General features: G+C 55.6%; 227 protein-coding genes, 3 tRNA genes and 6 pseudogenes (2 of these 236 running past the window's edge). 90 read left to right on the forward strand and 146 right to left on the reverse strand.

Annotated elements, in window-relative coordinates:
- On the forward strand, window positions 1-216 hold the end of the coding sequence (locus tag AC2FLG_RS06260) for an ATP-binding protein (RefSeq protein ID WP_496705477.1). The gene continues 753 nt to the left of window position 1, outside the view; 216 of the gene's 969 nt are visible here — the last part of the coding sequence; the start codon falls outside the window, past its left edge; the stop codon is at window positions 214-216.
- 281 nt (window positions 217-497) lie between these two features.
- Here the strand turns inward: AC2FLG_RS06260 and AC2FLG_RS06265 are convergent, their stop codons facing one another.
- From AC2FLG_RS06265 to AC2FLG_RS06345, 17 genes are all read right to left on the reverse strand, one after another.
- On the reverse strand, window positions 498-1,706 hold the full coding sequence (locus AC2FLG_RS06265) for a tyrosine-type recombinase/integrase (RefSeq protein ID WP_496705479.1): 1,209 nt from the start codon (window positions 1,704-1,706) through the stop codon (window positions 498-500).
- 151 nt (window positions 1,707-1,857) lie between these two features.
- Window positions 1,858-1,932, reverse strand: a tRNA-Phe gene (locus tag AC2FLG_RS06270).
- A gap of 79 nt (window positions 1,933-2,011) precedes the next feature.
- Window positions 2,012-2,194 carry a DNA gyrase inhibitor YacG gene (locus AC2FLG_RS06275; protein ID WP_281995647.1) on the reverse strand — a complete coding sequence of 61 codons (183 nt, stop codon included), beginning with the start codon at window positions 2,192-2,194 and terminating at the stop codon, window positions 2,012-2,014.
- Window positions 2,191-3,213, reverse strand: a complete 1,023-nt coding sequence (locus tag AC2FLG_RS06280; protein ID WP_496705480.1) for a ribonuclease E/G — start codon at window positions 3,211-3,213, stop codon at window positions 2,191-2,193. Before AC2FLG_RS06280 ends, AC2FLG_RS06275 begins: the two co-directional genes overlap by 4 nt.
- Complete coding sequence (locus tag AC2FLG_RS06285; RefSeq protein WP_496692242.1) at window positions 3,210-3,788, reverse strand: Maf family protein; 579 nt, start codon at window positions 3,786-3,788, stop codon at window positions 3,210-3,212. The genes AC2FLG_RS06280 and AC2FLG_RS06285 overlap by 4 nt, the downstream gene beginning before the upstream one ends.
- 10 nt (window positions 3,789-3,798) lie before the next feature.
- The gene (gene infA / locus AC2FLG_RS06290) at window positions 3,799-4,017 is read right to left on the reverse strand and encodes a translation initiation factor IF-1 (RefSeq protein ID WP_005978431.1); all 219 of its coding nucleotides are present in this window, start codon (window positions 4,015-4,017) and stop codon (window positions 3,799-3,801) included.
- 91 nt (window positions 4,018-4,108) lie between these two features.
- Entirely contained in the window at window positions 4,109-4,984 is an 876-nt protein-coding gene (locus AC2FLG_RS06295; protein ID WP_281973619.1) for a carbon-nitrogen hydrolase family protein, read from the reverse strand.
- A gap of 367 nt (window positions 4,985-5,351) precedes the next feature.
- Complete coding sequence (locus AC2FLG_RS06300; RefSeq protein ID WP_496705482.1) at window positions 5,352-5,951, reverse strand: GNAT family N-acetyltransferase; 600 nt, start codon at window positions 5,949-5,951, stop codon at window positions 5,352-5,354.
- The gene (locus tag AC2FLG_RS06305; protein ID WP_496701175.1) at window positions 5,944-6,342 is read right to left on the reverse strand and encodes a ketosteroid isomerase-related protein; all 399 of its coding nucleotides are present in this window, start codon (window positions 6,340-6,342) and stop codon (window positions 5,944-5,946) included. The genes AC2FLG_RS06300 and AC2FLG_RS06305 overlap by 8 nt, the downstream gene beginning before the upstream one ends.
- Window positions 6,343-6,344: 2 nt before the next feature.
- Entirely contained in the window at window positions 6,345-6,797 is a 453-nt protein-coding gene (locus AC2FLG_RS06310) for an arsenate-mycothiol transferase ArsC (RefSeq protein ID WP_142639018.1), read from the reverse strand.
- 3 nt (window positions 6,798-6,800) lie between these two features.
- The gene (locus tag AC2FLG_RS06315; RefSeq protein WP_142639020.1) at window positions 6,801-7,280 is read right to left on the reverse strand and encodes a UPF0262 family protein; all 480 of its coding nucleotides are present in this window, start codon (window positions 7,278-7,280) and stop codon (window positions 6,801-6,803) included.
- Window positions 7,281-7,366: 86 nt separating this feature from the next.
- Window positions 7,367-8,164, reverse strand: a complete 798-nt coding sequence (locus AC2FLG_RS06320) for a hypothetical protein (protein ID WP_496692237.1) — start codon at window positions 8,162-8,164, stop codon at window positions 7,367-7,369.
- 120 nt (window positions 8,165-8,284) lie between these two features.
- Entirely contained in the window at window positions 8,285-9,586 is a 1,302-nt protein-coding gene (gene hisD, locus AC2FLG_RS06325; RefSeq protein ID WP_496705485.1) for a histidinol dehydrogenase, read from the reverse strand.
- Between the two features lie 60 nt (window positions 9,587-9,646).
- The gene (locus tag AC2FLG_RS06330; protein WP_496705486.1) at window positions 9,647-10,168 is read right to left on the reverse strand and encodes a GNAT family N-acetyltransferase; all 522 of its coding nucleotides are present in this window, start codon (window positions 10,166-10,168) and stop codon (window positions 9,647-9,649) included.
- The gene (locus tag AC2FLG_RS06335; protein ID WP_496705487.1) at window positions 10,158-10,634 is read right to left on the reverse strand and encodes a DUF2948 family protein; all 477 of its coding nucleotides are present in this window, start codon (window positions 10,632-10,634) and stop codon (window positions 10,158-10,160) included. Before AC2FLG_RS06335 ends, AC2FLG_RS06330 begins: the two co-directional genes overlap by 11 nt.
- Complete coding sequence (gene murA / locus AC2FLG_RS06340) at window positions 10,631-11,899, reverse strand: UDP-N-acetylglucosamine 1-carboxyvinyltransferase (protein ID WP_271952449.1); 1,269 nt, start codon at window positions 11,897-11,899, stop codon at window positions 10,631-10,633. Before murA ends, AC2FLG_RS06335 begins: the two co-directional genes overlap by 4 nt.
- A gap of 6 nt (window positions 11,900-11,905) precedes the next feature.
- The gene (locus tag AC2FLG_RS06345) at window positions 11,906-12,061 is read right to left on the reverse strand and encodes a hypothetical protein (RefSeq protein ID WP_496696796.1); all 156 of its coding nucleotides are present in this window, start codon (window positions 12,059-12,061) and stop codon (window positions 11,906-11,908) included.
- A gap of 83 nt (window positions 12,062-12,144) precedes the next feature.
- Here AC2FLG_RS06345 and AC2FLG_RS06350 point away from each other — a divergent pair.
- Window positions 12,145-12,219 (forward strand) — tRNA-Thr (locus AC2FLG_RS06350).
- A 646-nt stretch (window positions 12,220-12,865) separates the two neighbouring features.
- Window positions 12,866-13,834 carry an NAD(P)-dependent oxidoreductase gene (locus tag AC2FLG_RS06355; RefSeq protein ID WP_496701181.1) on the forward strand — a complete coding sequence of 323 codons (969 nt, stop codon included), beginning with the start codon at window positions 12,866-12,868 and terminating at the stop codon, window positions 13,832-13,834.
- 302 nt (window positions 13,835-14,136) lie between these two features.
- Here the strand turns inward: AC2FLG_RS06355 and AC2FLG_RS06360 are convergent, their stop codons facing one another.
- From AC2FLG_RS06360 to AC2FLG_RS06390, 7 genes are all read right to left on the reverse strand, one after another.
- Window positions 14,137-15,873: a Mur ligase family protein gene (locus AC2FLG_RS06360; RefSeq protein WP_496705488.1), complete on the reverse strand. Its 1,737-nt coding sequence runs from the start codon at window positions 15,871-15,873 to the stop codon at window positions 14,137-14,139.
- 14 nt (window positions 15,874-15,887) lie between these two features.
- Window positions 15,888-18,683 carry a cyanophycin synthetase gene (gene cphA, locus AC2FLG_RS06365; protein ID WP_496705490.1) on the reverse strand — a complete coding sequence of 932 codons (2,796 nt, stop codon included), beginning with the start codon at window positions 18,681-18,683 and terminating at the stop codon, window positions 15,888-15,890.
- A gap of 22 nt (window positions 18,684-18,705) precedes the next feature.
- Complete coding sequence (locus AC2FLG_RS06370; protein ID WP_142637921.1) at window positions 18,706-19,593, reverse strand: cyanophycinase; 888 nt, start codon at window positions 19,591-19,593, stop codon at window positions 18,706-18,708.
- Window positions 19,594-19,648: 55 nt separating this feature from the next.
- The gene (gene iadA / locus AC2FLG_RS06375; RefSeq protein ID WP_496705492.1) at window positions 19,649-20,812 is read right to left on the reverse strand and encodes a beta-aspartyl-peptidase; all 1,164 of its coding nucleotides are present in this window, start codon (window positions 20,810-20,812) and stop codon (window positions 19,649-19,651) included.
- Window positions 20,813-21,101: 289 nt separating this feature from the next.
- Window positions 21,102-21,416 (reverse strand): DUF1244 domain-containing protein, encoded by a 315-nt coding sequence (locus AC2FLG_RS06380; RefSeq protein ID WP_282027702.1) that lies wholly within the window; start codon window positions 21,414-21,416, stop codon window positions 21,102-21,104.
- An 88-nt stretch (window positions 21,417-21,504) separates the two neighbouring features.
- Window positions 21,505-21,744: a DUF6868 family protein gene (locus AC2FLG_RS06385; RefSeq protein ID WP_142637915.1), complete on the reverse strand. Its 240-nt coding sequence runs from the start codon at window positions 21,742-21,744 to the stop codon at window positions 21,505-21,507.
- A 77-nt stretch (window positions 21,745-21,821) separates the two neighbouring features.
- A complete protein-coding gene (locus AC2FLG_RS06390) occupies window positions 21,822-22,559 on the reverse strand; it encodes an N-formylglutamate amidohydrolase (protein ID WP_496705494.1) in 738 nt (245 codons plus the stop codon).
- A 133-nt stretch (window positions 22,560-22,692) separates the two neighbouring features.
- Here AC2FLG_RS06390 and pyk point away from each other — a divergent pair, with 133 nt between their 5' ends.
- Window positions 22,693-24,138: a pyruvate kinase gene (gene pyk, locus AC2FLG_RS06395; protein ID WP_496705496.1), complete on the forward strand. Its 1,446-nt coding sequence runs from the start codon at window positions 22,693-22,695 to the stop codon at window positions 24,136-24,138.
- Here the strand turns inward: pyk and AC2FLG_RS06400 are convergent, their stop codons facing one another.
- The gene (locus AC2FLG_RS06400; RefSeq protein WP_142637909.1) at window positions 24,139-24,612 is read right to left on the reverse strand and encodes an Lrp/AsnC family transcriptional regulator; all 474 of its coding nucleotides are present in this window, start codon (window positions 24,610-24,612) and stop codon (window positions 24,139-24,141) included.
- A 188-nt stretch (window positions 24,613-24,800) separates the two neighbouring features.
- Here AC2FLG_RS06400 and AC2FLG_RS06405 point away from each other — a divergent pair, with 188 nt between their 5' ends.
- The 4 genes from AC2FLG_RS06405 to rplT all read left to right on the forward strand — a co-directional run bounded on the left by AC2FLG_RS06405 (window position 24,801) and on the right by rplT (window position 27,560).
- Window positions 24,801-25,238, forward strand: coding sequence for a universal stress protein (locus AC2FLG_RS06405; RefSeq protein WP_142637907.1), 438 nt, complete (start codon window positions 24,801-24,803; stop codon window positions 25,236-25,238).
- 13 nt (window positions 25,239-25,251) lie between these two features.
- Window positions 25,252-26,799: an alanine/glycine:cation symporter family protein gene (locus AC2FLG_RS06410; protein ID WP_281995541.1), complete on the forward strand. Its 1,548-nt coding sequence runs from the start codon at window positions 25,252-25,254 to the stop codon at window positions 26,797-26,799.
- Between the two features lie 180 nt (window positions 26,800-26,979).
- Window positions 26,980-27,180, forward strand: coding sequence for a 50S ribosomal protein L35 (rpmI, locus tag AC2FLG_RS06415; protein WP_010443552.1), 201 nt, complete (start codon window positions 26,980-26,982; stop codon window positions 27,178-27,180).
- A 14-nt stretch (window positions 27,181-27,194) separates the two neighbouring features.
- On the forward strand, window positions 27,195-27,560 hold the full coding sequence (gene rplT / locus AC2FLG_RS06420) for a 50S ribosomal protein L20 (RefSeq protein ID WP_142637903.1): 366 nt from the start codon (window positions 27,195-27,197) through the stop codon (window positions 27,558-27,560).
- Window positions 27,561-27,698: 138 nt separating this feature from the next.
- Here rplT and AC2FLG_RS06425 read toward each other — a convergent pair whose 3' ends face one another.
- From AC2FLG_RS06425 to dgcN, 4 genes are all read right to left on the reverse strand, one after another.
- Entirely contained in the window at window positions 27,699-28,511 is an 813-nt protein-coding gene (locus tag AC2FLG_RS06425) for a methyltransferase domain-containing protein (RefSeq protein ID WP_345742204.1), read from the reverse strand.
- A 437-nt stretch (window positions 28,512-28,948) separates the two neighbouring features.
- Entirely contained in the window at window positions 28,949-29,809 is an 861-nt protein-coding gene (locus tag AC2FLG_RS06430) for a D-amino-acid transaminase (protein ID WP_496693027.1), read from the reverse strand.
- Window positions 29,810-29,819: 10 nt separating this feature from the next.
- Entirely contained in the window at window positions 29,820-30,785 is a 966-nt protein-coding gene (dgcA, locus tag AC2FLG_RS06435; protein ID WP_496705498.1) for an N-acetyl-D-Glu racemase DgcA, read from the reverse strand.
- A 70-nt stretch (window positions 30,786-30,855) separates the two neighbouring features.
- Window positions 30,856-31,857 (reverse strand): N-acetyltransferase DgcN, encoded by a 1,002-nt coding sequence (gene dgcN / locus AC2FLG_RS06440; RefSeq protein WP_271950080.1) that lies wholly within the window; start codon window positions 31,855-31,857, stop codon window positions 30,856-30,858.
- 295 nt (window positions 31,858-32,152) lie between these two features.
- Here dgcN and AC2FLG_RS06445 point away from each other — a divergent pair, with 295 nt between their 5' ends.
- Complete coding sequence (locus tag AC2FLG_RS06445) at window positions 32,153-33,115, forward strand: L-malyl-CoA/beta-methylmalyl-CoA lyase (protein ID WP_496702238.1); 963 nt, start codon at window positions 32,153-32,155, stop codon at window positions 33,113-33,115.
- A 33-nt stretch (window positions 33,116-33,148) separates the two neighbouring features.
- Here the strand turns inward: AC2FLG_RS06445 and AC2FLG_RS06450 are convergent, their stop codons facing one another.
- Complete coding sequence (locus AC2FLG_RS06450) at window positions 33,149-33,727, reverse strand: PA14 domain-containing protein (RefSeq protein ID WP_496693971.1); 579 nt, start codon at window positions 33,725-33,727, stop codon at window positions 33,149-33,151.
- 117 nt (window positions 33,728-33,844) lie between these two features.
- Window positions 33,845-34,297: an Lrp/AsnC family transcriptional regulator gene (locus tag AC2FLG_RS06455; protein WP_496693972.1), complete on the reverse strand. Its 453-nt coding sequence runs from the start codon at window positions 34,295-34,297 to the stop codon at window positions 33,845-33,847.
- Window positions 34,298-34,370: 73 nt separating this feature from the next.
- Between AC2FLG_RS06455 and AC2FLG_RS06460 the strand changes: the two genes are divergently transcribed.
- A complete protein-coding gene (locus tag AC2FLG_RS06460; RefSeq protein WP_496705499.1) occupies window positions 34,371-34,967 on the forward strand; it encodes a LysE family translocator in 597 nt (198 codons plus the stop codon).
- Between the two features lie 146 nt (window positions 34,968-35,113).
- A complete protein-coding gene (locus AC2FLG_RS06465) occupies window positions 35,114-36,076 on the forward strand; it encodes an acetyl-CoA carboxylase carboxyltransferase subunit alpha (RefSeq protein WP_142637885.1) in 963 nt (320 codons plus the stop codon).
- 6 nt (window positions 36,077-36,082) lie between these two features.
- Here AC2FLG_RS06465 and AC2FLG_RS06470 read toward each other — a convergent pair whose 3' ends face one another.
- The 3 genes from AC2FLG_RS06470 to AC2FLG_RS06480 all read right to left on the reverse strand — a co-directional run bounded on the left by AC2FLG_RS06470 (window position 36,083) and on the right by AC2FLG_RS06480 (window position 38,695).
- Window positions 36,083-37,210, reverse strand: a complete 1,128-nt coding sequence (locus AC2FLG_RS06470; protein WP_496705500.1) for a lytic murein transglycosylase — start codon at window positions 37,208-37,210, stop codon at window positions 36,083-36,085.
- A gap of 111 nt (window positions 37,211-37,321) precedes the next feature.
- Entirely contained in the window at window positions 37,322-37,969 is a 648-nt protein-coding gene (locus AC2FLG_RS06475) for a GntR family transcriptional regulator (protein ID WP_271950069.1), read from the reverse strand.
- Window positions 37,970-37,999: 30 nt separating this feature from the next.
- Complete coding sequence (locus AC2FLG_RS06480) at window positions 38,000-38,695, reverse strand: M48 family metallopeptidase (RefSeq protein ID WP_496701200.1); 696 nt, start codon at window positions 38,693-38,695, stop codon at window positions 38,000-38,002.
- 100 nt (window positions 38,696-38,795) lie between these two features.
- On the opposite strand from AC2FLG_RS06480, the gene AC2FLG_RS06485 reads away from it, so the two are divergent.
- From AC2FLG_RS06485 to AC2FLG_RS06495, 3 genes are all read left to right on the forward strand, one after another.
- Window positions 38,796-39,122 carry a TIGR02300 family protein gene (locus AC2FLG_RS06485; RefSeq protein ID WP_496693020.1) on the forward strand — a complete coding sequence of 109 codons (327 nt, stop codon included), beginning with the start codon at window positions 38,796-38,798 and terminating at the stop codon, window positions 39,120-39,122.
- Between the two features lie 141 nt (window positions 39,123-39,263).
- Window positions 39,264-39,339 (forward strand) — tRNA-Ala (locus AC2FLG_RS06490).
- Window positions 39,340-39,621: 282 nt separating this feature from the next.
- On the forward strand, window positions 39,622-41,148 hold the full coding sequence (locus AC2FLG_RS06495) for a site-specific integrase (RefSeq protein ID WP_496705501.1): 1,527 nt from the start codon (window positions 39,622-39,624) through the stop codon (window positions 41,146-41,148).
- A 75-nt stretch (window positions 41,149-41,223) separates the two neighbouring features.
- Here AC2FLG_RS06495 and AC2FLG_RS06500 read toward each other — a convergent pair whose 3' ends face one another.
- Window positions 41,224-42,297, reverse strand: coding sequence for a hypothetical protein (locus AC2FLG_RS06500; RefSeq protein ID WP_281973133.1), 1,074 nt, complete (start codon window positions 42,295-42,297; stop codon window positions 41,224-41,226).
- Between the two features lie 277 nt (window positions 42,298-42,574).
- On the opposite strand from AC2FLG_RS06500, the gene AC2FLG_RS06505 reads away from it, so the two are divergent.
- The 3 genes from AC2FLG_RS06505 to AC2FLG_RS06515 all read left to right on the forward strand — a co-directional run bounded on the left by AC2FLG_RS06505 (window position 42,575) and on the right by AC2FLG_RS06515 (window position 45,054).
- Window positions 42,575-43,336: a hypothetical protein gene (locus tag AC2FLG_RS06505; RefSeq protein ID WP_496689983.1), complete on the forward strand. Its 762-nt coding sequence runs from the start codon at window positions 42,575-42,577 to the stop codon at window positions 43,334-43,336.
- Window positions 43,337-43,485: 149 nt separating this feature from the next.
- The gene (locus AC2FLG_RS06510; protein WP_480665850.1) at window positions 43,486-44,043 is read left to right on the forward strand and encodes a recombinase family protein; all 558 of its coding nucleotides are present in this window, start codon (window positions 43,486-43,488) and stop codon (window positions 44,041-44,043) included.
- 234 nt (window positions 44,044-44,277) lie between these two features.
- Window positions 44,278-45,054 (forward strand): nuclease-related domain-containing protein, encoded by a 777-nt coding sequence (locus tag AC2FLG_RS06515; RefSeq protein ID WP_496705502.1) that lies wholly within the window; start codon window positions 44,278-44,280, stop codon window positions 45,052-45,054.
- A gap of 555 nt (window positions 45,055-45,609) precedes the next feature.
- On the opposite strand, the gene AC2FLG_RS06520 is transcribed toward AC2FLG_RS06515, so the two are convergent.
- The 15 genes from AC2FLG_RS06520 to ehuR form a co-directional block, all read right to left on the reverse strand.
- Complete coding sequence (locus tag AC2FLG_RS06520; RefSeq protein WP_496705503.1) at window positions 45,610-45,804, reverse strand: hypothetical protein; 195 nt, start codon at window positions 45,802-45,804, stop codon at window positions 45,610-45,612.
- 466 nt (window positions 45,805-46,270) lie between these two features.
- Window positions 46,271-46,648, reverse strand: a complete 378-nt coding sequence (locus AC2FLG_RS06525; protein ID WP_496705504.1) for a hypothetical protein — start codon at window positions 46,646-46,648, stop codon at window positions 46,271-46,273.
- A gap of 184 nt (window positions 46,649-46,832) precedes the next feature.
- Window positions 46,833-48,206, reverse strand: a complete 1,374-nt coding sequence (locus AC2FLG_RS06530) for an aspartate aminotransferase family protein (RefSeq protein ID WP_496696767.1) — start codon at window positions 48,204-48,206, stop codon at window positions 46,833-46,835.
- Between the two features lie 11 nt (window positions 48,207-48,217).
- Window positions 48,218-49,693: an NAD-dependent succinate-semialdehyde dehydrogenase gene (locus AC2FLG_RS06535; RefSeq protein ID WP_496705505.1), complete on the reverse strand. Its 1,476-nt coding sequence runs from the start codon at window positions 49,691-49,693 to the stop codon at window positions 48,218-48,220.
- A 112-nt stretch (window positions 49,694-49,805) separates the two neighbouring features.
- A complete protein-coding gene (locus AC2FLG_RS06540; protein ID WP_142637871.1) occupies window positions 49,806-50,288 on the reverse strand; it encodes an Lrp/AsnC family transcriptional regulator in 483 nt (160 codons plus the stop codon).
- A 23-nt stretch (window positions 50,289-50,311) separates the two neighbouring features.
- Window positions 50,312-51,304: a N(2)-acetyl-L-2,4-diaminobutanoate deacetylase DoeB gene (gene doeB, locus AC2FLG_RS06545; protein WP_496705507.1), complete on the reverse strand. Its 993-nt coding sequence runs from the start codon at window positions 51,302-51,304 to the stop codon at window positions 50,312-50,314.
- A gap of 3 nt (window positions 51,305-51,307) precedes the next feature.
- On the reverse strand, window positions 51,308-52,495 hold the full coding sequence (gene doeA / locus AC2FLG_RS06550) for an ectoine hydrolase DoeA (protein WP_496701207.1): 1,188 nt from the start codon (window positions 52,493-52,495) through the stop codon (window positions 51,308-51,310).
- Between the two features lie 15 nt (window positions 52,496-52,510).
- Window positions 52,511-53,503 carry an ectoine utilization protein EutC gene (gene eutC / locus AC2FLG_RS06555; RefSeq protein ID WP_496705508.1) on the reverse strand — a complete coding sequence of 331 codons (993 nt, stop codon included), beginning with the start codon at window positions 53,501-53,503 and terminating at the stop codon, window positions 52,511-52,513.
- 1 nt (window position 53,504) lies between these two features.
- Window positions 53,505-54,494 carry a hydroxyectoine utilization dehydratase EutB gene (eutB, locus tag AC2FLG_RS06560; protein WP_496705509.1) on the reverse strand — a complete coding sequence of 330 codons (990 nt, stop codon included), beginning with the start codon at window positions 54,492-54,494 and terminating at the stop codon, window positions 53,505-53,507.
- A 20-nt stretch (window positions 54,495-54,514) separates the two neighbouring features.
- The gene (gene eutA, locus AC2FLG_RS06565) at window positions 54,515-55,279 is read right to left on the reverse strand and encodes an ectoine utilization protein EutA (RefSeq protein ID WP_496701212.1); all 765 of its coding nucleotides are present in this window, start codon (window positions 55,277-55,279) and stop codon (window positions 54,515-54,517) included.
- 8 nt (window positions 55,280-55,287) lie between these two features.
- Window positions 55,288-55,725, reverse strand: coding sequence for a universal stress protein (locus tag AC2FLG_RS06570; RefSeq protein WP_496701214.1), 438 nt, complete (start codon window positions 55,723-55,725; stop codon window positions 55,288-55,290).
- A 12-nt stretch (window positions 55,726-55,737) separates the two neighbouring features.
- Entirely contained in the window at window positions 55,738-57,024 is a 1,287-nt protein-coding gene (locus tag AC2FLG_RS06575) for a TRAP transporter large permease (protein ID WP_281973145.1), read from the reverse strand.
- A 2-nt stretch (window positions 57,025-57,026) separates the two neighbouring features.
- Entirely contained in the window at window positions 57,027-57,599 is a 573-nt protein-coding gene (locus AC2FLG_RS06580) for a TRAP transporter small permease (protein WP_142637854.1), read from the reverse strand.
- 138 nt (window positions 57,600-57,737) lie between these two features.
- Window positions 57,738-58,757: a TRAP transporter substrate-binding protein DctP gene (dctP, locus tag AC2FLG_RS06585; RefSeq protein ID WP_496705512.1), complete on the reverse strand. Its 1,020-nt coding sequence runs from the start codon at window positions 58,755-58,757 to the stop codon at window positions 57,738-57,740.
- A 95-nt stretch (window positions 58,758-58,852) separates the two neighbouring features.
- Window positions 58,853-60,247 (reverse strand): MocR-like ectoine utilization transcription factor EhuR, encoded by a 1,395-nt coding sequence (gene ehuR / locus AC2FLG_RS06590; protein ID WP_496705514.1) that lies wholly within the window; start codon window positions 60,245-60,247, stop codon window positions 58,853-58,855.
- Window positions 60,248-60,390: 143 nt separating this feature from the next.
- Here ehuR and AC2FLG_RS06595 point away from each other — a divergent pair.
- Both AC2FLG_RS06595 and AC2FLG_RS06600 read left to right on the forward strand, forming a co-directional pair.
- Window positions 60,391-60,647 (forward strand): annotated as a pseudogene (locus AC2FLG_RS06595) (site-specific integrase); the annotation flags it as partial.
- Window positions 60,648-60,807: 160 nt separating this feature from the next.
- Window positions 60,808-61,755, forward strand: coding sequence for a DMT family transporter (locus AC2FLG_RS06600; protein ID WP_334223312.1), 948 nt, complete (start codon window positions 60,808-60,810; stop codon window positions 61,753-61,755).
- Between the two features lie 104 nt (window positions 61,756-61,859).
- Here AC2FLG_RS06600 and AC2FLG_RS06605 read toward each other — a convergent pair whose 3' ends face one another.
- A complete protein-coding gene (locus AC2FLG_RS06605) occupies window positions 61,860-62,255 on the reverse strand; it encodes a hypothetical protein (RefSeq protein ID WP_496705515.1) in 396 nt (131 codons plus the stop codon).
- A 367-nt stretch (window positions 62,256-62,622) separates the two neighbouring features.
- On the opposite strand from AC2FLG_RS06605, the gene AC2FLG_RS06610 reads away from it, so the two are divergent.
- The 4 genes from AC2FLG_RS06610 (at window position 62,623) to AC2FLG_RS06625 (ending at window position 65,815) form a co-directional block, all read left to right on the forward strand.
- Window positions 62,623-63,834: a caspase family protein gene (locus AC2FLG_RS06610; RefSeq protein WP_496705517.1), complete on the forward strand. Its 1,212-nt coding sequence runs from the start codon at window positions 62,623-62,625 to the stop codon at window positions 63,832-63,834.
- Window positions 63,835-63,872: 38 nt separating this feature from the next.
- On the forward strand, window positions 63,873-64,670 hold the full coding sequence (locus AC2FLG_RS06615) for a M15 family metallopeptidase (RefSeq protein WP_496701224.1): 798 nt from the start codon (window positions 63,873-63,875) through the stop codon (window positions 64,668-64,670).
- Window positions 64,671-64,716: 46 nt separating this feature from the next.
- Window positions 64,717-65,106: a hypothetical protein gene (locus AC2FLG_RS06620; RefSeq protein ID WP_496693006.1), complete on the forward strand. Its 390-nt coding sequence runs from the start codon at window positions 64,717-64,719 to the stop codon at window positions 65,104-65,106.
- A gap of 199 nt (window positions 65,107-65,305) precedes the next feature.
- Complete coding sequence (locus AC2FLG_RS06625) at window positions 65,306-65,815, forward strand: hypothetical protein (RefSeq protein WP_496693005.1); 510 nt, start codon at window positions 65,306-65,308, stop codon at window positions 65,813-65,815.
- 712 nt (window positions 65,816-66,527) lie between these two features.
- Here the strand turns inward: AC2FLG_RS06625 and AC2FLG_RS06630 are convergent.
- Entirely contained in the window at window positions 66,528-66,920 is a 393-nt protein-coding gene (locus tag AC2FLG_RS06630; RefSeq protein WP_496705519.1) for a hypothetical protein, read from the reverse strand.
- A 30-nt stretch (window positions 66,921-66,950) separates the two neighbouring features.
- Here AC2FLG_RS06630 and AC2FLG_RS06635 point away from each other — a divergent pair, with 30 nt between their 5' ends.
- The 4 genes from AC2FLG_RS06635 to AC2FLG_RS06650 are packed head-to-tail and all read left to right on the forward strand — an operon-like array spanning window position 66,951 to window position 69,049.
- A complete protein-coding gene (locus AC2FLG_RS06635; RefSeq protein ID WP_496702272.1) occupies window positions 66,951-67,382 on the forward strand; it encodes a c-type cytochrome in 432 nt (143 codons plus the stop codon).
- Window positions 67,383-67,392: 10 nt separating this feature from the next.
- A complete protein-coding gene (locus tag AC2FLG_RS06640) occupies window positions 67,393-67,734 on the forward strand; it encodes a copper resistance CopC family protein (RefSeq protein ID WP_496705521.1) in 342 nt (113 codons plus the stop codon).
- Window positions 67,731-68,603 (forward strand): CopD family protein, encoded by an 873-nt coding sequence (locus AC2FLG_RS06645; RefSeq protein ID WP_496705523.1) that lies wholly within the window; start codon window positions 67,731-67,733, stop codon window positions 68,601-68,603. The genes AC2FLG_RS06640 and AC2FLG_RS06645 overlap by 4 nt, the downstream gene beginning before the upstream one ends.
- Window positions 68,604-68,614: 11 nt before the next feature.
- Window positions 68,615-69,049, forward strand: coding sequence for a c-type cytochrome (locus AC2FLG_RS06650; RefSeq protein WP_496705525.1), 435 nt, complete (start codon window positions 68,615-68,617; stop codon window positions 69,047-69,049).
- Window positions 69,050-69,128: 79 nt separating this feature from the next.
- Here the strand turns inward: AC2FLG_RS06650 and AC2FLG_RS06655 are convergent, their stop codons facing one another.
- Window positions 69,129-70,220 (reverse strand): NAD(P)/FAD-dependent oxidoreductase, encoded by a 1,092-nt coding sequence (locus tag AC2FLG_RS06655; RefSeq protein WP_496705527.1) that lies wholly within the window; start codon window positions 70,218-70,220, stop codon window positions 69,129-69,131.
- Window positions 70,221-70,307: 87 nt separating this feature from the next.
- On the opposite strand from AC2FLG_RS06655, the gene AC2FLG_RS06660 reads away from it, so the two are divergent.
- Window positions 70,308-70,667 (forward strand): winged helix-turn-helix transcriptional regulator, encoded by a 360-nt coding sequence (locus tag AC2FLG_RS06660; protein ID WP_142637835.1) that lies wholly within the window; start codon window positions 70,308-70,310, stop codon window positions 70,665-70,667.
- Between the two features lie 53 nt (window positions 70,668-70,720).
- Here AC2FLG_RS06660 and AC2FLG_RS06665 read toward each other — a convergent pair whose 3' ends face one another.
- The 5 genes from AC2FLG_RS06665 to AC2FLG_RS06685 all read right to left on the reverse strand — a co-directional run bounded on the left by AC2FLG_RS06665 (window position 70,721) and on the right by AC2FLG_RS06685 (window position 76,406).
- Window positions 70,721-72,031 (reverse strand): TRAP transporter large permease, encoded by a 1,311-nt coding sequence (locus AC2FLG_RS06665; RefSeq protein WP_496702282.1) that lies wholly within the window; start codon window positions 72,029-72,031, stop codon window positions 70,721-70,723.
- Window positions 72,028-72,567: a TRAP transporter small permease subunit gene (locus AC2FLG_RS06670; RefSeq protein WP_496705529.1), complete on the reverse strand. Its 540-nt coding sequence runs from the start codon at window positions 72,565-72,567 to the stop codon at window positions 72,028-72,030. Before AC2FLG_RS06670 ends, AC2FLG_RS06665 begins: the two co-directional genes overlap by 4 nt.
- Window positions 72,568-72,632: 65 nt before the next feature.
- On the reverse strand, window positions 72,633-73,697 hold the full coding sequence (gene dctP / locus AC2FLG_RS06675; protein ID WP_496705531.1) for a TRAP transporter substrate-binding protein DctP: 1,065 nt from the start codon (window positions 73,695-73,697) through the stop codon (window positions 72,633-72,635).
- Between the two features lie 198 nt (window positions 73,698-73,895).
- Window positions 73,896-75,434, reverse strand: coding sequence for an aldehyde dehydrogenase (NADP(+)) (locus AC2FLG_RS06680; protein ID WP_496705533.1), 1,539 nt, complete (start codon window positions 75,432-75,434; stop codon window positions 73,896-73,898).
- A gap of 9 nt (window positions 75,435-75,443) precedes the next feature.
- Window positions 75,444-76,406, reverse strand: coding sequence for a dihydrodipicolinate synthase family protein (locus AC2FLG_RS06685; RefSeq protein ID WP_496705535.1), 963 nt, complete (start codon window positions 76,404-76,406; stop codon window positions 75,444-75,446).
- Window positions 76,407-76,663: 257 nt separating this feature from the next.
- Here AC2FLG_RS06685 and AC2FLG_RS06690 point away from each other — a divergent pair, with 257 nt between their 5' ends.
- From AC2FLG_RS06690 to AC2FLG_RS06725, 8 genes are all read left to right on the forward strand, one after another.
- Window positions 76,664-77,365, forward strand: a complete 702-nt coding sequence (locus tag AC2FLG_RS06690) for a GntR family transcriptional regulator (RefSeq protein ID WP_142637824.1) — start codon at window positions 76,664-76,666, stop codon at window positions 77,363-77,365.
- 158 nt (window positions 77,366-77,523) lie between these two features.
- Window positions 77,524-78,129, forward strand: coding sequence for a helix-turn-helix domain-containing protein (locus AC2FLG_RS06695; protein ID WP_281973159.1), 606 nt, complete (start codon window positions 77,524-77,526; stop codon window positions 78,127-78,129).
- Between the two features lie 133 nt (window positions 78,130-78,262).
- Window positions 78,263-79,846: an ABC transporter substrate-binding protein gene (locus tag AC2FLG_RS06700; protein WP_496705537.1), complete on the forward strand. Its 1,584-nt coding sequence runs from the start codon at window positions 78,263-78,265 to the stop codon at window positions 79,844-79,846.
- Between the two features lie 57 nt (window positions 79,847-79,903).
- Window positions 79,904-80,845, forward strand: a complete 942-nt coding sequence (locus AC2FLG_RS06705; RefSeq protein ID WP_496705539.1) for an ABC transporter permease — start codon at window positions 79,904-79,906, stop codon at window positions 80,843-80,845.
- Window positions 80,842-81,699, forward strand: a complete 858-nt coding sequence (locus tag AC2FLG_RS06710; protein ID WP_496701234.1) for an ABC transporter permease — start codon at window positions 80,842-80,844, stop codon at window positions 81,697-81,699. Before AC2FLG_RS06705 ends, AC2FLG_RS06710 begins: the two co-directional genes overlap by 4 nt.
- 2 nt (window positions 81,700-81,701) lie before the next feature.
- Window positions 81,702-82,694 (forward strand): ABC transporter ATP-binding protein, encoded by a 993-nt coding sequence (locus AC2FLG_RS06715; protein WP_496705540.1) that lies wholly within the window; start codon window positions 81,702-81,704, stop codon window positions 82,692-82,694.
- Window positions 82,691-83,686 (forward strand): ABC transporter ATP-binding protein, encoded by a 996-nt coding sequence (locus tag AC2FLG_RS06720; protein WP_496705541.1) that lies wholly within the window; start codon window positions 82,691-82,693, stop codon window positions 83,684-83,686. The genes AC2FLG_RS06715 and AC2FLG_RS06720 overlap by 4 nt, the downstream gene beginning before the upstream one ends.
- Complete coding sequence (locus tag AC2FLG_RS06725) at window positions 83,679-85,478, forward strand: aminopeptidase P family protein (RefSeq protein WP_496705543.1); 1,800 nt, start codon at window positions 83,679-83,681, stop codon at window positions 85,476-85,478. The genes AC2FLG_RS06720 and AC2FLG_RS06725 overlap by 8 nt, the downstream gene beginning before the upstream one ends.
- A 15-nt stretch (window positions 85,479-85,493) precedes the next feature.
- Here the strand turns inward: AC2FLG_RS06725 and AC2FLG_RS06730 are convergent, their stop codons facing one another.
- From AC2FLG_RS06730 to AC2FLG_RS06795, 14 genes are all read right to left on the reverse strand, one after another.
- Complete coding sequence (locus tag AC2FLG_RS06730; RefSeq protein ID WP_496705545.1) at window positions 85,494-85,856, reverse strand: hypothetical protein; 363 nt, start codon at window positions 85,854-85,856, stop codon at window positions 85,494-85,496.
- A gap of 459 nt (window positions 85,857-86,315) precedes the next feature.
- Window positions 86,316-86,711 carry a RidA family protein gene (locus tag AC2FLG_RS06735; protein ID WP_496705546.1) on the reverse strand — a complete coding sequence of 132 codons (396 nt, stop codon included), beginning with the start codon at window positions 86,709-86,711 and terminating at the stop codon, window positions 86,316-86,318.
- A complete protein-coding gene (locus AC2FLG_RS06740) occupies window positions 86,708-87,115 on the reverse strand; it encodes an acyl-CoA thioesterase (protein ID WP_496705547.1) in 408 nt (135 codons plus the stop codon). The genes AC2FLG_RS06735 and AC2FLG_RS06740 overlap by 4 nt, the downstream gene beginning before the upstream one ends.
- Window positions 87,115-87,801, reverse strand: a complete 687-nt coding sequence (locus AC2FLG_RS06745) for an ABC transporter ATP-binding protein (RefSeq protein WP_496692991.1) — start codon at window positions 87,799-87,801, stop codon at window positions 87,115-87,117. Before AC2FLG_RS06745 ends, AC2FLG_RS06740 begins: the two co-directional genes overlap by 1 nt.
- Window positions 87,798-88,547 (reverse strand): ABC transporter ATP-binding protein, encoded by a 750-nt coding sequence (locus AC2FLG_RS06750; RefSeq protein ID WP_282027717.1) that lies wholly within the window; start codon window positions 88,545-88,547, stop codon window positions 87,798-87,800. The genes AC2FLG_RS06745 and AC2FLG_RS06750 overlap by 4 nt, the downstream gene beginning before the upstream one ends.
- Window positions 88,540-89,520: a branched-chain amino acid ABC transporter permease gene (locus tag AC2FLG_RS06755; protein WP_271950103.1), complete on the reverse strand. Its 981-nt coding sequence runs from the start codon at window positions 89,518-89,520 to the stop codon at window positions 88,540-88,542. Before AC2FLG_RS06755 ends, AC2FLG_RS06750 begins: the two co-directional genes overlap by 8 nt.
- A 2-nt stretch (window positions 89,521-89,522) precedes the next feature.
- Window positions 89,523-90,443 (reverse strand): branched-chain amino acid ABC transporter permease, encoded by a 921-nt coding sequence (locus AC2FLG_RS06760; RefSeq protein WP_281995512.1) that lies wholly within the window; start codon window positions 90,441-90,443, stop codon window positions 89,523-89,525.
- A gap of 52 nt (window positions 90,444-90,495) precedes the next feature.
- Entirely contained in the window at window positions 90,496-91,626 is a 1,131-nt protein-coding gene (locus tag AC2FLG_RS06765) for an ABC transporter substrate-binding protein (RefSeq protein WP_271950002.1), read from the reverse strand.
- Window positions 91,627-91,752: 126 nt separating this feature from the next.
- Window positions 91,753-93,363, reverse strand: coding sequence for an AMP-binding protein (locus AC2FLG_RS06770; protein WP_496705548.1), 1,611 nt, complete (start codon window positions 93,361-93,363; stop codon window positions 91,753-91,755).
- Window positions 93,363-94,514, reverse strand: a complete 1,152-nt coding sequence (locus AC2FLG_RS06775; RefSeq protein ID WP_496701249.1) for an acyl-CoA dehydrogenase family protein — start codon at window positions 94,512-94,514, stop codon at window positions 93,363-93,365. The genes AC2FLG_RS06770 and AC2FLG_RS06775 overlap by 1 nt, the downstream gene beginning before the upstream one ends.
- Complete coding sequence (locus AC2FLG_RS06780) at window positions 94,514-95,314, reverse strand: enoyl-CoA hydratase family protein (RefSeq protein ID WP_496705550.1); 801 nt, start codon at window positions 95,312-95,314, stop codon at window positions 94,514-94,516. Before AC2FLG_RS06780 ends, AC2FLG_RS06775 begins: the two co-directional genes overlap by 1 nt.
- Window positions 95,304-95,771 (reverse strand): MarR family winged helix-turn-helix transcriptional regulator, encoded by a 468-nt coding sequence (locus AC2FLG_RS06785; protein WP_142637787.1) that lies wholly within the window; start codon window positions 95,769-95,771, stop codon window positions 95,304-95,306. The genes AC2FLG_RS06780 and AC2FLG_RS06785 overlap by 11 nt, the downstream gene beginning before the upstream one ends.
- Complete coding sequence (locus AC2FLG_RS06790; protein ID WP_496702301.1) at window positions 95,768-96,499, reverse strand: SDR family NAD(P)-dependent oxidoreductase; 732 nt, start codon at window positions 96,497-96,499, stop codon at window positions 95,768-95,770. The genes AC2FLG_RS06785 and AC2FLG_RS06790 overlap by 4 nt, the downstream gene beginning before the upstream one ends.
- Window positions 96,496-98,790 (reverse strand): bifunctional salicylyl-CoA 5-hydroxylase/oxidoreductase, encoded by a 2,295-nt coding sequence (locus tag AC2FLG_RS06795; RefSeq protein WP_496705551.1) that lies wholly within the window; start codon window positions 98,788-98,790, stop codon window positions 96,496-96,498. Before AC2FLG_RS06795 ends, AC2FLG_RS06790 begins: the two co-directional genes overlap by 4 nt.
- Window positions 98,791-99,053: 263 nt before the next feature.
- On the opposite strand from AC2FLG_RS06795, the gene AC2FLG_RS06800 reads away from it, so the two are divergent.
- Window positions 99,054-100,073 (forward strand): LacI family DNA-binding transcriptional regulator, encoded by a 1,020-nt coding sequence (locus AC2FLG_RS06800; protein WP_142637781.1) that lies wholly within the window; start codon window positions 99,054-99,056, stop codon window positions 100,071-100,073.
- A gap of 2 nt (window positions 100,074-100,075) precedes the next feature.
- Here AC2FLG_RS06800 and AC2FLG_RS06805 read toward each other — a convergent pair whose 3' ends face one another.
- Together AC2FLG_RS06805 and AC2FLG_RS06810 are read right to left on the reverse strand one after the other, a co-directional pair.
- Window positions 100,076-101,047, reverse strand: a complete 972-nt coding sequence (locus tag AC2FLG_RS06805) for a LysR family transcriptional regulator (RefSeq protein WP_271949993.1) — start codon at window positions 101,045-101,047, stop codon at window positions 100,076-100,078.
- Window positions 101,048-101,135: 88 nt separating this feature from the next.
- Window positions 101,136-103,571, reverse strand: a complete 2,436-nt coding sequence (locus tag AC2FLG_RS06810; protein ID WP_496705552.1) for a GcvT family protein — start codon at window positions 103,569-103,571, stop codon at window positions 101,136-101,138.
- A gap of 184 nt (window positions 103,572-103,755) precedes the next feature.
- Between AC2FLG_RS06810 and AC2FLG_RS06815 the strand changes: the two genes are divergently transcribed.
- Entirely contained in the window at window positions 103,756-105,273 is a 1,518-nt protein-coding gene (locus AC2FLG_RS06815; RefSeq protein ID WP_496705554.1) for a trimethylamine methyltransferase family protein, read from the forward strand.
- Between the two features lie 60 nt (window positions 105,274-105,333).
- Window positions 105,334-106,302 (forward strand): agmatinase, encoded by a 969-nt coding sequence (speB, locus tag AC2FLG_RS06820; RefSeq protein WP_281973179.1) that lies wholly within the window; start codon window positions 105,334-105,336, stop codon window positions 106,300-106,302.
- Here speB and AC2FLG_RS06825 read toward each other — a convergent pair.
- The 5 genes from AC2FLG_RS06825 to AC2FLG_RS06845 form a co-directional block, all read right to left on the reverse strand.
- On the reverse strand, window positions 106,299-107,273 hold the full coding sequence (locus tag AC2FLG_RS06825; protein ID WP_496701259.1) for an arginase family protein: 975 nt from the start codon (window positions 107,271-107,273) through the stop codon (window positions 106,299-106,301). The two genes, speB and AC2FLG_RS06825, sit on opposite strands and share 4 nt — an antisense overlap.
- A 51-nt stretch (window positions 107,274-107,324) precedes the next feature.
- Window positions 107,325-108,914, reverse strand: coding sequence for an ABC transporter permease (locus AC2FLG_RS06830; RefSeq protein ID WP_496692980.1), 1,590 nt, complete (start codon window positions 108,912-108,914; stop codon window positions 107,325-107,327).
- On the reverse strand, window positions 108,907-109,944 hold the full coding sequence (locus tag AC2FLG_RS06835) for a quaternary amine ABC transporter ATP-binding protein (RefSeq protein ID WP_496705557.1): 1,038 nt from the start codon (window positions 109,942-109,944) through the stop codon (window positions 108,907-108,909). The genes AC2FLG_RS06830 and AC2FLG_RS06835 overlap by 8 nt, the downstream gene beginning before the upstream one ends.
- A 77-nt stretch (window positions 109,945-110,021) precedes the next feature.
- Window positions 110,022-110,972 (reverse strand): ABC transporter substrate-binding protein, encoded by a 951-nt coding sequence (locus AC2FLG_RS06840; RefSeq protein ID WP_496705558.1) that lies wholly within the window; start codon window positions 110,970-110,972, stop codon window positions 110,022-110,024.
- Window positions 110,973-111,313: 341 nt separating this feature from the next.
- On the reverse strand, window positions 111,314-112,201 hold the full coding sequence (locus AC2FLG_RS06845; protein ID WP_142637763.1) for a LysR family transcriptional regulator: 888 nt from the start codon (window positions 112,199-112,201) through the stop codon (window positions 111,314-111,316).
- Window positions 112,202-112,299: 98 nt separating this feature from the next.
- Between AC2FLG_RS06845 and AC2FLG_RS06850 the strand changes: the two genes are divergently transcribed.
- The 11 genes from AC2FLG_RS06850 (at window position 112,300) to AC2FLG_RS06900 (ending at window position 124,802) form a co-directional block, all read left to right on the forward strand.
- Window positions 112,300-113,742 carry an aldehyde dehydrogenase family protein gene (locus AC2FLG_RS06850; RefSeq protein ID WP_496705559.1) on the forward strand — a complete coding sequence of 481 codons (1,443 nt, stop codon included), beginning with the start codon at window positions 112,300-112,302 and terminating at the stop codon, window positions 113,740-113,742.
- Complete coding sequence (locus AC2FLG_RS06855; protein ID WP_496705561.1) at window positions 113,742-114,716, forward strand: membrane dipeptidase; 975 nt, start codon at window positions 113,742-113,744, stop codon at window positions 114,714-114,716. The genes AC2FLG_RS06850 and AC2FLG_RS06855 overlap by 1 nt, the downstream gene beginning before the upstream one ends.
- Before the next feature lie 4 nt (window positions 114,717-114,720).
- On the forward strand, window positions 114,721-116,409 hold the full coding sequence (locus tag AC2FLG_RS06860) for a hypothetical protein (RefSeq protein WP_496705562.1): 1,689 nt from the start codon (window positions 114,721-114,723) through the stop codon (window positions 116,407-116,409).
- A complete protein-coding gene (locus tag AC2FLG_RS06865) occupies window positions 116,406-117,035 on the forward strand; it encodes a DUF3726 domain-containing protein (RefSeq protein WP_496705564.1) in 630 nt (209 codons plus the stop codon). The genes AC2FLG_RS06860 and AC2FLG_RS06865 overlap by 4 nt, the downstream gene beginning before the upstream one ends.
- A 12-nt stretch (window positions 117,036-117,047) precedes the next feature.
- Complete coding sequence (locus tag AC2FLG_RS06870; RefSeq protein WP_271949976.1) at window positions 117,048-118,061, forward strand: Ldh family oxidoreductase; 1,014 nt, start codon at window positions 117,048-117,050, stop codon at window positions 118,059-118,061.
- Window positions 118,062-118,320: 259 nt separating this feature from the next.
- Complete coding sequence (locus tag AC2FLG_RS06875; RefSeq protein ID WP_496692977.1) at window positions 118,321-119,505, forward strand: ROK family transcriptional regulator; 1,185 nt, start codon at window positions 118,321-118,323, stop codon at window positions 119,503-119,505.
- Window positions 119,502-120,767: a M20 family metallopeptidase gene (locus tag AC2FLG_RS06880; protein WP_496705565.1), complete on the forward strand. Its 1,266-nt coding sequence runs from the start codon at window positions 119,502-119,504 to the stop codon at window positions 120,765-120,767. The genes AC2FLG_RS06875 and AC2FLG_RS06880 overlap by 4 nt, the downstream gene beginning before the upstream one ends.
- Window positions 120,768-120,778: 11 nt before the next feature.
- Window positions 120,779-121,828, forward strand: coding sequence for a substrate-binding domain-containing protein (locus AC2FLG_RS06885; RefSeq protein ID WP_281973186.1), 1,050 nt, complete (start codon window positions 120,779-120,781; stop codon window positions 121,826-121,828).
- Between the two features lie 7 nt (window positions 121,829-121,835).
- Entirely contained in the window at window positions 121,836-122,843 is a 1,008-nt protein-coding gene (locus tag AC2FLG_RS06890) for an ABC transporter permease (protein ID WP_496705566.1), read from the forward strand.
- 16 nt (window positions 122,844-122,859) lie between these two features.
- Window positions 122,860-124,071: an alanine racemase gene (locus AC2FLG_RS06895; RefSeq protein WP_496705567.1), complete on the forward strand. Its 1,212-nt coding sequence runs from the start codon at window positions 122,860-122,862 to the stop codon at window positions 124,069-124,071.
- The gene (locus tag AC2FLG_RS06900; RefSeq protein ID WP_496692973.1) at window positions 124,068-124,802 is read left to right on the forward strand and encodes an ATP-binding cassette domain-containing protein; all 735 of its coding nucleotides are present in this window, start codon (window positions 124,068-124,070) and stop codon (window positions 124,800-124,802) included. Before AC2FLG_RS06895 ends, AC2FLG_RS06900 begins: the two co-directional genes overlap by 4 nt.
- Before the next feature lie 66 nt (window positions 124,803-124,868).
- On the opposite strand, the gene AC2FLG_RS06905 is transcribed toward AC2FLG_RS06900, so the two are convergent.
- From AC2FLG_RS06905 to AC2FLG_RS06930, 6 genes are read right to left on the reverse strand one after another with little or no spacing between them, the layout of a single operon-like run.
- Window positions 124,869-125,690, reverse strand: coding sequence for an energy transducer TonB (locus tag AC2FLG_RS06905; RefSeq protein ID WP_496705569.1), 822 nt, complete (start codon window positions 125,688-125,690; stop codon window positions 124,869-124,871).
- Complete coding sequence (locus tag AC2FLG_RS06910) at window positions 125,687-126,079, reverse strand: ExbD/TolR family protein (RefSeq protein ID WP_142637739.1); 393 nt, start codon at window positions 126,077-126,079, stop codon at window positions 125,687-125,689. Before AC2FLG_RS06910 ends, AC2FLG_RS06905 begins: the two co-directional genes overlap by 4 nt.
- Complete coding sequence (locus AC2FLG_RS06915) at window positions 126,079-126,408, reverse strand: biopolymer transporter ExbD (protein ID WP_496705571.1); 330 nt, start codon at window positions 126,406-126,408, stop codon at window positions 126,079-126,081. Before AC2FLG_RS06915 ends, AC2FLG_RS06910 begins: the two co-directional genes overlap by 1 nt.
- Before the next feature lie 31 nt (window positions 126,409-126,439).
- Window positions 126,440-127,108, reverse strand: coding sequence for a MotA/TolQ/ExbB proton channel family protein (locus tag AC2FLG_RS06920; RefSeq protein WP_496705573.1), 669 nt, complete (start codon window positions 127,106-127,108; stop codon window positions 126,440-126,442).
- A gap of 4 nt (window positions 127,109-127,112) precedes the next feature.
- On the reverse strand, window positions 127,113-127,559 hold the full coding sequence (locus tag AC2FLG_RS06925; RefSeq protein ID WP_496705575.1) for a hypothetical protein: 447 nt from the start codon (window positions 127,557-127,559) through the stop codon (window positions 127,113-127,115).
- 20 nt (window positions 127,560-127,579) lie between these two features.
- Complete coding sequence (locus AC2FLG_RS06930) at window positions 127,580-129,610, reverse strand: TonB-dependent receptor domain-containing protein (RefSeq protein ID WP_496705576.1); 2,031 nt, start codon at window positions 129,608-129,610, stop codon at window positions 127,580-127,582.
- A 238-nt stretch (window positions 129,611-129,848) separates the two neighbouring features.
- Between AC2FLG_RS06930 and AC2FLG_RS06935 the strand changes: the two genes are divergently transcribed.
- The 4 genes from AC2FLG_RS06935 to AC2FLG_RS06950 are packed head-to-tail and all read left to right on the forward strand — an operon-like array spanning window position 129,849 to window position 133,632.
- Window positions 129,849-130,904, forward strand: coding sequence for a hemin-degrading factor (locus AC2FLG_RS06935; protein WP_496701459.1), 1,056 nt, complete (start codon window positions 129,849-129,851; stop codon window positions 130,902-130,904).
- Window positions 130,905-130,936: 32 nt separating this feature from the next.
- Window positions 130,937-131,767: a heme/hemin ABC transporter substrate-binding protein gene (locus tag AC2FLG_RS06940; RefSeq protein ID WP_496701284.1), complete on the forward strand. Its 831-nt coding sequence runs from the start codon at window positions 130,937-130,939 to the stop codon at window positions 131,765-131,767.
- The gene (locus AC2FLG_RS06945) at window positions 131,764-132,840 is read left to right on the forward strand and encodes a FecCD family ABC transporter permease (protein WP_496705579.1); all 1,077 of its coding nucleotides are present in this window, start codon (window positions 131,764-131,766) and stop codon (window positions 132,838-132,840) included. The genes AC2FLG_RS06940 and AC2FLG_RS06945 overlap by 4 nt, the downstream gene beginning before the upstream one ends.
- 3 nt (window positions 132,841-132,843) lie before the next feature.
- Window positions 132,844-133,632, forward strand: a complete 789-nt coding sequence (locus AC2FLG_RS06950) for a heme ABC transporter ATP-binding protein (protein ID WP_496705581.1) — start codon at window positions 132,844-132,846, stop codon at window positions 133,630-133,632.
- 24 nt (window positions 133,633-133,656) lie between these two features.
- On the opposite strand, the gene AC2FLG_RS06955 is transcribed toward AC2FLG_RS06950, so the two are convergent.
- Entirely contained in the window at window positions 133,657-134,361 is a 705-nt protein-coding gene (locus AC2FLG_RS06955) for an SDR family oxidoreductase (protein WP_142637939.1), read from the reverse strand.
- Window positions 134,362-134,459: 98 nt separating this feature from the next.
- Between AC2FLG_RS06955 and AC2FLG_RS06960 the strand changes: the two genes are divergently transcribed.
- Entirely contained in the window at window positions 134,460-135,338 is an 879-nt protein-coding gene (locus AC2FLG_RS06960) for a LysR substrate-binding domain-containing protein (protein WP_496701289.1), read from the forward strand.
- A 228-nt stretch (window positions 135,339-135,566) separates the two neighbouring features.
- On the opposite strand, the gene AC2FLG_RS06965 is transcribed toward AC2FLG_RS06960, so the two are convergent.
- The 11 genes from AC2FLG_RS06965 to AC2FLG_RS07015 all read right to left on the reverse strand — a co-directional run bounded on the left by AC2FLG_RS06965 (window position 135,567) and on the right by AC2FLG_RS07015 (window position 144,576).
- Entirely contained in the window at window positions 135,567-136,658 is a 1,092-nt protein-coding gene (locus tag AC2FLG_RS06965) for an alpha-hydroxy acid oxidase (RefSeq protein ID WP_496692064.1), read from the reverse strand.
- The gene (gene comE, locus AC2FLG_RS06970) at window positions 136,658-137,212 is read right to left on the reverse strand and encodes a sulfopyruvate decarboxylase subunit beta (RefSeq protein ID WP_496692063.1); all 555 of its coding nucleotides are present in this window, start codon (window positions 137,210-137,212) and stop codon (window positions 136,658-136,660) included. The genes AC2FLG_RS06965 and comE overlap by 1 nt, the downstream gene beginning before the upstream one ends.
- Window positions 137,209-137,715: a sulfopyruvate decarboxylase subunit alpha gene (gene comD, locus AC2FLG_RS06975; RefSeq protein ID WP_282022016.1), complete on the reverse strand. Its 507-nt coding sequence runs from the start codon at window positions 137,713-137,715 to the stop codon at window positions 137,209-137,211. Before comD ends, comE begins: the two co-directional genes overlap by 4 nt.
- Window positions 137,716-137,755: 40 nt before the next feature.
- Window positions 137,756-138,169, reverse strand: a complete 414-nt coding sequence (locus AC2FLG_RS06980) for a universal stress protein (protein ID WP_281973199.1) — start codon at window positions 138,167-138,169, stop codon at window positions 137,756-137,758.
- Between the two features lie 33 nt (window positions 138,170-138,202).
- Window positions 138,203-139,183: an alcohol dehydrogenase catalytic domain-containing protein gene (locus tag AC2FLG_RS06985; protein WP_496705584.1), complete on the reverse strand. Its 981-nt coding sequence runs from the start codon at window positions 139,181-139,183 to the stop codon at window positions 138,203-138,205.
- Window positions 139,180-139,941 carry an SDR family NAD(P)-dependent oxidoreductase gene (locus tag AC2FLG_RS06990; RefSeq protein WP_496705586.1) on the reverse strand — a complete coding sequence of 254 codons (762 nt, stop codon included), beginning with the start codon at window positions 139,939-139,941 and terminating at the stop codon, window positions 139,180-139,182. The genes AC2FLG_RS06985 and AC2FLG_RS06990 overlap by 4 nt, the downstream gene beginning before the upstream one ends.
- Window positions 139,934-141,241 carry a histidinol dehydrogenase gene (hisD, locus tag AC2FLG_RS06995; protein WP_496705588.1) on the reverse strand — a complete coding sequence of 436 codons (1,308 nt, stop codon included), beginning with the start codon at window positions 141,239-141,241 and terminating at the stop codon, window positions 139,934-139,936. Before hisD (AC2FLG_RS06995) ends, AC2FLG_RS06990 begins: the two co-directional genes overlap by 8 nt.
- A gap of 12 nt (window positions 141,242-141,253) precedes the next feature.
- Window positions 141,254-142,582, reverse strand: coding sequence for a TRAP transporter large permease (locus AC2FLG_RS07000; RefSeq protein ID WP_142637703.1), 1,329 nt, complete (start codon window positions 142,580-142,582; stop codon window positions 141,254-141,256).
- Between the two features lie 12 nt (window positions 142,583-142,594).
- Complete coding sequence (locus AC2FLG_RS07005) at window positions 142,595-143,107, reverse strand: TRAP transporter small permease (protein WP_281973202.1); 513 nt, start codon at window positions 143,105-143,107, stop codon at window positions 142,595-142,597.
- Window positions 143,108-143,220: 113 nt separating this feature from the next.
- Window positions 143,221-144,369, reverse strand: a complete 1,149-nt coding sequence (locus AC2FLG_RS07010; RefSeq protein WP_142637699.1) for a TRAP transporter substrate-binding protein — start codon at window positions 144,367-144,369, stop codon at window positions 143,221-143,223.
- 21 nt (window positions 144,370-144,390) lie between these two features.
- Window positions 144,391-144,576, reverse strand: coding sequence for a hypothetical protein (locus tag AC2FLG_RS07015; RefSeq protein WP_142637697.1), 186 nt, complete (start codon window positions 144,574-144,576; stop codon window positions 144,391-144,393).
- Window positions 144,577-144,873: 297 nt separating this feature from the next.
- On the opposite strand from AC2FLG_RS07015, the gene AC2FLG_RS07020 reads away from it, so the two are divergent.
- Window positions 144,874-145,083, forward strand: a complete 210-nt coding sequence (locus tag AC2FLG_RS07020) for a hypothetical protein (protein WP_496705590.1) — start codon at window positions 144,874-144,876, stop codon at window positions 145,081-145,083.
- Window positions 145,084-145,654: 571 nt separating this feature from the next.
- Window positions 145,655-146,494, forward strand: a complete 840-nt coding sequence (locus AC2FLG_RS07025; RefSeq protein WP_496701306.1) for an EamA family transporter — start codon at window positions 145,655-145,657, stop codon at window positions 146,492-146,494.
- A gap of 49 nt (window positions 146,495-146,543) precedes the next feature.
- Here AC2FLG_RS07025 and AC2FLG_RS07030 read toward each other — a convergent pair.
- A pseudogene (locus AC2FLG_RS07030) lies at window positions 146,544-146,777 on the reverse strand (transposase); the annotation flags it as partial.
- A 498-nt stretch (window positions 146,778-147,275) separates the two neighbouring features.
- Between AC2FLG_RS07030 and AC2FLG_RS07035 the strand changes: the two are divergent.
- The 3 genes from AC2FLG_RS07035 (at window position 147,276) to AC2FLG_RS07045 (ending at window position 151,561) form a co-directional block, all read left to right on the forward strand.
- Window positions 147,276-148,295 carry a putative 2-aminoethylphosphonate ABC transporter substrate-binding protein gene (locus AC2FLG_RS07035; RefSeq protein WP_281973206.1) on the forward strand — a complete coding sequence of 340 codons (1,020 nt, stop codon included), beginning with the start codon at window positions 147,276-147,278 and terminating at the stop codon, window positions 148,293-148,295.
- 132 nt (window positions 148,296-148,427) lie between these two features.
- Window positions 148,428-149,543, forward strand: a complete 1,116-nt coding sequence (locus AC2FLG_RS07040; RefSeq protein WP_281973207.1) for a putative 2-aminoethylphosphonate ABC transporter ATP-binding protein — start codon at window positions 148,428-148,430, stop codon at window positions 149,541-149,543.
- Entirely contained in the window at window positions 149,540-151,561 is a 2,022-nt protein-coding gene (locus tag AC2FLG_RS07045; RefSeq protein WP_282022012.1) for a putative 2-aminoethylphosphonate ABC transporter permease subunit, read from the forward strand. The genes AC2FLG_RS07040 and AC2FLG_RS07045 overlap by 4 nt, the downstream gene beginning before the upstream one ends.
- A 32-nt stretch (window positions 151,562-151,593) precedes the next feature.
- On the opposite strand, the gene AC2FLG_RS07050 is transcribed toward AC2FLG_RS07045, so the two are convergent.
- Complete coding sequence (locus AC2FLG_RS07050; protein WP_142637687.1) at window positions 151,594-152,484, reverse strand: LysR substrate-binding domain-containing protein; 891 nt, start codon at window positions 152,482-152,484, stop codon at window positions 151,594-151,596.
- A gap of 119 nt (window positions 152,485-152,603) precedes the next feature.
- Here AC2FLG_RS07050 and AC2FLG_RS07055 point away from each other — a divergent pair, with 119 nt between their 5' ends.
- The 5 genes from AC2FLG_RS07055 to AC2FLG_RS07075 all read left to right on the forward strand — a co-directional run bounded on the left by AC2FLG_RS07055 (window position 152,604) and on the right by AC2FLG_RS07075 (window position 159,951).
- Window positions 152,604-153,791, forward strand: a complete 1,188-nt coding sequence (locus AC2FLG_RS07055) for a 2-aminoethylphosphonate--pyruvate transaminase (protein ID WP_496692054.1) — start codon at window positions 152,604-152,606, stop codon at window positions 153,789-153,791.
- A 19-nt stretch (window positions 153,792-153,810) separates the two neighbouring features.
- Window positions 153,811-155,055 (forward strand): phosphonoacetate hydrolase, encoded by a 1,245-nt coding sequence (phnA, locus tag AC2FLG_RS07060; protein WP_271949911.1) that lies wholly within the window; start codon window positions 153,811-153,813, stop codon window positions 155,053-155,055.
- 3 nt (window positions 155,056-155,058) lie between these two features.
- Window positions 155,059-156,522 carry a phosphonoacetaldehyde dehydrogenase gene (gene phnY / locus AC2FLG_RS07065; protein WP_496692052.1) on the forward strand — a complete coding sequence of 488 codons (1,464 nt, stop codon included), beginning with the start codon at window positions 155,059-155,061 and terminating at the stop codon, window positions 156,520-156,522.
- 107 nt (window positions 156,523-156,629) lie between these two features.
- Window positions 156,630-157,982, forward strand: a complete 1,353-nt coding sequence (pbfA, locus tag AC2FLG_RS07070; RefSeq protein WP_496705592.1) for a (R)-1-hydroxy-2-aminoethylphosphonate ammonia-lyase — start codon at window positions 156,630-156,632, stop codon at window positions 157,980-157,982.
- 304 nt (window positions 157,983-158,286) lie between these two features.
- Window positions 158,287-159,951 carry a Na/Pi cotransporter family protein gene (locus AC2FLG_RS07075; protein WP_496705594.1) on the forward strand — a complete coding sequence of 555 codons (1,665 nt, stop codon included), beginning with the start codon at window positions 158,287-158,289 and terminating at the stop codon, window positions 159,949-159,951.
- Between the two features lie 454 nt (window positions 159,952-160,405).
- Here the strand turns inward: AC2FLG_RS07075 and AC2FLG_RS07080 are convergent, their stop codons facing one another.
- A complete protein-coding gene (locus tag AC2FLG_RS07080; protein ID WP_496705596.1) occupies window positions 160,406-161,974 on the reverse strand; it encodes a trimethylamine methyltransferase family protein in 1,569 nt (522 codons plus the stop codon).
- A gap of 102 nt (window positions 161,975-162,076) precedes the next feature.
- On the opposite strand from AC2FLG_RS07080, the gene AC2FLG_RS07085 reads away from it, so the two are divergent.
- The 3 genes from AC2FLG_RS07085 (at window position 162,077) to AC2FLG_RS07095 (ending at window position 164,129) form a co-directional block, all read left to right on the forward strand.
- Window positions 162,077-162,949 (forward strand): LysR substrate-binding domain-containing protein, encoded by an 873-nt coding sequence (locus AC2FLG_RS07085; RefSeq protein ID WP_496705598.1) that lies wholly within the window; start codon window positions 162,077-162,079, stop codon window positions 162,947-162,949.
- A 92-nt stretch (window positions 162,950-163,041) separates the two neighbouring features.
- Complete coding sequence (locus AC2FLG_RS07090) at window positions 163,042-163,560, forward strand: dihydrofolate reductase family protein (protein WP_496705600.1); 519 nt, start codon at window positions 163,042-163,044, stop codon at window positions 163,558-163,560.
- Complete coding sequence (locus AC2FLG_RS07095; RefSeq protein ID WP_496705602.1) at window positions 163,557-164,129, forward strand: TetR/AcrR family transcriptional regulator; 573 nt, start codon at window positions 163,557-163,559, stop codon at window positions 164,127-164,129. Before AC2FLG_RS07090 ends, AC2FLG_RS07095 begins: the two co-directional genes overlap by 4 nt.
- A 250-nt stretch (window positions 164,130-164,379) precedes the next feature.
- Here the strand turns inward: AC2FLG_RS07095 and AC2FLG_RS07100 are convergent, their stop codons facing one another.
- Together AC2FLG_RS07100 and AC2FLG_RS07105 are read right to left on the reverse strand one after the other, a co-directional pair.
- On the reverse strand, window positions 164,380-165,072 hold the full coding sequence (locus AC2FLG_RS07100; RefSeq protein WP_496705603.1) for an MOSC domain-containing protein: 693 nt from the start codon (window positions 165,070-165,072) through the stop codon (window positions 164,380-164,382).
- Window positions 165,069-165,614, reverse strand: coding sequence for a MarR family winged helix-turn-helix transcriptional regulator (locus tag AC2FLG_RS07105; RefSeq protein ID WP_496702346.1), 546 nt, complete (start codon window positions 165,612-165,614; stop codon window positions 165,069-165,071). Before AC2FLG_RS07105 ends, AC2FLG_RS07100 begins: the two co-directional genes overlap by 4 nt.
- Window positions 165,615-165,700: 86 nt before the next feature.
- Here AC2FLG_RS07105 and AC2FLG_RS07110 point away from each other — a divergent pair, with 86 nt between their 5' ends.
- Together AC2FLG_RS07110 and AC2FLG_RS07115 are read left to right on the forward strand one after the other, a co-directional pair.
- Window positions 165,701-166,450, forward strand: coding sequence for a hypothetical protein (locus AC2FLG_RS07110; protein WP_496705604.1), 750 nt, complete (start codon window positions 165,701-165,703; stop codon window positions 166,448-166,450).
- Between the two features lie 58 nt (window positions 166,451-166,508).
- The gene (locus tag AC2FLG_RS07115) at window positions 166,509-166,862 is read left to right on the forward strand and encodes a thioredoxin domain-containing protein (protein WP_496705606.1); all 354 of its coding nucleotides are present in this window, start codon (window positions 166,509-166,511) and stop codon (window positions 166,860-166,862) included.
- A gap of 136 nt (window positions 166,863-166,998) precedes the next feature.
- On the opposite strand, the gene AC2FLG_RS07120 is transcribed toward AC2FLG_RS07115, so the two are convergent.
- The 12 genes from AC2FLG_RS07120 to AC2FLG_RS07175 form a co-directional block, all read right to left on the reverse strand.
- Window positions 166,999-168,420, reverse strand: a complete 1,422-nt coding sequence (locus AC2FLG_RS07120; protein WP_496705608.1) for an AMP-binding protein — start codon at window positions 168,418-168,420, stop codon at window positions 166,999-167,001.
- Window positions 168,413-169,258: a hypothetical protein gene (locus AC2FLG_RS07125; protein WP_496705609.1), complete on the reverse strand. Its 846-nt coding sequence runs from the start codon at window positions 169,256-169,258 to the stop codon at window positions 168,413-168,415. Before AC2FLG_RS07125 ends, AC2FLG_RS07120 begins: the two co-directional genes overlap by 8 nt.
- Window positions 169,255-170,586 carry a hypothetical protein gene (locus AC2FLG_RS07130; protein WP_496705611.1) on the reverse strand — a complete coding sequence of 444 codons (1,332 nt, stop codon included), beginning with the start codon at window positions 170,584-170,586 and terminating at the stop codon, window positions 169,255-169,257. The genes AC2FLG_RS07125 and AC2FLG_RS07130 overlap by 4 nt, the downstream gene beginning before the upstream one ends.
- Complete coding sequence (locus tag AC2FLG_RS07135; protein ID WP_496702354.1) at window positions 170,583-171,683, reverse strand: BtaA family protein; 1,101 nt, start codon at window positions 171,681-171,683, stop codon at window positions 170,583-170,585. Before AC2FLG_RS07135 ends, AC2FLG_RS07130 begins: the two co-directional genes overlap by 4 nt.
- Complete coding sequence (locus AC2FLG_RS07140) at window positions 171,673-174,132, reverse strand: PEP/pyruvate-binding domain-containing protein (RefSeq protein ID WP_496705613.1); 2,460 nt, start codon at window positions 174,130-174,132, stop codon at window positions 171,673-171,675. The genes AC2FLG_RS07135 and AC2FLG_RS07140 overlap by 11 nt, the downstream gene beginning before the upstream one ends.
- Window positions 174,129-175,040: a UbiA family prenyltransferase gene (locus AC2FLG_RS07145; RefSeq protein ID WP_496705615.1), complete on the reverse strand. Its 912-nt coding sequence runs from the start codon at window positions 175,038-175,040 to the stop codon at window positions 174,129-174,131. The genes AC2FLG_RS07140 and AC2FLG_RS07145 overlap by 4 nt, the downstream gene beginning before the upstream one ends.
- Complete coding sequence (locus AC2FLG_RS07150; RefSeq protein ID WP_496705617.1) at window positions 175,037-176,257, reverse strand: hydroxymethylglutaryl-CoA reductase; 1,221 nt, start codon at window positions 176,255-176,257, stop codon at window positions 175,037-175,039. Before AC2FLG_RS07150 ends, AC2FLG_RS07145 begins: the two co-directional genes overlap by 4 nt.
- 271 nt (window positions 176,258-176,528) lie before the next feature.
- Window positions 176,529-177,344 (reverse strand): formate/nitrite transporter family protein, encoded by an 816-nt coding sequence (locus AC2FLG_RS07155; protein ID WP_496705619.1) that lies wholly within the window; start codon window positions 177,342-177,344, stop codon window positions 176,529-176,531.
- A gap of 6 nt (window positions 177,345-177,350) precedes the next feature.
- Complete coding sequence (locus AC2FLG_RS07160; RefSeq protein WP_496705621.1) at window positions 177,351-177,911, reverse strand: hypothetical protein; 561 nt, start codon at window positions 177,909-177,911, stop codon at window positions 177,351-177,353.
- A complete protein-coding gene (locus AC2FLG_RS07165) occupies window positions 177,908-178,507 on the reverse strand; it encodes an SCO family protein (protein WP_496705623.1) in 600 nt (199 codons plus the stop codon). Before AC2FLG_RS07165 ends, AC2FLG_RS07160 begins: the two co-directional genes overlap by 4 nt.
- On the reverse strand, window positions 178,507-179,967 hold the full coding sequence (locus tag AC2FLG_RS07170; RefSeq protein WP_496705625.1) for a cbb3-type cytochrome c oxidase subunit I: 1,461 nt from the start codon (window positions 179,965-179,967) through the stop codon (window positions 178,507-178,509). The genes AC2FLG_RS07165 and AC2FLG_RS07170 overlap by 1 nt, the downstream gene beginning before the upstream one ends.
- Window positions 179,968-180,477: a cupredoxin domain-containing protein gene (locus AC2FLG_RS07175; protein ID WP_496692028.1), complete on the reverse strand. Its 510-nt coding sequence runs from the start codon at window positions 180,475-180,477 to the stop codon at window positions 179,968-179,970.
- A 106-nt stretch (window positions 180,478-180,583) separates the two neighbouring features.
- Between AC2FLG_RS07175 and AC2FLG_RS07180 the strand changes: the two genes are divergently transcribed.
- Window positions 180,584-181,048, forward strand: a complete 465-nt coding sequence (locus tag AC2FLG_RS07180; protein WP_281973916.1) for an RrF2 family transcriptional regulator — start codon at window positions 180,584-180,586, stop codon at window positions 181,046-181,048.
- A gap of 33 nt (window positions 181,049-181,081) precedes the next feature.
- Here the strand turns inward: AC2FLG_RS07180 and AC2FLG_RS07185 are convergent, their stop codons facing one another.
- From AC2FLG_RS07185 to AC2FLG_RS07220, 8 genes are read right to left on the reverse strand one after another with little or no spacing between them, the layout of a single operon-like run.
- Window positions 181,082-181,207, reverse strand: a complete 126-nt coding sequence (locus AC2FLG_RS07185) for a hypothetical protein (protein WP_496692027.1) — start codon at window positions 181,205-181,207, stop codon at window positions 181,082-181,084.
- Window positions 181,208-181,232: 25 nt separating this feature from the next.
- A complete protein-coding gene (ccoP, locus tag AC2FLG_RS07190) occupies window positions 181,233-182,105 on the reverse strand; it encodes a cytochrome-c oxidase, cbb3-type subunit III (RefSeq protein WP_496692026.1) in 873 nt (290 codons plus the stop codon).
- The gene (locus AC2FLG_RS07195) at window positions 182,096-182,263 is read right to left on the reverse strand and encodes a cbb3-type cytochrome c oxidase subunit 3 (RefSeq protein ID WP_281973918.1); all 168 of its coding nucleotides are present in this window, start codon (window positions 182,261-182,263) and stop codon (window positions 182,096-182,098) included. The genes ccoP and AC2FLG_RS07195 overlap by 10 nt, the downstream gene beginning before the upstream one ends.
- Complete coding sequence (gene ccoO, locus AC2FLG_RS07200) at window positions 182,260-182,991, reverse strand: cytochrome-c oxidase, cbb3-type subunit II (protein WP_271949886.1); 732 nt, start codon at window positions 182,989-182,991, stop codon at window positions 182,260-182,262. Before ccoO ends, AC2FLG_RS07195 begins: the two co-directional genes overlap by 4 nt.
- Window positions 182,992-182,997: 6 nt before the next feature.
- Window positions 182,998-184,617, reverse strand: coding sequence for a cytochrome-c oxidase, cbb3-type subunit I (ccoN, locus tag AC2FLG_RS07205; protein ID WP_496705628.1), 1,620 nt, complete (start codon window positions 184,615-184,617; stop codon window positions 182,998-183,000).
- Window positions 184,607-184,897 (reverse strand): TehB-like domain-containing protein, encoded by a 291-nt coding sequence (locus tag AC2FLG_RS07210; RefSeq protein WP_496705629.1) that lies wholly within the window; start codon window positions 184,895-184,897, stop codon window positions 184,607-184,609. Before AC2FLG_RS07210 ends, ccoN begins: the two co-directional genes overlap by 11 nt.
- The gene (locus tag AC2FLG_RS07215) at window positions 184,898-185,638 is read right to left on the reverse strand and encodes a DUF2189 domain-containing protein (protein WP_496705631.1); all 741 of its coding nucleotides are present in this window, start codon (window positions 185,636-185,638) and stop codon (window positions 184,898-184,900) included. It lies immediately after the preceding gene.
- Window positions 185,635-186,054 carry a group III truncated hemoglobin gene (locus AC2FLG_RS07220; RefSeq protein ID WP_496692021.1) on the reverse strand — a complete coding sequence of 140 codons (420 nt, stop codon included), beginning with the start codon at window positions 186,052-186,054 and terminating at the stop codon, window positions 185,635-185,637. Before AC2FLG_RS07220 ends, AC2FLG_RS07215 begins: the two co-directional genes overlap by 4 nt.
- Window positions 186,055-186,198: 144 nt before the next feature.
- On the opposite strand from AC2FLG_RS07220, the pseudogene AC2FLG_RS07225 reads away from it, so the two are divergent.
- Window positions 186,199-186,294: pseudogene (locus tag AC2FLG_RS07225) on the forward strand (IS6 family transposase); the annotation flags it as partial.
- Between the two features lie 60 nt (window positions 186,295-186,354).
- Here AC2FLG_RS07225 and AC2FLG_RS07230 read toward each other — a convergent pair.
- On the reverse strand, window positions 186,355-187,308 hold the full coding sequence (locus tag AC2FLG_RS07230) for an AraC family transcriptional regulator (protein WP_496705633.1): 954 nt from the start codon (window positions 187,306-187,308) through the stop codon (window positions 186,355-186,357).
- Window positions 187,309-187,447: 139 nt separating this feature from the next.
- On the opposite strand from AC2FLG_RS07230, the gene AC2FLG_RS07235 reads away from it, so the two are divergent.
- The 4 genes and pseudogenes from AC2FLG_RS07235 to AC2FLG_RS07250 all read left to right on the forward strand — a co-directional run bounded on the left by AC2FLG_RS07235 (window position 187,448) and on the right by AC2FLG_RS07250 (window position 189,560).
- Complete coding sequence (locus AC2FLG_RS07235; protein ID WP_496705635.1) at window positions 187,448-187,972, forward strand: DUF4142 domain-containing protein; 525 nt, start codon at window positions 187,448-187,450, stop codon at window positions 187,970-187,972.
- Complete coding sequence (locus AC2FLG_RS07240) at window positions 187,972-188,319, forward strand: cupredoxin domain-containing protein (protein ID WP_496705637.1); 348 nt, start codon at window positions 187,972-187,974, stop codon at window positions 188,317-188,319. The genes AC2FLG_RS07235 and AC2FLG_RS07240 overlap by 1 nt, the downstream gene beginning before the upstream one ends.
- 67 nt (window positions 188,320-188,386) lie before the next feature.
- Window positions 188,387-188,497 (forward strand): annotated as a pseudogene (locus AC2FLG_RS07245) (integrase); the annotation flags it as partial.
- A gap of 271 nt (window positions 188,498-188,768) precedes the next feature.
- The gene (locus AC2FLG_RS07250; RefSeq protein ID WP_496705639.1) at window positions 188,769-189,560 is read left to right on the forward strand and encodes an inositol monophosphatase family protein; all 792 of its coding nucleotides are present in this window, start codon (window positions 188,769-188,771) and stop codon (window positions 189,558-189,560) included.
- A 575-nt stretch (window positions 189,561-190,135) separates the two neighbouring features.
- Here AC2FLG_RS07250 and AC2FLG_RS07255 read toward each other — a convergent pair.
- From AC2FLG_RS07255 to AC2FLG_RS07315, 13 genes and pseudogenes are all read right to left on the reverse strand, one after another.
- Window positions 190,136-191,209 (reverse strand): ABC transporter ATP-binding protein, encoded by a 1,074-nt coding sequence (locus tag AC2FLG_RS07255; RefSeq protein WP_496705640.1) that lies wholly within the window; start codon window positions 191,207-191,209, stop codon window positions 190,136-190,138.
- Window positions 191,206-193,422 (reverse strand): ABC transporter permease, encoded by a 2,217-nt coding sequence (locus tag AC2FLG_RS07260; protein WP_142637633.1) that lies wholly within the window; start codon window positions 193,420-193,422, stop codon window positions 191,206-191,208. Before AC2FLG_RS07260 ends, AC2FLG_RS07255 begins: the two co-directional genes overlap by 4 nt.
- The gene (locus AC2FLG_RS07265; RefSeq protein WP_142637631.1) at window positions 193,423-194,448 is read right to left on the reverse strand and encodes an ABC transporter substrate-binding protein; all 1,026 of its coding nucleotides are present in this window, start codon (window positions 194,446-194,448) and stop codon (window positions 193,423-193,425) included.
- A 478-nt stretch (window positions 194,449-194,926) separates the two neighbouring features.
- Window positions 194,927-196,954: an oxidoreductase gene (locus AC2FLG_RS07270; RefSeq protein ID WP_496692015.1), complete on the reverse strand. Its 2,028-nt coding sequence runs from the start codon at window positions 196,952-196,954 to the stop codon at window positions 194,927-194,929.
- A 389-nt stretch (window positions 196,955-197,343) separates the two neighbouring features.
- Complete coding sequence (locus tag AC2FLG_RS07275) at window positions 197,344-198,258, reverse strand: TRAP transporter large permease (RefSeq protein ID WP_496705642.1); 915 nt, start codon at window positions 198,256-198,258, stop codon at window positions 197,344-197,346.
- A gap of 88 nt (window positions 198,259-198,346) precedes the next feature.
- Window positions 198,347-198,568 (reverse strand): annotated as a pseudogene (locus AC2FLG_RS07280) (hypothetical protein); the annotation flags it as partial.
- A 147-nt stretch (window positions 198,569-198,715) separates the two neighbouring features.
- Window positions 198,716-199,951 carry a mannonate dehydratase gene (gene uxuA, locus AC2FLG_RS07285; protein WP_496705644.1) on the reverse strand — a complete coding sequence of 412 codons (1,236 nt, stop codon included), beginning with the start codon at window positions 199,949-199,951 and terminating at the stop codon, window positions 198,716-198,718.
- A 31-nt stretch (window positions 199,952-199,982) separates the two neighbouring features.
- Window positions 199,983-200,903 carry a sugar kinase gene (locus tag AC2FLG_RS07290; RefSeq protein WP_496705645.1) on the reverse strand — a complete coding sequence of 307 codons (921 nt, stop codon included), beginning with the start codon at window positions 200,901-200,903 and terminating at the stop codon, window positions 199,983-199,985.
- Window positions 200,904-200,908: 5 nt separating this feature from the next.
- Window positions 200,909-201,220, reverse strand: coding sequence for a cupin domain-containing protein (locus AC2FLG_RS07295; RefSeq protein ID WP_271952736.1), 312 nt, complete (start codon window positions 201,218-201,220; stop codon window positions 200,909-200,911).
- An 18-nt stretch (window positions 201,221-201,238) separates the two neighbouring features.
- Window positions 201,239-201,982, reverse strand: a complete 744-nt coding sequence (locus AC2FLG_RS07300) for an SDR family NAD(P)-dependent oxidoreductase (RefSeq protein WP_271952733.1) — start codon at window positions 201,980-201,982, stop codon at window positions 201,239-201,241.
- A gap of 96 nt (window positions 201,983-202,078) precedes the next feature.
- Window positions 202,079-203,389, reverse strand: coding sequence for a TRAP transporter large permease (locus tag AC2FLG_RS07305; protein WP_282022521.1), 1,311 nt, complete (start codon window positions 203,387-203,389; stop codon window positions 202,079-202,081).
- Window positions 203,386-203,823: a TRAP transporter small permease gene (locus tag AC2FLG_RS07310; RefSeq protein WP_496705648.1), complete on the reverse strand. Its 438-nt coding sequence runs from the start codon at window positions 203,821-203,823 to the stop codon at window positions 203,386-203,388. Before AC2FLG_RS07310 ends, AC2FLG_RS07305 begins: the two co-directional genes overlap by 4 nt.
- Before the next feature lie 150 nt (window positions 203,824-203,973).
- The gene (locus AC2FLG_RS07315; RefSeq protein ID WP_496701379.1) at window positions 203,974-204,957 is read right to left on the reverse strand and encodes a TRAP transporter substrate-binding protein; all 984 of its coding nucleotides are present in this window, start codon (window positions 204,955-204,957) and stop codon (window positions 203,974-203,976) included.
- Between the two features lie 341 nt (window positions 204,958-205,298).
- Between AC2FLG_RS07315 and AC2FLG_RS07320 the strand changes: the two genes are divergently transcribed.
- The 3 genes and pseudogenes from AC2FLG_RS07320 (at window position 205,299) to AC2FLG_RS07330 (ending at window position 208,205) form a co-directional block, all read left to right on the forward strand.
- Window positions 205,299-205,979, forward strand: coding sequence for a GntR family transcriptional regulator (locus AC2FLG_RS07320; RefSeq protein WP_271952726.1), 681 nt, complete (start codon window positions 205,299-205,301; stop codon window positions 205,977-205,979).
- A gap of 466 nt (window positions 205,980-206,445) precedes the next feature.
- Window positions 206,446-207,334 (forward strand): annotated as a pseudogene (locus AC2FLG_RS07325) (IS3 family transposase); the annotation flags it as partial.
- 325 nt (window positions 207,335-207,659) lie between these two features.
- A complete protein-coding gene (locus tag AC2FLG_RS07330; RefSeq protein WP_496705651.1) occupies window positions 207,660-208,205 on the forward strand; it encodes a GNAT family N-acetyltransferase in 546 nt (181 codons plus the stop codon).
- 106 nt (window positions 208,206-208,311) lie between these two features.
- On the opposite strand, the gene ureG is transcribed toward AC2FLG_RS07330, so the two are convergent.
- Genes ureG through AC2FLG_RS07370 form a run of 8 tightly spaced genes read right to left on the reverse strand, consistent with a single transcriptional unit; the run spans window position 208,312 to window position 213,361 of the window.
- Window positions 208,312-208,923, reverse strand: a complete 612-nt coding sequence (gene ureG, locus AC2FLG_RS07335) for an urease accessory protein UreG (RefSeq protein ID WP_142639053.1) — start codon at window positions 208,921-208,923, stop codon at window positions 208,312-208,314.
- Window positions 208,920-209,564 carry an urease accessory protein UreF gene (locus AC2FLG_RS07340; protein WP_496705653.1) on the reverse strand — a complete coding sequence of 215 codons (645 nt, stop codon included), beginning with the start codon at window positions 209,562-209,564 and terminating at the stop codon, window positions 208,920-208,922. The genes ureG and AC2FLG_RS07340 overlap by 4 nt, the downstream gene beginning before the upstream one ends.
- The gene (locus AC2FLG_RS07345) at window positions 209,548-210,027 is read right to left on the reverse strand and encodes an urease accessory protein UreE (protein WP_496705655.1); all 480 of its coding nucleotides are present in this window, start codon (window positions 210,025-210,027) and stop codon (window positions 209,548-209,550) included. Before AC2FLG_RS07345 ends, AC2FLG_RS07340 begins: the two co-directional genes overlap by 17 nt.
- A 6-nt stretch (window positions 210,028-210,033) precedes the next feature.
- Window positions 210,034-211,746, reverse strand: a complete 1,713-nt coding sequence (gene ureC, locus AC2FLG_RS07350; protein WP_496705657.1) for an urease subunit alpha — start codon at window positions 211,744-211,746, stop codon at window positions 210,034-210,036.
- Window positions 211,746-212,051 carry an urease subunit beta gene (locus tag AC2FLG_RS07355; RefSeq protein WP_142639060.1) on the reverse strand — a complete coding sequence of 102 codons (306 nt, stop codon included), beginning with the start codon at window positions 212,049-212,051 and terminating at the stop codon, window positions 211,746-211,748. Before AC2FLG_RS07355 ends, ureC begins: the two co-directional genes overlap by 1 nt.
- On the reverse strand, window positions 212,048-212,218 hold the full coding sequence (locus AC2FLG_RS07360) for a hypothetical protein (RefSeq protein WP_496705659.1): 171 nt from the start codon (window positions 212,216-212,218) through the stop codon (window positions 212,048-212,050). The genes AC2FLG_RS07355 and AC2FLG_RS07360 overlap by 4 nt, the downstream gene beginning before the upstream one ends.
- 9 nt (window positions 212,219-212,227) lie before the next feature.
- Window positions 212,228-212,530 (reverse strand): urease subunit gamma, encoded by a 303-nt coding sequence (locus AC2FLG_RS07365; RefSeq protein WP_496702400.1) that lies wholly within the window; start codon window positions 212,528-212,530, stop codon window positions 212,228-212,230.
- 3 nt (window positions 212,531-212,533) lie between these two features.
- Window positions 212,534-213,361 carry an urease accessory protein UreD gene (locus AC2FLG_RS07370; RefSeq protein WP_496705661.1) on the reverse strand — a complete coding sequence of 276 codons (828 nt, stop codon included), beginning with the start codon at window positions 213,359-213,361 and terminating at the stop codon, window positions 212,534-212,536.
- Between the two features lie 281 nt (window positions 213,362-213,642).
- Here AC2FLG_RS07370 and AC2FLG_RS07375 point away from each other — a divergent pair, with 281 nt between their 5' ends.
- The 6 genes from AC2FLG_RS07375 to urtE all read left to right on the forward strand — a co-directional run bounded on the left by AC2FLG_RS07375 (window position 213,643) and on the right by urtE (window position 220,334).
- Window positions 213,643-214,020: a hypothetical protein gene (locus AC2FLG_RS07375; RefSeq protein ID WP_496705663.1), complete on the forward strand. Its 378-nt coding sequence runs from the start codon at window positions 213,643-213,645 to the stop codon at window positions 214,018-214,020.
- Between the two features lie 301 nt (window positions 214,021-214,321).
- Entirely contained in the window at window positions 214,322-215,596 is a 1,275-nt protein-coding gene (gene urtA, locus AC2FLG_RS07380) for an urea ABC transporter substrate-binding protein (protein WP_496705665.1), read from the forward strand.
- Between the two features lie 77 nt (window positions 215,597-215,673).
- A complete protein-coding gene (gene urtB, locus AC2FLG_RS07385; RefSeq protein WP_496705667.1) occupies window positions 215,674-217,638 on the forward strand; it encodes an urea ABC transporter permease subunit UrtB in 1,965 nt (654 codons plus the stop codon).
- A 2-nt stretch (window positions 217,639-217,640) separates the two neighbouring features.
- On the forward strand, window positions 217,641-218,900 hold the full coding sequence (urtC, locus tag AC2FLG_RS07390) for an urea ABC transporter permease subunit UrtC (protein WP_496705668.1): 1,260 nt from the start codon (window positions 217,641-217,643) through the stop codon (window positions 218,898-218,900).
- On the forward strand, window positions 218,897-219,637 hold the full coding sequence (urtD, locus tag AC2FLG_RS07395) for an urea ABC transporter ATP-binding protein UrtD (RefSeq protein ID WP_496692004.1): 741 nt from the start codon (window positions 218,897-218,899) through the stop codon (window positions 219,635-219,637). The genes urtC and urtD overlap by 4 nt, the downstream gene beginning before the upstream one ends.
- Window positions 219,627-220,334 (forward strand): urea ABC transporter ATP-binding subunit UrtE, encoded by a 708-nt coding sequence (urtE, locus tag AC2FLG_RS07400; RefSeq protein WP_142639074.1) that lies wholly within the window; start codon window positions 219,627-219,629, stop codon window positions 220,332-220,334. The genes urtD and urtE overlap by 11 nt, the downstream gene beginning before the upstream one ends.
- A 116-nt stretch (window positions 220,335-220,450) precedes the next feature.
- Here the strand turns inward: urtE and AC2FLG_RS07405 are convergent, their stop codons facing one another.
- Window positions 220,451-221,083 carry a tyrosine-type recombinase/integrase gene (locus AC2FLG_RS07405; RefSeq protein ID WP_496702408.1) on the reverse strand — a complete coding sequence of 211 codons (633 nt, stop codon included), beginning with the start codon at window positions 221,081-221,083 and terminating at the stop codon, window positions 220,451-220,453.
- 707 nt (window positions 221,084-221,790) lie between these two features.
- Entirely contained in the window at window positions 221,791-222,660 is an 870-nt protein-coding gene (locus AC2FLG_RS07410; RefSeq protein ID WP_496705670.1) for a LysR family transcriptional regulator, read from the reverse strand.
- A 119-nt stretch (window positions 222,661-222,779) separates the two neighbouring features.
- Between AC2FLG_RS07410 and AC2FLG_RS07415 the strand changes: the two genes are divergently transcribed.
- The 5 genes from AC2FLG_RS07415 to AC2FLG_RS07435 all read left to right on the forward strand — a co-directional run.
- Window positions 222,780-223,661, forward strand: coding sequence for a HalD/BesD family halogenase (locus AC2FLG_RS07415; protein ID WP_496705672.1), 882 nt, complete (start codon window positions 222,780-222,782; stop codon window positions 223,659-223,661).
- On the forward strand, window positions 223,658-224,206 hold the full coding sequence (locus AC2FLG_RS07420; protein ID WP_496691999.1) for an isochorismatase family protein: 549 nt from the start codon (window positions 223,658-223,660) through the stop codon (window positions 224,204-224,206). The genes AC2FLG_RS07415 and AC2FLG_RS07420 overlap by 4 nt, the downstream gene beginning before the upstream one ends.
- Before the next feature lie 17 nt (window positions 224,207-224,223).
- Window positions 224,224-225,135: an NAD(P)-dependent oxidoreductase gene (locus AC2FLG_RS07425; protein WP_496705674.1), complete on the forward strand. Its 912-nt coding sequence runs from the start codon at window positions 224,224-224,226 to the stop codon at window positions 225,133-225,135.
- 294 nt (window positions 225,136-225,429) lie between these two features.
- Entirely contained in the window at window positions 225,430-225,600 is a 171-nt protein-coding gene (locus AC2FLG_RS07430) for a hypothetical protein (RefSeq protein WP_496691997.1), read from the forward strand.
- 107 nt (window positions 225,601-225,707) lie between these two features.
- On the forward strand, window positions 225,708-226,949 hold the 5' portion of the coding sequence (locus tag AC2FLG_RS07435) for a M16 family metallopeptidase (RefSeq protein WP_496705675.1). The gene runs 48 nt beyond the window's last position; 1,242 of the gene's 1,290 nt are visible here — the first part of the coding sequence; it begins with the start codon at window positions 225,708-225,710; the stop codon falls past the right edge of the window.

Consider the following 226,949-nt stretch of genomic DNA (forward strand, 5'->3'; position numbering starts at 1 on the left):
CTTACGAATGAAAATGGAAAGCTGACATTCCAGACCGACTTCCAAGGGACGGCAATCCGATTGTTCATCAACACTAAAAACATGAAAAACCTTTCGGAACGACTTGCTGAGTTTGCCGCGCAAGGACGAGAAGCAGCACGATTTCTCGACGGTGCTAACGATAGCCTTGCGTCAAAAGCCTCGCAGATGCTGCGTCGGGACTTTCAAATGGAATAATCGCATTTTTCTTCTGCTTCGTTTGACGTTCGACCGGGCCCAAGTCACATGCAGTGTTGCAGAGAACGTTGCAAGCCAGATCTTGAGACCTGCAAAAGCCGTCAAGCTTCAAGCAGTTAGTGCCCTGAGAAGAATTGATTGATTATCAAATGGTCTAACTGAATTGGTTTCCGAGAAACAGCCTACGGCCACCAGAACGCATTAGTAGGTTTAATTTCAGCCCTTTAGTGGGAGCTCTGACTCCTCTTCTATTAAGTTGAAAAGTTTGTGGAACTGCTCGGTTATGTGTTAAAAGAAGCGCGTGCGGCAAGTTGCAGCTCATCAAGCTTATCTGCCCACCATTGTTCCATTCTCACTCGTTCTTCCCAGAAATCGCCTCGCAAATAGGCACGACGGGTCTTGTTCTCTTCTTCGTGCGAAAGCGCCCGTTCGACCGCATCAAAACTCCACAAACCACTTTCGCTTGCCATTGTCATAAAGGTGGAACGAAAGCCGTGTGAAGTCACCTCTTCACTTGAAAACCCCATTGTTCGCAGCGCTTTGTTAAATGTGTTGGGACTTAGCGGTTTTCTCCAGTCGGCCACTCCAGGTAACACGTATCCATCCGGTTTTGATAACGGCGCGAGGCGCTCTAGAATTTCAAGAGCTTGCCTTGGTAACGGGACACGATGATCTCGCCTCATTTTCATACGGTCTTTGGGAATGGTCCAAATCGCAGCCTCAAGATCGAACTCGTTCCATTTTGACCTGCGCAATTCACCAGGGCGAAGGTGGACGATTGCAAGCAACCGCGCTCCCAGTGCCGTTTGGATGTGACCACCATATGTATCAATTGCATTGAGCAAATCACCCATCCTCATAGGGTCAAGGATGGCTGCTCGATGAACCACCTGTTTTTTTTGGAGCGCGCCGCGAAGAGCGTAGGTAGGGTCATCGACATCGACACCGGTGGCAATAGCGTAGCGACACACCTCGCCTATCACAGATAGCACTCGACCAGCCGTTTCTCGTTTGCCTGAATCTTCAATCGGCTTCACCGTCGCGAAGACATCAGCTGGACGCAATGTCTTGAGAGCCCGATGCCCAATTCCATCATTCGCTTGTTGGATCAGCCACGCTTTCTTCTTCAGTGTTTGAACCGCCTTGCCCTCGCGGCGGTTCTTCTCCAAGAGCTCTGCTGCGAACACAGAAAAAGTGTCTTCCTCCGCCAGAAAAACAGCGCGTTTCTGCATTTGTTTCCGAACACTTGGATCTTGCCCATCAAGAAGTAACCTTTTGTCTCGGTCACGTTTCTCGCGCGCCTCTTTCAAAGAGATGAGAGGATATGGACCATAAGACATAGTCTTTTCACGACCCTTAAACCTGTACTTCAATCTCCAAAGCTTTGAGCCACTGGATTGAACTGAGATGTAGAGCCCACCTTGGTCGGCAATCTTGTAGGTTTTGTTTTTTGGCTTCAGGTTCCGAATCTTTGTATCGCTAAGCGGCAAAATAACATCCTCACGAAAATACCCCCAATTATACCCCCACCAAAACTACCTTAAGCAGGATCTTACTGGACTGCATTGGATACAGCATCAGCGCTATACATTGATAAATCAATGCTTTTTGTTCGTTCTTGGATATCTCTGGATCTAAGAGTGGTGCCCGGGGGCGGAATCGAACCACCGACACGAGGATTTTCAATCCACTGCTCTACCCCTGAGCTACCCGGGCACGGATACGGCTTTTGCCGTTGGGTGGAGGCGTTCTATGACTTGCTACTGGCAGTGTCCAGAGGCTTTTTTACATTTTTTCAATGTGGGCGCGGCATCTCAGTTTCAGTTGAAGAAACATCCTGTTCAACGTCTTCTTCACGCTGCGAAGGAACCGCGTAAGACCCGTTCAGCCACTTGGCCAAATCAATGTCTGCACAGCGTTTCGAACAAAAAGGACGGAATTGAGACACCGTTGGTTCGTGACAGATCGGACAGCTCATTTCAGCACCTCCGCAAGGGAAATCCGGCCGCGTTTGCGTTGCAACTCATAGTGACCCAACGGGGTCCATCCTGCCAGAATCGTCTCGATCGGATCAGACTTGAATGCAGATCGCAAAGCGGCTTCGAAACCGCGCCGGTCTTTCTTGGGCATTGGAGCGAGGTCGAGCGTGATCTGCCCCCCCAACCCACGGACACGCAATGCACGTGGCAGTGCTTTTGCGCAGGCGAAATTGGCCTTGGTTCCGGCGGCCATCGAGGTGTCTGAACCCGTGTTTACATCTACGGCCACCAGGGCGCGGGTGGGCTGGATATAGATGTGTCCGCCCCCGGCCAATGGTTCTGATATTCCGCCCGCCTGATCCAATGCATCCAAGACACCATGCGCCTCAAAGGCGCCGGACTCGGTGACGACCTCGGCCGGGTCGGTCCAGTCGCGCCAGGCCAAAACATGCGGCCCATCACCTGCGAGCAGAACCTCAGGCTCGGTACCGGGATCGTTCATCACAGCATCGGCATGAGCCAGCATGACGCCGATATCTTCAGCAATCTCTTGGGCATTCTCGCCCTGACAGCAGGACCGCAGGATCAACCCATGTTCGCTGCCCGCCATCGCCTCATGTGCAATTTCCAGCAAGCGGTCGCGTTCATCCTCATCCCGGATACTGCGCGAGATATTCAGGCCAGGCGCATCCGGTGTGACAATCGCAAAGCGGCTTTTAAACAGCACGCGATCCGTCACCGGCAGCGCCTTTCCGGGTTCGACAAAACCGGTCACCTGGACCAGCTTGAGCTCTCCGGGGGCCAATCCTTTGACCTGTCGCAAAAAGGCCTGGCCGTCCGGCGTGGCCAGAAACATCCCACCCTGCCCCTTGACCGGGCGATCCGCCCGCGCCCGGTAGATAGTACCGGGGGCCGGGGCTTCGGAAGCAATCAGGAAATCGTCAAGCTTTCCGTCCACCATCAACGCCGCTGCCTCGCGGTTGTTGATGTGGTCTAAAACGATGGTACGCCCCTTCATAGTGCCTCGCGATACAAAGGATAGCCGATGCCCTGCAGCAAAGCGGCAGTCTCGGATAATGGTAGTCCCACGATGCCGGTAAATGAGCCGGAAATCCATGGGATGAACGCCCCTGCAGGCCCCTGGATTGCATATGCACCGGCTTTGCCTTGCCAGTCACCGGTTGCCAGATAGGCATTGATCTCAACATCCGACAGGCGCTTGACCTTGACCTGAGACACCACATCGCGTTGCGATATGCGGTCGCCGCGCCGAACCGCAACCGAGGTAATCACCCGGTGCCGCCGTCCAGACAGAGCGTGCAGAAACTCGGCCGCCTGACCTGCATCTTCAGGCTTTCCCAAGATGCGCCGACCCAGCGCGACCGTGGTGTCCGCACAAAGTGTGACATCATCGCTTTCGGCGGGAACAGCTTGCACCTTGGCGCGTGTGATCCGGTGGCAGTAGGGCACCGGCAGCTCACCTTTCAAAGGCGTTTCGTCAATGTCCGGGGCGCGGATGGCGTCGGGCTGCACACCAAGCTGCGCCAGCAGGTCCAGCCGCCTTGGACTGCCCGATCCGAGAATAAACGCCATGTGTCGGGCGTTACTTAAAGCGATAGTTGATCCGACCTTTGGTCAGATCGTAGGGGGTCATCTCGACTTGAACTTTGTCGCCAGCCAGAACACGGATGCGGTTTTTGCGCATCTTGCCTGCCGTATGTGCGATGATCTCATGGCCGTTTTCCAGCTCGACCCGAAACGTCGCATTAGGCAGGAGTTCCTTCACGACACCGGGAAATTCGAGCGTATCTTCCTTGGCCATGTTGTCTCCATAATTACGTTGCACCCGCAGAATCTACGGGGATGTGCGCCTAAATGAGCCTATTTGGGGCTTATTTCAAGGGCGTATTCACCTAAAGAGAGGATATTGTGACTGTTTCGACTCGACCGCACTGCTCGTCCCAATGGGCGCGGTTCAACACATGGCCATCCCGGCGCACATTGGCGATCGTTGTCAGGTCGACGTCGGCATAGGTCCAGCCAGGTTGGTTCAGCGCACCCTCTGCTAACACTCCGGTCGCGGGAAAACCCTTGTCAGGTGGACCAAAAATACCACCCGTTCCTGTATTCATATCTACCGCATCGGACCATTCGTTTTTGCCCACCAGAGACGCCATGACCGTAACACATTGGTTTTCCAGCGCACGCGACATAGCCCCGATGCGGACACGCCAGTACCCTGCCAACGCCTCGGTGCATGAGGGAACCAGGATTATATCCGCCTCACTTAGGGCTCTGCCCAGCAAGGGGAATTCACTGTCATAGCAGATCAGGATTCCGATTTTTCCAAGTGGGGTATCAAACAATTTTAGTGGTCCGCCCGGCGCGATATCCCAGTCTTCGCGTTCAAAGCGGGTCATGATCTGTTTGTCCTGATGGTCAAACGTCCCGTTCGGAGCGTAGAGCACAGCCCGGTTTACCGGACGGCCTGACCCGTCAATCACCGGAGCGGATGCGCCCAGGATGTAGGTCTCATGTTCTTGAGCCAGACGCGAATGCAGGGCCTGCACGTCCCCCATCCGATCTGAAACAGCACGGATCGAGCGTTCCAGATCACCCGCTACTTCGGCCCCGTCCAAAGTCGACAATTCCATCGCGCCATACTCGGGGAAAACGAGAAGATCTGCCCCCTGCCCTGCGGCATCCGAGACCCAGCGGGCCAGCTTATCTTCATACTGCGCCCAGTTTTCGAGCCAGTCGAGGTTATAGGCGGCGGTGGCAGCTTTCATGGAGTAACTTTCATTGCGCTGGTTTGGCGAACACTAGTTGAGGGCGCCCTGAAAAGTACAGGCACATATGTGTATATACCGGCCCAGCAAGGGATTGTGAGTTGGCATCTCAAGCCCGAAATGGCTAAATAAGATTAGGAGAGTTGCGATGCAAAACCGGGAAAGTTTCGAAAAGTTCTATTACACAAAGGTTGGCATGGGAGAAGCCTGCGGTTGCGCCGAACGGATTATCGACGTGTACGAATTCAACCGAACGGGTGGAGCGCTAACAAAATCAACTCCGAGACAGCAAAGGCGGAAACGCCGGTCAATCAGGGCTTGGGCCGTAAAATACGGCCTTCTTGGGCGCAAACGTCAGCCATAAAATCTAAGCCGTGATATCCCTGATCCAAAACTGCAACGGCTTCAGCGTCTCGCCTTCTTCGCCGATATCCCTCCACGAAAACTGCGCAACAGCGCCAGGCAACGGCTCATACTTCCGCGCGCACCAAAAAGCATCCAGCGGGCGGTAGGTATCAGGCCGCATCGGGTGATCGGTCGTGCGTTGCACACCGCAAAAGGCGCATTTGGTGAAGCCAAAGTTGCGCGCATGGGCTTCGCGCAGGTCAAAGAACCTATGCCCCACGCCCTGCCCGCGATAGTTGGGCAGCAAGACGGATTCGGCGCAGTAGAAGATCTGGGACAAGTCCAGCCCAGAGCCATCGAAGGCCGTCGCGAAATCGGCGGCATGGTCGACTAGCGGGGCGCCGGTCGATGCGCCGATCAGACGATCCCCGTCAAAGGCACCAACAACGATGGATCTGTCGCTGTCACGGTAGGATTGCAGATATTTCCGCTCGTATTCCAGATCGCCGTCATAAAGATACGGCCATGCCCGAAACACCTCGATCCGCAAGCGAGCGACGTCATCCAGAGCCGCCTCAAGCGCCGCCCCGGTCAAGGCGCGAACGCCTGTGACCTCAGCCATTCGAGACCTGCTTGGTCCAGTCGGCCAGGTTGTAAAAGGTGGTGACCCGCGTGATCTTGCCATCCTTCAGGTCAAAGAACGACCCGGCTGGTAGGCGGTAGGTCTGCCCGCGTGCTTTGGGCAGGCCTTCATCCGTCTCAAGATAGGTGCCGTTCACGATGAATTCAGCGGCGGCACGGGTACCGCCATCGGCCGCGAACACAACGATATCGGTGAGGTTCTCGCGATAGCAGCGGTTCATGTGGTCACAAAAAGCTGCGAATTTCTCTTTGCCCACTCGTATCTGGCCTTCGTTCACATGATGGGCCACGTCGTCGGACAAACAGGCCAGCATGCCGGTTACGTCCCCGGCGTTGAAGGCTTCGAAATAGGTTTTGACGGTTTCGTTCATGGTCACTCCGTTGGTTCACCCCAGCGGTCCTTCAGATGCTGAATGATCTGATCGCGGGTCTGTCGGTAGTGATGTAACTTTTCCTCGCGGCTTTCGCCCAGCCCGGTAGGGTCCATTATTGGCCAATAATCGACATCCAGATGAAAAACCCGCGTCAAATCCAGCGCACGGCGCTGGCTGGCCGGCGACAGCGCTACAATCAGATCGAACGAGCTGAGGTCGTCGCCCCATTCCTGCATTTCATCAAACGACCGGGACCGGTGACGTGAAAGCTCGACGTCGATTTCATGACAGACCGAAATGCAAAAGCCATCGATCTCAAGATCGTTGTGCACCCCGGCGGATTGCACATAGGTGCCGGTGCCATAAAACTTCTTCATGATGCCTTCGGCCATCGGAGATCGGACCGAATTGTGGTCGCAACAGAACAAGATGGACTGCGGCAGAGACGTCACCCGTCACCCCCCGAAATGCAATACGCAGATCAACGTAAACAGGCGACGGGCTGTGTCTGAATCAACTTCGGCCTTGCCTTCCAGACGTTCCTGCAACACCCGACTGCCTTCGTTGTGGATACCGCGCCGGGCCATGTCGATGGTTTCGATCTGGCTGGGCGGCAAAGTCTTTACGGCGTCGAAATAGCTTTCACAGATCTGGAAGTAGTCCTTGACCACCTGCCTGAATGGTCCAAGGGACAGATGGAACTCGGCCGCTTTTTCTTCGGCTTCGGTGGCAATGTCGAAGACCAAACGCTTGTCACGGATCGAGAGTTGCACATGATACGGCCCTTCCGGAACCACACGATCATCGCGTTTGGGCAGCGCGAAAGCGTTATCCTCAAGCAGATCATAGATTGCCACTTTGCGCTCCTGCTCGATCTCGGGTGTCGGCGGGGGCAAGTTTCTATCATCCAGTTCGATGTGCGAAATTCGGGTCATGGTCGTTTGGTCCGTTCAGGTCGGGACAGACTTATCCCAATGGAAATAAATGGGCAACGCAGTGACGGCCCGTCCAACGAAAATCGTCAAAGCGGGTGTTCGGACGGATCTATTCCGTGTTTGCGCAACAGCGTATCGACCAGTGAACCAGAGTTGATTTGGCGGCCAAGAAAGATCTTTCGGAACCAGGATCCAAAAAAATGGACAGACATCTGTTGGTCCCACTTCAGAAAATCCAGTTTGGAAAGGTCAGGATCATTCCAAAGGCCGCGGTATCGCAATGGGATAGGATAGAGGACCGACCTGTGCACAGCCATCTCATGCTCTGGTGTGCCATAAAGAAAATGAAACAGCATGGGCGGACCAAAGCTGAAAATTGGCAGGCTCCAATAGGTCGACCCGTTGAACATTTGGCTGTAGGTTTCCTTATGCTCTTGTGTCCACCATGGCGGCACCAGATCGCTGTCAAAAGCATATTTGCACATGGCTTGCAGCCCCGGACTGTCGCTGGGCAACGCAAGTACACCGTTCATGATCCGTTGTTTCTTGAGGTTCGCATTCGGAAAAAGATACCCGTTCTTTGTCTCAAATGGCCGGACCGCATAAGCATCCGCATCGGCCCAGATATAGTCGGTTTTTTGCATCAACTGCAGACGGAAAAGATCTGCATGAACGGCCACGGATCGGGTTATCGGATCGCGGTAGATCTCGGGAGTATCATAAATTTCGCGGGCATCGCGCGGCTCGATATAATCCGGAATGTCTTCAAGATCGCCATAGTGATAGACGATTGGCTTTTGGTCGACATCGGCGAAGGACTTCAGGCACAGATGTTCCAAAAAGCTAAAGCGCTTACCGATCCAGAGGGTCGCCACACGTTCCAAATCAACCTCCTTTAGATCCGGTCGCACATAAAGAGCGCCGCAATTTGCCCCTTGATTTCAAGCCCTATCGGGGAAAATCGGACGAGGTAATTGCATGTGTGACCCTCTGACCATAGGTGATCAACCGTTCAATCGTTTCAACCGTGCGGTCACGGACAGCCCGTGCGCCTCGAGGCTTTCCGACTGCGCAAGTTGCTCTGCCGCTGGCCCGATTGCCCGCAGGGCTTCGGGTGTCATCTGGCTGAGCGTCGTGCGTTTCAGGAAATCCATCACACTCAGACCGGAAGAAAAACGCGCCGACCGGGCGGTGGGTAGGACGTGATTAGGCCCACCAACATAATCCCCGATTGCCTCGGGTGTGTATTGACCAAGAAAGATTGCACCTGCGTGAATTGTCTTTTCGCTCAGAGCGACTGGATCTGCGACGCATAGCTCAAGGTGTTCCGGAGCAATTCGGTTCGACAGAGAGGCTGCCTCATCCAGACTGCCCACAGTGATCACCGCACCAAAATCGCGCCAACTGGCCCCGGCTATGGCCCGGCGTTGCAGGGTTTCAAGACGTTTTTCCACGGCTTGCGCTACGGCCCGTCCAAAATCGGCGCTATCCGTGATCAGAATGGATTGAGCACTTTCGTCATGTTCTGCCTGGCTGAGCAGGTCCAGCGCGATCCAATCCGGATCGTTATCCTTGTCGGCAATGACCAGAATCTCGGACGGGCCCGCAATCATGTCGATGCCGACCTTGCCAAAGACACGGCGCTTGGCCGCGGCGACAAAGGCGTTTCCGGGGCCTGTGATCTTGTCCACCGCCGCGATGGTATCTGTTCCATAGGCCAGTGCCGCAATCGCCTGCGCCCCGCCGATGCGATAGACCGTAGTCACGCCTGACAGGCGTGCGGCCAAAAGGACCAGAGGGTTCGCCTGACCGTCTGGGGTGGGCACGGCGATGGCCAGACGCTCGACCCCTGCGACATTGGCCGGGATCGCGTTCATCAGAACCGACGACGGATACGAGGCCAGCCCTCCCGGCACATACAGCCCCGCCGCAGACACTGCGGACCAGCGCCAGCCAAGGGTCGCCCCGGCCTCATCCGTCCAATGGTGATCGGCGGGCATCTGTTTCTCGTGATAGGCCCGGATGCGTTCGGCTGCCAGTTCGAGCGCCTGACGATCCGCGTCCGAGACCAGCGCAATGGCGGCGTCGATTTCCTCTGCCGAAAAAGCCAGCGTATCCGGTGTCAGCTCTAACCGGTCGAATTTGGCCGTCAGTTCGATTACCGCCTCATCCCCACGGACCCGCACATCGTCAATGATCTGCGCGACGATGGCATCCACATCCGGGCTGTCTTCGCGCTTGGCCGACAGCAGGGTCTGAAAAGCCGCGTCAAACTCGGGCGACGTGGTGTCTAGAAAAACGGGCATGATCTGGCACTCCGTAGCGTTTCACCGGGACATATCGCCGGGATGGGCTGTCCTCAACCCTCAGTCCACCGGGCGCAGCGATTTGCGCATGCCAAAACAGGATATGCTGTTGCGCTCAGAGCACCCCCCGGTGGGCTCCCAGCCGTGTCGGATATAAAAATCTCGAGCCGTCCGCGTTCCTTGAAGCAGCGCTTGAGAACATCCGGCAGCGATCAGTTGCTCTTCCAGTCGCATCAGTAATGCGCTTCCAACCCCATGACCAATATGAGCCGGGTCGATATAAAGCAGCGTAATTTCGCCGTCCTCTCGCAAGCCGCCAACAGCCGCAACCTGTCCCGTGCGTTCGGCCAACCAAATCTGCGATCCGGTCTTGATCCAGCTCCGGATCGTTTCCGGGTCCTTGTTGGCCGTCCATTCCGCAACGGCCTGTGGATCATCTCCATGATCCGCCCGGCACAGCTGCGTGATCGAACGGATCAGTACGCGGCTTAAATCAAAGACATCAAACACGGTCGCGCGGCGCAACATCAGACCAGCGGGTGGTTCTGAGAAGGCCTGCGCGATACCGCGCTTATTCTGCATGATGCGGCGCTTGCCCCGACGGCGCTTGATACGGGCGGGTCACATCCTTAAGCGTGACGTCTATGGCCTCGACCGACAGGCGGATCGCGCCATCACCGGCCAAAGTCAGCAAAATCTGACCCGCGCCATCCTCGCCGGGTTCAAAATCGACCGAGAGCAAGGACATCACCAAATCCTTCTCGCTGCGGTCGATCCCCTGGCTGGCCACCGTCAGAACCGAGTTGAAGACAAGCACCGACTGCACCCTCTCGAATGGGCGGCCCCGACGGGTGGCGGCATCCTTGTCCTCCCAGCGGAAACGGTTCAGCAACAGGCCAAAGCGGCGCTGCGACTGATGCCAGGTCATTTCGGATACGGGGAACACCGCATCCTGTGTCAAAGTCGAGATCACTTGAAGGTCATCCCCATCCTCTGCACCCAGATTCAGTGGAGCCTCACGCCCATCGTGGAAACTTGCGTCTGTCATTGGTCTTTGATCCGTTCAATTTTGGCGCCCACGCCTTCCAACTTGCGCACAACATGCTCATACCCACGATCCAGATGATAGACCCTGCTGACAGTTGTTTCACCTTCAGCAGCCAGCCCCGCCAGTATCAGCGAGACCGAAGCGCGCAGATCTGTCGCCATAACCGGTGCGCCCTTCAGACGTTCGACACCAGTCACGGTTGCCGTGCCACCGTGCACTTCGATATTCGCGCCCATCCGCACCAATTCGGGGGCGTGCATGAAACGGTTCTCGAAAATGCGTTCTTCAAGCACCGAGATACCTTCGGCCGTGCACATCAGCGCCATCATCTGGGCCTGCAGGTCGGTCGGAAAACCCGGGAACGGCTCGGTCACGACATCCACGGCTTTGACGCGCCCGTTCTTGCGGGCGACCAAAAGACCGTTTGCTGTTTCCGAGACATTCACGCCCGCCGCATCCAGTTTCCCGGCAAATGATTCCACCAGAGACATCCGCCCGCCCAACAGTTCGACTTCTCCACCACAGATCGCCGGCGCCAGCATATAGGTGCCCAGCTCGATCCGGTCAGTCACAACCTGATGGGTGGCACCATGTAACCGGTCTACGCCTTGAATTTCGATGGTCGGCGTGCCTTCACCAGAAATCTGGGCACCCATCTTCCGCAGACACTCGACCAAATCGACGATTTCAGGTTCGCGCGCCGCGTTCTTCAGAACCGTTGTGCCTTTGGCCAGCGTGGCCGCCATGACAATGTTCTCGGTCGCGCCCACGGATGCAAATCGCATCTCATGCACGGCACCTTTCAACCCGCCCACAGCTTTGGCATGCAGATACCCGTCCTTAAGCTCAATCTCAGCGCCCAGCGCCTCGAGCCCTTCGACGTGCAGATCCATCGGACGCGCGCCGATTGCACAGCCCCCGGGCAACGAGACGACCGCCTGCCCAAACCGCGCCAGCAAAGGACCCAGCACAAGGTTTGACGCGCGCATCTTTCGCACGATGTCATAGTCCGCCGTCTGACTGGTTAGGTCGTGGCTGGACATTGCGATCACCTGACCATCCTGCAATGACGACACCTCGGCCCCCAAGGACTGCAGCAAAGCCGTCATCGTCTTGATGTCGCTCAGCCGAGGCGCATTGGTCAGCGTCAGCGGTTCTTCGCTGAGCAAGGTCGCCGGCATCAGCGTCAGACACGCGTTTTTTGCCCCTGCAATCGGTATCTGACCTTTAAGCGGCCCGTTGCCTGTCACCAGAATCGAATCCATCTGCTCTTATCCCTCGTCTTTGTCGGCTTTGCCGTTCTGGGTTGCCCGCGCCTTAGCCTGCGCCTTACGCCGCGCCATATTCGCCTTGAGCGCTGCTTTCAGCCGCTCTTCGCGCACATCGCCGGATCTGCCATGTTTTTTAGGTGTATTTTTATCTGCCATAACCTTTCTCTACAGGAGGCGAAAAAAACCGTCCAGACACCCTTGCGCCGCGTTTCGTTTGAGTCTAATCACCCGCCCACAGCGCTGCTGTAGCTCAGAGGTAGAGCACTCCCTTGGTAAGGGAGAGGTCGAGAGTTCAATTCTCTCCAGCAGCACCATCTCATCTTTGCACCTCTGGTTTTCTTTGAAGCTCCGAAACGGGTGGGCAAATGACGTTGAGATATGCCTTGTTTCGACAATATCGCACTGGCTCCGCCGAAGCTGACCTACGTAGCCGACCATGTACAGCTAGGCTGCCGCAAGTTTTGTCCTGACCATCTCTCGCATATCCCTAATCCGGGGCAAACTGTCCACGCAGCCAAGCTTTGAACAGGTCGACATCGATATGCGAAACGTTCAAATGTCGGGCCGCTGCCTCGAAGCTGCGTAACCAACCATGGGTATTGGGTTTGATCTAATCTAGAGACAAATAATTTTTGTGGTAGATAGCCTGTTTTATCATTTTCACTTGCGGCTCAGGTCGCGATACAAGTTTTTGAATTGTCTCAAATCCGAACAGGGAATCTGGACTTGATCAAACCAGACGTCTCATCGACGAAAGTCAGGATTGCCGCATTCGTGGCCAATCCGGCGCTTGGCTTCGACTTCGTGGCAAACGCGGCCGGTCCTGGCGTTATTGCAGGTTCCAACGTCGTTCATCAGACAAAGGGGTCGGTGGCACCTTGTTCTCGGGAATCGCTTATCGACCGCTCACCTAGCGGATCTGTTTGTTTGGATTTTTCGTACACTCGGAAGGAATAGAAGATGAAAGTAGGGTTCATTGGACTTGGTAATGTCGGCGGAAAGCTTTCAGGCAGCCTGTTGCGGAACGGAATCGACCTGACGGTTCTTGATCTAAACCGCGACCTGATGGAAGCGGCGGCGGCCAAGGGTGCCAAGTTGGCAGAAAATGCCGCAGCATTGATGCGTGATTGCGATGTCGTCATCACCTGCCTACCCTCGCCTGCCGCATCGGACGCTGTCATGCAGGAGATGCTGCCAGAGGTGAAAGAAGGCAAGATCTGGCTGGAGATGTCTACCACTGACCAAGCCGAAGCCGAACGCCTTGGCGGTATCGTCATCGCCGCCGGTGGTGCCGCAGTCGATTGCCCGGTATCTGGCGGTTGCCACCGCGCCGACACTGGTAATATCTCGATCTTTGCGGGCTGTGACCGCTCAACGTTCGAGCGAGTTCTGCCGTTGCTGAAGACAATGGGACGGCGTATCCTGCATACCGGTGAGCTTGGCAGCGCCTCGATGCTCAAGGTACTTACCAATTATCTGGCCACCGTCCATCTGGTCGCCAATGCCGAAGCGTTGGTGACGGCGAAGGCTGCAGGTATGGACCTGAACACAGCCTACGAGGCGATCAAAATTTCGTCCGGTAACAGCTTTTCCCATGTTACCGAAAGCCAGGTAATCCTGAACGGTTCGCGCGATATCTCATTCACCATGGATCTGGTGAAAAAAGATGTGGGCCTGTTCCAAAGTATTGCCGAACGAAACAATGTGCCGCTGGAAGTCTCACCCTTGATTTGCCAGATTTTTGACGACGGCATTGCACGCTATGGCGATCGCGAGCTATCGCCCAACATTATCCGCCGGTTAGAGGACGCCACCGGTCTTTCCATCCTTGCCCCCGGCTTCCCTGCGGAAATGGCGGATGACGAACCAGAAGAGCCTGGATACGAGGTGATCCCGCAGGGTTCGTCGCGCGTCTCTGCCGGCAGCTAGAGCCCGTTTCGGCAGCCACGAGCAAGTTGAGGGCAGGCATCATACCTGCCCCGACGGCCAATGCTCAGAGGCTCAATGCCCTTTGAACGGCGTCGCACCAGCTTACTCGGCCTCGAATTGCGGGACAGTATGATGCAATGCGCAAAACAAAAAATCCGAGGATGAGGCGGATATACGATAAGGACGAAGGTCCGACAGGGCCGTATTGACACTGGGTGAGGGCGTCGGATGTGGACTGCCGACCGCCCAAAAACTCATTTCCTAACACGCCCTCTCTGTGATCCCGACACGCGCCTCTGTTCTTACCCGTCGAGCATAGCGAGAACAGCGTCACGATCGGACAGAACCAGCAGCAAAGCGATATCATCCGGTTGTAGCTTTTCAAGTATCATTGATACGGCTTGTGTGGGCGAAGCGGCTCTGAGTATTTGTTCTGCACCATACCCATGTTCCAACGCTGTCCTTTCGATCAGATCAGAAACTTCCCCCGACTCGCGGCCTCTTAGATACCCTTCCAACTCGGTTGCGACGACCACGTCGGGTTGGAAATTCAGCGCTGTCGCGGTTACGTCCCGGATATCCTGATCCGATCTGTCCCCCGCATGGCTGAGCATGATGAAACGCCGTTTTGCTGGCAAGCTCAACAGTGCATCACAAACGGCGGAAATCGAATGCGGGTTATGTGCAAAATCCACAAAGACCCGTGCCCCGTTGTATCGGAACTCGTTGCAACGGCCTGGATTATCCTTGGCGTCTGGTTTGAACCCGGCCAACCCATCCCGAGCCGCCTGAACGGGCAAATCCAGCGCCAAAGCCAGGCACAAGGCCGCCAGCGCGTTCAGGATATTGTACTTCGCTGCGCCGCCCATGGTCAGGGGGACATCGGAAACTGCGATCGCCACCTGTTCCGCTGTGCCGTCGAAAAAGACGATATCTCCCTGCCGTATATAGGCGCAGCACCTGTCTGAATCGCGCGCCTGGCGGATCAGGTCGTTCTGCGCGTCCAGCGAAAACCACCAGATATTCGCCGAGGTATTCTCCGCCTCGGCACGGACAAAGTCGTCATCGGCATTCAGGGCCAGCACGCCCCCTTCGGCCAATGTTCGATGTACGGCGAATTTGGCCTGGGCCAGTTCCGGAACCGTGTTGACCCCGTATTGGCCCAGATGGTCGTTGGCTACATTGGTGACAGCCGCCGCCGTGGCGGCGCGGGTCGGCAGACCCCGGCGCAGGATGCCCCCACGGGCGACTTCAAGACAGGCAACCTCCAGCCTTTTATCGCGCAGCAACATCCGCCCGCCGCCGGGGCCCGAGTAATCGCCACGGTCCAGTATATCATCGCCCACGCGGACAAACTCGGTCGAGGTTAGCCCAGCGACCTTGCCCGAAGCGCGTGCGATAGCCTCAAGCAGCCGGGTCGTAGTGGTCTTGCCGTTGGTTCCGGTGATGAACGCGACCGGGATATCATGCAGCGCAGACCAGTCCACCTCACCCGGGGTGGGCAGCCCATCAACAGGCCAAGTCTGACTGCCTGTACCATGCCCGATCGACACCTCGTCATCATCGCAAAGGATATCCACGCCATGCGCCTCAGCCGCGGCGATCAAGGCGATCAGTGCGGGATTGGCTTCCATTTCCATGACGCCTTTGACATCCGCAATCATCTCATCGAAATCTCCGGGCTCGGATGCCAGCAGTTCCGCAGCACAGAAATGCCAGGCGGTTTGCGCTGCGAATATCCCGGAATAGAGTTGATCCATCGGTGCCGAGATCGCCAGATTGACGCCGCCCGTAAAGGTACGGTGGATCAGACCCTGTCCCTGCCAGCCCAGCGCGTCCAGAACCCGGCGCGCATGCTTCTCCCACAAGTCGGTGATCTGCGTCGCGTCGATATCAGTGAAGAAAACATCCATCACAGCGCCGGGTCGGTTCCATAGCAGGCCCGGCCCGGTCAGACGCCGGGCGTCATCCACCTGAATATAGTCAACGGTCGCGCTTTCTATTGTCAGCGCGGTCTCAAGCTCTTCGATCCGGTCCATTCCGGTGCCTCCGCTCAATCCGCGTCTTCGCTGATTTCACGGGCAAGACGCACGCCACGCTCATCCCGGATCAGGTTCTGGTCGCCTTCGAACATATCTTCGAACGAGGTTTCTGCGGGGGCTGCCACAGGTGCGACCTCGGGTTCTTCGCCATCAGAATTGAAATAGATGATCTGTTTCCAGCAGCGCGTTGTGTCATCACCAAAGATCACCAAGAGATCGCCCTGTCCGGCCTGCTCCAACGCGGCACTGACCGCTTCGACCTCGTCGGGGATGACCGTGATGGCTGCGGCATCCACGCCGTTGTCGATCAGGGCTTGACGCATCATCTGCGGCACCTCGTCATGCCCGCGTCCGCGACGGCGGTCATCTGCCTTGCAGATGAAATGATCAAAATGTCCGGCTAGGGCGGCGGCCCCATCGACAATATCTTCGTCGCGCCGGTCGCCAGGCATCGCTACAACGCACAGCCTGCGGCCCTTGATCTCTAACTGATCGGCCAGCGCCGCCATCGCTTTCAGCGCGGCGGGGTTATGGCCATAATCGAGGATCACCTTGAAGGGATGTTCGTCATAGACATTCATCCGTCCAGGTGCCTGAAAATAGCTGGTGTCGAAGGTGCGCAGCCCATGACGGATATTATCTAGGTCCACGCCGAAACTATAGGCCATCGCGGCGGCGAACATCGCATTCTGGACGTTGAAAATTGCCTTGCCTTCCAACGTCGCCGGGATCAGATGCGACCACAGAACCGGGATATGAAGCCCGTTGTCATAGATGGTCAGCATGTCACCATTCATGCCTTTTTCAAGCACGATAGCCTTGCCGCCGGCCTTGATATGTTCCTTGACCAGACTGTGCGCTGGATTGGTCGTGACATAGAAAATCTGATCCGCTTGAGCGTAGTCGGCCATTTTCAGACAGTTGATGTCATCGGCATTCAGCACTGCAGTATCCACAGCGCTTTCAACCACCACGCGCTTGACAACGGCCAGCTCCTCGACCGTGTTTATGCCGCCAAGACCCAGATGATCGGCCGAGACATTCAGACACGCCGCCACGTTCGACCGCTGATAGCCCAGACCGGACCGCACAAGCCCGCCGCGTGCGGTTTCCATCACCGCAAAATCGACCGCCGGATCACGCAGGACGATCTGTGCGGATTTCGGTCCCGTCATGTCGCCCTTGACGCTTAGTTTACCGTCCACATAGACGCCATCGGTCGAGGTCATCCCAACGGTCTTGCCGCTGGTTTTCATGATGTGACCCAGCATCCGCGAGGTCGTTGTCTTGCCGTTGGTGCCTGTGATCGCCGCAATCGGGATGCGGGTTTCCTCATTGGCGGGGAACAGCATGTCGATCACCCTGCCCGCCACGTCGCGGGGCTGACCTTCGGACGGCGCCACGTGCATCCGAAAGCCCGGGGCGGCGTTCACCTCGACGATAGCACCGCCAATATCCTTGTAGGATTTGGTGATGTCGTCGATCAGAAAATCCACACCTCCCACATCCAATCCAACCGCCATGATGGCGCGTTCGGCCATGTCACGATTGTCAGGATGCACCACATCCGTCAGATCAATTGCTGTCCCCCCCGTCGACAGATTTGCCGTTGAACGGAGATAGAAGATCTCGCCTTCCGGCAGCACGGTTTCTTCGGTCACGCCCGCATTCTCCATCAGGCGTTTGGCCTGATTGTCGATTTCCAACATGGTCAGCACTTTCTCGTGTCCGATGCCACGGCGCGGATCCTGGTTCACGATGTCAACCAGTTCGGCAATCGTGTGTGTGCCGTCGCCAACGACATGTCCGGGGACACGCTTGGCCACCGCAACCAGTTTGTTGTTCACAACCAGCATTCGGTGGTCAAAACCGGTGATGAAGCTCTCCACCAGAATGGCCCTGCTGCGAGAATGTTCCTTGGCTTCGGCAAAACCGGCCTCGACCTCGGACTCTGAATTCAGATTGATCGAAACACCGCGCCCATGATTGGCGTCGAGCGGCTTGACTACGACAGGAAATCCAATACGTCCCGCTGCTTTTGCCGCCTCGCGCGCCGAATAGACCATGCGCTGCTGTGGTACCGGCAGGCCCAGATCGTTCAGCAGATTGTGGGTATCTTCCTTGTCGCAGGAAATCTCGACCGAGATATGTTTGGTCTCAGAAGTGATGGTAGCCTGGATGCGTTTCTGATACTTCCCGTGTCCGAACTGCACCAGCGAGCCAGAGTTCAGCCTGATCCACGGAATGTCCCGCTCTTGTGCCGCCTTGACCAACGAGCCGGTCGAGGGGCCAAATTCTTTGCGCTGCGCCCGCAGCACAAAGCTGCGTAACTCGTCATCCCAGTTGAAATCCGGATCAAAGTCGTAATCCACTTGGTCCTTGAGGGAGTGTGGCAACAGATGCATTAGCAGACGCATCGCCAGCTTGCCCGCATCCAGTCCGACATCGCGCTGGCGGTATTCATAGACCATGTTGTACTGGCCGGGTTCGCCAGTGCCGCGCGTTCGGCCAAAAGTCACATCCGTACCAGCTACGTTCTGCACCTCGATAGCGCAATGTTCCAGCACATGACCCAGCCAGGTGCCTTCATCTTCGCGCAGGCGGCGGATGAACCCGCCGGGTTCGCGATAGGAACAGCCATGTTCTGCCAAACCGGGAAGTGCAGCGACCAGTGCGTCGATAAATACCGAACCAATTTTTGCCGAAGGCCATTCTTCCAGAATACCCAGATCGATAACGTGGCGAATAACCGGAAAACTTGCCCAAACATTCGGGCCGACAAAGACGTTGGTCGAAATTACTTTCATGAGGCACCCTGTTGGTTAGTTTTTATTTTCCCCCGCCGGCGCCCTCGTCCCCGGACAGGTCCGGCAATGTACAGAACGCCATATGCTCATCCGGCGGAAACGCCTGGCGAGCCGTCAGATCATAACGGCACCCTTCGCCCAGAACGTCAAGCCGAAGTCCCAGAAGGCTCAACGCCTCTCCGCGGCGGGCATCCCACATCGATGAATGCGTCAGATGGCTGGCATCCACCACAGTGACCGTTCCGCTGCCCACTACCTCAAGGACGTTATCGGGCCCAATGAAGGCCGCCGTGTCTTCGTCAACGCCCAACCCGATCAGGAAAGGGTTGAAAGATGAGGCAGTTAACAGGCGCCCCAGGCGGTTACGCTGCGTGAAATGCTGGTCAATGATGACTGCATTGGTCAAACCCATGCCCGGGGCCAGAGTGATATTGCCTTCGGCTGGGGCGGAATTGCTGCTGCCGCCTGCAACCATATGCTCGGACATGACCGACGCCCCGGCTGAGGTTCCCGCAATCGGTATCCCCGCCGCATTCCGGCGCCGGATTTTTTGAGCAACAAGCGTGCCACCCAGAATCGCCGACAAGCGCAGCTGGTTCCCGCCGGTCATGAATATCCCGGTGGCGCGGTCCAACATCTCGGCATAGTCGGGATTGTCGCAATCGGCGCGACGCGAGATGGGCAGGAACTCAACCTGACCCGCTCCAAGCTCAGAGAAAATGCGGTTATAATCCGGCCCTGTTTCTTCCAGCATCGAGGCTGTCGGGATCACGACAATATCGGCATCGCCGCCGCCGGACAGCTCCACGAATTTGCGGTGAATCTGCATTTCCTTGACGCGGTCTTCGCCACCGCCGATCGGGATGATGAACCCGCGCGGGGTCTCTGCATCAATGGGTGCAGGGCACATATCTTAACTACCTTCCGGAGCTATAGCGGGCAGCCACCGGGGACCGCGCGGACGTTCAAATCTGTTCATACATGCCGCGCCGGGCTATCTGGCCATCGCGGACATGCCATTCCCCCCGGGCCATCACATGCCGCACAGCGGTGTTTTCGTCAAGAACCACCAGATCGGCGTCCATACCCACTTTCAAACGGCCCTTTCGATGTAGCCTGAGCAGATCGGCGACATTAGAGGTCATCGGAGCAAGTGCATCAGACAGAGGCATTCCTTTATCGGTCAGGTCGCGCAGTGTTTCAGGCAGAGTGTCCGACAATCCCACACCGAACCGTGTAAGGTTGCCCTCACGGTCAAAGGCCGGCAAGCAGCCACCGCCGTCAGAGCTGATGGTGAAACGGTCCGCACGACCACCCAGATCGCAAAATTGGATATAGGCCTCGGCGGCTGATATGCCCGGCTCGATATGCTCGCAGGGGAATGCGGTCGCGTCGATGTAACATCCGTGCCGCGCCAACGCGACAGCCTGTTCAAAGAGGGGTTTGTTGCGATTGACATGAGTTGGATTGAAGACGCGTGCGGGGATTTCGCAGGTCGCGATTGCCTGTTCCAACATCGACAGGCCCCTGTCGCCGTCGCCCATATGGCAATGCACGATCCCTGCCTTGCCGGTCATCAGGCCCGCGACATGCGCCTCACTTGCGATCCGCAGAAACTCGTCCAGTGTCGGTTGGCTTGACCGGTGATCACTGATCGCCAGTTCCCCAACGCCGATAACCGGATCAAGGAATACTATATCACCCCGGGCGGAACCGGTCAGGGTGGTCAGAGGGACGTGATAGCCACCAGTGTGACACCAAGCCGAAAGCCCCTCCTCCCGCAGCCCATAGGCCTGCTGCACCAACGTCTGCGTGTTGCGGGTCAGATCGTCCGTCCCCAACACCCCGACAACCGACGTGACCCCGGCACGGGTGAACGAGGACAAGACCATCGGCGGCACCCGGCTGGCTGGCCCGGTTTCACCGCCACCACCCGTGATATGCGCATGTCCGTCGATCAAACCCGGAACAACCGATGCACCTTCGACGTCAACGACTTCAGCCTGAAGCGGATCCGGCAGTTCGGGTTGAGCGCTACCGAGGTAAATAATGCGTTCACCCGCGGTCAGAATATGGCCTAGACCAACAGGCTCAGGCGTATAGAGCCGCGCATTCTTAATCAGTTTCAACACGTTTCATACCCGTCAGTAAGAGCAAATACATCCTTTCTTGCACTGAAAGTCAGCAGAAGAACCATCCCTTAATTCGGAGAAAGCGTAAATGTCGGGCGCAGGCCGTAAAGGCAAAATCTTAGGAGCGCTGAGGTCAAGCTGGGCATTTGCGCAATTCGCCGCGCCAGTCGCTTTCGGATCGGAACAACCGTAAGAAGCGAATGTAGCGGAGGCAGTGAAACCTTTGTTGACAGCCGCCTCACTGAGAAAAGGCCCGCTGGAATGGTGGGCCTTTCTATTTTCACGTTCAGCTCTTTTTGCCGACATTTTCTTCGAAAGAGACTTCAAAAGCCGCCTGTTTTTCAGGGCTGGCTTCGGTCTGATACTTGGCTTTCCATTCGCTCATGGACATCCCGTAAAAGATCTGGCGGGCTTCGTCCTTGTCCATCTCAATGCCCTGTTCATTGGCCGCTTCCTGATACCAGCGCGACAGGCAGTTGCGGCAAAATCCGGCCAGGTTCATCATGTCGATGTTCTGAACATCGGTCCTGTCTTCCATCAGGTGCTGCTGCAACCTGCGGAATGCGGCGGCCTGAAGTTCGGTTTCAGTTTTCTGGTCCATGTTCTCGCTCCGGATGCTTGCCCAATATGTTCAAGATGACCTAACAACCAAAGCGGGCCGTTTCAATCATCAGCAACACCTCAGTGCGCTAGGCCAGTTTCAACGCCAGCCAGGGCACGATGGAAAAGATAAGCACCAGAATTTTGTAATTGGCCAGATACCTGAAATACGCACGTTTTACATCCGCGCGGTCCATCTGGAACATCCGACTATGGATGCCAGCCGCCCAATCCTGCATCAGCACGACCATCAGGGTCGAAAACAGTAACACAGCAAGGTTGATCACCGCCATCCAGCCGAAAACAGATGTCAAAAGCTCTTGCGTCATGATCGCCTCCTTTCGCCTGATATATGGGGTTTCGGGCGTGGTCGCTCAATGGTGCGCGGGCTCTCAGCTGCCGAAAGTCACAATTCGCTATGCGAAAGGGCGTCTTCCAGGACAATTCCCAGACGTTCGGCCCATGCACGCTGCCCCGCGTGATCGGCGATCAGGTCATTGCGCAGTTCGATTAACGCATTAGGGCGGCCAAAGGTAGTGCAATGCTTGTCGATCGCATCGCCCTGCAGAACGCCAGTATAGGGTTCATTGACGCCAACACATAGGTCCTTTTCAGCCTGCAACCGGTGGATCAGTGGGCGCGAAAAACGCTCATCCGGAGTGTGCAGCACACCGACATGCCAGGGACGCGGCTCGCGTCCACGCAACTGCCGGGTGAAGGAATGCATCGACACGATCACTGCATGGGGGAGTGCGGCCAGCTCAGCCAATGCCCTATGGTAAGGGCGGTAACACATGTTCAGACGCCGCTCGCGCTCATCCGCATCGGCGTGACGGTTGCCTGGAATGATTGACCCATCATACAATTTCATCACAAGAGTCGGGTCGTCCTCGCCTCGGTTCGGATCGATCACAAGGCGCGAGAAATTCGCCGCGATCACAGGGGCGTTCAGAATTTCACCCAGATGTTTCGATACTTCATAGGCGCCCACGTCATAGGCGATGTGGCGCTCCATATCCTCACGCGGCAGGCCAAGATCCCCACCATTGATTCCCGGTGGAACAGTATTGGTCGCGTGGTCACATGTGATCAGCCAGCGGGAAGGGCGATCCGCGCCATGGATAAAAAACGGAGAATACGTCATAAGCCTGTCATGTTGTTTCCGGCAGGTTTAGGACAGTTGCTTCGGAAAGGGAATTGCGCAATAAGCGGGCAGAGTCGATGTTTGCGGTAACATTCGCGCAAATTCAGGACATGATTTGAGGAGAACAAGGTCAATGCGACGCCTGAGAAATGTGAAAATCGTGGCGACGCTGGGGCCGGCGTCCAATGACTATGACACCATTCGCGCATTGCACGAAGCCGGAGCCGACGTATTTCGCCTGAACATGAGCCATGGCAGCCATGACGAAATCCGCGAGCGGCACCGGATCATCCGTCAGGTCGAAAAGGATCTGGACAGCCCTATCGCCATACTTGCAGATCTGCAGGGGCCAAAGCTGCGTGTCGGCGTATTTGCCAATGATGCGGAAGAGCTGATCGAGGGTGCCGTGTTTCGGTTGGATCTGGATCCGGCCCCGGGCGACGCAGGCCGCGTATGCCTGCCCCATCCCGAGATTTTTGCTGCGCTGGAACCCGGTGCGCGCCTCTTGGTCAATGATGGTAAAATTCGCCTGATCGTACAGGATTGCGGCCAGGATCATGCGAATTGTACCGTCGAGGTCGGCGGGACAATTTCGAACCGAAAAGGCGTGAACGTGCCGGATGTCGTGCTGCCCTTGGCCGCGTTGTCCGCCAAGGATCGTGGTGATCTGGAATTCGTCTGCCAGCTGGGTGTGGATTGGTTGGCGCTGAGTTTCGTTCAGCGGGCCAAGGATGTTTTTGAGGCTCGGGCACTGGCCGATGGGCGCGCCTCGATCCTGTCCAAGATTGAAAAGCCTGCTGCGGTTGAAGCGTTTGACGACATCCTCGATGCCTCTGACGGCATTATGGTTGCGCGCGGAGATCTGGGCGTGGAGCTACCGGTTTCTGCAGTGCCCCCGATCCAGAAACGTCTGGTCCGCCGGTGCCGTAGCGCCGCCAAGCCGGTGATTGTGGCCACACAGATGCTGGAAAGCATGATCGAAAGCCCGATGCCCACGCGCGCCGAGGTTTCAGATGTGGCAACCGCAATCTACGAAGGCACGGATGCCATCATGCTGAGTGCGGAATCTGCCGCTGGCTCATATCCGATCGAGGCCGTGCAGACCATGAACAAGGTCGCCATCGAGGTCGAAGCCGACCCCACTTATGATCAGATTATCGCAGCATCGCGCACGGCAAAGGGAACAACCGTGGCCGATGGTATCGTCGCCGCCGCTCGCGAAATTGCCGAGAAAACGGATATCAAGGCCATCTGTTGTTTCACTCAAAGCGGTACAACTGCGCTGTTGACCGCGCGCGAACGCCCCGGAGTTCCGATCATTGCAATGACCCCAGCAAAGGTAACAGCCCGTCGGTTATGCCTGAGCTGGGGCTGCCATTGCGTAATGACGCCCGAGCTTGAGCGTTTCAAAGGGGCGGTCGTCAGCGCCGCCCGTGCTGCTCGTTCTGGTGGATTTGCAACTGACACGGATCAGATCGTTGTCACCGCCGGTGTTCCGTTCAACGTGCCCGGCACGACCAATATCCTGCGGATCGCGCCTTGCGACGAAAGGCTGATCTATAACACGGATCCTGGCTGATCAGGCGGGTATGACATTCTGCCCGACCGGTTCCTTGACGATTTCCATCACGGTAAAGGAACTGGTCTGGTGAATGCCCGGAAGCTTATTGATCTTTTCCCCCAGGGTCTGGCGGAAATGGGCGATGTCGCGTGTGCGAACGGTTAACAGATAGTCAAACGACCCCGCCACCATCAGGCAGCTTTCGATTTCGGTGACATCGCGCACGGCATCGTTGAATTTATCCAATGAGTTCTCAGACGTTGCAGCCAAGGAAACCTGCACAACCGTCATATGCCCGAGACCCAACCGCTCCTTGTCCAGAACGGCGCTGTATCCGGTGATATAGCCTGTTCTTTCCAGTCGTTTTACACGCTCTGAGCACGGGGTGTTGGTCAGGTTTACCCGCATGGCAAGCTCGACGATCGGCAGGCGGCCATTGGCTTCCAATTCCCGCAGGATGCGTTGATCGATCTTGTCCAATTCTCTGTCCATTAGGAAAATTCCCTGTAATTTTGGCGCATAATGGGGTAATTTACTGAGAATAGACCAAAAATAACACCATTTCCTAGTGATTTTTCCTGATACTGGCTTGAGGGCAGTCTACAATAAATGCTCCAAGTTCCGGCTGCCCTGCCGGGGGCACGGGCCCCGGTCAAATGAACAATAAATGGAGGAACGAGATGACAACAAAAATTGTCATAGGACTGGACGGGACAGAATCCGGAGAACGTGCCATCGCTTTCGCCAAAGATTTGGCTGAAAGAATTGGTTCATGCGAGCTTCTGGTTGCATATGTCATTGAATGGTCGCCCTACACTTTTCAGACACCTGAAGAAAACGCAAAGCGGCACATGCGGCGTGAGGAGGAGATTGAACTAGCAACGACACGGGTGGTGGCACCCGCCGTCGACGCCCTGAAGGCCGCGGGCTTCGCCGCGACCGGAGTGGTGCGCCACGGAGATGTGGCTGAAACGCTGAATGCCATCACGGTAGACAGCAAGGCCGTACAGATTGTCGTTGGACGCTCGTCCGCGGATGGCCTCAAAAAGCGTATCTTCGGCAGTTCAACACAGAACCTTGTGATGCATGCCGATGTACCGGTCACGGTCGTGAATTGAGGGAGGCACAGGAATGAAAACACTATCTCAACTGGGATTGGCAGCCGCCACCCTGATGGCCAGCCCCGTCGCCGCGCAAGAGGCGCCCGGGTTGGACGAAAAGATCAATCAGACTTTTGCCGACATCACCGGACCGTTCGTCAGTTTCATATTCGCGCCAATTCCCGGGACAGGATTTCCCTGGATCGTGATGTGGTTGGTTATCGCGGCGTCGGTCTTTACTCTGTACTTTGCTTTTGTGCAGATGCGCTTTTTCGGCCACGCGATAAGTCTGGTCAAAGGCGACTATTCCGATCCCAACGATGCGGGTGAGGTTAGCCACTTTCAGGCATTGGCCACTGCCCTGTCGGGCACGGTCGGGCTTGGCAATATCGCAGGCGTTGCCGTTGCTGTTGGCATTGGTGGCCCCGGGGCGACCTTCTGGATGATCCTGGCTGGTCTTCTGGGCATGGCGTCAAAATTCACCGAATGTACACTTGGCGTAAAGTATCGCAACGAATACGAAGACGGCAGCGTCTCGGGCGGCCCGATGTACTATATGTCCAAGGGTTTTGACGAGCTTGGCCTACCCGGAGGTAAGATCCTGGCGGTTGTGTTCTCGATCTTCTGTATTCTTGGAGCGCTGGGCGGGGGCAACATGTTCCAGGCCAATCAGGCGCATCAGCAGATTGCAGGCATCGTCGGGAATTACCCGGGTTGGATCACCGGTGTGGTCTTTGCGGTTGTCGTGTTCATGGTGATCGTCGGTGGACTTAAATCCATCGCGCGAGTGACTGAAAAAGTTGTGCCCTTTATGGGCGTGATGTATGTCGCGGCGGCTCTGGTCATCATCGTCATGAATGCGGATATGATCGGTTGGGCCTTTGGTCAGATCTTTGCCGGTGCGTTTACCGGTCTTGGTGTGGCCGGCGGTATGGTCGGTGCTCTGATCCAGGGCTTCAAACGGGCCGCGTTCTCGAACGAGGCCGGCGTTGGATCTGCTGCGATTGCCCACTCGGCGGTGCGCACAAAGGAGCCGATCACAGAAGGCTTTGTTTCGCTGCTTGAGCCGTTCATCGATACGGTCGTGATCTGTACCATGACTGCGCTGGTGATCATCATCACACAGCAGCTGATCATCGACCCCGAGACCGGCAACTATATGTTGAACGAAGCAGGAAGCGCTATTGCGACCGTTGACGGCAACTCAGGCGTCAGCCTGACCTCTGCCGCCTTTGGCAGCGCGTTCAGCTGGTTCCCCTATGTTCTGGCGATTGCGGTGATCCTGTTTGCTTTCTCGACTATGATCAGCTGGTCCTACTATGGCCTCAAGGCCTGGACCTATCTGTTCGGTGAGGGGCACACCAAAGAGCTGGTGTTCAAGATCATCTTCTGCGTCTTCGTGGTGATCGGTGCTGCGGCCAACCTCGGCCCGGTTATCGACTTCTCGGATGCGGCGATCTTTGCGATGGCGGTTGTGAACGTCTTTGCGCTCTACTTCCTGATGAAGATCGTTCGTCAGGAACTGGCATCGTATAGTGAAAGACTGAAAAGCGGTGAGATCCGCAAATACGGTCACTAAATAGACCACCGGGGCGGCCTGCGTCGCCCCGGTGCCTGACTGGGCTGCTAAAATTGCAGATTCAGCCAAAACCCCCTTGCCAGTATGGTCGAACTTGCGTAAACGGCGCTTCTGATCGCGTGACCGGCCGAGATGGCATGCCGAGTCGCGTTTCGAACCGAACCCCGAAAGGAGACGGAAATGCCTAAGATGAAGACAAAGTCGAGCGCCAAAAAGCGCTTTAAGGTGACTGCGACCGGTAAGGTCCTTGCTGGCCAGGCCGGCAAACGTCACGGCATGATCAAGCGGACCAAGAAATTCATCCGCGATGCTCGTGGCAACACCACCCTGTCCGCCCCCGACGCCAAAATCGTCAAGGGCTATATGCCCTACGATCGATAAGAGGAGATTAAGACATGTCCCGCGTTAAAGGTGGAACCGTAACTCACGCCCGTCACAAGAAGGTTATCAAGGCCGCCAAAGGTTACTATGGCCGCCGCAAAAGCACCTTCAAGGTTGCCCGTCAGGCCGTAGACAAGGCCAACCAATATGCAACCCGTGACCGTAAGAACCGCAAGCGTAACTTCCGCGCGCTGTGGATCCAGCGGATCAACGCTGCTGTACGTTCGCATGACGAAGCCCTGACATATTCCCGCTTCATCAACGGCCTGAACCTGGCCGGTATTGAAGTGGACCGTAAAGTTCTGGCCGATCTGGCCGTGCACGAACCGGAAGCGTTCGGCGCGATCGTCGCCCAGGCTCAGGCTGCTCTGACCGCCTGATCCTCTGTAAAGAGACAGTGAATAAAGGGCCGTTCCGTTTGGGGCGGCCTTTTTTGTTACTGGTAACTGGTAGGGTCCGCTTTGAACCAAGAAGGCCGGATGCTGTGCAATGTCTGTCTGCTCGATTACTGAGAACGGTCAAACGATCTTGGGTTTATTCGCGATTTGGCTCACATAGGACATAAAACCAAAAAACATCTTGGCAGATACTCTGCGTTTCGCTTCTGATTTCAAAGCCTCTGCAGTTTCGGAAAATAACAGACCCTCTTCCACCATGCGGTCTGCTCCGCGTTCAATTACGGTGAGAAAATAGGTCGCTTCCCCTTCTGCCACATATCCATGACCTTTCCGGGCCCCAAGTTGAAATCCGGCATCGACCAGGATGCCTGAAATCTGACGCATTATCCAAAGATTAGTGACATTTTGATTGATCATGAATTTGATGAGTTGATCGAGCGGATCAAAGTCCGCGATCTGCGCAGTTGCGGTACTGTAGTCGCCATCACAAATTGCCAGCACACCTCCGGGCTTCAAAAGGCGGAAGGCCTCTTGAACAACGTCTTCAGGTCCAGGGACGTGGCACAACAACGTGTGCATTAACACAAGGTCAAAGGTCTCGCTTTCAAAACCTGTGTTTTTGGCATCCCCGATATCAAAGCTAAGTCGATCATCATCCCCAAAGCTCTTCTGGGCCCGTGCGACCATGACGGGCGAGGGTTCAATTCCATGAGCCGTTGCGGCTCCTGCAAGCTCCAACAAATCTCGGGTAACGTGTCCTGTTCCTGAACCAAGCTCCAGCGCCCGTGCACCTTTGGGGAGCCTCAGGTTTTCCATGTAGGCTTTGCGAATTGCAATCTGCGCAGGCTCTAAACAGCGCACTTCCATTGCTGTTGCGATCCGCTCTTGAAGGGCGGTGTCTTGCGCGCCGAGGTCAGAGTATGGATCGGCCATAAGTTAACTCATTTGAAATGGACCACAGGAGGACATGATAGACCAACATTTTCATCGGCGCCAATAGCGGCCATTGAGGCCCATTAGTCGTGTAACGGGGCATCTCCGGCCCCCTGTCCCCTAGCTACACCAGCAACACGTAGGGGCTTCGCCATCATCATGTGTGAAGTTGGCTCCTGAAAACCGCAACTCAGCGCGTAATATGCCGCCTGGTTTCGACCATACCAATACCCTTTGTCAGGCTGAGTATGCCTATTCTCAAAGCGGCCTGTCAGGATGCAGGATCACCAACTATCGTGTTCAGATCGCGCTCAGAGATTTTGGTGCCGCACCCTCTTTGCGCCGTTCATCCCGACCAAGACCTGCACGCGGCACCAAATGTTGTCAAATTCGTTGCGACCACCCCATGCCACACAAACGCCCAGCATGGGATTTCTTTAGAGTGCTGCCTTGCGGCTTTCGTCCAGATAAATCTCGCGCAGACGTTTGGCTATGGGTCCCGGCGTGCCGTCGCCCAGCGCTGTGCCGTCAATTTCAACCACAGGCATGACAAAAGCACTGGCAGAGGTGGTGAACGCCTCATCAGCCTCCTTGGCCTCGTCGATAGTGAACAGGCGTTCTTCGACAACCATCTGCGCTTCAGCTGCCATTCGCAGAACGGCCTTGCGGGTGATGCCGTGCAGGATGTCGCTCGACAAGGGCCGGGTGACAATCTTGTTGCCTTTGACAAAATACGCGTTGTTGCTGGTGCCCTCGGTCACATAGCCGCCTTCGACCATCCAGGCATCATCACAGCCCGCGGCCTTGGCCATCATCTTGCCCAGCGAGGGATAGAGCAGCTGTGTCGTCTTGATGTCGCGCCGGCCCCAACGGATATCCTCGATCGAGATGACCTTGGCACCTTTCCGGGCAGCAGGGCTGTCTGCCAGACCCGGCTTGTTTTGGGTGAACAAAACCAGTGTGGGTTTGGTATCAGCCGCAGGAAATGCAAAATCCCGGTCGCCGTCGCTGCCGCGCGTGACCTGAAGATAGACCAGCCCCTCTTCAATGCCGTTCAACTCAACCAGCTTGCGGTGGATCTCCAGCAGCTCGTCCTTCGAGCAGGGTTCAGCCATCTGCAATTCGTCCAGCGAGCGCTTGAGGCGGACCGCGTGGCCTTCGAAGTCGATCAGCTTGCCGTCCAGAACGCTGGTCACCTCATACACGGCATCGGCCATCAGGAAGCCACGATCAAAGATCGACACTGTGGCTTCGGTTTCGGGCAGGTAGTCGCCATTCACATAAACGGTGCGGGTCATGTCAATCTCCTTAGCCCCAGAGCGCCGCCAATGGCGGGTACACTCCGGCATCATCAAAAGTCAGCGGGTTGTCGCGGTCTTCGGCCAACAGAAGTGGTCCGTCAAGGTCCGTTACCATCGCACCCTGCGCCAGCAATGTCGCAGGGGCCATCGCCAAAGAGCTGCCGACCATACAGCCGACCATGATGTCATAGCCTTCAGCAATCGCCGCTTTGCGCAGCTCTAGCGCTTCGGTCAGACCTCCGGTCTTGTCGAGCTTGATGTTGATCACATCATATTTGCCCTTCAGTTTGGGCAGGCTGGCACGATCATGGCAGGATTCGTCGGCGCATACGGGAACCGGGCGCTCCATCCCGATCAGCGCGTCATCGTCACCGGCGGGCAGAGGTTGCTCGACCAAGGCCACACCCAGGCGCACAAGATGTGGCGCAAGATCGGTGTAAACGGCGGCGGACCAACCTTCATTTGCGTCCACGATGATCGTCGCATCCGGTGCGCCTGCGCGAACGGCTTCAAGTCGGGGCATGTCATCCGGCGTGCCCAGTTTGATCTTTAAAAGCGGGCGATGTGCATTCGCAGCCGCCTGCGCCTGCATCACCTCGGCGGTGTCCAACGACAATGTATAGGCCGTGATTTCGGGGCCAGGCTGAGGCAGCCCAGCCAGATTCCAGACGCGTTTACCGGAACGCTTGGCCTCAAGATCCCACAGCGCACAATCTACGGCATTCCGTGCAGCGCTCGCAGGCAATAAGTCCATCAGTTGCACTCGGTCGAAACTGTCGGGCAATCCGGCAATTTCAGCCTCGACCGAATCCAGTGTTTCACCATAACGCGCATAGGGCACACATTCGCCCCAGCCCTGATACTGGCCGTCAGAAATGCGTACAGTCAGAACCTTGGCCTCGGTCCGTGACCCACGTGAAATTGTAAAGACCTGAGCCAGCCTGAATACATCGCGAGAGACGTCAATTTGCATAACATACCTTTTCCTGGCAGAGCCGCCCGGATTTTCCAATTTAGATCCGGGCCGGCGGGACCAGACCGCTTTATACTGCTGCCAGCGCGTCGACCAGCTTGCCTGCACCAAAACGGAACGGGTCCGTCGCGGGCAGCCCCATGTCGGCTTCGACCTGTGCCAGATAGGCGGATGCGTCTGCTTCGCTCATATGCTGCGTGTTGACCGAAACACCGATGACCTGACACTCAGGATTGGCAACCTTGGCCAGCGCCAGCGCCGTGTCCCGCAGAGCCTGCAAAGATGGCAAACTATAGGTCGGCAGACCGCGCATATGCTCGCGGGTGGGTTCATGGGACAGGATCAACGCGTCCGGTTGACCGCCATGGATCAACGCCATTGTCACACCGGAATATGACACATGAAACAGTGACCCTTGCCCTTCGATCAAGTCCCAGTGGTCGTCATCATTGTCGGGTGTCAGCCATTCGACCGATCCCGCCATGAAATCTGCGATCACCGCGTCCAGCGGTACACCGTCACCGGTGATCAGAATGCCAGTCTGGCCAGTAGCTCGGAAGGTCGACTTCATGCCACGCTTGCGCATCTCGGCATCCATGGCCATCGCGGTGTACATCTTGCCAACCGAACAATCGGTGCCCACGGCAAGACAGCGCTTACCTTTACGTTTGATGCCGTTGGCGATTGGATAGTCGACCGACGGAACCCGCACATCATGCAGCTTGCGGCCTGTTGCTTCGGCGACTGCGACTAGATCGGGTTCATCACACAAAAGGTTGTGCAGGCCCGAGGCCAGGTCGAAACCTTCCTCCAGCGCCATGACCAGCACCTTTTTCCATTCCTGACTGATCACACCACCACGATTGGCCACGCCGATGACCAAAGTCTTGGCCCCGGCCTCTTTGGCCTTAGCCAAGGACATGTCGGTCAGGCCCAGATCGGCTTTACAGCCCTCCATCCGGTATTGACCCACGGCGTTTTCCGGACGCCAGTCCTTGATTCCAACGGCAACCTTGGCCGCCAGCTGGTCGGGCGCATCGCCCAAAAACAACAGATACGGTGTCTCGATCATTGCGGTGCACTCCTTTGATTCTGGCGCAGGCTATGGGACGGGCAAGGCGAGTGTTTCTCGATTTCGCCCAGCATCGCTGGATCCCGCAGGAAAATTTCGCGCAAATATCGTAGCTTGCGCAAAATTCTTTCAAGTTTTTAAAGCGATTAAACTTTAATCACCAGAGACACGGCGCATTGCGGCGAATGCTGCGACTGCATTGCCGCAGATGCACAAACGTGCTTGCGGAGACCTGCGCAATTTAATACCTCATAAGGCAACAAAATCGCAATTTCCTTTCCTGCACGAGGTCCAGATGAGCTTTCGCATTCAACCCGCCGCCCCCGCGCGCCCTAACCGTTGTCAGTTGTTCGGCCCCGGGTCGAACACCAAGCTGTTCCCCAAGATGGCGGCCTCTGCAGCGGATGTGATCAATCTTGACCTTGAGGATTCGGTTGCACCATCTGACAAGGATACAGCGCGTGCCAATGTCATCGAGGCGCTGAACACCCTCGATTGGAGCACTAAATACATGTCCGTACGAATCAACGGGCTGGATACGCCTTACTGGTACCGCGATGTCGTAGATGTGATGGAGCAGGCCGGAGATCGACTGGACCAGATCATGATCCCCAAGGTCGGGTGTGCGGCGGATGTCTATGCGGTGGACGCGTTGGTCACCGCCATCGAACGCGCAAAAGGCCGTACCAAACCAATCAGCTTTGAGGTCATCATCGAATCCGCAGCTGGCCTCGCCCATGTCGAAGAAATCGCTGCCTCGTCCCCCCGGATGCAAGCCATGAGCCTTGGGGCCGCCGACTTTGCGGCCTCGATGGGCATGCAGACAACTGGCATCGGCGGCACGCAGGAAAATTATTACATGCTGCGCGAAGGTGAAAAACACTGGTCCGACCCGTGGCACTGGGCGCAGGCCGCCATCGTTGCCGCCTGCCGCACCCATGGCGTGCTGCCGGTGGATGGACCGTTCGGCGATTTCAGCGATGACGAAGGCTATATCGCGCAGGCCAAACGTTCTGCCACTTTGGGCATGGTCGGCAAATGGGCAATCCACCCCAAACAGATCGCGCTGGCCAACCAGGTCTTCACCCCATCGGACGAGGCGGTGTCAGAGGCCCGCGAAATCTTGGCCGCCATGGAGCAAGCCAAGGCCAATGGCGAAGGTGCGACGGTCTACAAAGGGCGTCTGGTCGATATCGCCTCGATCAAACAGGCCGAGGTGATCGTGGCCCAGGCCGAATTGATCGCTGCCAATAGCTAAAAGTAGAAAGGCGCCTCACCGGGCGCCTTTTTCTTACCGTCCGAAGACATCATTGGGTGTCCAGGTGAACCTTTCGCCCTTTTTCCCAGATTTCATCATCAGACAGGATGTTCCGAGCTTCTGGAAATAGATGATCTTGAGCGCGTACCACCCGGCTTTGGGCACATCGACTTCGGTCCGCTGATTGGCCTCGCAGCCCTGAATGCCCGAGACTTGTCCAATGTTCTGGCCTCCGACGAATGCCTCTATCCCGTCATTTGACCACGTTTCCAACTCGTAGATTCCAGCAGAGTCGAACCGCATGTACCCCGTAATCTCGGCGGCGACATTGTAAGCGCCGTCAAACGTCATGACGTCCTGACCCTTACTGGTGTCCCTGTAATCCAAGCCCCGCAACGGTTGTCCGGGCTGCGCTTTAGACAGCATGCTTTTTGCATGGCTCAGATCTCGGATCTTCTTGTGTTGATTGCCAGTGCCAAAGTAATTCACATTCAATCCCGCCTTGGGGCTGGGCTGTGGGTTGGCAGGCTGCAGCTTTAACGGAGCTGCAAAAGATGCACCCGAAATCATCACCAAAGTTGCGACCAGTGCTCCGGTCCGAACAAGTTTCATCGTCTTCTCCCTGAATACGACCGGTTGGGGTTGTCCCCATTTTTGGTCAAATCTTCGGCAAGACAGTAAAACGTGAATCCAACTCCGGCAAGCCGGTACAGAATCATCTTTCCAATGTCAGGCCCGCATATCCTTGGGCGAGCCCATGACGACATAGGACGTGATCGACGTGACATGGGGCAAAGTCCCCAGAACTTCGGTGTGAAAAGTTTTGTAAGACGACAGATCGGCACATTCCACGCGCAACAGGTATTCGATCGTGCCGGTGATGTTATGGCACTCCACCACCTCAGGCGCGCGCTGCAATGCACGCTCGAACCCTTCCTGAGCGGCCTTTGTATGTTCGCCCAGCCCCACGCCAATATAGGCGACAAAGCCGATGCCCAGCGCAGGTGGGTTCAATACAGCACGATAGCCCGAGATCACGCCCGCGCGCTCTAATTCCTGAACACGGCGCAAACAGGCCGAGGCTGACAGCCCGACCCGATCGGCCAATTCAAGGTTGCTTATCCGCCCATCACGTGTCAGCTCACGCAATATATGGCTATTTATTCCATCCAACTTGATCATTAATTGCAGAATTACCGCAATAACCAGCGCAAACGCAATTTCATTTGGGCGGATTCCATCAATTATCTGCGATATGAACCCTGAATTGCTATTTGCCCTCGTCACCTTTGCCTTCGTCTCGTCGATCACGCCTGGACCCAATAACCTGATGCTGATGGCCTCGGGCGCGAATTTCGGGTTTCGACGCACAATCCCACATATGTTCGGAATCGGATTGGGCTTTACAATCATGGTCCTTCTGGTCGGAACGGGGCTGGTACAGGTGTTTGATGCCTATCCGATCAGCTATACCGTGTTGAAAGCGGCTTCAGTCGCATACCTGCTGTATCTGGCATGGAAAATTGCGCACTCGGCCCCAGCCGAATCGGGCGCACCTGCGGGGACACCGATGACGTTTTTACAGGCCGCAGCATTCCAATGGGTCAATCCAAAAGCCTGGGCCATGGCCCTGACAGCAACAACCGTATACACCCCCGATCGCTCCCTGAACGCCATCGTCATTGTCGCGATTGTTTTCGGCGCAATCAATTTGCCCTCAGTCAGCACATGGACGGTACTCGGGCAGCAGATGGCGCGGATTCTCACGAACCCACACCGACTGATGCTGTTCAACTGGGTGATGGCGGGGCTGCTGGTCGCGTCGCTCTACCCTGTGCTTTGGCCCGTTTGAGAACGTTCGCAGGCTGGCAATGACCGGTCATCAAGACCCTTTTGAGGGTGAATACGGGCACCCCTACCAACCCTTTAAATCTTGCTGAGTTGCATCCGGGGCAACGTCAGGCCATATAGCAGGGAACTTCCGCGTTGAGAGGCGTCATGACCCAGTATCTGGAATTCGAAAAACCCCTGGCCGAGATCGAAGGAAAAGCCGAGGAACTGCGTGCGCTGGCGCGCGCCAATGAAGAGATGGATGTGGCCGCAGAGGCCGCCGCTCTGGATGCCAAGGCTGAAAAGCTGTTGGACGAACTCTATGCCGATCTGACGCCATGGAGAAAATGTCAGGTCGCTCGTCACCCTGGACGTCCCCATTGCAAAGACTACGTGGAAGATCTGTTCACCGAATTCACACCTCTGGCAGGCGATCGGAATTTTGCTGACGACCTGGCCGTGATCGGCGGTCTGGCGCGGTTCAACGATCAACCTGTTATGGTGATCGGCCACGAAAAGGGCAGCGACACCAAATCGCGCATCGAACGCAATTTCGGAATGGCTCGCCCCGAAGGGTATCGCAAGGCTGTCCGACTGATGGAGATGGCAGGACGCTTTGGACTGCCGGTTATCACCTTGATCGACACGGCTGGCGCCTATCCCGGCAAAGGCGCCGAAGAGCGCGGCCAGTCCGAGGCGATTGCCCGCTCGACCGAAATGTGCCTGAAGATCGGCGTCCCGTTGGTCTCGGTCATCATCGGCGAAGGTGGATCAGGCGGTGCGGTGGCTTTTGCAACGGCAAACCGTGTCGCGATGCTGGAACATTCGGTCTATTCGGTCATTTCACCCGAAGGCTGCGCCTCGATCCTTTGGAAAGATTCAGAGAAAATGCGCGAAGCAGCCGAAGCGTTGCGGCTGACCGCGCAAGACCTGCACAAGCTGGGCGTTTGCGACCGGATCATTTCGGAACCCAAAGGCGGCGCACATCGTGATCGCGCCGCGACCGTGGACTCCGTGCGGGATGCAATTACGGCGATGCTCAAGGATCTGGACGGCAAGGATTCTGCCGCCCTGATCAGAGATCGTCGTCAAAAATTCCTCGACATCGGCTCAAAAGGGCTGGCTGCGTAACCCTCCTCAGCCCCCCAACTGCCTCAGCAGCGCAACTGAGGGCTCTCCGGTCGCGGGCAGCCCATTGGCCCGCTGGTACGCAGAAATCGCGGATGTCGTGTTTTTACCGACTACTCCATCTGCGCCTTCGGTGTCGTACCCGGCGGATGTCAGGCGGCGCTGTAGCTCTTTGCGATCTTCAAGCGTCAGACCAGTCGCATCCGGTCCGAAAGAGGCCTGGAACGGCGCGCCTCCGGCAATCCGGTCTGATAGATGCCCTACCCCGATCGCGTAGCTGTCCGAGTTATTATACCGTTTGATCACCTGAAAATTGCGGAACACGGCGATGCGGGGCCCTGGCACCTGAGGTTGCAGCACGGCAACCGGCGTGCCGGATACCGTCCCGGCCTCACCACCCCAGGGCTGACCACGCACCCAACCCGAACGCGCCAGATAAGCCGCCGTTGATGCCAGCGAATCCGTTGGATCGTCGGACCAGATATCGCGCCGTCCATCGCCGGTGAAATCCACCGCATAGGCCAGATAAGAGGTCGGGATGAACTGCGTGTGCCCCATAGCACCAGCCCAACTGCCTGTCATGTTGGCAGGCGTCGTGTCGCCGTTCTGCAGAATCTTCATCGCTGCCATCAGTTGGCTCTCAAAGAACTGCCCGCGCCGACCGTCATAGGCCAGCGTCGACAGGGCCGATACAACAGGCACATCCCCACGCCGCGCACCATAACGGCTTTCAAGCCCCCAAATTGCCACGACAACTTCTTTGTCCACGCCGTACTGCGCCTCGATCTGAGACAGCGTTCCCGCATGACGCACCAGCATTTGCTTGCCGGTCGCGATCCGTTCATCTGAGGTTGCAATCGCCAGGTAGTCTTCAAGCGACCTCTTGAACTCGACCTGATTTCGGTCCCGCTCGATCACTCCAGGCAGATATCCGGCGCCCTGGAAGGCGCGGTTAATTGTGCTTTGCGAAATCCCCTGTGCGGCCGCGCGGCTTTTGAAGCCCGCCACCCAGGCGTCCCAGCCCGCGTTCCGAACCGGTTGCATGCGCGCGGCCGGCGCCGAAGAAGGCACGCCATCCGTACAGGCAACCAACAAGCCGGAGCCCAGCCCAAGGGAAAATAACCGTCGATCAATCATGGTTGAAAACTGCTCTTATTGTGATTTCTCACAGCCTAGCGCAGAGAAATCGCCGGGGCCAGAACAGCGATACCGAACCGGGCGATTTCGGCAGCTTCGGCAACAAGCCGCTTAGCTGACCAGCATCCGCAGGCCCTGTGTAACATCCGAGCGAACCGCAAGGCGCAGACCCGGCTCATCCCCGGCCTTTAGCGCCGCAATTATCAGCTTGTGGTGATGCGGTGGTTCCGTTCGCCGCAGCCGCCCATAAAGCGCGCGCATCGTCGGCCCAAGCTGCAACCATACGGTTTCGGCAATCGCCAGCATCGCTGGGGCCTGCGCCCGCAGATACAGAGTTCGGTGAAACTCCAGATTGGTGCGAATATATCCAACGGCATCACGTTTGGTGACCATCTCGGCCACCGTCATGTTGATGCTCTGCAATCGGTCAATCAGGGCAATATGCGCACGCGGCAATGCCCGGCTCGCCAGCTCGACCTCAAGCAAAGCCCGCAGCGCGGCCAACTCCTCGATCCGGTCATTGGTCAACTCAGGCGTAGAAACGCGGCCCGAGGAAGACAGAAACAACGCCCCTTCAGCCGCAAGCCGACGCACCGCCTCTCGGGCCGGTGTCATTGAGACACCAAACTCTTTGCCAATTCCCCGTAAGGTCAGTGCCTGACCGGGGGCGATATCACCATGCATGATGCGGGATCGCAGGGCCCGGTACACCCGGTCATGCGTTGCGGTCTGCGTTTCCGAGGGGCGTGTGTTCAACATGTCTCTATGTGATCACAAACACCGCACAGGTCAACTCGCAGGCGTGTCAAATCTGTACTGGTGCAGCTGCGCCCCGTTGTCGCGCAGCCAGCGCCGCTGTTCTTTGTAATCTCCGAATAACCACTCGACCTGGGCCCAAAAGGCTGGGGAATGGTTCATCTCGGCCAGATGCGCCACCTCATGTGCGGCAACATAATGCAGGACGTCTGGTGGAGCGAGAATCAGCCGCCAGGAAAACATCAACCCACCCTCAGAACTGCATGATCCCCAGCGCGATCGGGTATCCCGAATAGAGATGCTGGCATAAGCCCTACCCAACATCGCTGCGTAGTCATCACATGCGCCGGTCAGCCGGTCGCGTGCCAGTTCTTTCAAAAAGCGCGCCAAACGTCGCGCTTCAGCGCCTTCAGGTACTGAAATCTGATCCGCCTGCAACAGAACGCGTCGGCCCGTTGCCCGGACAATGCGCCGTTGGGTGCCCTCAACAGGAATATGCTGCCCAAATTGAACCACCGAGGGGTCTGGCCGATCACTCAGGTGCTGCCGAATCCAGCTTTCTTTTTGGCGGGCAAAGTTCAACGCATCGGATTCAGCGACACCGTTTGGATAGGTCAGTGTAACACGCCCGTCCAACTGGGATATACGCAGACTGATCCGCCGTGCCCGCGCCGATTTGCGCAATGTCAGCGGCACCGGAGGCGATCCTGGCAGTGCGTGATCTCCCATAGGTCTGTTTCTCCTGCTCAAAGGCTTTGACAGTGCCCGCTGCTTGTGGCACCTGACCTGAATCGTCGATACGACTCACCTGATATCAAGGGGATTGGACATGCCCAAGGAAGAATGGGGTGTAAAGCGCGTTTGCCCGACCACCGGTAAACGGTTTTATGACCTGAACAAAGACCCGATCGTTAGCCCTTATACCGGCGAGATCGTGGAACTCGAAACCGGTAAAAGCCGGATGATCGCAGCAGATGCAGAAGATGCTGCATCGGCCAAGGCGCGTGAAAACGCGCCTGAGGAAGAACTGGTTCTGGATGACGACGACGAAGTCGAAGTCGATCTGGATGATGATCTGCTGGATGACGATGATGACAGCAGTGATGAAGTTCCGCTGGACGACATCACTGACATTCCAGCAGAGGACGATAGCTGATCACGGTCAGAGGCGGCCTCGCGCCGCCTCGCGCCATTTGCAATCTGGTTGCAAAATTTTAACGGCGACGCCTGTTTTTGGACTTGCGCTTAGCGCCACTGTCTCATAAACGTCCGCCCACTGCTTCTGCAGTACCTGTATGGGGCCTTAGCTCAGTTGGGAGAGCGCTTGCATGGCATGCAAGAGGTCAGGGGTTCGACTCCCCTAGGCTCCACCAAATCCTAACAGTTCAACATGATAGTACGCATTAGAGCGGTGTGACACACAGGTGTGACACAAAATGAAGCTGCATGCGTATCTCTCACTGTCCCGACATGGCATCTACTACTTTCGTTGGCCACTACCCGACACAAGGCCAAAACCCCACAACAGACCAAACACCACACGTAAGACCCTTCGGGTGTCATTGCGTACGAGATGCCCTAAAGAGGCTGGAACTCTGGCACGGCGTCTTGCAGTGTGCGGCGACACAATAACAAAGCACATAGAAGCATCGGGCATGAACCACGGCGAACTGCGCACAAAGGTGCGTGAGCACTTCACGGAAGTACTAATGAAGGCAAAGGCACGTAGGGATGAACTCGGCCCCTATTCCGAGCTAGAGAAGGAACGCATCGCCGACACCATCCGCCACCATGAAGCGGGTAATGAAGACTACTGGGACCTGCTTGGCAGAGACTACGCCCGCTCAGAACTTGATAAGTTTTGTAACGGCGCGGGGGTTGAGCAGCCCAAGACGCGCGAAGACGCTTTTCTGATTTTAGGTGAAATTAAGAAAGCTCAGTTGGCACTGGCCAATGCTTTACTGGAACACGATAAGACTTTTGAGAAATACGATTTTGGCACGCAGCCCAGCGCGCCTGTGAACGCCCCAGAGAGCGGTCAGCCTAGTTCCGACACTGTCTCAGCTAAAGTTGCGAAGAAGTCCACAGACGCGCCTTCCAGCCCGCTCCTGTCCGTCCTGTTTGCCGAGAGAAAAGCTGAGGCGGAACAGACAGGTCAATGGTCAGTCAAGCTGCTGAACGACTATCAGGCTTGGACAGACCTATTCATAGAATTGCAAGGCGACCGTCCGGTACTAGACTACAAGAAAACAGACGCACGCGACTTTAAGAATGTCCTGATTGAGCTTCCAAGCAACAGGAATAAACTACCGCAAACGATAGGCCTAACACCTAGAGAAGCAATACGAGCAGCTAAAGACCACGGTCTGCAAACGCTATCCGTAAGTACAGTCAACAAGGCCTTGGGAAGGCTGCAAGGGATATGGAAGTGGGCGGACAAACAGTTGGACGAAGAGGTCGTAGACATCTTTGGACCGATGAAGATAGCTGACAACAACAACGCCAGAAACCAACAAGACCCGTTCAGCAAAGAGCAACTGCAGATCATCTTCAACAGCCCCCTGTACACAGGGTGCAAATCGAGGCGGTTCCGCACAGTGCCGGGAGATACAGACCTAAGCGATACCAGTTGGCATTGGCTTCCGCTGCTCGGCCTATGGACAGGCGCACGTCTGAACGAGTTGTGCCAGTTGAGCGTTGAAGACATCGACCAAGAAGAGGGCATACCCCTAATTCGGGTCCAAGAGGGCGACGAAGACCAGCGCGTCAAGTTCGGCAAAAGCAGGCTTGTTCCCATACACCCCGAGTTAGTCCGGCTAGGCTTCCTCCGCTTTGTACAGTCTCAGCGACAGGCAGGCCACGAGCGGATATTCCCTGAACTAAATCTGGGGGCTACAGGCTACTACTCAGATCAGGCCAGCAAAGACTTTAACCGCTACATCGACAGAATTGGCGCGAAGACGGCCAAGACCTCTTTCCACTCTTTCCGCCATAACTTCAAAGATGCTTGCCGTCATGCTGGTGTACAACCTGACATCAATGACATCCTCTTGGGTCATGCGCTGCCCGGTATGGCGGGGCGCTATGGCGACGGCAACGTTCCTTTGCCGGTATTGTATGAGGCAATGCGCAAGGTCACGTACAATAAAATGTCCTTTGAACACGTCAAAGGCTATCCGTAGCATGAGGTCACAAACTGGCCTGCCGTCCGACAACTAAGTTATGAAGCATGACTGCTTATCGAAACAGAAGACACGCTACTCGTCACCTCCCGAGATGTCTGCCAGAAGCAATGTCTCGGCCTTTATAGATCTTATCTCGGAGACCAATTCTCGCAACTCGTTTACGAGCAGGTCCTGATGTTCCTCTGGTTCGCCTTCTTGGTCATCTTCATGCAATTCCGGTTCGGGTGGCTGCAAGTAGTCCATCTCCCCGCCTTTCTTGCTAAAGGCGACGTATTTTTTAACAGCCGTTTCGAGGTGCGCATCGTGTTCTGGCTCATAGGCGTCTTCAGCGCGCTCCTTCAGGCCCTTAATTATGTCCTTTACCAGATCGCCCTCCCGTTTCTTTAGATCGTCTCTCATAGACTTTTCAATCGTCTCGTTCGAAATGCGCTTATGCCTTAAATCTTCGATCGCGTTTTGAACCCGCAGGACATCGAGAACGATCCCAGAAACCTTCTTCGACATGAATGCAAACGCTGAAATGAGCATCATGCTACCCGTCACGCAAACAACTATGGACCCATTTGTCGCTCCCACGACCTTCAAGTCATGTGGTGTCTGTCCAACCAAGTGACCAATACCTCTTGCGATATCGTTCCAGTCGTTGGACCATTTCTTCATATCCGCGATATCTCCGATTGAAGCGTCCTGCTTAAACTGGATACGCGCCGAAGCCATGTCGCCGTTCAAATCATCCGTTAAAACATCCGGTTTAAAGCCATTGTTTTTCAACTCGGCTACGAGCGAACTGAGCGTTTGGATAGCATTGTTAACGCTTGTCAACGCTTGACCGATTTCAGAAGCCGAAGTTGCAGGATCATAGCTCGACTGCGTTACAACACGCTCAACGAACTCAGCACCTCTGTTCCCGAGATATGGCGCAACACCCATGTCGTCGAGATGTGCAACCTGCTGGAAGTTAAGCTCCGTCATTGGCATCGACTTGAGGGCCAATATCAGCTCCTCCAACGGTTCTCGAACTGGTTGCTTCTGGTTCTGTGACGCATTGTGATTGAGGACAGTTCTGAGCTTTTTGTATTGTTCGCTCAGATTTGGACCTTCCTCGTCATACCAACGAGCCAGTTCGAACACTTCTGCTACTTCCATTCTTTAAATAACCTCTTCTGATGCCAATGAATTTATTGGAATGATCTGGCTAATCTTTCGGGAATTTTTCGGTGATATTCAACTCTTGTCTCACAAAGATTTAGCTGCACGACATTCCAACAGAATTTCCCAGCATATTTTTTCGTGCCCCTATCTATAGGTATCTGAGGGCGTCCTTCCCCCATACCCCCTCGGTTTCGATCGCATATTTACAATGCAGATAACTTCTCCGATTTGTGCGTTCTCTGTCTAAGAACGATCCAAGAGGCGCGTCATCATGAAAGACGGTTCAACATCTGAACTACGGAAATACCTTGCTGCGGCAGACCTGACCAACAAGGAGGCGCTCAATGAGTACTCTACCTTAATTCAAGGCGTAGAGCTTTGTGACAGTTTCTTCTCTGAACAGCTTCTTAAAGAGAGCCCTAAGATGGGTGCTACGCAAGGCATCCTCGCAATGCAGGCACGTATGCTACTTTTTAGCGCAACCCGAATGGCCCTATCAGGACATGCAGCAGCTACACTGCCACTACTGAGGACGTCACTAGAAGCCGCTTGTTATTCCTATATGGTTGGTCACGATAGTGATAAAGAGACGATCTGGCTCAATCGACACAAAAGTGAAGAGGCAGGCCGCGCCTGCAGAAGAGCCTTTACGTCGGCGGTTACTGATGCTGCAAAGCTCATTGAGGCACAAGACGGAGTTTCAGTCGGTACGCAGCAGTTAATTAGTGGCGCTTACCAAGCATCCATCGACTTCGGTGCCCATCCAAATCCCAAATCTGTTCTACCGCATCTGCGGATAGATAAAGAACGCGAGGACGGTAAAATCGAAGTCGGGCTTGTTGCTCTCCACTCTCTAGGGACGTTCGAGTACAACAGATCGCTTTATGCATGTGTGGAGTACGGCTTCATTGCCGCGCTCGTAATTGCCTGTGGGCTACGCGAACGGGGCGAGGAAGTAATGATCGGCCTACATGAACTCAATGACGCCAAAGAAATGTTGGTGTCGGAGTATTTCACAGAAAGTGTGGATTGAAGGCGAACTACACAACAGCGACTGCCTCACTGGACCCTGCCCCAGCGACACAACTGGCACACAGGCAAAGTGTGTCTCACAGATGTTGACTTTGCATTTTGAGACAGTATGTATCTCAATATCTAAGACTTTGAGAGACGGATAAGATCATGCTTGTTGGCTATGCCAGGACTTCCACTTTAGATCAGACGGCTGGACTTGATGCTCAACTACGGGAACTGGAACGAGCTGGGTGCGAGAAGGTATTTACTGAACAGGTATCCTCAGTGGATGTCAGAGCGCGTGAGAAGCTCACAGAGGCGCTGAATTTCATCCGTGAGGGCGATCACCTAGTAGTCACCAAACTGGACCGTCTTGCACGCTCTATGGCCCACCTAATGGAAATCCGCAGTCAACTTGAGGGCGTTGGGGCGCATCTAACAGTTTTGGGATTGAACCTCGACACCTCAACTGCTCAAGGCAAGCTGATGTTAAATCTATTGGGAAGCGTTGCCGAGTTTGAGCGGGAGATTATGCTGGAACGTCAGCGGGAAGGAATTGCTAAGGCAAAGGCTGCAGGTAAGTACAAGGGTCGCAAACCTACGGCAAAGGCAAAGTCGGTTGATGTGATTGCTCTTGCGAGTGAAGGGATCGGCGCTACGGAAATCTCGCGTAGGCTAGGTATTGGTCGGGCGTCCGTGTATCGGATACTTAGTGCTCGACAATAGCTTTTCTTCGAGATGTATAAAGGCTCTTGTTTGGTGCGCATTGCTCAAAACAATCTATCTTCTTTGCACTTAGGGTGCACCAGATTTGTCATAATCTAACAACCTTTTGGCGCCTGCTAACAAGCGGTCGCACTTCAAAAAACCCAAGTAACAAAATGTCCATTCAAATTCTGAGCCTGGTGCACAGCAGTGCAGCGTTAGATCAACTTCAACAAAGGAATGGTTTGAATTGTTATGCTAAAATTCCTGTTGAAATCCGCTTTTTGGGCACTTGAAGCAAGTTACAATACACCTGAAAGAAAAGGCGCCAGAGGTGAACGTCGGGTGCATTCAGCACTCACATCAGTATTGAACGAAAAAGACTATCAGGTCTTGTCAGATTTAACGCTTCCCGTAGCCGGTGGCACTACTCAGATCGACCATCTCCTGATCTCTCGCTATGGCATCTTTGTTATTGAGACAAAGAACATGTCCGGTTGGATTTTTGGCAGTTCCGACCAACGTAGTTGGACCCAAGTGCTAAAAGGCGGCAAGCGCCGCAGTTTTCAAAATCCGCTTCGGCAGAACTATGCCCACGTGAAGGCCGTCCAAGTCATCTTGGGTATTGAGGAAAGTCTTTTACACAACTTTGTGGTGTTTACGGGCTCGGCCCGACCAAAAACGGCGATGCCAGAAAGCGTCGCTTGGGGACTGCAAGACCTCGGAAGGCTAATTGCAGTCGAGAAGAAGATTGCACTCTCGGACGTACAAGTGACCGCGTACGTAGCGAAACTACGCAACATAGCCTTGGAAAACAGCAGGGAGACGAAGAAAGAACACCTGAAAAACTTGGAGAGGATGGCTGCTTCCAAAATAAAAAGCTCGACAGACAGGCCTAGTGGGCGAATAGGCCAAGCATCTTGCCCGAGATGCGGCGCTAATATGGTCAAACGCACTAACAGGAAATCGGGTAGTGCTTTCTTTGGGTGCGTGGAATTTCCCAAGTGCCGTGGAACACGAAAGGCTACTTAGAAGGTTGGAGAAAATGCTGTCCGTTTTTCGGTTCAGCTTAAGCCCTCCCTCAATTGAGCAAATAACCGGCCAGACAGATTACAAAAAGCGTGATCTGTCTGCCCCGCTGGATTATCACCAGATGAGTATCAATACCTCTTAGTTGTAGTATATACATTATATATGCAATTGATATTATACTGGTTGCTCTTCTAGACTAAACAAACAAACCACTACCTAGCGATTGAGCCAATAGAAATTTAATAATAATAAACAAATACTTAACATCATACTATTGCCGGTAGTATGACCAAAAAATTGCCTATCGCAATATCGCCTAAATCTATTAACTGATGCACAGTGCAAAGTACTTCGATGGTAGGTCCTTTGTCAGCACTAGTGACTACAACTATAGTGAATTCGGTTTGAACATTCGGACAATCTATCCATTTTCAAAGTCATTCGGTTTGCTTGCCTACAGGCGCCACTAACCATGGCTAAGAACTACAGTATCAACTTTGCCTGGTCTCAAACTACACACCAACAGAGAACAGTCTGTTTTGAATGCTGGGCCTCTTATGCAGATGGCGCATCACCCAAAGCATACAGTAGAAGAATTGCTAACAACGGTGACCCAACGATGGAGATGAGCACCCAGATCAGACCAGACCGGTTTCGGTTCTGCGCCATATTCATAGGCACGATGATCCAGAGCCAAATAACAAAAGCCAGTGCAAGGGCGCTTGCCACAATAGCAACAATTGTCTCCACTATTACTGCTCCTCCTTATCTGGTGAACTCCATTGCCCACACTCAGGTGCAGACAGCTCCACTGGTTCTGCAGAGACCACTAACTTGGGGCCCACCCGACACATTCGCATTTGACCAGTTTCCGTATTGGTTTGAACCAATAAGATACCGGACAACATGAGGGTTTGGTATTTACCCTCATCCGCACTTGCTAGTGATGTGGTAGCAAGCATCAACCCAAAGGCACTCGCAGTCCGTTTCATGCGCATTGTTCCATACCAATACATCTGTCAATGAGTACCGTGCCGAATGTAAACAGGACAGTAAAGAAGTCCTGCGTTTAGGTCATAGTCAATTGGGTGTTGAGGATTGCGCACTTAAAAGTGTGACACTAAGGTGAGACATACCATAAACCAACACACTACAATAGTGTTTACTATCAGTGCATTAGGCGTTCGGCGGCGTTTCCCCTAGGCTCCACCAAAACCTAATTCAGATAATTTGCGTCACTTAAGAATCTGAATGGAAAAGATAATTCACCGGTTCGAAGATCCGATTTGGAAGAGTAACTTCCCTTCTGAACAAATAGCATTCTAAGCAGCGCTCTCTTGCCCCTATAGTCGCTTTTTTTCCATACTTTCCAAGATTTTGACGGAATTTTGGCGACCGGTTCGAACATCTCTTCAAAATTCCTTTGCGGAACTTCGAAATCTTCCAACTTCCGCTTGAGCTCTTCCTGCTTCATCGTCTGTCTGGCTACAGGAATGGCAACCCACACGTTGCGGACTTTTCCGCCGCTCCACCCATGATTGATAATACCTGGTCTGTAGCACATTGCGACAATAGTGACGTGTGCTTGTTTCAAGTTTCAATCCTGGCCGCTTTGACCGGATTGGGCCGTATAGTAAGGAATCTTGGAATTGCGGCCTGATCCAGGCAATATTGCCAAATCAAAGCGGTCTCAATCGAGTGCTGCGCCCACCCCAGAGTTTGATGCGGTAATGTTTACCGCTGTCAACTCAGCCAAGGATGGGCGAGACAGACATCCCCTAGCCCAATACTGCTGTAACCGCGCGCAGAGTTGCCGCGACGACGGTATCAGCTTCTTCACGACTCAGGCAAAACGGTGGCGCGAAGCCCAAGATGTCGCCTTGCGGCATAGCGCGTGCGATGACCTTATCCTGTGCCAAAAGAGCGGCTGAGACTTGCGGGCCGATCTTGTCCGCGGAGTCAAAGAAGGTGCGGCTATCTTTATCCTTCACGAACTCGACCGCGCACAACATTCCTTCGCCGCGCACATCGCCGACATTGGCGTGTGCTGACAGTGCATCCTTCATCGACTGCTTCAGATAAGCGCCGACTTTGCCTGCGTTTTCGATCAGGTTCAGATCATCAATCAATTTGAGGTTTGCCACACCGGCCGCGGCCCCGATCGGGTGTGCCGAATAGGTCCAGCCGTGGCCGATGGCGCCGTTTTCATCTGTGCCCTGTTCCAGCACCTTCCAAACTTTTTCCGAAACAATCGAACCTGACAGCGGTGCGTAGGCCGAGGTGAGGCCTTTGGCGATGGTGATGATATCGGATTCCAAGCCGTAATGCTCCGACCCGAACATGCTGCCCAGGCGGCCAAACCCGGTCACAACTTCATCGGCAACCAACAGGATGTCATGCTTGCGCAATACGGTCTGGATGGCGGCCCAGTAGCCTTCGGGCGGGGGCACGATACCGCCGGTTCCCAACACCGGCTCGCCAATAAACGCGGCGATTGTATCAGCGCCTTCACGTTCAATCAGCGCCTCCAGTTCAGTAACGCAATGCGCGACGAATTCGGCTTCGCTTTGGTCCAGATTATCGCGGCGGAAATAATAGGGCGCTTCGGTATGAACCACCTGCGTGAGCGGCAGATCGAACTTTTTGTGGAATAGTTCCAGCCCAGTCAGCGACCCGGTGACAAGGCCCGAGCCATGATACCCGCGCCAGCGCGAGATGATCTTTTTCTTTTCGGGGCGACCCAGGATATTGTTGTAATACCATATTAATTTGACGTTGGTCTCATTTGCATCTGAACCGCCCAGGCCGAAATAGACCTTGGACATGTTCGAAGGCGCGCGATCAAGGATCATCTTGGACAGGGTGATGGAGGCTTCTGTGCCGTGGCCTACGTAGGAATGATAATAGGCCAATTCGCGGGCTTGATCCGCAATCGCTTCGGCAATTTCCTGACGGCCATAGCCCACATTCACGCAATAAAGTCCTGCAAAGGCGTCCAGCAATTTGGTACCATCACGGTCTTCGATATGGACCCCGCTTGCGGTTTTGATCACACGGGTCGCTGTTTCGCCCCGCGCGTGCTGGGCCAGATGAGTGGAGGGATGGAAAAAGTTCTCGCGGTCCCATTGGTCAAGTTGATCGTTCTTCAGCATCTTTTCACTCCTCATGCCCAGTCGCGGCAGACATATTTGATTTCGGTAAACTCTTCCATTCCCCGTCTTGCCCCCTCACGGCCCAGACCGGATTGTTTGGTGCCGCCAAAGGGGATCGGCGCGCCGGTGACCTTGGTGCGATTCACCGCCACCATGCCAAATTGCAATGCACGAGATACGCGGTAAATACGGCGTGGGTCATGGCTGTGCAGATACGCAACCAAACCGTATTCAGTGTCATTGGCCCGGGCGATCACCTCTTCTTCGGTATCAAAGGGCGCAATGGCCGCCACAGGGCCAAATGTTTCTTCTGACATAACCACGGCATCGGCGGGCACGTCGGTCAGAACCGTGGGCTGATAAAACAGCGGGCCGAGAGGATCCCTTGCACCTCCGCACGCCAGTTTGGCCCCCTTGGCCAGCGCATCGGCGACATGTTCTTCCTGCTTTTGAACCGCCTTTTCATTCATCAGAGGGCCGATATCGGGGTCGTCCATACCGATGCCAAGGGACAGCCTGCGGGTCGCTTCGGCGAACTGCGAGCAGAATGCGTCGTAAATTGAGCGCTCCACAAATATCCGATTGGCGCCAAGACAGTCCTGCCCGGATGTGGCGAATTTGGCCTTGATCGTTTCAGAAACCGCAATTTCAAGATCGGCCCCTTTGAACACAATCACCGGTGCATGCCCGCCTAGTTCCATTACAAGTTTTTTCACTGTGTCGGCGGACTGACGGTAAAGTAACCGTCCGATTTCGGTGGAGCCTGTGAACGAGAGTGCCCGAACACGGGTGTCTTTCGTCCAAGGTTCGACCACGGTCGAGGCCTGGCCGGTGACCACGTTGAACACGCCCGCCGGAATACCCGCCTTTTCCGCCAGTTCAGCCAACGCGAGGGCCGAAAACGGGGTTTCACCTGAGGGGTGAGCCACAACCGTACACCCCACGGCCATGGCTGCTGCTGCTTTGCGGGTCAGCATGGCAGCAGGGAAATTCCACGGTGTGATCATTGCCACCACCCCGACCGGCTCTAGCCAAACCTCGACCTCGGCATCGGGCAGATGGCTGGTGACGCCTTCAATATTGGGTCGCTTGGCCTCTTCGGCGTAGAATTCTACAAAAGACGCAGCATAATCAATTTCACCGCGCGCCTCGGACAGGGGCTTGCCCTGTTCCAGTACCATGATCCGTGCCAGATCTTCTTTGTGGTGCAGCATTAGGTCGAACCAACGGCGCAGAATGGCGGATCGGTCTTGTGGCAAGAGGCCCGACCAGGTCGGAAAGGCGGCCTGTGCCGCATCCACGGCGGCAGAGGATTCCTCTGCCGAAAGGCTGGCGGCCTCACCGATAACATCGCCAGTTGCCGGATCGGTGACGCGGATGGTGTAACCCGACGAAGCTGCACACCATTTACCATTCACATAGGAAAAACTACGCGCCAAAGATTTGTCAGCAATATCATCGCGCGCAGAAAGTGCAGTGTCTTTCATGGATACCTCTCCCTCGATGCCCGACAATGTCGGGCATTACAGGCAAAGGATGAGACCAAATTTCAGGGCCAAAGCAGAGTATTCTACTGTCAACCATCTCTCAGGCAGAGGGTTACTCCTGCCATCCAGCAATGAGGGAAATCGGCGGAACGCCCTGCCCCTTCACTGGTTTGGTGACAATATAGGTAAAATATTTTTCCAGACCAATGTCAGCATTGAGCATTTCATCAATCAGGCGTTGATAGGCATCGATATCGCGCGTCACGATTTGCAGGATGTAATCAAATCCTCCGCCAAGCGCCCAGCAGGCCAACACTTCTTCATAGCGTTGCATTGCGGCCTCAAAAGCCTGAAAGCTGGCAGCGGTATGATCGGACAGTTCGGCCGCAACAAAAACAGTTACATGTGGCCCAAGTTTGCGCAGGTTGATCTCGGCTCTATATCGCTTGATCAACCCGGCTTTTTCCAACTTTTTCAGCCGCTCCCAGCAGGGGGTGGGCGACAGGCCAACGCGGTCGGCCAAAGCCGTTTTTGTGATGCGCCCGTCGGTTGAAAGCACCCGTAGAATATCCAGATCGCGGGCGTCGAGCCGCATGGTCTCACCTCCGGGGAATAAAGTTATCCAACGTTCAACCCGATCACCGCCGCGCAATCGCCCGCTTTGATGAGACCGGGAAAGTGGCGACTGATCAAAAGGCCCGTAACTTTGGCACGGTATTCAATCGGGGCAATCCCGGTGCGATCAACGGGCCAAATGCGGGCCACAACATCGCCTTGGTTGACCTGTTCACCAAGATCAACCATCGGCTCGTAGAGGCCATCGTTTTCCGAGAACACGAAGCAGTTACCATCGGGCATATCCAGGCGCACGGTTGGATCAATCTGCATCTCGCCCTTCAGAATTCCTGCGTGGATCAGCACATTGCGCAGGCCCTTTTTTGCAACGGCAATCGACTTGGCTGTGGCAGAGCCACCACCGCCCAATTCTGTTGAAACCAGAACCTTACCCATATCTTCGACCGCGGTGTCGTACATTCCGACATTGTCGATCTCCAGTAGCTGCACCGAATAGGGGGCGTTAAAGGCGGCCATCGCGGCGAAACAGGCCGTTTCATTGGCTTTATCTTCAAGGATATGGGCCGCCGCGAAGGGCACGAAATCCAGCGTTTTTCCGCCCGAGTGAAAATCCACCGCAATATCGGCCATTGGCAAAAGAACGCGCTGGAAATAGTCGGCAATCTTTTCGGTTGGGGTGCCATCTGGCCGGCCCGGAAAGGCACGGTTCATATTGCCTTTGTCGATGGGGGACGTGCGTAACCCGGCGCGATAAGCGGGATAATTGAAGGCAGGCACGATGATCACACGTCCGGTGATGTCCTCGGGCTTTAGCGTAACCGTCAGTTCTTGCAACGCCACGGGCCCTTCATATTCATCGCCATGGTTGGCGCCGGTCAGCAAAGCCGTAGGCCCATCTCCGTTTTTGATAACCGTTAGCGGGATCATAATTGACCCCCATGCACTGTCATCCCGGCTGTAAGGCAGCCGTAGGAAACCGTGGTGGATACCATCGCTATCCAGCGGGATCGTCGGGGAAATTGGGTTGGGTGTCATTACTCAGTCCTTCACAACCATTTTGCGGGGCACGTTGGCCAGGCACTCATGGCCGGTTCTGGTGATGCGGATGCTTTCAGTAATCTCAAAACCCCAATCCTCCATCCAGAGGCCGGTCATGAAATGCAGGGTCATGTTCTCCTGCAGAATCGTCTTGTCGCCGGGACGAAGCGAGAAGGTCCGTTCACCCCAGTCGGGCGGGTAGCTGACACCGATCGGGTAACCGGTGCGGTTATCTTTGGTGATCCCGTATTTCTTTAGCACGCTGAAGAAGGCAATGGCGACATCTTCACAGAGGTTGCCCTCTTTTGCAGCCTCCAGCCCGGCCTCCATGCCCTCAAGCACAGCCTTTTCAGCGTCGAGGAATGTTTGCGTGGGCTTTCCAAGAAAGACCGTGCGCGACAGCGGGCAGTGGTAGCGTTTGACGACACCTGCGATCTCGAAAAACGTGCCTTCGCCGGATTTCATTGGCTGATCGTCCCATGTCAAATGCGGGGCTGAGGCATCCGCGCCTGAGGGCAAAAGTGGCACCAGCGCGGGATAGTCTCCGCCCGCACCGATCTGTGCGTCATAGCGTAAGGCCGCATCATAGATTTCGGCCACCAGATCGCATTTGCGGATGCCCGGCTCGACCTTTTCAAAGATACGTTCATGCATACGGCCCACTATGCGGCCCGCTTGGCGCATATATTCCAGCTCGGTTTCAGATTTTACCGCACGCTGCCAGTTGACCAACGCAGTCGCATCGGAAAATTTGGCATTTGGCATGTGGTGCTGTAGCGCGGCAAAGGCCGCAGCTGTGAACCAGTAGTTGTCCATCTCAACGCCGATATGGCCCTTATCCAGCTTACGATCGGCCAGCTGTGCCGACAGGTAATCCATCGGGTGACGTTCGGTGGATTGTACATAATGGTCCGGGTAACCGATGATATTGGCGGGATCCATAAAGCAGGTGCGAAGCGCGCCATTGGCATCTTGTCCACGGCCGTACCAGACCGGCTCGCCAGTGAGACTCAGCACTACGCATTGATGCACGTAGAAAGACCAACCGTCATAGCCGGTCAGCCAGTTCATGTTCGAAGGGTCCGTCACGATCAGAAGGTCAAGCCCACGTTCGGCCATGGCGGCGCGGGTTTTTGCAATGCGCTGGCTGAACTCATCGCGTGAGAAATGGAGTTTTGGTTCTGGCATAGAGTTAATCCGTTGTTAGCTTGAAAACGTGGTGCCTTTGCCTGAGTTTTCCGCGCGCTGGCGAGCAAGCGTGGCAATGGCGGTGTCCTGGACACCCGTACCTGTCAGGTCAGCAATAATGATGTCACTGTCGGATTGTCGCCCCGGCGTCTTGTCGGAGGTGATATCACCCAGTTCAGCAAACCTGCCATCAGCCGGGAAAATGCCTACCGCAATGGCGCTGCGCAGCTCGCCTTTGAGGGCGCATTGGGCTTGGCTGTCGGGCACATAGAGCGTTGCCTTGGCAAGACAACCCGGGTCAAGCTCGACCTTGTGTTCCTGATCCGAACCCATCGCAATGACAAGCTGCCCCGGTTGCAGCCAATCCGCTTTGATCAGCGGAATGTCCGAAGGGGTTGTCGTGACGATGATATCTGCCGAGGACACGGATCCCGCCCTATCAGTGCTGGCCGTGACGTCGACCCCAAGTTCTTCGCGAAGGCTGGAAGCCAAGGTTTCGGCCTTGGCCGCATCCCGCGCCCAAATCACAGCGCTTTCGATCCCGCGCACAAGGGTCAGCGCCTTGAGTTGTAGCTTCGCCTGCACACCAGCACCGATGATACACGCGCGTGTCGCGTCCTCGCGCGCAAGGTGGCGCGCAGATACCGCTCCCGCAGCGGCGGTGCGCACATCCGTGAGATAACCATTATCCAGAAGTAAAGCTTCCAGAACGCCAGTGGTGCTTGAGAATAGCACCATCAAGCCTGATGTGCTGGGCAGGCCCAGCTTGGGATTATCGAAAAAGCCAGGACTCATCTTCATGGCAAAGCTGTCGATGCCCGGGACATAGGCGGACTTTACACATACCTCACCGTTATGATCTGGAACCATCAGTGTCATGATTGGCGGCATGACCACTTTGCCCCCGGCCAGCGTCGAAAAGCCCTGTTCGATGCAGTCCACTGCATCGATATCGAGCGGCACCAGATCGCGCAATTCGGCTTCTGTCAGAATTTTAATCTGCGCCATTTTAGCCCTCCGCCGTCACATCTACATCTTCGCCGGAAATGATCCGGTGATGCAGCTGCATGTCGATGTTTTGCCCCGAGATCAGCGCGACGCACCGACCTGGGTCTTTGATTTTTCCCGCCAGAAGCGCGGCAATGCCGACACTGCCGGACCCTTCAATGATCTGACGTTCCTGCCAATAGGCGTGACGGATGGCAGCAGCAATCTCGGTCTCGGCCACAAGAATCAGATCATCAACAAAGGCACGAGTCATGGCAAAAGTGTGCTGGTTGTCCAATCCAACCCCACCGCCCAGCGAGTCGGCCAGTGTCGACAGTTCTTCGACCAGAACCGGTTTCCCCGCCTTCTGGCTTTCATACATAGCCGCCCCGCGCTCCATCGAAATTCCGATAACGCGGACCTGCGGATTAACCGCCTTCATCACCATCCCGACGCCGGAAATCAGTCCGCCGCCCGACAGCGGCACCAGAACCGTTTCAAGATCCGGGGATTGTTCCAGCATTTCCAGTGCAACGGTGCTTTGCCCGGCAATGATATCGCGATGATCAAACGGGGGAAGCATGACCATCCCATCGGCGACCAGCCTGTCAACTTCTACCTGTGCGTCATCCTGAGAACGCCCGACAATGCGCACCTCTGCGCCCTGCGCCTTGATCCCATCCACTTTGTTTTGTGGAACCAGCTCGGACATGCAGATGATGCACCGCACCCCGGCCTGCTTTGCCGCATAGGCCAAACCGCGCCCGTGATTGCCCGTCGATACTCCCACCACACCTTTGGCGCGCTGCGCATCGCTAAGTGACAACACAGCATTGGATGCCCCGCGCAGCTTGAAACTGCCGGTAATCTGGCCTTGCTCCAGCTTGAGGCGAATATCACCGCCCGTGGCTTTGCTCAGCGCGTCTGAGGACACCGTCGGTGTGACCCGGATCGACTGTGCGATCCGCGCGCGCGCAGCAAAACTATCCTGAAGTGTGATTTCAGAGCTCATCTCTTGTCCTGACTTTTTTCCTATTTACTGAACAACATACCGCCCGCGGGATAATCCGAAGTAATCCCAAGATGCCTCATGCAGCGCCAAACCATCGCCTGATTGGAGGTAACAACCGGTTTGCCAAGTCGGGCCTCCAATTGTGCGACACATGGGGCGGCACGCACCGCCGTACAGGAAATAAAAAGCGCATCAGCATCGGGATCGCACGCAGCAACACCACCTTCGATAATGCTGTCCATTGAGACGCGCGCCATGTCGCGATCATCGGACAATCCAAAGCAAACAGCGTTCACCACGTCGAGGCCGTGTTGCGAGAAATAGGTGACCAGAGAATCCGTCACATCCTGCGTATAGGGCGTAAGAACGCTTACTTTTTTTACCCCCAAAGCCTCAAATGCATCAAAGGCTGCCGAGCTGGGTGTGACGCATGGCGTGCCCGGCTTTGCGCTGTTCATGTGCTCGGCCACTTTGTCGTTCCCCAAAACTACCGAAGCTGCCGTGCATCCATAGACCAATACATCTAGCGCCTCGCCAGGCAGGATCTCTGCTGCGGCATCGGTCAGCAGCGGCCCTGTCTTCAAAAGGCTTTCATGTGTGGTTGGGTTTTCAAACCCGATCCGGTTTACATATACGCCCACATCATGCCCTTGCAGAATGCGTGCGAAGTCAGTTTCCGTCGTATGATCCGTGGCCAGCGTGACCAACCCGATACGATGTGTGACAGGGCGAGCATCCAGCGCGAGAGCCACAGACGAGGTCGAAGATTGTATATCCAAAGCCATTGCCATCCTCACACCACCAGAACCGGGCATTGCGCAAGGCTGGTCACTTTGTGAGAGACGCTGCCCAGCAAATAGCCCTCAATCGATCCCAATCCCCGGCTGCCCATGACGATCAGGTCATTCTCATGTTCTTTGGAAAAGCTGACGATAGTCCGCGCCGTTGGCCCGCCTTTGACAAAGGCCCGGATGCTCTCGCACCCTGCCTCGTGCGCAATGGACGCGCCGCGTTCAGCAGTTTCCTTTGCGTGATCGCGCATGATCCCGTCAATATCATCGGGCTTTTCTGCATCGATGACATACATCGATCCTTCCAGTATCGAATGATGACGGTAGAGCGTCAGTACCAACATTTCCGCATCACACAACTTAGCCAATTCAGCGGCTTTGCGAAGGGCGGCCTCTGATCCTTCAGACCCGTCGAAAGCAGCGAGTATTGATTTGAACATTTGTCGCTCCTTTTATTTGTTAAAGGCGATGTCGCGCAAAAACAGTGCCACCTGCGGGAAGAAGATCATCAAGACCGAGACACTCAAAAGCATGATCACGAAAGGCGGCGTTCCTCTGATTACTTCCAGATAGGGACGTTTGAACACCGCAACCGCTGTGAAGATATCGCATCCGAACGGCGGGGTGGCCGAGCCGATGGCGGCCTGCAATGTGATCAAAGTGCCGACCAGAATTGGGTCCAGCCCGGTTTTCTCGACCACGGGCGCAAAGATCGGAACAAAGATCAAGATGACCACGATGGGATCCACGAACATACAGCCGATGAAGAACGCAATCGCAATTGTGAATAGGACGCCGATCTGCCCCATTTCATCAATGCCAAGAGCGCCCAATATCTGTTGCGGTATCTGCGCGAATGACAGAACCCAGGCAAAGGCAGCACCTGCACCCACCAAAATAAAAACTACCGCCGTTACCATGCCCGTTGACAGGGCGACCTGGTATAGGCCGGTGATTTTCATTGTTTTGAAAATGAAGACTTCCAGCAACACCGCATAGGCCACGCTGATTGCTGCGGCTTCGGTCGGGCTGAAAATGCCGAAGAAGATGCCGCCGATGATCAGAACCGGGAAACCCAGCGGCCACAAGGCCCGTCTAACCGCTACCGCGCGTTCGCACCATGTGGCGGCCGGTTCAGTGGGGACGTCATTTATTTTGGCGTAGATCATACTGTAGACCGAGAACATGAACAGGATTAACAATCCGGGCCCGATGCCCGCGATGAACAGTTCAGGGATGGAGGCCTTGGCAACTACACCGTAGATGATCATACCAATACTGGGCGGGATCAGGAACGCGATGTCACTTGAGTTGACGATCAGGGCCAAAATGAAAGAATCCTTGTAGCCACCTTTCAGCATTCGGGGCCTGAGTGGCGTTCCCACCGCAACGACCGTGGCTTGGGTGGACCCGGACACGGCACCGAACAATGCGCAAGCCGCAGCTGTACTGACGGCCAACCCCCCTCGAACATGGCGAACAAAGGCCATGACCATATCAATCAGCCGCCCTGCGGACTGGCCACGTGTCATGATATCCGCTGCCAGAATGAACATAGGCACGGCGATCAATGAAGAGGGCCGGATACCACCCAACATTTGCTGAATCATAAACTCAGTTTTGTCGATTGTGCCAAACAACTCGATCACGCCGATGAACGCGCCGGCAATGAGGGGTACCATCATCGGGAAACCCATAAGCAGCAGGACAACCATTGCGGAAAACATTAAGAGTGCCATGGTTAAAGCTCCACTTCCAGTTCCCGCGCATCTGCTTCTCGCAGATCAGTTGACAGGTAGATTTCAGGTTCCTGAAGATTTTTGATGAAAGTGAGCGCGTATTGAACCCCGGTCACAAACAGCCCAATCGGCACCCAGATGTAGCTGAGATAAACAGGGAATCCGAGGGCAGGATAGACCCGCCCCTTGGCGTACATGCTGATGATGTATTGCACAGCGTACCACGCCAAGAGCAGCAACAGCACAGCGGTGACTCCCGTGACTACAACCATCAAGATTTTTCTGACCCGTTCGGGTAACGCGTCTGAGATGGCGGACATGCGGATATGCCGACCATGGCGCGCGGCGTAGCCGATACCAGCAAATGTCACCAACAATATGAATATACTGTTCAACTCTTCGGCGAATATAATGGAGTGGTTGAAAACAAACCGGCTGATGACATTTGCGATGGTGTTGACTGCCATCAGAATGACGCCTGTGGCCATGATCACCCGCTCAAGCGCAGCGATCCCCTTGTCAATGCCATCAACAATTCCGGCAAGGCCCGACTTTTTCTGCGTCGTTTCGCTCATATTCCCCCCGAACATTCGCAATATAGGCTGATCGCCGGTTTACTATTTCCAAATTGCAGGCCCGAACTATGGTTCTGGGCCTGCACCGATTTTTCAGATGAACACATCGCAAACGTGATGGATGCCTGTGGCAAAGCGCTACTGCTGCGCAGCCGCTAGATCCTTCTTCATTTGCTCGAGGATGGCAGCGCCACGTTCGCCCGCTCTTTCGACAAAGGCTGCTTCGACCGCTTTTGCACGTTCTTTAAAGGGTGCACGCTCTTCCTCGGTTAGCCGGTTTATTGTGTAACCCGGATTGCTCTCCTGAATTTTTGCCAGACCGGTTGCATCCAGTTCGACGGCAACATCAAGAATATAATCGAGTGCGACTTGCGACGCATTCTGAACAAGTTCTTTGTCCGTATCGCTTAGCGCGTCGTAAAACTCTGCATTTGCCATCACAGCAGTCGTGTACTGACCATGTCCGGTATAGGTCATCACATTAGTCAGGTTATCCAGATCATAGGCCTCGATCCAAATTGCCGGGTTTTCTTGCCCGTCAACCATTTTAGTTTTCAGTCCGCCGATCAGCTCGCCCCAAGGCATAGCAATCGGGGAAGCGCCAAAGGCCGTGTAAGTCTCCAAAAGCAATGGTGAGGTCATGGTCCGAATTTTCATACCTTCCAAATCGGCAGGTGTCCGAAATTCCTCCATTGTGGTGACCACCATTTCACCTTCCGGGAACACCGACAACAATTCCAATCCCTGTTCGCGATAGATATCGTGGAACATCTCGTTTACAGCGACGCCTTCTTTGAAAAACTTGTGCACGACTTGAGGGTCCGTCGGCTGGATATATGGCACCAGAAAGGCTTCGGCCTCTGGGATCAACGCACCGGTGAAACCTGGAGATTGATCAATGAACTGCAGCAATCCAGCCTGGGCCTGCTCCATGGCGTCGGCCGATTCACCAAGCGTACCCACAGGATAAATCTGGACTGTGTGATCCGAGTTGGCTTCGATTTCCTCTTTGAACTTGGTGGCGTACAGGCCTTGCGGATCTGTCAGCCCCTCTTCCATAGCATAGCGCCAATTGTCCGCATAAGCGGCAGTTGAGGTTAGCAATGCAGCAGCAAGGGGTGCGCAGACGCGCAGGGTAAAACGTGCAGTCTTGGTCATCATATCCTCCCAGATATCACCTTCTTTGTTAGTGATGTTCCACCACATCCCGAAGATTGTACTGCGAGTCAATTATTATATTGTTGCGCTACATTCTAGTAAGCGAATTGCGGCAAAGGCTCGCGTGGGCGCAAAAGTAAACCGGCCAGAAGCTTCAGAGCTTGGCGAAAACGTTCGATTTCGCGAATGCTTCCCACCGAAATGCGCACTGCATTTGTTGGGGTAGCCTTGGGAGAAAGGAATGGGCTTTCGGGGGACACCGCAACATTTAGTTCGCGGGCATGGGCGACAAAACTGTTGGAATCCCAATCTGGAGGGAGCTGCAACCAAAGATGCAAACTGGCCGGATGGCCCGTCCATTTAAAACCAGCAAGCTCTTGCGTTGCTATGTGATACCGCTTGACTATTTCTGCGCGCTGCCAAACCGCCAGCGCTTGTGCTGTGCCATCTTCCACCCAGCGTGAGGCAAGTTCGCAGATCAGCGGCGTTGCCATCCAACCAAATACGATCAGTCTCGCTGTCAATGCAGGAAGCAAATGGTCCGGAGCAACGGCATAACCCGCACGCAACCCGCTGACCGTGCATTTGGTGAACGTTGTCAGGTAGACCGACAGTTCTGGTGCGAACATCGAAACAGGCGGCTGGCGATCCGCTGCGACCGGACCAAACGCATCGTTTTCAATAATATGCAGCCTATGTTTGCGGGCGATTGCAGCAATTTGGCGCCGACGTTCCTCTGGCATCATATGTACATTAGGGTTGGCAAGAGATGGCAATAAATACAAGGCCTTAGGGGCCTTATCAACGCACGCCTTTTCCAATGCATCGGGCAGGATTCCGTGCTCATCAGTTTCAAGGCCAACATGTCGGTATCCGAAATATGCGACACTCGAAACCAAGAGGTGATGCGTGACCATATCCGACAGAATGACGTCGCCAGGACGCAATATCGCAGACATTGCTGCCGACATTCCATGCGTTACCCCGTTCGTCATGAGGACTGAATCTGCATTTGTTTCAAGGCCGCAATGTGAAAGCCATTTGACTCCCGTTTTTCGGTGAGTCTCGTGGCCTACATTCGGACGTGTAGAAAGATATATGGCCGGGTCGAGCCCGGCATGCAAAGTCCTCAGCGTTGATTGCATCGCCTCAACATGCAGGCCATTAAACAAGGGGCGCGAAATCGACATGTCGAACAAGTTTCGAGGTTCTGACTCTAACTTGAATGGCTGTCCGTCGGTTTTGTCAGTGTCGACAACATAGCTGCCACGCCCAATCTGACCATCGATCAGGTTTTGGCGACGCAGAATGTCGTAAGCTTTGCTGACGGTATTAACGCTCAACCTCAGGTCATCGGCCAGTTTCCGGTGTGTGGGTAATTTCTGTCCAGGTGACAAACTGCCGTCTTCGATCGCGCCTGCAATCATCGTGGCAAGGCTCGTATGCAGCGGTGAACTCAGCGTATCTCGGGATGGTTTCCAATTTGTCATGCGACAATAGTAACCAATTCGAATTCGCGAACAAGCAGATCAATCACCAAGAGCTTCACAGGGGTCGGAATTACAGCTTTTTCTATGTGTCTCCCTTGAAAAGAAAGTAATTGCTCTGACCGTGGATCTATCACTTAGTTTTCCTGAAGATCTCAACACGTCAGTATGCGCGGATTGTCCGGGACTGGATGAAGCCCATTGGCTTCGAGGCCAGCGCCTAAGGAACTCCATCAATGCGCCGGACCAAAGTCACGCAGTTCTACAAGAAAAGACAGGAAGTCTTCGGGCGATTCAGTTGCTCTTGGGTCATGCAAAGATGGTAAGCACGGTTCGGCATCTGAGCGTCGAGCTTGAAGACGCCTTTGCCATCGCAGCAGCAATCGAGATCAAGAGCTTGTAGACCAATTTTGAACCGGCCATCTGCTGCTGCGCATCTCATCGAACCTGCTGTTCGTTGCTAGCGCAAATTCTAACCCACCCCCAACTCGCAAGTTGAGGGATTTTTGCTCCGCGTCGCATAGAGAACAGACACGCGTTTAGCGACGTTTCTACAAGATGAGATGTCCTCGGCTGATTCCATACCTCAATCTACGGATCGCATCCTTGCAGGAGTTGCACTGATGCTTGGATTTTGCCTCACCGCTCCTTTGCTGGACGTAGCTGCAAAACTCGCGTCGGCTAGCGTACCAGTTGGGCAGATTACGGCTGCTCGCTTTGTAGTGCAGTGCGTGTTGATGGCCCCGTTCGTCTGGATAATGGGGCTGTCGTTGCATGTAGCGCGAGGCAAATTGATCGTACTCGCATTCCGCTCATTACTTTTGCTGTTCGCAACTTTTTGCTTCATTGCTGCCATCCGTGTGATGCCACTCGCCGATGCGTTGGCAATCGTGTTTGTGGCCCCGTTCATTGTCTTGTTGGTTGGTAAGTTTTACCTTGGTGAAGACGTAGGTCCGCGTCGTGTCGGGGCAGCTCTTGTCGGGTTTGTTGGAGTAATGTTCGTCATCCAGCCCAGTTTCGCGGCCTTCGGCGCGGTTGCAATAATTCCGCTTGGTACGGCAGTTGCTTTCGCTTTCTACATTCTTGTGACGCGAGGATTGTCACGTCGGATGCATCCCGTGGCTCTGCAATTCCACACTGGCCTGATTGCCAGCCTGTTTTCCATTCCAATCTTAATATTTGCGCAAGGCTCTGGTTCGGAGCTGTTCGATCCTGTTTGGCCGACAGACATCGCTTTGTTGTGGCTGTTGGGAGCTGGTTTTTTTGCAACGGTGAGCCACATGATGATGACCTATGCGCTTTCGTTCGCGCCTTCAGCCACATTGGCACCTTTGCAATACTTTGAGCTGCCGGTAGCGACCCTGTTCGGCTATCTTGTCTTCAATGACTTTCCGAACACGCTTAGCCTACTTGGTATTGCAATCATCATCAGTGCAGGGTTGTACATGATTCATCGTGAAAGAGTCGTAGCCAGACAATTGGTCACAGAACGTGCAGCACCTCCAATCTAAAACTACTCTCTCTCGCGGCCCATTTCAGACATTTAAGCAAAGCAGAATTTGGGATCACCGCTTCCGCCGAGCTAGCCCCCGGTACATTGCACAACATCGAACGGCTACGGCCCTTCACAAACCAGCGGGAAGGCACCGATTTCCGGAATCGTGAGCGTGCCTACAGTGACGGATTTGTCTCCTTCGACAGCGGTTATCAATCGAACCGAGGCAACGATCCGACTGTATTCGGGATCGGCAAAGTCGATTACAGTACGCATATCGACATCGGCCCCCTGTGCCACGATGATTGGTATCGCACCATCGACTTCAGTAAGACTCCAGTGTTTGCCGTCTGCGTGAATGGTCGCGCTTACAACTGCGAGACCAGGGACAGTTCCCAATCCGACATCAAATACAGCGCCTAATCCATCAGGGGCCTCGCAATACAGCCCGACAGTTGCGAATGCCGAGGTTGCCGAGAGGAGAGCTAAGAGCGTCAGTGCAGTAGTTCTGATCATGAACTTTCCTTTTCGTTCGCAATCCGGTCAAAATATATCTTTGGTTCAAAGTTCTCAATAAGCGCGTCTGAACGCAGATCAAAGAAGCAGAAACACCGGCACCCTCAAACCACTACGTTGCCCCAAATTAATGGCACCGCACGGCTGGAACTTGGCTGGTTCCAGAGAGATTCTGCGCGTCGGAGCGGACATCCAACTTCAGCGCAGCAGCGAAAGCAATGATTTGCATCATCCATTTCTGTGGATGTCGACATTGTCAAAAATGTGGACAACGCTCCGCCCGGCTTTCTAGGTGAAGTTGGACACGACCTCACACACACGTTAGCCTTAAATTCAGAGCGGTACGACAAACGTTAAGGAGACCGTTTTGCGTTTATTTATGTGGATCGCCGCCACACTGCTATGCGGTTCGCTCGCCACTGCCGAGGAACGGCTGGCGATGGTTATTGGGATCGACAGCTATGAAAATATTAACGACCTGCAAAAGGCAGGCAATGACGCTCGAGCCGTCTCTGCCACGCTGAGCGAACTCGGATTTGTGGTCACCGAACTGATCGACCCCGAGCGGCTGGACCTGCGGCGCGGCCTTGTAGATTTCTCTCGCCAGATCAGTCCTGGCGACGAGGTAGTGTTCTACTTTGCAGGACACGGCATCGAAGTAGAAGGTCGCAATTACCTGCTGCCCACCGACGTACCCCAAGTGCGTCCGGGCGAAGAAGATTTTGTGACCGGCGAAAGCATCGCTGCTGACCAGATCCTTGATGTAATCCAGTCCCGCGGTGCGCGCGTGGCACTGATGATACTCGATGCCTGCCGCGACAACCCATTCCCCACCCAAGGTACCCGGTCCGTGGGCCGCTCGAGCGGGCTATCGCGAATGGAACCGGCCGAAGGGGCCTTCGTCCTCTTTTCTGCCGGTACAGGCCAGACTGCGCTGGACCGACTGTCGGACAATGACCCAAACCCCAACTCGGTCTTCACTCGCTCCCTGCTGGAGCGGATGACCACACCCGGCCTACCTCTGAACGAGCTAGTGCGCCTTGTGCGGACCGACGTGCGTAAACTGGCTGCCAGTGTGAACCACAACCAGTTCCCAGCTTACTACGACCAGCTACAGGGCACATTTACCTTTGAGCGCGGCGGCCCCGCCCCGCTCCCAGTAACTGTTCCAACGCCCCAACCCTCTGCCCCTCCGATCAGCCCATGCGACGCGGCACGCGCTGACTGGGAGGTGCTACAAACCACGTCTAGCACCTCCGCGCTGGAAGCGTTCATGACCATGCACGCGGGCTGCCCCATCTATGCCGCCGCTGCTCAGGACCGGATCGACACGCTCAGTGCCGCTACCCAACCCGCCGAAAGGGCCGTGGCACCAGTGCCTTCGCCGCCCAGCACCTGCGAACAGCTTTGGTACTCGCGCAACCTCATCTTTCATAACAACGGCTTCTGCTTTCAGTCCACGCGTGCGCGGGCTGCCTTTGACACAAGCCAATGCACCACTCGAAACCCGCGCCTGACAGCAGCCGAACAAGGCGAGGTGCAGCGTCTGCAAGCGCTCGAAAGGGCCAATGGATGCTAATATCGCGGCTAGTCGCTGTCTCTCTTGCGCTTGGACTCTTGCCGAGTTTTGCGCGTGCAGATGGCTGCGTCCCCCGCGATTTTCTGGCGATGCCATTACCGCAGGGTCGGTCCGCAATCGCCACAGCACTTGAGACCGCATATCCCGGCCTGACCGTCGACGAAGCAGCGAAAACGCTGACAACGGGCGGCCAGACGCTGCCACTTGGCGCGGCTCATAACGGTCCGCCGAAGGAACGGCTGGCGAACGCCTCCATCATCGACCAGTTCGCGCAGATTTATCCGTTGACCTTTGACCTCGCGGCGCGTGACACACCCTGGTTCGACCCAGGCCGCGCCCGCAACGACGCCTTCTTCCGCGCACTTTATGGGCAAACAGAAACTCAGGTTGCAGCCCGGCTCTGGCGCGCAGAATACCAGGGGCCGAAGCGCCGCGCCCGTTTTGCCTTGAACAGCCACCACTGCGCTGCACATCAATTACAAGCTGCGTTCGATGCGATGGCTGCCAGTGGTGAGGATTTTGACCCATATTTCACCCAAGTCGGCGGAAGCTTTAACTGGCGTCGTATCGCTGGCACGCCACGGCTAAGCGCGCACAGTTTTGGTATCGCGGTCGACTTCAACACGCAGCTTGGCGGCTATTGGCGCTGGTCAGGCGCTCCTGAAGGCAACGCCGGGGCCTACGAAAATCAATACCCAGTTGCGCTCGTTCAGCAAATGGAACGCTTTGGGTTTATCTGGGGAGGCAAATGGCACCACTTCGATGGAATGCACTTTGAGTACCGACCCGAACTCATCTTATACGCACGCCTCAAAACGGGTTCACAAAACAACTGAGTCGCGCTTATCCTTGTCTGTCAAGACTCCTGGGTGGACACACACAATGAAGAACCTGACATCAGCGGCCTCCATTTGCATCGCGTGTGCCCTCGTCGCACCGCCGGTTTTTGCGGATTGCGGGTTTTGCGCCGAAAAGGTCACTTTGAACGAACTGCTCGCGAAATGCTATCTCAAGCGGCTGAACGACGAACGCTTGGCGGCATCACAGAACAACTCAGAGGTGCACCTTGTTGATTTGTCCGCATGTGGTTTAGATCGCAGTGCGACTGCGCTTCCGGACGTGCAAACCGATGGAGGGGGGCCGGTGCAGCTGGACCAGGCGTTTCTAATACCCGAACCGGCGCTTGATTGTCTTGCGCGCGAGGTCGAAACCGCGCAATTCGAAAAGGACAAAACACTGACATTTGAGGTCCGCGTTGACTGCTCCAACTGACAAACGGTCGATTAGGCGTACGCGTTCCAATGATCTGGACCCGGGCGCAGCCGAACTTTCCGGTGTTCTTGAATCTGTACAGGCGGACGAGGATGTCGAACCAGGAGACGACGGCCCGCTTGGCCGCCGAATTGCCACCGCCGACACGGCCCTCGCGCCTAAAACCGCATGGGAACGAATTGAGAGCACCTTTCGCCTTTTGTCACTGATCGCTATTGCCGCCTCGGCCGGGGTCTCGGCGTTGAACTTCTATCAGGGCTACCTCGACACAAAAAAGGAGCGCTCCATCGAGTTGATGTCGGACTGGCAGAAAACCGGTGCACGCGAAACATACACCCAACTAGGCAACGTTCTGATCCCCGCAATCAAAGCTGCGGGCGAAGTACCCGCGGACTTGCCCGAGCGAGCACGGCAACTGGCCCGTAAGCAGATCGGTGCGAACCTATTGGAAAATCTCAAAACAGGCGATGCAGATACACTCAAAGAAATCGAAGCGCAGATCGACACAGTAGTTGTGTTTTTCAGCGAGGTTGAATTTTGTTTACGTGCCGACCTTTGCAATACTCCTTTGCTCAAAGACTATTTTGGCACGGAAGTGACCTTATTTTGGGACTATTTTCAGGCCTACGCCTTTGAACAACGCGCCGGTCTATACCCAACCTACGGGGACGCGGTAGAAGCGCTGGCTATCAGCTTTGCAAGCCCATGAACGATGTCACGAAACGGCGCATATACTGAGGACCAACTTTTCCCAATAAAGATAAGGTCGGCCCAAAAGAGACATTCCCCACCCGCGCGCGATGCTACGTTCGCAACCAGCGCTGCCCACCCCAGCCAGACACCGCAGCGCGTCAGACATGAGTTTCGCCAGAATATCGCCGGTAGCCGGCCAGACCGATGCTCTCGCCAGCAAGGGCAGTTACAACATCTGGATCAATACACAAACTCACGCGTCGATGAGCAGGTCTTGGGAAACCATATTTCCGACTTGGAGTATTTGCTGCGAGAGTGGCGAGAAGACCTCGACTATTCGACGGATTGAAATGCAGCAAATCGAACAACGGCCAATGCACAAAGCAAATACGATGTGACTAACCTTCCAGAAGATTGATGCGACCACTGAATCCCAGAGTAAGTTCCTCTACTATCCGATCGTCGGCGTTGACACTGTTGCGACCTGTGTTGCCGTTTGGCCGCTAATCAGTTGCTTGGCCCAACTGATAGAAATCAAAATAGACCCGGACTCTCTGCATTTGATGAGAATCGCGCGCCGGACAAGAGCGGGGAATGCCCCTTCACGAAAATCAGCGTTGTAATTTCCTTTAGAACGGCGTGGCGCATAATGAAGCTGCAGGCGTTGTCTTGTGTGTTCCGCTGCATTAGCGTCCGGAATCATGGTCATCCGACGATACACATTTGCGCTATTGACGAGTCTTCTGGTCATTCTGGCCGGATTTGGTGGCGAGTCTCATGCCTGCGTCGGGCTTCACTGCGGGGACCATATGCAATCGGCGGAACACTCCGCCGCGGTAAAAAGCATCCCTGACATCTCGGCCCAAAGCAGCCATCACGACACGGATAATGCCGGTACCGGAGAGTGTAACCCCTTGCTTTGCCAAGCCGTCGTACTGATCTCGCAGAACAGCCAAGTCGTGTGGAATCAATATCAGCTTGACCGAGAGTTCCAGATTGGATCCCAATCCAAGTTGACTGAACCAGATAGCCCCTACAGACCCCCTGACCTTTGAAGCTGCCAAGATCCGCGCGCGCCTAAGTGACCGGCCCTTGCGGCTGTTTGCGATGTGCCGCAGCACTTCCAGCCTCCACAAAGTCAGGTTCAACCCATGAAGAAAAGTCACTTGTTAATCGGCGCTTGCGTCGTCTCGGCTGTTGCCGCTTTCATAGTTTTTCGTTCAGACCCAATCGAAGAAGCCAGCCCCCAGGCGACAGTTTCAAGAGACGGCCTAGTCGCAATTCAGATGCCACCTATTGAGGGCAAAGCAGCAATCGGCCAGCGGGTCTTTGATGCCTCCTGTGCCACTTGCCACGGTGTCAATGCGGTCGGAATTGACGGCGCAGGACCGCCACTGATCCACAAGATATACGAACCTAGTCACCACGCTGATGAAGCGTTTCAGAGGGCGGTTTCACAGGGTGTAAGAAGTCACCATTGGCAGTTTGGAGACATGCCGCCCGTCGACGGCTTGACGCGAGGTGACGTCGCTATGGTGATCGCCTACATTCGTGAAATCCAGCGCGCCAACGGAATAAATTGAGGATAGCCCCATGAAGAAGATTGTATTGCTTATACTCCTGGCTGCACTCCCCAATTTTGCGCTGGCGCATTCCAAGGTCACAGAAACAACACCTGCAGACGGAACCACAGTAACGACTGTGCCTGCTGAAGTTGGCCTCAATTTCTCGAAAGACATCCGGCTGACCCGGATAGAGATGGCACATGAAGAACACGGGGCAGTACAACTGGATCTGGGCGACCAGGCAATATTTGCTCAGAAGTTCAAAATTCCACTGCCAGGCAATGGCGCGGGCACCTATGTCATCGAGTGGCGCGGTTTAGGTGAGGACGGTCATGCTATGCAGGGCGCGTTTACCTTTACTGTGAAATGAACATGCCAGACATCTGGGGAATTGCTGCAATCCTCGCAAAGCTAGCACTCTATATCGGCTTTGCGGGGGCCACTGGCCTTGTGGTCGTTAAGTGTCTCTATTCCAGCTTGGTCACACCGATAAGCCTGGCGATGAAACGCCAATCCATGGCCTTGGCATGGCTTGCTCTCATTGCGACGGCACTGGGATTCATGCTTCGTGGAGCCCTCTTGACGGGCGGAGCGGATGGGCTGGTCGACCCCGAGATGCTTGGATTACTCTGGCAGACATCCGTAGGCGATGTATTTGTTTATCGAGTGATAGGCGCAGCAATGATCCTTGTCGGATTGTCTGTTCCGCGCTTTGGTTTAGGGATCGCACTTGTGGGTGGCACGATGGCTCTGTGGTCCTTTGCACAGATCGGGCACCTATCGGATCTAGAGAATTTTGGTACCCAACTCTTGTTACTAGCACACCTGCTCTGTGTAGCTTTCTGGGTAGGCATCTTCAGCCCGCTGCGGAGTATGGCTCTTCAACCTGAGCAAATTGCAGCTGCTGCTGCTCTTGGGCACAGGTATGGCCAAGCTGCGGCACTGATGGTACCCGCATTGATCGTCGCAGGTTTCTGGATGGCTTGGTTGCTTGTTGGTGATCTCCGAGCGCTCATTTCCACTGGTTATGGGCAGGCCCTGTTGCTCAAAGTACTATTTGTAGGGCTGCTATTGATCCTAGCCGCCGCGAACAAGCTTCGATTTGTTCCGGCAATGCTGGACGGAGATACCAAGGCAGCGCAGCACCTCGCCCGATCCATCGAAGTTGAGGCGCTGATCGTTCTGGCGGTGCTGACAACTACGGCGACACTAACAACCGTTCTGACGCTTCCGAATTGAGGTGGGTGGAGATGACCAGGCACTTATTTATATTGGTCCAATGCAGCATCTATTCCAGCGTTGCCGCGGATCATACGTTTACAGACAGAGACGTGGCGAATGGACAGAGGCTCTACGTAGATCAATGCGCCGCTTGCCACGGCGTTAACCTGGAAGGCCAACCCAACTGGCAAACACCGGGTGAAGACGGTGTGATGCCTGCGCCACCACATGACGTGACCGGGCACACATGGCACCATGATAGCCTGCTTTTGTTTGACTACACCAAATTCGGCGGTGCAAAGACACTGGCCGCACGCGGCGTCAAGAATTTCAACAGTGGCATGCCAGGTTTCGAAGGCACTTTGACTGATGACGGTATTTGGGATGTTCTGGCCTATATCCGTTCCACATGGCCGAAAGATATTCAGCAGGTACAAGCCAGTCGCAACCTCGCACACGACTAGAGGCAGGCCAACACGAATGTCACAGACATCATCTGTGCGGGATACCTGAACGTTAGCAAATCGCAATGTTCAGGAGGAACTATTTTCCGGAGCTCGAAATCCCAAAAGCCTTTCGATATTTGGGAATGAAAATATCTTTCCCCTTTATCTTGCGTGTGATCCAGTCACCCACTGTCACAAAAAGCCAACTGCTGCCGATGACTGGGCCAAGGGGCACCAGAATGGGTGCTTTTTTCCAGGGCGCGTAGGGTTTCTGACTTTCAACGGGTACGCCCTCGATTACTTTCTTAAGCGTTTTGATCAGCCACGGATTCTGCCGTGCCGTTGCTACGATTGTCATTCCGTCGCCAATGTCGGCAATGTCACCGCCGACGAAGACATTCGGATAGCTTGACGGTCGCAACCATTTGTCGGTTTTGACCCTACCCAATGCATCAGCCGACACGCCCGGAAGACTTTGAACCAAAGACGATTGGGGCTTCGATCCAACCACCGGAAATACCAGATCGGCCGCAATCACCCTACCGTCGGTCAAGCTCACGGATCCTTCGTAGGGCCGATCCAAATGGCGTAAATCCTGCGCCCTCTGGCCGAGAATGACAGTGACCCCCAGCCGTTCCAACTTACCTTTGAGCTGCGCGCCTAGCTTGGCCGGGTACTTGGGAAACAAGGTATCATCCGACGAAACCAGGGTGATGGATTTACCCGGATGTGCCGAGGCTGTTTCGCCCGCAAGCTCTGTACCGACAGCGCCTGCCCCTACGATCACAACTGAATTCGCCTTGGCCAGTTGCGCGCTGACGTCTTTGCTCGCTTGCTGAAAATCCGCAATGCTGTCACCCGACGGCTTGAACGGCGCTGCATAGGATGATCCGGTGGCGATCAGGATATAGTCCGCCGGAAAGACAGCTCCAGATTCCAAAGTGACCTCGGTTTCAGAAACCGAAACGGCGCGCCCGCGCACGACCTTACCCGATTGCAGCAGATTGTCGTATGGCAGGATGATCTGGTCCAGCAAGGCGGGTTCAACCAGCGCGCGGATCGCTGCAGGCGGATGCACGAACGCTTCGCGTTGCTCAATCAGGGTGACGTCCGCGCAAGCGTCCAGTTCCCGGGCAACTTCAAACCCGACATAGCCCCCGCCAATGATCACAATTTTCTTCTTCGCCATAGGGTCCCCCCGTTGCGGCATAACGTTCTGACCACTATCTAAAATTGCACGTTCACACGAACAAGTACGGTCATCTAGGATACTGCCTTGAAACATGATGAGTTAGAGGATCATTGTCAGATCGAAGCATTGATCTCGGCGATCTCAGGTCGATGGAAGCTGTTGATTATCTACTGGCTTTCGCAGGGGGACTGCCGGTTCAACCAGCTTCAGCGAAACCTCGGACGCATCACGCATCGAACGTTAACGCGCCAGCTGACCGAGTTGCAGACGACGGGCTTTGTCTCTCGCAAAGACTTCAAGACCATACCGCCGCATGTCGAATACAGCCTCACACCTCTGGGTCAAAGCCTGCTTCCACTGCTGTATGAGATGCATCAATGGGCGGCGCAGAATGCGGACAAGTTACCGGAACCGAAAGATCTTTCGAAACAACTAGGGCGATGACCTAGCCCATTGAACAGGGCCAGGCATCTGAAGGGGCAAGACCAAGATCTATGTCAAAGCCCGACCAATATCTCTGGCAACCATGTCGCCACTTCGGGGATCAGGATGATAACCACAAGAACCAGCATTTGCGCCCCTACAAAGGGCAACACGCCGCGATACATCTGCCCATAGCTCATGTCACGCGGAGCGATTGATCGAAGATAGAAAATCGACGGTGCCATTGGCGGTGTCAGATACGAAGTCTGAATCACCACTAGAACCATCATGGCAAACCAGATCGGATCAATTCCGGCGGATTTCACGATCGGGGCAAAGATCGGAATGAAAATCAGAACGATCGACACCCAGTCCAGTACAAAGCCCGCGAAAAAAACCACCAACAAAAAGAATGCGATGATACCGGCATTGCCATACCCGATCCCGGCAACGGTATCGCGCACCAGCTGTCCGCCTCCGGTGACCGCAAAGATGCTGGTGAACATCGTGCCTCCGGCCACGATCAACATGATCATAGCGGTGATGCGCAGGGTCACATTCAGTGCCTCGGACATCAGTTTCAGGTTTAGTTCCCGAAACATCAAAGCCAGCAGGATCGTACCGGCGGCCCCGACTGCGGCAGCTTCGGTAGCCGAGGCAACACCGGCCAGAAGCGAGCCCAGTACCAGGACAATCAATGCCAGCGGGGGCAACAATGCCGTCAACGTCACCTTCATCTTACGGCCGGTTGGCATCGCGCGCTCTGCCTGTGGCAACGGAGGAGCGTCAGCAGGTCGGACCATGCTGCGCACCAAAATATAAAGCACGAAGAACACCACCATCAGCAAGCCGGGCAGGATAGATGCGGCAAACAGCTTGCCAATCGACAGCTGCGCAATCGACGCATAGACGACCACAATGACCGAGGGTGGAATTATTGTCCCCAGTGAGCCCCCTGCACAGATTGTTCCCGCGATGAGGTCATTACGATAACCCGCTTTGGTCATGGCTGGGATGGCCATCAACCCCACAACTATCTCGACCGCACCTACAACGCCGGATGCGGCGGCGAAAACTGCGCACATTGCAATCGTCGACAGCGCCAATCCACCGGGCAAGCCGCCCAGCCACAACTGCAGTGCAAAGAACAGACGTTTCGCGATCCCCGAACGCTCAAGTATCGCCCCCATGAAAATGAACAGAGGGATTGCTGCCAGTACGAAATTCGAAGCCGTATGAAGCAGCGGACCATAAAGCTGCAAAAAGATCAGCTCACCGAACACCATGTAGCCAAAGGCGACGGAGATGATGATGAGCGAAAAGGCCACCGGCACTCCGGCAAAGACCAGCACAAAAAGGGCTGCAAACATCAGTAATGGTGTCATTGGTTTTCTTCCATGCCGTCCAGTTCGCCCGGTGCCTCACCAGGGTTCTTGCGCCCCGAAAGCAACTTGATCGCCTCAGCCAGGAATTGCAGCGCCAAGGCCGCCAGACCAACGGCGATGACCGTGTAAAACGGCCAGACAACCGGCGCCCAAGGGCTGACGCTTTCGACCTCTCCGGTGATCAGTGCTTTCCAGGCTTTTTTGCTTGCAACCCAGGCAAAGATGGTCGTGATCGGTGTCATGACCAACAGAAAGACAGCACCGTTCAACAGCTGCTGCGCCCGCATCGGCATACGCTGAGACAGAAAGTCGATCCTGACATGCACGTCACAGCGCAGGGCATAAGCCGCCCCAAGCAGAAAAACCGAACCGTTCAGCATGTACGAGATATCAAACGCCCAAAGCGTCGGCGCACCAAACGCATAGCGAGCAACAACCTCGTACAGCATTGCCACGATCAGGGCAAAAATTACGCATCGACCCAGCAGGGCCAGCGCCCCGGCAATCGCGTCGATGACTCTGAGAATATTGGTCATGTGTGTCCCCGGAAACGGATGACCGGCACGAATATCCGGTCATCCAACCAATGTCAGGGCAGAGCCTATTCGGCGCTGTCGCGAACCAAATAACCCGAATTCTCGGCCCAGTTCGCTTGATAGGCGAGGTAGCTGTCCAGAACCTCTTGCATCCGGGCGCTTCCGTCTTCGGCTTTTTTGGCAGCCTGGCTACGGGCCCAATCGCGCCCGGCGGCGCGGATCTTTTCAGATTCCGCTGGTACCATGTTGATGATTTCAACTTTGGTGTCGCGGAAGGCAGCCATGGCTTGAATGTCCGCGTGACCGAAATGTGTGAAGCTTTCGTATGTTGTCAACTTGGCCGCTGCGGTAACCTGAAGTTTGATATCCTCGGGCAGAGCATCCCAGGTTTCCTGTTTGACGAAGACTTCCCACAGAAAGGACGGCTGATGCACGCCGGGCATGATCATATAGGGCGCAACCTCATGGAAACCTTCAGAGATATTGCCTCCTGGCGTCGACCATTCGACCGCGTCCACACCCTTACGCTGCAGCAAAGTGTAGATTTCATTTCCCGGGACAACCGTCGGAACGCCGCCAAAGCTGTCCTGTAGAACAGCGGCCCATGCGCCCGAGGTCCGGTATTTGACGCCCTTCAGATCGTTGGTTGTTTCGATCTTGACGTTCGAATGCGCCATAACTTCGGACGTACCGACCCCAACGACCAGCGTGTGCAGACCCATTTCTTCGCGGCGGAAATCCTGCAGCATCTGCTCACCGCCGCCTTCATAGATCCAGTGCAGGGTCGCCTCGCCGGACATTCCACCGGGGAAGCTGGCGAAAACGGCATTGGTCGGGTCCTGGTTTACCAGATAAGACGGCGTGGAATGTCCGGCTTCGACGATGCCGTCCTGAACTACTTCATACGCCTTGAAGGCCGGGGCCAGAACGCCCGCGCCAAAAGGTTGGACATGCATGCGCCCCGCGGTCAGTGTGTCCACATTAGCCGCAAATCGTTCCATGAAGTTCTGGTAAAAGAATGAACCTTCACCAATCGCTGCGGTCATCTTCCATTCAATTTCTGCGGCGCTTGCGGGCATTGCAAGCGTGGCTGTTACCGCCAGGGCGGCAAAGTTCGAGAAGAGTTTCATCTTGTCCTCCTGTTATGGGCCAAAGCCCGATTTTGCACGTCGAATGACGCGGAATTTCCGGTGATCTGCTTCTATGGCAGAGTGTTGCGGATGATACGGAACAGCCGATCTGGGTGTCCCTGCCCGGCCCCGTTCACCGGGGCCAAAGCCTTTGATATGGCCGAGGCAATTTCTAGCCTCAGCCCTGTGGTTCACCGCTTATTGCGTCGAGCCTTCCAGATCTTCGGGGCTGAGTGCGGCGGGCATGTTCTGATATGCTACGGGTCGCAGCCAACGGCGGATGGCCATTGTGCCGACGCTTGTTGCGCCGAAATTCGTGCTGGCAGGATAAGGCCCCCCGTGGACCATGGACCCCACCACCTCGACCCCGGTTGGGAAGCCGTTGAACAGCAACCGCCCGGCCTTGCGCTCCAGAATCGGGAAGAGTTGCTGCGCCAGCGCAGTGTCGCTGTCATCCATCTGGATCGTGGCCGTCAGTTGCCCGTCCAGCTGGGCTGACAAGGCAACCATCTCTTTTTCCGAGCCGACGCGCACAATCAGCGACGCGGGCCCAAACACTTCTTCGCTGAGGCTGGGATCAGCCAGAAACGCTTCGGCATCGGTTTCGAATAGCGCCGGTTCAGCTGAACGGCCTGCCGTGGAACCTTGATGGATCGTGCGCACGGCGGGATGTTCGGCCAAATGCGATTGGCCGGATCGAAATGCATCGGCAATCCCATCGGTCAGCATGGTCTGTGACGGCACTGTGCACAGGGCACTCGCAGCAGCATCGATAAATTGGTCAGCATCATCGCCTGTGATCATCACGGCAACGCCCGGATTGGTGCAAAACTGCCCTGCCCCCATGGTCATCGACCCCGCCCAGGCTTTGCCGATCTCTTCACCTCTGGCGGCCATAGCGTTTGGAAGAACAAACATCGGATTGACCGAGCCCAATTCACCAAAGAACGGGATCGGGTCAGGGCGGCTTGCGCAGAGGTCAAACAGCGCCCTGCCTCCGGCCAGCCCACCGGTAAAGCCCACGGCACGGATTGCCGGATGCTTTACCAATGCTTCTCCGATGCTGCGGTCCCCACCTTGCACCAATGAGAATACGCCGTCGGGCATACCGGTCGCCCTGGCCGCCGCGTGGATGGCATCAGCGACGATTTCGCCGGTGCCCGGATGGGCGGGGTGGCCTTTGACCACGACCGGGCAACCTGCGGCCAGTGCCGATGCGGTGTCACCTCCGGCAACCGAAAATGCCAAGGGGAAGTTCGAGGCGCCAAAAACAGCCACCGGGCCAACCGGGCGCTGCATCATCTTGATGTCAGGACGTGGGGCGGGTTGGCGATCCGGCATCGCCAGATCATGGCGGCGCTCTAGATACGCACCATCCTGGACGAATTCGGCAAACATGCGCAACTGACCAACCGTGCGTCCCCGCTCGCCTTGAAGACGCATCTCGGGCAGACCGGTTTCTGCACTGCCAATGCTGGTGATGGCCTCGGCACGGGCCTCGATCTCATCCGCGATAGCATTCAGGAATCTGGCTCGATCCCCTCGGCTGCGATTGGCGTAATCTACAAAGGCAGCCTCGGCCAGGGTACAGGCCTGATCAACCAACTCAGGCGTTCCCGCAGCAAAGTTGCTCCCCTCACCCGAGACGGGGCTGGAGGCAAAGCTTTCATCAGCTCCAACCCACTGACCGCCAATCAAGTGCTGACCGCGAAAAACATATCCATTATTCAACGACATACCCAATCCTCACGCTGCATTTTGCGCCGAAGAACCGGCCTGACTGCTCCAGTTCTCGTACCAGGTACGGAACAGTCTGAACTGTTGTTCAACATAGCCGCGCTGGCTGTCAGTAAGGGCATCTGTTTCGTTGAAATGATGCGTGTATTCGGGATGACCCGTCATAACCATTAAGTGTTTGTAGTAGAGCACAAGATCGGTGCCTTCGTCGAAGGACGACAAAACGCCCAAAGCCGCCTCAAGCTCCAACGCCCGGGCACGCGCGTTGGCATTGCCCTTGGCCGCCGCCTGACACAAATCCACCAGATGCAGAATCTCATCGGGCAGCACATTCCCGATCCCAGTGATGGCGCCGGTTGCGCCACAATTCACGATCCCGTGGAACACCGCGGTATCCACGCCGACCATCAGGGAAACATTGTCATCACCGCTGGTGATGTTTTCGGAGGCATAGCGCAGATCTTCGGCGCCGCCGAATTCCTTGTAACCGATCAGGTTCGGGTGGTCCTTGCGCAGATCAAAGAACAGATCCGCACGGGTGGTAAATCCGTAATAAGGGCTGTTGTAGATCACTGCCGGAAGATCCGGTGCCGCGGCCAGAATGCCTTTGAAGTGGTGCCGCTGCGCAGTCATGGACGCGCCGCGTGACAGTACACGTGGAATGACCATCAATCCGCTGGCGCCCACTTTCTGCGCGTGTGCGGCATGCTGGATTGCCAAGGCCGAATTGATCGCGCCTGTTCCCACGATCACCGGGATACCAGCCTTGACCAACGCCTCGACGCCCTGCATACGCTGCGCATCGGTCAAAAGGGGCCAATCACCCATCGAGCCACAATAGACAACCGCGGACATGCCCGTCTCGATCAGCTCATGACCTTTACGCACAAGCGCCTCAAAGTCAGGACTGCGATCCGCGCGACAGGGCGTCATCAGGGCCGGGATGCATCCGGAAAAGACATTCGGGTTCACGATTTGGGTCTCCGTATTTTTTTGCCGGGCCGGTGGATTGCCCCACCGGGTTAGGGATTCGTGTAATCTTGCCGTCAGTATACTTTAAATATTTTATTTGTCGACAAATTTTCGACAAGAAGGAATAAGGCCCTAAAATACGTGAAAACAACCGGTTTTTGGCTGGGATTAACACTCGACTTAGCACCGGTACGTGTGGCAAAATTGATGTGCGAACGCAGATGGACCGCGATCCAGCGGCTAGGGAATGCTCTGACATGGAAAAACGAAAGCCGGTCGAAGCCGGCCGCAAACGTGGATCAGGCGTTCAGTTCGTCTATGAAACCCTGCGGGACGAAATCATCGACCTCGCCCTTGCGCCCGGCAGCGCCATAGACGAGGCCAAGCTGAGCGAGCGGTTCTCGATGTCGCGCACCCCGATCCGCGAAGCCCTTGTCAGGCTGACATCGGAAGGGTTGGTGGCGACACTGCCGAACCGCGCGAGCATCGTGGCGCCCATAGACTTTTTGAATCTTCACACATTCTTTGATGCGATGACCCTGATGTATCGCGTTACAACCCGGCTGGCCGCCGAATACCGAACGGACCAGGATCTGTGCGACATTCGCATGCGGCAGCAGGAATTTTCGGATGCAGCTGCCAAAAATGACGTTCTGACCATGATCGCAAAAAATGCAGAGCTTCATAATGCAATCGCCAAAGCAGGGCGCAACCCATATTACGAAAGCCTGACGCGCAGACTGCTGAACGAAGGGCAACGGATCATGCGGCCCTATTATTCGTCCTTTGGGGATCGGTTACCGGATCGGTATTCCCTGGAACATGACGACATAATCGCAGCTATAGCGGCCCAGGACATCACCGAGGCCGACCGATTGGCGAGCGCCCATGCGGAACAAATCGTCCAGAACATCCGCGACATGATCTCGGCGGATCGGCGTCACTCAATCAAACTCTGATTCTGTTTCGCTAGATACTAAACCGTTGGAAAAATTGAGGGGTTTGAAGGTTTACACCCGGATCTTCCCAAAAAATTTACCTCTGCTAAAAAAAATTTTGATATTTCTTCTGCGATCCGGTTGAATACGCGGCAACCCACGATTCCGGGAGACAGGGAATGAACGCAGCAAACGCGCGCGACAAATCAAAGCCGAAGGGCACGCCGACCGAGCTGGGGCAGGCAATTCGCAGGCGGCGCAAGGCGATGGGCCTGACTTTGGACAAGGTCGCACAGACCTCTGATCTGACAACGGGCTTTCTGTCTCAGGTCGAGCGGGGCCTGAGCTCACCCTCGCTGACCTCGCTGATGGCGATTGCCGCGGCACTTCAAACCAGCATCGAAAAGCTGCTCAGCGTACCCGAGGTGTTCAGCGAATATGTGGCAAAGGACAACCGCCAGACATATTCCCTGGGTATGCGGGGCAGGTTTTATGAGAAGCTGGGCCCTGGTTTTACCGGTGCATTGTTCAACCCACAGATCGTTCATCGCCCCCCGGGGCACGTTTCCGAAAAGATGCGGCATGAGGGCGAGGCGTTTTGCTATCTGATCTCGGGACGGCTTGAATATCACCTTGGTGACAAGGTTTTCATTATGTCGCCAGGTGACGTCGTTCACCACGACACATCTACCCGTCATTTCTCAGTCGTATTGGGGGACGTAGAAGCCGTAGAGCTTTGGGTAACAACCTCTCCGATCAATGATTCCGGCTTTGTGGCAAGTTAAATTGACCAACCGAACAGAGGTCAGCCTAAATACATTTGGCCATTTTTCACCTACCACTAAAAAAAGCTTTAGTATTGTTAAGAATCGGATATTGTCGCCCCGAGCATGAATTCATTCTGCGGGAGGACTGATTATGAAATTGAAGACGGTTTTGGGACTAACCGTTGCCGCTACCCTGGCCATGCCTGCTTTGGCACAGGAAAGAGGCGGCACACTCAACTTTGCACGCTATGACGGGTCGCGCCTTATTGATCCGATCTATGCGGACCGCAACCCTGATATCTGGATGGTCGGCAGCCTGTTCGACACCCTGCTGCGGAGCAGTGCCGACGGCAATTCCGTCGCACCCGGCCTTGCTGAGACCTATACAGTCTCTGACGATGGTAAAACGGTTTCGCTGACCCTGCGCGAGGGGATCAAATTCGCAAACGGTACGCCCATGTCAGGTGACGATGTAGTCTTTTCCCTCGACCGAGCGCGCAATCCCGACCTGAGCCCCTGGGCTGGCTTGCTGGGTTCGATCGACGCGGTTACCGCAGATGGAAACGCGATCACTGTTGCCCTTGGCAGCCCGGATCCAACTATCCTGTCCATGCTGGCCACATTCAACACGGCAATCGTGTCCAAAGCGGCCTTTGAGGCCGCAGAAGGTGCAACAGATCAGGAAAAATCCGCTGCGATATTTGCCGCCACAGCCGCCGGAGTAGGCTCTGGCCCCTTCTATCTGTGTGGCTTTGAACAAGGTGCATCGATGGATTTCTGCGCCAATGAAAACTATTGGCGCATGGGCGCAGACGGCAAAGCTCTGCCCTATCTGGATGCCGTACATTTTGAGATCATCCCGGATGACGCTACCCGCATCCTGAGTTTGCAGGCCGGAGAAGTTGATGCCGCAGAATTCATCCCGTTCAGCCGTGTGGCCGAGCTGGAGCAGGATTCTAACATCAACATGAACCTCTATCCGTCCACGCGGATCATCTATTCGCCAATCAATACGCGCGATAACCGAGCCGATGGTTCTGCCAACCCACTGGCCGACGCCCGCGTCCGGCAGGCGCTGAACTATGGCACCAACAAAGAAGCGTTGATCGGGCTGGTACTGCATGGCGCGGGTCAACCGATGAGCTCGCCGTTGATGGCCAAGGCTACCCAATATGCCGCCGACATGACCCCGCTCTATGGCTATGACGTGGACAAGGCCAAGGCATTGTTGGCCGAGGCCGGGTTTGCCGATGGAACCGAAATCACCTTTACCACGCTGGCAGGTTCTGCGGACGATGCGACCATCTTTGCGGCGCTTCAGCAGATGTGGGCTCCTCTGGGCGTCGATCTTGTGGTCGAGCAAGTGGACGGCGCAACACGCGGCGCAAAGAACCGATCAGGTGAGTTTGACATTCACACCTATGGCTGGGTCAACGATGTAAATGATCCCAGTCAGGTGGTGGGCTGGCTGGGCCACACACCCACGGCCAAGGCAGTAGGAACCGGCTGGGAAAACGCCGAGTTTAACACCCTGTTCGACGAAGCCGCCGGTGAAATGGACGCCGAGGCGCGCAAAGCGAAATTCGCCCGAATGCAAGAGCTCTATGCCGAAGCAGCCCCCCTGCTGTTCATGTATGAGACCCCCTTTGCCGTTGCAGTTGGCTCGGCTGTCGAAGGCTATGTCCAGACCCCTCTGGGCAACAATATCTTCGATCAAGCAACCGTCAGCCGCTAAGGTAAGACCCCTGGTCCCGCCGCTTTCAGGCGGCGGGACAAATTTGCGGAGCTCGCTTTGTCCAGCCTGTCCTATATCTTCAAACGACTCCTGATGATGATCCCGACCTTTTTCCTGGTCATGATTATTATTTTTCTTCTTGTTCGATTGCTACCGGGGGACCCTGCCATTGCGATGGCCGGTGATCGTGCCTCGGACGCCGACATCCAGGCCATCCGTGAACGGCTTGGGTTGACCGAACCTATGCTGGCGCAATTCTGGCTGTTCCTTACCAATACCGTGCAGGGCGATCTGGGTCGGTCTATCCTGATGCGCTCGGATGTGATCAATGTGATTTCTGACCGTCTTCCTATCACTGTCTTCCTGACCGTGTATTCGGTGGTTTTGTCGCTGCTGATTGCCGGTCCGCTGGCCTTTGTTGCTGCGCTCAACCGGGGCCGCTGGCCTGATGCGGTGATCCGCACCGTCTTTCAGATCGGGCTGTCGATGCCGGTGTTCTATATTGGCCTCGTTCTGTTGACCTTTCTGGCAGCACAGCTGCGCCTGTTTCCGGTCGGAGGATATGGCGACACCTTTACCGAGCGGCTCTATCACCTGTTCCTGCCTTCAGTGACCGTAGCGCTTTACACCTCGGCCATCATCATGCGGAACCTGCGCAGCGCGATTATCGAGGTTCTGGACGCCGAATATGTCCAGTTCGCGCGTGCCAAAGGCCTGCCGCCTCGTTTGGTTCTGGGTCGCCACGTCCTGCGCAATGCGCTGATTTCGACGGTAACCCTGCTGGGCCTGTCCATCGGCAATCTGATGAGCGGGACATTGGTCACCGAAACCGTATTCGCCGTGCCCGGAATGGGGCGCCTGATGCTCGAGGCTATCTTTGCCCGCGACTACCCCCTGATTCAGGGGCTGACCCTGACATTTGCTGTTCTGGTTTCCGTGGTTTTCCTAATGACCGACCTGTTTCAGAGTCGCCTTGACCCAAGGATGCGCCTGCAATGAGTGACGCGACCTTCAACAGCACCTCGCAGCGCCCTACCTTCATGCAGCGGGCCTTGCGCAAGCCTGGGTTCGTGGCCGGGTGCATCATCATCGGGTTTTCGGTGCTGCTTGCCCTGTTTCCCGGCGTATTCGCGCCCTATGACCCAAGCGCAATCGACTATCAGGCCCTGCGCCAACCACCATCCTGGGCACATCCGTTCGGCACAGATCTGTTAGGGCGCGACAGCCTATCCCGCGTCATCTGGGCCTATCAGGTCAACATGCAGATGGCAATTTTCGGGACTGTATTCGCATTGGTCACCGGTATAACGGTTGGCGCGCTGGTCGGGTACTATCGCGGCATCGCGGACATGATCTTTGGCCGCATCGTTGACGCTGTAATCACCTTTCCTTTCCTGGTTCTTGTCATTGCCGTGGTTGCGGTTCTAGGGCCGGGCCTGATCAACATGTATATCGCGATTTCAGTTGTTTACTGGGTCTATTATGCGCGCCTGATGCGGGCCGAGGTAATCGCTCAAATGGGGAATGACTATGCCTCGGCCGGGGTGGTGATGGGATATTCCGACAGCCGCATCATCTTCCGCCACCTGCTGCCAAACGCGATAACACCGGTTATTGTCTATTGGATGACTGACATGGCGCTGGTGATCTTGCTGGGGTCATCCCTTGGCTATCTGGGGTTGGGGGCGCAACCACCGCAGGCCGAATGGGGCGTGCTGATCGCCGAAGGGCGCAACTTTATCTCGACCGCCTGGTGGCTGAGCCTGATGCCCGGCATCGCCATCGTTCTGACCGGCCTTGGCTTTTCGCTTTTGGGCGATGGGCTTGCCGATCTGCTGAGACCGCGGGGATAGCGATGCAGGACCAAACGAAACTTCTAGAAGTAACCGGGCTAAGCACAACCTTTCACAAGAACGGTCGAGCGTTGCCTGCGCTTCGCGATGTCAGTTTCGGCGTGAACCGGGGTGAGGTTTTGGGGCTGGTCGGCGAAAGCGGGTCGGGCAAGAGCGTCACGTTGCGCTCGATCATGGGGCTGGCGCGCCGCTATGGCGACGTGACCGGCCAGGTGCGCTGGAATGGGCGTGATCTGATATCCATGTCAGACAGGGCTCTTCGTCGGTTTCAGGGTCGCGAAATCGCGATGATTTTTCAGGAACCGATGACCTCGCTGAACCCGCTGCTGACAGTGGGACTGCAACTGGAAGAGACCCTGCGTGCCCATACCGACCTGCCCCGCGCCGCGCGCTTGGATCGGGCAATCGAAATGCTGGACCTTGTCGGCATTCCCTCGGCAGCGCAACGCTTGAAGGATTATCCTCACCAATTTTCCGGCGGAATGCGCCAGCGGGTCATGATCGCAATAGCGCTTGCCGCAGAACCCAAACTGTTGCTGGCGGATGAACCCACCACAGCACTGGACGTGACCATTCAGGCGCAGATCCTCGATCTGATCCTGCGACTGGCGCAGGATATGGATATGGGGGTTGTGCTGGTCACCCATGATCTTGGCGTGGTTGCCCAGACTTGCGACAACGTGGCCGTTATGTATGCGGGGCGGATCGTCGAACAAGGGCCGGTCCGCGATGTGCTGCGGGCACCGCATCACCCCTACACTGTGGGTCTGATGCGGTCTGTGCCCGAAAACATCGCTCCTCGCACGCCGCTATATTCTGTTCCCGGAGTGCCGCCGGCACTGGATGCCCTGCCTGCCGGATGCGCGTTTGCACTGCGCTGTGCCGCCTGCATAGACGCCTGCACGCAAGAGCGCCCAGCGATGACCCTGATCACCGAACATAGACAGGTCGCCTGTTTCAACCCGATAACCAAAACCCAAGGGAACGCCGCATGACCGCCCTGATGCAAATCCGTGACCTGCATCTGCGGTTCCCAATGGGCCGCAGCATTGGCGATGTCATTTCGCGGCGTCCTGGTCGCGAAGTACGGGCGCTGAATGGTGTCAGCCTAGATCTGACCCGCGGCGAAACTCTGGGCGTCGTCGGAGAGTCCGGGTGTGGAAAGTCCACACTAGCCCGGTGTATCGTGCGCCTTCATAAGCCCAGCGACGGTTCAATCCACTTTGAAGGTCAGGACATATTCGACGGCGAAATCAAAGCTGACCGCACCTATAACCGCCGGGTTCAGATGATGTTCCAGGACCCCTATTCATCGCTTAATCCCCGGATGACGACAGGGCAAATTCTGGCCGAAGCCCTGAGCGTTCACAACATGCGCCCAGAAGCAGAAATTCCCGACCGTGTGGCCGAGTTGCTTGATCTGGTCCGCCTTCCGAAGGACGCGCAAGACAAGCTGCCGCACGAATTCTCCGGAGGTCAGCGTCAGCGGATCGCCATTGCGCGCGCATTGGCGGTCGAACCCGAAGTTCTGATTGCGGACGAACTGGTCTCGGCACTAGATGTTTCGGTTCAGGCGCAGGTGGTAAACCTGTTGCTGGACCTGCAGCGGGAACTTGATCTGACAATCCTGTTTGTGGCCCATGACCTGCGGCTTGTCCGTCATGTTTCAAACCGGGTCGCGGTAATCTACCTTGGGCGGATCGTTGAAATCGGCGACAGCGAAACCTTGTTTTCCGCCCCCTCCCACCCTTACAGCCAAGCTCTGCTTTCAGCCGCGCCTTCGCTGAACCCCGACAACCGGGGCACCGTCAAGCGGCTTGATGGAGAGCTGCCTTCACCGCTGAACATGCCCTCAGGGTGCCCATTCCATGTCCGGTGCCCTCACGCCAGCAACATATGCAAAACCAAAGTGCCTGCCCTGCTGCCTTTTGAAAATCGTGGCGAGGTCGCCTGTCACCATGTTGAAGAGATAAATGCCGATGCTTGATGCCCCCGGAACCGACCGATCCGCGATTGTTTCGGCCTTGCGCGCAGAGCTTAAAGCACAAGGTCTGGATGCCTTTATCGTGCCCCGCTACGACGCACATCAGGGCGAATATGTTGCCCCTCATGATGAACGCCTCGCCTTTGTAACTGGCTTCAGCGGCTCGGCAGGCATGGCCATCGTCACACCCGAAACTGTCGCTTTATTTGTCGATGGCCGCTATGTGGTGCAGGCTGCAAACCAGTGTGCCGAGGCTGTTTTCTCGCACCATCATCTGTTTAACGAGCCGCCCGAATACTGGCTGGCCGCCGTTGCACAGAAAGGATGGAAAATCGGCTTTGACTCGATGCACCTACCGCCGGTCTGGTTTGACCGATTTGAGCACGGGCTGGAAGGCAGCGGTGCCGCGATGGTGGCGACAGCTTCAAATCCAGTCGATGCAATCTGGACCGACCAACCCGCTGCCCCCCAAGGACAGATCGAGCCATTTCCACTTCAGTTTTCGGGCCGGGCGGCGGGTGAAAAGATCTCGGATCTGGCCACTGAGCTAACACGCCGAGAGGCCGGCTTGCTGGTGGAAACTCAGCCCGACAACATCGCCTGGCTGCTTAATGTGCGTGGCTCAGACGTGGCTTTCAACCCTGTTCCCAACTCTTTCCTTCTGTTGCAAAGCTCGGGCCAAGTGCACTGGTTCGTGTCTGACCAAAAACTGGATGCCGATGTCACTGACCACATGCCGGAGAATGTTTCGGTTCAGGCGCCGGATGGTTTTCTGTCTACACTCAGTGATCTCACAGCGCCCGGCCTGGCTGTGATTTTCGACCCCGATTTTTCGCCGACGGCGGTCAAACAAGTGCTGGAGCGTACCGGAGCGAAGGGCGTGCCGGTCAACGGATTGTTAAGCAAAACCAAAGCCCGCAAGAATACAACGGAACTGGAAGGGTTGCGCGCTTGCCATATCCGGGACGGGATCGCCTGGACCGAATTCTGCGCCTGGCTGGCGGCTCAGGTACAGAAACAGGCTGAACCGGTGACCGAGCGTAAAGCAGAACAGCGGGTATTGGCCTTCCGCCGCGCTCAGGATGGGTTCATCCACGAAAGCTTCAACACAATCTCGGCCGCCGATGGCAATGCCGCGATGTGCCATTACGCGACCGAGGCCGACAATACCGTTCCGATCCAACCGCAGGGCACATACCTGCTGGATTCCGGGGGGCAGTACGACACCGGCACAACGGATGCCACGCGCAGTTTTTCGTTCGGGCCTCAGCGGCCTGATGGATATGACCGGGCCTATACCGCAGTGTTCAAGGCCTTTCACGCTCTGGCCACGCTGCGCTTTCCTGCAGGCACACAGGGCCATCACATTGATGCAATCTGTCGCCGCCCGCTGTGGGATCTGGGATTGGATTATGACCACGGTACGGGTCATGGAATTGGCCACCGGTTGTCTGTCCATGAACATCCGCAGCGCATTGGCAAACCTTACAACCCGGTCGACCTGATGCCTGGCATGGTTATGTCGATCGAGCCGGGATATTACGAGGCCGGCAGGTTCGGCATTCGCATCGAAAACCTGTTCGAGATTGTCGAGGCAGATGACGGATTTCTGGAGTTCTCGAACATGACCTGGATCCCGATCCAGACGGATATGTTGATGCCAGATATGCTGAACCAGTCAGAAATTGACTGGATCAATGACTATCATGCCAAGGTTCTCAGACAGGTCGGGCCGCATCTTTCGCCTCTGGCCCTTAGATGGGCCCAGACGGCCTGTGCAACGCTGACCAAATAAACCTGAGTTTTGCCATCAGACCACCGTTCGAGGCGTCTTTCCGGCAAATACAGGCTGGACCCGGGCACCCTGATATTCGCCTACGTTATCCAACCAGTCCAGAAACAGGCGCGTGTTTCCAACGATGTAAGGGACAAAGCCGAAATCCGGTCGATTACCGGCCAGCTTTTGAACCAATGAACCCGTTTGCAACACGAAGATCGCGCCCCCTACCACAACGGCGGCGCTGATTGTGGGCGAGGCTGCGATCTCATGGCTTTGGGTTCCGGCCACCCAAAGAGCAAATGCCAGACGCGTCATCGCCACCGTATCCGTGACGCGGCGCAAGCCTGGAAGGAAATAGGTGGATAGAGCCGTCGCGCATACAATGACAGCCATATAGATCAGGCCGATAACAACCGGGACGGGCAATCCGAAACGCGTTGCCTCTATATGTGAGTAAAGAGTGAAACCTGAGGCAAAAGCCAGAGCCGCAATCAGCGACAACCGCCGTCTTTCGAGACTTAGATGCCTTGTGACTCTATTCACTGCGTCGACCCTCATGTTTTGTTGAGGATCTGTTTGAAATATGAATTTGTGATTGATCTGACGAAATAGCGGCGGAAGTTTGTCTTTGTCTCCCTTCACCATTCAATCGGTCGCCCAAATGACTTGGTTACGCCCTGCACGTTGGCCTTTTAACTCTGGTACGAGTAAAAAATCCAGCGCGGTTCAGGCCGCTGCAACCCGCTTCGGCGGCCCTGTGATTTCAGAAAAGAGGTTTGGCAGAATTCTCACCTCCTATGGTGAAAATCGCTCAAATTCATTCCGCTGGGCCCGTTTCAATGTCGCTTGCCTTCAGGATAAATGTGCTGTCGCTTCAATTTCCAACAAGGCCTCGTCTTCGACCAAACCCGCCACGATGATCATTGACATCGCAGGAAAATGCCTGCCGAAAACCTCACGATAGGCGGCCCCAACTTCGGCTTGCAGGGACAGATATTCGCGTTTGTCTGTTACGAACCAGGTCAGGCGGGTCACATCGCGGGCCGAGCCACCAGCGGCCTCGACAATATCAACGATATTCTGCAGCGCCTGTTTCATCTGTCCGATGAACCCGCCGCTGACAAATTTCTTGTTCGCGTCCCATCCTATTTGCCCGCCGATATGTAACGTTCCATCTTTGGTCAAAACGCCATTGGCATATCCTTTGGCAGGCAACCAGCCGTAGGGGTGAATTGTCTTGTGGCTCATAGCGCGTCGTCCCTGAATGCCTCGAGTTTTTTACGGATGTCTGCGGGCCAGGCCGTTGGACCGCCCTTTGAATCTACATGAACAAGCGTTGCTACGCTTGTCAGTCGCTCCTCTTGCGCACAACTGGCCACGACCGAGTATTCGGCTGAACTGCGTCCGATCTTTGTGATCTTCATCCGGAATATCAAATGGTCACCGTGACGGCTGGGCGCTGAAAATCGGGTTTGTATCTGTGCGGTAGGCACTGCGCCAACAGGATGAATCTCTTCAAACGGTTTGCATAGCACCTGTTCGAAATAGGTCTCAACGCAATCATTGATCATCTCGAAATAGCGCGGAAAAAAGACAATCCCTGCCGGGTCGCAATGTTTGAACAGAACCTTTTGGTGGAATTCAAAAGTCATCAGACCCCCACATATTTTTCTGTGATGTCATGACCAAGATCCACCATCGCGCCAGACCAGACTGTTTTACCGCGCTCAAGAATGACCGCGCGGTCAGACACCAGCGCCAACTCTTTCAGAGACTTGTCGATCAACAGGATCGAAACATTGGTTTCCTGTTTCAGGCGATGCAAGACCGACCAGATTTCCTGTCGCACGATCGGAGCCAGCCCTTCGGTTGCTTCATCGAGGATCAAGAGCTGCGGATTTGTCATCAGGGCGCGCCCGATAGCCAGCATCTGTTGTTCTCCGCCGGATAGTGAGGCTGCCCTTTGGCCCTGACGTTCCTCTAGCCGTGGGAACAGTTCAGCCACCTTCTGCAATGTCCACTCGCCGGGTCTGGCAGCGGCGATCAGATTCTCGCGCACCGTCAGGTCGGCAAAGCACCGGCGCCCCTCGGGTACCAGCCCGACACCAAGACGCGCGACCTTATAGCTGGGTAGAGCGTGCAGATTCTGATTGTTCAGCGACAGGGTGCCCTCGGACCGGATCATCCGGCAAATGGCTTTGACAGTCGTGGTCTTGCCCATCCCATTGCGCCCCATAAGGGCTGTAACCTCGCCCTGCGCCAGAGAAAGATCGACACCAAATAAAGCCTGACTGACGCCGTATGTCGCGGTCAGGTTTTCTACCCGCAACAAAGTCATGCCTCATCCCCCAGATAGGCATCGCGCACCTCACGGCTTGCGCGAATTTCATCTGCCGTCCCGGTTGCGATCACCTTGCCATAGACCAATACGCTGATCCGGTCAGCCAGCGCAAAAACGGCGTCCATATCATGTTCGACAAGCAGGATGGGCGCCTCTTCCCGCAGACCGTCAAGAAACCCGGTCAACCGTTTGGACCCTCCAGCGCCAAGCCCGGCCATCGGTTCATCCATGACAAAGACCCTAGGTGACAAAGTCAAAGCCACGGCGACTTCAAGCTGGCGGCGTTGACCATGGCTGAGATTTGCGCAACGCGTTTCGCGTTCATCGCCCAGGCCCACCCTTTCCAGCGCAGCCTCGGCCCTTTCGAGCAGCTCTGGCCGTTTCAAGGCAGGTTTCCAGAACCGCCATACGAGGTTTTCCGCACCCATGGCGCTCAACACGACGTTTTCCAGAACCGTATCTTCCATGCACAGTTCCGATATCTGGAACGTCCGCCCCATCCCTGCCCTTGCCCGCTTTTGCGTGCCAAGGTCCGACACATCCTGTCCGCACAGCAAAACACGCCCCGAATCCGGTTGCAAACCTCCGCAGATCTGCTGGATCAACGTGGATTTTCCCGCTCCATTCGGACCAATGATGGCGTGGATCTCTCCTGGCCTGAGGTCAATCGAGACGTTATCCGTAGCCTTTAACGCACCAAAGCTTTTGTTCAGACTCTCGGTGGCAAGGACGGGATCAGACATGTGCCCCCTCTTTCCCGGTTAGCAGCCCAATCAGGCCACCGCGACCAAACAGAACGATGCACAGCAGAACAATACCCAAATATACATGCCAGAAATCGGTTAGTTCACCCAGAAAATGCTCGAGCGCGACAAACACGCAAGCCCCAATTACCGGACCCATCAGGCGTCCGACACCTCCGATGATTATCAGCACAATCAATTCGCCCGAAAGCTGCCAACTGAACATAGACGGCGAAACGAACCGGTTGAGATCGGCAAACAGCGCCCCGGCCAGACCAGTGACAGCGCCGGACAGAACAAAGGCCAGAAGTTTCAGCCGCATGGGGTTCAATCCCACAGTCTCGACTCGCGCCGTAGATTGCCGTGTCGCATTAAGAGCCAGCCCGAATGGCGCGGCTTGCATCCGCGCAAACAGGAACAGGACGAGACATAGCAGCGCGAAACAGATGCCGTAAAACTGGATCGGATCCAATGTGTTGAGGCCGGGAAAACCGTTGCGAACATAGATGGATAATCCGTCTTCGCCCCCGTATTGCGCCCAAGAAATCGCGAAGTAGTAAAACATCTGTCCGAAGGCCAGCGTAATCATGATGAAATAAACGCCTGACGTTCTTAGGGACAGAAGACCGACGAAAAAGGCAGCAATGCCCGAAGTAAGCATCGCAACTATCCAGATCACGGGCATGGATTTACTGCCTTCGATAGAAATCAAGCCCAGATCCAGTGCCGTGTAGGTCTGCGCGTGATAGGTCAGAATGCCCATCGCATAGCCGCCGATCCCGAAGAAAACAGCATGGCCAAAGCTGACCAACCCCCCAATTCCCAGGATGACATTCAGACCAACCGCTGCAAGCGCCAAGATCACCGCCCGCGTCACAAGCGTGATTGTGAAGGGCTGGTCCGCGGCCAGCGCCCAAAGGGGCAGCGCCAGCAGGCCGGCGATCATCAGGCCATTGATGTATCTTTCATTCATTCTCATGCGCGGGCTCCGAACAGACCTGTTGGGCGCCAGATCAGGACCAATCCCATCAGGACATAGATTCCCATTGATGCCAGAGCCGAGCCGCTTTTCTGAGCGGCTCCCGGCTCCATGAACAGTTTGAACAGCTCGGGCAGGAAAACCCCGCCCAGCGTGTCGGTTAGCCCAACCAACAGCGCCCCGATGAACGCCCCTCGAACCGAGCCTATGCCACCGATTACGATAACCACGAAGGCCAGGATCAGAACAGGTTCACCCATGCCCACCTGTACCGACTGAATTGCCCCAACCAAAGCACCGGCAAGCCCCGCCAGCCCCGCCCCTAGTGCAAATACCAACGTATAAAGTTTCGAGATGTCGACGCCCAGTGCGGCAATCATTTCCCGGTCGTTCTTACCGGCCCGTATCTGCACACCCAAACGCGTGCGTTCGATCAGGGCCCACAAACCTACTGCAACAGCAAGACCAATCCCGATCAGGGTTAGGCGATAGAGGGGATATTCGATCCCGCCCTGCAGCGTGATCGGACCCGAAAGTGCCGCTGGAATATCCAGGAACAATGGGAAAGACCCAAAGACCCACCTTGTCCCTTCGGAAAAGATCAGGATCAGTGCAAAGGTGGCCAGAACCTGATCCAAATGTGGTGCCTGATAAAGCCGCCGGATAACGAGCATTTCTACGATCACCCCTGCCAGTGCGGCCGCAGCCAGAGCAGCAATCAGAGCAAGCAGAAATGACCCGGTCGCCCCTGCAACAGCTGCAGCGGCAAATGCACCCACCATGTACAAAGAGCCATGGGCCAGGTTGATCAGGCCCATCACCCCGAAGATCAGCGTCAGGCCAGCAGCCATCAAAAACAACATGACGCCGAACTGCAGCCCGTTCAGGATCTGCTCGATAATCAGGATCGAGGACATGGAAACTCCGGTGATCTGCCCGCCCCACTTTTAGGGGCAGGCAGAAATTCAGTTACATTTTGCACTCGGCCGCGTAGGCATCAGAGTGGTTTTCAAGAGCTACGCCAAGGATCTTATTGGTAAATACATCACCTTCTTTGATCACTTCGCGCGCATAGATGGTCTGAACCGGATGATGGTTCGGGCCAAAGCTGAAATCCCCTCGTGTGCTGTTGAAATCCGCCGCCCTCAGCGCTTCGCGGAAGGCATCCGCATCTGACGGGTCAGCCTTGTCAAGCGCGGCAAGCAACAGGTTAGCGGTATCGAATCCCTGACTGGCGTAAAGCGAGGGCAGACGTCCGTATTCTGCCTGAAAGCTTTCAACAAAGGCAGCGTTGGTCGGGTTGTCGATATCCTTGTTCCACTGCGAAGTGTTCACCACGCCCAGCGCCGCATCGCCTACCGCCTGCAGAATGCCCTGATCAAAGCTGAAGGCTGGGCCAACAACTGGAAGATCGATCCCGCTGTCGGCATATTGCTTCAGAAACGAAATCCCCATCCCGCCGGGCAGGAAGAAAAAGACGCTATCCGCATCGCTTGCGCGGATTTGCGCGATTTCAGCTGCATAATCAGTCTGGCCAAGCTCGGTATAGATCTCACCGGCCAGATCACCTTCGAAAAAGCGTTTATAGCCAGTCAGCGCGTCGACACCCGCCGGGTAATTCGGAGCAAGTATGAAGCTGCTCTTGTAACCCGCACCATTGGCGTATGCGCCCGCGGCCTCGTGCAGGTTGTCGTTCTGCCAGGCGACGTTGAAATAGTTCTGGTGACAGCCCTTCCCCGCCAGAGGTGACGGGCCCGCATTGGGTGACAGATAGAAAACGTCCTGGTTCACGGCGGCTGGCACAACCGCCATCGCCAGGTTTGACCAGATGATACCGGTCATCACATCTACACGTTCGGATTGGATCATCTTGTCTGACAGCTGTACCGCGATATCCGGTTTGCGCTGGTCGTCTTCGATCACCACCTCGATATCATCCCGCCCCGATTGAGCAATCGCAAGCATGAACCCATCCCGTACGTCGATGCCCAAACCGGCCCCGCCGCCTGAAAGCGTTGTGATCATCCCCACCTTAACTTCCGCTGTAACACCCGTCGCGCACAGCGCGGTGATCGCTGCAGCCGCCAATAGTCTCTTCATCGTCTTCTCCCTTCGTTGGCCCTATGAACGCGATTTATGTCATTATTCTCAACGTTCGGTCTATGCCTTTGGCAATTCGGTCTTTTTCTTACATTCTTTCTGCCCGCTATATTCTACATACATTGATCATGATTTCAGGCGGAAACGCTGGACTTTTCCGGTCGCGGTTTTGGGCAAACCATCGCAGAACCGGATCGAGCGCGGGTATTTATACGGGGCAATCATAGATTTCACATGAGCCTGAAGGGCTTCGCGCATAGCGTCATCAGCCGTACCTGAAGCCAGAACAACATGTGCTTGGACAATATGACCCCTCTCAGCATCTGGGACGCCGATCACCGCGCATTCCGCAACGGCTTCATGCGCCAGAAGTGCGGCTTCGACTTCGGGTCCGGCTATGTTGTATCCGGCCGAGATAATCATGTCGTCATTGCGCGCAGAAAAATGAAAATACCCCTCTGCGTCCCGATAAAAGCTGTCACCAGTGATATTCCACCCATCTGTCACATAACCCGCCTGCCGCTTATCATTCAGATACCGGCACCCTGTCGGACCACGAACAGCCAGGCGTCCGATATCCCCAACTGCAGCTTCAGTTCCGTCTGGGTTTAGTACTTTGGCCTCATATCCGGTAACCGGCCTGCCGGTACTGGCTGGGCGGTGATCGTCAAACCGGTTTGAAATAAAGATGTGCAACATCTCGGTCGCGCCGATCCCGTCGAGCATTGGTTTGCCTGTCTTGGAAATCCACTCGTCATAGATTGGCTGCGGTAAGGTCTCGCCCGCCGACACAGCCGCACGCAGACTAGACAGATCTACACCGTCATCCATCGCCTGCAGCATGACCCGATAGGCGGTTGGCGCAGTGAAACAGACAGTCGCTTTGTATTTTTCGATTATCTCGATCATGCCCGCAGGCGAGGCTTGTTCTAACAGGGTTGCAGTCGCGCCGAACCGCAACGGAAACACCGCCAGACCACCCAACCCGAATGTGAAGGCCAAAGGTGGAGAACCAACAAAAACGTCCTCCGGAACGACCTGCAACACCTCACGCGCATAGCTGTCGGCAATGATCAGAATATCTCTGTGAAAATGCATGGTGGCCTTGGGCTCACCTGTCGAGCCGGAGGTGAAACCCAACAAGGCCACGTCGTCGCGCCCGGTTTTAACGCAATCGAACTGTACCGGTTTTTCAAGTGCTAGACGATCAAGCTCGGCATCGTGGTTTGAAGTTCCGTCGAACCCGACAACCCGCTGCAGGAACCGGCTATCACTGGCGCAGGACTGCATTTCGTCGATCAGCCGGGTATCACATAATGCAAACTGGATTTCCGCCTTATCGACAGTTTTCGTCAGTTCTGCAGCGCGCAACATCGGCATAGTATTGACGACAACCGCTCCCACCTTGGTTGCGGCAAGCCAGCACGCAACCATTGCCGGATTGTTAGCCGATCGGATCAGCACCCGGTTTCCCGGCTCGACCCCCAAGTCATCGACCAATACATGTGCCAGCCTGTTGGTCCAGTCGCTGAGCTCTTTATATGTTCGTTGCCGACCATTGCCGATCAAAGCGGTATGATCACCAAAGCCCTTGGCAACCATGGCATCGGTCAACTCATATGCTGCATTCACATGATCGGAATATGCAAAACCCGCCAACAGGAAGTCGGGCCACTGATCCTGGGGGGGCAGGTTATCGCGGCTGAACGTGTCGGTATGTGCAGACGGTCCAAGCATCACCTTCCCTCCATGTGCGCGGCCATCGTCTGACGTGCAATAATTACTTTTTGAACGTCCGAGGCGCCCTCGTAGATGCGCAAGGCACGGATTTCTCGGTACAGAGATTCTACCGCCATCCCAGAACGCACCCCGTCGCCACCAAACAACTGAACCGCCTTGTCGATAATCAACTGCGCCTGATCGGTAGCAAACAGCTTGGCCATCGCCGCCTCACGTGTGATGCGCGCCGCTCCGCTGTCCTTGGCCCACGCTGCCCGATAGATCAAAAGCGCCGAAGCATCGACATCTAATGCCATCTCGGCGATGTGTCCCTGCACCATCTGCAAATCAAACAACGGGGCGCCTTGCACCTGCCGTTCCGATACCCGTGTCAGCGCCTCATCCAGCGCGCGTCGTGCAAATCCCAGCGCAGCGGCGGCCACCGTCGGGCGGAACAGGTCCAGCACAGACATTGCAATACGAAATCCTGCGCCAGCTTGACCGATCATCGCGCTAGCCGGCACACGCAAATCATTGAAACGCAACGTCGCCAATGGGTGTGGCGCGATTGTGTCCAGTCGCCCGACAACTTCGAAACCCTTCAGATCAGGAGTGATGATAAAAGCTGACAACCCTTTGGCCCCGGGTGCTTCGCCAGTACGGGCGAACAGGGTGTAGACATCTGCGATACCCCCGTTCGATATCCATGTCTTTTCACCATTCAGGACAAAGTCGTTGCCATCACGGATAGCCGTCATTGTCGAATTTGCCACATCCGACCCCGATTGAGGTTCAGTCAATGCAAAGGCCGCGATAGCCTGACCAGAGCGCGTTTGCGGCAGCCAATGCGCCTTTTGGCCTTTTGAGCCGAACAACGAGATCGCACCGGTTCCAAGCCCCTGCATTGCAAAGGCGAAATCGGCCAACCCATCATGGCGGGCAAGTGTTTCACGGCTGAGGCACAGCGTCCTGACATCCAAATGGCCGCTTTCGTCCGAAGTAGGCTGCAGCAGCCCTGCGTCGCCCAGCTGGCGGACCAGATCGCGACAAGCCTGGTCCGGGTCGCCATGGTCAATAGCTAGTCCCCGAGCGACGTCTTGCACCCGATCCGCCCAGCCCCGGTGATGAGGGTCAAAGAATGGCCACGAAAGAAAGCTCTGATCTGCCATCAATCGCCCTCGAATACTGGTTTGTCTTTTGCAACAAAGGCCTTGTAGGCGCGTTCAAAATCTCCGGTTTGCATACAGATCGCCTGGGCCTGTGCCTCTGCCTCGATTGCCTGTTCGATCGACATAGACCACTCCTGCGCCAGCATGGTCTTGGTCATCATATGCGCAAAATTGGGGCCAGCCACGATACGGTCAGCCAGAGATTGCGCGGTAGCGTCAAGCTCGGATGGATCAACCACCGCATTGTAGAACCCCCAGGAAAGCCCCTCATCAGCGGTCATGCTGCGTCCGGTATAGAGCAGTTCGGCCGTACGCCCCTGCCCGATGATACGGGGCAGGATGGCGCAGGCCCCCATATCGCACCCTGCCAGCCCCACCCGCGTGAACAGGAATGCACATTTGGCCTGCGGGGTGGCGAAACGCAAATCCGCAGCCATAGCGATGATGGCCCCGGCCCCCACGCAAATACCGTCCACTGCAGCAATCACCGGCTTGCCACAATTCACAATCGCCTTGACGAGATCTCCGGTCATTCGCGTGAAGAGCAACAGGTCCTTCATCTTCATGCGCGTTAGCGGACCGATGATATCGTGCACATCGCCGCCCGAGCTGAAATTGCCACCATTTGAGGCGAACACCACTGCATCTACCTCTTCTGAATAGACCAGATCCCTGAACCAATCACGTAGTTCGGCATAGCTGTCGAAGGTCAAAGGGTTCTTACGCTCTGGTCGGTTCAGTGCAATCGTTGCAACCCGGTTCCGGATTTCGCAGCGAAAATGTTTGACGTCACTGGCCATCGATTTCCTCCGAAATAGTGAGTTCGGTTGTCAGAGTGCGGGCGTCCTCGGCGGAAAACTGGCCAAGCATATCGGATATCCAAGCCTCATGCGCCGCGGCCTGACGTGCGAATTCCTCGCATCCTTTTTGTGTCATGCGTACGCGATGGGCACGACGATCCCCAGGCACAGGTACGCGCACTAGCAGGCCGTCATCAGCCAGCCGATCCACGATTCCGGTCACATTCCCGTTCGAAACGCGCAGCGCACCCGAGATTTCGCTCATCTTCAGCCCATCTTCGAACCGCGACAGGGCTGCCATCACGTCAAAACGCGGCAGTGTCGTGTCAAACTCTACTCTGAGGTTCTCTCTTAGTGCCGCCTCGATGCCACGCGTGGTCTTGAGCAGCCGCAGCCATAACCGCAACCTCTCTTTGGATGGATCTTCCAATGGTGCTTGAAGCGGGTTTGGGTTCATATCTCGCCTCCGGACAGGCTAAGCGCGTGGCCATTGACTGAATTTGCCGCATCCGAGCACAACCACCTCACGGCACCTGCTACGTCTTCGACCTGGATGAAACGACCCTGTGGGTTTATCTTTTTCAGGCTTTTCACCGCATTTTCTGCGCTCATTCCCGTCTTCTCGACGATGTTCGCAATCGAGCGATCCAACATCGGCGTTTCCACAAACCCCGGGCAAACCGCATTGACGGTGATGCCCGTCGCCGCAAGTTCGACCGCCAGAGACCGCGTCAGCCCGACCACCGCATGTTTTGTCGCACAATAGCCGGAAACATAAGGATAGCCCTTCAATCCGGCGGTGGACGCGATGGCAATCAGACGGCCCGCTCCTGCGGCTTGCATGTCAGGCAAAGCCGCCTGCCAAAGATTGAAAACACCCACCAGATTCACATCCGTCAGGGTCCGCAGATCATCGGCTGTCATCCGATGAAACGGAAGCGAATGAGCCGCGCCGGCATTCGCAATCGCTATTGAAATTGGGCCGCGTTCTGCCCGTGCTGTTTCAATAGCAGCTAGGACCTGCTTGTCATCGGTCACATCACAAAGGACATACGGCAAAGCTTGCTGCTGCAGCTTGGCCTCTGTACGGCCCAAAATGGTAACGACTGCTCCGCCATTCGCGAAATCTTGGGCTATAGCCGCACCAACGCCGGTGCCGCCGCCGGTTATGACGACATGTTTCATACTTCACCCGCCGTTTCCGCCATGCGATCTGCCAGGCGCCAAGCCTGATCCCGCCCGGCTTCATAGGGGCGGGGCCAAGTTTCCTGCCGGTCCCCCAACGCCGTAGCCGCGTGCAAGGTCCAGTACGGATCGTCCAGATGAGGCCGGGCAAGGCACACCAGATCCGCACGACCGGCCATGAGAATAGAATTTACGTGATCGGCTTCATAGATGTTCCCCACCGCCATAGTACTGATGCCGCATTCGTTTCTAATGCGGTCCGCGAAAGGGGTCTGGAACATACGGCCGTAAACCGGGTTAGCATCGGTCGAAGTCTGCCCGGCGGAAACATCCACTATATCTGCACCCGCCGCATCGAACATCGCCGCTATATCCACAGCTTGTTGCGGCGTCACGCCAGTAGGTCCGACCCAGTCATTGGCAGAAATGCGCACCGCCATCGGCTTATCTTTGGGCCAGATCGACCGCATAGCTGAAAAAACTTCAAGCGGATAACGCATACGGTTTTCAAGACTGCCCCCATACATGTCGTCGCGCGTGTTCGACAAAGGAGAGATAAAGGACGAGATGAGGTAGCCATGCGCCGCATGCAGTTCGATCATGTCAAACCCAGCACGATCTGCCATCCGGGTTGCGGTCACAAATTGGGACGTGACCCTATCCATATCTGCACGATCCATCGCGCTGGGCACAGCGTTACCGTCGGACCAAGGGATCGCCGAAGCTGATATCAAAGGCCAGTTTCCTTCCTTCAGCGGCTGGTCCATTCCTTCCCACCCGATGCAGGTTGAACCTTTGCGGCCCGAATGGCCGATTTGACAGCATATTTTGGCGTCAGTTTCCGCATGGACAAATTCGGTGAGTCGAGCCCATGCGGCCTCGTGTTCGGGCTCATAAAGCCCCGGGCATCCTGGGGTGATCCGGCCTTCGGCGCTGACACAGGTCATTTCGGTGTATACCAGCCCGGCGCCACCTTTGGCCCTTTCACCGTAATGGATCAGGTGCCAGTCAACCGGGCACCCATCAACCGCCTTGTACTGTGCCATGGGTGACACCACGATCCGGTTCTTCAACTGCATCCCCCGCAGGCGAAATGGCGCAAACATCGGGGGCCGGGCCGGACCATCAACCACGCCCCCAGACTGTTGCATGAACCATGCCTCGGCATGCCCCAGCCAGTTGGCATCGCGTTGGCGCAGGTTCTCGTGGCTGATCCGCTGAGACCGTGTCAGCATCGCGTAATTCAACTGAACCGAATCCTGATCGAGGTAACGTTCGACATTCTCGAACCATTCGACCGAGTTCCGCGCTGCCGATTGCAGGCGCAACACTTCAAGACGACGCTCGTCCTCATACCGCGCGAAAGCCGCTTCAAGCGTATCTTCTTTATGGACGAAGTCAGCCAGCGCTATAGCGCTTTCCAGTGCCAGCTTTGTTCCCGAGCCAATGGAAAAATGTGCGGTCGCTGCGGCATCTCCCAGCAATACCAGGTTTTTGTAACTCCATTTTTCGCACAAGACCCTAGGAAACCGCAGCCAGGCCGAGCCGCGGATATGACTGGCATTGCTCATCAAGGGATGGCCGCCCAAATGATCTTTGAAAATGTCTTCGCACAAAGCGATGGACTCTTGCTTGGTCATCTCACCAAACCCAAAAGCATCGAAGGTCTGTTGCGAGCATTCCACGATGAAAGTCGCCGTATCCCGGTCGAACTGATAGGCATGTGCCCAGACCCAGCCCTTTGGCGTTTCCTCAAAAATAAAGGTGAAGGCGTCGTCAAACTTCTGATGCGTACCCAGCCAGACGAACTGACACCGTCGTTGGTCTATATCGGGTCGAAAAACATCTGCGAACTCGACCCGTGATTTGGAGTTCAGCCCGTCCGAAGCCACAACGACGTCGAAGTTCATCATATAGTCCGAGGCTGATGCCACCTCGGTCTCAAAGCGCATCTCGACACCAAGCTCGCGCGCTCGGTCTTGCAAAATGAGCAGCAGTTGCTTGCGTCCGATCCCGCAAAATCCGTGGCCGCTGGACACGGTGCGCTGACCTTTATGCACAAGTGCTACGTCATCCCAATAGGCAAAGTGTTTACGTATCACCGCCGCGCTGGCTGCGTCATTGGCTGCAAGATTATCCAGCGTCTCATCTGACAACACGACGCCCCAGCCAAAGGTGTCATCCGGGCGGTTTCGCTCGATAACAACCACTTCGGCATCCGGATCGCGGAGCTTCATTGAAATCCCGAAATAGAGGCCAGCCGGCCCGCCGCCGAGACATGCAACACGCATCGTTACCTTCCCCCTATTCGCAGCTTTACCTGAAACGCTAGACCAGGTGGCCCATCCCTTCAAGTAAAAATATTTTATACTTGAAGTTTCTATATTCTGAATAACCACCCACAAAATCGCGACGGGTTGGTATTTTCCTGAGCCAAGCCGGCACCGGTTTGCCTGCGACAAAGCAATCAATCTCTGTAAGCGGTTACATTTCGCTTTCACCTGAACGGCGCAGAGCTTACACATATTTGCAAAATCAAATTTCAGGTTTGACAATGCCAAAGGCAAAAACTGCACCGACCCTGGAGGATGTTGCGAAACTCGCGGGCGTATCGACCGCCACGGTTTCACGTTGCCTCAATTCTCCGAGCCTGGTGGTGCAGGCTACGCGTGATCGGGTTCAGTCTGCCGTTGACGCTTTGGGATACACGCCGAATTTTGCCGCACGTGTTATGGCTGCCAGACGGTCGCACACCATCGGCGCCATCATTCCCACCATGGAAAACGCGATCTTTGCGCGTGGACTTCAGGCCTTTCAGGAAGAGCTGCGCCAGCATGGCTATACCCTGCTTGTCTCTAGTTCGGCCTATCAGCCTGAGATCGAAGAAGAGCAGATACGCAACCTGGTTGCACGGGGGGCGGATGGGTTGCTGCTGATCGGGCATGATCGAGACTCGCGGATCTATGACTATCTCGCAAAGCGCAGGATTCCGGTTCTGATAGCGTGGTCGTTTCAGGCAGACGCACCAGTCCCTTCGGTCGGATTTGACAACCGTGCGGCCATGGCCGAACTGGCAAATCAAGTGATCAAGCTGGGTCACCGAACCCTGGGTATGATTTCTGGTGTCAGCACCGGAAACGACCGTGCCCGACTGAGGATCGAAGGGGTGCAAGAAGCAATGCGCCGCAACAATATCCCAAATGACCGGCTGACGATCGTAGAAACGCCATATGAAATCGAAAACGGGGCAGAGGCGTTTTCCCGTCTGATGTCGCGGCAAGATCGACCAACAGCGGTGCTGTGCGGGAACGATGTTCTGGCTATCGGTGCCTCGCGCCGGGCCAAAGAGATGGGGCTTAGAGTTCCTCAGGACGTATCCGTCACAGGCTTCGACGATATCGAACTGGCGCAGATCACCGATCCAGGCTTGACGACCGTGCATGTCCCACATCGGGAAATGGGTCGACGGGCTGCGCTGGAACTGGTTGGATTGATCGAAAAGCCCACCGAAAGTTGCAATGTACAGTTGCGAACCAATTTGGTCGAACGCCAATCGCTGGGGCGCCCCGGCTGACTTCAGGCAGCCTCGTTCTCCATGGTGCGAAACTCACCTTTCAACCAGGCGTGACTTGCGCACATCGGGTCGGTAAAATGTTGACGGATAAGCTTTCCCATCGCTCTCTGGATTAGCTTCGAAGTGGTCTCGGGGTATACGTCGGTCGTGAATAAAGACACTGTTCTTACAAAGTTTCGGCCGGGAAATGGCACCACCCGAACTTGGTCGTGAAATCTGTGGGCCCTATGAAAACTTGCGGCCGTGGTGATGGTCCAACCGGTGCCTTCAGCGACCAATCCTATGATCGACTGATTGCATTCCAGTTCGAACCTGTTGGGCAGATCAAATTTACCTCGCCTGAGCTGTATCTCAATTTGCTTGCCGATCACGTAATCACGCGAATAGCGCAGCAACGGCAATTCTGCGTTTGATGAAAACATCTCCTCGGGCATGCCACTGAACGCTCCGGGCAAAACAACGATAAAAGGGTCGCGCATCAATGGGTATTCGATCAGGCCCTCGGTCCGTTCGAACGGTCGGGTCGCCACCCCTGCATCCAGCTTGTGTTCCTGTAACTTGGCAATGATCTCATGGCTGGGGCGTGTGAAATGCCGAAAACTGCAGCGCGGCAAAGCATGCGCAAGAAACCGAAACAAGTCTGGCGAGATTTGATTGTCGAAATCATCAATCAGTGCCAGCCTCAAATCCGTCGCATGGCGCCAGTTACCCGACCGGATCTCCGCCTCGGCCTTTTTCAAAACGATCAGCCCATCGCGGACATGGCGCGCATAGACTTCACCGGCAGGTGTCAGACCCATTGGACGACGCCCGTGATCCACCAAATCAATGCCCAACGCGGTCTCAAGGCTTCGTAGGTGATTGGAAACTGTGCTGATAGACAAACCGGTTTCCGATGCGACCTGTTGGATCGATCCTGACTTTGCGACCAACTGAAAAACTTCCAGCCAGCGGAGGCTTAGCGACTTTGGCACATTTACAGTCCGTTGTTTCGATTACATCAAAACTAGCGAAACAAAGAACGCCCCTCATTGCAATGAGGAACTTGCAACCCGTTCTGCGTCAAGCCCGGAGCCTGCTATGGCCCGGGTCATAGGGCGAAGGTGCGATCACCGTTGCGTTGACCCGTATTCCACAGTGATCCAACTCTATCTTGCACCCGATTTCTGCAAGTGACGGATCGACAAATCCATGGGCAAGATTGAGGCCGGTGCGATGTCCCCACTCGCCCGAGGTGATTGTTCCGACAACCGTGTCACCCAGCATCAGCGAAGCTCCGGCATGGGCAGATCCCTGTTCGGTTTCCAACCGGAGCGGCACGAGTTTTCTCCGCGGCCCATAAGCATCACGGTTCAGCAGGGCATCGCGCCCGATGAAGTCGCCCTTTTCCAACCTCACAAACCGATTCAGTCCTGTTTCAAAAGGATTAAACTCGGTGATCAAATCAGCCTTCCAGTGCAGGAACGTCTTTTCCATCCGCATGGAGTCGATCGCCCGAGCGCCAAACAACTTGAGGCCGAAGCGCTCTCCAGCCCGCCGCAGCGCCAGATATGCGCTATAAAGCGAAGGGTTGGGAACGTGGATTTCATATGCCAGTTCGCCAGAAAAACTTACCGCCATCACCGTTGCCGGAGCGAAGCCAACAAAGCACTCCCTGACGCTCAGCCATGGAAAAGCTGCCGGGGACCAATCACCGCGCGCGCAGGACGCCAGCACGTCACGTGATTTCGGGCCGGCAAGGATCAGAATGGTGTAGTCGTTGGTCAGACTGCGTAAATGCACGTCTTCATCGGGGTGGCGGTTCTGCTTTAGCCAATCCATATCGTGGAATTCACTTGCCGCCGCCGAGCCATACCAGACCCGGGCAGGGCCGCGATCGCTGGCGGGCAGGTTCGCCACAGTCGCTTCGGCTTTGACCATCCCGTGATGGTTCAAAAGATAGCCCAGCCCAACCCTGCCGTCGCGGCGCGTGACAGCACCGCAAAACAGACGATCCAGAAAGGCATGCCGATCCGCGCCGGTAATCTCGATACGGTTGAAACCATTCACCTCGGACAATCCGACATTGGACTGAACATTTGCCACCTCGGCCCCGACCAGATCATAGGTTTCGTCAAAATCGAAACTGAGGGTCGGTTCAAAGCTGGGGTCAGGCTTGATGTAATCCACCCTTTCCCATCCATTGACGACAGTGAATTCGGCGCCCTCGGCCGCCAGAACCGGGGTCAAAGCAGTGGTCTTAGCAGGCCTCCCCGCGGGGCGGTGTTCATGCGGGAGATGAAAGCGAAATTCGTTTTGATAATCCTCAACCGCCTTCAGTGCCGTCAGTTCGACATTCGCATGGTCGGTGAACCTGCGCGGGTCCAGACACCAGGTGTCATAACAGGCCTCTCCATGCACAATCTGCTGGGCCAACAGCCAACCATGGCCACCGCCCTCACCCAATCCAGCCCGCAGGCCGATGATACAGAAGGCGTTGCGCTTGCCCGGGATCGGCCCGACAAGTGGTGCACCATCAATCGTATAGGTTATCGGCCCGTTGACGACCGTGTGAATCCCGGCCTCTAACAGCGCAGGCATCCGAGCAAAAGCGCCTTCCAGTACATCCGACACGCGGTCCAGATCGTCCGGGCAAAGCGCATTTACAAAATTTGGATCGATCCCGTCCATGCCCCAGGTCTTGCAGTCCTGTTCATAGAACCCCAGCAAGAGGCCGTTCTTTTCTTGTCGACAGTAGAAATCGCTGATCGGACATCGCAGCAAAGGCATTCGTTGGCCGGCATCGCGGATTGCAGGAATTTCTTCCGTCAGAAAATACTGATGCTCCATCGAGGCCACGGGGTGGTGCACCCCCATCAAGGCGCCCACTTCGTTCACACGATATCCGCAGGCATTCACCACGATGTCACAGTCGATATCACCGTGTTCGGTCTGCACCGTCCAGGTGTCATCCTTGTGTTGGGTCAACCCGACAACCGGGGTATTCCGGTACACCTCGGCCCCGGCCAAACGTGCAGCCCGGGCCAACGCCTGACACAGCTGAGCCGGATCAATATCCCCGTCCAAAGGATCCCACAGCCCGCCAATTAGGTTTTCGGTCGAGATCAGAGGGTGCCGCCGAGCGCATTCTTCGGCATCAATAACCTCGAAATGGACATCCATCCCCCGGGCCATCGACGCGAAATGGCGGTATCCCTGCATTTGCGCTTCGGTATTCGCCAGCCTGATCCCGCCATCGCCGTGGTGATAGTTGATGGGATAGTCCGGGTTGGCAGCCAGGTCTTGGTACAGCTTGATCGAATGGGATTTCAGCCCAACCATGGTTTGGTTTGTTCCGAAATTCGTCACCTGCGCCGCGGAATGCCATGTGGTACCAGAGGTCAACTCGTTTCGTTCGACCAGGACGACATCTGCCCATCCTTCTTGCGTCAGGTGATACAGAGTTGAGCACCCTGCGATCCCGCCACCAATTACCACTACTTTTGTCCGCGACTTCATTGGCTTTGCTCCTCTGAACCCCAATAGGTTTTGCTGAAAACAGGTCTTCGCAACAGCTTACGAATGGCTTGTGCTGAAAAATCGAAACTACGATTGAGGATTCTGAAAGGCGCATTTCCCTTTTGCAGAGACCCCGCATCGCCCTTTACGGTTCCGGGACTTCTGACATGAAAAGGATTGGGCGTTGTCAAAGGGCAGTAAAAGAAGCGGTCGAAATGCGCGTCTTGCGCAACGCGCAGCAGAGCCCGCCATAGATCCGTGCCCCCCCGGGCAAGCCGGTGGTCGCTTTCAACCTTTGACACAATCCGAAGTCAAACAAATATACAATACCGCCTTAAGGCTTCTGGAAACTCTCGGCATGGGCGAGGTCCCGGACAGGCTGGCCAACGATCTGCGGTCAGCCGGTGCACAATCCGGACAGCAAGGGCGGCTGCTATTTCCTCGAAACATGGTTGAAGGCGCTATTGGGTCCGCTGCCAAGACTATCTCGTTTCATGGCCGGGACGAAGCGCGCTCGATCGAAGTGGGCGGAAATCGTGTGTTCTTTGGCACCGGCGGTGCGGCGGTGCAGACGCTGGATCTGGAGAGCGGTCACTATCGCCCCTCCACGCTGGCCGACCTGCATGATTTCACGCGGCTTCAAGATACGCTGGCCAATGTCAGCTGGTTCACGCGCTGCTGTGTCGCAACCGATTTGCCCGATGTTTTCGATCTGGATGTGAACACAGTTTACGCGCTGGTGCGCAATACCACCAAACCGATTGCCACATCGTTTACCCTTGCCGAACATGTGGCCCCGATCGTCGAAATGCTCGACATCGTTGCAGGCGGGCCGGGTGAGTTCGCCAAGCGACCGTTTCTGAAGGCCCATATCAGCCCGGTGATTTCACCGCTGCGCTATGGCGAGGATGCGGTGGACGTTGTCTATGAATGTATCGCCCATAACATCCCGATGTCCTGTATCACCGCCGCACAGGCGGGCGCCACTGCACCGGCGACACTCGCCGGGTTTCTGGCGCAATCTTTGGCCGAGACGCTGGCCAGCCTTGTCATGGTCAATGCGATCAAACCCGGTTTTCCGATGGTGTTTTCCAACTGGCCTTTCATCGTTGATTTGCGCACGGGTTCTTTCGCAGGCGGCAGTGGCGAGACCGCCATTCTAAACGCGGCGTCGGCGCAGATCACCAACGCACTGGGGCTGCCTTCGGGTGTGGCCGCCTCGATGACTGATGCGAAAGCTGTCGACGCACAGTACGGAGCCGAGAAAGGAATGACCTCGCTCGCTGCGGCGCTGGCTGGCGGCAATCTGATCTACGAAAGCTCGGGCATGACCGCTTCGTTGCTGGGCGCCAGTTTCGAAGGGTTCGTTCTTGACGACGAAATGCACTCTCACACCTATCGCGCTTTGCGCGGCATCGAAGTGACCGACGAAAACCTGGGATTCGACGCCATTTGTCATGCGGTACTGGGCGACGGTCATTTTCTGGGAAGCGCCCACACCTATGCTGCGATGGAACGGGATTACTTCTATCCAGCGCTGGCTGACCGGAACGAACCTCGGACATGGCAGACCGATGGGGCCGCCGATGCGTGGACGGTTGCCCGCCGGCACGCAAAGGACATCCTGGCACGACATCATCCGCAATACCTGACCGAAGAACAGGACGCTGAAATCCGCAGACGGTTTCGCATTCTGTATTAGACTTACGTCGACCGACTCTAGCCAGTAGGCTTGCAGCACATACACTCAGATGAGGCCCTCATGACAAATCCCTTCTTTCAGCCGGTCTCGGCAATGGAGCTTGCGCGTTTCGCTGGTGTCCCCACGTTCATGCGCCTTCCCGAACTGACCCCCAAGGACGACCGGATCAACGAAGTTGATATTGGGATCATCGGGATCCCGTGGGATGGCGGCACCACAAACCGCCCAGGCGCGCGGCACGGGCCTCGGCAGTTGCGCGACTATTCGACCATGATCCGCGCAATGAACCCGGTCACCGGTGTAGCCCCTTTTGCCATGGTGAATTGCGCCGATCTGGGTGATGTCGCGCCGAACCCGGTGGACATCGAAGACACCATGAACCGAGTCACGTCTTTCTATGACGATCTGACCGAACGGGGCATAACGCCGCTAACCGCGGGCGGCGACCACCTGACCACCCTGCCCGTCTTGCGCGCTCTGGCCAAGTCGGAGCCATTAGGCCTTATTCAATTCGACAGCCACACCGACCTGTTCGACAGCTATTTCGGTGGCTACAAATACACCCATGGCACACCGTTTCGTCGTGCCGTTGAAGAGGGCCTTGTAGACCCCAAGCGCTTTGTCCAAGTCGGCATACGCGGGACGGCCTATAACACAGACGATATCGATTGGGCCGAGGCACAGGGCATCCGCATCATCCGCATCGAAGAACTGTTCGACCGCGGCATTGACGATGTCATGGCGGAGGTGCGGGAGATCGTCGGAACAGGTCAGACCTATTGCACCTATGACATCGACTTTGTGGACCCCACCTATGCCCCCGGCACCGGCACGCCAGAGATCGGCGGGCCGAACAGTTTTCAGGCGCAGCAGGTGATCCGCCAGTTAAGCGGCGTCAATCTGGTCGGCGCTGATCTGGTTGAGGTCGCGCCCCCCTTCGATGCCGCTGGGGGCACGGCCTGGCTGGGCATCTCACTGATGTTCGAGCTACTGTGTGTTCTGGCACAGGCCGTAGACGCCCGCCGCTAACCGGTGTTTTCGGCAATCATCGAGATCATCTCGAACATCACCGCCGCCGCGGTCAGGGCGGTGATGTTGTTGGGGCTGTCCTTAGTCGGCATCATGCAAACAACGTCACCGCCGACAATGTTCAAACCGCGCGCGGCACGCAGGATACCCACGGCCTCATCAATATCGAACCCCTTTTCGCCCGGTTCCAGATTAGAAACCGCCGGAGCGATTGTCGGATCAAGGCAATCCAGATCGAAGGTAATATAGACCGGTCGTTCGCCTAGAACCTCTTTGGTCTGCGCCACTACATCTGCAAGCCCGCGCTGACGGAATTCGCGCATGGTGACGATGTTGTACCCATAGTCGTAAGAAGGCTGCAGCCAGTCCAGGCTGCGCGGATGGCCTCGCAGGCCGATTTGCATCGAACGGGCTGGATCAACCTGCCCCTGATCGGCCAGATAAGCCCCCCAATGGGCTGCCGATTTCTTTGCCCCCAAAAAGTGATCGACCTTTGTAAACACATCCGTATGGGCATCCAGATGCAGAAAACTAATCGGCTCTCCTCCGGCCAGCTTCCCACATCCCAGCGCCTGTACGATCCCGCCGGTAATGGAATGGTCACCGCCAACGGATACCGGGCGCGCACCTGCCGCATCTATGTCCTTGTAAAAGGCGGTAATGCGTTCGATGCAGTCTTCGTTGTCGTTGGCGCGCGGAAAGGGTACATCGCCGACATCGGCAATCTTGGCGCGGCTCCAGGGGTCGATCTCAAAAACCGAATGGACCCTGCGCTGTACCGCCGAGACATTCCGCAAGGCGCGCGGGCCCAGATGCTGATCCCTTTCGGTTGTCCCGTTTCCGGTCGAATGCGGCACACCAACAAGTGCAATATCCTGCCCCTCGGGTCCGATATTGGGGCAGCGAAACATCGTCGGTATGCCCCACCAGTACAAATTGTCCATCATGGACTGCTCATAGCGGTCGACCATTTCATCCTCCGGTAAAAAAATGCTCCCGGCCTGGGCCGAGGGCATAGAAGTTCAGATTCTTTCGTCTTCTCGCCGGAATGCGCCCTGAACAATACGGTCCATGACCATAGCAAGGAACAAAATGGCAAAGCCGCCCAACAGGCCGGGCCCCTTGGCTGCGTATTGCAACGCCTCAAGGATTTCCTTGCCCAGCCCTCCGCCACCGATCAGCGAAATAATCACCACCATCGATAGGCACATCAGGATGGTCTGGTTCACCCCGGTCATGATCGACGGCAAGGCCAGAGGTATCTCGACATCCTTCAGCAACTGCCATTTCGAGGCCCCAAAAGCCACAGCAGCCTCTTTGATACTGTCGGGCACCCCGCGCATGCCCAGCGCGGTCAGTCGGATGACCGGCGGCATGCCAAAGATGATCGTGGCCAGAATGCCGGGCGGGTTGCCGGTACCAAAGAAGGCGATAATCGGGATCAGATAGACGAAGGCCGGCAAAGTCTGCATCAAGTCCAGCACGGGCTCTGCCGCGCGGTAGGCACGCCTGGACTTGCCAAACCAAATGCCCAGTGGAATGCCAAAAACAACGCATAACAGCACCGCCGCACCGACCAGCGCCACGGTTTCCATCGCCACATCCCAATATCCCAGCAAGGCGATATAGGCCAATGAAGACGCCGTGAAGATCGCCACTCGGGGGCCTGCAGCCCGCCAAGCCGTCACACATATCACCAACATCACAACCGGCCAAGGCGACCCGATCAGCGCAATGGTCAGGGCATCCAGAACCGACCGAACCCCAGCGACGATCCCATCGAATACGTCCCCGCCAGCAAGAGCGGCGGCATCTATCTGCGCCTCCATCCAGCTTGCAAGGTTTGAAAACAGGGTCCCGCCGCCCTCACCCAATATCAGTGCGGACACTTCTTTTTCGGGGAATGCATCCAACATGGCCATCGACGCATTGACCGTGAATTTGTAGACAATCAACGGCCCAATCGCCGCAACAAGCACAGCCCCCAGCACCATATTTCGCCTGGACTGGCCACTTTCGGTACTATCCGGATCGGTCCGCCATTTTGAATACTGTTTTTCATAGACGCGGTCGGCATAGAAGCCCTGTGCCAGTTTGAAGACCAGCAGCATCAGCAATCCGGTGATCATGATGCTCAGCGCTTCAGACTGCGCGGCCGCGGCTTTTCCAAAGCTGGTATCGGCGGCTTTCTGTATATTCGCTGCCAGCTTGGTGAAACGGTCAATATCGGCCTTCTCTGTCGCATCGGCCGCTCGCGCCAGCAGCTCGTCGGCGCGTGCCTGCTGACGTTCGGCACGTTCCACCATGTCAGCGCCCGGATTGCCCCAGGCGCCACGCCCGATCTGAACCCAAGCGATGATTTCCAGGATCAGGAAGGTCCAGAACATCCCCCAGATGGCTCGTGATGCTGACCACAAAGGCCCCAGAACCGCGGCCCAGAGATTGAACGTATTCGGAACCGCACTGGTTGCATCATGGATCTTGTGAAACGCCTTGACGTAATAGTCCCCGTTCGGACCAGCAAACTCGTGAATGGACCGATCCAGTGCCTCATGGTCAACCTCGATATCCGAGGCGGCGGTGACTTTCACTTCGGTGGTTACATCAGTCATTCTTGCCCCCCTGAATTCCGCGCAGCAGGCGCGGTTTGGTGACGACGCCGACGTCTTGCCCTGCATCGGTGATGATCACCGGCAGGTCCGTGTTGACGGCAAGGTCGATCAGCTGATCCAGATCGGCCCCCTCATCCGCGCGCGGCGCGCCGTCGGTCGGGCCGGAATAGCTGTCCAGTGGCTCCATGATCGAGTGTGCCTTGACCAGTTTCAACTTGGAAATGCCCTGAACAAACTCGCGCACATAGTCATCAGCCGGGTTCATCACGATATCTTCGGGCGTACCGATCTGAACGATGACGCCATCTTTCATGATCGCGATGCGGTGGCCAATGCGGATCGCTTCGTCCAGATCATGGGTGATGAACAACGTCGTTTTCTGCAACTGGGCAACCAGCGCTTTAAACTGGTCCTGCAGTTGCAGCCGGATAAGCGGATCAAGCGCCGAAAAGGGCTCGTCCATCAACAGGATTTCCGGGTCCGAGGCCAGCGCGCGAGCGATCCCGACACGCTGCTGCATCCCGCCCGACAATTCCTTGGGCAGGCGGTCTTCGTACCCGGTCAGGTCCACCAGACCCAGCGCATGATCCGAGACGGCCCAGCGCTTGGATTTGGACACTTTTCGAATTTCCAAAGGATAGGCCACATTGTCTCTGACAGATCGGTGCGGCATCAGCGCCATATGCTGGAAAACCATCCCGATCTGCTGCGCGCGGATACGGCGCAGCTCAGCCTCGGATATTTTGGATACGTCCTGGCCCAGAATCTCGATCTTGCCTGAGGTCGGCTCGATCAAGCGGTTCACGTGGCGCACCAGCGTGGATTTCCCGGATCCCGAAAGACCCATAATGCAGAAGATTTCGCCGCGCGGGACTTCGAAAGACGCACCCTGTACGCCGACCACACAATTATACCTTTCAAGAACTTCAGGCTTTCCAATCCCTTCATCCCGTACTGCGGTCATGGCCTCCTCTGCCCGCGCACCGAAAATCTTCCAGACATCTGTCAGCTTAACGACTGTTTCGGTCATACTTGCCCCTTCAATGCAAAACAGGCCGCCAGGCATTCCCGGCGGCCTATCTGTAATTCAGTTCCGAGCGTTACCGATCACTCTGACATCCAGTTCAGAACCGCATCTTCGTTCGCACCGACCCATTCTTCGGCATATGCGAGCGGCTCTTTGCCATCTATGACAAGCGCATAAGTCATGGCCGAGACAGCGGCAGTATCCAGTTTCATGTTGGACAACAGCCGAGCAACCTCGGGGTACTCATCCTCAAGAGATTTGGCATAGTGAAGGTGCAGATAGGCCAAATCCCAGGCGACACCTGCTTCGGATTTCTCCAGCCAATCCGGATCATCCGTGGGCTGCAGGACATTCCATTTTGCCGCGTCATAGGCTGGCTCTTCCAGGATCTGAAGATCATGCAGTTCAAACACGTAATGCGGCGTATAGCAGAAACCCACCCAAGGCTCACCCGCTTTGATCGCGTTATCAAGGTTCGCATAGGCGACGGTTTCGTCTATCTCGGTCAGTTCCATGACTTGGTCATAGCCATATGATTTGGCCCGGATTTTCTCGACATTGGTCGACGCCCAGCCGGGGGCACCGATCCATACTTCGCCCTGCCCGTCGCCATTGCTGTCGAACAGTGCCGCGATGTCAGGATTGGTTAGGTCGTCAATGGACCGGATATCATTGGCATCAGCGGTCGCCTTGTCGACACACATTCCCTGAAATGCCTCAACGCCATTGGAATTGAAGGTAACTGTACCCTTTTCGGTTACATAGGTGTCATGCAGGTTCTGCTGGTTCGGCATCCACACTTCGGGGTGTACGTGCATGGCGCCGGAATCCATCGCCTCGAACACGATCGGGTTGGTGCCATTCTGAAGCTCGACCTCTAGCCCCAGATTTTGTTCGATCGCAACCTTTAGAATGTGCGCTGTTGCATTTACCGATGGCCAGTTCGGCACACCGATCACAATGTCAGCAGCAAAAGCAGGCACAGCGACCATCATCGACGCGCCTCCCAGTAACATATTGAGTTTGTTCATATTATTTCTCCGTGTTGGGCGTTCGAGGCGCTGTTCTTCTTACCCTCTGGGCAGCGGTACGCCTGTCAAACGACATCGGGATGACGTTCCATCCCCCTTTCTTAGCCAGTTACCGGGCGCGCCGGTTTGACAGGAAAATTCAAACATGCCGACACATGACCCATCAAGAACAACATGCCACAAATCGATATATGCGTCTTTCTCGAATATTAGTTTCGGTTTATTCTGATCTTGATCGATATGACGCCTGAAATAGGTGCAGCCGATTCTTGAGTGGGCTTGTCTGCCATCAATATCCCCTAAGCGGCGCCATCTCAGACAGGGGCACAGATTTTATCCAGTCAGTCCTCAGATCCCAGTACAAGATCCTGCTTCAGGATGAAGTCCCCAAACGCGTCCGTCAGCGTTTGAAAGCGCGAGCGTTGCGAGACATAAAGATACACCTGCCTTTGATCTTCGAGATCAGCTATAGGACGGAAGACGATAGCCTCAGGAAGAGACCGTGCAACGGTTTGCGGCAAAACCGTCACCCATTCCTCGGTGCGCACCAATGCGATCAGTGAATGGGTGTTCTGAATGGTCACACCGGCCTTCGAAATCGCCGCGTGAAACCGCGGGGACTGAACCAGATCGCACAGAGCATTGCGTATGAAGGGAACCGAAGCCACCTGTTCGATGGTTGGCATCTCCGATTGCTGTGCCAGCGGGTGAGCAGCCGTGCAAACCACCCCAAACCTGTCTTCGAACAAGGGCGTGGCTGTGACCCCGTTTAGCGCAAGATATCCGGATGCAATGCCGATATCCGCTTTTCCTTGCACAACCGCGTCCAGTACCTGCTGTGTATCGGTATCGCGGAGCTCGATCCTGATATCGGGGAAATGGCTATTCATGTGACTCAGCACCTTGGGAAAGGCAAGAGCCGCCACCGACGGCACAGACACGATCCGCAACAGGCCGTACTCTGCGCTGGCTATTGCCTCGATATCCTGAACTGTTTGATCGAACTGTCTGACCTGCTTCAAAGCCAAATCATGAACCTGCCGACCCACTTCTGACAGTCGATTTTTGCGCTCTCCCTCGAACAGCTTCTTACCCAGGTGCTCCTCAAGCTGCTTCAGCGTCATCGACACCGCCGATTGCGTTCGTCCAAGACGGTCGGCGGCCTCGGTCAGATTACCAGTCTGCACAACCGTGCAAAAACTGCGCAGTGTTTCAATCTTGATCGCCATACTTCAGTTTTTCTGCAATTTGTTTCATTTAATTGAGTTTGACTGATGTTCGCCAAAAAATCCATCCTAGGTCAAATGAAATCGCACTGGGGCGTAACGTGACACAACTGAATCTGATTGCTGGCGAATGGCTGGCAGGTGAGTCTGAAATCGAAAACCGCAATCCTTCGGACCTGAGCGATCTGGTCGGCATGTTTGCACAGGCCAGCGCTGACCAGCTTGAGGCGACGCTGGATCAAGCCCGTGTCGCACAGGCTGAATGGGCCGCCTATGGCATCGAAAGGAAGCAAGCTGTTCTGAACGCTATCGGCAATGAAATGATGGCCCGGGCCGAAGAACTGGGTAGGCTCTTGGCGCGCGAAGAAGGCAAGCCGCTGGCCGAAGGCAAAGGCGAAGTGTTCCGCGCCGGGCAGTTCTTTACCTACTACGCAGCTGAATGCCTGCGTCAAATCGGTGAGAACGCGGATTCTGTGCGCCCCGATATCGAAGTAGACGTTCGCCGCGAAGCTGTCGGCGTTGTCGCCATCATCAGCCCATGGAACTTCCCTACCGCGACTGCCTCGTGGAAGATTGCTCCGGCGCTGTGTTATGGCAACGCGGTTGTGTGGAAACCCGCCAACATCACCCCGGCATCCGCTGTCGCACTGACCGAAATCATCGAACGTCAGGACATCCCCAAAGGTCTGTTCAGTCTGGTCATGGGTTCGGGGCGCAGCATCGGGCAACGCCTGGTCGAAAGCCCCAAGGTCAATGCAATTTCCTTTACCGGGTCAGTCCCGGTCGGCAAGGGTATCGCAGCAGCCGCCATCCAGAACCTGACCAAAGTTCAGATGGAAATGGGATCAAAAAACGCGCTGGCTGTGATGGACGATGCCGATCTGGATCTGGCCGTTACTCTGGCATTGGGAGGAGCGTTTGGCGGCACCGGACAGAAATGCACGGCGTCTTCGCGCCTTGTCGTGCATGCGGGTATCCATGACGCGTTTGTCGAAAAGCTGGTGGCCGGTGCGCAAGCGATGAAGGTCGGCCACGCGCTGGAGGAAGGCGTGCAGATGGGTCCCGTCGTCAGCCAACAGCAGCTGAGCGAAAACCTGGCCTATGTTGATCTGGGCAAATCCGAAGGAGCCGAGCTGGCCTGTGGCGGAACCCGGCTGGAGATGCCTCATGACGGGTTCTACATGTCGCCGGGCGTGTTTCTGAACACCAACAACGACATGCGCATCAACCGCGAAGAAATGTTCGCACCCCTGACCAGTGTCATCAAGGTTGGCAGCTATGACGAAGCGCTGAGCGTCGTCAACGACACCAACTTTGGCCTGACCTCGGGCATCGTGACCAAATCGCTGGCCCGCGCCACGCATTTCCGTCGCAATGCGCGCACTGGTGTTGTAACTGTGAACCTGCCCACTGCAGGCACCGATTACCACGTGCCTTTTGGCGGCCGCGGCGACAGCTCTTACGGGCCGCGCGAACAGGGTAAGGCTGCGGCCGAGTTCTATACCACGGTCAAAACCGCCTATATCAGCGCGGGCCCCGTGTGATGCGGATCGACGGGCTACAATATGCCAACTGGTCGGAAAAGATTTTCCGCCAACTGCGTGACGGGGGCGTGGACGCGATCCACGTCACCATCTCGTACCACGAGAACTTTCGCGAAACGGTTCTGAATTTCGAGAAATGGAACCGCTGGTTCGAACAATACCCGGACCTGATCATGAAAGGGCGCTGGGCCAGCGATATCGATACGGCTCGTAAAACGGGCCGGACGGCTGTGTTCTTTGGCTTTCAGAACCCCTCGCCCATCGAAGACGATATTGGGCTGGTCGAAATCCTGCACGATCTTGGCGCCCGTTTCATGCAGCTGACCTATAACAACCAGTCCTTGCTGGCGACCGGCTGTTATGAGGCCGAAGACACAGGCATCACCCGTATGGGCAAGCAGGTGATCAAAGAGATGAACCGTGTAGGTCTTGTAGTGGACATGAGCCATTCGGCGGACCGTTCCACCATCGAGGCCGCAGAATGGTCCGAGCGTCCCATAGCCATCACTCACGCGAACCCGTATGATTGGTCGCCCGCGCTGCGTAACAAGCGTGACGATGTCATTCGTGCAGTGACGGAAAATGGCGGGATGCTTGGCTTTTCGGTTTATCCCCACCATCTGAAAGATAAATCCGACTGCACGCTGGACAGTTTTTGCGAGATGATCGCACGCGCCGCCGACAAATACGGCGCGCAGCATCTGGGGATCGGCACAGACCTGTGTCAGGATCAACCCGACAGCATTGTGGAATGGATGCGGGTTGGCCGCTGGACCAAGGAAATCGACTATGGCGAGGGATCCGCTTCGGCACCAGGCTTTCCGCCCATGCCGGGCTGGTTTCATGACAACCGAGATTTTGGGAACATCGAACAAGGGTTACGCGCGACCGGCCTGAACGATGACGAAGTGGCCGGGATCATGGGCAGGAATTGGTATCAGTTCTTCGCCGAAAACTTCGTCCCACAAGGGTAACACTATGAATACACGCGTGCAGACTGAAAATGTCAGACGTGATCCCGCGATGGTCATGCGGCTGTCGCGGCTGGGCTCGCTGCATCAATGCCGTCTCAGTTTCATGCGGCAACTGACCCGCCGTATGGCGCAGGAAAACTGGAGTTTTTCCCGCCCTGCGTTCGAGATTGACGAACACGGAGTTGGCCATGCGGTCTATACCGCGCAAGGCCCTGATCACGCATATTCTCTAGTGGCGTTTGCCCATGATCTGCCGCCCGAAAAACGCTCGGACCGGGTCATCGCCGAGGCCTGGGATGCCACCTTCGCGCTATTTGACGGCATTCCGACGGCGGATGATATTCACCGCCTGTCGCAAAACGTACCAGTGCAAGAGGCCGGGCGCGTCAGCGAGTCAGAACTGTCATTGTCGCGCGCCAACCGGTCAGTCCGCCTGTGGGCACATGTGGTCGACCGTCTGGCCGCTGGTCAACAACCCGATCTGGAACAGATTTATCAGGTTGGCTACCTGATGCGGACAACCGCCGTGTATGGTTCCGGCAAGTTTGGGGCTGCAGATCGCGAGAAAACAGCCAGTCGCCCCGAGGTCAACGGCCCGTTCCAGACCGAGATGTTGTCGGTCTACCTGACCCGGACCTTTGTGCGCGATCTGGTGCAGCATATGGCCCAAGTGAAGGGCGGCGATCAAACCGCGCAGTTAGATCCTCAGATCGCCAGTTGGCTCGGCATTGGCAATTCCACAGGTCTGGGCATGGCACCGTTCATCGTCAACCATCCGATCTTGTTCAACAACTGGATCATCGCGCGAGAGGAAGCCATCGCCCGCGTACGGTCGCTCTTGACCGCCTCGGAAGATGAGGCCCGTCAATTCCGTGGCATCTATGATCGTAGCAAACTCTCGATGTCCTGGTGGCAGTCTGAGCATCCGGTCCAGCGCGATAAGCTGGCGGCGCTCAACAACGATCTGCAGGCAATCTCTGGGTATCTGGACAGGGATGATCTGACGCAGAACCAACCCTGGGATCGGTTGATCCTGTGGTCGCAATCCGCGCTGAGCGAGGAGGGCCAGGAACTGCTCGCCTCGCTTATCCTTGAGCCCTATGGCGAATTGGTCGATGGGCTGAGCTGTTGTATGGCCGACAGTAATTCAAGTGCCCATGTGATTGATGGATCAATGTCGGTAGGCGCTGCGCGCGATCTGATCAGTAACAGTTTTGGCTGGGCCTTGGATCTGGATTGGAACGCAGCGGAAAACTGTGCGCGGGCCTGGTATGTCTCCGAGGAGAAGCTGGAGCCGCGACTGGGTGAGCGCTTTGAGGAACCGATAGCCGGTTACGAACAGCCCCTTGCCCCGGCCCGTGACGCCGCGATGGCGTTTAAGGCACTTGCCGAATGGGATACTCGCTCCTCCGTTGCAGAGTTTCTGCTGCGCCATCCTGAACATCGCCACACCCTGCGCCGCGCTCAAATGAGCCGAGTAGCCCCCTATGGTGAAATCCACGACAACACGATTAGCGCCGCTGTCCTGCCTATCGACATGCTTCGGGCCAAGCTGTCGTTTTTTGGGGCAACGCATTTTGACCCCCGGTCGGACCGCTGGGTGCGGATCTGCATGTATTCCGGCGCACCATATCCTGATGAGCTAACGCCGGAAAATGCCGATCTGTGGGTTTATCCGGAGTTGCCGCAATGACCTATTCACTGAACGAGATCGAAGCCACCTCTAAACGCGCTGCCCGAGGGGCAGGGTATGCCTGGGGCCTGGCAGAGGAGGCCGCCAAGGCCACACGCTGGTTGTGCGGGCATGGGCTGGACGGGACGGCAGAGCTAGCCCACCTGCTGGATTTGAGTTTGGCTGCGGCGCCGGCAGATCACAGACCAGATGCGATGCAGGGCCCATGGCAGGGCAAGGGCGCTTTGTGCCCTCTGGCCACTGGCACCTTGCTGTCGGATTGTGCCGAACAGCTGCGCGCCGGACCGGTTGAGATGGCCAACATTGCAATCCCTGCCCTGTTACTGCCCTTTGCTGCCTATGCGGCACGTGAACTCAAGGGCTGTGTGGTGCTTGATTGTGATGGGCATCTGGCGGCATGTGATGGGTATTCCGTGTCGACCCCAGATACCTTACCCGCCCAGGCGCGCAGGCTGGTGGTTTCGCTGGGGGAACAGCGCACAGGCCCCCGCCCACATCAGACCCGCGCCGCCCCGACTGATCAGGCTTGGGCAACGCTGAATCGCTTTGCCCACCGCACCTATGCCCCCGCAACCGAGGAATCCCGCCTGCTGGGTGCAGGGGCCGGGCTTTCTGATAATGACTGATGAGGTACTGATTTGACCGAGACCCGGACCCTTACACTGAACGAAATCGAAGACCTGTCGTTTCGCGCGCTTGTTGCTGCCGGGACTTCACCGGAAAACGCCCGCCCGCTGGCGGTTGCGACCGCGGCAACCGAGGCGGACGGCGTGGCAAGCCATGGGCTGGCCTATATCCCGATCTATTGTGAGCATGTCCAATGTGGCAAGGTCGACGGGCTTGCCAAACCGGTCATGACACGGCCCAAGCCAGGTGTAGTTACCGTAGATGCCGCAACCGGATTTGCCCATTCAGCCATCGATCTCGGGTATGAGACGCTGATCACCGCTGCGCGCGAACAGGGCGTTGCCGTGCTGAGCATCTGCAACAGCTATAACTGCGGCGTGCTGGGCTATCACACCTATCGTCTGGCACAGGCCGGGCTTGTCGGGCTTGGTTTTACCAACGCGCCAGCCTCGATCGCGCCATCGGGTGGCGCAAAGCCGGTTGTAGGGACCAACCCCTTTTCCGTTGCCGTACCCGGTACAGATGGGCAACCCGCCCTGCTGATCGATCAAAGCGCCAGCACAATCGCCAAGAGCGAGGTCATGAAACATGCCAGAGAAGGAAGGCCGATCCCCGTTGGGTGGGCATTGGACGCCGAGGGCAATCCGACCACTGATCCCAATGTGGGCCTCAAGGGCTCCATGGCACCTTCTGGTGGGTACAAGGGCGTCGGTGTGGCCCTTCTGACCGAAGTTATGGCGGCCGCTCTTACAGGGGCCACTCTGGGCATCAACGCCTCGCCCTTTTCAGGAACCGCTGGCGGCCCGCCCAAGACCGGACAGTTTTTCATTGCGATCGACCCTGTGGCGACATCGTCGTCGGGTGGCTTTGCTCAGGGCATCGAGGAACTCGTCGGCGCCATTCGATCGCAAGACGATGCACATTTGCCTGGCGATGGCCGACGCGCAAAACGCGTCGCATCGGCCACACAAGGCGTGGCTGTAAATATTGCGACCCTTGAAAAGATCGAGACCATCTTGGGATAAGCCGGTTTTATTAGCCCGCAATCAGATTCTTTCTGGTTCGGGCACCCTTACTCAAACCTTCTGACCCAGCACCAATTTTCAGAACGGCTTCCAGGCCTTTAGCCAAAATTCGACCCGGACGCAGCAGGCTCATTTTTCGTATTTCATGCTTTAGCGCAGAAAAAAACGGGGTTGACTCAAATCGCACTCCATATTTAGTTCGGTAACAGAACGAATAAATGGAATCGACGTGGCAACGCAGACAAAAATCTCTCGACGAATGTCTCAAAGTGCGGTCGTTCAGGCGATTGCGACCTATGGGCCCATTTCGCGCGCCAGCGTGTCGAAGCTGACCGGTCTTTCGAAACAGACAATCTCGGAAATTGTCGGAAACCTAGAAAGCGATGGCTGGGTGCGGACAGTCGGTCAGACCGAGGGGCATGTCGGACGCCGCGCCGTGGTATATGAAATCGCTCCGGATGCAGCAACGGTCGCCAGCGTCGATCTGGGTGGAACAAAGATCAGGGTCGCATTATGCGATCTGACCGGTCGCGTTCTGGCCGAGCGCGTAGAGCCGACAGAACAAAGCGGCGGCAGACAAGTGGTCGATCAGGTTGCCCGTATGGTTCGCGCAACCGCAGACGATCCCCAATGCCCGTCAGGCGAATTGAAAATAGCTGTCGTCGGTGTCCCAGGCGTGCCGGACAGCAAGAGCGGCGCGGTCCTGATGGCGCCTAACATAACCGGGCTGGATCAGATTGATCTTGCTGGCACTTTGAACGAACGGCTTGGGATAGAAATCCTTGTCGAAAATGACGTCAACCTTGCCGCTCTGGGTGAGCATTGGATGGATCATCGAAGCGACCAGGATGATCTGGTCTTCGTTTCCGTCGGAACCGGAATTGGTGCCGGAATCGTCGTCGGAGGTGTTTTGCTGCGTGGCGCATCTGGTGCAGCTGGCGAAATAGGTTTTCTTCCCTTTGGTGCCGATCCGATTGCAAAGGAAAGCCATACTATAGGCGCACTGGAACGCGTAACCGCCACCGATGCAATCATTGGCGAATACAGGATGCTTACGGGCAAAACTTGCTCAGTTCCTGCGATCTTTGAGGCTGCCAACAACGGCGACAAAGCAGCCGAGCAAACGCTGGACAATGTCGCTTATCAGATCGCGCGGGCTTCGGCGTCGATTGTAGCGGTCCTTGATCCGTCCCTTATCGTGATGGGGGGCTCTATCGGCGCGCGTGACGAGTTGATGCACCGGATCAGACGCTTTGCCGCCCAGTGCTACCCCCGTGAAATAGAGATCCAGCCCTCAAAGCTGGGTCCGCATGCTGCCCTTGCCGGAGGTGTGTCTATAGCCCTGTCGCACCTACATATTTCTCTTTTCGCCGAGGGTCAGAAAGGTGCCGAGATCAACGTACCACCTCCAGCGCTCGATACCTTCAAGGCAAGTATGTCATGACCGCTAAGGCTCTTTCAGAACGCTTGCGTCAAGAACAGGATGCTGATGCAGACCTAACTCTGTTGCGCAATGCCCTGTCCATCGAAAGCGTGACGGGCAATGAAACACGTTTTGCGCGTTTTCTGGACCAGCAACTTATGGCCCTGGGCCTGAATACCGGACGGGGCTGTTTCGCGGGTGAACGCGAAAATGTCTGGGGAATTGCTTCTGTGGAGGGTCCCAACCTCATGATTTTGGGCCATACGGATACTGTGCATGTCCGGGGCTGGGAGGAATATTGGGAAGACGATGCACGCAAAAATCCATTCGGCGCGGCCGAAAAGGACGGGCACATCTGGTCACGTGGGGCAAGCGACCTCAAGGGTGGGATTTGCGCTGCGATTGCCGGGTATCGCCTGCTGCAAAAACTTGGCGTTATGCCTTCAGCCAGTCTGACCTTTGCCTTCATCGGTGACGAAGAAAGCGGTGAACCTGACAGCGGCGTTAGCGCCGGGGCGAAAGATCTGGTTGGACGTATCAAGTCCGACGAAATCCCCCGTCCTGATTTCGCGATCTATGTCGAGCCAACGAGTTTGGACATTTATTCCGCCCAGATCGGGTTCTTTATCGCCGAGATCACGATAACTGGAAAAACAGCGTATTTCGGCCGACCCGAATTGGGGGTCGATGCATTGAAAGCAACGCATACGCTTCTGTCGAAAATCTGGGATCATGAAAAAGAACTGAACGCGGGCCCGCGTCATGACCTTGTCGGTGCCTCTTCTGTTCTGGTGACGCATATCAATGGCGGCGGGTTTATCGCAGTGCCCGGAGAATGCAGGCTCTCACTGATCCGGAAACTTAGACCTGGCGAAATGCTTGATGATGCAGTGGCAGCATTGGAAACAGCGCTTGGCCTGGATCGCCTACCTACAGGTATAGAGGTGTGCATCGACTACCCAGCCGGTCGTGATCATCCCAAGGGCGGCTCACCAGTTGAAAACGACCCCGATACTGAGGCGGTTCGCCTGTTGCAGAGCTGTGTACAGCAAACTTTGTCCCGAAAAGTAGAAATCGGCGGCGCGCCCTACTGGTCTGAGATGCCATTTTTAACAGAACAGATCGGCTGTCCAACCGTTTACTGCGCACCGGGTGATATCGCCGTGGCGCATACTTTTGAAGAACGAATTGAGGTCGAAGAATACCTCGCCGCCGTCCGGGCCTTTGCGCTTTTCATAGCGCAGTTCGGTGCGTCGGACACGCTCGTAATGCATCCAACCTGAGGAGGACAAACATGTCACTTGTTAGAAGCACATTTGCCGCTACCGCGATGTTCGCGCTGGCGGGCAGCTTATACGCCGAAACCATCGGTCCAGCGGGGGAAAGTGCCACCCCTTCATCAATGGTTGTTGTCGCTGATGATGATGTCGAAAAGGTGAAAGAGGCTGGATATTCAGCTGCTTTGCTGTGGCATGACCAATCCGACTTTGTGAATGCGGTAACAGCAGGTGCCAGCGATGAATTTGCGCGTCTGGGGATCGAGGTCGTTGCCGTGACAAGCGCAGGATTTGATGCTGCAAAACAACGTAGCGATATCGAGACGGTCATGGCCAAATCGCCCAATATCATTCTGTCGCTTCCTCTGGACCCGGTGACCTCTGCCGCAGCATTTGCAGAGGCAAAAGAGGCCGGAGTTGCCCTAAGTTTCCTCTCGAACCTGCCGGCCGGCTACAAGCACCCGGACGACTATGCGGCAATCGTGACGGATGATCTGTTTCAGATGGGCAAACAAGCGGCGGATGCGCTTGCGGCTGCCATGGGCAATGAAGGAACAGTTGGATGGATTTATCACGACGCAGATTATTATGTGACCAATCAGCGCGACAACGCTTTCAAGACCACGATTGAGAACGACTATCCGAACATCACAATCGTTGCAGAACAAGGCATTTCTGATCCTGCGCGCGCCGAAGAGATTGCCAATGCTATGCTGCTGAAAAACCCAGACCTGGGTGGAATCTACGTAACCTGGGCTGGTCCGGCAGAGGGTATTCTTGCAGCGCTGCGGACGAACGGAAACACCTCGACCAAGATCGTGACATTGGATCTGTCAGAGCCGATTGCCCTTGATATGGTTCAGGGTGGGAATGTCGCGGCGATTGTTGCCGATGAAGCCTATGAACTGGGGCGTGCAATGGCCGCCAGTGCCGTGCTCGACCTGCTGGGCGAGGACGTACCATCCTTTGTTGTAGCCCCTGCATTGACAGTGACAGCGGACAACGTTGCCGATGGATGGCAAAACTCGCTGAATATTGATGCACCAGCCAGTCTGACATCGAAGTAGAGACCTGATGGGCAGGTCGCCTCTGGCGACCTGCCGCAACCGGATATTCCCAGAGGCATCCATGGAACAGGCTTTTCAACGTATGCGCGACTTGGATCTACAGCGCTGTGTCATTTATTTCGGCTTTCTTGCGATCTTTCTGTTTTTTGGGATCACTCTCTACGATGACGGGTTTCTGACCAGTCGGAATCTGACAAATATCGTCCTTCAGACAGCCCCAGCCACGATCATGGCCATCGGATTGGTCTTTGCCCTGTCAGCCGGAGAGATCGACCTGAGTTTTGGCTCTGTCGTAGCTGTTGCAGCCCTCTCGGCAGCTGTTGCGATGCAGAACGGCCCAATGATCCTGGGTGTCGCAGCGGGGCTTGGCGCAGGCATTCTGATCGGCGCGTTCAATGGTGCATTGGTGGCCTATCTGCGGTTGCCATCATTTCTGGTGACCTTGGCCACCATGGGGTTATTTGCCGGAATTGCGCGTTCGATGACCGATCTGCGATCCATTCCTGTCGTTAACGGGATTTTCACCGGGGTCTTCGGCTCGGGCAAGCTGTTTGGTGTACCTTCACTTGTCATCTGGACCGTGATTGCAGTGCTGATTGGCCATGTCATCTACCGACACACACGTTTTGGCGCACACGTTCTGGCCGTTGGGGACAATGCCCGCGCAGCCCAAGTCTCTGGCATCAGGGTTCCCCGTATCCGGCTGATGGTTCTGACCTTGTGCGGCGCAACCGCTGGGCTGGCTGGTTTGCTCTATGCCGGGCGTATTCAAGCCGCCAAATATACAATGGGCGAAAGCGATCTGATGACGGTCATTGCCGCTGTCATCGTAGGTGGCACTGCGCTTAATGGCGGCAAGGGATCCATAATAGGTGCGCTTTTGGGCTCGCTCATGATGGGAATGCTGAATAACGGGCTGATCCTGATGGGGCTTCAGGTCTCGGACCAGATGATCGTACGCGGGCTGATCATACTGATCGCCGTAGCAATTTCACTCCGCGAAATCCGCCGATAGACACCGGAGCAACCCAATGTTTCTTGATCTTCTCATACGCCGCAACCCCAAGTTCATCGAGGCCGCCATGGCCTTGCATCAACAAGGGAAGATCCCCGCAAACGCCTATGTGCTTGACCTGGATGCCGTCGAACGCAACGCGCGCCTTTTCTCTGATGTGGCCCGTGGGCATGGCCTTACAACTTTTGCCATGACCAAACAGGTGGGCCGCCATTCCGGCTTTTGTCAGGCGGTCATACGCGGTGGCATCAGCCGGTCCGTCGCCGTGGATATGGCCTGCGCCTTGGCATGTGACCGCGCTGGCTTAAGGACAGGTCATTTGGGTCACCTTGTACAGGTGCCCCGCCAAGAAGCTCTCTTCGCCGCAGCCAAACTACGCCCGGACTATTGGACGGTATTCTCGGACAACAAGGCAAAAGAGGCGGCAGACGCCTCTGCTCGGGCCGAGAGAGAACAGGCACTGATGGCGCGCATCCAGACTGAAGGGGATACGTTTTATCGTGGCCACGAGGGGGGATTTGACGCGAATGATATCCTGGCGGTGGCCGACCGTTTGGATGCGCTGCAGGGCGGGCGCTTTGCAGGCATTACGACCTTTCCCGCCCTGCTTTTCGACCAGGATGCCCGCAAGGTTGTGCCGACCCCAAACCTCCACACGCTCAACGTGGCTGCAGAAGCTCTGGCGCGTGCTGGGCGTACGGAGATCGAAATCAATGCCCCCGGAACGACATCTTCAGCTGTTCTTCCAGCATTAGCCGAAGCCGGGGCCACGCAGGTTGAACCGGGCAATGGCCTACATGGCACGACACCTCTCCATGCGGTAGAAGACCTTCCTGAGGATCCCGCCGTACTTTACCTTTCCGAGGTCTCGCACCATCACGGCGGGAAAGCCTATTGCTTTGGCGGCGGGCTCTATATCGATCCGGTTTTCCCGAAATACCAGGTTCGGGCGCTGGTAAGCAGCAGCCCGACAATCAGCCGGTCAGTCCTGCGAAATGTCGAAATTCCTGATTATTCCGCAATAGATTACTACGCCATGATCGACAGCGACAGCGATCAAAACCCCGCACCAGGCGACACGGTTGTCTTCGGTTTCCGTGGGCAGGCCTTTGTAACCCGCGCTTTCGTTGCCGGGATAAAAGGCGTAGACAGCGGAATGCCAGAGCTTACCTCAATCGAAAACGGCTTTGGCGACCACGTCAGCTGGCCGGGAGCATTTGCGCAATGACTCCGGTTCTTTCCCTCAAGCAAATCCACAAATCTTTTGGCGGAGTGGTCGCAATCCAGAATTTTTCACTGGACCTCTACCCCGGTGAAATCGTGGCTCTGGTCGGTGATAATGGCGCGGGTAAATCCACGCTCGTCAAGATCATCTCTGGCGTGCATCGACCAACCAGCGGCGAGATCGCGCTCGACGGCGAAGAAGTCGGTTTTTCGGATGCTAGCGCGGCTCGATCACATGGTATTGAGGTGGTCTATCAGGACCTCGCATTGGCTGACGAACAGCCGGTTTATATGAACATGTTTCTGGGCCGCGAACTGACGCGCAAACCCTTTGGACTGCTGGATAAAGCACGCATGCGTGCCGAAACCCAAAGCCTTGTTGATCAGCTTGACGTGCGCATCCCCTCTGAGCGCGCAGCCATACGTGATTTGAGCGGAGGCCAAAGACAGGGCATTGCTATCGCGCGAGCAACCCATTGGGCCAGCAAATTGATCCTTCTGGATGAACCCACTGCAGCACTTGGCGTTGCAGAGACTGCAAAGGTTGAGGACCTCGTCGCGTCACTTAAGGATCGCAATCTGGCAATCTTGATCATCAGCCATTCCCTGGATCAGGTTTTTCGTCTTGCCGACCGCATCTGCGTTTTACGCCGGGGTGAACAGATAGGCGTCAGAACAACTGCCGAGACCGACAAGAACGAAATTGTCGCCATGATCACCGGTGTTCATAGTTGATGGCGCAAAGCGCAGCCGTGTCCCCATCGTTACGAAGGGGCCCTATGGCTCGATGGGATATGACACCTATCGCTGCCCGATGATTTCGAAAGTATAATCTCGTCTCACCCCTGCCGGAGGTGGCGGGAAGGGTGCAGCCGCTTTTACCTGGGCAAGGGCGATCTGATCCAACCGCTTTGATCCCGAACTGCGTACTATTCCAACCGTCTGCAATGTCCCGTTCTCAGCTATTCGAAAGGCCACCAACGCGGCACCTCGAATATTGGCGCTCTTTCTCCGGGCGCGGATAATCTTGCGTTTAATCTGTCCAGCATAGTTGCTGGCGTCGGCATTGCCGGATGCGGTCAGCGCTGACGTGGATGTAGCAACCTTTGCCGCGCCTTTCGTGGTTTTCCCGGTGGCGTCGCCTTTTTTCCCCGATTGTTTCGCGTTGCCATGCGCGGTGGCAGTTTGATTGCTTGCCTGTTTTTCCGGTTCCGGCGGCTTGGCATCCTCGGTCGGCGACACCGAAGCAGCATCACCCTGTCTGTTCGGCGTTTCAGCGTCCTGAGGCCTGAGAGGGCTTGGCGCAACAGCGGTCGCGGCCGTAGCGCTGCTCACAACCGGGCTGAGAGTTTGCGGCGACGTTGTGCGCTGCTGCTTGACAGGGCGGGCCTTGGGTTGCAACCGATGAGGTGCTGCCGGTTTCTTGCGCGTGCTGGCCGGTGCTGGTGCATTTGTTCCGGCGACGAAGTCCTTGAATACAGATCCCAGCGCGGCGGCCCTCTCCTCTCCGCCACCTTCGACCTGCACCTGTTCGGCGGTCGAATAATCCAAAAGCGCAAGGCCATGTGTCGCTACGGCCAATGCGACAGAAATCACAACTACCACGCGGGATTTGGTTATCACCGTAATCCCCTTTCGGTCACGACATAAACCTGACTTGCACCCAACCCGCGCAAGTCATCGCTGATCTGTTTGAGCGCAACCGCAGGCAAGGATCGATCCGGCACGATCCGAACCGCATCAAGGGGCAGATCAACAGCCGCCCGCTCGACATAGGCCGCAGCATTGGTCAGCTCTGCCCCGCGATATTCAAGTGTGCCATCGGCGCGAATAACCAAAGCATCTGGCGGCTCGCGTCCCTCCAGATCCATCGTTTCGACAAGCTGAACCGATCCGTTGAGCGGCGGCGTAAGGGTGCCTGCGATCATGAAGAATATGAGCATCAGGAACACGACATTGATCAGCGCGATGGTTGGCTCTCGGCTTTGTCTGGGCTTCGATTTCAACTGCATCAGCCCAAAACCTGAGTGCGCAGGTTTTCGACAGGTGCCAGCCCGATGAGCAGATCAATCAGCTGCTGAGAGGTTGCCCTCGGACCCAGGCTGATGAGCGCGATTTGGGATTTGGCGTCGAGCAGCATTGGAGCCACCTGCGCCAATGGTACAGGCGCACCATCGACCAGAATTCGGTCTGCATCCAGTTTAATAAACCGGATGGCTTGGTCTGGCTCCGCGCCGCCGACTGAGGCCGTCGAAAACTGAATCTCGGCGAATTTCGAGAATGTGGATGTCAGCATGAAAAACAACAGCAGCAAAAAGATGACATCTATAAGCGACGTCATTGACAGGCGTTTGCGCCGCTTTCTTTGCACATCAAGCGCCATGTACCAGCGCCGCAACTGACGCCCCTGCCGTTTGCTCGGTCTCCTCGGCATGGCCGGGGGCAAATATTGTTCTGAGCGCACGGTTGGTAAAGACGCGTTCTCGGTTCACGCGGGCCTCAAACCAGGTCAGGATCAGTGACGTCGGCATGGCTACAGCCAGCCCCGCTGCTGTTGTCATCAGCGCCACCCAGATGCCCCCAGCCAGCAACGATGGGTCAACAGCGTTGCCTGCCCCCTGCAGGGTCTGGAAGGCTTCGATCATGCCCAGCACTGTGCCGAACAATCCAAGCAGGGGCGCAAGTTGCGAGACGATGTCCAGCACGTTGAGACCCTGTTCCAGTTTTGCAAATCGCGTCTCAGCCTCGGCATCGACCCGTTCGGACAAGGTGCGATCATTCCCGGACAATGCCATTGCGATCACCGGCGCCAGGTAACTACGGCTTTTGTTCAGGTATATTCTGGCGGCCGTGGGGTCTTCTCGGTCCCATGCGTCGATCGCCCTGGACAATTCGACGTGACGGCCGACCCCCGCCGCTTTGTATTGCCAGATTTTGTAAAAGACCAAGGCGAGGGTCGCGATTGAGGCTGCAATCAGGATCGCCACCACCGGGCCCCCTAATTGCAGGATTTCCATCAGTTTTTGCAGCATTTCGGACATGGCTTTATCCTATCATCTCAGTTTCAAGGCGGCTTTTTAGACTGAGGCCATTCATGCAGGCATCTTTGTTACCGCTCTGGGTCATGCATTCCTGCACGCCGTTGAACAGAATCCGGCTGATCTGGTCACAGGCCATGTCTGTGAATTGAAACTGCCTGACCCGTGGGCGGCCTGCAGGCAGTTCTTCGAAATCCAGCAGGGTAATTAACGCGACCACACCGTTTTTGCCAAACAGGACGGTTTCATAGACCGCACCGTTGATGTCGACCTCATGCATATTTTCGGCGACAAAGCTGAGCAGACAGTTTTGCCCCCTTGCTTCGGCAGAGCTGAGTTCGATTGATACACCGCCAGTCTTAGGCACGTCTTCTGCGCTGGCAATCCCTGCCCCCAAGACTGAGAGCAGGGTCGACAGGACAGCGCTGGCTTTGGTTGCTGCCGCACTTCGCATAACGGGTCCTTTCCTCGGGATCAGAAGGTTTTGGCCAGGCCGAGCTTGAAGGTCCGGCCCGTCGAATTGCGGGTCGACAGGTTCGGGCGGTAGTCCTTATCAAGGATGTTCTCGATACCGGCGCGCAGCTCAAAGCCTTCAAACACACCATCTTGCGGCATGTAGGTCGCACGCAGAGAGTTTACTCCGTATCCCGCGGTCGCTTCTCCGCTCGAGTCCGTACCGGCCCGGGCACCGAAGATTTCCCAGCTGACGTCCAACGTCTGACCGAACCGCTTGCCCAATGTCAGGCGCGCGGAATCCGACGGCTCATTCCGCCAACGCGAGTCATCGCCGTTGGCGCTGGTTTCCGTACCCGTCACGATGTTCGAGTTGAAATCGACGTATAACCCACCCGCATTGGCATAAGAGGCTTCGATTTCGGCACCTTTCGTTTCCACTTCGGACAGGGGTTGAGACGGGGTGCCAGAGACGTAGGAGGTGATATCCCACAGGGTCGTTTGATAGAAATTGACCTTGGCGCGGATCACGTCGCCCTCGGCAAACACGTCACCGCGATCATAGGAAAAACCAGCTTCCCACGTGCGGGATCTCTCGGGTTGCGTCATGTAAAGCGGCGTGCCCAGATCATCGATGATCGGCAGGCTTTCCGTGTAGGCCGCACCACCAAAGATCGCGAAACCGCTGTTGAACGCGTACCGCGCCGACAACCCGCCCATAAGCGCGTTGTTGTCATAGCTTTCGTTGAACGGGGCCGCGGCGTCATCATCACCGTCGATGTCCTGCGTCTCATATCGCACCGCGGGGGTAATCGTCAGATTGTCACCGATCTGCACATCGTCCACAGCAAACAGGGCAAAACGACGGTCAGTTCCGCCCGGGGCCGATGCCGCGTCCAACCGTTCGCGGTTGATAAACTCGATCCCTGCCCGCAGATCATGCGAGGCGATGCCGGTCTGGAAATACGACGTGTTCTTGATCGTCAGCTTTGTCGTTTCATAGTTATGTGTGGCATCTGCCAGAGCCTGAATTCCAGGGAAGAATGGCGTGCCCTCAAGGCTGGAAGACCCGGAAACATAGCTGCTTTCGATCGCCTGCTCAGAATAGCTGAGGTTCACATCCAGATCGACCAGATCATTTCCAACGGGTTGATATTGATACCGCAGGATACCGATCTTTGTTTCGATATCACGGTCTACATTACCAAAGGCATCCGACGTGGTGCCAAACGAGTCATAAGGGACGTCGCGCTCTTCAGATGTGGACTGGTTGTAGGATGCGGTGAACGAATGTTCGAGATCGTTGCCGAAGCTGTATCTGCCCTTAGCCAGAAGCGACGGCAGCGTGAACGCGCTGTTGCCGATCGTATTGCCGTTTCCATCCTCCTGATCGTCCTGATCCCGATAGGCGTAGTTGAACAGAAATTCCGTTTGGGTATTCGGCTGCCACGCCAGGATAGAGGACGAGGCAAATCCGTTACCGTTGGAATACCCTTCAAAGGTTTGACGGAAACGGAAACCCGGCTCTCCACCGGTGAAATCTGACGCGCCCTTGGTTTCCAGCTGAACGACACCACCAACAACCCCGGACCCATATTCGAATGAACCGACAGTGCCCCGAATGACCGAGACGCTTTTGTAAAGCTGGGGGTCAGTAAAAAGCTGGTTGCCGATCCGATACAGCTCTTCCGCGCCCGTTGTGGCACCATCGACCAGGATCAGTACCTTCTGGTCGGTTCCGAACGTGCCGTTTGCACCATAGCCGCGAATATTGATGCCCGATCCCTGAGGGGTCGAGCCGTTCACCAGGCTTACCCCCGGAACCGAGTCGATCAGCTCTGCAACCGTATTGGCCTGCCGGTCGTTGATCTCTTCCTGATCAATATTTGTGACCGGCACGGCAGTGTCTGTCTGAATCTCACGTTTGCTTTCCCCAAGTATCAGGGTGCCCAGGAAACCATCGTCTTGTTCTTGCGCCATAGCGCCAGCCGCAATCATGCTGAGGCACGAAGCCGTTCCCAGCAAAGCTATCTTCCGTATTTGCACACGCATCTCTGTCCCTTCGAAACAGTAGGAGGACCTGAAATGCTTGCGCCATGCTGGCTTTGGTCAGTCTGTTTTATTGTTTTTTGGAGCCGCCTTTTTTTGGTGACTTGTGCTCGTTAATAAAGGTTACTAAAATAGTCAACAATAAATCGCAGTCGCATCGCCGACTCTCGCCAGCGGGCACCCGAACAATTCGGCTGCCGGGCCAGCACCTCTGAAAATCAACTCGAAGATGGGAAAACCCATGACGGAACAGGTGCCTAACACCCCGGCTCAAATTCGTGCAGCCTATGCGCAAAACAGCGGCAAACGTGACCGCGATCTGGCAGAATCGATTGGACTTACCGAAGGCCAGTTGGTCGCTGCCTTCGCTGGGCTGGACGTAACGCGGCTGTCGGCTAGCCTTGATGACATTTTCCCAATGCTCAACGGGTTGGGAGAGGTCATGGCGTTGACGCGCAATATCTCCTGCGTGATCGAAAAGGTCGGACAATACGACAATTACCATTCGGGCGCGCATGCCTCGATGGTTCTGACGGATGAGATTGATTTGCGCATGTTTCCCAGCCACTGGGTCCATGCCTTTGCGATCGAACGCAAAACCGACAGCGGTGTGAAACGCTCGCTTCAGGTCTTTGATGCCGCAGGCGATGCGGTGCACAAGATATTCCTGCGCGAAGGATCGGATCTGGACCATTGGGATAAGCTTGTCAGCGCCCTTGCGTCTGAGGACCAATCGCAAACTCTTGATTTAGAACCGCGCCGACCGACCGAAGCGCCCAAGGCCAACCCCGAAAAGACGGAAATCCTACGTGCGGAATGGGCCAAGATGACGGACACCCACCAGTTCATGCGCTTGACCTCAAAGCTCAAGATGAACCGATTGGGAGCCTATCGCATCGCCGGCCAACCGCTCGTCAGGGAACTGACGCCGTCGGTAATATCACCAATGTTCGAACAGGTGTGCGACAAGGAAATTGAGGTGATGATCTTTGTTGGCAATCGTGGATGTATCGAAATTCACGGTGGCCTTATCGGAACGATCAAGCAGATGGGACCCTGGTTCAATGTGCTTGACCCGCGTTTCAATCTGCATCTGAGGACGGACCATATTGCAGAGGTCTGGGCTGTCACCAAACCGACTCAGCGCGGCCCCGCCGTCTCGGTCGAGGCGTTCGATGCAGAAGGTGGGCTGATCTTCCAGATATTTGGTCAGCGCACCGGCGATACCGACCATCGCCCAATCTGGAATGAGTTAGTTGCCGCACTTGAACCCCAACCCGAGGCCGCGCTGACATGAACAGGATGCGAGTGATCTGGCCTGCCTTGGCTATGCTGCTAAGTACACAGGTCGCGCAGGCTGCGGACGACGAACCAAAGCGGATCATCGCGATCGGTAGTTCCATCACTGAAATCGTCTACGCTCTGGGTCAGCAAGACAGGCTTGTTGGTCGCGACCGAACATCAACCTACCCGACAGAAGCGATGAACCTGCCCGATATCGGATACCGACGCGCGCTGTCGCCCGAAGGCGTTTTGTCGGTAGAACCAGACTTGGTCCTGGCGCTTGAAGGTTCAGGACCACCAGAGGCGATTGCGGTTCTGCAGGAAGCGGGCGTGCAATACGTCACGATCAAGGATGGGTTCTCTCTGGAAGGCGTGGTCGAAAAAATCCAAACCGTTGGGGCCGTGCTGGGAGCTGACGTTGCTGCCGAGGGATTGGCAGCGCAAACCATACGCCAGATCAATCAGGCGGAATTGGCGGCTAGTAGTGCCGCAGGATCCAACCCGAAACGGGTTCTGTTTGTTCTGTCGGTGCAGGATAACCGGATCACAGTGGGAGGTGTGGATACCCAAGCAGACAGCATCATTCGATTGGCTGGCGGTGTAAATGCCGCCGCCAAAGTGTCAGGTTACAAGCCAATGACGCCCGAAGCGCTGGTGTCGGCTGCGCCTGATGTCATCCTTATGATGGATCGGCGGGGTGATAATAATACCGAGGATGCCGCGCTCTTTTCACTGCCCGCAGTCAAGCTGACCCCGGCGGGCCAGAACAAGATGCTGATCCGCATGCAGGGTGCATATCTTCTTGGGTTTGGCCCTAGAACCGCCAGTGCCATTTCTGATCTGTCAGCAGCCCTGCAGGATGAAGGTGGCTCATGACGCTGACGTTGGATCATATGAGCGCCGAGGCACCTGGGTACAATCGGCGAGCAACCGCACGGCGGGTTACTTTGGCCTTACTAGTATTGCTTGGCCTGACCAGCGCCGCAAGCATTTCAGTCGGTGCTTCGGATGCGTCGTTAAACATGGCGGTGATCGACCTAATCAATGGGCGGTCCCTGTCTGACCTGAATCGGATTGTCCTTTGGGACATACGCTTGCCCCGGCTTGCCATGGGGATTCTGGTCGGTGCCGCACTGGCTGTTTCAGGGGTGGTCATGCAAGGGCTTTTCCGAAACCCGTTGGCGGACCCCGGAATTGTCGGCGTCAGCGCGGGCGCAGGTCTGGGCGCAATTTCAGCCATCATGCTTGGCAGCCACGTGCCAGTGTCGGTTTTGGTCTGGACCGGAAACGGGTTAGTGGCCATTGCTGCTTTTCTTGGTGGCTGGGCGTCTGTTCTGATCCTATACCGTGTCTCGACCAGCGGAGGGCAGACATCGGTCGCAACCATGCTACTGGCCGGCATTGCATTAGGTGCCTTATCCGGCGCCGCATCGGGTGTTCTGGTCTACATGGCCGATGATCAGCAATTACGCGACCTGACGTTCTGGGGAATGGGATCGTTAGCTGGGGCAACCTGGACCAAAATCGCCTCGGCTGCGCCAATCATTTTGGTTGCCCTTGCAAGCACACAATTTCTGGCTCGCGCGCTTAACGGCCTGGCGATGGGAGAGGCGGTGGCCCATCACATGGGCATCCCGGTTCAGCGCAGCAAGAACATCGCCATTCTTGCAGTTTCCGGCGCAACAGGGGCCGCTGTTGCCGTGTCCGGCGGCATCGGATTCATCGGAATTGTGGTCCCCCATTTGCTACGTCTGGCCACAGGGCCGGACCACCACAGGCTTTTGATGAATTCCGCCCTGCTGGGTGCCAGTCTGCTGCTATGCGCCGACATGATCAGCCGGGTCGTGGTGGCCCCGGCGGAACTGCCAATCGGGATCGTCACGGCAATTCTCGGCGCACCGGTCTTTCTTTGGATCCTCCTGCGCCGCCACGGCATTATGGGAATGTAAATCATGCAAGGTAAGAACATCTGCGTCAGCCTGGGCCGAAAGGACATCTTGCACGACGTGAATTTCAAGGCCGATCCCGGTCATGTCACCGCAATCATCGGGCCCAACGGATCGGGCAAATCGACCTTACTAAAGGCATTGGCCGGAGAGATTGCCTCGACCGGAACCGTCACCCTGAACGGCCACGACATCTCAGAGTTAAAGCCCTGGCAACTGGCCGCGAAACGGGGCGTGCTGCCACAATCGACCAGCGTGGCCTTTCCTTTCAAAGTGCACGAGATTGTCAGACTGGGGCTGGCAAACGGGTTGGCCGCACAAGATGACGGTTCGGTCACTACCGCCCTGGCACATGTCGACCTAGCCGGGTTCGAGCAGAGGTCTTACCAGACCCTGTCCGGGGGTGAGCAGCAGCGCGTACAGTTAGCCCGTGTTTTGACGCAGGTCTGGCAGGCACAACGGGCCGATCATCCCAGCTGGCTTTTACTGGACGAACCGGTTGCCAGCCTGGATATCGCGCATCAATTTACGGTCCTTGGTATCGCAAGCGATTTTGCCGCCCAAGGTGGAGGTGTGGTGGTGGTGATGCACGATCTGAACCTCACCGCGCTATTTGCAGACTGTGTTTACGTGATGTCACAGGGCACTGTCTGGGGCTCTGGCACACCTTCAAATATCCTCACCGATGACCTTATGCAGCAAGTTTACGGCATCAACCTACCGATCGGCATGGTGCCGACCGGCCCGCTTCCTTTTGTACTGCCTCAGGCAATGCGTAAATGCATTGAGGCTTGATGTTGTGCAAACAGATACGTTGCCTCAGACAGCGCGGGTCAATCCTCCGTCAACGCGCAAGTTTTGACCCGTCATATAGCCACCGCCTTCAGACGCCAGCCATGAGACAAGCGAAGAGACCTCCGCAGCATGACCGTAACGTCCCATCGGAATCCGAGCTTTGCGGTCTTCTGTTTCGGGCAAGCTGTCGATGAAACCTGGCAGGATGTTATTCATGCGAATATTCTCTGCGGCATATTTATCGGAATAGAGTTTGGCAAAGGCGGCCAATCCTGCCCGGAAGACGCCTGATGTTGGAAACAGCGGATCGGGCTCGAACGCCGCGAAAGTAGAGATGTTGATAATCACCCCCCTGCCCTGTTGCTGCATCAAGGGTGTCACCAGCCGTGTTGGGCGGATCACATTCATCAGATAGACCTCCATCCCCTGATGCCAGTCATCGTCACCGATCTCTAATACGGGCCCTTTCGGGCCATGACCGGCGGAATTGACCAAGACATCGACGCGGCCCCAACGCTCCGTCGCGCCCGTGACCAAAGCAGTCAGATCGTCACCACTGAGGTTAGAACCAGTGACGCCAAAACCACCCAGCTCGGCGCCGAGTGCTTCGCCTTTACCCGAAGAAGAGAGGATCCCGACTTTGAAGCCATCTTTGGCAAGCCGGCGTGCCGCGTCAGCCCCCATGCCACTCCCGCCCGCGGTAATCAAAGCTACTTTTTCTACTGCCATCTGACGATTCCCCTTATGTATTCTGCGAAAATATCCTGTTTCGATGGGTCGTTCGATTGAGATTTGATGTTTCATTACAGTAGAAATACTATTGTCTCATGGCTGATCTTCCTCCCCTCAACGGTTTACGGGCTTTCGAAGTCGCTGGGCGCCGCCTCAGTTTCCGCGCCGCTGCCGATGAGTTGGGCGTAACACAAGGGGCGGTGGCGCAGCAGGTGCGACTGCTGGAAGCTCACCTAGAAGTCACATTGTTCGAAAGGGTGCCCAAAGGATTGGAGTTCACCTCGGTTGGCCGTAGCTATCACGCACGTATATCGGTTGCCTTTGCGAGCCTTAGATCAGCAACCGCCGAGCTAAAGCCGGAACCGGACAAGGTTATAATAAGCGTCACCCCGACTTTTGCTGCCAGATGGTTGATCCCGAATTTGCCGGACTTTGCTGAGAGCCATCCGGAAATCGACTTGCGGATCATGGCCACTGAAAAAGTCTCCAGCTTTCACAGCGACGGGATCGACCTTGCCGTCCGGCAGGGATCGCCGCCGTTTGGCGCCGCGCTTCGGGCGGCGCTTATTTTCAGACAAGAGGTGATTGCCGTCGCCGCACCCGAATTTATCAGCGACGGATTCAATTCGTTAACACCAGATGACCTTGCACGCCTGCCCAAAATTCATGACACGCATGACCTTTGGCCGCGATACCTTGCAGACCTAGGGGTTCGTGACAAATCGCAACGCGGCCTTCGATTAAGCCAGACAGCGCTTGCAGTTGACGCTGCGATCGCGCGGCAGGGTGTGGCCCTTGTCAGCCGTTTCATGGTTTCCCGAGATCTTGAGGCAGGACGCCTGGTAGAGGTTGGTGCGGCAAGAGACATCGGTGGTAGCGATTTTTACCTCCTCATAGAGCGTTCGGCCGCAAACCAACACGCGGTGATGCAAGTCGTAAACTGGCTAAAATCGCGGTCGGCGAAAGAAACGTGATCGGCTTTCGATTCCTGCAAAGCGCACGCATGCGCGTCTGAAATGAAGGGCTGCTTAGGTTTCCCAACGCTTCCCAATTCAGGGTCTTAGTGCTCTCGAACCTGCGGGCAAACACCTCGAGCCGCTGGCGTAGTCGAACACAGCATCCGGGGCAAAATAGTTCGTAACGGCATCCGGATCGTGTGCGTTAGAGGCATTACCGACGGCATTCACATTTGTTCAGTTGCTTCAGGTCAGTTTCGTCCGACCAACCTGAGCAAGTGCACTGGACAACTCTTCGCTGAGGATATTCCACAGTCTATGCAAACCTTCTTCGCCGGCCGCGGCGATTGCAAATTGCAATACGCGGCCAAAAAACACGTAATTTGCACTCTGATCGAGGGCTTTCAGAACGTCTTCGCCAGATCGTAAGCCACTGTCGTAAAATAGCGGAAAATCCGCACCAACGCTGTCTCGTATCCGGCCCAGCGCGTGAACGGCAGCGGGTGCGCTTTCAAGTTGCCGTGCGCCATGATTTGACACTTGAATGGCGTCAACACCTTCGGATTTCAGCTGCAGCGCATCCTCGGCGTTGGTCACGCCTTTTACTACCAGGTTGCCTTTCCACAAATCGCGCAGAGCCTTCAATGTTGTCCAAGTCGCCCTCGCGCGGCTTTCGGTGCGGTCGAACTCAAAGCCCGGCATCTCGAAATTTGCCATCTGAGGGCGACCGGCGGCGAGTGAAGTGAGCGACCATTGCGGGTGCAGGGCAAAGTCCAGAAACTGGCGTGGGCCGATACGAAACGGCATGGTAAAACCATGGCGCAACTCACGCGGTCGGCGACCAACCTCGGGCACGTCGACGGTTACGATCAGGGTTTCGTATCCGGCATCTTGCGCCCGCTTTGCCAGCTTGAATGACCCCGTTCCGTCCCCGCTGAAATAAAGCTGGAACCACGCGTGCCCTTCGGCAACCTCAATCATTTTTTCCAGCGGGGTTGAGGCCACGGTCGAGACCCCCAAAGGCACGGATTCGCGCGCGGCCAACCGCGCCAGCATCAGATCGGCACCGGGTCTGGACAAATTACACATGCCCATCGGCGCAATGCCAAAGGGCCGCTTGGCGATCTTGCCAAACAGCGGCATGTCCAAAGACCGATGGCTGACATCTTTCAGTATCCGGGGTTCAAGGCAAATGTCATCCAGAGCAGCGCGGTTACGCGCAGCCCCCGTTTCTGACCCTGCGGCCCCATCGATATAGTCAAACACCATCCAAGGCAGACGTGCCTTGGCCAAACGCCGCGCATCCTCACTGGAATGAATTCGCGCGGCGCGGTTCATCAACCAGCCACCGCTTTCATAAAGCGATCCTTGATGATCACCGGGTCCATTGTAATGACTGGCATCTTGGCATTTCCGCTGTCGCATTTCACGATCATGACCGTGCCGACCTGTGCGTCCATCGCCTCTTGCAATGCTTTGCCGGTATCAACATCCTGTACTTCAACGACATTATCACATCCGGCCGCACGCGCCATGCCCGCCAGATCGGTTTTACGCCCTGTATAGGTCGGCTGATCACCGGTTGATCCATATGATCCGTTGTCGATAACCATCAGGATGAAATTCGGAGGCATATTGTTCCCGATGGTTGGCAAGGTGCCCAGATTGGTCAACACCGACCCGTCCCCATCGATTGAGATCACGGTTTTAGGCTGCACCAGCGCCAGACCCAGCCCGATGGACGAGGCAAGGCCCATAGTGCCCAGCATGTAGAAATTCGTTGGTTGATCGTCGATGGCATGCAGCTCTTGGCTGGGAATGCCGATGTTACACACCACCAGCTGATCTCGGAGTTGAGGTGCAATTTCCTTGAGGATTTCAGAACGGATCATTGGTCGCCATAGCCTCCCCAGAAATTGGCATCGGTCAGGATTGCCACGGGTTTGTTGCACATAAAGGTATACTTCAGGATCATATCCAGCTCTTCCACATCCTTCTGGTGATGGAAGTGGTAGGTGGGGATATTCATCTGCGCCAGCAGCGCTTTGGTATGCACCGCCATTTCCACCTGGCACGCCACAGGTTCGCGGAGCTCTCCGCGGTAGCTGATCAACATCGGCAGAGGCATCCGGTAATACTGGATCAACGTCGCAAGAGTGTTGATCGTCACCCCAATGGCTGTGTTCTGCATGATGATCGCAGGGCGTTTTCCACCCATCCACGCACCGGCACACAGGCCCATGCCCTCGTCTTCCTTATTCGACGGAATATGGAAGATATCCGGGTGTTGGTCGATTTCTTCGATAACGCCCGCAAGCTGCTTGCAGGGCACCGTCGTCACGAACGAGATATTATTCGCGACAAGATCATCGGTGATCTTCTTGTCTATGTTCATGTTGCAGAAGGGCCTTTCTTGAAAGGAGAGGAGAGCGTCATCAAGAGGACGCGCGATGCACATGGACGGCACAGCCTGCGTGCCGCACGACGCGAGCAGCTGTGGAGCCCAGGAAATAATCTCTCAGACCAGGTTTGTGGGATCCAAGCACGATGCAGTCGATGCCATGCGCCTCGGAATAGTCGATGATAGTGCGGGCCGAATGCCCTTTTACAATCACAGGCGTGACACCGGGATGTCCAGACAACTTGCCCTCAAGATCAGCACGCGCTTTTTCAAACCCGGCGGCAACCATTTCTTCGTCCAAATACGCACTGACAGAGCCTTGGGGCGCCTCATGAACGTGAAGGGCGAAGATCTGGGCATCTTTTGCACGCAGCGCGTTGGCTATCTCAAGTGTATGAGTCGACACGCCATGGTCCAGCGCCATCGGGACGAGGATTTTATGGTACATGAAGTGTCTCCATTTGGTTGATGATCATAAGTGTCAGGCCCACGGGTCGAGGATGATCTTAGGGGCTGCAACCACTCCCGATCGTAGATCGGCAAATGCCTGCGGTCCATCATTCAGGCTGCGATGTTCTGCCCAGTCTAGCGGGCCAAGCGCGCCATCGAAAAGCGCGGTGCAGGTATCCCGGAAGTCCTCCGGTGTGTAGGTATAGGTTCCGATGAACGTCACCTCTTGCAAGGTCATCCGCCGGATATCGAGGCCACCCGTGTCTTCGCCCAGGCCGATATGGACGATGACACCCCCCGGTTCAGCCATGGCAGAAGCTGCAGCGCGTGTTGCCGCGTATCCGACGGCGTCGATCACGATGCCATACTGCCCTGCCCCTGTCGGTACAGATTTCACAAGGCATTGATCTTCCAGGTATGCGCGTCGCTTGTCGCTTGGTTCAGCAACAGTTACGTCATCGACCCCCTGCGCCTTGAGGGCAAGGGCCGCGGCAAGACCAATAGCCCCGCCCCCCAGTACAAGCGCCGTGCGGCTGGCACCCGGATCAAGCGCCGTCAGCCCCAACCGTATGGAATGCCAACTGACGGCCAGAGGTTCGGCCAGTGCAGCCTTTTGCAACGGAACATGATCCGGCACCACGATAAGATTGCTGCCTTGCATTGCCACATATTGAGCAAAGGCCCCTTCGCGCGGCGGCATGGAAATGATCATACGGTCCGGGCACAGATTATCGCGGCCCGTCTGACACGCGGGACAAGTGCCACAGCTGACCAGCGGATTGATCGTGACCCGTTCGCCGTCGCGCGCGCCGCCCTCGATCACACCAGCAGCCTCATGGCCCAGAATCAAGGGCGCAGGACGCCTGTCGTCATGGCCGAGGTAAGCGTGCATGTCCGACCCGCAGATGCCCGAGGCCTCGATACGAACCAGTGACTGGCCCTGACCGACTGTCGGGTTGGGGACTTCGCGCACACCAAGCGTTTCGACACCTTCGTAGACCAACGCTTTCATTTTGCTGTGAACCCTCCGTCGACCATCAGGGTTTGTCCGGTCACGTAACCGGACGCGTCCGAGCAGAGAAACAGCATGGGGCCGTCCATGTCTTCCAAACGGCCATTGCGTCCGATGCAGGTCTGGGCGGCATTGCGCGTGGCTCGGTTCGGATCGGCAAAGACGGCCTCGGTCAGCTCTGTCGGAAAAAACCCAGGCCCAATCGCATTGGCCGTGATGCCATAGGTCGACCAGGCCTCGGCCATAGCGCGGGTCAGTTGGGCAATGCCCGCCTTGGTCGTCCCATAGGCGATGCCACCGGGAAAAGCGCGCGTGGTTTGGAGCGATGCAAAATTCACGATCCGCCCCCACCCCTTGGCCTTCATCGCGGGCACCAACGCCTGGCTCAGGAAAAACGGAGCCGAGATGTTTAGTGCCACGGTCTGATCCCAACCTTCTGGTGTCACGTCATCCGCCGTCTGACGGATGTTGATGCCAGCGGCGTGCACAATGATGTCTGGCGCTCCGAACGGTGCGCTGACCGCTTCTACCAAGTGTGAGAGTGCATCACGGTCGGCGACATCCGCTGCAACGTAGTCCACATCTTCGCCGACCTCGTTTTGCAAGCGCTGCAGGGCGTCCTCGCGCCGGGCTACGCCCACCACGCGGGCCCCGGCACTTGCCAGTGCGATGACCGCACGCCGCCCGAGGCCGGAGCTGGCGCCGGTTACACAGGCCACGCGGCCAGTCAGGTCAAACAGTGATCTTGGGTCAGCCATTTGCGGTCAGGTCGAATGCTTCATCCGGGAAATACTTGGCCAGACGAACATCCGCAGCACGGGCGTGCCCCTCCATCCCTTCAAGGCGGGAAATGCGCGCTGTGGCTTCGGCAACCTGCTTGGCACCCTCGCGTGTTGCACGCTGCCATGTGACGATCTTCATGTATTTATGGACCGACAAACCGCCGGTATAATTCGCGGCCCCTGACGTTGGCAGCACATGGTTGGTGCCCGTTGCCTTGTCGCCATAGGAAACGGTTGTCTCTTCCCCAAGGAACAGCGAGCCGTAACAGGTGAGCCGATCAAGCCACCAATCCAGATCTTCGGCCTGTACCGTCAGATGTTCGGGCGCGTAATCATCGGAGCATACAGCCATTTCCTCGCGGTCTGGACATACGATCACTTCGGCATAGTCGCGCCAGGCGGCAAAGGCGTTGTCGCGGTTCACTTCGGGCAGATCATCGATCAGGGCAGGCACAAGCTCCATCACCTTTTCGGCCAACACCCGGTCATCTGTGACCAGCCAAACAGGCGAATTATAGCCATGCTCGGCCTGGCTGACCAAATCCGTTGCCACGATATGTGGATCAGCGATCGCATCTGCCAAGATCAAACTGTCCGTTGGGCCCGCGATCATGTCGATCCCTACGCGGCCAAAGAGAATACGCTTGGCTTCTGCGACAAACTGATTGCCCGGCCCCACAAGGATGTTGGCCTTGGGCAGGCCAAACAGTCCGAACGTCATTGCGGCCACGCCCTGAACGCCACCCAGCGCCATGATCTTGTCCGCACCACACAGGTGCGCCGCATAGATGATGGCCGGGGCAACACCCACACCCGGACGGGGGGGCGAGCAAGCGGTGATGTGACCACAGCCTGCAACTTTGGCCGTTGTCACCGTCATGATGGCTGACGCAATGTGGCTATAGCGACCACCGGGCACATAACAGCCCGCCGCATCAACCGGGATCGCCTTTTGCCCCGCAACCATGCCCGGTACGATCTCAACCTCGACATCGGATACCGTGGCCTTTTGCGCCTCGGCAAACCGTTTGACGTTGTCATGTGCAAACCGGATGTCCGCTTTCAGCTTTTCCGGCACGAGCGCGGCTGCAGCCTCGATTTCCTCGGCGGTCAATAGGACATTGCCATCGTAACGGTCGAACTTGGCTGCGTATTCCAGAGCCTTTGCATCTCCGCCCGTTTCGATATCGGCCAGAATTGTCCTGACCGTCTCGTGGACTTCGGAAGCATCCGATTTAGCGGTTAGGGTCGCTTTTTTCAGGTATTCACGTTTCATCTTAGCGAGGTCCTACTTGTAGATTTCGGGCAAGAACGTAGTCGAAATCGCTGGCATATAAGCAATCAGCAACACAACCAAGAACATACAAAGAACAAAGGGAACGGCACGGGCGGCAATCTTGAGGATGGATTCCCCGGTTATGCCAGACACCACGAACAGGTTGAGCCCCAATGGCGGCGTGATGAAGCCTACGCCAAGAGCTGTGATCATCATGATGCAGAACTGTATCTCGTTCATGCCGATGTTGTCCGCGAGTGGTTTCAGGATAGGCGCAAGGATCACGATATTCGGCGTGGTTTCCATAACGCAACCGGCGGCGATTAGGATTCCGATCATCAGCAGGATAAGTAACCATGGTTCATCCGTCAGCCCGGTCACCGATGTCACAAAACCTTGCGGCACGCCCATGATGGCCAGCGCTTCGGCCAGCGGAGCCGAGAAAGCGATTATGGGAAGGATGACGCCGTTCACCTTTGCCGAACTGACCAGCATGGCGGGAAAATCCGCAAGGGACAGCGTCCGCAGAATAAAGCCCATGATGATTGTCACGACGACGGCCGTTGCACCCGCTTCTGTTGGTGTCAGGCGGCCCGAGAATATGCCGTAAAAGATGATGCCCGGCACGATAAACGCATACCAACCGGATTTTAGAGCACGGCCCAGATTACCCAACCATTCGGCCATCGTCATCTGTCCGCCACCTTCATAGGCGTAGATGCGATTCACGATCAGGTTCGTGATCAGGATCGACAACAGGATCGCGATCCCCGGGATCAAGGCCGCAAGGAACAAGGTCGATGCGGATATCCCCAGAACAAGGCCGATGATGATATAGGCGATCGACGGTGGGATCAAAATGCCGGTACAGGCGCCTGCCGCCACCAGAGCGCAGGCATAGGGGCGCGGATAGCCGCTTTCGACCAAGCGTGCGATAGTCATACGTCCGACCGCGGCCGCACCAGCTGCGTCCGATCCCGAAATGGCCGCGAACATGCCACAGACAAGAACCGTCGCAGACCCGAAACCACCTTTGGTGAAACACGTCAATGCCTCGGCAACATCAAGGAATTTTCGACTGAGCCCGGTTCGGACCAGCACGTCCCCTGTCAGGATAAACAGCGGCACCGCGGTCAGCGCAAAGGCATCAATGCCGGTGAACAGCTTTTCACCAACAAGGCTCAGGGGAAGGTCGCCGGACATGACCAACATCAGGATCGCCGAGGTCCCGATGGCGGCCCAAACCGGAACCGCCAGAGCAATCAGCGAGACGAATATGATAACGGGCAGATAGAAATCCCAACCCAGCTCGACGGTTTGATCAAAGGTTTGCCAAAGCATTCAAATCATCCCTCAATCAAAGAGTGTGTCGCCCTCAAAAACGGGTTTGCCCGTTCTGAGAGAATGGATGTCGCGCAGTAGGGATTGAATCAGCCGCAATATGATCAAGCCGAACCCCAATGGAACCGCCATCAGGAACCATACTTTGGAAATGCGCAGCCCGTCCGTGACCGACCCGAATTTGGCAGACACATGCACGGCTTCGTAGGACCAATAGAGGGCAATCACAGCAACACCGAACATCACCAGGTCGCCAAAGATATACAGCAAAGCCTTCGGACGCGGCCCAAGGTAGTGCATCAGCACGTCAATGCGGATATGCGCGCGCTCTTTCACTGCAGCCGCAGCACCAATCCATGCGAGATAGATGAAGGAGTACCGCACAATTTCTTCGCCCCAGATCGAGGAAAAAGAGAATATTTCCCGGCGCAGCACCTCGATCGCCATGGTGATGACAAGCATCACGTAGAAGACCAGAAGCAACCAGCGCTCGGCGTCTCTATCAATTCGGCGCAAAAAGCTCATGTGAGAACCTGCTGATTTGCCTAGCAAAACGCACCGCGCTGACGCGTTTGGATTTTACTGAGGCGGGAAAGATTGGTGATCGGGCGCGCGTGGAGGCACGCCCGACCCGACAGTTAAGCGTCATGCACGTAGTACTTGCCTTGGGTACCTGCGGCTTCTTCCATCTTGGCGAAGTTGTCCATGGACCCGGCCAGATCGATCTTGAACTCGTCCCATTCGGACCGTTGGTAGCCACCAGCGGCTTTCCATTCGGCCAGTTGCTCTTCGCTGAGCGAGTGGAATTCGACACCTGCTTTGATCAGTTCGGCCATAGCGTAGGCACGGGCCGATGGCACTTTGGCAAGGTTCTGGTGCGAGGTCATCTCGGACCCCCACATGATCCCTTCCTGCACGTCGGCGGGCATTGAGTTAAACCATTCCAGGTTGCACGAATAAACTTGGCTATCCGGCACGGCCTGAGTGAAGGTCACATGGCTCAGGATATCTTTGAAACCAAAGACTTCGAGCGCACCCACGGACGGGTCAAGCGCGTCAGCGACGCCCTGTTTGATCGCAGACGGGGTTTCTCCCCAGGCCACAGGCGTCGGATTTGCACCAACCATGCGGTAGTATTGCTGCAGCATCTTCGAGCCGGGAACGCGGAACTTGACGCCGGACAGGTCGCCAGGTGTCAAGACCGGTCCGGGGCCACCCTTGCGGATGGCAACGACACGGGGGTCGATGTTGATATAAAACAGCGCCTTGAAGCCGTTCTCCTCAACCTTCGGCTCGACCGTGTCCTTCCAGAACTGCGAGTTGACGAGGTTTGTGAAACGCTGGTTTGACCCGCACAGATACGGCATGTTGATCAGGTCAACGGTCGACGCAAACGGCGCGAAATTCGAAAGCGAATGCTGTGCTGCCTGAATTGTGCCACCCTGCACCGCCTGCACCAGCGCGCCGCCTGCACCCAGCTGCCCGCCAGGCGCGAGTTTGACATAGACCTTGCCGTTGGTCGCGTTCTGGATGTTTTCCTTCAGGTCCAGCTGCATGATTGGATAACCACGCGACGCACCGACCGGATAGGCAGTCGCCAGAACCATGATATGGTCCGCTGCAGCCTCGCGGTCGCGCTCTTCGCTGGCACTTTGCGCTGCAGCTTCAGTTGACCACAACGTCCCCGCAGCACCAGCTACCATGGCCGCCGTGAAGCCGCCTGTTGCCGTCAATTTCAGAAAATTTCGGCGTGCTGCCGACGCAAGGTCCTTGCGATCTTTGTCCATTATGTTTCCTCCCAGAAATCCTTAGCTGCCGTTCTTTTTGTTTCGGTCAGCCTCTTTTTGAAGAATGGCGACGACAAACAATATCGACGCGGCAAACAGAACCAGCATTTCGCCCACGTCCCCAAGGAATGCGCTTGCTGCAAAGGCCCCCAGAGCGACGTTGGCGAAGTAGATGACAAAGACGATCAGCGAGGCGGTAAGGAACATAAAACAGGATCCGAAAAGGTTGCAGTTCTGAGCGACACTGTAAGCGCTTACATTTGATTCGTGCAAGCGCTTACATTGAGGCGCATTTTTTGGCGCTCTCGGCGATTGCGGACAGGAAGACCCCAAGCAGCGACCAAAGTAATACTATTATGGTCGGATACATTCTGAAAATTCAGCGTGTTAGCCAAGTCGCCGTACAACAAGAACGGTAGGCCGGGTTCCACACCGCTGCATCAGCCGATGCGCGGGATATCAAAAGCCCCGACCGTGAACTTATGGAGAAAATCAATAAATGAGATGACCAATCTGCAGGCGGTAGCGAGTATCTCGCCCCCTGCATCCCGCTATGGCAATTTGATCGGAGGCGGCTTTTGCAAGCCAAAGGCAGGCCGGTATTTTGACAATCTAAGCCCGATTCCCGTCCAGCCCATTGGCCAGATCACACGGTCTGATGCTTCAGACGTTGAGGCCGCGCTGGACCCAGCGCATTCGACTGCCGATGCCTGAGGTTCGACCAGCGTGACCGAGCGTGCGAATGTTCTCACGCGGATAGTGCAAAAGCTGGCAGACAATCTGGAGCTGCTAGCTATTGCGTGGTTCTGAATCCGGCCAAGCAACGCCAGCGACAATCATGGTGATCTGTGAACTGATCGCGGATATCCTGCCTGCTGGCGTGTTGAATGTTGTTAACGGATTTGGCCTTGAGGCGGGTATAGGGCCCTGCGGCGTTCATTTCGCATATAATACGTTTTCTTCAATTCTGATTGAATTCTCTCAAGACACTGAAGCCTGACGGTTTTGACCGCCAATCAATGCCTAACCTCGTTACGAACCATGACGAACTCAAAGCCAAACTATATGGCAGAGCGGTTGGAGAAGGCTCATGCCATCGCCGAATTCACTGACCTGTATATGACAGAAATTGCATTGGCCTGTGGATTTGTTTCCTGTACGACGCTTTCGCAGCGATACAAGCAAAGATTTAGTAGAACGCCAGTCGATCAGCGCATAAAGCAGAGCGCATAGAGGTGCAAAATCATATGTGTCTACAAGGCGTTTTCGCTGATTGCGACGAGCTATGACAGTACATGCGATCCTCATCGTACTGTTTGCGGCTTTCCTTCATGCGCTGTGGAATGCGGTCGTAAAGGGCGCGCCTGACAAGGCCATTATGTTGGGATTAATCTCGATCGGGCATGCCATACCTGCGCTTGCCGTGCTTCCTTTTACGGGCTTTCCAGTAATGGCTGCAATTCCATACATTATTGGTTCCACCTTGATTCATTGGGGATACTACTGGTTTCTCAACACGGCCTACCGTTACGGCGATTTATCGGTGGTGTACCCCATCTCGCGCGGGATAACGCCCATATTAGTGGCGTTGGGAGCGGTCTTTCTTGCCGGTGAATTCCTTCCTCCGGGCGCGTGGATCGGTATTGTCTGCATTTCGGCCGGCATCGGTTGCCTGTCTTTTGGCGGACTTGGAAAGGGCACGAACTGGGTAGGCATCGCGGCGGCATTCGGAACTGGTTTGATGATTGCTTCCTACTCTCTGGTTGACGGTATTGGCGTGAGACTCTCAGGGAATACGCTTGGATATATCACGGTATTGTTCGTGGCCGAGATCTTCGTGGCGGGGTTCATCTTCTCGACTCGATGGGACCGCCTCATCGCACTTCCAAAGAGATATGTCTGGTCAGGTTTAGCAGGAGGAATCATTTCCGGCTTAGCCTATGGTCTGGTGCTCTATGTTAAGAGTTTCGCGCCGTTGGGTGTTGTATCAGCGCTCCGAGAAAGTTCGGTCATCTTCGCTTCAATAATAGGTGTGATGTGGTTTGGTGAGGGCCCAAAATCCAACAGGCTCCTGGCGGCGATAATCGTGGCAGTTGGAATTGTGGTTCTGGCCCTAACAAGATGACGTACAAGTTGGACTAAGGAGAAGGAAGTTGCGCGATGACGAGTCCAAGGCGCAGGTCTTTAACTTCGGATAAGGTCGCCGCACGTGTCTTATAGCCCGCGAGGCGCTTCTTGCCAGCTTCAGGGAGTTCTTTGGACCAACTATAGTACAGACTCTGATCAATGCCTCCCCCGCAGCACAGCTCAGCAATACTGCCTTCGCCCTTGAGCTTGTCCAGAACGATCCTGATCTTCTCCTCCGCTGAATAGCGCTTGCGGGTAGCACGACGGATATCCTTGACGATCTTTTCGCCGTGGCTCTTACGTGTTCTGGGTTTCTATCTCACCTCCACTCCTTGGCGGGTACGATGTGCCAGAAAATCTCTCTTATCAAATCGACCTGTACTGTCCCGCAAGTGCTGACGTCAGACATTTGCGAAGGTATTTGCGAGCACTATGACCGTCATGTTCGATTGTCGGCTGTCCAGTCGACAGGTAGCAGTATATAGCCTCGGATTTCGTAGCCCACCGCCCGTTCGATGGGCCAATGCCGAAGCGTACTGATTTGAACGGAACTCTTGGGTGACTGGTGCAGGGAGAGTTCCTATCTCATATCAATGGGATATGACACTCAATTCCGAGCGCTAGGGCGGATTGCCTTACATAGGTTTTGCTTATGATGTGGAAGGTATAATCGATTTTTCTTGATCTATTTATCTGTCACACTGCCGGGGCATGGAACTGCAAATAAGCGCTGCTCAAGAATGGCGTTCCCGAGAATAATCAACCGACAGAGGATCACGATGAAACATAAGACCAAATTTCTTGCAGCCCTGGCCGTAAGCTCCTTGACTGCTACAGTTGCGTTATCTGAAACCGAATTGACAGTTTACACAGCCGTCGAAGCTGAAGACCTGGCGCGCTACGCTGAGACGTTCAATGCGAGCAATCCGGACATCAAAATCAACTGGGTTCGGGATTCGACCGGGATCATCACCGCCAAACTGTTGGCCGAGAGGGACAACCCTCAGGCAGACGTCGTGTGGGGTCTCGCAGCCACTTCGCTTTTGTTGCTCAAGTCCGAAGGTATGCTGGAGCCTTACGCGCCTGCGGGTGTTGGCGACCTAGACGCGAAATTTGTCGATGGCGACAATCCTCCGGCGTGGGTTGGCATGGACGCTTGGGTTGCCGCAGTTTGCTACAATACCGTCGAGGCCGAGAAAGCGGGATTGACGCCGCCGACATCGTGGAAGGATCTTACAGACCCCATGTATAAGGATCAGGTGATCATGCCAAATCCGAACTCGTCGGGCACTGGTTTCCTTGATGTTTCAAGTTGGCTGCAGATGTTCGGCGAAGAAGGCGGCTGGGAGTACATGGACGGATTGCACGAGAACATCGCGCGATATACCCACTCTGGTTCAAAGCCGTGCAAACTGGCTGCTGCAGGTGAGATCCCGATTGGCATCTCTTTTGCTTTCCGTGGTGCTAAGTCGAAAGCTGATGGTGCGCCGCTTGAGATCATTGTCCCGTCAGAAGGTGTCGGCTGGGACATGGAAGCGACCGCTATTGTTGCCGGTACTGCAAATCTCGAAGCCGCGCAGAAACTGGTTGATTTCACCGTCACCAAGGAAGCCAACGAGATGTACAACACAGGGTACGCCGTTGTCGCCTATCCTGGCGTCGCAAAACCGGTCGAGCACTTCCCTGAAGGTCTTCTGGATGCGATGATCGACAACGACTTTGAATTTGCCGCCAACAACCGCGCGGCGATACTGAAAGAATGGCAGTCTCGCTATGACGGGAAGTCTGAAGCGAAGTAAACCAACCAGCAGAAGAGGTGTAAGCACCTCTTCTGCACACCACTCTATTTTTCCAAACAACGCGACCAGCGCGCCCGGCTTCAACCGGCCCAGATCGGCCGTTCCCGAGGTGCAGATATGAGGACCGCTCCCGTGCTTCAGAAAACCCCACCCGGTGAACTGTATCTAAGCATCCAGAATTTGTGGAAGGCGTTCGGCAGCTTTCTTGCACTCAAGGACATATCCCTCGAAATCAACGAAGGCGAATTTGTCTGCTTTCTGGGGCCGTCGGGTTGCGGCAAAACAACCTTGCTCCGGGCGATTGCGGGTCTCGATCTGCAAACCAAGGGCACTGTCATGCAAGACGGCAAGGATGTGTCAAATCTGCCGCCGTCAGAGCGTGATTTCGGGATTGTGTTTCAGTCTTACGCCTTGTTCCCGAACCTGACGATCGAAAAGAACATTGCTTTCGGCTTGGAAAACACTGGTCGCAGCAAATCGGATATTGCCGTTCGTGTCAGCGAACTGCTTCATTTGGTTGGGTTGCCTGAACAAGGCAAAAAGTATCCTGCGCAATTGTCCGGTGGCCAGCAGCAGCGGATTGCGTTGGCCCGCGCCATTGCGACCAACCCCGGTCTCTTGTTGCTGGATGAGCCGCTTTCGGCATTGGACGCAAAGGTGCGCGTCCATCTACGTCACGAAATCAAAGAGCTGCAGCGCAAACTGGGTGTGACTACTGTGATGGTTACGCATGATCAGGAAGAAGCGCTGGCGATGGCGGACCGGATCGTGGTCATGAATCATGGGGTTATCGAGCAGGTGGGGTCACCTACAGAAATTTACCGAGAACCCGCAAACTTGTTCGTGGCAGACTTCATCGGGGAAATGAACCAGATCCAGTCTCAGGTCACCAAGGGTGGTCGACTGAGCGTCGGCGAAAAGACCTTTGCGTGCCTCAGCCACACGTTCAACGACGGAATGCCAGCGATTGCGGCGATCCGACCCGAGGATATCATCCCGCATGAGGCTGGTTATCTCGATACCGGCGGCAACAGGAATTGCATCGACGTCACTCTCGATGAAATGGAATTCCTCGGTTCATTCTGGCGATGCCGCTTGAGCAACGAGCGATTTGGATCTTCGGAACTGATCGCAGATTTTTCGATCAATGCCGTGCGCCGCCTAGAACTGGAAGAGGGTAGGACCATGGTGATTGAACTGCCCGAAAACCGGCTAATGGCCTTCGATGTTCCGGAGACGGCAGCATGAGCGAGATTTCAACCAACCCGGGGACTCTTCCAGCCGGACCTGACATCAAACCCAAGCTCAGCAGGGATGACATCCTGATGCGCGGCAGCATGATCGTGATCGCACTCTATCTGGTCGCGACGTTGGTCCTGCCGCTTTACACGATGCTTTCCAAGTCATTCTCGACCTATCGGATGGAGTTGTCACAATACGAGTTTCAGGTCAGTGACGAAGCGGGGCAATTTGAAGGAACCATCCTGTCAGCCGACACACTGAACGAACAAACCGGGGCTTTTTCAGGCACCGAACTGTCTACCGGCTCAGACGGGCGGCTTTCGGTAACCGAGCTTTTTCCCGATTTCAGCTTTCGCAGTCCGGTCATGTACCAAATCCGTAACACAAGCGACACCGGGCGGTTTCTTGTCGGTTCTACGCTGCAAGACAATACGGATTGGGTCACGCTCGATTCCAATCAGTTCCGGCGGGTTCAGCTGAGGCCAGTTCAATCGCGAGGCTTGGAAAATTTCGTCAACTACTTCTCAACCCCGGCACTGTTCAATTCTATCAAGAACTCCCTTTGGATTTCTGTAATTAGCACCATTGTCACAGTAACTTTGGCGTTCTGGTTCGCTTATGCGCTGAACCGGAGTTGCATGCGGTTCAAGGGTGTGTTTCGTCTGATTGCGATGGCTCCGATCCTGGTGCCTTCGCTCTTGCCCGGGATCGCGCTGGTCTATCTGTTCGGCAATCAGGGCATGATAAAAGAGTTGCTGTTCGGCGCCAGTATCTATGGTCCGATTGGCATCGTGATAGGCTCGGTGTTCTTCACCTTCCCGCACGCCTTCCTGATCATTTCAACGGCGCTGGCGATCTCTGATGCACGACTATACGAAGCTGCAGTCAGCCTGCGTTCAACGCCGTGGCGTACTTTTTGGACGGTCACCGTTCCCGGCGCGCGATATGGTCTGATCTCGGCCGCTTTCGTTGTATTTAATCTGGTCATAACTGATTTTGGTCTGCCAAAAGTGATTGGAGGTCAGTTCAACGTTCTGGCGGTTGATATCTACAAGCAGGTGATCGGCCAGCAGAACTTTGAAATGGGTGCCGTAGTCTCGGTCGTTCTGGTGATCCCGGCAATCCTGGCGTTCGCGATCGACCGCATGGTGCAATCAAAGCAGGTTGCCTTATTGTCGGCCCGGTCGGTCCCTTACCAGCCAACCCCAAATCGAAAGGCAGATCGGTTCTTTCTAGTCTATTGCTGTCTGATCGGTTTGTTCATCGTTGGGCTGCTGGCTGTGTGCCAATTCGCGGCGCTCATCAAGTTTTGGCCCTACGACCTGAGCCTGAGCCTGAAGAACTACGATTTCAACAAGATGGATGGTGGCGGTTGGGGCTCCTACATTAACTCGATCAAGCTGGCGCTTTTGACGGCGGTGATCGGTACTTCAGTCGTCTTCTTTGGTGCCTATCTGGTTGAAAAGTCGAACGGGTTCAGAACAGGTCGATCGATCTTTCAGATGTTCGCGATGCTGCCAATGGCGATCCCGGGCATGGTGCTGGGCCTGTCCTACATCTTCTTCTTCAATAGCCCGTCTAATCCGCTGAACGGTATCTACGGAACAATGGCAATTTTGGTGATCTGTACGGTGACACACTTCTATACTGTGTCGCACCTGACGGCAGTGACAGCGCTCAAGCAGATGGACAGAGAATTCGAGTCGGTGTCAGCCTCGCTCAAGCAACCGACGATGAAGTTGTTTGCCCGTGTCACGGTCCCTGTTTGCCTGCCAGCCGTGCTGGACATATCAATCTATCTGTTCGTAAACGCAATGACGACGGTATCTGCGGTTGTGTTCCTATACTCGCCCAAAACCACGTTGGCATCTATTGCAGTGCTAAACATGGACGATGCGGGCGATATTGCGCCAGCTGCCGCAATGGGGATGATGATCTTCTACACAAACGCCGCAGCGCGGATCATCCACCTGATTGCCTCCAAAGGCGTCCTCGGTCGCACGCAAGCCTGGCGAACCCGCTGACAAGAAAACCCAATTAGGCATCTCCCCACCGATCACTGATTGGTGGGGTTTTGTTTTTCTTCTAGAACAGAATTGGCGAATTTCATGAAGGCGCGAATGGTCTTCACCTCACGCCGTTGGGAGAGATAGATCATACTTTCTCCCATTTGCAGGTCGACGTCTTGCAGCTTGATTTGTCTGAGACGGTCGTCGTGACCGTATTCTGCCTGGGACACGAACCCGATACCTGCACCTGATGCCACCAACTCTCTGACGGCCTCTCTTCCTTCGGCCACAATCGCCGGTTTCAGCGGCACCCCCCGTTTACTGGCTTCATCTTCGAGCTTTTGGCGTGTTTTTGATCCCTGTTCCCTGAAGATGAGAGGCAACTCCGCCAGCTCTGCGAGGGACAATGTAGGTTTTGAGGCGAGAAGCAAACTGCGGGCCGTGAATGCCACGATCTCGGTCGAACCAAGGCTAAGAACGCTCATGTCCTTGCCGGGAGAGACACTGCCAACAACACCAATTTCTGCATTGTAAGATCTGAGCTCCTCCAAAATGTCCTCAGTGTTGCCAGCGCGGACGGTAATCGTAATGTTCGAATATTTTTCTCGGAACGGCCCCAGAAAGTCGGTCAAGTGGTGCGCGGAATCGGCAAGGATCCGCAGCTCGCCGTCGATCGCAGCCCTCGTTTCAGACAGATAGTCCTCAATCTGATCCTCGATCTCAAAATACTGCTTGGTGTACCGGTAAAGCTGCGTCCCCTCCGGGGTTAGGTTCACTCTTTTTCGCTCACGCTTGAACAACAACAAATCATGATCCTGCTCAAGTTTGCGAACCTGCTCTGAAATTGCTGGCTGCGTCAAAAAAAGCGCCTCTGCAGCACGCGAAAACCCACCATATTTGGCTACGAAATGAAAGGCTTTGAGCTGGCTATGTCGCATTTCAAACTCCTGAAGGTTCGAGCATAGGCTGAGCTTATAATTAGATTGATATTTGCAATTTCACATATAGCTGCGGTTGCTGCAACTGTGTCTTTGAAACGTTGATCTGGAGCTTGGTTATGACGTCTTCTTTTCCTCAAATTGAACAACCGCGTCTCGGCGAGCCCTATCTACTAACTCCTGGCCCCTTGACCACGTCATACGCCGTGAAAGAAGCCATGTTGAGGGATTGGGGAAGCTGGGATGATGACTTTCGGGGTATGACCCAGGAGTTGCGCTCCAGTCTATTGGCATTGCTTGGCGAGGGCGCCGATGAGTTTGACTGCGTACCGATGCAGGGGAGCGGATCGTTTTCAGTAGAGGCGATGCTGGCTTCGTTCATTCCGCGCGATGGCAAGGCATTGGTGCTGGCCAATGGCGCTTACGGTCAACGCTCGGCGCAAACGCTCGAGTATCTGGAACGCGATCATGTTGTCTTGGACAAGGGCGACTATCTGCCGCCGCGTGGTTCAGAAGTTGCCGAGATTCTGGCGAATGATTCCGCGATCACCCATGTCGTTGCTATCCACTGCGAAACAAGCTCGGGCATTCTGAATCCGGTAGAGGAAATATCGGAGGCGGTTTACGCCGCTGGTCGCAAACTTCTTGTCGACTCAATGTCAGCCTTTGGTGCGATCGAGTTGAAGCCTACGGAAGTCCGCTATGAGGCAATGGTTTCGTCCGCCAACAAGTGTATTGAGGGTGTTCCGGGGTTTGGGTTCATAATCGCGCGCAAGAACGAGCTTGAGGATGCCAAGGGTAACAGTCATTCGCTGTCTCTGGACGTTCACGCGCAGTGGGCGCATATGAACAAAACCGGTCAATGGCGATTTACGCCGCCCACCCATGTGGTTGCCGCTTTCATCGAAGCCCTCAGGGCACATGCGGCTGAGGGCGGCGTTTCCGGTCGCGGAGCCCGATACACCAGCAACAGGGATGTTGTGGTCGCCGGCATGCGTGAGCTGGGTTTCGAAACTCTGCTCGACAATCGCTGGCTGAGCCCAATCATCGTAACATTCTTCTGCCCGGCCGATGAAAACTTTGTCTTTGATCAGTTCTACAAACTGATGAAAGAAAAAGGGTTCATCATTTACCCGGGCAAGTTGACCGTCGTCGACAGCTTCCGCGTTGGGTGCATCGGTCAGATGGACGACAAGGTTATGCGGAAAGTTGTAATTGCCGCCAAGGAAACTCTGGAAAAAATGGGTGTGTCGAGTGCCACACCTCCTCTCCAAGCTTTAGAAGAACGCGCCAAACTGGCCGCTTAAGGATCAAGGAACAAACCAAATGACCATCCACACCCCTGTTGAAGCCAACGAGCGTGTCTACCCGATGCCCAAAGTGCCCGCCATTGCCATCTGCCTTGACGGCTGTGAGCCGGAATATCTGGACAAAGCTATTGCTGACGGTCTGATGCCGACGCTCAAGCGGATGCGCGAAACCGGCACTGACCGGCTGGCCCATTCGGTGATCCCGTCGTTTACTAACCCTAACAACCTCAGCATTGCGACTGGCCGTCCGCCTATCGTGCACGGCATCTGTGGAAACTATCTGATTGATCCGGACAGTGGTGAAGAAGTGATGATGAACGATGTGCGCTTTTTGCGTGCACCGACCGTGTTCAAGCAGTTCTATGACGCTGGCGCCAAGGTGGCCATAGTCACCGCGAAGGACAAGCTGCGCGCGTTGTTGGGGGCGGGTCTAAAGTTCGACGACGACCGGGCCAAATGCTTCTCTGCGGAAAAGTCCGACACGTCGACCCAGGCTGAGCATGGTCAGGAGAAAGCAAGCGCATGGTTGGGCATGGCCCAACCCGAGGTCTATTCGGCAGAGTTGTCCGAGTTTGTCTTTGCTGCGGGTGTCAAATTGCTGAAAGAGTGGAAACCAGATGTGATGTATCTGACCACCACCGACTACGTGCAGCACAAATACGCACCCGATCAGGCCGAGGCCAAGGCATTCTATGAGATGTTTGACAAATATCTGACCGAACTGGACGCCATGGGCGCTGCCATCGTGGTCACCGCCGACCACGGCATGAAGCCCAAGCACCACGCCGATGGCTCGCCCAGCGTGGTATATGTGCAGGATCTGGTGGATGAATGGCTGGGCAAGGACGCGGCCCGTGTCATCTTGCCGATCACGGACCCCTATGTGGTGCACCACGGCGCACTCGGGTCGTTTGCCACCTGCTATCTGCCCGAAGACGCGGATCGCAACGACATCATCGGCAAACTGAAAGCTACACCCGGCATCACTCATGTTTTGACCAAAGAAGAGGCGATCAAGCGCTTTGAACTGCCCGGTGACCGCATTGGCGATATTGTGATGGTCTCGGGTGAGAACATCTGTATCGGTACCTCTGAAGACCGCCACGATCTGGCCGCTCTCAACGAGCCGCTGCGCAGCCACGGTGGACTGACCGAGCAGGAAGTTCCTTTCATCGTAAACCGGGTTATCGACTTGGGGACTGCGCCCGAGTTGCGCAATTTTGATGCGTTTTTCTATGCAACCACAGCGGCGGCGCAGTAATCCATGAAAGATCAAACCATGTCGAAAATCGAAATCCGCAATGAAGGAATGCGCATCGGGGGCGAGATCGTCTTTACCGACGAAACGGTGCCGGTTCTGTACCCATACACAAACGAGATTGTCGGGCATGTACCCGCCGGCAAGGCGGAACATGCGCGCAAAGCGTTCGAAATCGCGGCAAATTACACTCCAAAGCTCACACGGTATGAGCGCAGCCAGATCCTGCAGCGTGCGGGCGAGTTGATTGGTGAACGTCGTGAATACCTTGCCAAATGGCTGACGTTGGAACTGGGTATCTGTCACCAGCATGCGATTTATGAGACCAAGCGTGCACAAGATGTCTATCAGTTCGCCGCCGCTGAGGCGATGAAGGATGATGGCGAGATCTTTTCATGCGACCTGACCCATAATGGCAAAGATCGAAAAATATTCACCATGCGCGAGCCGGTGAATGCGATTTCAGCAATCACACCATTCAATCATCCACTTAACATGGTCAGCCACAAGATCGCGCCATCAATCGCGACCAACAACTGCATGGTGTGTAAGCCGACGGAACTGACGCCACTGACGGCGCTGACATTAGCTGACATCCTCTACGACGCGGGTCTACCACCCGAGATGTTCCAAGTGGTTACCGGCTGGCCAGGTGACATTGGCGATGAGATGATCACCAATGACAACATCGACATCATCACATTCACCGGCGGCGTGCCGGTGGGTAAGATGATCGCCGAAAAAGGCGTTTACAAGCGGCAAGCTCTGGAACTGGGGGGCAATGACCCTCTGATCGTTTTGAACGATCTTTCTGACGCGGACCTTGAGAAGGCCGCGACCATTGCAGTGGCAGGCGCCACAGGCAATTCGGGTCAGCGCTGCACTGCGATCAAACGTATTCTGGTGCAAGAAAGCGTGGCCGACAAGTTTGTGCCATTGGTTCTGGAAAAGGCGAAGCAGATCAAGTTCGGCGACCCACAAGACCCCGAGACCGAACTGGGCTGTGTCATCCATGACAAGGCAGCTGAACTATTCGAAAAACGCGTTTACATGGCCGAGGCCGACGGCGCAGAAATCCTCTATCATCCGGGCCGTCAGGGCGCACTACTGCCGCCCATCGTTGTCGATAAGGTCCCCCATGACAGCGAGCTGGTGATGGAAGAAACCTTTGGCCCCATTGTGCCCATCGTTCGGGTTCCGGACAATGACGACGAGGTGATGCGTATTTCGAACGGTACCGAATTCGGCCTCAGCTCAGGCGTCTGTACGAACGACTTGAACCGTGCGATTGCCTTTATCAACGGTCTGAACGTGGGCACCTGCAACATTTGGGAACAACCCGGATACCGTATCGAAATGTCCCCCTTCGGAGGCATCAAGGACAGCGGTAATGGGGTTAAAGAAGGTGTCATCGAGGCAATGAAGTTTTTTACTAACGTAAAAACTTACTCGCTGCCCTGGCCACGCTAGTTTTTGTGCCCCGTCCCGACCCGGGTCGGGGCACCACAAGTTCCTCCCTGGTACTGGCGGACTTTGCGAGGTCCGCATTTTTTCACAAGCGGCGTTGAGGAAAAAGCATGTCACAAATCGTCCACACGGAAGGCGAATCCAATACTTCCAGCGCGCGAAAAGCATGGATGAAGGAATCTATAGGGCCTAATTCTTCACCCTTGCTGAAACGCGACGCTAACGCGTTTCTCCACCAGTCACTGTCCTCGCCATGCGTTAGCACCATTGCCAAGGCTGAGGGGATTTGGGTCGAAGACCTGGACGGCCGCCGTTACATGGATTTCCATGGCAATTCAGTGCATCATATCGGTTACGGACATCCCCGTTTGATCACCGCGATCAAGGCGCAACTGGATGACCTGTCTTTCGCACCCCGTCGCTTCACCAATGATCCCGCGGTTGAATTGGCCGAAAAGCTCGCCGAAATCGCGCCAGACGACCTTGGGAAAATGCTGTTTACGACCGGCGGCTCTGATGCAAACGAGGTCGCTCTCAAGATAGCGCGCGCTGCCACCGGTCGGTTCAAAACAATTAGCTTCTGGGATGCCTTCCACGGTGCCGGTTTTGGCGCCGCAAGCGTCGGCGGCGAGGCGACATTTCGCAGCCATATAGCCGGCCCGCTTCTCCCGGGTGCAGAGCACGTGGCACCTTTTGCCTGTTACCGATGCCCGTACAATCACGCCGGCCCAGATACCTGTGGGTTGGCTTGTGCAAAAATGGTCGAGTTCGTTCTAGAACGCGAGGGAGACGTAGCTGCGGTCATCGCTGAGCCTATGCGCGCGGTGCCTTATGTGCCGCCACCGGGCTTCTGGAAAGCTGTGCGGGAGGCGTGTAATCGTCACGGGGCTCTCTTGATCATGGACGAGATTCCCACGGGGCTTGGAAAGACCGGCAAGATGTTTGCCTTTGAGCATGACGAGATTATCCCTGACATCGTCACCTTGGGTAAGGCACTTGGCGGAGGCATCCTGCCGATTGCAGCTTGTATCGCGCGAACCAAACTAGACGTCTGCGGGGACTTTGCCATTGGACATTATACACACGAAAAAAACCCGGTGACTGCACGCGCCGCGCTTACCACAATACAAATCATCGAAGATGAAGGGTTGGTTGACCGGGCGGCTGAGTTGGGCGAGCACGCTATGGATCGTCTCATGGGCGAGCTTCAGAATATCCCGATCGTGGGTGACATTCGCGGCCGTGGTCTGATGTTTGGTGTCGAAATTGTCGATGACCGTGCCGACAAGACACCTGGAAATGCACGAGCCGAGCGGATCTATTATGCTTGTTTGGAAGCTGGCCTAAGCTACAAAATCAGTCAGGGATGTGTGCTTACATTGTCACCGCCGCTAACGATCACGCGCAAGGATCTCGACTGTGCGATCGACATTGTTGTCAACGCGATTAAGGACGAATGTTGATCTTTGTGGCCATACCTTTAGAGCAAAACACGCCGTTGCTCTGTCTGCTTCCAGGAAAACAGTGGTCAATGGACGTGGAGATCAATTCTCAATTATGGCGCCAAGGGCCATTGCCTACCGCCAAGAAAGTGAATGCGTTTTCCCGGTGGAACAGGCGCGTCCGATTTATTTCAGCAAACTCGGGCGCTGAGCGTTTTATCGAAATTACTCGGCCGCAAAATCACCGGGTCGGTCTCCGGTCGTTGGTTGGCAAGATTGCAGCGCACCCTGTTATTCCAAGCAAACCGTGGGAGTGAGGTAGAGCATGGCGATAGTCAGCTTTTTAATCAGCCTTGCTGGCGCGACGATGTTGCTGCTTTTTGCAGTTCGAATGGTACGCACTGGAATTGAGCGCAGCTATGGAGCGTCGTTCCAGCGCGTTTTGACGCGACAGCACAGTTACCTGCAGGCCTCTGTTGTGGGTCTGATGATGGCGGTTGTACTGCAAAGTTCGGCGGCAGTGGCGCTGTTGACCTCTGGGTTTGCTGCCAGTGGAATGTTGAGTTTTCCTGCCGGTCTGGCGATTGTGCTCGGAGGCGATCTGGGTTCCGCACTGATCATCCAGATTCTTACGTTCCGGTTGGACTGGCTTATTCCAATGCTGCTGGCGATTGGAGGCTATCTATTCGTCAAGACCGAAGCCAAAAAAGCCCGACAACTAGGGCGTATTCTGATGGGCGTTGCCTTTATCCTGATCTCACTTCGGTTCCTTCGTGAGGCGATGGATCCAATTCGGGACAGTGCATTTTTACCCGCAGTGGCGGATTACTTGTCGCGCGACTATATCACTGCATTTCTTGTCGGGGGTGCCTTAGCCTTCGTCATGCATTCCTCGGTAGCGGCCATCCTTATGTGTGTGACACTTGTGCAAATTGGAGCGATCCCATTTGCCGCCGGAATGTCTTTGGTTTTTGGCGCGAACTTTGGCTCGGCCTTCATTCCGGTATGGCTAACCCGAGGAATGCCAGTGACGGCCCGGCGAATACCCTATGCAAATTTGGCGCTGCGAGGCAGTTGGGCGTTGGCTAGTTTGTTTGCGGCAAATTTTGCTCTACGAACCGGGCTTTTGGGCGACCCGCAAGGGGGGCAAATGCTAGTCAACGTGCATCTTGCTTTCAACCTGTCGCTTTTGGTTTTAGCCCTTCCGTTTTGTGAACACTGGCAGAACTTGTTCGAAAGGCTCTTGCCAGACCAGCAGAAAGTACAGAAGTCGCAACCCGCACAACCGGTCAGCGCATTGGACATGGAAGATGTGGCAAATCCCAATCAGGCCTTGCCGAGCCTCAAGCGTGAGCTGCTACGGATGAGCGATCTTCTCGAAACCATGTTCCGTCCTGCTCTTGAACTTTACCGCAGCGGAGACAAAGAGCAGATCCGGTCAGTTCAGGCCATTGACGAGGACGTAAACCGGTGCCTCTCGGGTATTCGAGCCTTCGTCGCCGCGATACCCCCTGAGCTATATGAAAAACACGATGCTAAAACCGCGCGCGACCTTATGGAGTTTGCGATCAGGCTTGAAACGGCGGGTGACGTTGTCGCCAAACGCCTGACTGTATTGGCCGGTGAAATGCGGGCCAAAGGCTCTAGCTTTTCGCAAGATGGCTGGTCCGAACTTGTTCAGATGCATGAAGGTATTCTTGCAAACATGAAACTGGCATCAAATGTACTTGTTTCAGACGATCTGGAAAGCGCCCGGCTTCTCAGCCTTGAGAAAACCGAAATCAAACGCGTGGAACGTGAAAGCCGCAAGCGTCACCTGCGCCGGTTGCAGCATGGAACAACGGAAAGCTTCGAAACCAGTGATATTCATCTAGAGACATTGCGGGCTTTCCGGGAGTTCAACAGTCATATTGCATCGATTGCTTACCCGGTCCTTTACCAGAACGGTCAACTTCTCGAGACACGATTGATCAACGAAATTGCTGAATAGGCCCGGGCCGGTCTCAATGCGAAGACAAGAAAAGCGCGAGAACAAAGGCGACTGGAAACACCGAAGTGAGTTCGTTCTCGAAATCAAATTTTGAAATTGTTCAGTGTCTTCCAAAACCTGAGCCCAACACTGCGCAGTGCACAAGGGTCTAAGTAACCGGATCGAAGGATCCCACCAATCAACCCGAAAACGCGAAAAGATCATCGGTCCCGACAAGTCACTCTGGCAGACTCAGAGATTTCTGGTTGCCCATGACCAGATCACCATCAGCTCCCGTCTCCCCGCTATCAACTTACTTCAGCTTTATACCACCATGCCCGATCAGATGCCTTCCAGTTTTGGATCAGCTATGCCCGCGAAATGTCCTCCTGACGACATAGGCGCCGACGTTCTTCAATCTTGCTCAAGCAAGCTGGCAATCCCGGCAGAGTTCTTAGGTATTGGATATTCCGTTCTAGTACCATTCATCCGGCATTCGCGCTTTGCGTTCTGACACGAAGTCTTCAAGCGCGGCTTGTATGCCGGGTTTCATTTCAGGACGCTGGTAATCGTTCAACATCTGATGCCACCGCGCAGTGGCGCGTTGATCTGACGTGAGAGCACCATTTTCAGACCAGGTCTCGAATGGCCCTGCATCAGAAATTTGTGGCTCATAATTTGCTGCCGCATAGTGGCGCAGCGTGTGTTTGGTCGACAGGAAATTTTCGCCTGGGCCCGTTTCAAAATAGGCATCACGGCCAAAGGCCTCTTCATCCGTTTCGAAGCCCTGCAACAGTTTCAGCATCGCGCCACAGTGGTCTAGATCCATGATGAATTTCTCGTAGGACATCACAAGCCCACCTTCGAGCCAGCCTGCCGCATGCCAGACCTGATGGGCTCCGGACAAAAGCGTGGACCACATGGCACCGGTGCTATCCTGCATCGCTTGCCCGTCTGGCGCGTTGGAGGCGGTGATCTGCCCACCGCCAGAGCGCACAGGTACGCCAAGCCTTCGTCCCAATTGTGTCAGCGCCATCGTGGTCATGTTCGCCTCGGGCGATCCAAAGATCAGAGCGCCCGTTCGCAAGTTCATTGTAGAGTGGAACGAGCCGAACACCACCGGACAACCGGGGCGCACCAGTTGCGCAAGCGCAATGCCAACCATCGCTTCTGCCAGAGTTTGCGCCGCCACCGCCGCCGGCGAAAGCGGCCCCATGGCACCCGCGAAAATCGCAGGGGAGACGCAGACACATTGGCCTGCCTCCGCATAGATACGCAGAGCCGACGACATGGTATCATCATAAACCAGCGGCGAATTGACGTTGATATTTGCCTGCATCACCGCGTGGTGCTCCATGAAGTCCCGTCCAAAGACGAGGCGTGCCATCTCGATACTGTCACGCACGCGCTCGGGTGCCGTAACAGAGCCCATAAAGGGCTTGGTTGAGAGTGTCAGATGCGCCAGCATCATGTCCAAATGCCGTTTATTCACCGGCACATCTGTCGGCTCGACAACCGTGCCGCCGGAATGATGCAAGGCGGCCGCACTGTAGGCCAGTTTGACGAAATTGCGGAAATCCTTCAGCGTCGAATATCGTCGGCCCTTCACCAGATCGCTGACAAAGGGAGAGCCGTATCCCGGCATCAGCACAACGTTGTCACCGCCAAGTGTCACCGTTCTGACCGGGTCTCGGCCATGCAACTGAAATTCATTTGGGGCCGTAGCGCAAAGCGCACGGACGTGACCCGGTTCAAACCGCACACGTTCGCCATCGATGAGGGCACCCGTTTGGGCGAAGTGATCCAGTGCCGTTCGATCCCCCCGAAACTCGACGCCAATATTGCTTAGAATCCAGTCGGCTTGATCTTCGATCCGGGCCAATACCGTTTCACTTAGTAGATTGTATGCAGGTATCCTGCGACCCGTGAACGGTGTGCTCTCAGAAGGGGCAATACTACGGGCCAAGCGGCGTCTGCGCGCGCGGCCGCGGTGCCCCGCCGGTGTCGGTGTTTCTGCTATTGCGTTCAACGATTCCAACTTCATTTCATCGCTCCACGAGCTTGAATGCGGTTGTCGACCTTAAAAACATGTTTGAAAATCGAAAAAAACTACTCTTAGCGTTTAGAAAATTTGTACACTAAGAATATGAGTACCCGATTTCATCACCATGACTTACTCAGGCTATTTGCCGAGATTGCTCGTTATTCCAGCTTCTCGACGGCAGCATCGGCGCTCAACATGACAAAGGGCGCCATCAGCTATCAGATCAAAACGCTTGAAGCCGATCTTGGGATGATCCTGTTCCAGCGCACATCGCGTGGTGTCACACTCACTGGTGAAGGATTAAAACTGCTCGCGATCTGCCAGACCCGATACGAAGAAATCGAAGCTGAAATTCATGCATTAAAGGGGATTTCAACGCGTTCTCTAACCGTTGGCGTCTCGACCTATTTCGCTGCGCGCTGGCTGTCGCCACGCCTGATGTCATTCATGCAAAGCCACCCGGACGTGCAGATTCGCATTCAACCGATGATCGAGTTTTCAGAAGCTGAGATGCAGGATGTGGATCTTGCAATCAGGTGGGGTAGCGGGAATTGGATCGGCGGCACCGTTACTCCGTTCATGCCCATGCCGCCCTATCCTGTGGGTGACCGGGCGGCAGCTGACCTAGTGATAGAGTTAGGAATGAAAGAGGCAATATCGCATCTTACGCTGCTAAGAGATCGTGATGACAGCAACGCCTGGTCTGATTGGCTGAACGTCGCAAAGCTTCCCCGACAATCAAGGAGAGATGCGTTAATCGTTCCTGACCCAAATGTCCGGGCGCAGGCAGTCATCGACGGACAGGGAATAGCTTTGATGGATGATCTGGTTCGGGACGATCTAAATGCTGAAAGACTGTTTCGGTTGTCGGAAACCGATCTGCCCGACTATGGGTATTTTTTGGTTCAACCGTATAGCTCCGCACCAACCGGCGCAGTACAGTCCTTCTCGGAATGGATTCTGGGTCAATCGTAGCAGTCATTCCCCTTGAGTATCCTCAGAGCCGTTATTATACGGCATATAAATTAATTATAGGGACCCAGAGGATGCCCACAGGACATATCATGATGGCAATGAGCCTAGACGGTTTTGTCGCAAGGCCAGATCACAGGCTGGACTGGTTGGAAAAGCAACCCACTGCAGACGAAGATCACGGGTTTGCCGCGTTTCAGGGTAGCGTCGACGTGATCGTGATGGGGTCCGGATCGTACCGGACAGTTCTGGGATTCGGGGAGTGGCCTTACAAGAAACCAGTGGTGGTTCTCAGTCGCTCAATGAAAACCTCAGGCATTCCAGATGAGCTGCGCGAAAGAGTTGAAGTTTCAGACAAAACACCCACCGATTTGATGGAGGACTTTGGCGCGCGTGGTTACAATCGAGTTTATGTGGATGGCGGTGCAATCATCCAATCCTTCCTCAAAGCCGGGCTGATTGAGGACATGCGGATTACCTTGGTTCCCATTCTGATTGGTGAAGGCATTCGGATCTTTGGTGAAACAGAAGGTGACGTTGATCTGGAGTTGGTTTCGGTCAGCAGCTTTTCCTCCGGTCTGGTAGATCTCGATTACAGACTGAAAACCAGGTGACGAAAGCTTCTCCACCAGGGCGACCGTCAAAGGCTGCACAGCGCCTTTCGAAGCAAGTGATCCTGCAGGCCGCATTGCCGATCGCCCAAAGCAAAGGCGTTGATGCGCTATCGTTTCGCATACTTGCCGATCAGCTTGACGTCACTCCGATGGCCGTGACCTATCACGCAGGTAGCAAGAAGCAACTATTGTCCGATCTGGTGGAACTTGCCTTTGCGGGCGTCTTGGATGGAGTGAATGGTGGCAACCCGGTCAAACGCGCCCGCTGCATTATGGCGACTTACTATGGTTGCGCTTTGAAGAACGCCAATCTACTCCGTGCAATCCTAGGCGATGTAACGCTCATGAGCGCGGACCTCATGAACGTGGCCGAGGAATTAAAGGTCAGCACGGACCAACTCGAAAACAGCGATGGCGGTGATGTTCTTGTTCACGTGCTGATCGACTATGCACATGGGTTTGTGCTCTCAGCCTCGAGCGGAGAAGACAATCCCCTGACAATAAACGATTTTCTGCGTGGGGTTGACTGGATTCTTGCGCAAGCGGCGGGTGACTTCGCGGCGACGTGATATGAAAACATGCCCATCAGAGGGTGTCCTCAAGCAATGAGCAGTTTGCGTCATTCAATTCTGACCCTAACGTCAAGTATTTCTGCCCCAAAGCTACTAACTTTCATCGAAGCTGAGGCTTATGTCTCAAATGAGTTCGGTTTGCCAAAGGATTGACACTTGGCGGTTGGCTGCTTTCGTGATCTCGATGTTTTCGGTTCGAGGAAGGTGCGTTATCGCCAACCACGGCTTAAATGTTTCATACAATGCCTCAGGCACCTAGCCTCACCGATGTATCCTCTATGGTGTTGCCTTCCGCCATTCGGCAGAAAGCTTGTCGCCAACCTTGAGCCAGTTCTTTCATCTGAGACAACACCTCGGCATCTTCTGGCAGAATGCGACGAGTCAACCTTGCACGTGTGACGGCCAATACAGACCAATTTGGATTTAACCTTTCAACCAAGGTGATCCGATCACCGGCGCCAACTTCGCCAGGTTCGAGCACACGATAGTACCATCCGGTTCGGCCCGTCTTCTGAAACTGGTAAGGCATTTCCTTGCGCCCCGTATGTAGCCCGAGTTTCCAGCACGGTTGCCGCCCCTGACTGATTTGAACAACCGCCGTACCCAGAGACAGGATGTCGCCAATGCAGAGGTTTTCCTCGGTCAGCCCCGTTGTTGAAATGTTCTCACCGAGCGCCGCTGGCAGTGTGCCGGGTGCCATTAGGCCCTCTGCTTGCCAAGCCGAATAGTGATCAAAAGCATAATGATGGATGGCTTTGTCTTCGCCTCCATGCTGGGTCAAATCTGCCTGTGCATCCTCGGAAAATCCGAGCGAAGTAATCAACTGCCGCCCGTCCACCCTGTCTTTTTGAATGGCCGATGGCGGTTTGCCTTCCCAACAATCTTTGACCGCTCCGACAAATATGCCGTCGATGTTCGCCGATAAATCAAAATGGTTCATCTGGCTTCCTCATGCTCGATACAGATCTTGTCTTTTTCACCGACGTCCAATGATACACCCAACAGTTTGCAGAAACCGTTTTCCGTCGTGGCATCATGGTATGTGCAGGATTTGCATTGGCCGAATGACCGACCTCCATTTGCGGCCAAAGCCAGACTGAGGCTTTGCATCAACCCCTGCTCAAGCATGGCTTGGTTTTCTACGGGCATATCTCCAATTGCCTGTGCAACAGGGTTCGGCTGACGTACAATTTTGACCCCCTCCTTGGTCAGGTCATAAGAGATCGACCGTTGATCAAGCTCTTTGCGTTGCTCTTCTACATAGCCCTTGCGCGCCAAAGCCTTGAGCGTTTGTGACATCGTTCCACGGGTTGTTCCGATATACTCTGCAACTTGCGACGGCGAGCGCGAAAACATGTTCGCCTGTGCGAGGTATTCCAGCGCCATCCTCTGAGTCGGGTTCAAATCTCCCGCCCATCCTTCGGAAGCATCAATACGGGCCAAACGGTTGATTAGCGTGCGTATGCGGTGGTCTGTGTTCATAACACTTTTAGTAGCGAGTCGAAATTATAGTTGCAATGCATTTCTCACTATAGTAGCGACTCGATATTATTTGATTGGAGACACTCATGAAACTCTCAATGCTCACTTCCACTCTGGTCTTGTTCATCGGCAGCACAGCTCTTGCTGATGGGAACCATGCCATCCATCAAGATGGCGCCATCATATCTTCGGCAGACGCCAGTAAAGTCGCGGACTTTGACATTCTGGCAGCGCATGCGCATCGCAATGGAAACACGGTCACTTTTCACATGACAACGAATGGAGCGGCTGGCGCCTCGGTTCCGGTGGCAACCGGAGAGGTCGGTGGATCAGACGTCTGGTCATATGTCTGGCCGACTTCTTTGGACCCTTCGGCCGTTGGGTTCGAAGGCGGCACAGGCATCCTTGCAATGGCCGCAACCAGTCATCCAGATTTTGATGACACACCGCTTTTTGACGAGAACGGCGACGGAGATCCGGCGAATGACGGTATCGAATGGCACAGCCACTGGGTTGTGTTGACCCCGACCGAAGCGTGCGGGCCCGACGCGCTTGCCGTACGGGACATCCCCGAAGGTTCCACGCCGAAGCTACCTGCAACATGGCCTGGGTTCCCGATCTTTCTGGACAGCCCAGGGTTTACACCGCTGTTTGATGGGCCCGAAATTGTGGTGAACGCAGGCTTTGCCAGCGACGTAGAACTGGATGGTGTCGCTTACGATGGTGTCACTTCTGCATTGCGAGTGAACGCTAACATCCATGCGCCCTTGCTGTGCGTCACAGATGTTTTCGACGTCGCATCCGGCGACCTGAGCCTGCCGGGGAAGCTTCACTGACATTCGACCACGCAGCCGCCGAACCCAAGGCGGCTGCGTGTTATTGAGGGCAATGAAAATGCAAACACCAGAACTAGACGTTTCGGAATGGTTTAATACAGACACACCCCTAACATTAGGCGGTCTAAGGGGACGGATTGTTGTTATTGAGGCATTTCAAATGTTGTGCCCGGGATGCGTCCTGCATGGTATTCCCTTGGCGCAATCGATTCAGAAGACGTTTCCTGAAGAAAAGGTAGCCGTGATTGGCTTGCACACTGTGTTCGAGCATCACGACGCCATGACACCGGTGTCTCTGAAAGCCTTCCTGCATGAATATCGCATCACCTTCCCTGTCGGCGTGGACAGGCAGGGGGTGAGCCCATCCTGTCCCTTGCGCTTTCTCACAGCCAACTTGCAGTGGGAGAAATAGTCATTCATGCGGCGAGCAGCTATACTGGCACTGGTTTTTCATAAGCACCCGGACTTTCCTGCCTTTCGGTTGGAAGGCAAAAAGTGTGCTCGACCACGGTTTTCCGTTGGAGCTCTTAAGGTGAAAATTCTGTGATCTAATAACCCAATAATTGGGTGAGTTTTTTCCGATCAACTTTGGACCTGTGCCGTTTGTCCATAGGCATTTTTTTCACATGGGTCACATTGGCAACACCGAATTCCTGCGCCAGGCTATTCCAGTTTGAAAGCTGATCCGCGTCGCCTTCAATGCATAAAATCGGACGCCCATCGAAGCTCATGAGCGCGCTGTTCGCCACGCTCGGCCATTGCCGGGCAGCTACTTCGATTGCAAAAGGAAAGGTTTGACCAGCCGGGGTTGTCACTTCGCTCCCCAGTCTGCCCCACAGCCACAAACGCCCCTGATCATCTAACCGACCCGCGTCGCCGGTTCGATGCCAAATCGTAGTGCCGTCTTTGATTTTGTTTTCCTTGGAGTGTGCGAGATCAAGATAGCCATCATTTACATGATCGCCCGCCACCTGAACTTCATCTTCCTGAATTCGGAGTTTGATTTTCGAAACCGGATGCCCAACAAGAAGCCCCTTGCCCGCCGCCATTTCAAGTTGATCAACTTCGGTGATTTCCCGCGCATCAAGATGCGCAATCGGTTCAGCTTCAGTCGACCCATAGACACAGACCACGTCCAGATCGGAATTGGCGAGAAGCCTTTCAATCAGGTCAGGGAATACCGGACCGCCGCCGGTGAAGACTGTGTGCAGCCGGCCCGTATCTTTACGCTGTGCAAGTTTTTCGCACAACGACGGAGGTATCAAAAGACGGGTCACTTGCTGCTTCGATATCCAGCCCGCAAACTGTTCGGAGGATAGTCGATCCAGATTACTCATTCTCCAATTCGGCAGAACTGTCGTGCGCCCAGCCGCCAGGTTGATCAGGGTGAACACCGGGAACGCTACCAGATCCCGTTCAACTGCATCACTGTCCAGAAGCGGCGCAATGGCATCATGTTGTGCCATCAGAAACGCGTGGCTGCGGGGGATGGCCTTGGCCTGACCTGTAGTGCCGGATGTAAAGGAAATGAGCGCCGTGTCACCGTCTCGAACGGGCGCGACGCTCAGATCACCCCGGGCGGTGCCTGGTAGCAAAAGGCGCAGCCTCAAGAGTTCCGGCACAACAAACCTGAGCAACGCAAAATAACCCGACGCGCAAAAAGCCTTGGGCCGGGTCGTTCTCGCTGCATGACGCAGCCCCGCGAGTCCCATCGCGGGTTCAGGCAAAACCACCGTTGCGCCCAACGACCACAAGGCCGCAAGACTAGCGTAGAGATCAGCGTTGACCGGCATCGCCAGAAGAACGCGGTCGCCACGCCCAATCCCCTTACGTCTCCACTTTCTGGCTATTTGCTGCGCGCGTATCTGCACATCACGAAAGGTGACTTCGCGACCGCTGCCTTCAACAATGGCCGTCCGGTCCGGGTGTCTATCAACCGCTACGGCAAATTGATCCAACAAGTTAGTCATCCAGGCGCAGTCCTAACAGGTTGTACCGTCGAAATACGGTGGCCCCTTCAACAACACTGCGATCCGCGGATTGGTTGTCATCATGGATCAGCGCGTGGATAGCGGAATCAAAGCCTAGCTTCAGAGCAGACTTGTGGAAATGACTGGCCAAATGGCGACCCGCACCACGCTCAAGGCTTGCATAAGTTTTCAGGATCGCGGCTGTTGGGTTTGAGCCTTCAGCATAGTTCGGAATACCAAACAGAAAGCCCGCTAATGAGCTGTCGGGACGGCGGGCAAAAAAGATAAGCTCGCGCTTCAACATCGGAACGACAGGCATATACATTGCAAGAAAATCGCGCTCAGAAATAGGTTTATAGAAAGCGTTTCGAGAAAAAGCCTCGACAGATAGTTGATACACCTGCCGGAACAACTCCTCAGGGTTGGTTCCGTCCCAGGGTTCTACGTCGAACCCATCAACTGCAGCTAGAGACGAATTGGCCGTTTGCGCCAATGATACGCGCGCCGAGAAATACTTGCTGATGGCGGCAAATCCTGCCGCCCTAAACACATCGGGCTCATGTGACTTGTGCGTCGGCTCCATTAAAAAGGGTGCTGATCCGTCACTGTCCGATACAAACCGATAGCTGTGCCATGTATCACCGGACATAGGTCCAATTATCCGATCAACCCCGGCGTACCGGACCCGTCCAATAGCCGTTTGTAGTACCTCCAGACCGGCCTCTGGGGTCTCGCACGAGAAGTCGCCTATTGTTGCAGCTGGGGCACCATCCCAATCAGGGCCCTGCAGATAAACAGATAGTTTGGCGCCTTTGGTCTGAATGTTTTCTTTCGTCATGATACAACTCCGGCAACAATCCCGCCGTCAATAGACCCTGCTATGGACCAGATGTAATAGGCAAGCGGAGGTAACAGCGCCAAAAGCGTGAGCCTCGAAACGCGATTCTTTTGGAGCCAATGCGGAAGCACCAAGGGCACAATCGCCATAAATGCGAGTGATACAAGTGAGAACGCGGTCAAAGGCTCGGCCCAGTTTGATTGGTCAGAATTCAGGGAAACCGCCCAGGTACGGATTAGAAACAGAACAGCGGCAGCAAGCGGTATCGCAATAGGAATGGCACGCAGCGCCACAGCTGTGAGCCCCATGGCCAACCCCATTGCACTCATTCCAAAAAAGGATATTGCATCCCATCCCGTTGCATTTCCCGCTGCAAGCCAGCCGAACCCTATTAGCCCCAAGGCGGCTACGATGTCCAAATCGGGGAACTTACTGTCACAAGGAGAAGCAGTACGCGCCCAGCCGTGTGCCGCGAGAACCATGATCGGCAGTACTGTATTTTGCAGTTTCGCGGTCGCCAGCAGCAGAAAAACCGCAACAACATACACACGGGTCGTATGTTTGGTCAGGCCCAGCTTGGTTCCCACCACCCCAAAACTGGCAAGTGCGGCAAAGAACAAAATGGCCAGCAAAGCCAGCTCTGCCAAGGAGCTGTAGTAGTGAACTTTCAAAAAAATCAGCAAGCCAAGCGGCAGGAACAAGTTGTCAAACCCCCGCCAGCTTTGTGCCTCGACCAATGTGCCAAAGGCCGCAACCATAAGGCACAGCATCATGATGTTGGACGGTGGGAGTTTCGACGAAAACAAGAAGCAGATGATCGCAACCAATAGCGTTACGACAAAAAACACCACTGACCCTTCTAGGCTTTTTTCGCCATCTTCGACCACATAGCGTTTGGTCCCGTACGTGGTCCCGGCAAGCGCGGCTGCGGCATCAGCCAGTGTTAAAACGGCGATCGGAAGCACGTAATACAGGGTGTTTTCCCCGGCCAGCAACAAGCAAAGCCCAACGGATAGCGCCAACAGGAAATCGCCGTATGACGTGCGCTCGACGCTGTGTAGGGTTGCGCCCAGACCTTGTGAGAACCGGGGCAGGCGCAAGATCAGCATGACGATCAGCGTTACCCCGATTAGCATGTATATTGGCCAGCGTTCCGGAAAAATCCACGGCAGAACCAGTGTAAAGAGTCCGGTTCCAACATGCATCAGTTTACGTTGCACTTCTGCGCTCAAGCCGACCTTTTGCGCCAGCCATCGGACAACGGCCATCAATCCCAACAGGACCGCAACAGACGCCAAGGCCAGTAAAATCTGGGCCTGGATGCTCACGAAAGCACCTCTTCCACGACGAAATCCGAGTAGAAAAACGCCATGTCGCGTGACTTCAGTCGATCCTCAGTCGTGCGATGTGTTTCAACTACGCTCCTGTATCGCGCAGGCACGCGGCGCGGTGCCATCATATTCCAATACACGAGACGTGCCTTGGGCGCGGCAGCTGACAGGATCGAGCCATAGACTTGCTCGAATACATCGGGCGACATGTATTCGAAAATGTCAGACAGGTTGAACCCGTCGGCTTTTTCACCGGTCGAGACAAAAGCCTCTAATGATCCCGGACGGATATCGAGACGATCCAGGCGGGTGCGGATCGTATCAAAATGCTCGGGCCGCCATGCCATCGGCAACGCGTCTCCATGCGTGCCTTTCAGAATCCAGTGCAAATAGGGATTCTGTGACGGGTCGGTATCAACGCCCGCGTGGCGAATGCGACGAGCCACATGCTGGGCGGGGCTGCCCTCTACGTGATCGAAAAACGCCTTATCGCGGCCCATGCGCCCCATCACAAAGCGGGAAAAGAACACATTCAACAACAGCCGCCATCTGAAGGTGTCAAAGCGCGTATCGAAAAAAACCTCGCGCGCCTCAGGTGACCGGGGCGTAAAAACGTCATCAATCGTACGTCGTGAATGCACAAACGGCAAAAGCCGGGTGCGGAAGATGCGAAAATACCGCTCGAACTTGCCAACCCCGCCTGCCCCGTAACGTTCCACGTCAGGGACAAAACCACTCCAGAAGGTTCGGGTTTCAGGGTCGGTATCCTGCAAAGCTCGCTCCAGCAGGGCTGCTCTCCTCTTGCTGGGCTGCGATCCCGTCAGCTCCAGAAACTCGGGATGTGTCAGGGTCTGGAAAGCGCCAATTCGTAGCTTTAGGCAGGCGATTTGTGCTGGCGACAAATCGACAACCACAACTTTCGCTGGATCGAGTATCAACATAGCCAGCGCATTATCCCCGGCCGAGCAGATGGATACCAGCGTTCCCCCCGCACAATCGCCCAGCGCGTCGGTCAAAACGTCGGCATCTTCCCACAGCTGTGCATAGCGGATGTGATCAAAATCAGCCTTGCCTTCGATTTCACTATGCCCCATCGCACCGTTCCACCTTGCCACTAGCCCCGTCGACCGACAGGGTTTCGCCATCCTTGATCCAATGAGTGGCCCCTTTCAGACCGACCACACATGGGATTCCCAACTCTCGCGCCACTATTGCGGAATGCGACAAAAGTGACCCCCGTTCCACAACAATGGCCGAAGCGTTCGAAAATACGGCGATCCAGCCCGGATCGGTGTGACGCGCCACGAGGATGTCACCAGGTTGCAGCGCCTCAGTCCGCGGGTCACGTATCACACGGGCCTTTGCAATAACTTGTCCAGCTGAACAGCCGGTACCGGATTTTATCCGCTCCGGATCACTGTCTACCTCTTCTATTTCCGCCCAAATCGGAGCAATGGCGGGACCTCGAATTTCTATACGTTCTGGCGGATCCGGACGCTGGGACGCAGCGGATTCTTCGCGCTGACGCTGCGCGACTATGGTTTTCAGATCAGGCGATAGGCTGAACCCTTCGACGGCTCCCAAGACTTCATACGTCGTCAGATGAAATACGTCGCGGGGTTCCGCAAGCAGCCCCCTTGCCGAAAACTCTCGACCAATTCCCAGAAAAACACGTCTGGCATGGCCAAAAATACGGGTGCGTTCAAAGCGCAGGTTTTCACGGTCACGTACGCGGCCCTTGGCCCAGCCTACGAACCATTTGGATAGGTAGCGTTTCAGCGGATTGCCGGGAAACAGGGTTTTCCAATCCGGCTCGGTGCCGATGTGTCGCTTACCCTCGGGACGGGCGGCACTGGCTGCGACGGCCATCAACAGGCTGGTGGGATCATCGCGCAGCGGAATGCTCTCCAGCTTCAACTCCTCAGTGCATCGATCCCCGAATTTATCGAGATAAGATCTAACCTCGGCTTCGATCTCAGGGTAAGGAGCAAGGGTTTCCAACCGGCATTCCGCGCCTAGCTGATCAGCAATCCCGACCTCGCGGACCAAGCCGGCCATGCGGGCAATACGCTGCGCCGGTTCGGCTGAGACGATATCACCCTGACCAATCATGACGTCGTTATGCAGCAACAGCCCGTCTTCACCCAACCACTTGAGCAGCAAGTTGCGCGATGCCCCAAACGCGATCATGCAAAGGAAATCATTGATAAGCGGCGCATCCCAGCGATCTAGAAGAGTGCTTTCGATCTGACGATACTCGGCGGCCAGTTCGGTCGCATTCGCAGCTTCTATGTCCAGACCACGGTCCAGAACATCGTTCAGCCTGACATAGAATTTACGCCGCGTGCGCGGCAAACGCACGGCCTGCCAGATCAGACTGCCCGCTACCGTCGCTAGTTTGGCGTATTCCAGTATCTTGCGCACACCTCTGGCAGGAGCAGGTCCAATGCCATCTGTAATCTCGCGGGGCATGGGTTCGGACACACCCATCATCGTTTCCATGTAATCGCGATTCAGCGAGAACCCCGGCAGCAACGCCAGCGCCCGATACCAGTTGACCAGATTGTAGTAGACACGCCCATCAATACGCCCAAGAAAATTGTCGAATATGGCTGAGTTCTGCGCGACGGTTTTATTCGAAACGCCCAGAAGCCGCACAAAAGCGCGATAAACCCGTGAGTAGACGTGCAGTGCAAAAGAATAGGTCAGTGGACTGACCATGCCCGGATAGCTTTCGACGATGTTCGAATTGTCAAAAATGGTAAGTACATCATCCGGCACCGCCACTGGTCGCAGCTCGGTCGTAATTGGCCGAGCCTGAAGAATGTGCAGCCCATCCGCATCGAACGCCCATTCGATGTCTTGCGGGACGCCAAAAGCCTCTTCCGCTTTGCGCGCCAGCATCGCAACCTGCAGTACCTGATCCGGTGTCAAAACCTGAGGCGTGGTTTGTGCGCACTCGGGCTGTTTGGCTTGATCAATAATCCAATCCTCACCATCGACTTCACCTGCTACCAGCGCATCGCCTAAACCTTTGATGGCAGACACGACAACGGTGTTTCGCTGCCCGGTCACTGGATCGGCCGAAAAAGCAACACCCGCGGTCGTCGCATCAATCATGCGCTGTACGATTATCGCGGGCGCTTCTGCCTCGCCCCCGGATTTGACCGAGCGATAAGTGGCGATTGTATCCGCAAACCCCGATTGCCAAACCTGTTTTGCCGCCTGTATGACCTTGCTACCGGTGACATTCAAAACCGTATCAAACTGACCTGCATGGCTGTGTTCGACACCATCTTCGGCCCGACCGGAACTACGCACTGCATAATACCCCGGACCCAACGCATCCAATGCAGCGGCAAGCGCCTTACTCAACCCACGTGCTGAGACAGGCCCTGTCTTACCTGCACGGAATGCGGCATCGGTGATAACAAAAAACGCAGGTGGATTGAATCCGCGACGAGCGAGTTTTGATAGCGCAGCGGCTTTTCCTCCGACCACTGTTGGGTCAGTCGCAGCGGATTGATTGATGATAAGGGTCATCTAAAGCCTCCGATCAGGAACGGCAGAAAGCCCGCAGTGGCATAGCAGAAAAATACCCATAGTCCCGCGATTGCGTCCATCCTGTCCTGTGCCTTGGGTGTTGGAGCTTTCGCATAGCTGCGTGCCGCAAGACCACAAGGCACGAAAGCAGCGGCCCCGACCAATACGGTTAACCAACCAGCTCCAGACGCAAACCCCGTGCCAACCAGAAACACGAATGACAGCACAACGCAGCACAGCCAAATGATAGCGGCGCGGCGATACCCCCAAAGACCGGAATAGGTGTCCACCCCGACAATTTCGTTTTCGGGCGACCATAGCTTGCGACCGATCTCAAGAACGCAGCCATTCACGAAAGACAACGCCAGAAATAACCACAGCTTTGATGCGGCCCCTCCGGCCGGAAGCCATTCGATGCTGGTCAGCAGCAAGTCGATCAGCGGCATGATCGCCATATGACTGACGAGATAAAGAACTGGGCGCGCCTTTAACCAGGTTGGCACCCCGAACTCGGCCGTCATTGCCGCCAGCCATACCCAAACCAAAAAAAGGCACCACAGAACCGGGAGGTACCAAAACCATGCAGCGGCGGCGGCCATGGGTAGAGTCAGCAAGCCAAGGACAAGCACCTCAGCCGGGGACACCAGCCCTCGGGGTATCGGTCGCTCGGGCCGGTAGCGGCGGTCGTCCTCGGCATCCTTGAATTCGTCGCAAACGCGCATCTGGAAAAACAGCGCCATCGCCAGTACGAACCCCACCACAAAGGCAGACCACTCGGGCAATGGTCGATCAGCGAGCCGGGCCGATACGCAGATACTTGCTGCTGAAAACACCAGCAAAAGCGGTACAGTTTTCTTCAGTGGGAAGCGTTCGGATTGATATATCCACAGTCGAGCCAGCAGAGTCATCTTTGGCGGGCCAAACTTTCATGGGCTCGCGTGAAATGCCCCGCAGCGATTGCAGCGACAATCGATATTTCTCCGCACAGGCATATGGCGGCAGCCACTTCGGCCAGCGCCGTGCCGTGGCCGGCGCCTTTCAATCCCAGAATGTTCAGTGCCGCAGTCTGGCTGGGCAAACCGGTACCACCGCCCACGGAGCCGACAAGGATGTTCGGGAGCGTCACCGAGCAGAAAAGATCATCCCCTCTGGGCTCCATCCGCGTCACCCCCATCGCGCTTTCAGCGACACAGGCCGCGTCCTGCCCAGTTGCTATGTAAAAGGCAGCAAGCCCATTGGCATAATGGGCCTGAGCTCCAAGCTGACCCGACAGATGTGACCCAAGATTGGCGACCCGACCATAAGCCAGCATGGCATCCACGGTGGTGCCAAGCGTCTTTTCCACGACGTCCGCGGGCAAGGTAACCGACGCGCTAACCTTTCGGCCACGACCCGTTACCAATCCAAGCGCCGAGGCTTTTTTGTCGCCTGAAAAATTTCCCTCAATATACCAGTTCTCAATTGGAACTGGACAGTCTTTGGTGATGGTGCAGCACAGCGCATCCGTTGCAATGGTTACCATGTTCTGACCGGCCGCATCACCTGTGGTGTAGCGGCAAATCAGAAAGACGATATTTGTGTCTATGAAAGGCTCCAGCGAGACAAGTTTACCATGCCCGGTTGTGGCATCAGCCGCCGCCTGGAGTTCATCGACATTGCTGACCACCCAATCCACGAACTGACCGGCCTGCAAAAGGCTTTCGAACACAAAGGCCGGCGTGCGCAAAACACCTTCATACAAAACAGCTGTGCTGACCCCACCAGACCGACCAGCTGCAAAGGCCCCCCGCGCATAAGAGGCAACAAGCGCGGCCTCAGTCGTCGCCAGAGGCACATAAAAATCCCCGTTGGCGTTCATACCGTTCAAGCGCAAAGGCCCAACGATGCCAACTGGCACTTTCACAGTTCCAATGAAGTTTTCAATATTGGCGCTGTAGGTTTCAGATGCCTCGACTGTTGCAGGATCCGCAATCAATGCCTGATCTGCGCCGCTTGCCTTGGGCTTTAGATGATCCCAGAACCGCGCAACAGTCTTACGGTCAGCCTTGCGAGAGGGGCGTAAAGGTGAAAACACTTCGTCGCTTGGGGCCATCTGCTGTGGCGTGCGTTCAACATCATATCGCATTTTGATGCGCCGCAGCATCTCCCGCACATGAAATGGAATGATCAAATGGCAGCTCCAATAAACGCTGTGCAAACGGCTGCAGATTGAATTCTGCGCCGGCTGCACCCTAACAAGAAAGTATGCGATTTCCAGCGAATACATCCAGTTGGAGATTGTGAGTGATCCTACCTTTTTGAGTTGCTCGGCCCCAGACACAGGCCCGGCATTTGCTTATCGGTCTTTGGAGACGGGGATATTGACAGGTTGTGTCACGCTCATGATCACGCCCTCACTAGACAGGATGTCTGGTTGACGCGGGCGTCGCGATACCCTCGACCGTGGGCTTCGACGCCGCTCGCCAATAGCCGTAGCCCATGATCCCGGCACCGGCGAATGCGTTGCCCAAGGTGACATACGTCAAATTGTGGGCGGCTCCAGCCAGAGTGATGCTGTCGGGATGATCTGAGAGCAACGCCAGTGAAAACACGGTCATGTTCGCAACGCTGTGTTCAAACCCGGCGGCGATAAATGCATACAGGCACCAGAAGATGACGATGCATTTGGTAACATCGTCTTTTGCGCGCGCCGAACACCACAAGGCGAGACAAACCAGCCAATTGCACAGGATCGCTTTGGCGAACAGCTCCAACTCGGTGCCGTGCATCTTCTTGGTGGCCACCTTGTAAAGCAAAGCGTCTTCTCCTGCTCCCAGGATAAGCCCACCGCCGCCTGCGACGAACAGAAATGCCAGCAATATGGCCCCGATCAGGTTTCCTGCCCAACTAACGAACCAGCACCGCAGCACGTCCGACCACGCAGTACTTTTGGCAAGCAATCCGTGCGTCATGTACATGGTGTGGCCCGTGAACAACTCGGCCCCGGCAAAGACCACAAGTGTCAGGGCGATACCGAAGCTAGCCCCCATGACAATGGGACGGATGGATGGATCCGCGCCCTGCCCCACGGAAAAGATCAGCAGGATGCCCGCCCCAACAAACGCGCCTGCCTTTACTGCGAGGATCAGAAAGGCGATTGGATCTACTCGCAGGTTGACGCTTTTCTTTTGCGCCAGTTCTGCAAACCCAATGACTGTGTCAGCATAGGTCATTTCGTATTACACTCCACAGCTTGCGCAGCTGGTCGCGTTCGACCTTTGGCCGTTTGGAATTCCAAACAGGATCGGGATAGCCCAGAGACAGGCCAAGCCAGCAGCGAGGTAGAGAAAGGCCATGCCCAGATCCTTCTGAGCCGAGACCAGGTAGGAGTTGCAGATCCTGACAGGTGCATGCGTGTACAGAAATCCCAACACGCCCAGCATCGACAGCGCGTTCGCCTTCAAAAACCCCTTCAGGACCGGACCCAGCCGTGGCCAGGACACCCTTAGAGGAACGCCCAACATCAGTGGCAAGCTTAGGTATTTGACCGTTTCACCTGTTGGAGTCAGCGCCCAATCAACGTTTCTTGGCAACATCCAGAACAGAAAGACAGTCAAAGCCACAAGCAGCAATGGAACCGCCCATTCTTGCCGAACCTGCCTGTTCCAGGCCAACAAAACCCCGGCCAAAACCAGCAATGGCATCTGCACCAAGACATGCTGGATCGGGCTTTCAATGACCGCATAACGAAGTGCGACAGCTTCGGCCGCCGCGAGGAAGGCAAGACCAAGCAACTTCATGAGTTGCGCTCCTCCAAATGGTTTAGAACAGCGTCGATCGCATCGGTATCAAACACCGCCGAAAATCTGCCGTCGCTGTCAATCACATGGATCGCGGCATTGTGCTGAAACCCGCCCCACTCATCCGGGATGACGGTCACGTCAAACAGCTTCAACAATGCCGGTAAATCTTCTGACTTCGGCCGCGCGACGGTCCACATTTTGCCGTCCGCTTCATGAACCTCTCCGTAAGTCGCCATTTGCTCTGGTGTATCCCGCTCAGGATCGAAGCTGACCGAGATCATCCGGACGGGCACTTCACGCAGCTCCAGTTGATCCCGGATCTCGGCAAAATCCGCTGCAGCAATCTGACAGATGTCGCCACAGACAGTGTAGATGAACTCGACCAGAACCACCTCTTTCCCTTGCGGTGACAGAGGCAGCAACTGACCTGACATATCTTCCAGTTGCAGGGCTGGAGCTGGACGTGGAGCGCGTTCCACATCCAGTCTCCGCGCGGCTTCGCTAGTGAATGCCTGCACTCCGTCAGTGGCATGCCAGAGTGTTCCCAAGCCTATGCTTGCGACAAGAACCGAGGGAAGAGCGCGGACCATCATCAGCCGTTGCTCCGCCCAAGACGCAGCACAAAGCGCAGAACAAAGAGCAACGTTCCCAACACAACAAGCCCGCTGAACAAAGTGCCAATGCGGTCATGGGTCAGCCATTCTTCGTAGTGCACCGCCCAACGGCGGGGAATCGAAGCCGCGCCAGAGAACAGAAACACTGTCACAAACCCAGCAGCACCCGCGAGGTAGGTCACAAAGGCGGCACGGTCCAGCCCGCTCATCTGGGCGATGGTTTTGCCACGGACCAACCAGGCCATGAAACCAAAAGCCATCGCCACTTCACCCAGCAATAGATAGGTGTGGAAATGCCCGGGGACCCACATAGTGTTGTGCATCACCTTGTTCACGCTGATCATTCCATCGATCGACGCGGGGATTGAGCCAACCGCCCAGCCTGCCACGGACAGAACCAGCAGCGAGGACGTCAGATCCCAGGTCATTTTTGAGCCGCGCACGTAGAGGAATGTGGAAAACGCCGTGACCGCGATGAGGGGAATGCCGCTGAAGTAAGAAACCAATTGCCCGACCACCAGCATCCAGGGTGGCATGACAACATCTTGCAGCAGATGGTGCCAGTAAACAGCCATCACGAATATCAGTACGGCATTCCAGGCTATCGCAAACAGTCGGTTCGATTTCCAAGGCTTGCCGGTGTATTCCGGCAGGATTTCATAAACCGCAGTCACTGCCATATAGATCGAGGCATTGATGAAAACGTGGCCAAAGAAATAGATCAGGTTCTTGGCCAGCAGCGCATTTACTTCAAATCCTGGGACCAGCAGGTGGACAAAGCTCGCCACCAATACGGCAGCACCAAGGATGATCCCGGTCGAATTGAAAATAGTCACCGCCGCCGCCGCGACGATGGTTGGCGGCGGAGGATTTTTGTCCTCGCGCCCAAGGATCAAGTTCCAGCCCAGTGCCCGGACAAGGCTACCATAGCGTGCATGAATCTGACGACCGAGTTCCAGATAATACAGCAGAAAGCCAACGCCGATCGAAACATATCCAAGCATGAACGCAGCAGCCGCACCCGCTTCCCACGCTCCGCCGGACATCGCGGGCAACGGAAACAGGAATGTCCATGCGCCGCCATATCCGCCGATGAAGATCGAGCCTAGGATCAGGACAACACCCAACAGGAACAGGGCAAGGAAAGCCCAGAAAATTGCAGCTGTCAGGACAATGTGACGTCCGCAAAAATACCACATGATCGCGGCGCCAGACAGCGCCGCTGTACCGACCATTCCGGCACCATGGGCCGTCAGGAGCTGATAGAACAATGCAGGATCCACTTCGATCCATTGACCCTGCGCGGCGCGCATGATCAGGCCAAAGACCATCATCAAGGCAAAAACCACGCCTGAAAGGATCATCGTGAGCTTGACCGCTCCGGTTTGAGGTTCAGCGGCGATTGATTTCCCCGCAAAAGGTTCAGATGCAGTGCTCATTCAGTCCTCCACCGCGACGACTTCGAATTCGTTGACCATGTCCTGATGTGCCACTCCGCAGAACTCCATGCACAGGATCTGGTAGGAGCCCGGATCATCGAACGTATACGTGACTTTGGTTGTGTAGCCCGGGATCACCTGGACCTGCGTCAGAAGGCGAAGGTCTGAGGTGTAAATGCCCAATCCGTGGGTAACGTCTTCGGTCGTGGCGCTAAAGTTTATGGGTATTCCAGCGGGGATCTCGACGGTGTCGATATCCCACCACCACTGCCCGCTGGTGATAGAGACGGTCAAGGCGTCGTCTGTGCTGGCTACGGCATGCGGCCACGGTCGCAATGTGCCAACCGCAACAATTACGCCGACAATCGTCATTGCCCAGATCAAGCCCGAACGTTTCGAGTTGGCCTTGGGTCCGGGTTCCGGCCCATCAGAAGCCCGCACGGCCAACCAGAAGACAAGTGACAGCACTGCCATCAGGATCAGCGAGATCAATAACACAACGGGCTGCATGAGCCATCTCCTATATTAGGTATTATAAATACCCATTATAAAGGTAAGAAAAAGATGTCAATAAAATAGGCATTTTCAAAGCCTATTTTTTATGGGAAGAATAACTATGCAAATTACCAAGTTCTCCGACTATGCCCTGCGCATCCTGATCCATCTTGCCACCCATGAAGAAGGGTTGATGTCGACGCGTGAGATCGCGGCTATGCAAAACTTGCCCTTTAATCACCTGGCCAAGATCTCGCAGTGGCTTACACACGAGGGCTATGTAGAATCCATGCGTGGGCGCAACGGCGGCATGCGTATGGCCCTACCTCCCAATGCGATATCGATTGGCGGCCTACTACGAAAATCCGAACGCGGCACACCTTTGGTGGAATGCATGAAGGAAGACGGCGGCTGTTGTGTAATGACGCCCGCTTGTGGATTGTTGCCAATTCTGAACGAAGCTCAGGAGGCGTTTTTTGCTGCCTTGGACACCAAGACTTTACAGGACGTATTGGAAGGGAACCGTGGCATGAAAAACCTGATCCGAGCGTTGGAAGTCAGTCATGCGCTGGCATCAAGCGATTAATACGCAAACTGTAGTCCTATAATAATTTGATTGTTACTTGGCCGCGCCAGGCACAGCCTTTACAATCGCCTGTCCGTCCCATGCCTCGAAAGCCACGGAAAGGTGCCATGCCTTGAACCCGATGTAGCCGACCAGAAGGGCCAGTATCATCAGATACATTGCCTTTCGGAATCGTGGATTTTCTTCAACTTGGTGCATCTTCTGCATTCCACAGTAGATACAACGTGAGCATTCGAATCTGGGCGTCGCTCAGACGTCCTTCCCACGCAGGCATTACACCTTGCCGACCGTGATAAATGCTATGGTAAATCTCATCCCGGTCGCCTCCATAGATCCAGCGTTCATCACCTAGATCGGGCGCGCCGATTTCATAGCCCCCGCGCCCGTCACCGCCATGACAGGCCGCGCAGTTTTCTTCGAAGATCAACCTACCGGCGCCAGCCGCCGTCGCATCATGCTGCTTTCCAGAGAGGGCCAAGACAAATTCTGTAACCTCTTCAACCTGCTGCTTTTCGATCATGCCTTCTGCGCCAAACGCCAGCATCTGTGCAATCCGTGTATCGTCATGCTGCGCATTGATCCCATAGCGTATGGTCGCCTCAACCTCTTCCGGTGCGCCTGACCACAGCCAATGTCCGTCTACCAGATCGGGAAAACCAGGCTGCCCTTTCAGATCATTCCGGTGACAAGCGGCACAATTGTCAGCGTAAAGCTTGGAAATCGACGCGCTATACCTTGCCTCCAGTGTTGGGTCTGCGGCCAGTTCTTCGAGATCCTGTGACGCAAAAGGCGCAAATGTCATTTCACGATCAGCATTCGCTTGCTGAAGTTCTGCAACAACCTCTGATCGGGATGAATACCCCAACAGCCCTTTTGCATAGTCGCGCGCACCTGGGAAGGATGGGTAGAACACCCAAAACAGTGCTGCGATGATGATACTGATCCACAAAGCCCATCGGGCCGCCCAGGGAACAGGTGTGTCCAACTCTTTGATACCGTCCCACTCGTGGCCGGTCAGATCAGTACCGGAAATCGGATCCTTTTCCTTTAGCGCCACGGCTGATCCTCCTGATGGTCCAGCGGAGATTGCGCAGCGTCATCGTAGACTTTTCGCCGTGAGGGCCAGTAGGTCCAGACAACTGCGGCAAGAAAGACGACCAGCAGGTAGATTGCACCCCAGGTCTTGGAGAAAACGAGAACCGTATCATGTGTCATCGTTGAACCTCCTCAAGGTTTAACGAATCCAGATCGGCCAATGTGCCAAGAACCTGCAGATAGGCCACAAGGGCATCCATTTCCGTCAACTCACTCGGGTGCCCGTCGTAATCCCTGACCTGAACGTTTTCACCGTAACTTTCTTGCAGTTCACCTTCATAATATTGCTCGGCATCTGCTTGCCATGCAGCATCCTTTTCCGCATTTTCGATCTGAGCATCTGTGTAAGGCACCCCGGCGCGGCTAAGGGCTCTTAAAGAGGCGGGCAGGTGGCCTGTTTCCAGCCGCGCGTCAGACAAAAACGCATAACCAGGCATGATCGAGCCTTCCACCAGCTCTCGTGGCGCTTCCAGATGCGCCACATGCCATGCGTCAGAGTATTTACCGCCAACTCGCGCCAAGTCCGGCCCTGTACGTTTCGAGCCCCATTGGAACGGGTGGTCATACATGCTTTCGGCGGCCAGGCTGTAGTGCCCATAGCGTTCGATGTCCGACCGTAGGGTGCGGATCATTTGACTGTGGCAGGCATAGCAGCCCTCGCGCACATAAATATCGCGCCCTGCCAGTTCCAGCGGAGTATAGGGCCGCATACCGTCGACTTCTTCCACCGTGTTTTCGATGGTGAACAAAGGGGCGATTTCAACAATGCCACCGATTGATGCAACCAGCAGGATGGCCATGGCAAAGCCAAGTGAGTGGCGTTCGAGCTTTTGGTGTTGTGTACTCATGGGCTGCTACTCCGCCGGCTGGACCAAAGGTCCGGATTGCCTGGTCTCGGCTTGCCGCGGCCCACTGACCGTCATGTAGATGTTGTATGCACCGATGCACGCTCCGATTAGATACAGCAGCCCCCCGATCGCACGGGCGACATAGTAAAGATGCATCGCGATCACACTGTCGAGGAAGGAATAAAGAAACGCACCATCCGCATCATAGGTCTGCCACATCAGTGATTGTGTGATGCCACTGTTCCACATTGCGCCGACGTAAATCAGCGTCCCGCTCAGGGCGAGCCAGAAGTGCCATGCTTCCAGCCGCAATGAATACACGCCATCTCGTTTCCAAATCCAGGGCACCATTTTATACATGGCACCAAAGGTGATGAAGGCGACCCAGCCCAACGCCCCCGCATGTACATGGCCGACGGTCCAATCCGTGTAGTGGCTCAGCGAATTGACCGGACGGATCGCCATGAACGAACCTTCGAATGTCGACAGTCCGTAGAACAGAATCGCGACCATCATAAACCGGACCGCCGGATCCGTCCGGACCTTATCCCAAGCCCCATTGATCGTAAGGATGCCGTTGAACACAGAGGCCCAGCTCGGGACCAGCAGGATGATCGACATGGTCATACCAAGGTACTGAACCCAGTCCGGTAGTGCCGTGTAGTGAAGGTGATGTGAACCAGCCCAGAGATACAGGAAGGTGATCCCCCAGAAGCCAACAATTGACATTCGGTAAGAGTAGATCGGCCGGTTCACAGCTTTGGGCAAGAAGTAATACAGCATCCCTAGGAACCCGGCGGTCAGCAGGAAGCCAACAGCATTGTGCCCATACCACCATTGCGTCATTGCATCCTGTGTGCCGGAAAATAGCGAGTAGCTTTTGGGATAGGCAATGGAAACCGGAACCGAGAGGTTGTTCACCGTATGCAGCATCGCGATGACGACGATAAAGGCCAGGTAGTACCAGTTAGCCACATAGATATGCGGTTCAGCCCGGCGAGAGAGCGTCTTTAGGTACAGACCTAGATAACCAACCCAGACGATCAGCAAAACCAGATCCATATACCATTCCGGTTCGGCATATTCCTTGGATTGGGTGATCCCCAAGGGGTAGCCGGTCGCCGCAAGGACCATGAACAGATTGTACCCCCAGAACACCATCCAGGGCAGCGATTCACTGGCCAATCTGGCGCGCGAGGTACGTTGGACCACATAAAACGACGTCGCGATTAACGCGTTGCCGCCAAAACCAAAAATCACGGCAGATGTATGAACCGCGCGCAAACGGCCGAAGTTCGACCAGAACATATCGCCGTTCAGTGCTGGAAACGCCAACTGCCAGGCGAGGATATCGCCAACCGTGAACCCTATGATTGCCCAAATCAGCGCGGCGATGACACCAAACCGAATGACCTTGTCATTGTATTCTAAAGGGATGTCCTTTGGGGCCTCGCTCAAACGGTTGATCATCCACATCAACCCCCAACCAGCGGCTATTGCGATCAACCAACCATGCAGCACGTAGGCGGTAGGAACCCCCCAGCCAAGTATGGCTACGCCACCGACAAAGATCAAAGCAAGGGCACACAGGACGGCAGCATCCTCAAGAAAACTCTCACGCTGCATCGGGCGCCTCCTGCCGGTGGAAGCGTACTTCAAACTCGACTTCGCCAATCGGATTCACCGAATGAGTTTCCTGTGGTGCGAACACAGCAGTATCCCCTGCGCCCAGAACTAGGTCATCCTTGTCATCCCGGCACAGTAGAAGCTGCCCATGTTGCACAGCCAATTGACCCCAGACATCCGCTTTGGTGCTGTGATCTTTGCGCAGCTTTTCTGGCAATGTCTCATGCGTGAACCGCGAGGTCGCATAGTGCACCACGCCTTTTGGAAGCGCTTCGGTCATTTATGCATCTCCATGAAAAAGCTCGACATAAGCATGCCAGGTCGTGTACCCGAGCAATGGGAACACCACGACCAAACCCAGTAGCCCGGACAGTATTCCAACCAAAGTCAAAAGAGTGATGATGGCTCCCCAGCACAAGCAAAGCTTGAAGTTGTGAGTGGTGGCGTTAAAGCTGAGCCCCATAGCCGAGAAGCCATCGATCTGGCGGTCGATCAGCATTGGCAATGAAAACGCTGACACCGCAAACCCTAATGCCGCAAACAGCCCGCCAACGATTGATCCTGCGATCAACAGCGCCCATCCTGATGACGTAGTAATCAGCAAAAGCAGCGTATCTGCGAAGCTTGAGAATGGGCGCAGCCCGTAGACTATGGCGAACATAACTGTGGCCGCGCGAATCCAGATGAGAGCAAAAACCATCAGTATGACGCCCACCAACGTAATCTGACCCGTGGCCGCTCTGAGCCCTGTTTTACCGCTTGCTACGGAATAAAGACCAATCGTTGCAAGTGGTCCGACCAAAACGCCGCCAGCTAGCAAAGGCAACAAAACCCAACCAAGATCGTTAAGCATCAGGGCCGCAACGCAAATCCACCCCAGAACTACGAGTGAACCACCGTAAAGCAAGGAATATCCCGGGTTGCGTTTCACGTCGCCCCAGCCCGCCTGCAGCCAACGTTTGACAACGCGTGCGGGAGGATCAGAGATGACCTGAGCTTTGGTATAGACAGAGACCGTCATGACAACACCGGCGGAGCGTCGGCCTCTCGACGAAAGTTCTCAATTCCGAATGACAAGCCCTTACCGATCCTCCTGGCCAAATGTGAGAACGCTTCGGCGGTTGCAGGTTTAAGGGCTTTTTTTGCGGTGTCTTCGAACAGGTCGAGCCACAGGCGAAAATGTTCTGGCAGGATTTCAGAGTTCGCCAGGTGAACCTGCATCGGGTTACCCGAATAGCCTGTCTCTCGTAGAATGGCGCCGCGCCAAAAGGCTGCGATCTTTTCTTCGTGTTCCGGCCAATCTTCGATTGCCCTGTCAAATACCGGCCCCAGATCAGGATGCACTCTGATGCGCGCATAGAACCGGTTGACCAAAGTCGCAATTTCATCCGCTGTGATGTCAAACATATGTGGCCGAATTGGCATGGTACGAGTCATCGGATCTACCTTAACGATACGCCTCACTATCTGCGCACGATAATAGGTATTGTCAATACCTATTATCGTGTGAATGGTACGACCTACATCAAGGGGAAAGGCGCGTGGGTCTATCTTTACCCAGCCGTCGACATCCACAGCAAAACGCTCGACGGAATAGAAGTGGTGCACATAATCCGCAAAGGACAAATCACGCCCGGTGTCTGTCCGTTTCGGCAATTTGCGGAGCTGGCGGCTTAGTCCGCCGGTACAAAGATATCACTGTGGCAAGTTAAAACTTCGCAACAGATCCCGTCCGGTTTATTGCGCCGATGATAACGTGATTTGCCGACGGAAGCCGGCAGGTGAGAGGCCAATTTCCCTCTTGAAAACGCGTGCAAAAGCAGAATCCGATGCGTATCCAGCACGTTCTGCCGCATCCGAAACAGAACTTGATGGGTCAGTAAGACAGCGTTTGGCGATCTCCAGCCGCCAAGCTGTTACGTATTGCATTGGCGACATCGCCATCTTTTTCTGAAACTGAACGGCAAAGTTTGTTCGTGACATGCCTGCAATGCGCGCCATTGTTTCTATCGTCCAGGATGCGCTTGGATCCTTGTGAAACGCGTCAAGAGCCCGGGCCAGATGGTGATCAGAGAATCCGTTCAAGCCCCACCTCGAGGATTCGTCACTTTCCACAAACGAACGTATGGCCTGCGCAAGTATGGCTTCTGACATCTTCAAAGCAATGAGATCGCCACCGAGGCGAAGACCCCCGGCCTCATCTCCGATCATGCGCAGTGTCGCCTCCATCCATTTTCCAGCGGATTCCCCGTAATTCCTGAGGTGAATGATCGGTGGAAGGCGTTCCAACAGTATATGTTTTGCATGAGGGTCGAATGAAAAATGGCCGCAGATAAGTTGCGTGTCACGTTCATCGCCGTCGCCGCCGTAAACCAGAACCCCAGTCCCAGTGTATCCCGACCGTTCGATGACCGTGTCCAGCGGCAAAACTGCATCTCTCGTTTCAGCCGCGCAGTACAACTTGTGTGACGCGCCATGCGGAACAATCAACAGATCGCCCTGCTCCAGCCCCACCACTTTTTCATATCCTTCAACTTCGATCAGACAATTGCCCCTATGAGCAAAATGAAATCGGGCGACGTTTTTGAACTTGGGAACTTCAATCCCCCAAGGGGTGGTCAACGAAGTTCGAAAATAAAGCGCGCCTTGAACAGACAGTTTCGTAAGAATATCGCTAAGCAAATCAAGCATGCATTTTCATGGCAGTATTTGGCGTTTTTGTACAGCAGCTTGAACGATCTGCACAGAAAATCGAACGTTCCCGCATATATCTCACTTCCCGGTTCGGATTACTCCTATTGCCATCGTAACACTCAGTGGAGTCTCCAAAATGAAGAAACTGATTTCCGCATTTGCTGTGGCACTTGCCATGACTGGCGCTCAAGCCTCTGCGCAGGACGTCGCCGAGATGAGCGATCTCGAATACGCTCACATTGCCTATACGGCCGATAACATCGACATTCGGTATGCCTATCTGGCGCTGGCTTTGTCGTCGAACCCCGACATCCATGAATTCGCAAACACGATGATCCGCGACCATACTGCCGTGAACGAAGCGGCCTTGGGCCTGCTCGAAAAACTGGGCGTGTCAGCGCAGGACAATGCGTTCAGCCAAACGCTGAATGCCAATGCCGAAGAGATCATCGATGGCTTCGTCAAGCTGCGTGGAGCAGAGTTTGATGCCGCTTATGCAGCCAATGAATTGGCCTATCACCAGGCGGTGAATGATCTGGTGGAGAACACAATGATCCCCAACATCGACAATGCCGAGGTGAAGGCTCTGTTCGAGCAGGGCCTTGAGATCTTTAAAGCCCATGAAGGTCACGCCGAAATGATGGTCGAGGCACTGCAGTGATGGGAAAAGCCCATTCACGCCGTCACGTAATGGTTGGAGCGGTCGCATCGGCGGCCGCTCTCGCTTTAACCCGAACGCGGGCCCGGGCGGCAGAACCCGTAGTCCACGAAGTCAAGATCAAAGCATTTGCATTCACGCCAAAGCTTCTGAACGTGTCTGTTGGTGATACCATTCAATGGACTAATGAAGATCTGGCGCCACATACGGCCACGGCAGATGAGTTCGGATGGGACACTGGGGAGATCCCAAACGGTGTCAGCGCCAAAGTTGAGGTTACTAAAGGTATGGAAACAAAATATTTCTGTGCGTTTCATCCACATATGAAGGGAACAATAGTGATCATGTGATTTGACTCATTGGATCGACTGAACGAAAGCGGACTATGATGCAGGGCGCAGCATATGGAGCTTTGGGCTTCGCGCCTTCCAGCTTCTGTTGGGGCACACAAAGATGGACAGCACGGTCAGGTATCTTGGTGTTGAACTTGAAGATGCCTTGGCCATCTCCGAAGCCATTGAAATATAATATCTCTGGGCCGCTCTCGCAGGCAGCCCGATGCGGACCGTCATCGCAACTTCAAGTGCTGCGATGCAGCGTTCTCAAAATCCGGCAATGGTCACGAGCAATATGCGACTTCACTGCACGGAAGTGAATGAGTGCTTTAATTGGCATATTCTTTCGACAGAAACTCGGGCGACTCGAAGAAAGTGGATTTCTGTCTGGCAAACACTGTTTTGTGTTCTGACACCCCATCCACTAGGGATGGTTTTGCATTTAGCAGGAAGTGAGCCGACCTATGCATAACATCATTGCACGAAGAAACTTCGCCGTTGGGGTAGCAGAAGAGGCAGGTGCGCTTGCACTAGAGTATTTTGCTTCCAGAGATACCTTGGTCATTGATCAAAAAGGCGCGCAAGACTGGGTCAGCGAGGCGGATCGCAACGTCGAGACCTTCATTCGCCAAAAGATTGTGAACTCTTTTCCCGATGATGGGATTTATGGCGAAGAACACGCGGAAAAAGCTGGCTCCAGCGGTTTTGACTGGGTGATCGATCCGATTGATGGGACAACGAACTTCGTCAATGGCATTCCGGCCTGGACGATTGTCTTAGCGTGCGTTTCGGACAGTCAGACGCAGGTCGGTGTGATTTTCGAGCCAAACGTTGGTGAAACTTACGTGGCGGTCCGAGGCGAAGGTGCCACTTTGAATGGACACGCCATGCAGGTTGCCTCAAGCGTGGAACTTGCAAGTGGAACCGTCTCAATTGGCTATTCGAACCGGGTCGAAGCATCAAAGGTCATTCCGGTGATTGCGGCCCTTATCGAACGTGGCGCTCTCTATCATCGCAATGCAAGCGGTGCGCTTTCGCTGGCCTATGTCGCGGCGGGACGTCTATTGGGGTACATTGAAGAGCACATGAACGCCTGGGATTGCCTCGCCGGTCAGTTGATGATTGCCGAAGCAGGTGGCGAGATCGAGGATCAAGACGCCGACGGGATGATCCGGGACGGTGGTCGCGTGATCGCTGGTACACCGGCCGTGTTCGAGACCTTGAAAATGATCTGCGACGACGCTTGGTACGAATGACGTCGTTCAGGCAATCGGGCTCGACCCGAATTCAGGTTGAAGAGTTTTAATATCCGCACGCCAGAAGTGGCCCAGACCAGGTTGAACGATCCGACGATCGATTTTCTGCCCTGCAAGATGGCATCAAAGCAGTGTTCCGACCGCGCCGTGGGTTAAAATGGCCAAGTCTCTTCTGTCGTGGTTTTTGACGATTGACAGGACTGTTCGAACGATACGCAGTTGCGCGGCATGGGCTGTTTCCCAACTGCAGAAGCTGGACTTGGGTGCCTTGAAGAAAGTGTCAGCGGCGGACCTCGAATATCGAGGGAAGAAGGGATCCGGTAGTGCTTCGGTCGTTCTCACTCAATCCAGGCTCGGAATTCGCGACCAGCCCCAAAGGCTTTGCAAGGATAGCGTCTGTTTCGGACGCTTTTCGCTCGGCACTGGACCAGATATCTGTCGCGCTAGATATGGTCTTACTTTGTGAAAATGTGTCGGCTCGGGCGCGGCCAATTTCACTCAAACCCTATTCGGTGACTGATTTCTCTGGCTCAAGGACTACCTCCGGTTGAGAGACGGCTAAAAGTTTACCCACGTCACCCTTCCGGCAACAGAACAGGGCCACGTTCGGCAAAAGACATTTTGACTTCCGAGCCGATTTCCAGTGGCTCGTCCACGTCGTCCTGCACAGCAAATACCTGCCCGAAGGCACCGGCCAGAGTGTACTCCATCCGCACGCCAACATAGGTCGCCTTGGCAACTTTGGCCGGGATGCCGATATCAGATCCAATCAATATCCGTGACGGGCGCACGGCCAGCGTTGCGGGACCAGGCGTTAGGCCACGAGAGGGGAGCGTGTGTTGATAGCCCTCGATTTCGATCGTGGCTAAATCGCCATTAACGGAAAGAATAGTGCAACTGAACAGGTTAGCCTCACCAATGAAATCGGCCACGAACCGGTCAACCGGCGCATCATATAGTTTACGCGGCGTGCCGATCTGTGCGATGGCAGCGTTGCGCATGACGACAATCTCATCTGAAACGGCAAGGGCTTCTTCCTGATCGTGAGTCACATAGACGACGGTCAAACCGAGATCTTGCTGAATGGCACGGATATCTTCGCGCACTTGGCGACGCAGTTTCGCATCGAGGTTTGAGAGAGGTTCGTCAAAGAGCAAAACCTGTGGCTCCAAAACCAATGCACGAGCGACAGCAACACGCTGTTGCTGCCCGCCGGAAAGTTCGCTTGGCAAACGATTGTCGAAGCCCTTCAGGCCAACCAAGTCTAACCCATGCAGCGCGCGCGATCGGGACTCGCGCTTGTCAAAGCCGGAAAAGGTCAACCCATACATGACGTTCTCTAGCACGCTCATATGCGGAAAAAGCGCGTAGGATTGGAATACCATCGACACGTCACGGTCGGTAGCGGGTAATTTGGTCACGTCTCGGTCGCCGATCAGAATTCGACCCGAGGTCGCCATTTCCAGTCCTGCGATCATGCGCAACGTCGTCGTTTTACCGCAGCCCGAGGGGCCTAAAAGCGTCACCAGTTTGCCCGCTTGGACGTGTAGATCGATGCTGTCGACAGCCACCACATCCCTGCCGAACACTTTCGAAACCCCCTCGAAACGAACAGGCGCGGCCTTACTTGCTATAGTCGTTTCGGTCATGTCGTTTTCTCTGTCCCGAGTTGTGTACGTCGCCCGATCTGAACACGGCCCACGAGGATTTGTAACATCCCGACTGCCGCCAACATCACGAAGATCAGCGTTGTGGAATATGCGATTGCAAGACCGTAATCGTTGTTTTCGACCCGACCGATAATGTAGCTGGTGGCCATGTCATACTCGGCGGAAACAAGGAATATCACCGCCGATATCGCCGTCATTGCCCGGACAAAACTGTAAACCAACGCAGCCAGGATAGCGGGCCGTAAAAGAGGAAGAATTACCCGCCTGAAAGTCTGCCATGAATTTGCACCGAGCGTCAGCGAAGACTCGTCAAGCGACTTGTCTAATTGTGACATAGACGCAATACCCGCGCGAACCCCAACCGGCATATTGCGGAAGATAAAGCTGACGACAAGGATAACGCCTGTGCCAGTGATCTCGATCGGGGGCACGTTGAATGCCAGGATATAGCTGACGCCAATAACCGTGCCGGGAATAGCGAAAGAGAGCATCGTGCCAAACTCAAACGCATTCTTTCCCGCAAAACTTTGCCGTGTCAGCAGATAGGCAGTGACCAACCCCACGGCGGCCGTCAACGGTGCGGCAATGGCAGCAATGGTGATTGTGGTCCAGAAACTGTCCCAGGCGGCTCCGGTCCAGCGAATACCTTCTTCTTCGAAGCGAACCGAAAAGGCTGTGACGTAGTGCTTGAACGTCAGCGAGTTATCGACGCCCCACAGTTCGACGATACTTCCATAGATGATCATCCCGTAAACCACGGCAGTGAAAACTGCCCAGGCAATTGCAATGCCCAGAACCGGTATGGCAAGGCCGCGCGGCATCAAGGGGTGCACACCCGCGTCGCCCTTGCCGGAAACGGTGGTATAACTCTTTTTCCCCAGCCACGCGCGCTGCGCATAGAAGGCGGAAAGTGTGAAGAACAAGAGCACCATGGCCAGAACAGCAGCGCGGCCCTGATCGTATTGCGCTCCGACGATGGCGAAGAAAATCTCGGTCGACAGCACATCGAAATTCCCGCCCAAAACAAGCGGGTTGCCAAAATCGGCCATGGATTCGATGAACCCAAGCAGGAAGGCATTGGCCAGGCCGGGGCGCATCAGAGGCAGGGACACGGTTTTGAATGTTTGCCAACGATTGGCTCGAAGGGTTTGGGCGGCCTCTTCCATCGAAGGTGACACCCCTTCGACCACCCCGATCAAAACCAGAAAGGCGATCGGCGTAAATGCCAGAGTCTGAGCGATCAGCACCCCGGGCATGCCATAAAGCCAGCGCGTAGGCTGCACACCAAAGATCTCAGCAACAAATTTGGTGACCGAACCGGAAAGCCCAAACAGCAGGATCAGTGCAAGACCAATCACGAAGGGCGGTGTGATAATCGGCAAAACTGTCAGCGCGCGCATCCCGCGTTTAAAACGAAAACCTGACCGTGTGACGACAAGTGCAAAACATAGTCCAAGTGCCGTCGTGATGAAGCCCACAAGAACTGCAAGAAACAGAGAGTTCCACGCGGCGCCGCATTTGGCACCGGCAAAACAGCCCAAACCCCAAAGTCGGTCATCAAAGAATTTCGAGGCAAAAACCGAAACTGAATAGGCACCATCTTCGGTAACGAAGGCGGCAAACAACATCTTCGCAATTGGAAAGAAGACGAAAATTGTAACAATGGTGATTACGCCGCCAATTGCACTGACGACGAAAACGTCGCCGTTGATGGCACCGCGCGCCGCAATACCCTGAGTTAAAAGGAACAGGAAAGCTGTGGCGCAGATCATCGCGCCGTATCCCATGCCGAACTGGCGGATTTTCGGCTCTCCGAACAGCGCCTTCATCCAGTCGAAATTGAATCCGCGAATGCCAATTGAGAACCCTTGCGCAATCAGCCAGCCAAAACCCAAGGCACCAGCCAAAATCAGGATACGTGCGTATTGTGGATCGGACTTCGGTTTGCCGAGTATCAACAAAGGCAAGGTAAGCGGGACCAAAAGCGGCGTAAGCCACAGCTTTTCGCCCTGTCCGATCAGGAAAACGGCGGGCGCATAATCTTCATCGAACGGATATCCATCGACCAGCCATACGAATGACCAAATGCCATCCTCCACCATGAACCATGGCAGTAGGCAGAAACCTACCCACCCGGCAACAATCCAGAAGATCAGAACCGGGTGGTTCGTTTTTGGTGTGGTGTCAGTCACTTACTGTGGCAGTACTGAGACCTCTTCGTCCCATTTCTGCAAGAGACGCTTGCGTTCGTCAGACGAGCCGTACTTTTTGAAGTCATAGTCAATAAGCTTGATCTGGCTCATGTCAGGTGCGCTTTCAGAGGTCTCCGAATTTTTGTTGGACGGAACCTGGAAGGCGTTAACCTCAAGCGCAAGGTTCTGGGCCTCGGGGCTGAGGGCCCAGTCATAGAACTTTTTGGCTTCTTCTTCATTTCGAGCGCCATCAATGATCGACATCGAGCCGATTTCATAGCCTGTGCCCTCGCATGGGGCCACGACCTTGACCGGAAAACCTGATACGGCCTGCTTGACCGCATCATGCATGAAGACGATACCGATGGTGTTCTCACCCCGGCCGGCGGCCTTGATTGGGGCTGAACCCGACTTGGTGTATTGGTTGATATTCGAATGTAGGCCCTTCATGAACTCAAAGCCGTCGTCTTCGCCAAATATCTGAACCATCGAGGCAAGCGTCGTATAAGCGGTGCCCGAGGAATTCGGGTTCGCCATTTGCACGTGCCCTTTATACTCGGGCTTCAGCAAGTCTTTCCAACATGCGGGCTCGGGCAAGCTGTTCGCGGCCAAGAGGTCGGAGTTATAGCCGTAGCCGAGTGCGCCTGAATAAATTCCGATGGTCTTGTTTCCTGCACTTTCAGCCTGCGAGATCGCCCAGTCGTGAAGCTGGTCACGCATCGGCGACACGTACTCCATCGTCAAGCCTTCTTCGGCGGCTTGCAAATGGGGATCACCGGTACCGCCCCACCATACATCGCCTTTAGGGTTAGAACTTTCCGCGCGAATTTGTGCAAACGTCTCGCCCGAGGACTTGCGGGTCATATTGACGTCTATGCCGGTAGCATCCTCGAAACTGCGCGCCATGAGTTGACACCAATCTTCCTGTGCCGAGCAGTAAAACGTCAGCTTCTCAGCTTGGGCCGCAGTTAGCGAAGCCGCAAATGCTATCAGCGATCCCGCCAGCGTCGTCGTCAGATTTTTCAATTTCTTTCCTCCCCTATGTGTCGTGCCGAAATTTTCAGCGCGATACTCGTCAATTCGTCGCTAGTGGCGGTCGCTCTAAGTCGCTAGTTGATCTAATTGCGTTGGCCAGATCAACATCCGACCAGCCTCCCAATGACAGAAGCAATCTCAACACTGTACTGCTGGTTCTGCAAGAAAATTCAACGAGCATTGGTTTTTGCACCGTTGGGTATTGAACCGCCAAGCCTGTTTACAGCACCAAGTTTGAGTATCGGGAGCGTATTTTGATGCCGCATTGTTTAGGCAGCCCTTTGCTGAGGCGGCCGCTTCCTCCAGCGTAGAGCAAGCATCGTATTTCGAACTTAAGATCTGCTTTTCGTCTGCAAACTAGGTCTCTGTGCGAGTGCTGCGAACTTCTGCTTTCCTGAAGGTTTTTCGATGCGGGCCGAGGTACAGCTTTGCCTTCGCCGCAACTGATGAAAAATGCTCGAAGCGCAGCTCAGGCTGAACAGCAAATACGCATAGCGTCGAGAATCGCGGCGTGCATATTGCGGCCTGCGATCGCGTCACCAATTCGGGCCAGATAGAACTGGCCATCCGGCTCGTCTTCCCTGAACGGGAATGAACCATTGATCAGCGCCTTGTGATCAACCTGCCCAAGGTTTCGCGAACTTGGCTTTAGATCGTGATAGAGCGCGTCCGTCGGGATTAGACCTTGCTCGACAACCACGTGGTCGACAAGACGCTTGGTGATATCACCGGTCAAGACATTGCGCAGGCTGGCGCACACCCGGTTTCCCTCTTGGCTTAGAGCACGGAGTTCGTGGAGGCAGGTAAAGGTCACCCCGTTGGCTGCCAGATCGCGCAAAGCAACGGCAGAGGTCGTTGGGCCAAGGTCATGCAGAATCGCCCGGTCGGGGGTCACAAGTTCGACGCTGTGGCCAGCGCCTGCCAACATGTCGGCAGTGACTGCCGCGGGATGGTCTCCAATCTCGTCGAACAATAGAACTTCGCCCGAGACACGCGCTTCTCCTGACAGAACCTCCCAACTGGAGAGCGCCAGATCGCCGCCCGGAATGGATACTGGCTCGGGCCATCCTCCGGTAGCAACAATGACTAATTCCGGGGCTTCTCTAAGCACGTCACCGGCCTCGACATAGGTATTCATGCGAAGATCAACACCAAGGGTGGTAACCTCGGAAATCAACCAATCGGCAACACCCCATATCTGCCTGCGTGTCCCGCCCTTGGCTGCCAAAACAAGCTGCCCCCCCAGCCGATCTGACGCCTCGAACAAAACCACATCGTGACCGCGCAAGGCACTGACCCGCGCTGCCTCCAGCCCGCCAGGTCCGCCGCCGACGACAACCACCTTCCTTCGGGTGCGGCTGGCAGGAATGACATGGGGTAAAGTTTGCTCCCGCCCGGTGGCGGCATTGTGTCCGCACACCGCGGGCTTGCCCTGATTGACCCGGTCCACGCAATACCCGAGGCCAACACAGGTACGGATACGATCCTCTTCCCCGCGTGCCAGTTTTGCCACCAAATAAGGATCAGCCATTTGGGCGCGCGTCATGCCGACCAGATCGACATGGCCGCCTGTAACCGCGTGGCGAGCCGTTGCAATGTCTGCGATGCCGCCTGCATGCAGAATCGGCAGGTTGACGGCTTCGCGGATGCGTCCGGCCACAGTAATATGCGGAGCGGCTGGCAGACCCATAGGACGCACCCATTCAGCAAGGCCAAGGTCATCGTAGGGTGCCCCGACCAGGATGTTGAGCAGGTCGACATGGCCACTATCTTCCAGCATCCGGGCGGCGGCAATGCAGTCCTCGGCGCTCAGCCCGCCCTCAATCAACTCATCGCCGGTGATGCGCATGGACAGTATGAACTTCGGACCGACCTCTGCGCGCACCGCATCCAATACCTGCAGGGTCAGGCGCATGCGGTTCTTCAACGTTCCACCAAAGGCATCGTCGCGTTGGTTGGTGAGTGGAGACAGAAACTGGCCCAGCAAATGCGAGTGGGACAGAAGCTCGATCCCATCGAACCCGCCCCGCTGACAACGTCGCGCCGCAGCGGCATAATCGCCGATCACTCGTTCAATGTCCTCTTGTTCCATTGCTTTGGGAAAGGCGCGGTGCGCGCGTTCGCGAACGCCGGACGGGGCAATAACCGGCAACCAATGCCCATCATCCCAAGCAGTGCGGCGTCCCATATGAGTGATTTGACACATGATAGCGGCCCCATGCAGATGCACGCCATCCGTGAGCTTCCGAAACCAGGGAACGATACTGTCGTCGCCGGCATAAAGCTGGCCGAATACCGAGGGGCTGTCGGCAGCGATATTTGTCGATCCTCCGATCATTGTCAGGGCGACGCCACCCTTGGCCTTTTCTTCGTGATACAGCCTGTAACGGTCTCGCGGATGACCATCTTCGACGTAATTGGGCGCGTGAGAGGTGCTGACGATACGGTTGCGCAGCGTCAGGTGCTTGAGCTGAAACGGATCAAGTAGTTTCGCCATGATCAACTCCCTTCGGTAATGACACCGGTCTAAAAACAGCTCCGGGTCGGGCCCGTTTGACAGCTTCTGTGACTGACAACGTTCGCTGTCAAAGCTATGCTACTTGGGAAATACGGGGAGAGAGTTCACTGTTTCCGACACTGATCCACAAAATGACGACCAGACCAAGAAAGGTGGAACGTCACTGACCTTTGACTCAATTGACAGCCAAAACCTCAATGAGTCGGAGGATCACGTCATTCAATTCTGACCTAAACGTCGGGCATTTCTGACCCAGAAAGTATACGGTTAGTGTCTCAAACGAGCCCTAACCATGGGGTCCAATCCTATTGAGATATGGCGTTAAGGATGAAAAGGGTAATACTCAAGGAGTTTCATGAACGCGTTGCTTAGCCGCCGAACCCCGCCGCCTCGGGAAGCCACGTGGACAAAGGTGGGAATGCAAAGACGAGGATCAGGCCCAGCAGCATTAGCGCTGCATATGGCAAGGCGCCGCGAATGACCTCGTACAAAGGGGCTTTGGCAATGCCCTTGATGACGAAGAGATTCATCCCCACGGGAGGTGTGATCAGCGCAAGTTCGAGGTTGATCATTAGCAGGATGCCGTACCAAATTGGATCGATCCCCAATGCCAGCATGACAGGAAAAACGATTGGCGTCGTGATCAGGATGATCGAGATGGTCTCCAAAAACATGCCCAGCACCAGAATGAGCAGCATAACAGCTACGACAAACATGGCGGGGCTGAGGCCCATTGCCGTCACTTGTTCGACGATCTTTATGGGCAGGCGAATAATGGTTACGGCGTGACCAAACAGCGCCGCAGCAGCCAGGATCATGAACAGCATCGCCGTTGTGCGCACTGTTTCAAACGCAGTCACCCAAGGGTCGTTCAGACCGAAATTGCGGTAAACAACTACACTGATGAACAGCGCGTAAAGGCAGCCAATAGAAGCTGCTTCAGTAGCCGTAAATACTCCGAGGTAGATTCCGCCCAAAACCACCGGTGGCATCAATAAGGCCCAGATCGACTGTCTCATACGTGACCAAATAACGCCCATACCTGCAAATGGTTGAGAGACAGCCGTGCCCCCAAACCCAGCGCTGACCATCGCCCAAACCGCGAATATGACAGCCATCATGATACCCGGCACCAACCCGGCTGGGAAAAGAGCTCCGATCGAGGCCTCGGTTACAATGGCATAGAGAATAAGAGGCCCAGAGGGAGGAATTAGAATCCCGAGCGTACCGCCCGCTGCAATCACACCGTAGGAATAGCTGGGGCTGTAGTTGAAGCGCTTCATCTACGGGATAGCGGTCGAGCCAATAGTTAAGTGCTGTGGCTACAGACGAACCGGAAATGGCTGCGAATATGGTGCAGGAGAGGATCGTGGCGACCCCAAGTCCACCACGCAAATGGCCGACCATTGCATTTGCTGCATCGTAAAGGTCCTTAATTGCCCAATAGCAGCCATTGATCGTGTATGCAGAGAACGTCAGCGATGAACCCATTTTGTGAGTCCGGTTTTCATGCTGCGTGCGCTCGCGGCGTGGGAAATGCTGCGGTAGCGTAAAGTATGGTGCTGTCGGGCAGCGGGAAAAGCCGCCATTCATGCAGAGTGCAGCAAGGATCAGGGACTGAATTTACGCACTGCGCACACAGCGGGCTTCTGCAGATAGGTTGCTGTCGTCTTCTGATCACATACTGGTATCATCAAGCCCGGCAAAAGGTCTGATCTGTCCGGAGGAGCAGACGCTCGCTTAAATGCCGCGAATATTGGCATCGGACCCAGGTGAAATCAAAGTGCAACCGTGCATAACACCGCGCAGTTCGGCGAGGCCGCGCATTCTGCCTATGAGCGGGTAGCCGGGCTGGGAAGGACGAGTGAGATCGTTCAGCAAAGCGTGGCCATGGTCCGGGCGCATGGGAATCTCATAATCTGATCGCCCCTGATTGCGGCGCCGCGTTTCTTCGACCATCAAGGCGCGAATTGTTGCAACCATATCTGTGTCTCCTGCCAAATGTTCAGACTCGGAAAAACTATGGCGATTGCGGTCGCTTGAACCGTCCCGCACGGTATTGCGAAGATGTACAAAGTGGATCCGATGGCCGTGCTGAGCAATGAAGGATACTGGGTCGAAGTCTTCGGCAACACCCAATGACCCGGTGCATAGCGTTGCTCCGTTTGCCGGGCTGTCAACGGCATCCAACACGGTCGCGTAATCACTTTGCGACGACATGACCCGTGGAAGCCCAAGCAGTGGAAAAGGTGGGTCATCCGGATGGCAACAGAGCCGGACGCCGAGGCCTTCGGCCGTTGGAACAACCTCGGAAAGGAAATCAACCAGGTTGGAGCGGAGGGTTTCGGGCGTCACGCCAACATATGCGTCGAGGTTTCGTTTCACGTCCTCAAGAGACCAATTGTCGTTCGCCCCCGGCAAACCAGCGACGATATTGTTCGACAGTTTCAGGCGATCTCCATCACCCAGATCTGCAAACCGGGCACGTGCGGCTTCTATGATCACCGCTGAATAATCTTGCTCCGCGCGTTGCCTGCATAGGATGAAACAATCGAACATGACAAAATCCAAGAGATCAAACCGCATTGCGTGCCCACCATGTGGCAGCGGATGGCTCAGGTCTGTGCGCGTCCAATCCAGCACTGGCATGAAGTTGTAGCAGACTGTGTGAATGCCACATTCGGCCAAATTACGTAGGCTTTCCTTGTACATTTCAAGGTGTTGCCTTACCGGGCCGGTTTGCGATTTGATCGCTTCGGTCACCGGAACGCTTTCAACAACGTCCCAGGTCAATCCAGATGGAACGCCTCCGGGCTGCTCAATCTGTTGCTGCCGCTCTTTGATGTGCTCGACTGACCAAACCTCTCCTGTTGGAACATGGTGCAAGGCTGAGACGATGCCGGTTGCACCGGTTTGCCTGATTTCGCCAATGGAGATCGCATCAGAAGGGCCAAACCAGCGCCAAGTCTGTTTCATGATCTTGCTACTCCTTGATCAAGACGTATCACTAACCCGTCTCATCCTTACCAAGATATAAGTTAACCGGGACGAGTGCGCCTTTGTGACGGACGACATGGCCTGCCAGACGACACCCCTTGCGTATGCCTGTTGCCAAATCATCCTGCCTAACAACGCTTACCAAGACACCTGCATTGAAACTGTCCCCTGCCGCAGTGGTATCGACAATGCCCCTCGCTGGATCAACGCCTACCTCTCCACGTTGACCTGCTTTTTGAAAAACCACAGGCTGCGCGCTGTTCTTGACGACAATCTGATCGACACCAGCCTTTGCATACCGATCCAGCGTCGCAATTGAATCGCCGTCCCCGAACCATACGGCTTCGTCATCATAAGATGGCAGAACGATATCGGATTGCGCAGCAGCTTTCATAACTGTGTCTGTCATTTCCTGCGGCGTAGACCAAAGCCGCGGTCTCAGGTTCGTGTCGAAAGCAACGGTCATTCCGTACGCTCTGGCACGACGCAATGCATCAAGCAGCTTTTCGCGTGATTGTGGATCGAGAATGGCGAGGGTTATTCCAGACAAGTAGATTAAGTCTGCGTCGCCAACTGCCCGCCCAAGTGCAATTTCATCGACCGCGAGTTGTCTGGCTGCGGAGTCGTTGCGCCAATAGGAAAAACTGCGCTCACCATTGTTGAGATGGATGAGATATAGCCCAACCGTCTTGCCTGCGATGACTTGGACGTGCCTGTCGGATATCCTGCTGTCTTTCATGAACGTTCGCATGTCCTGCGAGATCGCATCGTCTCCGACAGCGGTCAGATAGCTGACGTCTATATCTGATGCGACTTGTGCAAGATACCATGCTGTGTTGAAGGTATCGCCTGCAAAACCAAGCTTGAATTCACCAAACCGTTCAGATGGGGCAAGTTCTGCCATGCATTCGCCGATTGCCAGTACACGCATATCAGTTACAGAAAATCATCGCGGCGGGGCGTGAAACTGTCGACCAATGTCCCAGGTTCCAGGCATGTGCAGCCATGGGTTTGGCCGGGCGGGATGACAAAACTTTCACCGGGGCCAAACTCTTGTTCGTGCTCACCCAACGTAAACCGAAATCGACCGCTTTCGACATAGGTCGCCTGCACATGCGGATGGCTGTGTAGAGCACCAATCGCCCCGGTCGCATAAAACCGGAAGGCAACAACCATGAGGTCAGAATGATCAGATAGCACCTGCCGCGTGACATGTTCACCTGTAGAGACGATCGGGAAATTGGGCACAGGTTCTCTCCTTGCTTGTTAGGAAAACAGCATGCCACCGTTGAGATCAATGTTTGCGCCCGTGATGAAGGCACTGTCCTCGCAGGCCAGAAATAAAACGAGATTTGCAGCGTCATCGACATGACCCTGACGCTTTAGCGGTGCGTTGGCTTCAAAGCCGCGTCGACCAGCATCAGGTGTATGAACATTGTGAAAATCGGTATCGATCATGCCAGGACAAAGTGCATTCACACGAATGTCTGGGCCGACCTCTTTTGCCAAACCGCGTGTCATGGTCATGACCGCGCCCTTGGCTGTGGCATAGGCGACGGCACCCGGTCCACCACCATCGCGCCCGGCCTGACTGGCGAGATTGACGATAGTTCCAGACGTCATCCTGGACAGGCAAGCCTGCGTCATCAGGAATGTGCTGGTCAGATTCAGGCTCATCACGGCGTCCCAATGTTCAACAGACATTTCCGCAATGGTTTTGCGGGCGATCAGACCGCCTGCATTATTGACCAGAATATCGACGCCGCCAAAGGTTTCGACCGTGCGATACACAAGCGCGTCAACATCCGCCTTCTTGTTCAGGTCACCCTGCACGGCAATCGCCTTACCACCGTTGGCTTCGATTGCGGCAACAGCTTCATCCGCGCCGTTTGAGCTGGAAAAATAGTTGATCGCAACATTTGCGCCTTCAGAGGCGAGTTTGATCGCAACCGCGCGGCCAATATCACGGCCTCCTCCGGTTACAATGGCGGTTTTACCTGCAAGTTTCATGTCGGTCCTTCCTATTACAAAGCGCCAGCTTCGCTTGTGTCACGGGTTTCAGTTGGCGGCCCTCTCAGAGCGCTCTCAGCGCAAGTTGAGACGCCATTATCGGAACGCCCCCGGCATAACTGCCTTTGGGAGCCACAGAATGATTTCGGGGAATGCCGCCAACAGAATGAGGATGACCAGCATTGGGGCAAGGATAAGCACGACCTCACGCAGGACTTGCACAACGTTTAGGCCGCCGATCGCTGCAGAGATGAGCAAACACAAGCCGTATGGCGGTGTCACCAGCCCGAAGGCAAGCGAGACAATGCCGATGATAGCGAAGGCGATCGGATCAACCCCACCCGCCTGCGCCACGGGCATCAGAACCGTGCCAAGAATGATGATTGTCGGTATTGCATCGATGAACAGGCCAAAGAGAAGAAACAGAAGGGCAATCAAGATAGCCGTTCCAAATGCCCCGAACTCCCAAGCAGTCAGAACACTGACAATCAGGCGCGGCGCATCGTAGAACGACAGTAGCCATCCGAATGCCGAGGCGGTGCCGATCGCAAACAGAGAGATGGCTGCAAATCGTGCGGTGTCATAGAGGATCGAACCCAAATCTCTGACAGTGACCGTCCGATAGACAAACATACCCAAGATCAGCGCATAACCCGCCGCTATAATTGCACTTTCAGTTGGTGTGACAAGACCACCTACAATACCGCCAATCACAAAGACCGGTGTCAAAAGGGCCAGTGCGGCGCCTTTCCAAGCGGCCCAGAATTCACCCCAGTTCGGCGTCGCCGTCACCGGGTAATTGCGGGCTTTTGCGAAACCATAGACCGTAGCCATCAAGGCGAGGCCAATCATCAGGCCCGGAATCGCGCCGCCCAAAAACAATGCGCCGACAGAGACCTGCATGACACCGCCCCAAACGATCATCAAAATCGACGGCGGGATGATGACCCCCATCACCGAAGAGCAGGCCGTGATAGCAACGGCAAACCGCGTGTCGTACCCCTCTTTCTGCATGGCTGGGATCAGGATTTTTCCGATACCCGCCGCATCTGCTGTGGAAGATCCGGAGATACCAGCGAACAGCATCGACACAGCGACATTTACATGACCCAATCCGCCGGGCATCCAGCCGGTTAGCACACGGGCCAGTTCGATCAGCCGGTCGGTTACTTTGCCGGAATTCATCAGGTTGGCCGCCAGTAGAAAGAATGGAACGGCCAATAAGATGAAGGAGTTATAGGATTGGAACATCCGATCCAGCACGATGAACGGGGTCAGCCGCAGCTCAAGCAACACAACCGGGAGGGTCGCCAAACCCAATGCGAATGCCACTGGGATGCGGATGAAAATCAGCACCAGAAAGCCAGCAATAAGCATCGTGGCTGCAGTTGCAGTATCGAGGATCATGTCTGGCTGCTCTCTCGGTTTAGATATTTCGCGATGGTTTCGGACAACCGGTAGCCTGACAGGAGAAACCAAAACCCTCCAGCAATCGGGACCGATACGTGCGTGATCGCGAGGTTTGCACGCATCATTACAGATCGTTGGTTGCCCCCAAATTCGGTGTACTCAATGCCGTAAAATAGGAAGAAGCCCCCAAAAATCATGATGGCAACATGCACAACACCGTCTTGGAGGAGCCGCGGGAGTGAGCCAGTCGCATCCCGGGTGATCCGCACGTCAAAATGCGTGCCGTCCCAAACAGCGACAATAGACCCGATCATCACAATCCAGACGAACAGGAACGTCGCCAGTTCTTCGGTCCAAAGATAAGTTGGGATCAAACCGGTGTAGCGAGAGAAAACTTGCATCGCGACCGGTATCGCCAATGCCCCCATCATCACGCCAAGCAATATACGAAGCCCAGTGCAGAACCTATCCAGATATTTTCCAAGCATGTTCCACCCTACATCGCAATGTGACGCGCCAAGCGCATCGGGATTTATGCCAACGGGCGAGTTTGATTACTTACTCGCCCGTCAGCTGGGAGATCACATTCCGCGAACGTTGTTGAGCAGTTCTGTCGCGCCCAGCTCTTCGGCATAAGCGTCCTGCACTGGCTGAACCAGTTCCAGCATTTTCTCGCGACCCTCAAACTCATGCACTTCGATCTGACCTGCGTCGATCATTGCCTGAAGTTTTTCGCCGTCCTGACCGCTCTCCAACGCGCGGCCAAAAGCACCGGCCTCGGTGCCGGCATCCATGATAGCGGCTTGCAACTCAGCAGGCAGTTCATCGAAGATTTTTGCTGACATCACAATTGGGCGCACAGTGATCGTGTGCTGGGTCAATGAGACATGCGGCGCGACTTCGTAGAACTTCAGGTTCTGGATCGAGGCTGCTTCGTTTTCGAACCCGGCAATAACGCCTGTTTGGATTGCGTTATAGACTTCGTTGTAGGCAATGGCAGATGGTGCCGCGCCAACAGCTGAGAAAGTCTGCGCCTGAATTGGGGCCCCCATGACGCGCATGCGGTGTCCGGCAAGTTCATCCATGTTTGTGATGGGCTCGGCTGAGGCCAGGTTCCGCACACCGCCGCCATGATACCCAACAATCACAATGCCAGCGGCTTCGCGCAGATCATCCTCAAGAGGTTTCAGCGCATCCGATGAAAGCACCGCATCCCAGTGTTCAAGATCACGGAACAGGAAAGGCATATCCATCAAAGGAATGGACTCTGAAAACACCGCCATGTTGGACGGGGCAAGGATCGTATAATCTACGGCGACACCTTGGTTGAGGTAGGTGACGTAATCGGATTCAACCCCAAGCTCACCATTCAGGCGCAGATCAAATTCGACCTCGCCATCATATTTCTCTGCGACCAGTCGTTCAAACTCGCGCAAGGTCTTAGTGAATGCATGTTCTTCATCAAACATGCTTGCCCCGCGCAGTGTGACATCAGCTTGCGCGGTCGAAACCCCGCCCAACAAAACAGCCGTCACAGCCAACGTCTTTAGTGAAAAATTGAACATTCTATCCTCCCAGATCAGGTTCAGGTCTTGTTTTCTTCCAGTCGTCTTTGACCGGCGATCGTGTTCGAAACCTTACAAGTGGTCACGCCAGATCAGCCTTCACCCCAATTTGGATGATCTGATTTCCTCCCAGCTAGCACACTTGCTCCGCCCTCGTTGATGGGCACACCCAACACGATAACTGGGATACTAGTCAACATAAATTTTCTAGATGCTCTTTAGATATGTGATATTTTCCTTTTATAACAATGAATATAATGTAACCTAGTATCCTAATTTGCTCTATTAATTCTCTCTCTGATCTGCCACAATGTCGCCAAACAGAGGTTGGAAAACAAAAAATGGCAGCTTTGGGAACCCTTGAACGTACGACAAGTAGCGATGTCGTCTTTGACGAACTGTTTGGACAAATCACCCGTCTGGAGCTGCTTCCAGGGACAAAGATATCCGAAACGGATGTTGCGAAATCATTCGGGTTTTCACGCCAGCCTGTGCGCGAGGCTTTCACGCGACTTTCCAACCTCAATCTCCTTTTGGTGCGGCCACAACGCGCGACAGTTGTTCGACCGTTCTCACGCCAGCTCATCGCGAATGCCCGCTTTGTGCGTGCCGCAGTCGAATTGGAGGTCATCCGCACTGCCGTGTCAGATCGCGACAAGTCGGTAGACGCGGCATTAAAAGCTAACCTTCGTGAACAGGCGGATGCAATCTCAGCAGAAGATGTCAATTTGTTCCATGATCTGGACTACCAGTTTCACAAACTGCTTTGCGCCTCGGCCAAACAGGCGTTTGCGTTTGAAATCATCGCCGAAAACAAAGCACAGGTTGACCGCCTTTGCATGCTGGCGTTAACCAGCAAAGAAGCAATGGATGATTTGTATCTGGATCATCAATCTCTTTTAAAGGCCCTGTTCAGCGGGGATGCGTGGGCGGCGGATCAAGTCCTTCGTACGCATCTTGACCGTTTGACGCCAACCATTCAGGCGATCTACACAACGCATAACGCATACTTTGATGAATAGGTGGCTAGATATCGGATGGCTTTTCGCCTCATTGCCCTAGTCTAAATTCATACATATTAATATCGAGTAGTTTAAAAAAACCGCATGAACAAATTGCGGGTCAGCGGTTTTTCCCGCCTTTCACAGAAACTGATCCTGTCAACCACGCAAATGTTGCGGACTAGGGTATCTGCAACGCCAGCTTAACGCTTGGCAAAAGAAAGCAGCAAGGAGCTCTCAAATGTTTGATCTTGTTGTGGGGATCGCAACGTCGTCTGCCGTATTAGTGCGACCAAACATCTTTGGAATGTGCTGTTGAGCCTGACGCAAGTTCTATCGGGCTGCTAACCCAGCGCAATCAGCCTAATACTTACCATGAATGACCGCTATCGCTAGAGTGTTGGCCTTGTTCGCCACCGCAGCGAAAGTCCGATTTCCGCCCCTTGTGCCGAAAGCTATGTGTTGCAAATGGAGATAGCGGTGGCTTATCCCCCGCACCACATTCTACCGCTGGTATGATCGGTATCTGCAGCGCGGTGAGGCTGGTTTGCATGATCAATCACCAAAGCCAAATCATGTCTGGAACCGGGTGCCCACCGAAGTGAAGCGCAAGGTTGTGGATCTCGCTCTGAAAGAGACGGAGCTGTCGTCGCGCGAGCTGGCCGCCACGTTCACCGATCAAGAGCGCTATTTTGTGTCGGAATCTACAGTGTATCGCACGCTCAAGGCGCATGACCCGATCACCAGCCCTGCCATCATCGTGCTGAAAGCCGCGAATGCGTTTGAGCATAAGACAGCAGCCATCAACCAGCTTTGGCAGACCAGCTTTACCTATCTCAAGGTTCTGGGTTGGGGCTGGTTTTATCTCAGCACAATTCTGGACGATTACAGCCGCTACATCATCTCATGGAAGCTCTGCACGAACATGCGGGCTGAGGATGTGACAGAACCCTCGATTTAGCCTTGCAGGCCTCCGGATGTGATCAGGCCTATATCGTCCATAAACCAAGACTGCTCAGTGACAACGGCTCAAGTTATGTCTCTGGCGATTTGGCTGAATGGTTGAAGGACAAAGGCATGAAACACAGTCGGGGTAAGCCGTATCATCCGCAGACCCAAGGTAAAATCGAACGATGGCATCAAACCTTGAAGAACCGCATCTTATTGGAGAACTACTTCCTGCCAGGTGATCTCGAAGCCCAGATCGAAGCCTTCGTCGATCAATACAACCATCAGCGATATCACGAGAGCCTAAACAACGTCACACCCGCCGATGTCTACTTCGGCGTGACCAAGCCATTCTGGAATAACGAGAAAGGATCAAACGGAAGACGTTCGAAGCTCGGCGTTTGCATCACAGCCAGCGCGCAGCATAATCACACAAATCAGATGAGCCGAACACTCACTTAGTTTACGCCGCTCTTGGTTCCAAAAACTCTGACGACGGACACTCAATATGCGGAAAAGCTGATGGCACAGGAAACCGGCGGGAAAGACCCGGACCAACGCGACGGGTCCTGATCCCGGGTTTGCGTGCAAATTTGAAAAGGAATTGCTGGACCTCGCTCTTCCCACAGTAAGCAGCAAAAGCAGCGGCGCCGAAAAACATCAACAGGGACCGCCAATGCTTTTGGGCCAGCATCTTCACCTCCTCCCGAAGATGCAGGCCCAATCCAAGTCTGCAATCGGAGCGACAAGGCGATGGTCCATCTCGGACATCATCAAGACTTTGCCATTCGCCGACTCTATCCAGCCGACCAAAACGAGATCTGCGAGCACTTTCGACGGCTCGACGCCGAAGCTCGGCGCGCGCGGTTCTGGTGGACTGTCAGCGACGAGAGTCTGACGACCTACGTTCAGAGCATTCCTCATTATGACAGCATTCTCTGTGGCGCGTTTGCAAAAGGGCGTCGGAGGGGCGTCGCCGAACTCCGCGGTGACGACCAGACCGGATCTACAAAGACGGAAGCCGCCTTTTCTGTCGAACCTGATTGGCAAAACATCGGAATTGGTGATGCGCTGTTCGAGCGCATTATCGCAATCGCGCGGAAGTGGGGCATCAGTTCAATTGAATTGATGTGCCTGCGAGAGAACCGCCGCATGAGGCATCTTGCAGCAAAGCACAATGCTCGGCTGTGCATCGATCAGGGCGTTGCTAAAGCCGTTTTGCATCCAAACTGGTCATCGCCCTCCTCCCAAGCCGCAGAAATCGTTGGTGAAGTCAGGGGATTTCGCTTGTTCATTTGAGTGGGGGGAGAAGCAAACGTCCCGAAACGTTGCGTTAGCACATACTCGAAAACTCTCAAAGTCCCGCAAAGTGGACCAAGCACCGTTCTTGCCGGCTAGGCTCTCATCAAATGCCCGAAAGAGATCTAAGGTGCGACACGACCTCGTCCGAACCGTGGCCGGCTTTCAGGCAGGCAAATACCACCGGCAGATCGCCCCGCATTCTCGCGGCGTCTCGGCGCATGACGTCCAAAGATGCCCCCACATGAGGGGCAAGGTCGGTTTTATTGATGACTAGGATGTCTGACCTGGTGATTGCGGGGCCACCCTTGCGTGGGATTTCCTCGCCTGCGGCCACGTCGATCACATAGATTGTCAGGTCCGCCAACTCCGGGCTGAAGGTGGCCGATAGGTTGTCGCCACCGGATTCGATCAGGACGACCTCTACGTCGGGGTGACGCAGCCGCATCTCGGCCACGGCAGCCAGGTTGATCGACGCGTCTTCGCGAATCGCCGTATGAGGACAGCCGCCGGTTTCCACTCCAATCACGCGATCCGAAGGCAGGATTTGCATGCGCATCAGAGCTTCGGCGTCTTCTTGTGTGTAGATGTCGTTGGTGATGACGCCGATCGAGTGATCGTCTTTCAAAAGTTCGGCAAGCCTCGCGGTCAGGGTCGTCTTTCCTGCACCGACCGGGCCGCCGATACCGATGCGCAAGGGGCCGTTGAGTTGTGTCATGATTGGAAGTGCCTCGGTTCAAGAGTTTCGTGGGCCATCGCGGAGATGTCTGAGAAAAAGGCGTTGCCAAAAACGTCCGTGGTGTCCGCATTTCTCGTGTCTTCGGCGACCTGAAGGCAAAAGGGCTGCAAGTTCAGGATCACCCGTTGACCGGCCGTCTGCCCGATGGGGCTCAGGCGGATGGCCGAGGAGGTCAGGTTTGCGACAAAGGCCTGCAGATAGAGAACGGCAGTCGTATCGATATCCAGCTCTGCCAATCTAGCGGCGCGACCGACGGCAACGGGCAACAGCATGTCAGGCAGCGCCAAACCCCAGACAGCATTAACCGTCGCAACAAAGGCAGCGCCCTGCCTTTCAGCTTCGCGCAGACGCTCTTGAGCGGTGGCAAAGGATCGTGCTTTCGCGTCCATCTCCAATGGGTCGTCGGCAGCATAAGCCAGCCGCATCCAGATCGCATCAGCGCGACCTGAGCCATCACTCAGGCAATCTCTCAGCCAGTCTTCCAAACTGGTCGCGTCGGCAATCCAACCCTCGTTGATCGCTGTTTCAAGTCCGTGCGAATAGGCGAAGGCCCCCACTGGAAACGCGGGCGACAGCCATTGGGTCAGCGTCAGTAAGTGCGCATCAATGGGCGTGGGCATGGGCCGAGTGTCCGTGATCGTGCGCATGGGTGCGCCCGTGACCATAGGCGCCGCCTTCCGGAGTGAAGGGTTCGGTGACTTGGGTCACTGTGGCACCGAGGTGGCTCAGCATATGAGCGATGACGGGATCATCCTGGATCAAAAAGCGGGTCGCCTCGATCTGACAAGGTGTGTGGCGGTTGCCGATGTGCCAGGCGAGGCGGGGCAGGTCTTGCCCGGAAACGGCCAAGAGGTTTTCGGGTGCCGCCGTCACTTTGACCAGACGTCCATCGCCCAGTTCCAGCACGTCGCCATCGTTCAGGGATACGGTCTGTTCGAAGTCCGCGACAAAGGACCAGCCTTCGGTCGTTGTCAGTTTCTTTCGCCGGAAAAATCGGGCGTCGTAGGTCAACGCGCAGTCCGCTATCGCATTGTCTGATGTGCATGCGGGATGGAGCGTTTGTGCAATGGGAATATCGGTCATGTGGCCTCAATACAGAAAATACCGCTGCGCCATGGGCAGCTCGGTTGCAGGTTGGCAGGTCAGCAATTCGCCATCAGCCCGCACCTCATAGGTTTCGGGGTGCACCTCGACCTCGGGCATGGCGTCGTTCAGGACAAGATCCGCTTTGCCGATACCGCGCGTGTTCTCCACCGGCAAACTTGTCTTGGCCAATCCAAGCGCATCTCCCAGTCCTTCGGAGTGTGCCGCCTCGGAAACAAAGGTCACGGCATTGGCTTCCAGAGAGCGGCCAAAGGCCCCGAACATCGGGCGAGTATAGACCGGCTGCGGTGTCGGGATTGAAGCGTTTGGATCGCCCATCTGCGCACACACAATGCTGCCGCCCATAAGGATCATCTCAGGCTTCACACCGAAAAACGCCGGGTTCCATAGGACCAGATCGGCGCGTTTGCCTTCTTCGATCGAACCGACGTGCTTTGACAGCCCGTGTGCAATGGCCGGGTTGATCGTGTATTTCGCGATATAGCGACGGACACGGAAATTGTCGTTGTCGCCGACCTCCTCGGCCAAGGCGCCCCGCTGTTTCTTCATCTTGTCAGCGGTTTGCCAGGTGCGAATGATCACTTCGCCCACACGCCCCATGGCCTGGCTGTCTGAAGCGATGATCGAGAACGCCCCCATGTCGTGCAGGATGTCTTCGGCGGCGATGGTCTCGCGCCGGATGCGGCTTTCGGCGAAAGCCACATCCTCTGGGATGGATTTGTCCAGGTGATGGCAGACCATCAGCATGTCCAGATGTTCGTCCACTGTATTGACCGTAAAAGGTCGGGTCGGGTTGGTCGACGACGGCAGAACATGGGCCTCGCCACAGATCTTGATGATGTCAGGGGCATGGCCGCCCCCTGCGCCTTCGGTGTGGAAGGCGTGGATGGTGCGGCCCTTTATGGCGGCGATGGTGTTTTCGACAAAGCCGGATTCGTTCAGCGTGTCGGTATGGATCATCACCTGAACGTCCATGTCGTCCGCCACAGATAGGCAACAGTCGATAGCGCCGGGCGTCGTGCCCCAATCCTCATGCAGCTTCAACGCGCAGGCACCGCCCTTGACCTGTTCCTCTAAAGCGGCGGGGAGCGACGCATTCCCCTTTCCCGCAAAGGCGAGGTTCATCGGAAACGCATCCGCCGCCTGCAGCATCCGCCCAATGTGCCACGGTCCCGGTGTGCAGGTCGTGGCCAGCGTGCCATGGGCCGGGCCAGTGCCGCCGCCCAGCATTGTGGTTAGACCAGAATACAGAGCATCCTCGATCTGTTGCGGGCAGATGAAATGAATGTGGCTGTCGAACCCACCGGCCGTCAGGATCTTGCCTTCGCCAGCGATGGCTTCAGTGCCAGGGCCGACGATGATGTCGACGCCGGGTTGTGTGTCTGGGTTGCCCGCCTTGCCGATCTTGTGGATCTTGCCGTCTTTCAAACCGACGTCCGCTTTGTAGATGCCGGTTGCGTCCACGATCAGCGCGTTGGTGATAACGGTATCCACCGCACCCTCGGCGCGCGTGGTCTGAGCCTGACCCATGCCGTCACGGATCACCTTGCCGCCACCGAATTTGACTTCTTCGCCGTAGGGACCTGTCAGGTCCTTTTCCACTTCAATGATCAGGTCAGTATCGGCCAGTCGCAACTTGTCGCCGGTGGTGGGGCCGAACATGGCGGCGTAGTCAGAGCGGGGGATTTGGGTGGGCATCAGAGATCTCCCATCACAAGCTGGTTGAACCCGAAGACACGCCGTGCGCCGCCAATCTGGATCAGTTGCACCTCGCGCCGTTGACCGGGTTCAAACCGCACGGCTGTCCCGGCTGCGATATCCAGACGCATGCCGCGTGCGGCGTCGCGGTCGAAATCGAGCGCCGCGTTGGCCTCGCCGAAATGGTAGTGTGAGCCGACCTGCACCGGTCGGTCGCCCGTATTGGCGACCATTAGCGTGATCGGCTCCGCCCCTGCGTTCAGAGTGACCTCACCCTCCGCCGGAAAGAGTTCGCCGGGGATCATTGGCGTCTGCGGACACGGACCGCCTTGCGCTTGGCCAAAACAACCGCAGCGCCGATCAGCATCAAGGCGACGGGCACAACCCAATCCCCCGAATGCCCATGTGGGAGGCTTGCGGGGTGGGCCAAGGCGGGCGAGGCCAGAAACAAGGCGGGAATAGCGTAACGCATGAGAGACTCCTATCGGATGGGATTGTGGACGGTGACCAGCTTGGTGCCGTCCGGAAAGGTGGCTTCGACCTGCACTTCGTGGATCATCTCGGGGATGCCTTCCATGCAGTCATCGCGGGTGATGACCACGGCGCCTACCTCCATCATGTCGGCGACCGAGCGGCCATCGCGAGCGCCTTCGACGACCATGTCGGTGATCAGCGCGATGGCCTCGGGGTGGTTCAGCTTGACGCCACGGGCAAGGCGCTTGCGGGCCACTTCGGCAGCCATGGCGATCAGCAGTTTGTCTTTTTCGCGGGGGCTGAGTTGCATGGGTCAGAGGCTCCAGGATTTCGGCAGGGTGGTTTCGGTCAGGCGCTCCAGCACCGGCACCAGCCATTGGCGCAACAGATAGGAATCGGCGGCAAGAAGTCGGATGGTCAAAAGATCGGGCGCGACAAGGCTTGCGCCGCCGGTCTTTGGCAAAAGTTGTCGGACAATAGGCAAATGCGCCTCGGCACGCGGGCCGAAGTAAAGGGCGCTGGCAAGGGCGGTCATGCCGCCTGCGATGGCCGGACGGTCAAGACTGGCGCTGATTGATCCGGTCAGGTTGATGCGGTCCCAATAGATCGGGCGACCATCGTGGCGCAGGGTGATCCGGTCGCGAAAACTGCCCGAGATACGGGTTTCGCCCATGGCGCGGCGACCGAAGACGACGGGTTCGACCAGCACGGCCTCGGCTCCGTCGGTGACGTCCACGTCAAGGCGACGGTTGAGACAACCACCGTCAAACATGATCAACTCTTGCGGCAACCAATGCAGTACCGCGCCCTTGGCGACAGACAGGCGCGTGCTGACACACGCAGCGCCAGATGTGCTGCGATAGGCACGTTCTGCGGCTTGGGTTGTCAGGATCAGGCGGCTGTCCGGCCCGGCGCTGGCCGAAGCCTCAAACCGGTCGCCGCCTGTTAATCCGCCCGAAGTGTTCAGCACAATGGCTTCGACGGCATCCTTGCGACGCGGAAAAGCCACCTTGCTAGCGCCCGAGGTTCTGAAGCGGTCTATGCCCGTACGTCCGTCACGGCATTTGGTCGACAAGGTCATGGCACCGATGGATCTCGGGGCGGTGTTCGCCTCTCGTGATGCCAGATGTGGTTGACCCATGCGTCTGTCGCCCCCGGTACTCGACCCGCATGGTTCACCATGCACATTGGGGTGTGATCCACCGCTGCGCGCCGGGAAAAAGACCAATCCCGGAGTTCTGCCTATTTGCTGTGCGAAAGTGACCCCACTCGCCCAGAAGTTCAGCAATGATGAGATGCCGACACGGAAATGCCTGAATGACGTGTCGAACGGGTGACAGGGACTTCGTCTGTTAAGTGTGCGTTAGCCATAAGGCGGCAGAAAGCTTGATTGCTAACTTTTAGGTCGTTCATGATCGGATCATGAGCAGTTTGAAAACCTTTCTGGTCCTGCTTCTTATCCTACCGAAGCAAAGTCCGGCGGCAGATGATCCCCTGATGTCTTCATTCGCGGCATGTGCAGGACGGTTCTCGGCCGAGTTGGAACATGCCTGGCTTATGAATGATGACCGCACGGATCAGATCGCGCATCGCCGGGCGCAGTTCATCGACCTTCTGAACGCGACGGTGCCCGACGATCAACGACGTCATGCGCTTCACCTGCGTATCGACGCCAAGATGGCGCATGCGCAATTGCTGACCGCCGCCAGCTTCTCACGCGATGCGGATCGCTCCAAATGGGCGGCGCGGCGTGCCCGGGCCGAGATCGACTATTGCACAGGATTCTTGCTTGAAAGCTGAAACGCCCAAAGATTTGGCGTTTCTTTCGCACAATAAAATGGCGAACCCGCGAAAGTCTGCGCAATTTTTGACGGATTGACGCCAGGGGCCGTTTTTCAACCCCCGCCGATCTCGCAGTCGCAGCAATTTCCATGGAACGACTTCTTCCGGGATCACACAAATCCCGTTGAACGTGCGATGGTGCTGGCCTTGCAATTCCAAAACACCACCGCACTCCGCAATTAGATTGCGTGGGGGGCATATGGGGGATCACACCCTTGAAAGCAACGCTTCCCCGCGCAGTGCCTGAAGGAAAACTGCGATGAAAAAGACACTTCTTAGTTCTGCTGCCGTCCTGGCCGCTTCGATGCTGCCGGCCATGGCGCAAGACTGCCCGATCAAGGTGGGAGTGCTGCACTCCCTGTCCGGAACCATGGCGATTTCAGAAACAACGCTAAAAGACACGATGGAAATGCTGATCGAACAGCAAAACGCCAAAGGCGGCGTTCTGGGCTGCGAGCTGGAGGCCGTCGTGGTCGACCCGGCGTCGGACTGGCCGCTCTTTGCCGAAAAAGCGCGCGAGCTGATTTCGGTACACGAGGTTGACGTGATTTTCGGCAACTGGACATCCGTGTCGCGGAAATCGGTTCTACCTGTGATCGAAGAGTTGAACGGACTTCTGTTCTATCCGGTTCAATATGAAGGCGAGGAATCCTCAAAAAACGTCTTCTACACCGGCGCCGCCCCCAACCAGCAGGCAATCCCGGCGACGGATTACTTTCTGGAAGAACTTGGCGTTGAGAAATTCGCGCTTCTGGGCACCGACTATGTTTACCCCCGGACGACGAACAACATTCTGGAAAGCTATCTTCAGCAGAAGGGCATCGCCGAGGACGACATCTTCGTCAACTACACGCCCTTTGGTCATTCTGACTGGTCCAAGATCGTCTCGGATGTTGTGGCTCTTGGTGCGGACGGCAAGAAAGTCGGCGTGATTTCAACGATCAACGGCGACGCAAACGTGGGCTTCTACAAGGAACTCGCGGCTGCTGGCATCAGCGCCGACGACATTCCCGTTGTGGCCTTCTCGGTCGGCGAGGAAGAATTGTCGGGTCTCGACACCACCAACCTTGTTGGTCACCTCGCAGCCTGGAATTACTTCCAGTCAGCAGATACCGATGCCAACGCCGAATGGGTCGAGGCCTGGAAAGCCCGCATGGGCGACGAGCGTGTGACGAATGACCCGATGGAGGCGCATTACATCGGCTTCAACATGTGGGTGAATGCGGCGACCGAAGCAGGTACCACCGATGTCGATGCCGTGCGCACCGCCTTGTACGGGCAGGAATTCCCGAACCTGACTGGTGGCACCGCTGTCATGCTGCCGAACCACCACTTGGCCAAGCCGGTTCTGATCGGCGAGATCACCGAGGATGGTCAGTTCGACATCATCAGCCAGACGGAGGAAGTGCCGGGCGATGCCTGGACGGATTTCCTGCCGGAATCGGCGGTGCTGAAATCCGATTGGGCGGAACTCGATTGCGGGATGTACAACACCGAAACGTCGTCCTGCGTTCAGATCAAGTCGAACTACTAAGCATGGTGGGTTGAAAACCCACCCTACGGGTGCGGCGCATGTCGCCCCCAGAACGCCTTACGGGGGCTGAACTATCCATGTCGCTTATACGTCGGTTCAACATCGGTTTCATGTCGGTGCTTCTGTGCGCTCTTGCCTTGCCACTTTCGGCGCAGAACGCCGAGGCGCCGATCCAGCAACTTTTGCAAGAACATGGCGAAATCATCGCCAAATCATCGCGCAAGACCATCGGTCCTGCCATCGACGCGCTTGCCGCCAGTGGTCTGGCCGAGGCCCAGGTCGTGCTGGAACGCTGGCAAAACAAAGAGATGTGGCGCGACAAGGACACCGGGCTTTTCGTCTATGGCGAAGCCTCGGGCAAGGAATTGACAGCGTTCGACTTTGCCGATGGCGCGGAACTGGGCACTTTCGTTGCCCGTGACTTCAAACATTTGAAACCCAACAGCGGCATTCGCGGCATGATCGGCGCGGCCCTGGTGCAATTCCAACTATCAGGGTCCGTTGCCGAAAAGATGCAGGCCCTGAATGCGATCGAGCGTGACTCGGAGACGTCCCATCTCGCGGCCCTGACCAAAGTTCTGCCCGACGAAACGGACCAGTCTGTGCAAAGTCGCATGGAACGCCTTCAGGGACTTTTGACAATCCGCTTCGGTGCGACCGACGAGGAGAGGATTGCTGCCATCCAGCGGTTTGACGGCGATCTTGGTGTCGATGTCCGGGCCGCATTGAACCCGCTTTTGGCCGTGGAGGTCGAGGCTTCGGCACAAGCACCCGAGGGCGATGACATCGCCCGCATCCTGACCGTCGGCAGCGACGACCTGCCGCGCGAGTCCGCCTATGACCTTCTGGTTGCCGCCGATCTGGCGAAACCCCGGATCAGCCGGTACGACAAGCGGAACGCGCTTTTGGCCAACATCTCGGAGGGATCGGTCGCGGGGGTTCAGGTGGCGACCCTGAACAGCGAAGACGCACGCGACCTTGCTTATGAAGCTTTGGCCGAACAGGGCGTGGTAGACCCTGTGGCCACCGAAGCCGAGGTGGATGAAACGCTGGCAGGCTTCACGTTCTACGAACGCTACAGCGGCTCGCCTTCAGTGGCCGTTGCCGCGGCGGCGGTGCTGACGGGCATCGAAAACAAGGTGGCATTCAACCAGGCATTTGACCTTGGTCTTGACGCCCTGTCGCTCGCTTCGATCTACTTTCTTGCCGCCATCGGTCTTGCTATCACCTTTGGCGTGATGCGCGTGATCAACATGGCCCATGGCGAGTTCATCATGATGGGCGCCTACACCGGCTACGTCGTCCAGCAGATCATCCCGGATTACACGATTTCCATTATCGTCGCCTTGCCGCTGGCCTTTGCCGTCACCTTCGGCGCAGGGGTCACGATGGAACGGCTAGTGATCCGCCACCTCTACCATCGCCCGCTGGAGACGCTTCTGGCGACTTTCGGGATTTCCATTGCCCTGCAACAGATCGCCAAGAACATCTTCGGCACGCAAGCGCGGCCCCTCACCTCGCCCGGCTGGCTGGACGGATCGCTGGTGTTCAATGACATCGTGTCGATCAGCTATATCCGGATCGCGATTTTCGTTTTGGCGCTTTTGTTCATGGCGCTATTCCTTTTCGTCATGAACCGCACTCGATTGGGGCTGGAAGTGCGGGCGGTGACGCAGAACCCCCGCATGGCGGCCTCGATGGGGATCAACCCCGACAGGATCAACATGCTGACCTTCGGCTTCGGCTCGGGTATTGCCGGGATTGCGGGTGTGGCGATTGGGCTTTACGCCAAAGTGACCAGCGAGATGGGCGCGGACTATATCGTGCAAAGCTTCATGACCGTGGTCGTGGGCGGCGTTGGCAACATCTGGGGCACGCTTCTGGGCGCAACCATGGTTGGCTCGCTGCAAAAAGGGATCGAATGGCTGAACCCCTCGAACACACTGGCCGCACAGACCTATATGATCCTCTTCATCATCCTCTTCATCCAATTCCGGCCGCGCGGGATCATCGCGCTTAAAGGCCGGGCGGCGGAGGCATGAGCATGGCGGAACTGACAGCAGGCCCTGTGCGTCGCACACCTTTCGTGGTGCGTTATCCGTCGGTGCTTATCTTTCTGGCCTGTCTGGGGCTGTTCACCCTGGGCGTGACGATCCTGTCCGAAGGGTTCGGTATCGGCGTCATCTCGACCAGTTTCGTCAAGACCCTGGGCAAGACCCTGTGCCTCTGCCTCGTCGCGCTGGCGATGGATCTGGTCTGGGGCTATTGCGGTATCCTGTCCCTTGGGCACATGGCCTTCTTCGGAATGGGCGGTTACGCGATAGGCATGTGGCTGATGTACGAGCGGACGCGTCTGATCGTCGTCGAAAGCCTCGCCGCCGGAGGGCTGCCGCCAACGCCCGAAGAGGTCTCCAGCGGGATCGCTGGCCAGATCTTCGGTGTCGTCGGAGCCTCGGAATTTCCGCCGATCTGGGCCTTTGCCCATTCTCTGCCGCTGCAACTGGCCGCCGTCGTACTGGCGCCGGGGCTTCTGGCGCTGGTCTTTGGCTGGCTGGCCTTCCGCAGCCGGGTGACAGGTGTGTACCTTTCGATCCTGACGCAGGCGATGACGCTGGCGCTGTCACTGTACCTGTTCCAAAACGACAGCGGATTGCGCGGCAACAATGGTCTGTCAGGCCTTCAGAACCTGCCGGGGTTGGAGAGCACTAGTCAGGCCATCGTTTCGGTCTGGTTCCTTTGGGCCTCGGCCCTGGCCTTGGGACTTGGATACCTGCTGGCGACATGGATGGTGTCGGGCAAGTTCGGCTCGGTCCTCAGGGGCATTCGGGACGACGAAGCGCGGGTGCGCTTCCTTGGCTATCCAGTCGAGGCGTTCAAGCTGTTTGTCTTCACCGTATCGGCCGTGCTCGCTGGCATTGCAGGCGCAATCTACTACCCACAGGCGGGCATCATCAACCCGGCGGAACTGGCGCCGATTGCCTCGATCTATCTGGCGGTCTGGGTGGCCATCGGAGGGCGTGGGCGATTGTACGGAGCCGTGATCGGCGCGGCTTTCGTCTCGCTCTTGTCGACCTGGTTTACCGGCGGGCAAGCCCCTGACCTGAACATCGCCGGGTATCGCATTCAATGGGTCGATTGGTGGACCGTCCTGTTGGGGCTGTCCTTCGTGGCGGTTACGCTTTTCGCACCGAAAGGCATTGGAGGGCTGGTCGACGCCTTGGCAGCGCGTCGCAACCCCAATCGGCATGGGCGCGACCTGGGGCCGGGCCACGGTTCTTTGAGAGAAAAGGAGGCAGATGCATGAGCGCGCTTTTTGAAGTCTCGGGCGTGTCGGTCAGCTTTGACGGGTTCAAGGCGCTGAACAACCTGTCGTTCAGCATTGACAGGGCCGAATTGCGGGCGGTCATCGGCCCGAACGGCGCGGGCAAGACCACCTTCATGGATGTGGTGACCGGTAAAACCCGGCCTGACGAGGGCCATGTGCTTTGGGGCGAACCGCCCGTGTCTTTGCTGGGCAAATCGGAAAGCAAGATCGCCATGGAAGGGGTCGGGCGCAAGTTCCAGCGACCCACGGTGTTTGAGGATCAGACAGTTCAAGACAACCTGATGATGGCGCTGAAAAAGTCGCGGTCGCCGCTGGCCGTGCTGCTGTTCAAACCCGAAACACCGGACTTTGCCCGGGTCGAAGAACTGGCGGATGTCATTGGGCTGGACGCGGTTCTGTCACGGAAATCTGGCGAGTTGTCCCACGGGCAAAAGCAATGGTTGGAGATCGGGATGCTCTTGGCACAGGAACCGAAGCTGTTGCTGGTGGACGAACCTGCGGCAGGCATGACGACCGCAGAACGTCAGAAGACCACGCAAATTCTGCGGGACGCGGCGAAGACCCGCGCTGTCGTCGTAGTGGAACACGACATGGATTTCGTGCGGCGTTTGGATTGCAAAGTGACCGTGCTGCACGAAGGCTCGGTTCTGGCCGAAGGCTCGATCGATCACGTCACCAAGAACCAGCAAGTCATCGAGGTGTACCTTGGCCGATAGTTTCCTCAGCATCCGCGATCTGACGCTGCACTATGGCGGCAGCCAAATTCTGAACGGCGTGGATTTCGACGCGGCCCAGGGCGAGGTCACCTGCTTGATGGGCACCAATGGCGTAGGCAAGACGTCGCTGTTAAAGGCGCTGGCGGGCACCCATCCCCGGTCGGGGGGCGACTATGATCTGGACGGCCAAAGCATCGGAAAGCTGAAGGCCTTTGACCTTGCGCGGAAGGGCGTTGCCTATGTGCCCCAGGGGCGCGAGATCTTTCCGTTTTTGACGGTGCAGGAAAACCTTGAGACGGGATTTGCCTGCCTGCCAAGTGGCGAACGCAAGGTGAAGGACGAGATTTTTGATCTGTTCCCCATTCTGAAGAAGTTCCTGCAACGGCGGGGCGGTGACCTTTCAGGCGGCCAGCAACAGCAACTGGCGATCGCGCGCGCGCTGGTGTCGAACCCGAAAGTGCTTCTTCTGGATGAACCGACCGAAGGTATCCAGCCGAACGTCATCCAGCAGATCGGCGGCACCATCCGCATTTTGAAGGAACGCGGGAACATCGCTATCGTCCTAGTCGAACAGTATCTGTCCTTCGCCTATGATCTTGGGGATGCCTTCGTCGTGATGGAGCGCGGTGCCGTCAAACTGAGCGCGCGAAAGCCGGAACTATCACTCGAAAAGCTGACCGCAAGCACGTCTTTGTAGTACGCAATGGCAGGGTGATCTGTATACTATTCTTCCCTTCATAACCGGTTTCGCCGCTTCAAGGCCGTAAGTCTGTTCCAAACCGGCGAACGGCAAGTGCCATTCACCGACGCGGGTCAGATTTCAATCTGCTCCGCAATAGTGAGAGCATCTTCCAACTCAACGCCAAGGTAACGCACTGTACTGTCAATCTTAGTGTGACCCAGCAAAAGCTGCACTGCACGGAGATTCCCTGTCTTACGGTAAATCTCCGCTGCTTTGGTTCGGCGGAGTGAATGGGTTCCGTAACCGCTCGGTTCCAATCCAATCGCTGTCACCCAATCCCGGACAAGCCGACCAAACTGACGCGTTGAGATATGGGGTCGCTCGAGGAAACGGCTCGGAAACATGAAGCTACAGCCCATCATCTTTGGCGACTTGACCCAAGCATGAACCGTATCCCGTGTGTTTTCCGTCAGTTCGAATTGTACTGGTTTCTTGGTTTTGCTCTGGACCACTGAAACCCGTTCTCGAGCACGATCATCTTTGACCAGATCGGTCACGGCAAGCCTAACCAAATCGCATCCACGCAGCTTGCTATCAATGGCGACGTTGAACAGCGCAAGATCGCGCAGATTTCCGGCGAGTTCGAGCCGAGCACGGATCGCCCAGACCTGCTTGGGAAACAAGGGGCGTTTCTGGCCGATGATCCGCCCCTTGTTCCATGCTCTGCGCTTTGGGGTGACTGCGGGAAGTTGAGCTCTAGGCATAATGTGCCCTCCAATCCGCCCTCCGCACCCAATCATCGGCACCGCGCCAACGAGGCACTTGTACAATCGAATCGGATGCCTGCTGTCCGAAGCCCACTCTACTTGAGTTCTCGGTGCAGGCATTGAACCGCTTTGAGTTCGTTGGCGGACATAGGTTGTGATGCACCCCAGAACGGAATCAAGGCGCGTCAGCCCCACCGTGGAAGCACCGGTCCGGTGGGCCGACGCTTGCACAGATTTTCACGGATCACTGCTTCAGTCTACATCCCGTGAATCCGGGCGCACATTCTTGCTATGCAATATTTGAATGGCCGAATTCAGCGCTGCGCCGTGACACAAGAATTTGTGCGTGCCCAAAATTTTCCGTGTTGCGAGCGCACGCAGCGAAAAAATCCAAGGTACAGGTTGGGCTCTGAGCGATGGTCGCTACCCGTTGCCGGAATTCCCGCTGCCAGACAGCGAACGACGCATGCTCACTTTTGCGGCCTGAGAAACACGAATTTATACAGGTGGTTCGGACGGAAATGCGTTGTCCAGACGAAGGGACGCTATCAGACCGCGAAGGGACCCCGGGTTTCTGCGGCACCGCATGGCCGTGAAGAGCCCAGTTCGGCCAAGGCTGCAAAGTCGACGAACGGCTGCTCATGGGGTTTAAAGAGATGTTTCCAACCGTTCGCAGAAAAGCCCCTTTGGCTCCGAGGCGAACGTCAAAAGCATGCGGCCAACCACTCACAAAATGCCGCTGACGCCTGTTTTTCGCGGAGGCCCGTATTTCGTTGGATGACATAATGTGACTGACCATTCGCGATGGGGTCACCGACAATATTGATGGCGCGCCCTGCGGCGATGGCCTGTTGTGCGAACCGTTCGAACATAATCGCGCAGCCGTTCTCCGCGGCGGCCAATTCACAGGCCGCGACCGAGGTGTCAACGATGATGCGGGGAGAAATCCTGTCAATTGGCAGGCCGTTGGCGGATAAATAACGCGCCCAATGGTCGTCAAAGCCCAGAACGTGAATGGCATCAAGTTGCATCAGATCCGCGGGCCTTTGGACTTTCGTTGATGTCTGCACCCCGCAGACGGGCAGGATTCTCTCGTCCGACAGCTTGACCATGCGTGGGTTTGCGTGGGTCTGCGCGGCGAGCAAAATCTCGACATCGACGGGGTGTTTTTCCAGCACATTTTGCCACAGCGACGTTTCAAGCTTGATCACGATTTGCGGGTGTTCATCTTGAAAGGTGGACAGCTTCGGCGTCAGCCAGATGATCATCGCCGCAGAGGCGCGCACAACGATGGTCGTTTCTAGCTCCGGCCCAAAAAGCCCGCTGGTCGAAAACGCGATGTGTTCAAGCGCCTCACGCACCGAAATCAGATAGGCTTGCCCGATATCCGTAAGCTGCAGGCTTTTGGCGCGGCGGATGAACAGGTTTTGCCCCAGCTTGGTCTCCAGCGCCTTGATATGTTGGCTGACGGCGGTTTGCGTCAGGCCCAATTCATGGCTTGCGGCGGTAAAGCTCTGGTGGCGGGCCGCGGCCTCAAACGTGCGCAGCCAATTCAGATTGAGATTCTGTTTCACCCGTGTGGCATAAGATATTTATGTGCTTGAGGGCAATTCGTTTCGTTTATCTTCTGCCAACTGCTCGTCTATCAATGGGTAACGGGCCCGCGTCTGCCCGATTTCCAAAGGAGAGTGCGATGTCAAAGACCGTTTTTGGTACCCATGCTGACATGGCCCTGAACCTCGTCGATCTTGCGCGTTATCCAATTGCTGATCTGGATAAGGGCGCGGGTGCGGCGTTCCTGAAGGACTGTCAGGACCACATGGAGGCGTACGGCTGGTGCAATCTGGATGGCTTCATTCGCGCGGACGCATTGGCCGCCCTTGAGGATGAATCCAGCAGCCTTTTGCCCGGTGCCGAGGTGCTGACAATCAAACGCAACATCTATCAAGGTGCGATTGATCCGTCCTTGCCCGAAGATGATCCGCGACGTCGCGAATACACCCATGTGGCTACTCAGCTTGCCGATGACCAGATACCGGCAGATACGTTGATCCAGCAGTTATATAAGTCGGATGTCCTGACGGACTTCGTTCGCCGTGTGCAGAAAAAGACCGTGTTGCATCGTTGTGCAGATGAGTTTCAGGCACTGAATGTTGTCGCACTTTACCCCGGCAGTTGGCATGCATGGCATTATGATACAACCGAATGTACCGTGACGTTGCTTTTGAAAGCAGCTGAAAGCGGTGGCGATTTTGCATTCTTGCCAAATTCGCGCACAGATGAGGCCGAAGACCGTGACGCCGTGGACCGGTTATTGGCGGGGGATATGTCCCATGCGCATAAATTCGATCGTGGGGCCGGGACGTTTACACTGTTCCGTGGCGGATATTCCTTGCACGGTGTGACCGAAGTGTTCGGCGCGCATCCCAGAATGACGGCAATTATGACCTATGATGAACAAAAAGGTCGTGTCATCAGCGACGACATCAACGTACGCATCTATGGCACACGCGTTGAAAAAATCCTTGAGGATCGTAGGGCCGCACTGGCGCAGGCTAAAGGAATATCACAATGAAAACTGCTCTCCTCGTTATTGATGTGCAAATGGCGCTCGCCCATGACGATGCTGCTGGGGCCGCGCGGTCTTGCCCTGAAGCGTCTGACAATATTGGACGTTTGCTGTCGCAATTCCGCGCATCTGGTGACAAGATCATCCACATCCACCACCACGGCACAGATGCGGATGATCCGTTTCACCCAGATGCACCGGGTTCTGCCGTTCAACCGTTTGCCGCACCTCAGAACGGCGAACAAGTGATCGTCAAACACGCCTCTAGTGCATTTGGTGGCACCACGCTTTTAGCTGATTTGCAGGGCGCGGGCATTGAACGGGTCGTCATCTGCGGTGCGACCGCCAATCATTGTGCTGAATCCGCCGCACGCTCGGCCAGCAGCCTTGGGTTTGATATGATCTATGCCTCTGATGCGGTCTGGGCCTATGACGCAACCGGTCCAGACGGGGTTGCCCATACCGCCGCGCAAATCCACTCGGTGACCCTTGCAAACCTTCACGGCGAATTTGGTGCGGTCCAATCGACCGACGAAATCCTCGCCGCTTGATTTCAGGAGACGCACACATGCGCATTGGTTTTATCGGGCTTGGCACGATGGGTGGGGCGGCGGCCCTGAACCTGATCAAGGGCGGGCATCAGCTGGCCGTTTGTGATCTGGACGCTAAGCGCGCCGAACGGCATCTGGCGCTTGGGGCGACGTGGGCTGATACGCCCGCCATGGCCGCCAAAGATGCCAATATCGTCTTTACTATGGTGTTTGGTCCCAAGCAGATCGAACAGGTGGTTCGGGGTCAAAACGGTCTACTGTCGGCGATGGGGGCGGGGCAGGTTTGGGTTGATATGACAACCAACCAACCGACCCTGGCACGAGCACTTGGAAGCGCATTGGCAGCCAAGGGCGTCCAGCCGGTCGACGCCCCGGTATCAGGCGCGGTTGATGGCGCACGTGCAGGCAATATGCCGCAATTTGCCGGCGGCGACGAGGACACGATCGAGCGTATCCGCCCCGTGATGGAGCTGATGGGGCCGATGCACTACATGGGCCAAAGCGGCAACGGGTCAATCACCAAACTTGCCAGCAACCAACTTTGGGCGATCCACGCCACCGCGATGGGAGAGGCATTGGTCATGGCCGTAAAATCCGGCGTTGAATTGCCCCGAGCATGGGAAGCTCTGAAAATTGGGGCCAGCGATAGCTGGTGTATGCACCATGATGCGCCGTCGGTCTTTGCAGGGCACTACGATCCATCTTTCACGCTAGACCTGTGCCAAAAAGACTTGGGGCTCATTGTCGAGGCCTGCGATGACGCAGGAACACCGGCCCCCGCGACACGTCTGGTCTGCGCGCAATTTGAAAAAGCGCGAAAAACCTACGGCGGCGACAAGGGCGAACTGCACGTAATCAAGCTGGAAGAAGATGCCGCCGGTGTGTCACTGCGTACGGATGGTGACTGGGTGCCCCATTGGGAGAAATAGCGATCCAGGCCACTTTGGTATGCCCCAACCGAAGTCAGTTGCTGACTTTGGCACCGTTTCAGCAAAAGTCGGCATTGTCCGCGACCTGTAAATTCCCACCTTAAAGAATGCTGCGCGGTGCGCGAACGGCCAGAATGGCCGCCGCACCGCAACATGAGAAGTTGCGCGGGTGCCGAAAAATCCTAGCTGCGAGCGCACGCAGAAAAAAATAGCAACGACTGGTGGGGGCTCAAACCAGTCATCTGACGGTTTCAGTAGGTCATCGGTTCGGTTCAGACAGTATGAAGGCCTGCTATGCAGGACAATGCCGACATTGGATTTTCCTGCTTTGCTGATGCAGCATTCTCTCGCACGTGCGGCACCACCATTGATACGATGCAGCGCATGTCGCCGAACCAGTCGTTCGCGGTCGTTGATTTGCAGCAAACCGAAAACATTTCGACAAGTTTTCAATTGGCGACTTGAAATAACAACTCGTATCCCACAAGCATTCAGCAAATCATTTTCGCTTTCGTTGAACGCCTAACGACGGACGTTATTTGGCTTAAGTGAAATAGTTTAAAAGGATAATAATGCACGCAGTCGTTTTGTTTTTTTCGCTTGTCCTCTTGGTGTTTGCTGGAGCTGCTCAAGCTCAGAGCGTTATCACTCTTTCTGAGAAAGGCGGATTACACGCAGCTTACGTAGTTCCGGTAGACGACCTCGACCGTGTGGACGTGCAGCTAATTGTTCTCTCGGGGGCGTATGACGATCCGGAACCATCCGGTACGGCGCATCTGACTGAACATCTGGCCGCGTTTTCAGCGGATGCTACCATTCTGAGAAAGCCCCGAGAGCGTGATATCCATGCGACAACGCACAACGTATCTACTGTCTACACTAATTCTGGCGTTCCTTCCGACATAGAAATGCTGTTGCGGCTGTCTCGGGCGGTTCTTGACACCCCAACACTGCCGAAAGGATTTGCGGAAAGCGAAATTGATATCGTTCAGCGTGAAACACTGCTACGCGAAAGACAGTCTCCGCTTCGCTGGCTCCGAAGAATTGCGCTTCAAAACCTCTATGGCACTCTGCGTGGTCGGGCAAATAACACCATTGAAGATCTTCCCAAATTGAACCTTGAGAAGGCCTATCAGTTTCACGAAACACACTATGTGCCATCCAATGTGACGTTAATCGTGTCGGGGAAAATTGACCCTGATAAAGCCGAAGAACTCGTTGCACGTATATTTGGGGACACAGAACCTTCTGAGGTTCCTCAGAAGCCCTGGTTAGACCACAAACCGGATCCCGAGCTCAAGTTTATTGAGCGCATTAGGTCGGACAAGCTGGCGCATGACACAGTCCAGTTTGCGAAATTCGTGGACTTCGAAGATCGGTCAACCAGCATCGAGATGCAGGGGGCATTTTTCATCGCCAGCGATATTTTGAACGAAAGGCTATACAAGGCCCTGTACTATCAAGACGAGCGCGTTTTCAGCGTCGATGCAGACTGGTATTTTGCCAAGAATGCTGATCTGGAACTTACCATAGATTTGCACCTGATGCCCGGCTTCAGCTTGGACCCGGCGCACAGCCATCTGACAGAAACTCTGGCGAATTTGTTGAACGAACCAATCACCAGGGACGAAATCAATCAAGCGCGCCAGACGCAGGTCGTTGGAGCCCGGAATGCCGCGCGCCGACCCGTAGAGTTTCTATCATTTCTGAAGAATGTGGCTTCTGATGGCTTCCCACCTGTCACACCGTCAGTATTTGTCGAGATCTTGAACGATACGACAGATCAGGACGTTATTGATTTTGCCGAAAAGGTC

This window comes from Ruegeria sp. CDSA193, from assembly GCF_059611885.1.

Excerpts from the sequence above, each read along its gene's own strand:
- AC2FLG_RS06275 (WP_281995647.1), bottom strand. The coding sequence starts at position 2,194 with ATGAGCTGTCCGATCTGTCACGAACCAACGGTGTCTCAATTCCGTCCT.
- AC2FLG_RS06280 (WP_496705480.1), bottom strand. The coding sequence starts at position 3,213 with ATGAAGGGGCGTACCATCGTTTTAGACCACATCAACAACCGCGAGGCA.
- AC2FLG_RS06285 (WP_496692242.1), bottom strand. The coding sequence starts at position 3,788 with ATGGCGTTTATTCTCGGATCGGGCAGTCCAAGGCGGCTGGACCTGCTG.
- infA (WP_005978431.1), bottom strand. The coding sequence starts at position 4,017 with ATGGCCAAGGAAGATACGCTCGAATTTCCCGGTGTCGTGAAGGAACTC.
- AC2FLG_RS06295 (WP_281973619.1), bottom strand. The coding sequence starts at position 4,984 with ATGAAAGCTGCCACCGCCGCCTATAACCTCGACTGGCTCGAAAACTGG.
- AC2FLG_RS06300 (WP_496705482.1), bottom strand. The coding sequence starts at position 5,951 with ATGGCTGAGGTCACAGGCGTTCGCGCCTTGACCGGGGCGGCGCTTGAG.
- AC2FLG_RS06305 (WP_496701175.1), bottom strand. The coding sequence starts at position 6,342 with ATGAACGAAACCGTCAAAACCTATTTCGAAGCCTTCAACGCCGGGGAC.
- AC2FLG_RS06315 (WP_142639020.1), bottom strand. The coding sequence starts at position 7,280 with ATGACCCGAATTTCGCACATCGAACTGGATGATAGAAACTTGCCCCCG.
- hisD (WP_496705485.1), bottom strand. The coding sequence starts at position 9,586 with ATGCCCGTTTTTCTAGACACCACGTCGCCCGAGTTTGACGCGGCTTTT.
- AC2FLG_RS06330 (WP_496705486.1), bottom strand. The coding sequence starts at position 10,168 with ATGCAGAATAAGCGCGGTATCGCGCAGGCCTTCTCAGAACCACCCGCT.
- AC2FLG_RS06335 (WP_496705487.1), bottom strand. The coding sequence starts at position 10,634 with ATGACAGACGCAAGTTTCCACGATGGGCGTGAGGCTCCACTGAATCTG.
- murA (WP_271952449.1), bottom strand. The coding sequence starts at position 11,899 with ATGGATTCGATTCTGGTGACAGGCAACGGGCCGCTTAAAGGTCAGATA.
- AC2FLG_RS06345 (WP_496696796.1), bottom strand. The coding sequence starts at position 12,061 with ATGGCAGATAAAAATACACCTAAAAAACATGGCAGATCCGGCGATGTG.
- AC2FLG_RS06355 (WP_496701181.1), top strand. The coding sequence starts at position 12,866 with ATGAAAGTAGGGTTCATTGGACTTGGTAATGTCGGCGGAAAGCTTTCA.
- AC2FLG_RS06360 (WP_496705488.1), bottom strand. The coding sequence starts at position 15,873 with ATGGACCGGATCGAAGAGCTTGAGACCGCGCTGACAATAGAAAGCGCG.
- cphA (WP_496705490.1), bottom strand. The coding sequence starts at position 18,683 with ATGAAAGTAATTTCGACCAACGTCTTTGTCGGCCCGAATGTTTGGGCA.
- AC2FLG_RS06370 (WP_142637921.1), bottom strand. The coding sequence starts at position 19,593 with ATGTGCCCTGCACCCATTGATGCAGAGACCCCGCGCGGGTTCATCATC.
- AC2FLG_RS06380 (WP_282027702.1), bottom strand. The coding sequence starts at position 21,416 with ATGGACCAGAAAACTGAAACCGAACTTCAGGCCGCCGCATTCCGCAGG.
- AC2FLG_RS06385 (WP_142637915.1), bottom strand. The coding sequence starts at position 21,744 with ATGACGCAAGAGCTTTTGACATCTGTTTTCGGCTGGATGGCGGTGATC.
- AC2FLG_RS06390 (WP_496705494.1), bottom strand. The coding sequence starts at position 22,559 with ATGACGTATTCTCCGTTTTTTATCCATGGCGCGGATCGCCCTTCCCGC.
- pyk (WP_496705496.1), top strand. The coding sequence starts at position 22,693 with ATGCGACGCCTGAGAAATGTGAAAATCGTGGCGACGCTGGGGCCGGCG.
- AC2FLG_RS06400 (WP_142637909.1), bottom strand. The coding sequence starts at position 24,612 with ATGGACAGAGAATTGGACAAGATCGATCAACGCATCCTGCGGGAATTG.
- AC2FLG_RS06405 (WP_142637907.1), top strand. The coding sequence starts at position 24,801 with ATGACAACAAAAATTGTCATAGGACTGGACGGGACAGAATCCGGAGAA.
- AC2FLG_RS06410 (WP_281995541.1), top strand. The coding sequence starts at position 25,252 with ATGAAAACACTATCTCAACTGGGATTGGCAGCCGCCACCCTGATGGCC.
- rpmI (WP_010443552.1), top strand. The coding sequence starts at position 26,980 with ATGCCTAAGATGAAGACAAAGTCGAGCGCCAAAAAGCGCTTTAAGGTG.
- rplT (WP_142637903.1), top strand. The coding sequence starts at position 27,195 with ATGTCCCGCGTTAAAGGTGGAACCGTAACTCACGCCCGTCACAAGAAG.
- AC2FLG_RS06425 (WP_345742204.1), bottom strand. The coding sequence starts at position 28,511 with ATGGCCGATCCATACTCTGACCTCGGCGCGCAAGACACCGCCCTTCAA.
- AC2FLG_RS06430 (WP_496693027.1), bottom strand. The coding sequence starts at position 29,809 with ATGACCCGCACCGTTTATGTGAATGGCGACTACCTGCCCGAAACCGAA.
- dgcA (WP_496705498.1), bottom strand. The coding sequence starts at position 30,785 with ATGCAAATTGACGTCTCTCGCGATGTATTCAGGCTGGCTCAGGTCTTT.
- dgcN (WP_271950080.1), bottom strand. The coding sequence starts at position 31,857 with ATGATCGAGACACCGTATCTGTTGTTTTTGGGCGATGCGCCCGACCAG.
- AC2FLG_RS06445 (WP_496702238.1), top strand. The coding sequence starts at position 32,153 with ATGAGCTTTCGCATTCAACCCGCCGCCCCCGCGCGCCCTAACCGTTGT.
- AC2FLG_RS06450 (WP_496693971.1), bottom strand. The coding sequence starts at position 33,727 with ATGAAACTTGTTCGGACCGGAGCACTGGTCGCAACTTTGGTGATGATT.
- AC2FLG_RS06455 (WP_496693972.1), bottom strand. The coding sequence starts at position 34,297 with ATGATCAAGTTGGATGGAATAAATAGCCATATATTGCGTGAGCTGACA.
- AC2FLG_RS06460 (WP_496705499.1), top strand. The coding sequence starts at position 34,371 with ATGAACCCTGAATTGCTATTTGCCCTCGTCACCTTTGCCTTCGTCTCG.
- AC2FLG_RS06465 (WP_142637885.1), top strand. The coding sequence starts at position 35,114 with ATGACCCAGTATCTGGAATTCGAAAAACCCCTGGCCGAGATCGAAGGA.
- AC2FLG_RS06470 (WP_496705500.1), bottom strand. The coding sequence starts at position 37,210 with ATGATTGATCGACGGTTATTTTCCCTTGGGCTGGGCTCCGGCTTGTTG.
- AC2FLG_RS06475 (WP_271950069.1), bottom strand. The coding sequence starts at position 37,969 with ATGTTGAACACACGCCCCTCGGAAACGCAGACCGCAACGCATGACCGG.
- AC2FLG_RS06480 (WP_496701200.1), bottom strand. The coding sequence starts at position 38,695 with ATGGGAGATCACGCACTGCCAGGATCGCCTCCGGTGCCGCTGACATTG.
- AC2FLG_RS06485 (WP_496693020.1), top strand. The coding sequence starts at position 38,796 with ATGCCCAAGGAAGAATGGGGTGTAAAGCGCGTTTGCCCGACCACCGGT.
- AC2FLG_RS06495 (WP_496705501.1), top strand. The coding sequence starts at position 39,622 with ATGAACCACGGCGAACTGCGCACAAAGGTGCGTGAGCACTTCACGGAA.
- AC2FLG_RS06500 (WP_281973133.1), bottom strand. The coding sequence starts at position 42,297 with ATGGAAGTAGCAGAAGTGTTCGAACTGGCTCGTTGGTATGACGAGGAA.
- AC2FLG_RS06505 (WP_496689983.1), top strand. The coding sequence starts at position 42,575 with ATGAAAGACGGTTCAACATCTGAACTACGGAAATACCTTGCTGCGGCA.
- AC2FLG_RS06510 (WP_480665850.1), top strand. The coding sequence starts at position 43,486 with ATGCTTGTTGGCTATGCCAGGACTTCCACTTTAGATCAGACGGCTGGA.
- AC2FLG_RS06515 (WP_496705502.1), top strand. The coding sequence starts at position 44,278 with ATGCTAAAATTCCTGTTGAAATCCGCTTTTTGGGCACTTGAAGCAAGT.
- AC2FLG_RS06530 (WP_496696767.1), bottom strand. The coding sequence starts at position 48,206 with ATGCTGAAGAACGATCAACTTGACCAATGGGACCGCGAGAACTTTTTC.
- AC2FLG_RS06535 (WP_496705505.1), bottom strand. The coding sequence starts at position 49,693 with ATGAAAGACACTGCACTTTCTGCGCGCGATGATATTGCTGACAAATCT.
- AC2FLG_RS06540 (WP_142637871.1), bottom strand. The coding sequence starts at position 50,288 with ATGCGGCTCGACGCCCGCGATCTGGATATTCTACGGGTGCTTTCAACC.
- doeB (WP_496705507.1), bottom strand. The coding sequence starts at position 51,304 with ATGACACCCAACCCAATTTCCCCGACGATCCCGCTGGATAGCGATGGT.
- doeA (WP_496701207.1), bottom strand. The coding sequence starts at position 52,495 with ATGCCAGAACCAAAACTCCATTTCTCACGCGATGAGTTCAGCCAGCGC.
- eutC (WP_496705508.1), bottom strand. The coding sequence starts at position 53,503 with ATGGCGCAGATTAAAATTCTGACAGAAGCCGAATTGCGCGATCTGGTG.
- eutB (WP_496705509.1), bottom strand. The coding sequence starts at position 54,494 with ATGAGCTCTGAAATCACACTTCAGGATAGTTTTGCTGCGCGCGCGCGG.
- eutA (WP_496701212.1), bottom strand. The coding sequence starts at position 55,279 with ATGGCTTTGGATATACAATCTTCGACCTCGTCTGTGGCTCTCGCGCTG.
- AC2FLG_RS06570 (WP_496701214.1), bottom strand. The coding sequence starts at position 55,725 with ATGTTCAAATCAATACTCGCTGCTTTCGACGGGTCTGAAGGATCAGAG.
- AC2FLG_RS06575 (WP_281973145.1), bottom strand. The coding sequence starts at position 57,024 with ATGGCACTCTTAATGTTTTCCGCAATGGTTGTCCTGCTGCTTATGGGT.
- AC2FLG_RS06580 (WP_142637854.1), bottom strand. The coding sequence starts at position 57,599 with ATGAGCGAAACGACGCAGAAAAAGTCGGGCCTTGCCGGAATTGTTGAT.
- dctP (WP_496705512.1), bottom strand. The coding sequence starts at position 58,757 with ATGACCAAGACTGCACGTTTTACCCTGCGCGTCTGCGCACCCCTTGCT.
- ehuR (WP_496705514.1), bottom strand. The coding sequence starts at position 60,247 with ATGACAAATTGGAAACCATCCCGAGATACGCTGAGTTCACCGCTGCAT.
- AC2FLG_RS06600 (WP_334223312.1), top strand. The coding sequence starts at position 60,808 with ATGTCCTCGGCTGATTCCATACCTCAATCTACGGATCGCATCCTTGCA.
- AC2FLG_RS06605 (WP_496705515.1), bottom strand. The coding sequence starts at position 62,255 with ATGATCAGAACTACTGCACTGACGCTCTTAGCTCTCCTCTCGGCAACC.
- AC2FLG_RS06620 (WP_496693006.1), top strand. The coding sequence starts at position 64,717 with ATGAAGAACCTGACATCAGCGGCCTCCATTTGCATCGCGTGTGCCCTC.
- AC2FLG_RS06635 (WP_496702272.1), top strand. The coding sequence starts at position 66,951 with ATGAAGAAAAGTCACTTGTTAATCGGCGCTTGCGTCGTCTCGGCTGTT.
- AC2FLG_RS06640 (WP_496705521.1), top strand. The coding sequence starts at position 67,393 with ATGAAGAAGATTGTATTGCTTATACTCCTGGCTGCACTCCCCAATTTT.
- AC2FLG_RS06645 (WP_496705523.1), top strand. The coding sequence starts at position 67,731 with ATGAACATGCCAGACATCTGGGGAATTGCTGCAATCCTCGCAAAGCTA.
- AC2FLG_RS06650 (WP_496705525.1), top strand. The coding sequence starts at position 68,615 with ATGACCAGGCACTTATTTATATTGGTCCAATGCAGCATCTATTCCAGC.
- AC2FLG_RS06655 (WP_496705527.1), bottom strand. The coding sequence starts at position 70,220 with ATGGCGAAGAAGAAAATTGTGATCATTGGCGGGGGCTATGTCGGGTTT.
- AC2FLG_RS06665 (WP_496702282.1), bottom strand. The coding sequence starts at position 72,031 with ATGACACCATTACTGATGTTTGCAGCCCTTTTTGTGCTGGTCTTTGCC.
- AC2FLG_RS06670 (WP_496705529.1), bottom strand. The coding sequence starts at position 72,567 with ATGACCAATATTCTCAGAGTCATCGACGCGATTGCCGGGGCGCTGGCC.
- dctP (WP_496705531.1), bottom strand. The coding sequence starts at position 73,697 with ATGAAACTCTTCTCGAACTTTGCCGCCCTGGCGGTAACAGCCACGCTT.
- AC2FLG_RS06680 (WP_496705533.1), bottom strand. The coding sequence starts at position 75,434 with ATGTCGTTGAATAATGGATATGTTTTTCGCGGTCAGCACTTGATTGGC.
- AC2FLG_RS06690 (WP_142637824.1), top strand. The coding sequence starts at position 76,664 with ATGGAAAAACGAAAGCCGGTCGAAGCCGGCCGCAAACGTGGATCAGGC.
- AC2FLG_RS06695 (WP_281973159.1), top strand. The coding sequence starts at position 77,524 with ATGAACGCAGCAAACGCGCGCGACAAATCAAAGCCGAAGGGCACGCCG.
- AC2FLG_RS06700 (WP_496705537.1), top strand. The coding sequence starts at position 78,263 with ATGAAATTGAAGACGGTTTTGGGACTAACCGTTGCCGCTACCCTGGCC.
- AC2FLG_RS06710 (WP_496701234.1), top strand. The coding sequence starts at position 80,842 with ATGAGTGACGCGACCTTCAACAGCACCTCGCAGCGCCCTACCTTCATG.
- AC2FLG_RS06715 (WP_496705540.1), top strand. The coding sequence starts at position 81,702 with ATGCAGGACCAAACGAAACTTCTAGAAGTAACCGGGCTAAGCACAACC.
- AC2FLG_RS06720 (WP_496705541.1), top strand. The coding sequence starts at position 82,691 with ATGACCGCCCTGATGCAAATCCGTGACCTGCATCTGCGGTTCCCAATG.
- AC2FLG_RS06725 (WP_496705543.1), top strand. The coding sequence starts at position 83,679 with ATGCTTGATGCCCCCGGAACCGACCGATCCGCGATTGTTTCGGCCTTG.
- AC2FLG_RS06730 (WP_496705545.1), bottom strand. The coding sequence starts at position 85,856 with ATGGCTGTCATTGTATGCGCGACGGCTCTATCCACCTATTTCCTTCCA.
- AC2FLG_RS06735 (WP_496705546.1), bottom strand. The coding sequence starts at position 86,711 with ATGAGCCACAAGACAATTCACCCCTACGGCTGGTTGCCTGCCAAAGGA.
- AC2FLG_RS06740 (WP_496705547.1), bottom strand. The coding sequence starts at position 87,115 with ATGACTTTTGAATTCCACCAAAAGGTTCTGTTCAAACATTGCGACCCG.
- AC2FLG_RS06745 (WP_496692991.1), bottom strand. The coding sequence starts at position 87,801 with ATGACTTTGTTGCGGGTAGAAAACCTGACCGCGACATACGGCGTCAGT.
- AC2FLG_RS06750 (WP_282027717.1), bottom strand. The coding sequence starts at position 88,547 with ATGTCTGATCCCGTCCTTGCCACCGAGAGTCTGAACAAAAGCTTTGGT.
- AC2FLG_RS06755 (WP_271950103.1), bottom strand. The coding sequence starts at position 89,520 with ATGAATGAAAGATACATCAATGGCCTGATGATCGCCGGCCTGCTGGCG.
- AC2FLG_RS06760 (WP_281995512.1), bottom strand. The coding sequence starts at position 90,443 with ATGTCCTCGATCCTGATTATCGAGCAGATCCTGAACGGGCTGCAGTTC.
- AC2FLG_RS06765 (WP_271950002.1), bottom strand. The coding sequence starts at position 91,626 with ATGAAGAGACTATTGGCGGCTGCAGCGATCACCGCGCTGTGCGCGACG.
- AC2FLG_RS06770 (WP_496705548.1), bottom strand. The coding sequence starts at position 93,363 with ATGCTTGGACCGTCTGCACATACCGACACGTTCAGCCGCGATAACCTG.
- AC2FLG_RS06775 (WP_496701249.1), bottom strand. The coding sequence starts at position 94,514 with ATGGCAGATCAGAGCTTTCTTTCGTGGCCATTCTTTGACCCTCATCAC.
- AC2FLG_RS06780 (WP_496705550.1), bottom strand. The coding sequence starts at position 95,314 with ATGGCCAGTGACGTCAAACATTTTCGCTGCGAAATCCGGAACCGGGTT.
- AC2FLG_RS06785 (WP_142637787.1), bottom strand. The coding sequence starts at position 95,771 with ATGAACCCAAACCCGCTTCAAGCACCATTGGAAGATCCATCCAAAGAG.
- AC2FLG_RS06790 (WP_496702301.1), bottom strand. The coding sequence starts at position 96,499 with ATGAAACATGTCGTCATAACCGGCGGCGGCACCGGCGTTGGTGCGGCT.
- AC2FLG_RS06795 (WP_496705551.1), bottom strand. The coding sequence starts at position 98,790 with ATGCGTGTTGCATGTCTCGGCGGCGGGCCGGCTGGCCTCTATTTCGGG.
- AC2FLG_RS06800 (WP_142637781.1), top strand. The coding sequence starts at position 99,054 with ATGCCAAAGGCAAAAACTGCACCGACCCTGGAGGATGTTGCGAAACTC.
- AC2FLG_RS06810 (WP_496705552.1), bottom strand. The coding sequence starts at position 103,571 with ATGAAGTCGCGGACAAAAGTAGTGGTAATTGGTGGCGGGATCGCAGGG.
- speB (WP_281973179.1), top strand. The coding sequence starts at position 105,334 with ATGACAAATCCCTTCTTTCAGCCGGTCTCGGCAATGGAGCTTGCGCGT.
- AC2FLG_RS06825 (WP_496701259.1), bottom strand. The coding sequence starts at position 107,273 with ATGGTCGACCGCTATGAGCAGTCCATGATGGACAATTTGTACTGGTGG.
- AC2FLG_RS06830 (WP_496692980.1), bottom strand. The coding sequence starts at position 108,914 with ATGACTGATGTAACCACCGAAGTGAAAGTCACCGCCGCCTCGGATATC.
- AC2FLG_RS06835 (WP_496705557.1), bottom strand. The coding sequence starts at position 109,944 with ATGACCGAAACAGTCGTTAAGCTGACAGATGTCTGGAAGATTTTCGGT.
- AC2FLG_RS06840 (WP_496705558.1), bottom strand. The coding sequence starts at position 110,972 with ATGAACAAACTCAATATGTTACTGGGAGGCGCGTCGATGATGGTCGCT.
- AC2FLG_RS06845 (WP_142637763.1), bottom strand. The coding sequence starts at position 112,201 with ATGGCGATCAAGATTGAAACACTGCGCAGTTTTTGCACGGTTGTGCAG.
- AC2FLG_RS06855 (WP_496705561.1), top strand. The coding sequence starts at position 113,742 with ATGCGGATCGACGGGCTACAATATGCCAACTGGTCGGAAAAGATTTTC.
- AC2FLG_RS06860 (WP_496705562.1), top strand. The coding sequence starts at position 114,721 with ATGAATACACGCGTGCAGACTGAAAATGTCAGACGTGATCCCGCGATG.
- AC2FLG_RS06865 (WP_496705564.1), top strand. The coding sequence starts at position 116,406 with ATGACCTATTCACTGAACGAGATCGAAGCCACCTCTAAACGCGCTGCC.
- AC2FLG_RS06875 (WP_496692977.1), top strand. The coding sequence starts at position 118,321 with ATGTCTCAAAGTGCGGTCGTTCAGGCGATTGCGACCTATGGGCCCATT.
- AC2FLG_RS06880 (WP_496705565.1), top strand. The coding sequence starts at position 119,502 with ATGACCGCTAAGGCTCTTTCAGAACGCTTGCGTCAAGAACAGGATGCT.
- AC2FLG_RS06885 (WP_281973186.1), top strand. The coding sequence starts at position 120,779 with ATGTCACTTGTTAGAAGCACATTTGCCGCTACCGCGATGTTCGCGCTG.
- AC2FLG_RS06890 (WP_496705566.1), top strand. The coding sequence starts at position 121,836 with ATGGGCAGGTCGCCTCTGGCGACCTGCCGCAACCGGATATTCCCAGAG.
- AC2FLG_RS06895 (WP_496705567.1), top strand. The coding sequence starts at position 122,860 with ATGTTTCTTGATCTTCTCATACGCCGCAACCCCAAGTTCATCGAGGCC.
- AC2FLG_RS06900 (WP_496692973.1), top strand. The coding sequence starts at position 124,068 with ATGACTCCGGTTCTTTCCCTCAAGCAAATCCACAAATCTTTTGGCGGA.
- AC2FLG_RS06910 (WP_142637739.1), bottom strand. The coding sequence starts at position 126,079 with ATGCAGTTGAAATCGAAGCCCAGACAAAGCCGAGAGCCAACCATCGCG.
- AC2FLG_RS06915 (WP_496705571.1), bottom strand. The coding sequence starts at position 126,408 with ATGACGTCGCTTATAGATGTCATCTTTTTGCTGCTGTTGTTTTTCATG.
- AC2FLG_RS06920 (WP_496705573.1), bottom strand. The coding sequence starts at position 127,108 with ATGTCCGAAATGCTGCAAAAACTGATGGAAATCCTGCAATTAGGGGGC.
- AC2FLG_RS06925 (WP_496705575.1), bottom strand. The coding sequence starts at position 127,559 with ATGCGAAGTGCGGCAGCAACCAAAGCCAGCGCTGTCCTGTCGACCCTG.
- AC2FLG_RS06930 (WP_496705576.1), bottom strand. The coding sequence starts at position 129,610 with ATGCGTGTGCAAATACGGAAGATAGCTTTGCTGGGAACGGCTTCGTGC.
- AC2FLG_RS06935 (WP_496701459.1), top strand. The coding sequence starts at position 129,849 with ATGACGGAACAGGTGCCTAACACCCCGGCTCAAATTCGTGCAGCCTAT.
- AC2FLG_RS06940 (WP_496701284.1), top strand. The coding sequence starts at position 130,937 with ATGCTGCTAAGTACACAGGTCGCGCAGGCTGCGGACGACGAACCAAAG.
- AC2FLG_RS06945 (WP_496705579.1), top strand. The coding sequence starts at position 131,764 with ATGACGCTGACGTTGGATCATATGAGCGCCGAGGCACCTGGGTACAAT.
- AC2FLG_RS06950 (WP_496705581.1), top strand. The coding sequence starts at position 132,844 with ATGCAAGGTAAGAACATCTGCGTCAGCCTGGGCCGAAAGGACATCTTG.
- AC2FLG_RS06955 (WP_142637939.1), bottom strand. The coding sequence starts at position 134,361 with ATGGCAGTAGAAAAAGTAGCTTTGATTACCGCGGGCGGGAGTGGCATG.
- AC2FLG_RS06960 (WP_496701289.1), top strand. The coding sequence starts at position 134,460 with ATGGCTGATCTTCCTCCCCTCAACGGTTTACGGGCTTTCGAAGTCGCT.
- AC2FLG_RS06965 (WP_496692064.1), bottom strand. The coding sequence starts at position 136,658 with ATGAACCGCGCCGCGCGAATTCATTCCAGTGAGGATGCGCGGCGTTTG.
- comE (WP_496692063.1), bottom strand. The coding sequence starts at position 137,212 with ATGATCCGTTCTGAAATCCTCAAGGAAATTGCACCTCAACTCCGAGAT.
- comD (WP_282022016.1), bottom strand. The coding sequence starts at position 137,715 with ATGAACATAGACAAGAAGATCACCGATGATCTTGTCGCGAATAATATC.
- AC2FLG_RS06980 (WP_281973199.1), bottom strand. The coding sequence starts at position 138,169 with ATGTACCATAAAATCCTCGTCCCGATGGCGCTGGACCATGGCGTGTCG.
- AC2FLG_RS06985 (WP_496705584.1), bottom strand. The coding sequence starts at position 139,183 with ATGAAAGCGTTGGTCTACGAAGGTGTCGAAACGCTTGGTGTGCGCGAA.
- AC2FLG_RS06990 (WP_496705586.1), bottom strand. The coding sequence starts at position 139,941 with ATGGCTGACCCAAGATCACTGTTTGACCTGACTGGCCGCGTGGCCTGT.
- hisD (WP_496705588.1), bottom strand. The coding sequence starts at position 141,241 with ATGAAACGTGAATACCTGAAAAAAGCGACCCTAACCGCTAAATCGGAT.
- AC2FLG_RS07000 (WP_142637703.1), bottom strand. The coding sequence starts at position 142,582 with ATGCTTTGGCAAACCTTTGATCAAACCGTCGAGCTGGGTTGGGATTTC.
- AC2FLG_RS07005 (WP_281973202.1), bottom strand. The coding sequence starts at position 143,107 with ATGAGCTTTTTGCGCCGAATTGATAGAGACGCCGAGCGCTGGTTGCTT.
- AC2FLG_RS07010 (WP_142637699.1), bottom strand. The coding sequence starts at position 144,369 with ATGGACAAAGATCGCAAGGACCTTGCGTCGGCAGCACGCCGAAATTTT.
- AC2FLG_RS07015 (WP_142637697.1), bottom strand. The coding sequence starts at position 144,576 with ATGTTCCTTACCGCCTCGCTGATCGTCTTTGTCATCTACTTCGCCAAC.
- AC2FLG_RS07020 (WP_496705590.1), top strand. The coding sequence starts at position 144,874 with ATGACCAATCTGCAGGCGGTAGCGAGTATCTCGCCCCCTGCATCCCGC.
- AC2FLG_RS07025 (WP_496701306.1), top strand. The coding sequence starts at position 145,655 with ATGACAGTACATGCGATCCTCATCGTACTGTTTGCGGCTTTCCTTCAT.
- AC2FLG_RS07035 (WP_281973206.1), top strand. The coding sequence starts at position 147,276 with ATGAAACATAAGACCAAATTTCTTGCAGCCCTGGCCGTAAGCTCCTTG.
- AC2FLG_RS07045 (WP_282022012.1), top strand. The coding sequence starts at position 149,540 with ATGAGCGAGATTTCAACCAACCCGGGGACTCTTCCAGCCGGACCTGAC.
- AC2FLG_RS07050 (WP_142637687.1), bottom strand. The coding sequence starts at position 152,484 with ATGCGACATAGCCAGCTCAAAGCCTTTCATTTCGTAGCCAAATATGGT.
- AC2FLG_RS07055 (WP_496692054.1), top strand. The coding sequence starts at position 152,604 with ATGACGTCTTCTTTTCCTCAAATTGAACAACCGCGTCTCGGCGAGCCC.
- phnA (WP_271949911.1), top strand. The coding sequence starts at position 153,811 with ATGACCATCCACACCCCTGTTGAAGCCAACGAGCGTGTCTACCCGATG.
- phnY (WP_496692052.1), top strand. The coding sequence starts at position 155,059 with ATGAAAGATCAAACCATGTCGAAAATCGAAATCCGCAATGAAGGAATG.
- pbfA (WP_496705592.1), top strand. The coding sequence starts at position 156,630 with ATGTCACAAATCGTCCACACGGAAGGCGAATCCAATACTTCCAGCGCG.
- AC2FLG_RS07075 (WP_496705594.1), top strand. The coding sequence starts at position 158,287 with ATGGCGATAGTCAGCTTTTTAATCAGCCTTGCTGGCGCGACGATGTTG.
- AC2FLG_RS07080 (WP_496705596.1), bottom strand. The coding sequence starts at position 161,974 with ATGAAGTTGGAATCGTTGAACGCAATAGCAGAAACACCGACACCGGCG.
- AC2FLG_RS07085 (WP_496705598.1), top strand. The coding sequence starts at position 162,077 with ATGAGTACCCGATTTCATCACCATGACTTACTCAGGCTATTTGCCGAG.
- AC2FLG_RS07090 (WP_496705600.1), top strand. The coding sequence starts at position 163,042 with ATGGCAATGAGCCTAGACGGTTTTGTCGCAAGGCCAGATCACAGGCTG.
- AC2FLG_RS07100 (WP_496705603.1), bottom strand. The coding sequence starts at position 165,072 with ATGAACCATTTTGATTTATCGGCGAACATCGACGGCATATTTGTCGGA.
- AC2FLG_RS07105 (WP_496702346.1), bottom strand. The coding sequence starts at position 165,614 with ATGAACACAGACCACCGCATACGCACGCTAATCAACCGTTTGGCCCGT.
- AC2FLG_RS07110 (WP_496705604.1), top strand. The coding sequence starts at position 165,701 with ATGAAACTCTCAATGCTCACTTCCACTCTGGTCTTGTTCATCGGCAGC.
- AC2FLG_RS07115 (WP_496705606.1), top strand. The coding sequence starts at position 166,509 with ATGCAAACACCAGAACTAGACGTTTCGGAATGGTTTAATACAGACACA.
- AC2FLG_RS07120 (WP_496705608.1), bottom strand. The coding sequence starts at position 168,420 with ATGACTAACTTGTTGGATCAATTTGCCGTAGCGGTTGATAGACACCCG.
- AC2FLG_RS07125 (WP_496705609.1), bottom strand. The coding sequence starts at position 169,258 with ATGACGAAAGAAAACATTCAGACCAAAGGCGCCAAACTATCTGTTTAT.
- AC2FLG_RS07135 (WP_496702354.1), bottom strand. The coding sequence starts at position 171,683 with ATGGGGCATAGTGAAATCGAAGGCAAGGCTGATTTTGATCACATCCGC.
- AC2FLG_RS07140 (WP_496705613.1), bottom strand. The coding sequence starts at position 174,132 with ATGACCCTTATCATCAATCAATCCGCTGCGACTGACCCAACAGTGGTC.
- AC2FLG_RS07145 (WP_496705615.1), bottom strand. The coding sequence starts at position 175,040 with ATGACTCTGCTGGCTCGACTGTGGATATATCAATCCGAACGCTTCCCA.
- AC2FLG_RS07150 (WP_496705617.1), bottom strand. The coding sequence starts at position 176,257 with ATGCGATATGATGTTGAACGCACGCCACAGCAGATGGCCCCAAGCGAC.
- AC2FLG_RS07155 (WP_496705619.1), bottom strand. The coding sequence starts at position 177,344 with ATGACCTATGCTGACACAGTCATTGGGTTTGCAGAACTGGCGCAAAAG.
- AC2FLG_RS07160 (WP_496705621.1), bottom strand. The coding sequence starts at position 177,911 with ATGAAGTTGCTTGGTCTTGCCTTCCTCGCGGCGGCCGAAGCTGTCGCA.
- AC2FLG_RS07165 (WP_496705623.1), bottom strand. The coding sequence starts at position 178,507 with ATGATGGTCCGCGCTCTTCCCTCGGTTCTTGTCGCAAGCATAGGCTTG.
- AC2FLG_RS07170 (WP_496705625.1), bottom strand. The coding sequence starts at position 179,967 with ATGAGCACTGCATCTGAACCTTTTGCGGGGAAATCAATCGCCGCTGAA.
- AC2FLG_RS07175 (WP_496692028.1), bottom strand. The coding sequence starts at position 180,477 with ATGCAGCCCGTTGTGTTATTGATCTCGCTGATCCTGATGGCAGTGCTG.
- AC2FLG_RS07180 (WP_281973916.1), top strand. The coding sequence starts at position 180,584 with ATGCAAATTACCAAGTTCTCCGACTATGCCCTGCGCATCCTGATCCAT.
- AC2FLG_RS07185 (WP_496692027.1), bottom strand. The coding sequence starts at position 181,207 with ATGTATCTGATGATACTGGCCCTTCTGGTCGGCTACATCGGGTTCAAG.
- AC2FLG_RS07195 (WP_281973918.1), bottom strand. The coding sequence starts at position 182,263 with ATGACACATGATACGGTTCTCGTTTTCTCCAAGACCTGGGGTGCAATC.
- ccoO (WP_271949886.1), bottom strand. The coding sequence starts at position 182,991 with ATGAGTACACAACACCAAAAGCTCGAACGCCACTCACTTGGCTTTGCC.
- ccoN (WP_496705628.1), bottom strand. The coding sequence starts at position 184,617 with ATGCAGCGTGAGAGTTTTCTTGAGGATGCTGCCGTCCTGTGTGCCCTT.
- AC2FLG_RS07210 (WP_496705629.1), bottom strand. The coding sequence starts at position 184,897 with ATGACCGAAGCGCTTCCAAAAGGCGTGGTGCACTATGCGACCTCGCGG.
- AC2FLG_RS07215 (WP_496705631.1), bottom strand. The coding sequence starts at position 185,638 with ATGACGGTCTCTGTCTATACCAAAGCTCAGGTCATCTCTGATCCTCCC.
- AC2FLG_RS07220 (WP_496692021.1), bottom strand. The coding sequence starts at position 186,054 with ATGACTCGTACCATGCCAATTCGGCCACATATGTTTGACATCACAGCG.
- AC2FLG_RS07230 (WP_496705633.1), bottom strand. The coding sequence starts at position 187,308 with ATGCTTGATTTGCTTAGCGATATTCTTACGAAACTGTCTGTTCAAGGC.
- AC2FLG_RS07235 (WP_496705635.1), top strand. The coding sequence starts at position 187,448 with ATGAAGAAACTGATTTCCGCATTTGCTGTGGCACTTGCCATGACTGGC.
- AC2FLG_RS07240 (WP_496705637.1), top strand. The coding sequence starts at position 187,972 with ATGGGAAAAGCCCATTCACGCCGTCACGTAATGGTTGGAGCGGTCGCA.
- AC2FLG_RS07250 (WP_496705639.1), top strand. The coding sequence starts at position 188,769 with ATGCATAACATCATTGCACGAAGAAACTTCGCCGTTGGGGTAGCAGAA.
- AC2FLG_RS07255 (WP_496705640.1), bottom strand. The coding sequence starts at position 191,209 with ATGACCGAAACGACTATAGCAAGTAAGGCCGCGCCTGTTCGTTTCGAG.
- AC2FLG_RS07270 (WP_496692015.1), bottom strand. The coding sequence starts at position 196,954 with ATGGCGAAACTACTTGATCCGTTTCAGCTCAAGCACCTGACGCTGCGC.
- AC2FLG_RS07275 (WP_496705642.1), bottom strand. The coding sequence starts at position 198,258 with ATGAAGCGCTTCAACTACAGCCCCAGCTATTCCTACGGTGTGATTGCA.
- uxuA (WP_496705644.1), bottom strand. The coding sequence starts at position 199,951 with ATGAAACAGACTTGGCGCTGGTTTGGCCCTTCTGATGCGATCTCCATT.
- AC2FLG_RS07290 (WP_496705645.1), bottom strand. The coding sequence starts at position 200,903 with ATGCGTGTACTGGCAATCGGCGAATGCATGGCAGAACTTGCCCCATCT.
- AC2FLG_RS07300 (WP_271952733.1), bottom strand. The coding sequence starts at position 201,982 with ATGAAACTTGCAGGTAAAACCGCCATTGTAACCGGAGGAGGCCGTGAT.
- AC2FLG_RS07305 (WP_282022521.1), bottom strand. The coding sequence starts at position 203,389 with ATGATCCTCGATACTGCAACTGCAGCCACGATGCTTATTGCTGGCTTT.
- AC2FLG_RS07310 (WP_496705648.1), bottom strand. The coding sequence starts at position 203,823 with ATGATGGGGGCATTGGCGATACCGGTCGCGATGCAAGTTTTCTCTCGC.
- AC2FLG_RS07315 (WP_496701379.1), bottom strand. The coding sequence starts at position 204,957 with ATGTTCAATTTTTCACTAAAGACGTTGGCTGTGACGGCTGTTTTGTTG.
- AC2FLG_RS07320 (WP_271952726.1), top strand. The coding sequence starts at position 205,299 with ATGGCAGCTTTGGGAACCCTTGAACGTACGACAAGTAGCGATGTCGTC.
- AC2FLG_RS07330 (WP_496705651.1), top strand. The coding sequence starts at position 207,660 with ATGGTCCATCTCGGACATCATCAAGACTTTGCCATTCGCCGACTCTAT.
- ureG (WP_142639053.1), bottom strand. The coding sequence starts at position 208,923 with ATGACACAACTCAACGGCCCCTTGCGCATCGGTATCGGCGGCCCGGTC.
- AC2FLG_RS07340 (WP_496705653.1), bottom strand. The coding sequence starts at position 209,564 with ATGCCCACGCCCATTGATGCGCACTTACTGACGCTGACCCAATGGCTG.
- AC2FLG_RS07345 (WP_496705655.1), bottom strand. The coding sequence starts at position 210,027 with ATGACCGATATTCCCATTGCACAAACGCTCCATCCCGCATGCACATCA.
- ureC (WP_496705657.1), bottom strand. The coding sequence starts at position 211,746 with ATGCCCACCCAAATCCCCCGCTCTGACTACGCCGCCATGTTCGGCCCC.
- AC2FLG_RS07355 (WP_142639060.1), bottom strand. The coding sequence starts at position 212,051 with ATGATCCCCGGCGAACTCTTTCCGGCGGAGGGTGAGGTCACTCTGAAC.
- AC2FLG_RS07360 (WP_496705659.1), bottom strand. The coding sequence starts at position 212,218 with ATGCGTTACGCTATTCCCGCCTTGTTTCTGGCCTCGCCCGCCTTGGCC.
- AC2FLG_RS07365 (WP_496702400.1), bottom strand. The coding sequence starts at position 212,530 with ATGCAACTCAGCCCCCGCGAAAAAGACAAACTGCTGATCGCCATGGCT.
- AC2FLG_RS07370 (WP_496705661.1), bottom strand. The coding sequence starts at position 213,361 with ATGGGTCAACCACATCTGGCATCACGAGAGGCGAACACCGCCCCGAGA.
- AC2FLG_RS07375 (WP_496705663.1), top strand. The coding sequence starts at position 213,643 with ATGAGCAGTTTGAAAACCTTTCTGGTCCTGCTTCTTATCCTACCGAAG.
- urtA (WP_496705665.1), top strand. The coding sequence starts at position 214,322 with ATGAAAAAGACACTTCTTAGTTCTGCTGCCGTCCTGGCCGCTTCGATG.
- urtB (WP_496705667.1), top strand. The coding sequence starts at position 215,674 with ATGTCGCTTATACGTCGGTTCAACATCGGTTTCATGTCGGTGCTTCTG.
- urtC (WP_496705668.1), top strand. The coding sequence starts at position 217,641 with ATGGCGGAACTGACAGCAGGCCCTGTGCGTCGCACACCTTTCGTGGTG.
- urtD (WP_496692004.1), top strand. The coding sequence starts at position 218,897 with ATGAGCGCGCTTTTTGAAGTCTCGGGCGTGTCGGTCAGCTTTGACGGG.
- AC2FLG_RS07405 (WP_496702408.1), bottom strand. The coding sequence starts at position 221,083 with ATGCCTAGAGCTCAACTTCCCGCAGTCACCCCAAAGCGCAGAGCATGG.
- AC2FLG_RS07415 (WP_496705672.1), top strand. The coding sequence starts at position 222,780 with ATGTCAAAGACCGTTTTTGGTACCCATGCTGACATGGCCCTGAACCTC.
- AC2FLG_RS07420 (WP_496691999.1), top strand. The coding sequence starts at position 223,658 with ATGAAAACTGCTCTCCTCGTTATTGATGTGCAAATGGCGCTCGCCCAT.
- AC2FLG_RS07425 (WP_496705674.1), top strand. The coding sequence starts at position 224,224 with ATGCGCATTGGTTTTATCGGGCTTGGCACGATGGGTGGGGCGGCGGCC.
- AC2FLG_RS07430 (WP_496691997.1), top strand. The coding sequence starts at position 225,430 with ATGCAGGACAATGCCGACATTGGATTTTCCTGCTTTGCTGATGCAGCA.